This is a genomic window from Pseudomonas sp. R3-41 (assembly GCF_054161485.1).
On the sequence record NZ_CP096421.1, the window covers coordinates 5,861,341 to 6,092,026 of the forward strand.

176 protein-coding genes, 5 tRNA genes, 3 rRNA genes, 1 other RNA gene and 5 pseudogenes (2 of these 190 running past the window's edge) are annotated in these 230,686 nt (G+C 58.8%); 77 read left to right on the forward strand and 113 right to left on the reverse strand.

Annotated features, from left to right (window positions below):
* The 6 genes from gatC to M1D99_RS25405 all read left to right on the forward strand — a co-directional run.
* Positions 1 to 12, forward strand: partial view of an Asp-tRNA(Asn)/Glu-tRNA(Gln) amidotransferase subunit GatC gene (gatC, locus tag M1D99_RS25380; protein ID WP_039592252.1) — the 3' portion only. The gene continues 276 nt to the left of window position 1, outside the view; only the last 12 of its 288 coding nucleotides appear in the window; its start codon lies beyond the left edge, outside the window; its stop codon occupies positions 10 to 12.
* Positions 13 to 28: 16 nt separating this feature from the next.
* Positions 29 to 1,480: an Asp-tRNA(Asn)/Glu-tRNA(Gln) amidotransferase subunit GatA gene (gene gatA, locus M1D99_RS25385; RefSeq protein ID WP_458130945.1), complete on the forward strand. Its 1,452-nt coding sequence runs from the start codon at positions 29 to 31 to the stop codon at positions 1,478 to 1,480.
* Between the two features lie 10 nt (positions 1,481 to 1,490).
* Positions 1,491 to 2,936: an Asp-tRNA(Asn)/Glu-tRNA(Gln) amidotransferase subunit GatB gene (gene gatB / locus M1D99_RS25390; RefSeq protein ID WP_186710671.1), complete on the forward strand. Its 1,446-nt coding sequence runs from the start codon at positions 1,491 to 1,493 to the stop codon at positions 2,934 to 2,936.
* Between the two features lie 206 nt (positions 2,937 to 3,142).
* Positions 3,143 to 3,520, forward strand: coding sequence for a septal ring lytic transglycosylase RlpA family protein (locus M1D99_RS25395; RefSeq protein WP_122568889.1), 378 nt, complete (start codon positions 3,143 to 3,145; stop codon positions 3,518 to 3,520).
* A gap of 49 nt (positions 3,521 to 3,569) precedes the next feature.
* Positions 3,570 to 4,631 (forward strand): calcium/sodium antiporter, encoded by a 1,062-nt coding sequence (locus M1D99_RS25400; protein WP_186710691.1) that lies wholly within the window; start codon positions 3,570 to 3,572, stop codon positions 4,629 to 4,631.
* On the forward strand, positions 4,628 to 5,008 hold the full coding sequence (locus M1D99_RS25405) for a carboxymuconolactone decarboxylase family protein (RefSeq protein WP_186710669.1): 381 nt from the start codon (positions 4,628 to 4,630) through the stop codon (positions 5,006 to 5,008). Before M1D99_RS25400 ends, M1D99_RS25405 begins: the two co-directional genes overlap by 4 nt.
* A gap of 143 nt (positions 5,009 to 5,151) precedes the next feature.
* Here the strand turns inward: M1D99_RS25405 and M1D99_RS25410 are convergent, their stop codons facing one another.
* The 5 genes from M1D99_RS25410 to kdgD all read right to left on the reverse strand — a co-directional run bounded on the left by M1D99_RS25410 (position 5,152) and on the right by kdgD (position 12,041).
* Positions 5,152 to 6,093: an AEC family transporter gene (locus tag M1D99_RS25410; RefSeq protein WP_186710660.1), complete on the reverse strand. Its 942-nt coding sequence runs from the start codon at positions 6,091 to 6,093 to the stop codon at positions 5,152 to 5,154.
* A gap of 445 nt (positions 6,094 to 6,538) precedes the next feature.
* Entirely contained in the window at positions 6,539 to 8,092 is a 1,554-nt protein-coding gene (gene garD, locus M1D99_RS25415) for a galactarate dehydratase (RefSeq protein WP_186710803.1), read from the reverse strand.
* A 12-nt stretch (positions 8,093 to 8,104) separates the two neighbouring features.
* Positions 8,105 to 9,469 carry an MFS transporter gene (locus M1D99_RS25420; protein WP_039592259.1) on the reverse strand — a complete coding sequence of 455 codons (1,365 nt, stop codon included), beginning with the start codon at positions 9,467 to 9,469 and terminating at the stop codon, positions 8,105 to 8,107.
* A gap of 85 nt (positions 9,470 to 9,554) precedes the next feature.
* Positions 9,555 to 11,000 (reverse strand): aldehyde dehydrogenase family protein, encoded by a 1,446-nt coding sequence (locus M1D99_RS25425; protein ID WP_434572335.1) that lies wholly within the window; start codon positions 10,998 to 11,000, stop codon positions 9,555 to 9,557.
* A gap of 129 nt (positions 11,001 to 11,129) precedes the next feature.
* Positions 11,130 to 12,041 (reverse strand): 5-dehydro-4-deoxyglucarate dehydratase, encoded by a 912-nt coding sequence (gene kdgD / locus M1D99_RS25430; protein WP_207963262.1) that lies wholly within the window; start codon positions 12,039 to 12,041, stop codon positions 11,130 to 11,132.
* A gap of 372 nt (positions 12,042 to 12,413) precedes the next feature.
* On the opposite strand from kdgD, the gene M1D99_RS25435 reads away from it, so the two are divergent.
* The gene (locus M1D99_RS25435; protein ID WP_434572337.1) at positions 12,414 to 12,767 is read left to right on the forward strand and encodes a hypothetical protein; all 354 of its coding nucleotides are present in this window, start codon (positions 12,414 to 12,416) and stop codon (positions 12,765 to 12,767) included.
* Positions 12,768 to 13,260: 493 nt separating this feature from the next.
* Here M1D99_RS25435 and M1D99_RS25440 read toward each other — a convergent pair whose 3' ends face one another.
* From M1D99_RS25440 to M1D99_RS25455, 4 genes are all read right to left on the reverse strand, one after another.
* On the reverse strand, positions 13,261 to 14,007 hold the full coding sequence (locus M1D99_RS25440; RefSeq protein WP_186710795.1) for a FadR/GntR family transcriptional regulator: 747 nt from the start codon (positions 14,005 to 14,007) through the stop codon (positions 13,261 to 13,263).
* 276 nt (positions 14,008 to 14,283) lie between these two features.
* Entirely contained in the window at positions 14,284 to 16,011 is a 1,728-nt protein-coding gene (locus tag M1D99_RS25445) for an ABC transporter ATP-binding protein/permease (RefSeq protein ID WP_458130946.1), read from the reverse strand.
* A 91-nt stretch (positions 16,012 to 16,102) separates the two neighbouring features.
* Positions 16,103 to 16,663, reverse strand: coding sequence for a response regulator transcription factor (locus tag M1D99_RS25450; protein ID WP_003177957.1), 561 nt, complete (start codon positions 16,661 to 16,663; stop codon positions 16,103 to 16,105).
* Positions 16,660 to 17,919: an ATP-binding protein gene (locus tag M1D99_RS25455; protein WP_186710791.1), complete on the reverse strand. Its 1,260-nt coding sequence runs from the start codon at positions 17,917 to 17,919 to the stop codon at positions 16,660 to 16,662. Before M1D99_RS25455 ends, M1D99_RS25450 begins: the two co-directional genes overlap by 4 nt.
* A gap of 332 nt (positions 17,920 to 18,251) precedes the next feature.
* Between M1D99_RS25455 and M1D99_RS25460 the strand changes: the two genes are divergently transcribed.
* On the forward strand, positions 18,252 to 18,968 hold the full coding sequence (locus M1D99_RS25460; RefSeq protein ID WP_434572341.1) for an SIMPL domain-containing protein: 717 nt from the start codon (positions 18,252 to 18,254) through the stop codon (positions 18,966 to 18,968).
* Between the two features lie 209 nt (positions 18,969 to 19,177).
* Here the strand turns inward: M1D99_RS25460 and M1D99_RS25465 are convergent, their stop codons facing one another.
* The gene (locus tag M1D99_RS25465; protein ID WP_434572343.1) at positions 19,178 to 19,561 is read right to left on the reverse strand and encodes a DUF6124 family protein; all 384 of its coding nucleotides are present in this window, start codon (positions 19,559 to 19,561) and stop codon (positions 19,178 to 19,180) included.
* Positions 19,562 to 20,687: 1,126 nt separating this feature from the next.
* Here M1D99_RS25465 and M1D99_RS25470 point away from each other — a divergent pair.
* The 8 genes from M1D99_RS25470 (at position 20,688) to M1D99_RS25505 (ending at position 31,537) form a co-directional block, all read left to right on the forward strand.
* A complete protein-coding gene (locus M1D99_RS25470) occupies positions 20,688 to 22,313 on the forward strand; it encodes an ABC transporter substrate-binding protein (RefSeq protein WP_458130947.1) in 1,626 nt (541 codons plus the stop codon).
* Positions 22,314 to 22,707: 394 nt separating this feature from the next.
* Positions 22,708 to 24,309, forward strand: a complete 1,602-nt coding sequence (locus tag M1D99_RS25475) for an ABC transporter substrate-binding protein (protein WP_458130948.1) — start codon at positions 22,708 to 22,710, stop codon at positions 24,307 to 24,309.
* 169 nt (positions 24,310 to 24,478) lie between these two features.
* Complete coding sequence (locus M1D99_RS25480; protein WP_434572347.1) at positions 24,479 to 25,894, forward strand: OprD family porin; 1,416 nt, start codon at positions 24,479 to 24,481, stop codon at positions 25,892 to 25,894.
* A gap of 75 nt (positions 25,895 to 25,969) precedes the next feature.
* The gene (locus M1D99_RS25485; protein WP_458130949.1) at positions 25,970 to 27,565 is read left to right on the forward strand and encodes an ABC transporter substrate-binding protein; all 1,596 of its coding nucleotides are present in this window, start codon (positions 25,970 to 25,972) and stop codon (positions 27,563 to 27,565) included.
* 74 nt (positions 27,566 to 27,639) lie between these two features.
* A complete protein-coding gene (locus tag M1D99_RS25490) occupies positions 27,640 to 28,650 on the forward strand; it encodes an ABC transporter permease subunit (RefSeq protein ID WP_053118417.1) in 1,011 nt (336 codons plus the stop codon).
* Between the two features lie 10 nt (positions 28,651 to 28,660).
* Positions 28,661 to 29,572 (forward strand): ABC transporter permease subunit, encoded by a 912-nt coding sequence (locus M1D99_RS25495; RefSeq protein WP_458130950.1) that lies wholly within the window; start codon positions 28,661 to 28,663, stop codon positions 29,570 to 29,572.
* 10 nt (positions 29,573 to 29,582) lie between these two features.
* Positions 29,583 to 30,551, forward strand: a complete 969-nt coding sequence (locus tag M1D99_RS25500; RefSeq protein ID WP_458130951.1) for an ABC transporter ATP-binding protein — start codon at positions 29,583 to 29,585, stop codon at positions 30,549 to 30,551.
* Positions 30,551 to 31,537: a peptide ABC transporter ATP-binding protein gene (locus M1D99_RS25505; RefSeq protein ID WP_458130952.1), complete on the forward strand. Its 987-nt coding sequence runs from the start codon at positions 30,551 to 30,553 to the stop codon at positions 31,535 to 31,537. The genes M1D99_RS25500 and M1D99_RS25505 overlap by 1 nt, the downstream gene beginning before the upstream one ends.
* 226 nt (positions 31,538 to 31,763) lie before the next feature.
* Here the strand turns inward: M1D99_RS25505 and M1D99_RS25510 are convergent, their stop codons facing one another.
* The 5 genes from M1D99_RS25510 to M1D99_RS25530 form a co-directional block, all read right to left on the reverse strand.
* Positions 31,764 to 32,039, reverse strand: a complete 276-nt coding sequence (locus M1D99_RS25510) for a hypothetical protein (RefSeq protein ID WP_434572356.1) — start codon at positions 32,037 to 32,039, stop codon at positions 31,764 to 31,766.
* A 419-nt stretch (positions 32,040 to 32,458) separates the two neighbouring features.
* Entirely contained in the window at positions 32,459 to 33,511 is a 1,053-nt protein-coding gene (locus M1D99_RS25515; protein WP_458130953.1) for an RHS repeat-associated core domain-containing protein, read from the reverse strand.
* Positions 33,512 to 34,159: 648 nt separating this feature from the next.
* Positions 34,160 to 35,749, reverse strand: coding sequence for a peptide chain release factor 3 (locus M1D99_RS25520; RefSeq protein ID WP_458130954.1), 1,590 nt, complete (start codon positions 35,747 to 35,749; stop codon positions 34,160 to 34,162).
* A 214-nt stretch (positions 35,750 to 35,963) separates the two neighbouring features.
* Complete coding sequence (locus M1D99_RS25525) at positions 35,964 to 36,293, reverse strand: XRE family transcriptional regulator (protein WP_186729511.1); 330 nt, start codon at positions 36,291 to 36,293, stop codon at positions 35,964 to 35,966.
* Between the two features lie 4 nt (positions 36,294 to 36,297).
* Complete coding sequence (locus tag M1D99_RS25530; protein ID WP_434572362.1) at positions 36,298 to 36,654, reverse strand: type II toxin-antitoxin system RelE/ParE family toxin; 357 nt, start codon at positions 36,652 to 36,654, stop codon at positions 36,298 to 36,300.
* Positions 36,655 to 37,075: 421 nt separating this feature from the next.
* On the opposite strand from M1D99_RS25530, the gene M1D99_RS25535 reads away from it, so the two are divergent.
* The 6 genes from M1D99_RS25535 to M1D99_RS25560 all read left to right on the forward strand — a co-directional run bounded on the left by M1D99_RS25535 (position 37,076) and on the right by M1D99_RS25560 (position 45,037).
* Positions 37,076 to 37,792, forward strand: coding sequence for an ABC transporter permease subunit (locus tag M1D99_RS25535; RefSeq protein WP_207963293.1), 717 nt, complete (start codon positions 37,076 to 37,078; stop codon positions 37,790 to 37,792).
* 24 nt (positions 37,793 to 37,816) lie between these two features.
* Positions 37,817 to 38,719: a glycine betaine ABC transporter substrate-binding protein gene (locus M1D99_RS25540; protein WP_458130955.1), complete on the forward strand. Its 903-nt coding sequence runs from the start codon at positions 37,817 to 37,819 to the stop codon at positions 38,717 to 38,719.
* Positions 38,720 to 38,734: 15 nt separating this feature from the next.
* Complete coding sequence (locus M1D99_RS25545; protein WP_030139812.1) at positions 38,735 to 39,388, forward strand: ABC transporter permease; 654 nt, start codon at positions 38,735 to 38,737, stop codon at positions 39,386 to 39,388.
* Positions 39,385 to 40,542 (forward strand): osmoprotectant ABC transporter ATP-binding protein OsmV, encoded by a 1,158-nt coding sequence (locus M1D99_RS25550; RefSeq protein ID WP_458130956.1) that lies wholly within the window; start codon positions 39,385 to 39,387, stop codon positions 40,540 to 40,542. The genes M1D99_RS25545 and M1D99_RS25550 overlap by 4 nt, the downstream gene beginning before the upstream one ends.
* Positions 40,543 to 41,026: 484 nt before the next feature.
* The gene (locus M1D99_RS25555) at positions 41,027 to 42,190 is read left to right on the forward strand and encodes a type III PLP-dependent enzyme (protein WP_186706001.1); all 1,164 of its coding nucleotides are present in this window, start codon (positions 41,027 to 41,029) and stop codon (positions 42,188 to 42,190) included.
* A gap of 321 nt (positions 42,191 to 42,511) precedes the next feature.
* Positions 42,512 to 45,037, forward strand: coding sequence for a PepSY domain-containing protein (locus tag M1D99_RS25560; RefSeq protein ID WP_458132164.1), 2,526 nt, complete (start codon positions 42,512 to 42,514; stop codon positions 45,035 to 45,037).
* 137 nt (positions 45,038 to 45,174) lie between these two features.
* Here the strand turns inward: M1D99_RS25560 and M1D99_RS25565 are convergent, their stop codons facing one another.
* The 4 genes from M1D99_RS25565 to ptsP all read right to left on the reverse strand — a co-directional run bounded on the left by M1D99_RS25565 (position 45,175) and on the right by ptsP (position 52,477).
* Complete coding sequence (locus tag M1D99_RS25565; RefSeq protein WP_434572369.1) at positions 45,175 to 46,716, reverse strand: alkaline phosphatase D family protein; 1,542 nt, start codon at positions 46,714 to 46,716, stop codon at positions 45,175 to 45,177.
* Between the two features lie 195 nt (positions 46,717 to 46,911).
* On the reverse strand, positions 46,912 to 48,657 hold the full coding sequence (locus tag M1D99_RS25570) for a PTS fructose-like transporter subunit IIB (RefSeq protein ID WP_458130957.1): 1,746 nt from the start codon (positions 48,655 to 48,657) through the stop codon (positions 46,912 to 46,914).
* Positions 48,658 to 48,671: 14 nt separating this feature from the next.
* Entirely contained in the window at positions 48,672 to 49,613 is a 942-nt protein-coding gene (pfkB, locus tag M1D99_RS25575; protein ID WP_434572373.1) for a 1-phosphofructokinase, read from the reverse strand.
* Complete coding sequence (gene ptsP, locus M1D99_RS25580; RefSeq protein ID WP_458130958.1) at positions 49,613 to 52,477, reverse strand: phosphoenolpyruvate--protein phosphotransferase; 2,865 nt, start codon at positions 52,475 to 52,477, stop codon at positions 49,613 to 49,615. Before ptsP ends, pfkB begins: the two co-directional genes overlap by 1 nt.
* A 288-nt stretch (positions 52,478 to 52,765) precedes the next feature.
* Between ptsP and cra the strand changes: the two genes are divergently transcribed.
* The gene (gene cra / locus M1D99_RS25585) at positions 52,766 to 53,761 is read left to right on the forward strand and encodes a catabolite repressor/activator (RefSeq protein ID WP_458130959.1); all 996 of its coding nucleotides are present in this window, start codon (positions 52,766 to 52,768) and stop codon (positions 53,759 to 53,761) included.
* Positions 53,762 to 53,781: 20 nt separating this feature from the next.
* Positions 53,782 to 54,558: a TatD family hydrolase gene (locus M1D99_RS25590; RefSeq protein WP_458130960.1), complete on the forward strand. Its 777-nt coding sequence runs from the start codon at positions 53,782 to 53,784 to the stop codon at positions 54,556 to 54,558.
* Between the two features lie 116 nt (positions 54,559 to 54,674).
* Here the strand turns inward: M1D99_RS25590 and M1D99_RS25595 are convergent, their stop codons facing one another.
* The 5 genes and pseudogenes from M1D99_RS25595 to M1D99_RS25615 all read right to left on the reverse strand — a co-directional run bounded on the left by M1D99_RS25595 (position 54,675) and on the right by M1D99_RS25615 (position 60,680).
* Entirely contained in the window at positions 54,675 to 55,604 is a 930-nt protein-coding gene (locus tag M1D99_RS25595) for a methyl-accepting chemotaxis protein (RefSeq protein ID WP_434576616.1), read from the reverse strand.
* A pseudogene (locus M1D99_RS25600) lies at positions 55,581 to 56,672 on the reverse strand (methyl-accepting chemotaxis protein); the annotation flags it as partial. The pseudogene M1D99_RS25600 and the gene M1D99_RS25595, both read right to left, overlap by 24 nt.
* Before the next feature lie 336 nt (positions 56,673 to 57,008).
* Complete coding sequence (ampE, locus tag M1D99_RS25605) at positions 57,009 to 57,845, reverse strand: regulatory signaling modulator protein AmpE (RefSeq protein WP_458130961.1); 837 nt, start codon at positions 57,843 to 57,845, stop codon at positions 57,009 to 57,011.
* A complete protein-coding gene (gene ampD / locus M1D99_RS25610) occupies positions 57,842 to 58,402 on the reverse strand; it encodes a 1,6-anhydro-N-acetylmuramyl-L-alanine amidase AmpD (RefSeq protein WP_186729519.1) in 561 nt (186 codons plus the stop codon). The genes ampE and ampD overlap by 4 nt, the downstream gene beginning before the upstream one ends.
* Before the next feature lie 64 nt (positions 58,403 to 58,466).
* Positions 58,467 to 60,680 carry a DUF1631 domain-containing protein gene (locus M1D99_RS25615; RefSeq protein WP_434572383.1) on the reverse strand — a complete coding sequence of 738 codons (2,214 nt, stop codon included), beginning with the start codon at positions 60,678 to 60,680 and terminating at the stop codon, positions 58,467 to 58,469.
* A gap of 225 nt (positions 60,681 to 60,905) precedes the next feature.
* Between M1D99_RS25615 and nadC the strand changes: the two genes are divergently transcribed.
* Positions 60,906 to 61,754 carry a carboxylating nicotinate-nucleotide diphosphorylase gene (gene nadC / locus M1D99_RS25620; protein ID WP_186705990.1) on the forward strand — a complete coding sequence of 283 codons (849 nt, stop codon included), beginning with the start codon at positions 60,906 to 60,908 and terminating at the stop codon, positions 61,752 to 61,754.
* A gap of 152 nt (positions 61,755 to 61,906) precedes the next feature.
* Here the strand turns inward: nadC and M1D99_RS25625 are convergent, their stop codons facing one another.
* Complete coding sequence (locus tag M1D99_RS25625; RefSeq protein ID WP_434572387.1) at positions 61,907 to 62,212, reverse strand: DUF6388 family protein; 306 nt, start codon at positions 62,210 to 62,212, stop codon at positions 61,907 to 61,909.
* Positions 62,213 to 62,516: 304 nt separating this feature from the next.
* On the opposite strand from M1D99_RS25625, the gene M1D99_RS25630 reads away from it, so the two are divergent.
* Entirely contained in the window at positions 62,517 to 63,065 is a 549-nt protein-coding gene (locus tag M1D99_RS25630; protein ID WP_186705988.1) for a hypothetical protein, read from the forward strand.
* A 10-nt stretch (positions 63,066 to 63,075) separates the two neighbouring features.
* Here the strand turns inward: M1D99_RS25630 and M1D99_RS25635 are convergent.
* The 16 genes from M1D99_RS25635 to rlmE all read right to left on the reverse strand — a co-directional run bounded on the left by M1D99_RS25635 (position 63,076) and on the right by rlmE (position 78,610).
* A tRNA-Thr gene (locus M1D99_RS25635) sits at positions 63,076 to 63,151 on the reverse strand.
* A gap of 125 nt (positions 63,152 to 63,276) precedes the next feature.
* Positions 63,277 to 65,382, reverse strand: a complete 2,106-nt coding sequence (gene pnp, locus M1D99_RS25640; protein ID WP_030139794.1) for a polyribonucleotide nucleotidyltransferase — start codon at positions 65,380 to 65,382, stop codon at positions 63,277 to 63,279.
* A gap of 195 nt (positions 65,383 to 65,577) precedes the next feature.
* Positions 65,578 to 65,847 carry a 30S ribosomal protein S15 gene (rpsO, locus tag M1D99_RS25645; RefSeq protein WP_011332409.1) on the reverse strand — a complete coding sequence of 90 codons (270 nt, stop codon included), beginning with the start codon at positions 65,845 to 65,847 and terminating at the stop codon, positions 65,578 to 65,580.
* Positions 65,848 to 65,989: 142 nt separating this feature from the next.
* Positions 65,990 to 66,907, reverse strand: a complete 918-nt coding sequence (gene truB / locus M1D99_RS25650) for a tRNA pseudouridine(55) synthase TruB (RefSeq protein WP_030139793.1) — start codon at positions 66,905 to 66,907, stop codon at positions 65,990 to 65,992.
* 3 nt (positions 66,908 to 66,910) lie between these two features.
* Positions 66,911 to 67,312, reverse strand: coding sequence for a 30S ribosome-binding factor RbfA (rbfA, locus tag M1D99_RS25655; RefSeq protein ID WP_458130962.1), 402 nt, complete (start codon positions 67,310 to 67,312; stop codon positions 66,911 to 66,913).
* Positions 67,313 to 67,471: 159 nt separating this feature from the next.
* Complete coding sequence (infB, locus tag M1D99_RS25660; RefSeq protein ID WP_186705986.1) at positions 67,472 to 69,991, reverse strand: translation initiation factor IF-2; 2,520 nt, start codon at positions 69,989 to 69,991, stop codon at positions 67,472 to 67,474.
* Positions 69,992 to 70,018: 27 nt separating this feature from the next.
* A complete protein-coding gene (gene nusA / locus M1D99_RS25665; RefSeq protein ID WP_003177868.1) occupies positions 70,019 to 71,500 on the reverse strand; it encodes a transcription termination factor NusA in 1,482 nt (493 codons plus the stop codon).
* 59 nt (positions 71,501 to 71,559) lie between these two features.
* On the reverse strand, positions 71,560 to 72,018 hold the full coding sequence (gene rimP, locus M1D99_RS25670) for a ribosome maturation factor RimP (protein ID WP_053118762.1): 459 nt from the start codon (positions 72,016 to 72,018) through the stop codon (positions 71,560 to 71,562).
* Positions 72,019 to 72,158: 140 nt separating this feature from the next.
* Positions 72,159 to 72,235, reverse strand: a tRNA-Met gene (locus M1D99_RS25675).
* A 97-nt stretch (positions 72,236 to 72,332) separates the two neighbouring features.
* Positions 72,333 to 72,418, reverse strand: a tRNA-Leu gene (locus M1D99_RS25680).
* A gap of 21 nt (positions 72,419 to 72,439) precedes the next feature.
* Positions 72,440 to 72,823, reverse strand: a complete 384-nt coding sequence (secG, locus tag M1D99_RS25685; protein WP_458132165.1) for a preprotein translocase subunit SecG — start codon at positions 72,821 to 72,823, stop codon at positions 72,440 to 72,442.
* A 4-nt stretch (positions 72,824 to 72,827) separates the two neighbouring features.
* On the reverse strand, positions 72,828 to 73,583 hold the full coding sequence (gene tpiA, locus M1D99_RS25690) for a triose-phosphate isomerase (RefSeq protein WP_186705985.1): 756 nt from the start codon (positions 73,581 to 73,583) through the stop codon (positions 72,828 to 72,830).
* A gap of 66 nt (positions 73,584 to 73,649) precedes the next feature.
* Positions 73,650 to 74,987, reverse strand: coding sequence for a phosphoglucosamine mutase (gene glmM / locus M1D99_RS25695; RefSeq protein WP_186705984.1), 1,338 nt, complete (start codon positions 74,985 to 74,987; stop codon positions 73,650 to 73,652).
* A gap of 16 nt (positions 74,988 to 75,003) precedes the next feature.
* Complete coding sequence (gene folP, locus M1D99_RS25700) at positions 75,004 to 75,855, reverse strand: dihydropteroate synthase (RefSeq protein WP_458130963.1); 852 nt, start codon at positions 75,853 to 75,855, stop codon at positions 75,004 to 75,006.
* Positions 75,856 to 75,863: 8 nt separating this feature from the next.
* Positions 75,864 to 77,777 (reverse strand): ATP-dependent zinc metalloprotease FtsH, encoded by a 1,914-nt coding sequence (gene ftsH, locus M1D99_RS25705; protein ID WP_458130964.1) that lies wholly within the window; start codon positions 77,775 to 77,777, stop codon positions 75,864 to 75,866.
* A gap of 200 nt (positions 77,778 to 77,977) precedes the next feature.
* The gene (gene rlmE, locus M1D99_RS25710; RefSeq protein ID WP_003177853.1) at positions 77,978 to 78,610 is read right to left on the reverse strand and encodes a 23S rRNA (uridine(2552)-2'-O)-methyltransferase RlmE; all 633 of its coding nucleotides are present in this window, start codon (positions 78,608 to 78,610) and stop codon (positions 77,978 to 77,980) included.
* Between the two features lie 105 nt (positions 78,611 to 78,715).
* On the opposite strand from rlmE, the gene M1D99_RS25715 reads away from it, so the two are divergent.
* Complete coding sequence (locus M1D99_RS25715) at positions 78,716 to 79,024, forward strand: YhbY family RNA-binding protein (protein ID WP_003177852.1); 309 nt, start codon at positions 78,716 to 78,718, stop codon at positions 79,022 to 79,024.
* A gap of 10 nt (positions 79,025 to 79,034) precedes the next feature.
* Here the strand turns inward: M1D99_RS25715 and M1D99_RS25720 are convergent, their stop codons facing one another.
* From M1D99_RS25720 to grpE, 8 genes are all read right to left on the reverse strand, one after another.
* Complete coding sequence (locus M1D99_RS25720; protein ID WP_458130965.1) at positions 79,035 to 79,439, reverse strand: MFS transporter; 405 nt, start codon at positions 79,437 to 79,439, stop codon at positions 79,035 to 79,037.
* Positions 79,440 to 79,467: 28 nt separating this feature from the next.
* Positions 79,468 to 79,944, reverse strand: a complete 477-nt coding sequence (gene greA / locus M1D99_RS25725; protein ID WP_030139783.1) for a transcription elongation factor GreA — start codon at positions 79,942 to 79,944, stop codon at positions 79,468 to 79,470.
* A 2-nt stretch (positions 79,945 to 79,946) separates the two neighbouring features.
* Positions 79,947 to 83,168, reverse strand: coding sequence for a carbamoyl-phosphate synthase large subunit (carB, locus tag M1D99_RS25730; RefSeq protein WP_186705982.1), 3,222 nt, complete (start codon positions 83,166 to 83,168; stop codon positions 79,947 to 79,949).
* A 105-nt stretch (positions 83,169 to 83,273) separates the two neighbouring features.
* Positions 83,274 to 84,410: a glutamine-hydrolyzing carbamoyl-phosphate synthase small subunit gene (gene carA, locus M1D99_RS25735; RefSeq protein ID WP_053118343.1), complete on the reverse strand. Its 1,137-nt coding sequence runs from the start codon at positions 84,408 to 84,410 to the stop codon at positions 83,274 to 83,276.
* 255 nt (positions 84,411 to 84,665) lie between these two features.
* The gene (dapB, locus tag M1D99_RS25740; protein WP_186705981.1) at positions 84,666 to 85,472 is read right to left on the reverse strand and encodes a 4-hydroxy-tetrahydrodipicolinate reductase; all 807 of its coding nucleotides are present in this window, start codon (positions 85,470 to 85,472) and stop codon (positions 84,666 to 84,668) included.
* Positions 85,473 to 85,481: 9 nt separating this feature from the next.
* On the reverse strand, positions 85,482 to 86,606 hold the full coding sequence (gene dnaJ, locus M1D99_RS25745) for a molecular chaperone DnaJ (RefSeq protein WP_039592325.1): 1,125 nt from the start codon (positions 86,604 to 86,606) through the stop codon (positions 85,482 to 85,484).
* Positions 86,607 to 86,927: 321 nt separating this feature from the next.
* Entirely contained in the window at positions 86,928 to 88,844 is a 1,917-nt protein-coding gene (dnaK, locus tag M1D99_RS25750; protein ID WP_014336568.1) for a molecular chaperone DnaK, read from the reverse strand.
* Between the two features lie 101 nt (positions 88,845 to 88,945).
* Positions 88,946 to 89,512 (reverse strand): nucleotide exchange factor GrpE, encoded by a 567-nt coding sequence (gene grpE / locus M1D99_RS25755; protein ID WP_458130966.1) that lies wholly within the window; start codon positions 89,510 to 89,512, stop codon positions 88,946 to 88,948.
* Positions 89,513 to 89,755: 243 nt separating this feature from the next.
* Between grpE and recN the strand changes: the two genes are divergently transcribed.
* On the forward strand, positions 89,756 to 91,429 hold the full coding sequence (gene recN, locus M1D99_RS25760; RefSeq protein ID WP_458130967.1) for a DNA repair protein RecN: 1,674 nt from the start codon (positions 89,756 to 89,758) through the stop codon (positions 91,427 to 91,429).
* Between the two features lie 75 nt (positions 91,430 to 91,504).
* On the opposite strand, the gene fur is transcribed toward recN, so the two are convergent.
* Positions 91,505 to 91,909 (reverse strand): ferric iron uptake transcriptional regulator, encoded by a 405-nt coding sequence (fur, locus tag M1D99_RS25765; protein ID WP_003197684.1) that lies wholly within the window; start codon positions 91,907 to 91,909, stop codon positions 91,505 to 91,507.
* Positions 91,910 to 92,006: 97 nt separating this feature from the next.
* Between fur and M1D99_RS25770 the strand changes: the two genes are divergently transcribed.
* Positions 92,007 to 92,534, forward strand: coding sequence for an outer membrane protein assembly factor BamE (locus M1D99_RS25770; RefSeq protein ID WP_458130968.1), 528 nt, complete (start codon positions 92,007 to 92,009; stop codon positions 92,532 to 92,534).
* A gap of 60 nt (positions 92,535 to 92,594) precedes the next feature.
* Here the strand turns inward: M1D99_RS25770 and M1D99_RS25775 are convergent, their stop codons facing one another.
* Genes M1D99_RS25775 through M1D99_RS25785 form a run of 3 tightly spaced genes read right to left on the reverse strand, consistent with a single transcriptional unit; the run spans position 92,595 to position 94,748 of the window.
* Positions 92,595 to 92,897 carry an RnfH family protein gene (locus tag M1D99_RS25775; protein WP_458130969.1) on the reverse strand — a complete coding sequence of 101 codons (303 nt, stop codon included), beginning with the start codon at positions 92,895 to 92,897 and terminating at the stop codon, positions 92,595 to 92,597.
* Positions 92,894 to 93,337 carry a type II toxin-antitoxin system RatA family toxin gene (locus tag M1D99_RS25780; protein ID WP_434704960.1) on the reverse strand — a complete coding sequence of 148 codons (444 nt, stop codon included), beginning with the start codon at positions 93,335 to 93,337 and terminating at the stop codon, positions 92,894 to 92,896. Before M1D99_RS25780 ends, M1D99_RS25775 begins: the two co-directional genes overlap by 4 nt.
* Before the next feature lie 7 nt (positions 93,338 to 93,344).
* The gene (locus tag M1D99_RS25785) at positions 93,345 to 94,748 is read right to left on the reverse strand and encodes a sodium-dependent transporter (RefSeq protein WP_434572422.1); all 1,404 of its coding nucleotides are present in this window, start codon (positions 94,746 to 94,748) and stop codon (positions 93,345 to 93,347) included.
* 118 nt (positions 94,749 to 94,866) lie between these two features.
* On the opposite strand from M1D99_RS25785, the gene smpB reads away from it, so the two are divergent.
* Positions 94,867 to 95,349, forward strand: coding sequence for an SsrA-binding protein SmpB (gene smpB, locus M1D99_RS25790; RefSeq protein WP_042730880.1), 483 nt, complete (start codon positions 94,867 to 94,869; stop codon positions 95,347 to 95,349).
* Positions 95,350 to 95,548: 199 nt separating this feature from the next.
* Here the strand turns inward: smpB and M1D99_RS25795 are convergent, their stop codons facing one another.
* A complete protein-coding gene (locus M1D99_RS25795; RefSeq protein WP_186705975.1) occupies positions 95,549 to 96,316 on the reverse strand; it encodes an FCD domain-containing protein in 768 nt (255 codons plus the stop codon).
* Between the two features lie 262 nt (positions 96,317 to 96,578).
* On the opposite strand from M1D99_RS25795, the gene M1D99_RS25800 reads away from it, so the two are divergent.
* The 8 genes from M1D99_RS25800 (at position 96,579) to M1D99_RS25835 (ending at position 106,555) form a co-directional block, all read left to right on the forward strand.
* Positions 96,579 to 98,273 (forward strand): lactate permease LctP family transporter, encoded by a 1,695-nt coding sequence (locus M1D99_RS25800; RefSeq protein WP_458130970.1) that lies wholly within the window; start codon positions 96,579 to 96,581, stop codon positions 98,271 to 98,273.
* Positions 98,274 to 98,423: 150 nt separating this feature from the next.
* On the forward strand, positions 98,424 to 99,248 hold the full coding sequence (locus M1D99_RS25805; RefSeq protein WP_250964014.1) for a (Fe-S)-binding protein: 825 nt from the start codon (positions 98,424 to 98,426) through the stop codon (positions 99,246 to 99,248).
* Positions 99,245 to 100,702, forward strand: coding sequence for a LutB/LldF family L-lactate oxidation iron-sulfur protein (locus M1D99_RS25810; protein ID WP_458130971.1), 1,458 nt, complete (start codon positions 99,245 to 99,247; stop codon positions 100,700 to 100,702). Before M1D99_RS25805 ends, M1D99_RS25810 begins: the two co-directional genes overlap by 4 nt.
* The gene (locus M1D99_RS25815) at positions 100,699 to 101,370 is read left to right on the forward strand and encodes a LutC/YkgG family protein (protein WP_458130972.1); all 672 of its coding nucleotides are present in this window, start codon (positions 100,699 to 100,701) and stop codon (positions 101,368 to 101,370) included. Before M1D99_RS25810 ends, M1D99_RS25815 begins: the two co-directional genes overlap by 4 nt.
* Positions 101,367 to 104,234 (forward strand): FAD-binding and (Fe-S)-binding domain-containing protein, encoded by a 2,868-nt coding sequence (locus tag M1D99_RS25820; protein WP_458130973.1) that lies wholly within the window; start codon positions 101,367 to 101,369, stop codon positions 104,232 to 104,234. Before M1D99_RS25815 ends, M1D99_RS25820 begins: the two co-directional genes overlap by 4 nt.
* 96 nt (positions 104,235 to 104,330) lie before the next feature.
* Positions 104,331 to 104,618: a hypothetical protein gene (locus M1D99_RS25825; protein ID WP_250964010.1), complete on the forward strand. Its 288-nt coding sequence runs from the start codon at positions 104,331 to 104,333 to the stop codon at positions 104,616 to 104,618.
* A gap of 96 nt (positions 104,619 to 104,714) precedes the next feature.
* Positions 104,715 to 105,111, forward strand: a transfer-messenger RNA (tmRNA) gene (gene ssrA / locus M1D99_RS25830).
* Positions 105,112 to 105,298: 187 nt separating this feature from the next.
* Positions 105,299 to 106,555: an integrase domain-containing protein gene (locus tag M1D99_RS25835; RefSeq protein ID WP_458130974.1), complete on the forward strand. Its 1,257-nt coding sequence runs from the start codon at positions 105,299 to 105,301 to the stop codon at positions 106,553 to 106,555.
* A 139-nt stretch (positions 106,556 to 106,694) separates the two neighbouring features.
* On the opposite strand, the gene M1D99_RS25840 is transcribed toward M1D99_RS25835, so the two are convergent.
* From M1D99_RS25840 to M1D99_RS25855, 4 genes are read right to left on the reverse strand one after another with little or no spacing between them, the layout of a single operon-like run.
* Positions 106,695 to 106,988, reverse strand: a complete 294-nt coding sequence (locus M1D99_RS25840; RefSeq protein ID WP_458130975.1) for a hypothetical protein — start codon at positions 106,986 to 106,988, stop codon at positions 106,695 to 106,697.
* A complete protein-coding gene (locus M1D99_RS25845) occupies positions 106,985 to 107,965 on the reverse strand; it encodes an integrase domain-containing protein (RefSeq protein WP_458132166.1) in 981 nt (326 codons plus the stop codon). The genes M1D99_RS25840 and M1D99_RS25845 overlap by 4 nt, the downstream gene beginning before the upstream one ends.
* Complete coding sequence (locus M1D99_RS25850; RefSeq protein ID WP_124334000.1) at positions 107,949 to 108,302, reverse strand: hypothetical protein; 354 nt, start codon at positions 108,300 to 108,302, stop codon at positions 107,949 to 107,951. The genes M1D99_RS25845 and M1D99_RS25850 overlap by 17 nt, the downstream gene beginning before the upstream one ends.
* The gene (locus tag M1D99_RS25855) at positions 108,289 to 109,695 is read right to left on the reverse strand and encodes a YfjI family protein (protein ID WP_458130976.1); all 1,407 of its coding nucleotides are present in this window, start codon (positions 109,693 to 109,695) and stop codon (positions 108,289 to 108,291) included. Before M1D99_RS25855 ends, M1D99_RS25850 begins: the two co-directional genes overlap by 14 nt.
* 1,506 nt (positions 109,696 to 111,201) lie before the next feature.
* On the opposite strand from M1D99_RS25855, the gene M1D99_RS25860 reads away from it, so the two are divergent.
* On the forward strand, positions 111,202 to 112,941 hold the full coding sequence (locus M1D99_RS25860; protein WP_458130977.1) for a dsDNA nuclease domain-containing protein: 1,740 nt from the start codon (positions 111,202 to 111,204) through the stop codon (positions 112,939 to 112,941).
* 162 nt (positions 112,942 to 113,103) lie between these two features.
* Positions 113,104 to 113,298: pseudogene (locus tag M1D99_RS25865) on the forward strand (helix-turn-helix domain-containing protein); the annotation flags it as partial.
* A gap of 156 nt (positions 113,299 to 113,454) precedes the next feature.
* Here M1D99_RS25865 and M1D99_RS25870 read toward each other — a convergent pair.
* Positions 113,455 to 115,569: a sensor histidine kinase gene (locus tag M1D99_RS25870; RefSeq protein ID WP_458130978.1), complete on the reverse strand. Its 2,115-nt coding sequence runs from the start codon at positions 115,567 to 115,569 to the stop codon at positions 113,455 to 113,457.
* The gene (locus M1D99_RS25875) at positions 115,557 to 116,261 is read right to left on the reverse strand and encodes a response regulator transcription factor (RefSeq protein ID WP_458130979.1); all 705 of its coding nucleotides are present in this window, start codon (positions 116,259 to 116,261) and stop codon (positions 115,557 to 115,559) included. The genes M1D99_RS25870 and M1D99_RS25875 overlap by 13 nt, the downstream gene beginning before the upstream one ends.
* A 230-nt stretch (positions 116,262 to 116,491) precedes the next feature.
* On the opposite strand from M1D99_RS25875, the gene M1D99_RS25880 reads away from it, so the two are divergent.
* Genes M1D99_RS25880 through M1D99_RS25895 form a run of 4 tightly spaced genes read left to right on the forward strand, consistent with a single transcriptional unit; the run spans position 116,492 to position 120,865 of the window.
* On the forward strand, positions 116,492 to 117,502 hold the full coding sequence (locus tag M1D99_RS25880; RefSeq protein WP_458130980.1) for a CBASS cGAMP-activated phospholipase: 1,011 nt from the start codon (positions 116,492 to 116,494) through the stop codon (positions 117,500 to 117,502).
* Positions 117,496 to 118,692 carry a CBASS cGAMP synthase gene (locus M1D99_RS25885; RefSeq protein WP_458130981.1) on the forward strand — a complete coding sequence of 399 codons (1,197 nt, stop codon included), beginning with the start codon at positions 117,496 to 117,498 and terminating at the stop codon, positions 118,690 to 118,692. Before M1D99_RS25880 ends, M1D99_RS25885 begins: the two co-directional genes overlap by 7 nt.
* Positions 118,693 to 118,694: 2 nt before the next feature.
* Positions 118,695 to 120,410 (forward strand): ThiF family adenylyltransferase, encoded by a 1,716-nt coding sequence (locus tag M1D99_RS25890; protein WP_458130982.1) that lies wholly within the window; start codon positions 118,695 to 118,697, stop codon positions 120,408 to 120,410.
* 50 nt (positions 120,411 to 120,460) lie between these two features.
* The gene (locus tag M1D99_RS25895; RefSeq protein WP_458130983.1) at positions 120,461 to 120,865 is read left to right on the forward strand and encodes a Mov34/MPN/PAD-1 family protein; all 405 of its coding nucleotides are present in this window, start codon (positions 120,461 to 120,463) and stop codon (positions 120,863 to 120,865) included.
* A 615-nt stretch (positions 120,866 to 121,480) separates the two neighbouring features.
* Here M1D99_RS25895 and M1D99_RS25900 read toward each other — a convergent pair.
* The 9 genes and pseudogenes from M1D99_RS25900 to M1D99_RS25940 all read right to left on the reverse strand — a co-directional run bounded on the left by M1D99_RS25900 (position 121,481) and on the right by M1D99_RS25940 (position 126,997).
* Positions 121,481 to 121,765: a helix-turn-helix domain-containing protein gene (locus tag M1D99_RS25900; protein WP_458130984.1), complete on the reverse strand. Its 285-nt coding sequence runs from the start codon at positions 121,763 to 121,765 to the stop codon at positions 121,481 to 121,483.
* Positions 121,755 to 121,947, reverse strand: a pseudogene (locus M1D99_RS25905) (transcriptional regulator); the annotation flags it as partial. The gene M1D99_RS25900 and the pseudogene M1D99_RS25905, both read right to left, overlap by 11 nt.
* A 24-nt stretch (positions 121,948 to 121,971) precedes the next feature.
* The gene (locus tag M1D99_RS25910; protein WP_458130985.1) at positions 121,972 to 122,340 is read right to left on the reverse strand and encodes a RidA family protein; all 369 of its coding nucleotides are present in this window, start codon (positions 122,338 to 122,340) and stop codon (positions 121,972 to 121,974) included.
* Between the two features lie 26 nt (positions 122,341 to 122,366).
* Positions 122,367 to 122,492: an NAD(P)-binding protein gene (locus M1D99_RS25915; RefSeq protein ID WP_346343462.1), complete on the reverse strand. Its 126-nt coding sequence runs from the start codon at positions 122,490 to 122,492 to the stop codon at positions 122,367 to 122,369.
* Complete coding sequence (locus M1D99_RS25920) at positions 122,492 to 123,919, reverse strand: amidase (protein ID WP_458130986.1); 1,428 nt, start codon at positions 123,917 to 123,919, stop codon at positions 122,492 to 122,494. The genes M1D99_RS25915 and M1D99_RS25920 overlap by 1 nt, the downstream gene beginning before the upstream one ends.
* A gap of 4 nt (positions 123,920 to 123,923) precedes the next feature.
* The gene (locus M1D99_RS25925) at positions 123,924 to 124,607 is read right to left on the reverse strand and encodes an amino acid ABC transporter permease (protein ID WP_458130987.1); all 684 of its coding nucleotides are present in this window, start codon (positions 124,605 to 124,607) and stop codon (positions 123,924 to 123,926) included.
* Positions 124,604 to 125,260: an amino acid ABC transporter permease gene (locus M1D99_RS25930; RefSeq protein ID WP_186705963.1), complete on the reverse strand. Its 657-nt coding sequence runs from the start codon at positions 125,258 to 125,260 to the stop codon at positions 124,604 to 124,606. Before M1D99_RS25930 ends, M1D99_RS25925 begins: the two co-directional genes overlap by 4 nt.
* A complete protein-coding gene (locus M1D99_RS25935; RefSeq protein WP_458130988.1) occupies positions 125,260 to 126,048 on the reverse strand; it encodes an amino acid ABC transporter ATP-binding protein in 789 nt (262 codons plus the stop codon). Before M1D99_RS25935 ends, M1D99_RS25930 begins: the two co-directional genes overlap by 1 nt.
* A gap of 79 nt (positions 126,049 to 126,127) precedes the next feature.
* A complete protein-coding gene (locus M1D99_RS25940) occupies positions 126,128 to 126,997 on the reverse strand; it encodes a substrate-binding periplasmic protein (protein WP_186705962.1) in 870 nt (289 codons plus the stop codon).
* 158 nt (positions 126,998 to 127,155) lie between these two features.
* On the opposite strand from M1D99_RS25940, the gene M1D99_RS25945 reads away from it, so the two are divergent.
* The gene (locus M1D99_RS25945) at positions 127,156 to 128,184 is read left to right on the forward strand and encodes a GlxA family transcriptional regulator (RefSeq protein ID WP_346343463.1); all 1,029 of its coding nucleotides are present in this window, start codon (positions 127,156 to 127,158) and stop codon (positions 128,182 to 128,184) included.
* Positions 128,185 to 128,503: 319 nt separating this feature from the next.
* Here the strand turns inward: M1D99_RS25945 and dctA are convergent, their stop codons facing one another.
* Complete coding sequence (gene dctA, locus M1D99_RS25950) at positions 128,504 to 129,811, reverse strand: C4-dicarboxylate transporter DctA (protein ID WP_186729539.1); 1,308 nt, start codon at positions 129,809 to 129,811, stop codon at positions 128,504 to 128,506.
* 101 nt (positions 129,812 to 129,912) lie between these two features.
* Positions 129,913 to 131,082, reverse strand: a complete 1,170-nt coding sequence (locus tag M1D99_RS25955; protein WP_458130989.1) for a mandelate racemase/muconate lactonizing enzyme family protein — start codon at positions 131,080 to 131,082, stop codon at positions 129,913 to 129,915.
* 99 nt (positions 131,083 to 131,181) lie between these two features.
* Here M1D99_RS25955 and M1D99_RS25960 point away from each other — a divergent pair, with 99 nt between their 5' ends.
* Positions 131,182 to 132,060 carry a LysR family transcriptional regulator gene (locus M1D99_RS25960; RefSeq protein WP_186729541.1) on the forward strand — a complete coding sequence of 293 codons (879 nt, stop codon included), beginning with the start codon at positions 131,182 to 131,184 and terminating at the stop codon, positions 132,058 to 132,060.
* A 43-nt stretch (positions 132,061 to 132,103) separates the two neighbouring features.
* Here M1D99_RS25960 and M1D99_RS25965 read toward each other — a convergent pair whose 3' ends face one another.
* Complete coding sequence (locus M1D99_RS25965; protein WP_458132167.1) at positions 132,104 to 132,469, reverse strand: winged helix-turn-helix transcriptional regulator; 366 nt, start codon at positions 132,467 to 132,469, stop codon at positions 132,104 to 132,106.
* Between the two features lie 90 nt (positions 132,470 to 132,559).
* On the opposite strand from M1D99_RS25965, the gene M1D99_RS25970 reads away from it, so the two are divergent.
* Positions 132,560 to 133,306: an NADPH-dependent F420 reductase gene (locus M1D99_RS25970; protein ID WP_458130990.1), complete on the forward strand. Its 747-nt coding sequence runs from the start codon at positions 132,560 to 132,562 to the stop codon at positions 133,304 to 133,306.
* A 560-nt stretch (positions 133,307 to 133,866) separates the two neighbouring features.
* Positions 133,867 to 134,139 (forward strand): hypothetical protein, encoded by a 273-nt coding sequence (locus tag M1D99_RS25975; RefSeq protein WP_207963380.1) that lies wholly within the window; start codon positions 133,867 to 133,869, stop codon positions 134,137 to 134,139.
* Between the two features lie 130 nt (positions 134,140 to 134,269).
* Here M1D99_RS25975 and M1D99_RS25980 read toward each other — a convergent pair whose 3' ends face one another.
* The 6 genes from M1D99_RS25980 to M1D99_RS26005 form a co-directional block, all read right to left on the reverse strand.
* On the reverse strand, positions 134,270 to 135,238 hold the full coding sequence (locus M1D99_RS25980) for a tetratricopeptide repeat protein (protein ID WP_458130991.1): 969 nt from the start codon (positions 135,236 to 135,238) through the stop codon (positions 134,270 to 134,272).
* A gap of 146 nt (positions 135,239 to 135,384) precedes the next feature.
* On the reverse strand, positions 135,385 to 136,209 hold the full coding sequence (locus M1D99_RS25985; RefSeq protein WP_458130992.1) for a DUF695 domain-containing protein: 825 nt from the start codon (positions 136,207 to 136,209) through the stop codon (positions 135,385 to 135,387).
* 64 nt (positions 136,210 to 136,273) lie between these two features.
* A complete protein-coding gene (locus M1D99_RS25990) occupies positions 136,274 to 136,849 on the reverse strand; it encodes a hypothetical protein (protein ID WP_458130993.1) in 576 nt (191 codons plus the stop codon).
* A gap of 182 nt (positions 136,850 to 137,031) precedes the next feature.
* Positions 137,032 to 137,493, reverse strand: coding sequence for an Imm6 family immunity protein (locus M1D99_RS25995; protein ID WP_434572507.1), 462 nt, complete (start codon positions 137,491 to 137,493; stop codon positions 137,032 to 137,034).
* Positions 137,483 to 146,635, reverse strand: a complete 9,153-nt coding sequence (locus tag M1D99_RS26000) for a two-partner secretion domain-containing protein (RefSeq protein ID WP_458130994.1) — start codon at positions 146,633 to 146,635, stop codon at positions 137,483 to 137,485. The genes M1D99_RS25995 and M1D99_RS26000 overlap by 11 nt, the downstream gene beginning before the upstream one ends.
* A gap of 24 nt (positions 146,636 to 146,659) precedes the next feature.
* Positions 146,660 to 148,366 carry a ShlB/FhaC/HecB family hemolysin secretion/activation protein gene (locus M1D99_RS26005; protein ID WP_458130995.1) on the reverse strand — a complete coding sequence of 569 codons (1,707 nt, stop codon included), beginning with the start codon at positions 148,364 to 148,366 and terminating at the stop codon, positions 146,660 to 146,662.
* Positions 148,367 to 149,077: 711 nt separating this feature from the next.
* On the opposite strand from M1D99_RS26005, the gene katG reads away from it, so the two are divergent.
* On the forward strand, positions 149,078 to 151,342 hold the full coding sequence (gene katG / locus M1D99_RS26010) for a catalase/peroxidase HPI (RefSeq protein ID WP_458130996.1): 2,265 nt from the start codon (positions 149,078 to 149,080) through the stop codon (positions 151,340 to 151,342).
* Between the two features lie 97 nt (positions 151,343 to 151,439).
* Here katG and M1D99_RS26015 read toward each other — a convergent pair whose 3' ends face one another.
* Together M1D99_RS26015 and pmrG are read right to left on the reverse strand one after the other, a co-directional pair.
* A complete protein-coding gene (locus tag M1D99_RS26015; protein ID WP_458130997.1) occupies positions 151,440 to 152,300 on the reverse strand; it encodes a phosphatase PAP2 family protein in 861 nt (286 codons plus the stop codon).
* Positions 152,301 to 152,324: 24 nt separating this feature from the next.
* The gene (gene pmrG, locus M1D99_RS26020; RefSeq protein ID WP_186705948.1) at positions 152,325 to 153,017 is read right to left on the reverse strand and encodes a lipopolysaccharide core heptose(II)-phosphate phosphatase PmrG; all 693 of its coding nucleotides are present in this window, start codon (positions 153,015 to 153,017) and stop codon (positions 152,325 to 152,327) included.
* A 431-nt stretch (positions 153,018 to 153,448) separates the two neighbouring features.
* Between pmrG and M1D99_RS26025 the strand changes: the two are divergent.
* The 6 genes and pseudogenes from M1D99_RS26025 to M1D99_RS26050 all read left to right on the forward strand — a co-directional run.
* A pseudogene (locus tag M1D99_RS26025) lies at positions 153,449 to 154,327 on the forward strand (methyl-accepting chemotaxis protein); the annotation flags it as partial.
* Between the two features lie 201 nt (positions 154,328 to 154,528).
* Entirely contained in the window at positions 154,529 to 155,233 is a 705-nt protein-coding gene (locus M1D99_RS26030) for a methyl-accepting chemotaxis protein (protein ID WP_434576621.1), read from the forward strand.
* A gap of 239 nt (positions 155,234 to 155,472) precedes the next feature.
* Positions 155,473 to 158,007, forward strand: a complete 2,535-nt coding sequence (locus tag M1D99_RS26035) for a Tc toxin subunit A (protein WP_434572525.1) — start codon at positions 155,473 to 155,475, stop codon at positions 158,005 to 158,007.
* Between the two features lie 29 nt (positions 158,008 to 158,036).
* Positions 158,037 to 162,599 carry a Tc toxin subunit A-related protein gene (locus tag M1D99_RS26040; RefSeq protein ID WP_434572527.1) on the forward strand — a complete coding sequence of 1,521 codons (4,563 nt, stop codon included), beginning with the start codon at positions 158,037 to 158,039 and terminating at the stop codon, positions 162,597 to 162,599.
* Positions 162,596 to 167,062: a SpvB/TcaC N-terminal domain-containing protein gene (locus M1D99_RS26045; protein WP_458130998.1), complete on the forward strand. Its 4,467-nt coding sequence runs from the start codon at positions 162,596 to 162,598 to the stop codon at positions 167,060 to 167,062. Before M1D99_RS26040 ends, M1D99_RS26045 begins: the two co-directional genes overlap by 4 nt.
* The gene (locus tag M1D99_RS26050) at positions 167,059 to 169,866 is read left to right on the forward strand and encodes an RHS repeat-associated core domain-containing protein (RefSeq protein ID WP_434572531.1); all 2,808 of its coding nucleotides are present in this window, start codon (positions 167,059 to 167,061) and stop codon (positions 169,864 to 169,866) included. The genes M1D99_RS26045 and M1D99_RS26050 overlap by 4 nt, the downstream gene beginning before the upstream one ends.
* 103 nt (positions 169,867 to 169,969) lie before the next feature.
* Here M1D99_RS26050 and M1D99_RS26055 read toward each other — a convergent pair whose 3' ends face one another.
* The 6 genes from M1D99_RS26055 to M1D99_RS26080 all read right to left on the reverse strand — a co-directional run bounded on the left by M1D99_RS26055 (position 169,970) and on the right by M1D99_RS26080 (position 174,913).
* Positions 169,970 to 170,392, reverse strand: coding sequence for a type II toxin-antitoxin system VapC family toxin (locus M1D99_RS26055; protein ID WP_434572533.1), 423 nt, complete (start codon positions 170,390 to 170,392; stop codon positions 169,970 to 169,972).
* Positions 170,389 to 170,634: a FitA-like ribbon-helix-helix domain-containing protein gene (locus tag M1D99_RS26060; RefSeq protein WP_434572535.1), complete on the reverse strand. Its 246-nt coding sequence runs from the start codon at positions 170,632 to 170,634 to the stop codon at positions 170,389 to 170,391. The genes M1D99_RS26055 and M1D99_RS26060 overlap by 4 nt, the downstream gene beginning before the upstream one ends.
* An 80-nt stretch (positions 170,635 to 170,714) precedes the next feature.
* On the reverse strand, positions 170,715 to 171,083 hold the full coding sequence (locus M1D99_RS26065; RefSeq protein WP_186730460.1) for a glyoxalase superfamily protein: 369 nt from the start codon (positions 171,081 to 171,083) through the stop codon (positions 170,715 to 170,717).
* A gap of 124 nt (positions 171,084 to 171,207) precedes the next feature.
* Positions 171,208 to 172,680 (reverse strand): N-acyl-D-amino-acid deacylase family protein, encoded by a 1,473-nt coding sequence (locus M1D99_RS26070; protein ID WP_434572537.1) that lies wholly within the window; start codon positions 172,678 to 172,680, stop codon positions 171,208 to 171,210.
* Position 172,681: 1 nt separating this feature from the next.
* Positions 172,682 to 173,542 carry a MurR/RpiR family transcriptional regulator gene (locus M1D99_RS26075; RefSeq protein ID WP_434572539.1) on the reverse strand — a complete coding sequence of 287 codons (861 nt, stop codon included), beginning with the start codon at positions 173,540 to 173,542 and terminating at the stop codon, positions 172,682 to 172,684.
* Between the two features lie 21 nt (positions 173,543 to 173,563).
* Complete coding sequence (locus M1D99_RS26080; protein ID WP_434572541.1) at positions 173,564 to 174,913, reverse strand: GntT/GntP/DsdX family permease; 1,350 nt, start codon at positions 174,911 to 174,913, stop codon at positions 173,564 to 173,566.
* Between M1D99_RS26080 and M1D99_RS26085 the strand changes: the two genes are divergently transcribed.
* Both M1D99_RS26085 and M1D99_RS26090 read left to right on the forward strand, forming a co-directional pair.
* On the forward strand, positions 174,912 to 175,262 hold the full coding sequence (locus M1D99_RS26085) for a hypothetical protein (protein ID WP_458130999.1): 351 nt from the start codon (positions 174,912 to 174,914) through the stop codon (positions 175,260 to 175,262). The two genes, M1D99_RS26080 and M1D99_RS26085, sit on opposite strands and share 2 nt — an antisense overlap.
* The gene (locus M1D99_RS26090) at positions 175,259 to 176,704 is read left to right on the forward strand and encodes a SulP family inorganic anion transporter (protein ID WP_434572543.1); all 1,446 of its coding nucleotides are present in this window, start codon (positions 175,259 to 175,261) and stop codon (positions 176,702 to 176,704) included. Before M1D99_RS26085 ends, M1D99_RS26090 begins: the two co-directional genes overlap by 4 nt.
* Before the next feature lie 296 nt (positions 176,705 to 177,000).
* On the opposite strand, the gene M1D99_RS26095 is transcribed toward M1D99_RS26090, so the two are convergent.
* The gene (locus M1D99_RS26095) at positions 177,001 to 177,912 is read right to left on the reverse strand and encodes a LysR substrate-binding domain-containing protein (protein WP_434572545.1); all 912 of its coding nucleotides are present in this window, start codon (positions 177,910 to 177,912) and stop codon (positions 177,001 to 177,003) included.
* A gap of 230 nt (positions 177,913 to 178,142) precedes the next feature.
* Positions 178,143 to 178,733, reverse strand: coding sequence for an NAD(P)H-dependent oxidoreductase (locus tag M1D99_RS26100; protein ID WP_434572547.1), 591 nt, complete (start codon positions 178,731 to 178,733; stop codon positions 178,143 to 178,145).
* A 201-nt stretch (positions 178,734 to 178,934) separates the two neighbouring features.
* Here M1D99_RS26100 and M1D99_RS26105 point away from each other — a divergent pair, with 201 nt between their 5' ends.
* Positions 178,935 to 179,249, forward strand: a complete 315-nt coding sequence (locus tag M1D99_RS26105; RefSeq protein ID WP_186705935.1) for a putative quinol monooxygenase — start codon at positions 178,935 to 178,937, stop codon at positions 179,247 to 179,249.
* On the opposite strand, the gene M1D99_RS26110 is transcribed toward M1D99_RS26105, so the two are convergent.
* On the reverse strand, positions 179,239 to 180,003 hold the full coding sequence (locus M1D99_RS26110) for a sulfite exporter TauE/SafE family protein (protein WP_434572549.1): 765 nt from the start codon (positions 180,001 to 180,003) through the stop codon (positions 179,239 to 179,241). The genes M1D99_RS26105 and M1D99_RS26110 overlap by 11 nt on opposite strands.
* Positions 180,004 to 180,219: 216 nt before the next feature.
* Here M1D99_RS26110 and M1D99_RS26115 point away from each other — a divergent pair, with 216 nt between their 5' ends.
* Both M1D99_RS26115 and M1D99_RS26120 read left to right on the forward strand, forming a co-directional pair.
* Entirely contained in the window at positions 180,220 to 181,101 is an 882-nt protein-coding gene (locus M1D99_RS26115) for a LysR substrate-binding domain-containing protein (RefSeq protein ID WP_434572551.1), read from the forward strand.
* 96 nt (positions 181,102 to 181,197) lie between these two features.
* Entirely contained in the window at positions 181,198 to 181,542 is a 345-nt protein-coding gene (locus M1D99_RS26120; protein ID WP_060739285.1) for a cupin domain-containing protein, read from the forward strand.
* A 191-nt stretch (positions 181,543 to 181,733) separates the two neighbouring features.
* Here M1D99_RS26120 and mmsB read toward each other — a convergent pair whose 3' ends face one another.
* On the reverse strand, positions 181,734 to 182,621 hold the full coding sequence (gene mmsB, locus M1D99_RS26125; RefSeq protein ID WP_046063065.1) for a 3-hydroxyisobutyrate dehydrogenase: 888 nt from the start codon (positions 182,619 to 182,621) through the stop codon (positions 181,734 to 181,736).
* A gap of 10 nt (positions 182,622 to 182,631) precedes the next feature.
* Positions 182,632 to 184,158 (reverse strand): CoA-acylating methylmalonate-semialdehyde dehydrogenase, encoded by a 1,527-nt coding sequence (locus M1D99_RS26130; protein WP_186705932.1) that lies wholly within the window; start codon positions 184,156 to 184,158, stop codon positions 182,632 to 182,634.
* Positions 184,159 to 184,298: 140 nt separating this feature from the next.
* Here M1D99_RS26130 and M1D99_RS26135 point away from each other — a divergent pair, with 140 nt between their 5' ends.
* Positions 184,299 to 185,246, forward strand: coding sequence for a LysR family transcriptional regulator (locus M1D99_RS26135; protein WP_434572555.1), 948 nt, complete (start codon positions 184,299 to 184,301; stop codon positions 185,244 to 185,246).
* Here the strand turns inward: M1D99_RS26135 and M1D99_RS26140 are convergent.
* From M1D99_RS26140 to M1D99_RS26200, 13 genes are all read right to left on the reverse strand, one after another.
* Positions 185,243 to 185,746, reverse strand: coding sequence for an OmpA family protein (locus tag M1D99_RS26140; protein ID WP_434572556.1), 504 nt, complete (start codon positions 185,744 to 185,746; stop codon positions 185,243 to 185,245). The genes M1D99_RS26135 and M1D99_RS26140 overlap by 4 nt on opposite strands.
* Positions 185,747 to 185,749: 3 nt before the next feature.
* The gene (locus tag M1D99_RS26145; RefSeq protein WP_434572558.1) at positions 185,750 to 187,018 is read right to left on the reverse strand and encodes a diguanylate cyclase domain-containing protein; all 1,269 of its coding nucleotides are present in this window, start codon (positions 187,016 to 187,018) and stop codon (positions 185,750 to 185,752) included.
* Positions 187,015 to 187,590, reverse strand: coding sequence for a YfiR family protein (locus tag M1D99_RS26150; protein WP_250963954.1), 576 nt, complete (start codon positions 187,588 to 187,590; stop codon positions 187,015 to 187,017). The genes M1D99_RS26145 and M1D99_RS26150 overlap by 4 nt, the downstream gene beginning before the upstream one ends.
* Positions 187,591 to 187,729: 139 nt before the next feature.
* Entirely contained in the window at positions 187,730 to 189,820 is a 2,091-nt protein-coding gene (recD, locus tag M1D99_RS26155; protein ID WP_434572561.1) for an exodeoxyribonuclease V subunit alpha, read from the reverse strand.
* Complete coding sequence (recB, locus tag M1D99_RS26160) at positions 189,817 to 193,506, reverse strand: exodeoxyribonuclease V subunit beta (protein WP_434572563.1); 3,690 nt, start codon at positions 193,504 to 193,506, stop codon at positions 189,817 to 189,819. Before recB ends, recD begins: the two co-directional genes overlap by 4 nt.
* Positions 193,503 to 196,955 (reverse strand): exodeoxyribonuclease V subunit gamma, encoded by a 3,453-nt coding sequence (gene recC / locus M1D99_RS26165; protein ID WP_458131000.1) that lies wholly within the window; start codon positions 196,953 to 196,955, stop codon positions 193,503 to 193,505. The genes recB and recC overlap by 4 nt, the downstream gene beginning before the upstream one ends.
* Before the next feature lie 155 nt (positions 196,956 to 197,110).
* Positions 197,111 to 197,226 (reverse strand): 5S ribosomal RNA (gene rrf / locus M1D99_RS26170).
* 157 nt (positions 197,227 to 197,383) lie between these two features.
* A 23S ribosomal RNA gene (locus M1D99_RS26175) occupies positions 197,384 to 200,275 on the reverse strand.
* A gap of 242 nt (positions 200,276 to 200,517) precedes the next feature.
* Positions 200,518 to 200,593 (reverse strand) — tRNA-Ala (locus M1D99_RS26180).
* A 10-nt stretch (positions 200,594 to 200,603) separates the two neighbouring features.
* Positions 200,604 to 200,680: transfer RNA gene (locus tag M1D99_RS26185), tRNA-Ile, on the reverse strand.
* 123 nt (positions 200,681 to 200,803) lie between these two features.
* A 16S ribosomal RNA gene (locus M1D99_RS26190) occupies positions 200,804 to 202,340 on the reverse strand.
* Together the 16S, 23S and 5S rRNA genes with 2 tRNA genes alongside form the textbook arrangement of a ribosomal RNA operon.
* 636 nt (positions 202,341 to 202,976) lie before the next feature.
* Positions 202,977 to 204,470, reverse strand: a complete 1,494-nt coding sequence (locus M1D99_RS26195) for a CoA-acylating methylmalonate-semialdehyde dehydrogenase (protein WP_434572567.1) — start codon at positions 204,468 to 204,470, stop codon at positions 202,977 to 202,979.
* Between the two features lie 60 nt (positions 204,471 to 204,530).
* Positions 204,531 to 205,880 (reverse strand): omega-aminotransferase AptA, encoded by a 1,350-nt coding sequence (locus tag M1D99_RS26200; RefSeq protein ID WP_060739305.1) that lies wholly within the window; start codon positions 205,878 to 205,880, stop codon positions 204,531 to 204,533.
* A 123-nt stretch (positions 205,881 to 206,003) separates the two neighbouring features.
* On the opposite strand from M1D99_RS26200, the gene M1D99_RS26205 reads away from it, so the two are divergent.
* From M1D99_RS26205 to M1D99_RS26230, 6 genes are all read left to right on the forward strand, one after another.
* Complete coding sequence (locus M1D99_RS26205) at positions 206,004 to 206,924, forward strand: LysR family transcriptional regulator (RefSeq protein WP_434572569.1); 921 nt, start codon at positions 206,004 to 206,006, stop codon at positions 206,922 to 206,924.
* Positions 206,925 to 207,130: 206 nt separating this feature from the next.
* A complete protein-coding gene (locus M1D99_RS26210; protein ID WP_186707970.1) occupies positions 207,131 to 207,781 on the forward strand; it encodes a TetR/AcrR family transcriptional regulator in 651 nt (216 codons plus the stop codon).
* A gap of 7 nt (positions 207,782 to 207,788) precedes the next feature.
* On the forward strand, positions 207,789 to 208,370 hold the full coding sequence (locus M1D99_RS26215) for an IMPACT family protein (RefSeq protein WP_186707968.1): 582 nt from the start codon (positions 207,789 to 207,791) through the stop codon (positions 208,368 to 208,370).
* Between the two features lie 535 nt (positions 208,371 to 208,905).
* Positions 208,906 to 210,459 (forward strand): ABC transporter ATP-binding protein, encoded by a 1,554-nt coding sequence (locus tag M1D99_RS26220; RefSeq protein ID WP_458131001.1) that lies wholly within the window; start codon positions 208,906 to 208,908, stop codon positions 210,457 to 210,459.
* Positions 210,460 to 210,470: 11 nt separating this feature from the next.
* Positions 210,471 to 211,577: an ABC transporter permease gene (locus M1D99_RS26225; protein ID WP_186730121.1), complete on the forward strand. Its 1,107-nt coding sequence runs from the start codon at positions 210,471 to 210,473 to the stop codon at positions 211,575 to 211,577.
* Complete coding sequence (locus M1D99_RS26230) at positions 211,577 to 212,503, forward strand: ABC transporter permease (protein ID WP_458131002.1); 927 nt, start codon at positions 211,577 to 211,579, stop codon at positions 212,501 to 212,503. The genes M1D99_RS26225 and M1D99_RS26230 overlap by 1 nt, the downstream gene beginning before the upstream one ends.
* Positions 212,504 to 212,556: 53 nt before the next feature.
* Here M1D99_RS26230 and M1D99_RS26235 read toward each other — a convergent pair whose 3' ends face one another.
* The gene (locus tag M1D99_RS26235) at positions 212,557 to 212,991 is read right to left on the reverse strand and encodes a hypothetical protein (protein WP_434572575.1); all 435 of its coding nucleotides are present in this window, start codon (positions 212,989 to 212,991) and stop codon (positions 212,557 to 212,559) included.
* Positions 212,992 to 213,072: 81 nt separating this feature from the next.
* On the opposite strand from M1D99_RS26235, the gene M1D99_RS26240 reads away from it, so the two are divergent.
* The 3 genes from M1D99_RS26240 (at position 213,073) to M1D99_RS26250 (ending at position 215,759) form a co-directional block, all read left to right on the forward strand.
* Positions 213,073 to 213,423, forward strand: a complete 351-nt coding sequence (locus M1D99_RS26240) for a MerR family transcriptional regulator (RefSeq protein ID WP_186707958.1) — start codon at positions 213,073 to 213,075, stop codon at positions 213,421 to 213,423.
* Between the two features lie 25 nt (positions 213,424 to 213,448).
* On the forward strand, positions 213,449 to 214,135 hold the full coding sequence (locus tag M1D99_RS26245; protein ID WP_186707956.1) for an SDR family oxidoreductase: 687 nt from the start codon (positions 213,449 to 213,451) through the stop codon (positions 214,133 to 214,135).
* 265 nt (positions 214,136 to 214,400) lie between these two features.
* Positions 214,401 to 215,759 carry an 8-oxoguanine deaminase gene (locus M1D99_RS26250; RefSeq protein ID WP_434572578.1) on the forward strand — a complete coding sequence of 453 codons (1,359 nt, stop codon included), beginning with the start codon at positions 214,401 to 214,403 and terminating at the stop codon, positions 215,757 to 215,759.
* Positions 215,760 to 215,913: 154 nt separating this feature from the next.
* Here the strand turns inward: M1D99_RS26250 and M1D99_RS26255 are convergent.
* Positions 215,914 to 216,687 (reverse strand): annotated as a pseudogene (locus M1D99_RS26255) (calcium:proton antiporter); the annotation flags it as partial.
* Positions 216,688 to 216,837: 150 nt separating this feature from the next.
* On the opposite strand from M1D99_RS26255, the gene M1D99_RS26260 reads away from it, so the two are divergent.
* From M1D99_RS26260 to M1D99_RS26275, 4 genes are read left to right on the forward strand one after another with little or no spacing between them, the layout of a single operon-like run.
* Complete coding sequence (locus M1D99_RS26260; RefSeq protein ID WP_458131003.1) at positions 216,838 to 218,925, forward strand: hypothetical protein; 2,088 nt, start codon at positions 216,838 to 216,840, stop codon at positions 218,923 to 218,925.
* A gap of 4 nt (positions 218,926 to 218,929) precedes the next feature.
* On the forward strand, positions 218,930 to 221,110 hold the full coding sequence (locus M1D99_RS26265; RefSeq protein WP_458131004.1) for a hypothetical protein: 2,181 nt from the start codon (positions 218,930 to 218,932) through the stop codon (positions 221,108 to 221,110).
* Positions 221,094 to 221,639, forward strand: coding sequence for a hypothetical protein (locus tag M1D99_RS26270; protein ID WP_458131005.1), 546 nt, complete (start codon positions 221,094 to 221,096; stop codon positions 221,637 to 221,639). Before M1D99_RS26265 ends, M1D99_RS26270 begins: the two co-directional genes overlap by 17 nt.
* Positions 221,639 to 223,120, forward strand: a complete 1,482-nt coding sequence (locus M1D99_RS26275; protein ID WP_458131006.1) for a hypothetical protein — start codon at positions 221,639 to 221,641, stop codon at positions 223,118 to 223,120. The genes M1D99_RS26270 and M1D99_RS26275 overlap by 1 nt, the downstream gene beginning before the upstream one ends.
* Here the strand turns inward: M1D99_RS26275 and M1D99_RS26280 are convergent.
* On the reverse strand, positions 223,117 to 224,016 hold the full coding sequence (locus M1D99_RS26280; protein ID WP_458131007.1) for a DUF808 domain-containing protein: 900 nt from the start codon (positions 224,014 to 224,016) through the stop codon (positions 223,117 to 223,119). The genes M1D99_RS26275 and M1D99_RS26280 overlap by 4 nt on opposite strands.
* Positions 224,017 to 224,357: 341 nt before the next feature.
* Here M1D99_RS26280 and M1D99_RS26285 point away from each other — a divergent pair, with 341 nt between their 5' ends.
* The 3 genes from M1D99_RS26285 (at position 224,358) to M1D99_RS26295 (ending at position 226,604) form a co-directional block, all read left to right on the forward strand.
* A complete protein-coding gene (locus M1D99_RS26285; protein ID WP_458131008.1) occupies positions 224,358 to 224,963 on the forward strand; it encodes a hypothetical protein in 606 nt (201 codons plus the stop codon).
* Between the two features lie 17 nt (positions 224,964 to 224,980).
* A complete protein-coding gene (locus M1D99_RS26290; RefSeq protein WP_217861198.1) occupies positions 224,981 to 225,859 on the forward strand; it encodes a hypothetical protein in 879 nt (292 codons plus the stop codon).
* A 142-nt stretch (positions 225,860 to 226,001) separates the two neighbouring features.
* On the forward strand, positions 226,002 to 226,604 hold the full coding sequence (locus tag M1D99_RS26295) for a hypothetical protein (RefSeq protein WP_217861197.1): 603 nt from the start codon (positions 226,002 to 226,004) through the stop codon (positions 226,602 to 226,604).
* Between the two features lie 427 nt (positions 226,605 to 227,031).
* Here the strand turns inward: M1D99_RS26295 and M1D99_RS26300 are convergent, their stop codons facing one another.
* From M1D99_RS26300 to M1D99_RS26325, 6 genes are all read right to left on the reverse strand, one after another.
* Positions 227,032 to 227,535, reverse strand: coding sequence for a hypothetical protein (locus tag M1D99_RS26300; RefSeq protein WP_458131009.1), 504 nt, complete (start codon positions 227,533 to 227,535; stop codon positions 227,032 to 227,034).
* On the reverse strand, positions 227,532 to 228,128 hold the full coding sequence (locus tag M1D99_RS26305; RefSeq protein ID WP_217861195.1) for an antitoxin Xre/MbcA/ParS toxin-binding domain-containing protein: 597 nt from the start codon (positions 228,126 to 228,128) through the stop codon (positions 227,532 to 227,534). Before M1D99_RS26305 ends, M1D99_RS26300 begins: the two co-directional genes overlap by 4 nt.
* Positions 228,121 to 228,531, reverse strand: a complete 411-nt coding sequence (locus tag M1D99_RS26310) for a hypothetical protein (protein WP_217861194.1) — start codon at positions 228,529 to 228,531, stop codon at positions 228,121 to 228,123. Before M1D99_RS26310 ends, M1D99_RS26305 begins: the two co-directional genes overlap by 8 nt.
* A 659-nt stretch (positions 228,532 to 229,190) precedes the next feature.
* Positions 229,191 to 229,481 (reverse strand): hypothetical protein, encoded by a 291-nt coding sequence (locus M1D99_RS26315; protein ID WP_458131010.1) that lies wholly within the window; start codon positions 229,479 to 229,481, stop codon positions 229,191 to 229,193.
* Positions 229,482 to 229,614: 133 nt separating this feature from the next.
* Positions 229,615 to 230,355, reverse strand: coding sequence for a hypothetical protein (locus tag M1D99_RS26320; protein ID WP_458131011.1), 741 nt, complete (start codon positions 230,353 to 230,355; stop codon positions 229,615 to 229,617).
* A 113-nt stretch (positions 230,356 to 230,468) separates the two neighbouring features.
* Positions 230,469 to 230,686 carry the 3' portion of a DUF1413 domain-containing protein gene (locus M1D99_RS26325; RefSeq protein ID WP_458131012.1) on the reverse strand. 145 nt of this gene lie beyond the right edge of the window, so the window shows 218 of its 363 coding nt (coding positions 146–363); its start codon lies off the right edge, out of view — the gene reads right to left on this strand; it ends in the stop codon at positions 230,469 to 230,471.

Here is a 230,686-nt window from a genome sequence, read left to right on the forward strand (position 1 = left end):
GTCATCGACTAAAGGGAAAGAGCCTCTCATGCATCACATGACCCTGGCCGAGATCGCCCGCGGACTCGCCGATAAAAAGTTTTCCTCTGAAGAGCTGACCCAAGTCCTGCTGGCGCGCATCGCCCAGCTCGACCCGCAGCTCAACAGTTTCATCAGCCTCACCGAAGAACTGGCCCTGAGCCAGGCCAAGGCCGCCGACGCCCGGCGCGCCAACGGTGAGACCGGTGCCCTGCTCGGTGCGCCGATTGCCCACAAGGACTTGTTCTGCACCCAAGGCATCCGCACCAGCTGCGGCTCGAAGATGCTCGACAATTTCAAGGCCCCGTACGATGCCACCGTGGTCGCCAAGCTGGCCGCCGCCGGCACCGTGACCCTGGGCAAGACCAACATGGACGAATTCGCCATGGGCTCGGCCAACGAGTCGAGCTACTACGGCGCGGTGAAGAACCCGTGGAACCTGGAGCACGTACCGGGCGGCTCGTCCGGCGGTTCCGCCGCCGCCGTGGCCGCGCGCCTGTTGCCAGCCGCCACCGCCACCGACACCGGCGGCTCGATCCGCCAGCCGGCGGCGTTCACCAACCTCACCGGCCTGAAGCCGACCTACGGTCGCGTTTCGCGCTGGGGCATGATCGCCTACGCCTCCAGCCTCGACCAGGGCGGCCCACTGGCGCGCACCGCCGAAGACTGCGCGATCCTGCTGCAAGGCATGGCCGGCTTCGACCCGAACGACTCCACCAGCATCGATGAGCCCGTGCCGGACTACAGCGCCAGCCTCAACGGCTCGCTGCAGGGCCTGCGCATCGGCGTGCCGAAGGAATACTTCAGCGCCGGTCTCGACCCACGCATCGCCGAGCTGGTCCACAACAGCGTCAAGGAGCTGGAGAAGCTCGGCGCGGTCATCAAGGAAATCAGCCTGCCGAACATGCAGCACGCCATTCCGGCGTACTACGTGATCGCCCCGGCGGAAGCGTCCTCGAACCTGTCGCGTTTCGACGGCGTGCGCTTCGGCCATCGCTGCGAGAACCCGGAAAACCTGATCGACCTGTACGAGCGCTCCCGTGGCGAAGGCTTCGGCGCCGAAGTGCAACGCCGGATCATGGTCGGCGCCTACGCGTTGTCCGCCGGCTACTACGATGCCTATTACCTCAAGGCGCAGAAAATCCGCCGCCTGGTGAAGAACGACTTCATGGCCGCCTTCAACGAGGTCGACATCATCCTCGGCCCGACCACGCCGAACCCGGCCTGGAAGCTCGGCGCCAAGAACAGCGACCCGGTCGCCGAGTACCTGGAAGACGTCTACACCATCACCGCCAACCTCGCCGGCTTGCCGGGCCTGTCCATGCCGGCCGGTTTCGTCGATGGCCTGCCGGTGGGCGTGCAGTTGCTCGCGCCGTATTTCCAGGAAGGCCGCCTGTTGAATGTTGCCCACCAGTATCAAATGAATACTGACTGGCACACCCGCACCCCAACCGGCTTCTGAGGAGAAACACATGCAATGGGAAGTCGTGATCGGGCTGGAGATTCATACCCAGCTCACCACCCGGTCGAAAATCTTTTCCGGTAGCTCCACCACATTCGGTTCCGAGCCCAATACCCAGGCCAGCCTGGTGGACCTGGGCATGCCCGGCGTGCTGCCGGTGCTCAACGCCGAAGCGGTGCGCATGGCGGTGATGTTCGGCCTGGCGATTGACGCCGAGATCGGCCAGCACAACGTGTTCGCCCGCAAGAACTACTTCTACCCGGACCTGCCCAAGGGCTACCAGATCAGCCAGATGGAGCTGCCGATCGTCGGCAAGGGCCACCTGGACATCGCCCTGGAAGATGGCACGGTCAAGCGCGTCGGTATCACCCGGGCGCACCTGGAAGAAGACGCCGGCAAGAGCCTGCACGAAGAATTCAACGGTGCTACCGGCATCGACCTGAACCGTGCCGGCACGCCGCTGCTGGAAATCGTCTCCGAGCCGGACATGCGCAGCGCCAAGGAAGCCGTGGCCTACGTCAAGGCGATCCATGCCCTGGTGCGCTACTTGGGCATCTGCGATGGCAACATGGCCGAGGGCTCGCTGCGCTGCGACTGCAACGTGTCGATCCGTCCGAAAGGCCAGGCCGAATTCGGCACCCGCTGCGAGATCAAGAACGTCAACTCGTTCCGCTTCATCGAGAAGGCGATCAACAGCGAGATCCAGCGCCAGATCGAACTGATCGAGGACGGCGGCAAGGTCATCCAGCAGACGCGCCTGTACGATCCGAACAAGGACGAGACCCGTCCGATGCGCAGCAAGGAGGAAGCCAACGACTACCGTTACTTCCCCGACCCAGACCTGCTGCCAGTGGTCATCGAGGATTCGTTCCTCAATGAAGTACGCGCCACACTGCCCGAGCTGCCGCCGCAGAAACGCGAGCGCTTCCAGGCGCAATTCGGGCTGTCGAGCTATGACGCCAACGTCCTGGCCACCAGCCGCGAACAGGCCGATTACTTCGAGAAAGTCGTGAGCATCGGTGGCGACGCCAAGCTGGCGGCCAACTGGGTGATGGTCGAGTTGGGCAGCCTGTTGAACAAGCAGGGCCTGGAAATCGATGAGTCGCCGGTCTCCGCCGAGCAATTGGGCGGCATGCTGGTGCGGATCAAGGACAACACCATTTCCGGCAAGATCGCCAAGATGGTGTTCGAAGCCATGGCCAATGGTGAAGGCAGCGCCGACGAGATCATCGAGAAGCGCGGCTTGAAGCAGGTCACCGACACCGGCGCGATTTCCGCCGTGCTCGATGAAATGCTCGCGGCCAACGCCGAGCAAGTCGAACAGTACCGCGCGGCAGACGAAGCCAAGCGCGGCAAGATGTTCGGCTTCTTCGTCGGCCAGGCCATGAAAGCCTCCAAGGGCAAGGCCAACCCGCAACAGGTCAACGAACTGCTCAAAAGCAAGCTCGAAGGCTGATAGCCATGGAGCCAGTCTTCCAATCTGGCTCAATCCCCTGTGGGAGCGAGCCTGTGGGAGCAAAGCTTGCTCGCGATGAAGACACCTCGATCCATCAGTGGACCGCGTTATCGTTTATCGCGAGCAAGCTTTGCTCCCACAGGTTTTGCTCCGACTGGCTTTGCTCCCACAGGCCAGCTCCCCTATCTGTAGTTGGAACCCCCTTGATGAAGCGTCTCCTCGGCGCCTGCGCCCTGCTGTCCCTGTTGGCCGGTTGCGCCAGCCAGAGCGGGACGGTCGATCCACACGGCTACGACCAGACCGGCGTCGCTTCTTATTACGGCGCCCGGCACCATGGCAAGCGCACCGCCAGCGGCGAGCGTTTCAACCAGCATGGCCTGACCGCCGCCCATCGCCAGTTGCCGTTCGGCACCCGGGTGAAAGTCACCAACCTGAAAAACAACGACAGCGTCGTGGTCCGCATCAACGACCGCGGCCCGTATACTCGTGGCCGTTTGATCGACGTGTCCCGCGAAGCCGCCGAGCAACTGGGCATGTTGCGCAGCGGCACTGCCCGGGTGCGTGTGCAAGCCCTCGACGACTGATAGACGGAGCCCGGCCATTTCCCTACTCACCGCCCTACCGCTGCTCAGCCTGATCGAGTTGTTCGGCGCCCTGCTATTGCTGATCGGCGGCGCCGAACTGTTGGTGCGCGCCGCCGTGGGCCTGGCGGCACGCTTGCAGGTACGGCCGCTGATCATCGGCCTGACCGTCGTCGCGTTCGGCAGCAGCGCGCCACAAATGGCCGTCAGCCTGCAGGCGACCCTGGCGCAAAACGCCGACATCGCCGTGGGCAGTGTGATCGGCAGCAGCATCTTCAACATCCTCGTCACGCTGGGGCTGTCGGCGCTGATCATTCCGTTGCGCGTCTCGCGCCAGTTGGTGCGCCTGGACATCCCGTTGATGATCGGCGCCAGCCTGCTGGTGTTCGTGCTGGCATTGAATGAAGAACTGACCCGCCTGGATGGCGCCTGGCTGCTGCTGGCCCTGGCGGTGTACCTCGGGCTGTTGTTGCGCCAGTCCCGGCATTCGGCGCGGCCGCACCCGGTGGGCGGCGACGTGGCCCACATGTCCTGGGTCAAGAGTGTGCTGATGATTGCAGCGGGCCTGACCATGCTGATTTTCGCCGGCCACCTGTTGCTGGGCGCAGCGGTGGAAGTGGCGACGGACCTCGGCCTTTCGGAGCGCATCATCGGCCTGACCATCGTCGCCGTCAGCACCTCGCTGCCGGAGCTCGCCACCTCGCTGATTGCCGCCCTGCGCGGCCAGCGGGACATTGCGGTGGGCAACGTGATCGGCAGCAACCTGTTCAACCTGCTGGGTGTGCTCGGCGTGACAGCCCTGGCCGCGCCCACGCCACTGTCCGTGTCGCCGAATGCCCTGGATTTCGACCTGCCGGTGATGCTCGGCGTGGCGGTGCTGTGCCTGCCGGTGTTCTATTCAGGCTACCGCGTCACCCGTGCCGAAGGCTTGCTGTTGCTGGGCTTGTACGCGGTCTACGGGCTGCACGTGGTGTCGTTCACCACCGGCATGCCCCTGGCCGGCCAACTGGAACGACTGATGCTGTTCTACGTGCTGCCGGCCCTGCTCGCGTTTTTGCTGTTCACCTCCCTGCGCGCCTGGCGCCGCCAACACCACAAGAGGGATTTGCCATGACCGACACTCCAAAGACCGGCCTCGACATGCGCCGCCAAGTGATGGGCGATGCGTTCGTCGACCGCGCCCTGGGCAATGCCACCGACTTCACCCAGCCGCTGCAGGATTTCGTCAATGAGCACGCCTGGGGCAGCGTCTGGAGCCGCGAAGGCCTGCCGCTGAAGACCCGCAGCCTGATCACCCTCGCCGCCCTCACTGCCCTCAAGTGCCCGCAGGAACTCAAGGGCCACGTGCGCGGCGCGCTGAACAATGGCTGCACCGTGGAAGAGATCCGCGAGGCGTTGCTGCATTGCGCGGTGTACGCGGGCGTGCCGGCGGCGATCGATGCGTTTCGGGCGGCGCAGGAAGTGATCGATAGCTACCAGAAACCTGAGTGAAGGCCCAAGCCTTGCGGTGACAGGCCAGGCCTCTTCGCGAGCAAGCCCGCTCCCACATTGACTGCGTTCTTCCATGGAAATGCAATCGAATGTGGGAGCGGGCTTGCTCGCGAATGGAACGAAAGAGCGCTGCAAATCCGAGGCTAGATCCACCCACCCCACTGCAACACAAAGATCCCCAGGTTGGTGGTAATCGCCGCCATCAAGGTGGTGATGACAATGATCGCCGCCGCCAGTTCATGGTTGCCATCGGCCGCCCGGGCCATGACGAAGCTGGCCGCCGCGGTGGGGCTGCCGAAGTACAGGAAGAGGATCCCCAGTTCCGCCCCGCGAAAACCCCAGAGCCACGCACCGAGGGTGGTCACCAGCGGCAGGCCGACCATTTTCACCAGGCTCGAACTCAGGGCCATCTTGCCGCTCTTGCGCAGGGCCGCCAGGGACAGCGTGCCGCCGATGCAGATCAGCGCCAGGGGCAAGGTCATTTGTGACAGGTATTTGGCCGAGGTCTCGAACCAGTTCGGCAGGCCGATCTGCCAATAGGCGAACGGCGCGGCGGCGATCACGCTGATGATCAGCGGGTTGCTGATCACGCTTTTGCAGATGCTCCACGGATCGGACTTGATCACCGGGCTGTAGACCGCCAGCACGATGGTCGACAAGGTGTTGTAGAACAGGATCACCAGCGCCGCGAGAATCGAACCCAGGGAAATCCCGTAGTCGCCATACATGCTCGCCGCCAGCGCCAGGCCGATCACACCGTTGTTGCCGCGAAACGCGCCCTGTGTGTAGATGCCGCGGTCTTCGCGCGGGCAACGCCAGATGGCCCAGCCCCAGGCCATTGCAAAGCTCACCAGGGTGGCGATGGAGAAATAAATCAGCAGGTCAGGCTGCAACGCCGCGTGCAGGTCGGCGTGCAGGATGCCAAGGAACAAGAGCGCCGGCATGGTGACGTTGAACACCAGGGACGAGGCGATGTGGATGAAGTTGTCGTTGATCCAGTCGATGCGCTTGAGCAGCGTCCCCAGAAACAGCATGGCGAACACCGGCGCGGTGACGTTCAGGGTTTCGAGGAAAATTGCCAGCATGCCGGGGACCTTGAGAAGGGTGTCGTTAGGTGGCTAATGATAAGCCACTCACGGCATTGGCGTCTGGTCGAGCCTCTTCGCGAGCAGGCTCGCTCCCACATTTGCTCGCGTGAACACAGAGCCAACATTCACCGCTGCCCCTTGTGGGAGCGGGCTTGCTCGCGAAGACGGCAGCACATCCAACATCAATGCCAACTGAACCACCGCTTTCGCGAGCAAGCCCGCTCCCACACTGGTTCTCCTGCGATCGCAAAATCCACATTCACCCCCACATCCTTGTGGGAGCGGGCTTGCTCGCGAAGACGGCAGCACATCCACCACCAATGCAAGCTGAACCACCGCTTTCGCGAGCAAGCCCGCTCCCACACTGGTTCTCCTGCGATCGCAAAACCCACACTCCCCCCACATCCCTGTGGGAGCGAGCCTGCTCGCGATCAGCGCCGGATCAGGTAATCGGCGCCGGGTTGAACAACGTGATGTCGTTGTACAGCTTGTGCCGCTCGGCCCAGGTCTGTTTCTTGCCGCTGGCCACGTCCAGGTAGTAGTGGAACAGCTCCCAACCCAACTCTTCGATGGTCGCCCGTCCAGTGGCGATGCGGCCGGCGTCGATGTCGATCAGGTCCGGCCAGCGCTGGGCCAGTTCGGTACGGGTCGAGACCTTTACCACTGGCGCCATCGCCAGGCCGTACGGTGTGCCCCGGCCGGTGGTGAACACATGCAAGTTCATCCCCGCCGCCAGTTGCAACGTGCCGCAGACAAAATCGCTGGCCGGTGTGGCGCAGAAAATCAGGCCCTTTTGCTTGAAGCGCTCGCCCGGGCCAAGCACGCCGTTGATTGCGCTGCTGCCAGACTTGACGATCGAGCCCAGGGACTTCTCGACGATGTTCGACAGCCCGCCCTTCTTGTTGCCCGGCGTGGTGTTGGCACTGCGATCGGCTTCGCCCTTGGCCAGGTAACGGTCGTACCAGTCCATTTCCCGTACCAGCTCCTGGGCAACTTCCTCGGTTTGCGCCCGGGAGGTCAGCAGGTAGATCGCATCGCGTACTTCGGTGACTTCGGAAAACATTACTGTCGCGCCAGCCCGCAGCAACAGGTCCGAGGCATAGCCCAGGGCCGGGTTGGCGGTGATACCGGAAAACGCATCGCTGCCGCCGCATTGCATGCCCAGGATCAGCTCCGAGGCGGGCACGGTTTCGCGGCGACGCTGGTCGAGTTTCTTCAGGCGGGTCTCGGCCAATTCCATGATCTGCTCGATCATTTCCGTGAAGCCGTGACTGGAATCCTGCAAGCGATACAGCCACGGCTCGCTGAGGTCCACCGAGCTGTCGCCCTCGTGCATTACTTGCCCGGCCTGCAATTTCTCGCAGCCCAGGCTGATCACCAGTGCCTCGCCCCCCAGGTTCGGGTTGCGCGCCAGGTTGCGCACGGTGCGAATCGGGATGTAGGCATCGGTGGCGGTGATCGCCACGCCACAGCCATAGCTGTGAGTCAGCGCCACCACGTCATCGACGTTCGGGTACTTGGGCAGCAGTTCGTCCTTGATGCGCTTGACCGCATGGTCCAGCACACCGGTCACGCACTGCACCGTGGTGGTGATGCCCAGGATGTTGCGCGTGCCGACGGTGCCGTCGGCGTTGCGGTAACCCTCGAAGGTGTAGCCCTCGAGCGGCGCATCGGCCGCCGGCACGTCGGTGGACAGCGGCAAGCTGTCCAGCGGCGGCGCGGTGGGCATGCGCAACTGGTCTTCCTTGACCCAACTGCCACGAGGGATCGGTTGCAGCGCGTAGCCAATGACCTGGCCGTAGCGAATCACCTCGCCGCCCTCGGGAATGTCCACCAAGGTGACTTTGTGGCTCTGCGGCACGAAGTCGACGGTGACCAGGCCGTCCGGGAATTCGGTCCCGGCCGGTACGCCCTGGTCGTTGACAACAATCACCACGTTGTCGCGCTCGTGCAGGCGGATGTAACGGGGCGAATCGGCATGTTCAATCAGATTCATGGACGCCATTCCTCAGGATTTGGCTTCAGACAGGCTGGAGAGGTCGGCTTCCTTGGCCGCTGGCTCCTTGAGCACCACACGCTTGATCGGGCCCACGATGACCAAGTAGCTGAACACCGCCATCAACGCGTTGCAACCGACGAACACCAGTGCCCATTTGAACGAGCCTGTGGAGCTGATGATGTAGCCAATGACGATCGGCGTGGTGATCGACGCCAGGTTGCCGAAGGTGTTGAACAGGCCGCCGCTCAAGCCGGCAATCTGTTTCGGCGAAGTGTCGGACACCACCGCCCAGCCCAACGCACCGACGCCTTTACCGAAGAACGCCAGGGCCATGAAGCCCACCACCATCCATTCGATGTCGACGTAGTTGCACGCCACGATGCTGCTCGATACCAGCAAACCGGCGATGATCGGCGCCTTGCGGGCAAAGGTCAGCGAGTGGCCCTTGCGCAGCAGGTAGTCGGAAATCACCCCGCCCAGCACGCCACCGATAAACCCGCAGATGGCCGGCAAGGAGGCGATGAAACCGGCCTTGAGGATGGTCATGCCGCGTTCCTGGACCAGGTACACCGGGAACCAGGTCAGGAAGAAGTAGGTGATGCCGTTGATGCAGTATTGGCCCAAATATACGCCGAGCATCATGCGGTTGGTCAGCAGTTGGCGAATGTAATCCCACTTCGGACCGTCGGCTTTCTTTTCCTTGCCCTTGTCCTGGTCCATATCGACCATCGCGCCGTTGGACGCGATGTGATTGAACTCGGCCTCGTTGATCATCGGGTGTTGGCGCGGACTGTAGATCACTTTCAGCCAGACCAGCGAGAACACGATGCCGATCACGCCCATCACGATGAACACGTGCTGCCAGCCGAAGCGGTAGACGATCCAGCCCATCAGCGGTGCGAACAATACGGTGGCGAAATACTGCGCCGAGTTGAAGATCGCCGAGGCAGTACCGCGTTCAGCGGTGGGGAACCAGGCGGCGACGATCCGGGCGTTGCCCGGGAACGAAGGCGCTTCGGCCAGCCCGACCAGAAAGCGCAGCATGAACAGCGCAACCACGGCCGTGGACATGCCGAATTCACCGACATAACCCTGCAGCACGGTGAACAGCGACCAGGTGAAAATGCTCAATGCATAGATTTTCTTCGACCCGAAACGGTCGAGCAGCCAGCCGCCAGGAATCTGCCCGGCCACATAGGCCCAACCGAAGGCGGAGAAGATATAACCGAGGGTGACGGCGTCGATGCCGAGGTCTTTTTGCAGGCTGGAACCCGCGATCGCGATGGTGGCACGGTCGGCGTAGTTGATCGTTGTCACCAAAAACAGCATGAGCAGGATCAAATAGCGGACGTGCGTCGGCTTGGTCTCTTGCATGTAATCTACTTCCACTATTTATTTTTATGCGGGAAATCAAATTGTACGGTCGGCGCCGGAGCCCGGCGCCGACCGGTGTTGCGTATTACGAGCCGATGTAGGAGGTCTTCACCACGGTGTAGAACTCTTGCGCGTAGCGGCCTTGCTCACGTGAACCGTAGGACGAACCTTTGCGCCCGCCGAACGGCACGTGGTAATCCACGCCGGCGGTCGGCAGGTTGACCATCACCATGCCTGCCTGGGAATGGCGCTTGAAGTGGTTGGCGTATTTCAACGAGGTGGTGGCGATACCGGCCGACAAACCGAACTCGGTGTCGTTGGCCATCGCCAGCGCCGCCTCGTAGTCGGCCACGCGCACGACGTTGGCCACCGGGCCGAAGATCTCTTCGCGGCTGATGCGCATCGAGGCTTCACTGTCGGCGAACAGGGTCGGCGCCAGGAAGTAACCTTCGGTGTCGCACGTCACCACACCGCCACCGCTGACCAGCCGCGCGCCTTCGCTTTGGCCGATGTCGATGTACTTCAAGTCCTGGTTGAGCTGGGCTTCGGAAACCACCGGGCCAATGTCAGTGCCGGCCTTCAACGCGTGACCGACCTTGATCGACTGCATGCGCTCGGCCATGGCCGCGACGAACTTGTCATGGATGCCGGCGGTGACGATCAGTCGACTCGACGCTGTGCAACGCTGGCCGGTGGAGTAGAACGCGCTCTGCACCGCCAGTTCGACGGCCTGCTTGAGGTCGGCGTCGTCGAGGATGATCTGCGGGTTCTTGCCGCCCATTTCCAACTGCACCTTGGCCTGGCGCGCCACGCAGTTGACCGCGATCTGCCGGCCTACACCCACGGAACCGGTGAAGCTGATGCCGTCGACTTTCGGGCTGTTGACCAGGATGTCACCGACCACACGGCCGCTGCCCATCACCAGGTTGAACGCACCGGCCGGGAAACCGGCGCGGGAAATAATCTCGGCCAGGGCCCAGGCGCAGCCCGGTACCAACTCGGCGGGCTTGATCACCACGCAGTTGCCGTAGGCCAGGGCCGGGGCGATTTTCCACGCGGGAATGGCGATCGGGAAGTTCCAAGGGGTGATCAGGCCAACCACACCGAGGGCTTCGCGGGTCACTTCGACGTTGACGCCCGGGCGCACCGATGGCACGTAGTCGCCGGACAGGCGCAGGCATTCACCGGCGAAAAATTTGAAAATGTTGCCGGCGCGGGTCACTTCGCCGATGGCCTCGGGCAGGGTCTTGCCCTCTTCCCGGGCCAGCAGTTGGCCGAGTTCTTCACGGCGGGCGAGGATCTCGGTGCCGACTTTGTCCAGCGCATCATGGCGGGCCTGGATGCCCGAGGTCGACCAGGCCGGGAACGCGGCGCGGGCGGCTTCGATGGCGGCGTTGACTTGCGCTGCGTCAGCCTTGGCGTATTCACCGATGACATCGGACAAGTCAGACGGGTTGATGTTGGTGCAATAGTCAGCACCGGCCACCCACTCACCGTTGATGTAGTTATCGAAACGCTTTGCATCTGCCACGGAGCTTCTCCTCTCACAAAAGCTGTCTAGGAACGCAGTGCGTCCCTGGCTGCATTTCCACGCGATGCGTGGAAACGATCAAGCCTTACGCAAAAAGCCGCTGATTGCTCAGCGGCCTTGTCGGGTCTGTTACTGCTTGCCTTGCTTGTCGATCAGCGCGGCCAGGGCTTCGTATTCTTCTGGCAGCAGGTCGGTCAACGGCGTGCGCACAGGGCCCGCGTCATAGCCAACGATCTTCGCGCCGGCCTTGACGATGCTCACTGCGTAACCGGCCTTGCGGTTGCGGATGTCCAGGTAAGGCAGGAAGAAGTCGTCGATGATCTTGCCGACAGTGGCGTGATCTTCGCGGGCAATGGCGTGGTAGAAGTCCATCGCGGTTTTCGGGATGAAGTTGAACACCGCCGAGGAGTAGACCGGCACGCCCAGGGCCTTGTAGGCCGCGGCATAGACTTCAGCGGTCGGCAGGCCGCCCAGGTAGCTGAAACGATCGCCGAGGCGACGACGGATCGACACCATCAGTTCGATATCGCCCAGGCCATCCTTGTAGCCGATCAGGTTCGGGCAGCGCTCGGCCAGTTGTTCCAACTGAGTGGCGTTTAGGCGGCAGACGTTGCGGTTGTACACCACCACGCCGATTTTTACCGATTTGCACACGGCTTCAACGTGGGCGGCAACGCCGTCCTGGCTGGCTTCGGTCAGGTAGTGCGGCAGCAGCAACAGGCCCTTAGCGCCCAGGCGCTCGGCTTCTTGAGCGTACTCGATGGCCTGGCGGGTAGCACCGCCGACGCCGGCGAGGATCGGCACGCTGGTGGCGCAGGTATCGACGGCCGTCTTGATGACTTGCGAGTACTCGCTGGCGGCCAGGGAGAAGAATTCACCGGTGCCGCCCGCTGCGAACAATGCAGAGGCGCCGTACGGGGCCAGCCACTCAAGGCGCTTGATGTAGCTGTCGCGATTGAAATCGCCATTGGCAGTGAAATCGGTGACCGGGAACGACAGCAGGCCAGACGAGAGGATGGACTTCAGTTCTTGTGGATTCATTATTCGAACACCCTGGACGCAAATGTTGTGTTGTAGGAAACGGTTCAGCTTCATGTGAAGTTGTAGGTCATCGTACAACTTAAAATATGAACGTCAACTGTATTTCGTCTTTTGGTCGGTGTCGGGGTTGGGGTGTTTGTCGCGAAGCCTTGTAGACCGGGGGTTTGGGTGTGATGGGGAGACGGATGAAACTTGCCGGTTGGGACACTAGGACCGCTCGTCGCCACTGTCAACTCTGCCAGTAGGCGCCGTTACGGCGAGGGGGCATAACCTAGGCATGGCTGTGCTGCGCACGGCCGTAGTCCCTTTCACAATCTTTTAAGTGAGCCGCCCGTACGCGATGATCGGGGCTGCCTCACAGGGAGTGACATCATGAAGACGTATGCGAAGCCCGCGCTCAGAGATCTTCCACTCGCTGAGGAAATCACGGTCGACTTGTCAAAAATAAAGACATTGACCGTGGAGATTCCGGATGCAGATTTCGACCAGAACTCGAATGCCCGACTGATTCTGGACGAGGGCTCGCCGGTAGGGGCGTTTACACCTCTGACCGAGGGCGAGGAAGGTACGCCACGTAAAGATGTAACGGTGACTATAATAACCAACACCGAGCTGGCAGCTTACCTCGGCAAATCGGTTGAGCTTCGTTACGAGGTTACTTACGAGAGCAGCGTGGATATCGATAGATCCGAGCCGCAAAAGTTGCGGATCACGGCGTCGCGCTAAGCGCCTACGATTCGTCAGACGGGCACACAGATACAAAGCCAGTCACCACTTCCCTGTGGCGAGGGAGCTTGCTCCCGCTCGACTGCGAAGCAGTCGCCAACCTGTAGAGGTTCGATTGATCGAAAGAGCTGAGGGGGCCGCTTCGCAGCCCAGCGGGAGCAAGCTCCCTCGCCACAACAGCATCCTTGCTTGCCACGACAGCATCTTTGCCAGCAGAGCAGTGAGCGACTTCAGCCCTGCGCCTGCGGCCAGTGCGCCTACGATTCGTCAGACAGGCAAACAGACATAACGCCAGACACCATTTCCCCTGTGGCGAGTGGATTTCTTTGTGGCGAGGGAGCTTGCTCCCGCTGGGCTGCGCAGCAGACCCAAACCTGACTCCTCGATGGATCAGATAAATTGCAGTCGCTGCTGTCGGGGCCGCTTCGCGCCCCAGCGGGAGCAAGCTCCCTCGCCACAAAAACGCCCCTGCCACATAGAATAGCGAAGCGCCTTAACCCTGCGCCTGTGCCTCTTCATGGGCCTGGCGCAGCCGTTCGCGGCTGTTGGTCAGGTGCAAACGCATGGCCGCACGGGCCGCGTCGGAGTCCTGGCGAGCGATGGCTTCGTAGATTTCCTCGTGCTCGCGGCTCAGGCGATCCATGTAGTGCTGGTGGTCGTCGTGGGCCAGGCGCGCCGAGTTCAGCCGGGTGCGCGGGATGATGCTGGTGCCCAGGTGGGTCATGATGTCGGTGAAGTAGCGGTTGCCGGTGGACAGGGCGATTTCCAGGTGGAAGGCGAAGTCCGAGGCCACCGCGTCGCTGGCATGGGCCGCGCTTTCGTTCAAGGCGTCGAGCGCCGCCCGCATCGCCGCCAGTTGCTCGTCGCTGCGACGCTGCGCCGCGAGCCCAGCGGATTCCACTTCCAGGCTGATGCGCAATTCCAGGATCGCCAGCACGTCCCGCAAGGTAACCACGGTAGCCGGGTCGATGCGGAAACCGCTCGGGCTGGGCGTGTCCAGCACGAAGGTGCCGATGCCATGGCGAGTTTCCACCTGGCCGGCCGCCTGCAACCGGGAAATCGCCTCGCGCACCACGGTGCGGCTGACGCCATGGGCTTCCATGATCGCCGACTCGGTGGGCAATTTATCACCGCGCTTGAGCAGACCGTCGCGAATCTGCTCGGTCAGCACCGTCACCAGCTCCTGCGCCAGGCTGCGGCGCTTGCGGGGAAAGCGTGGTACTTCGATCGGGGTTTCCATGGGGCTGTGTCTCGGTAAACGGCTGAATGGCAACATCATAGCGCAACGTGGTTGTACGATCACCGGGGGTGCAGTGGCAAGTCGGGGGCGGATACCGAGTCGCCTTCATCGCGAGCAGGCTCGCTCCCACATGGGATCGGTTGTAGAGCTAAACACCCGGTTCACCCCAAACCCTTGTGGGAGCGGGCTTGCTCGCGAAGGCGCTGTGTCAGATACATCAATGTCAACTGACACCCCGCCTTCGCGAGCAAGCTCGCTCCCACAGGTTTTCGGTGGTCAGGCGGTTACGGTGCGCTCCACCAGTTGGCCATTTTCGATACGCACATGTCGCGGATGGAACCGTTTCAAACTGCTTCGGTGACCAACGCTGACAATGCTCAGGCCCGGCAACTGGTCGATCAGCGCCTGGTACAGCGTCGCTTCGTCCTCTTCATCCATCGCCGAGGTCGCTTCGTCCATGTACAACCAAAGCGGTGCATAAAGCAATGCGCGGGCAAAGGCCAGGCGTTGTTGCTCACCAGGCGAGAGCATCCGCTGCCAGTGGTTGCTTTCGTCCAGGCGCGGGATCAGGTGCGGCAGGCGGCAGGTTTCCAGCACCTGTGCATAACGTTCGTTGGGGTAGACGTCGCCGGCCTGTGGATAACTCAACACTTCCCGCAGGCTGCCAATCGGCAGGTAAGGTTTTTGCGGCAGGAACAAGTAGCGCGCCGCCGGAAGCCGGATCGTCCCGTGCCCCGCAGGCCACAAATGCCCCATTGCGCGCAACAGGGTGGATTTGCCGCTGCCGGAACGACCGCTGAGCATGACCCGCTCGCCAGGTTCCACATTCATATCGGCGTTGTCGAGCAGATGACGCCCGTCAGCCAAGTCCAACCCGAGGTTGCGGACCGCCAACGCGTTGCCCTGGTTCTGCACATCGATGGCCGGCACGCGGTCTTCGTTGTCGCTCATCGCCTGGCGGAAACTCAGCAGACGATCACAGGTGGCGCGCCACGCGGCGAGGTTGGCGTAGGCGGTGATGAACCAACTGAAGTTCTCCTGCACGTTACCGAACGCGGAGTTGATCTGCATGAGCTCGCCCAGCTGGATCTTGCCCGAGAAATAACGCGGCGCGGCGACGATGAACGGGAAGATGATCGCGATCTGGCCGTAGCCGGACGTAAAGAACGTCAGGCGCTTGGACACGCGCATGATGTCCCAGAAGTTGTGCCAGACCAGGCCGAAACGACCGCTCAGGCGACGATTCTCGTTGGGCTCGCCGCCATACAGCGCAATGCTCTCGGCGTTCTCGCGCACCCGCACCATGGAGAAACGCAGGTCGGCTTCGAAACGCTGCTGGTTGTTGTTCAGGCCGATCAGGCGACGGCCGATCAGGTGCGTCAGCCAACTGCCCACCGCCGCATACACCAACGCAGCCCAGAACATGTAGCCGGGGATGGTGTAGCCGAACACTTCGATGCTGCCCGACACGCCCCACAAGATAATCGAGAACGACACTAGGCTGACGACCGTGCGAAGCAGCCCCAGGCCCAGTTCCAGTGTGTTGGAGGTGAAACTGTTGAGGTCTTCGGAAATCCGCTGGTCGGGGTTATCGGTATAGCCGCCCTGCTCCAGCCGGTAGTAATTCTTGTTGTTGAGCCAGCGGGCAAAATGCTGCTCGGTGAGCCAGGCCCGCCAGCGGATGGTGAGCATCTGCGTGAGGTACAAACGGTACACCGCGCCGAGGATCGCCACCGCCGCAATGCCGCAGAAATACAGGATCAACCGCCAGAATGCCGCAGTATCCTTCTCTTGGAGGGCGTTATAGAAGTCCCTGTACCAACTGTTGACCCACACCGAGATTGCCACGCTGAACAACGACAGCGCGATCACGGCAATCAACAGCGTCCAGGCCTTGCCCTTCTCCTCACTGCGCCAGTACGGCGTGGTCATCTGCCAGACACGGCGGAAAAACTGGCCGCGCACCGCGTCATTGACCGCGGAATATTCAGCGTTCTGATTCATGGTTAAGGCTCATAGGAGAAAAAACTCGGGCCGATCATAAAGCAACGGCCCGATGTGTCGCGAGGGTGGACAGCATTTGTTCAGCGCAGGTTCAGCGACGCACAGGACGCTTTTGCAATTTGCGCTGCAAGGTCCGCCGATGCATGCCCAAGGCGCGGGCGGTGGCGGAGATATTGCCTTCGTGCTCGGTCAGCACGCGCTGGATGTGTTCCCATTGCAGGCGATCCACCGACATGGGGTTTTCCGGCACCAGGGTGTCGAGGTCGGCGTGTTCGGACAACAGCGCCGCCAGCACGTCATCGGCATCCGCTGGTTTGCACAGGTAATTGCAAGCGCCGCGCTTGATGGCCTCGACCGCGGTGGCGATGCTCGAATAACCGGTGAGGATCACCACGCGCATCTCCGGGTCCAGCTCCAGCAGTTTGGGCAGCAGTACCAGGCCCGAATCGCCGTCCATCTTCAGGTCGAGGGCGGCGTAGTCCGGCAGGTCGGCCTGGGCGATGGTCAGGCCCTCCTCGGCAGAACCTGCAGTGCTCACGCGAAAACCGCGACGGGACATGGCCCGGGCCATGACGCGGGTGAAGGTGGCGTCGTCGTCCACCAGCAGCAGGTGCGGCAGTTCTTCGCCGTCGACTTGGATCTCGTCACTCATGTTTCGTCTCCTCGGTCGGCATGGGGCAGGCGCAGCTCGGTGAGCGTGCCGCCTTCCTCATGGGGGTAGAGTTTCACCGAGCCGCCGGCGCGTGTCACGCTGGCTTTGCTCAAGAACAGGCCCAGGCCGAAACCCTTGCCCTTGGTCGTGAAAAACGGTTTGCCGATCTGCTCGGCAATCGCCAGCGGCACACCGGCGCCGTGGTCGCGGATACAGATCGTCAATTCATAGGCATCCCAATCCAATACCACTTCCAAACCTTCGGGGCAGGCGTCGGCGGCATTGTTCAACAGATTCAGCAGCGCTTGGGTCAAGTCCGGCGGCGGCGCCATGCGCGGCACTGTGCCCTTGCCCAGGCACTGGAAGCGATAACTGGCCTCCGGACGCATCAAATGCCAGCGATTCAGGGCATCATCGAGCCAGAAGGTGACCGCCTGCATGTCGATGTCCAGCCGGCGGTTGGCCTCGGCGGCGCGCACCAGGTATTGCAGGGTTTCCTTGCAGAGCTTGACCTGGTCCTGCAGCACGCCGAGGTCTTCCTGCAACGCCGGGTCTTTATGATCCTGGCGCATTTCCTTGAGCAGCACACTCATGGTCGCCAGCGGCGTGCCCAACTCATGGGCGGCACCGGCGGCCTGGGTCGCCACGGCCAATAGTTGCTCGTCCCGCAGGCCTTCTTCGCGGCGGATCGCCCGCAGCTCCTCCTGGCGACGCAGCTCCTCGGCCATGCGCGCGGCAAAAAACGTGATGACCGCCGCGGCCAGGGCGAAACTCAGCCACATACCGTAGATCTGCAGGTTTTCCCGGGCGATGGGGAAGGTTTCCAGCGGATAGAAACGCGCCAGCAGCAAGGTGTACAGCGCCAAGGCGATGCCGGAAAGGATGAGCGAATACCGCCACGGCAACGTCACGGCGGCGATGGTCAGCGGCACCAGGTAATAGGAGACAAAAGGATTGGTGGAGCCGCCGGAGAAATACAGCAGCGCACTGTGGATAAACAGATCGCAGGCCAGCTGTACGGCGTATTCAAGCTCGGTCACCGGCCAGGACGCGCGCAGGCGAATCGCCGTCAGCGCGCACAGCACGCTGGAACAGACCAGGGTGATCGCCAGTTGCAGCCAGGGCAGCGGCAGCAGGTCGAACCAATAGGCGAGCCCCACGGAACCGGCCTGGGCCGCCAGGACCAGGATGCGGATGAATGTCAGGCGCCAGAGGTTCTGGCGAGAGGCGGAAGTCATTTGCAAGGGGGCGAGCATGAGCTCTCCTGATGAGCGCTCCAGGCGGATCGCACGGAGTATAACCAAGGCGGGGGTTGCAGCGGCAGATATGCGGCAAAGCGCCACAGCCCCGCATGCTACCTATAACCCCCTGTGGCGAGGGAGCTTGCTCCCGCTGGACTGCGCAGCAGGCCCAAAAGACTACGACTGCTACGCAGCCGAGCGGGAGCAAGCTCCCTCGCCACAAAAGCTCCACCAACCTTCGCATCTGTATAGAAGTTGTAACTGTGCGAACCCAACCATAAACGCTAGAGTCTTATCGTTCACGCAGGCCCGGAACCAACCCCTGCGCATCATCCCAAGGAGCTTTCATGCACACGTTCAGTCGCCCCGCCGCCCTGCTCGCCCTCAGCCTCGGCACCGTCGCCAGCCTGCCGGCCCTGGCCGCCGATGAGCTGCACTACAACCAGATCTCCCTGCGCGCCGAAGCCAGCCAGGAAGTGGCCCGCGACCTGATGATCGTCACCCTCTACACCGAAGAACAGAACACCGACCCGGCCAAACTCGCCGCCGCTGTCAGCACCACCCTGAACAAAGCCATCGGCCAGGCCAAACAGGTCAAGGGCATCAACTTGAGCCAGGGCAGCCGCAACAGCTACCCGATCTACGACAACAAAGGTGGGAAAATCACCGGTTGGCGCGAACGCGCGGAACTGCGCCTGGAAAGCGCCGACTTCGCCGCCCTGTCCACACTCACCGGCGAACTGCTGGGCGGCATGAAAATGGCCGGCATGGACTTCGCCATCGCCACCGCCACCCGCCAGACCAGCGAGGACGCCCTGCTCAAGGACGCCGTCAACGCCTTCAAGGCCCGCGCCCAACTGGCCACTGAAGCCTTGGGCGGCAAGGGTTATAAAATCGTCAACCTGAACTTCAACACCAACGGTTATCCACAACCGTACATGCGCCCGCAGATGATGATGAAAGCGGCGTCGATGGATGCCGAGTCGGTGACGCCTGAGGTGGAAGCGGGCACCAGCAAGGTGACGATGACGGCGGATGGGGCGATTGAGGTGTTGATGCAGTGATGATGGACAGCGGGTTCAGCCAGCTTCGTACTGGCTGAACCCTGAAGCCCTGCGACAAAAAACAACCCCCCGTGGCGAGGGAGCTTGCTCCCGCTGGGCTGCGCAGCAGCCCCAAACCTGACACCTCGGTGTATCAGATGGATACAGTTGCCGCTGTTGGGGCCGCTTCGCGCCCCAGCGGGAGCAAGCTCCCTCGCCACAGGGGGTTGTCACGGTGCAGGGCTGGCCGGTGCTTCGAGCTGATCCAACGCCTTGTCCACCAGCAACTGGCACAACTCCACCAACTGATGAATCCCCAGGGCCACGCTGCGTCGCGTGCCCTCCACTTCAAAGGCCAGGTCCTCGGCCATGGCTTTTATCGAGGCCAGGGTTTCGGAGGTGCTGGTCAGTAGTGTGTCGGCGTCGGCCTTGGCGGTGACGGAAAACAGGCTGTCGATTCGCTGATCGGTGCTTGGTTCTGGAGGTTTGGGGTTGAGGTAATGATTTAGGGCGCGCTCGGCGGCGGCGTGGTCTTTGAGTAGGTCTTCGATGGCGTCGAAGCCCGCCAATGGGTTTGTTCTGTTGAAGTTCGGTTCAGTCTTTCCTTCGTTCATGTGCATGCTCCTGATGAAATTGGAGCCATCACTTGCCGTTATGGTCGTGAGGCTTACGACCTATTAATTTCGGGTTCCCACTCCCGGTCGCTGTTTTGCAGCGACAGGAAAAAGGTTAGAGAACCCACTTCCGAGGGACAACCCTAAAAAGCTGTGGGATGTTTCGTTTCGAGGCCGGTGATCCTTCCGACATAAATGCATGACTCATCACACTTACTGGCGCTGCAACCCCCGTGGCGAGGGAGCTTGCTCCCGCTGGGCTGCGCAGCAGCCCCCAAACCTGACGCCTCGGTACGTCAAATGGATGCAGTCGCTGCTGTTGGGGCCGCTTCGCGCCCCAGCGGGAGCAAGCTCCCTCGCCACGGGTTTGGTGGTCGGCGGGACATAGGCATATTGCTTCGACCTCTGAAATGACCAGCCTTCACACCTGGGCTTTCAGGCCACCTTCGCGAACAAACCCACACACAACTGATCGGGTACATTCGTGAGAGATAGGCCGGCTACTAGGCCGCCTTCGCGAGCAGGCTCGCTCCCACAATGGATTGGGATATGACCGGGAGAGCCAGGTCGGCTACCAGGCCGCCTCGCGAGCAAGCTTTGCTCCCACAGATCCGACGACGTATGACTGGAAGAATCAGGTCAGCTTCCAGGCCGCCTCGCCCCGAAGCATACGCAAACTCCCAGGCGCCACTCCAGAAAGCCAAAGGTTGCGCCAGGCGCCACCCTCGACCCATGGGCAATGCCGGTGCATCGATTGAACCCTGGACCGAAGATAACGGCGCCTCCGGCAGCGATAAACAAAAAGGGGCCGGATCTCAAACTCAGCCCATTCAGCCCTATCCCCCTCTACGACGTGGGTTTGAAGAGGTAAAACCCGCCCCCTACCGGTGCGCCAAAGCCACGCAGCGCACCGGGAAAGGGCGCCAATCGCCCTTAAAAAACGCGCGCAAACGATCAAATGCGTCAGAAGTTACACAGATGCGACATTAAGGTACGTTCGTGCCACTGTTTCAGACTTGAAACCGCTCTGGATCTTGCATTGGGTATGGGGCCTGCATAAGTATCCGCAGGACGACTCACGAGGTCGCCCTCAAATCCAAAAATGACAACAAATCATGAGGCCAACATGCTTAAACACGCGGTCATTCCGTTTTTAGTCGGTGCAGGCTTGTTAGCCAGCGCTCCCTTCGCTTCCGCCGCGACTAACCTGGTGTTCTGCTCCGAAGGCAGCCCGGCCGGCTTCGACCCTGGTCAGTACACCACCGGAACCGACTTCGACGCCTCTGCAGAGACCATGTTCAACCGCCTGACCCAGTTTGAGCGCGGCGGCACCGCCGTGATTCCTGGCCTGGCCACCAAGTGGGACATTTCCGAAGACGGCCTCACCTACACCTTCCATCTGCGTGAAGGCGTCAAGTTCCACACCACCTCGTACTTCAAGCCGACCCGCGAATTCAACGCCGACGACGTGCTGTTCACGTTCAACCGCATGATCAACAAGGACGACCCTTTCCGTAAGGCGTACCCGACCGAATTCCCGTACTTCACCGACATGGGGATGGACACCAACATCACCAAGATCGATAAAATCGACGACCACACCGTCAAGTTCACCCTCAAAGATGTCGACGCTGCGTTCATCCAGAACCTGGCCATGAGCTTCGCCTCGATCCAGTCCGCCGAGTACGCTGCCCAGTTGCTCAAGGATGGCAAGGCCCCGGACATCAACCAGAAGCCGGTCGGCACTGGCCCATTCGTGTTCAAGAGCTACCAGAAAGACTCCAACATCCGCTACACCGGGAACAAGGACTACTGGAAGCCTGAAGACGTGAAGATCGACAACCTGATCTTCGCCATCACCACCGACCCGTCGGTGCGCATGCAGAAACTCAAGAAAAACGAATGCCAGATCACCCTCTTCCCACGCCCGGCCGACCTCAAGGCCCTGAAGGAAGACAAGGCACTGAAGATGCCTGACCAGGCGGGTTTCAACCTGGGCTACATCGCCTACAACGTGATGGACAAGATCAAGGGCAGCAACGAGCCGAACGTGCTGGCTGACCTGAAAGTCCGCCAGGCGTTGGACATGGCGGTCAACAAGCCGCAGATCATCGATTCGGTCTACCAGGGCGCCGGCCAGTTGGCTGTCAACGCCATGCCGCCAACCCAATGGTCCTACGACACCACCATCAAGGATGCCAAGTACGATCCTGAGAAAGCCAAGGAGCTGCTCAAGGAAGCCGGCGTCAAGGAAGGCACCAACATCACCTTGTGGGCGATGCCGGTACAGCGTCCTTACAACCCGAACGCCAAGCTGATGGCCGAGATGCTGCAGTCCGACTGGAAGAAGATCGGCCTGAACGTCAACATCGTCAGCTACGAATGGGGCGAGTACATCAAGCGTTCCAAAGGTGGCGAGAACCAGGCGATGATCATTGGCTGGAGCGGCGACAACGGTGACCCGGACAACTGGCTCAACGTGCTGTTCGGCTGCGACTCGCTGGCCGGCAACAACTTCTCCAAATGGTGTGACAAGAAGTTCGACGGCCTCGTGAAAGAAGCCAAGCGCACCACCGACCAGGCCAAGCGCACCGAACTGTACAAACAGGCACAACACGTCCTCAAGGATGCCGTGCCGATGACACCTATCGCTCACTCGACGGTGTATCAACCCATGCGCGCCAACGTGCAGGACTTCAAGATCAGCCCATTTGGCTTGAACTCCTTCTACGGCGTCAGCGTCAGCAAATAAGGTGACCTGTGGCGAGGGAGCTTGCTCCCGCTGGGCCGGTCCGACGCCTCGGGCGTAGCGGCCCCTTTTTTAAGCGCGATGGTGTACCAACAACACCATCGCGAGCAGGGCTCGCTCCCACGGCATGCCGTTGCTTTAAGCCAAGACTCAGGAAATCGCCTACATCCAAAAGCACTGCGTACCACAGCAGTTGGTTTAGGACGTATCGCCTTTTCCCACAAGTCTTTCAGGCATTACGCATTTACCCCCAGGCCCACGACTCATACCGTCGGGGCCTGGACGGCTTGCTGATCCTGCGGCATCGCTACGCAATGGAATGAGCTCAGTGCGCCGGACCTGTCCCCGGAAGGACACCGGTTCACTGTCAAACACCCCGAACGAGAGAGGGAGCGTCATGCGCCATACCTTGGTTTTATCCGCATTGCTGGGCACCGGCCTGTTGGCCGCGACATCCGCCACCCAAGCCGCCGGCGGCAGCCTGGTGTTCTGTTCCGAAGGCAGCCCCGCCGGTTTCGACACCGCGCAGTACACCACCGCGACTGATAACGATGCCGCCGAACCGCTGTACAACCGCCTGGCCGAGTTCGAAAAAGGCGCGACCAATGTCGTCCCGGGCCTGGCGACAAGCTGGGACATTTCCGAAGACGGCTTGAAATACACGTTCCACCTACGCGAAGGAGTGAAGTTTCATACGACTGATTACTTCACGCCGACCCGGGATTTCAACGCCGACGACGTTCTGTTCACCTTCAACCGCATGCTCGATCCGCAGCATCCGTTCCGCAAGGCCTACCCCACCGAGTTCCCGTACTTCAACGGCATGAGCCTGAACAAGAACATCGCCAAGGTGGAAGCGACCGGGCCGCTGACGGTGGTGATGACCCTCAACAGCGTGGACGCCGCGTTCATCCAGAACATCGCCATGAGCTTCGCCGCGATCCTGTCGGCCGAATACGCCGACCAACTGCTCAAAAGTGGCAAGCCGAGCGACATCAACCAGAAGCCGATCGGCACCGGGCCGTTCGAATTCAAGAGCTATCAGAAAGACTCCAACATCCGCTACGTCGCCAACAAACAATACTGGGCGCCGGAACGGGTGAAGCTGAACAACCTGATCTTCTCCATCAACACCGATGCGTCGGTGCGGGTGCAGAAGCTCAAGGCCAACGAATGCCAGGTGACCCTGCACCCGCGTCCCGCCGACGTGCCGGCCTTGAAGAACGACTCCAAGCTGCAACTGATCGAGAAGCCCGGCTTCAACCTCGGCTACATCGCCTATAACACCCGCCACAAGCCGTTCGACCAGGTCGAAGTGCGCCGGGCGCTGGACATGGCGGTCAACAAGCAAGGCATTCTCAATGCTGTGTACCAAGGCGCGGGGCAACTGGCGCAAAACGCCATGCCGCCGACCCAGTGGTCCTACGACGACACCATCAAGGACACGCCCTACAACCCGGAAAAAGCCAAGGAGTTGCTCAAGGCCGCCGGCGTCAAGGAAGGCACCGAAATCACCCTTTGGGCCATGCCCGTGCAACGTCCGTACAACCCCAACGCCAAGTTGATGGCCGAGATGCTCCAGGCGGATTGGGCGAAGATCGGCCTGAAAGTGAAGATTGTCAGCTACGAATGGGGCGAGTACATCAAGCGCACCAAGAACGGCGAGCACGACATCAGCCTGATCGGTTGGACCGGCGACAACGGTGATCCGGACAACTGGCTGGGCACGCTGTACAGCTGCGATGCCATTGGCGGCAACAACTACTCCATGTGGTGTGACCAGGATTACGACAAGCTGATCAAGCAGGCCAAGGTCGTCACCGACCGCGACCAGCGCACCGTGCTCTACAAACAGGCCCAGCAGTTGCTCAAGCAGCAAGTGCCGATCACTCCTGTTGCCCACTCGACGGTCAACCAGCCGCTGAGTGCCAAAGTCGAAGGGTTCAAAGTCAGCCCCTTCGGTCGCAACGTGTTCTCGGGCGTCAGCCTGAACCCATAACCGTCTAGCCGCACAGCGAGGGCTTCCCTGGAAGCCCTCACGCAGACGTCTTGCCTGAATTCGTCGATCAGACGTGATGCAAACGTTTGCTAGCTGTGAATGAGTTGTAAACCGTTAGCCGAATCATCCAAAAGGATCGGCACAAAAAAAAGAAAAAGGAGCGTTACCGATGAAACTGAGCAGCACCGCGATACTGGCCTTGGCCATCAGCAGCATTACCGCAACGGCTTTCGCAGAATCCCAGAGCCAGGCGGTCACCCCGGTGACCCTCAAGACCACCAGCGAGCAAAGCGAAGCCAAGGGTTTCATCGACGGCCAATCCGTCACGGGCAGCACGCGCAACTGGTACGCCAACGAGCAATTCAAGCGCGGCACGAAACTCACCTATCGCAAGAACGGCGAAGCACGCGAGACCGACCGCCGGATCAACTGGCTGCAAGGCACCATCATCAAGTACAACTCGGGCTTCACTGAAGGCACTGTGGGCTTCAGCACCGAACTGGCCGCCTACAACGCCATCGCCCTGGACCAGGACCGCAAGGACCTGGCGTCCAACAACGGCGGTGCACCGACCACCCGCCCTGGCGCCGGCAACAACCGTACCCTGACCCGCGAAGGCGGCGACGCCGTGGGCCAGTGGAGCAAACTGGGCCTGGCCAACCTCAAGGCCCGCGTGTCCAACACCACCCTGACCGCCGGCCGCCAGAACTTCAGCAGCCCGATGGTCGACGTGATCGGCAACCGTGCCCTACCTTCAAGCTTCCAGGGTGTGAGCCTGCACAGCGAAGAATTCGAAAACCTGGCGTTCGACATCGCCACCTTCGACCGCAACTCGCCACGTACCGAACAGAGCCAGCGCAAGTTCCGCTCCGAATACGGTGACAGCAGCGTCGAGACCGATCACGTCAACACGGCCGGTATCACCTACCAGCCACTGGCCAGCCTGAAGACCAGCCTGTGGGCGACCGAAGCCGAGGATATGTGGAACCAGTACTACTTCGGTGCCACCCATGAACTGGGCGACAGCTCGGTGCTGAGCCTGACCACCGGCCTGAACTACTACAAGACCGTGGACTCGGGCAAAAGCAAGCTGGGCGAGATCGACAACGACACCTACTCCCTGTCGTTCGGCCTGACGCACCAGGCCCATAGCCTGACGTTCTCGTACCAGGAAGTGAACGGTAACGAGTACTTCGACTACCTGCACGAAACCAACGGCATCTACCTGGCCAACTCCCTGCTGTCGGACTTCAACGGCCCGAACGAGAAATCCTTCCAGATCGCCTACGGCCTGAACATGGCCGAATACGGCGTGCCAGGCCTGAAGTTCAACATCTACCAGGCTCGCGGCTGGGGCATCGACGGTACGCACTACAACAGCACCGGTTATAGCGACGTACGAGCCATGGACGGTGAGCACCACTACGAATACGGCGTCGGCGCGTCCTATGCCGTACAGAGCGGCCCTCTGAAAGCCACGGCGATCCGTGCGACCTACACCGCACACCGCGCCAGCGAAAACCAGGCCGACGGCAGCCTCAACGAGTTCCGCCTGGTCACCACCATTCCGTTCAACATTCTCTAAACTGCCACCGGGCGGTCGACTCACAAGGTCCCCCGCCCGGTCTTTTGCCAATTACCCGATTGCAGAGGATTGACGATGAACATGATTCCCCTACGCGCCGCCATCGCCGCCGCATTGCTGAGCGTCGCCGTTGGCGCCACGGCCAAACCCTTGGTGGTTTGCACAGAAGCCAGCCCGGAAGGCTTCGACATGGTCCAGTACACGACTGCAGTCACCGCCGATGCCGTGGCGGAAACCATTTTCAATCGCCTGGCCGATTTCAAGCCCGGCACCACTGAAGTGATTCCGGCCCTGGCCGAATCCTGGGACATCAGTGACGACGGCCTGACGTACACCTTCCACCTGCGCAAGGGCGTCAAGTTCCACACCACCGACTACTTCAAGCCGACCCGCGATATGAACGCCGACGACGTGGTCTGGAGCTTCCAGCGCCAGCTGGACCCGAACCACCCGTGGCACAAATTGTCGAGCGTGGGCTTTCCGTACTTTGAAAGCATGGGCTTCAAGGAACTGCTCAAGAGCGTCGAGAAAGTCGACGAACACACGGTCAAGTTCAGCCTGACCCGCCGCGAAGCGCCGTTCCTGGCCGACATCGCCATGGCCTTCTCCTCGATCTACCCGGCCGAGTACGCCGACCAGTTGCTCAAGGCAGGCAAGGCCGGCGACTTGAACAGCAAGCCGATCGGCACCGGCCCGTTCGTGTTCCAGCGCTATAACAAGGACGCCCAGGTTCGCTTCAAGGCCAACCCGGACTACTTCCGTGGCAAGCCGCCGGCCGATGCGCTGGTACTGGCCATCGCCACCGACAACAACGTGCGCATGCAGAAGCTCAAGACCAACGAGTGCCAGATCGCGCTGTACCCCAAACCCGATGACATCCCCAGCATCAAGAAAGACCCGAACCTGAAGGTCACCGAGCTGGACGCGATGACCGTCTCGTATACCGCGTTGAACACCAGCAAGAAGTACATGAGCGACGTGCGGGTGCGCAAAGCCATCGACCTGGCCTTCGACAAGGAAGCCTACGTCAACGCGCTGTTCGGCAAGGGCAACGCCACCGCGGCGGTCAACCCGTACCCGCCGACCCTGCTGGGCTTCAACCACGACCTGAAGAACCCGACCCGCGACCTGGACAAGGCGCGCCAGTTGCTCAAGGAAGCCGGCGTGCCGGAAGGCACCGTGTTCACCCTGTTCACCCGTAACGGCGGCGGCCCGACCAACCCCAATCCGATGCTCGGCGCGCAGATGATGCAGGCCGACCTGGCAAAAGTCGGGATCAAGGTCGACATCCGCGTGATGGAATGGGGCGAAATGCTCAAGCGCGCGAAAAACGGCGAGCACGACATGGTGTCCGCCGGATGGGCGGGCGACAACGGCGACCCGGATAACTTCCTGACGCCTATGCTCAGTTGCGAAGCCGCCAAGAACGGCGAAAACTACGCGCGCTGGTGCAATGAGAAATTCCAGGCGCTGCTCGACCAGGCACGCGCCACAGTGAACCCCGAGGAGCGCGCGAAGCTCTATGAGCAGGCCCAGGTGATTTTCAACCAGGACCAGCCATGGATCAGCATGGCCCACACCCGCATGTTCACGGCAATGCGCAACAACGTAGAGGGCTACGTGATTAGCCCGCTCACCACCAACAACTTCGCCACCACCCAGGTGAAGTAGATAAGAAAACGCCCGGCAACCTTCACCAAAGGATTGCCGGGCACGCCTAACCGGCTGATGAGGTACACCTGAAGATGTTTAGTTTTATTGCCCGCCGACTGGGATTATTGATCCCCACGTTCTTCGGCATCACCTTGCTGACCTTCGCGTTGATTCGCATGATCCCCGGCGACCCCGTGGAAGTGATGATGGGCGAACGTCGGGTCGATCCCGAAATGCATGCACAGGCAATGGAACGCCTTGGCCTCAACAAACCGCTGTATGCCCAGTACCTGGACTACATCGGCAAACTGGCCCAGGGCGATCTCGGCGAATCGCTGCGCACCCGTGAAAGCGTCTGGACCGAGTTCAGCTCCCTGTTTCCCGCGACCCTGGAACTGTCCATGGCCGCGCTGTTGTTCGCCGGTATCCTGGGCCTGCTGGCCGGGGTGATCGCGGCACTCAAGCGAGGATCCCTGTTCGACCATGGGGTGATGGGCATCTCCCTGGCGGGGTATTCGATGCCGATCTTCTGGTGGGGCCTGATCCTGATCATGTTCTTCTCGGTGTCCCTGGGCTGGACGCCGGTGTCGGGACGGATCGACCTGCTCTACGACATCGAGCCGAAAACCGGCTTCATGCTGATCGACACGCTGCTGGCCGATGAGCCGGGCGCGTTCCTCGATGCCCTGCATCACCTGATCCTGCCGGCCATCGTACTGGGCACCATTCCGCTGGCGGTGATCGCCCGCATGACCCGCTCTTCGATGCTCGAAGTGCTGCGTGAAGACTACATCCGCACCGCCAAGGCCAAGGGCCTGTCGCCGTCGCGCGTGGTGTTCGTGCATGGCCTGCGCAACGCGCTGATCCCGGTGCTGACGGTGGTCGGCCTGCAAGTCGGCACGCTGTTGGCCGGTGCGGTCCTGACCGAAACGATCTTCTCCTGGCCGGGCATCGGCAAGTGGCTGATCGAAGCCATCGGCGCCCGGGACTATCCCGTGGTGCAGAACGGCATCCTGTTAATCGCCTGCCTGGTGATTCTGGTCAACTTCGTCGTGGACATCCTCTACGGCTTTGCCAACCCACGCATCCGTCACCAGCGCTGAGATCAAGACCATGAGTACTCCAACTACCGCGGTAGCAGTCGATCAAAGCCTGCTGTACCCATCCCCGTACAAAGAATTCTGGCAGGCGTTTTCCCGCAACAAGGGCGCCGTGGCCGGGCTGCTGTTCATGATCCTGATCGTGTTCTGCGCGATCTTCGCCCCGTGGGTCGCGCCTCACGACCCGAGCGAGCAATACCGTGACTTCCTGCTGACGCCGCCGGCGTGGCTTGAGGGCGGGCAGATGCAATTCCTGCTGGGCACCGACGAGCTGGGCCGCGACCTGCTCTCGCGGCTGATCCAGGGCTCGCGACTCTCGTTGCTGATCGGCTTGTCGTCGGTGGTGATGTCGCTGATCCCGGGGATCCTGCTGGGCCTGTTTGCAGGGTTCTTTCCGCGCCTCCTCGGCCCGACCATCATGCGCCTGATGGACATCATGCTCGCCCTGCCGTCGCTGCTGCTGGCCGTGGCGATCGTCGCCATCCTCGGCCCAGGCCTGATCAACACCGTGATCGCCATCGCCATCGTCTCGCTGCCGTCCTACGTGCGCCTGACCCGCGCCGCCGTGATGGGCGAGCTGAACCGCGACTACGTGACCGCCGCTCGCCTGGCCGGCGCCGGCCTGCCGCGCCTGATGTTCATCACCGTGCTGCCCAACTGCATGGCACCGCTGATCGTCCAGGCGACCTTGAGCTTTTCCTCGGCGATCCTCGACGCCGCCGCCCTGGGTTTCCTCGGCCTCGGCGTGCAGCCACCGACCCCTGAGTGGGGCACCATGCTGGCCTCGGCCCGCGACTACATCGAACGCGCCTGGTGGGTCGTGAGCCTGCCTGGCTTGACCATTTTGCTCAGCGTGCTGGCAATCAACCTGATGGGCGACGGGCTGCGCGATGCGCTGGACCCGAAACTCAAGAATGCCGCCTGAGGAGATTCCCATGTCACTGCTAGAAATCAAGAATCTCAACGTCCGCTTCGGCGACGCCACCGCCGTGCCGGTGGTCGACGGCCTCGACCTGAGCGTGGACAAAGGCGAAGTATTGGCGATCGTCGGCGAATCGGGCTCGGGTAAATCCGTGACCATGATGGCGCTGATGGGGTTGATCGAGCACCCTGGCATCGTCACCGCCGATGCGCTGAACTTCGACGGCAAGAACATGCTCAAGCTGAGCAACCGCCAGCGCCGGCAGATCGTCGGCAAGGACCTGGCGATGGTCTTCCAAGACCCGATGACCGCGCTCAACCCCAGCTACACCGTGGGTTTCCAGATCGAAGAAGTGCTGCGCCTGCACCTGAAGATGTCCGGCAAGGCCGCCCGCAAGCGTGCCATCGAGCTGCTGGAAAAAGTCGAGATCCCCGGCGCCGCCAGCCGTATGGACGCCTACCCGCATCAACTGTCCGGCGGCATGAGCCAGCGCGTGGCGATTGCCATGGCGATTGCCGGCGAGCCGAAACTGTTGATCGCCGACGAACCGACCACCGCCCTGGACGTGACCATCCAGGCGCAGATCATGGACCTGCTGCTGGCCCTGCAAAAAGAGCAGAACATGGGCCTGGTGCTGATCACCCACGACCTCGCCGTCGTCGCTGAAACCGCCCAGCGCGTGTGCGTGATGTACGCCGGCCAAGCCGTGGAAGTGGGCCAGGTGCCGCAGCTGTTCGACATTCCGGCTCATCCGTACAGCGAAGCGCTGCTGGCGGCGATCCCCGAACACAGCATGGGCGCCGAGCGCCTGGCGACCTTGCCCGGCATCGTGCCCGGTCGCTACGACCGTCCGCAAGGCTGCCTGCTGTCGCCGCGCTGCCCGTACGTGCAGGACAACTGCCGTCAACAACGCCCGGCCCTCGATCCGAAATCCAACAGCCTCGCCCGCTGCTTCTACCCGTTGAACCAGGAGGTGGCGTGATGGCCGTCGTACTTACCGCCCGTGACCTGACCCGTCATTACGAAGTGTCCCGTGGCATGTTCAAGGGCCATGCGACCGTGCGCGCCCTCAACGGTGTGTCGTTCGAACTGGAAGCCGGCAAGACCCTGGCCGTGGTGGGCGAATCCGGTTGCGGCAAGTCCACCCTCGCCCGGGCCCTGACGCTGATCGAAGAGCCGTCCGCCGGCTCCTTGAAAATCGCCGGCCAGGAAGTGGCCGGCGCCAACAAGGCCGAACGCAAGCAACTGCGCAAAGACGTGCAGATGGTCTTCCAGAGCCCTTACGCGTCCCTCAACCCGCGGCAGAAAATCGGTGATCAACTGGCCGAGCCATTGCTGATCAACACCAGCCTGTCGGCTACCGAGCGGCGGGAAAAAGTCCAGGCGATGATGAAGCAGGTGGGCTTGCGCCCCGAGCATTACCAGCGCTACCCGCACATGTTCTCCGGCGGCCAGCGCCAGCGCATCGCCCTGGCCCGCGCCATGATGCTGCAACCCAAGGTGCTGGTGGCGGACGAACCGACGTCGGCGCTGGACGTGTCGATCCAGGCCCAGGTGCTGAACCTGTTCATGGACCTGCAGCAGGAATTCAACACTGCCTACGTGTTCATCTCCCACAACCTGGCGGTGGTGCAACACGTGGCCGATGACGTGATGGTGATGTACCTCGGCCGCCCGGTGGAAATGGGCCCCAACGAGTCCATCTACAGCCGCCCGTTGCACCCGTACACCCAGGCGCTGCTGTCGGCCACCCCGACCATCCACCCGGACCCGAACAAGCCGAAGATCAAGATCGTCGGCGAACTGCCCAACCCGCTCAACCCGCCGTCCGGCTGCGCTTTCCACAAGCGCTGCCCGTATGCGACTGAGCGTTGCAAGACTGAAGAACCGGCGCTTCGCCCGCTCGATAACCGGCTGGTGGCGTGTCACTACGCCGAGCGCTTTCTAGACGGCGCGGCGGAAGGCTAAAAAGCAGCAAAGCACTTAAGGCAGAAAAGCCCTTGTGGCGAGGGAGCTTGCTCCCGCTGGGCCGCGCAGCGGACCCTCTTTTGGGCCTGCTGCGCAGGCCAGCGGGAGCAAGCTCCCTCGCCACAGGGGTAAATCTTCACCTTGGGCAGTGCACCCGGCATGAAAAACCCCTCCAGCCCCGACTGAGTATCAGTGGGGCTGGAGGGGTTTTCTTTAGGTCAGCAGTCTACGTCTGGCTATCGCCTTCGTCGGCATCGCCCTCACCACCATCACCGCTATCGCCACCGTCGTCGGTGTCCGGATCGTCTAGGGTCGAGTCATCATTATCCTGATCGCCTGGCTCCTCTGTGGTGGTCGCGGCAAGCATCAACCCACCCTGAACCACCGAGCCACTCGACGCGTGTTTCTCATGTTCATCACACTCGGCCCACGCCGCCGTGGAACCGAGGGACAGCATCACCAACACCTTCAGCAAAAACATCATGCGTAGCAGCTTGTTCATAACCCATTCCTTCTGTTCCGGATAAAGCCGGGGCCCGACGGTGCTCAAGAAAATCTAGTTCTGAACAGGCCAGTTCACCAGATAAGACGCCGCAGAACGACTGGAAATGCCCCGCCCAACAGAATGGTTTCGAATAAGGCTTATCTCAAAACCTACTAACCCCAAAAACCCTCGTGGGAGCGGGCTTGCTCGCGAAGAGGCCGGCACATCCAACATCCAGGCGAGCTGACCCACCGCTTTCGCGAGCAAGCCCCACAAGTTGGGTCCGCATGATACTGGCGCTAATACCTGGCTCGATCATCGGATTTCCTTGGGAAGGCAGTCTCCTGCCAAATGACCCTTTACATAAAACTATTTATCCCGTTAACAACTGCCTTGAACAACGCCGGCCACGTTTACCTGGGTTGGCGCCAGATAGGTTAGTTGCTCCTCCGCCATTGGAACGAATACGATATTTCAAACTCGACATTATTTCGGATATTGTTAACTCTTTCGTGTATACGTCTCACATCTTCAGCGGCCTCATGTACTACTGCAGCATGCATCTTAATGTCATCGACATCACGAACGCCTCTAGCGTTTTCCAGCTCCACACGAAGTTTCGCAATTTTCGGATCATTGCTCATGAAAGTGTCTACTTTTCTAGTCAAAGCCTGCTGACGTCTGCTAGTTAATAGTCCTGCCACTTTTGCGTTGATATGAGCTTCCCTCCGAGCGACCATATCTAAATCTATATTATTTGCCAATTCAAGCGCGGTTTTTTCCGAAAACTTTCTGTTCTTCGAGAGCCTAGCATACTTATGCGAAATACTATTTCTTCCGTATATTTTACCCGTGCCCCCCCCCAGCTTCACTGCGGTATAATCACCAACTGGTTTAAGAATCGACTTCTGCCGCCAAAAAAGATTACCTATGCCCTTGAATGGCGACATCCAGGAATGCCCAGACGGATCCGTTCTATTAACCGGGTCGCCCGTACAATACGCATAGGCGTTAATTCCACCATCACCAAATGGACTCTGGTTGTCAGGGCTATTAAAGCGCATCAGTACCGTGTTAAAAGCACGGTAGCCATTACCTAACAAATAAAATCCGCTGTTTTTATCGTAACGTTCCCCATTAAAACCCAGTACACGATGTGAAGCCTTGTCGATAGGACTGTAGCCGAACACGCTATATGCCGTTGCTTGCGGCTCTGTCTCGTTTGCCCTTAGGCTGAGAAGCGTCGAGCGTTTGTCATCATGAGCAATCAAGGTCGTTTCTTGGCCGCCCCCATTCGCTGTCTGTTGGCCAAGAAGAGCGCCTTGCGCTTCAAATACGCTGTGCACGACATCGTCCGCTACTTCAGTCGCAACACGGTCGCCGCGATGAAATATGCGGACGCTCGTACCGTCCGAATGCTTGACGCCCGTATGCCGGTCAATCGGGTCATAGCTATAGAAAACCTGGAAACCTTCTTTTTTTGAAGACATGTCTGCGCACCCGTCGATTGGAAACTTACGCGACATATAAACCAGTCTCCCGTCAACAGCCACTAGCAGAAGTACTAGGTTCCGTACGAAAGCCTGGTTTCGAATAAGCGCTATTTCCAAACAAACTAACGCCAGAACCCCCTGTGGGGCTTGCTCGCGACAGCGGCGTTACATCCAGCATCCAGCACGCTGCCCCATTGCTATAGCGAGCAGGCTCGCTCCCACAGGGAGTTATGGGTGACCGGGAGATTGAGGACTGACACAAAACCAGTGTGGGAGCGAGCCTGCTCGCGATGACGGTGGCACATCCAACCTCCAGGCAAGCTGACCCACCGCTTTCGCGAGCAAGCCCGCTCCCACAGGGACTATGGGTGACCGGGAGATTGAGGGCTGACACAAAACCAGTGTGGGAGCGAGCCTGCTCGCGATGACGGTGGCACATCCAACATCCAGGCAAGCTGACCCACCGCTTTCGCGAGCAAGCCCGCTCCCACAGGGGACTATGGGTGACCGGGAGATTGAGGGCTGACACAAAACCAGTGTGGGAGCGAGCCTGCTCGCGATGACAGCGGCACATCCAACATCCGGGCAAGCTGACCCACCGCTATCGCGAGCAAGCTCGCTCCCACAGTGGGTCACGCTTGATGCTTAGTGATGCTCCCGCGTCGCGCGGAATTTCACATCCGGCCAGCGCTCTTCCATCAGCGCCAGGTTCACCCGCGTAGGCGCCAGGTAGGTCAAATGCCCGCCGCCATCCAGCGCAAGGTTTTCCACGGCCTTGTTGGAGAATTCCTCGAGCTTTTTCTTATCACCACATTCAATCCAACGGGCGGAGTACACGGTGATCGGCTCGTAGGAGCATTCGACCTTGTATTCCTCTTTCAAGCGGCTGGCGACGACGTCGAACTGCAGCACACCGACGGCGCCGAGGATGATGTCATTGCTGCGCTCCGGGAAGAACACCTGGGTGGCGCCCTCTTCGGCCAGTTGCTGCAAACCTTGGCGCAGTTGCTTGGACTTGAGCGGGTCCTTCAGACGCACACGGCGGAACAGTTCCGGGGCGAAGTGCGGGATGCCGGTGAAGCCCAGGGCCTCGCCTTCGGTGAAGGTGTCGCCGATCTGGATGGTGCCGTGGTTGTGCAGGCCGATGATGTCACCGGCGAAGGCTTCTTCCAGTTGTTCGCGTTCCGAGGAGAAGAACGTCAGGGCGTCGCCGATGCGCACGTCCTTGCCGGTGCGCACGTGGCGCATCTTCATGCCTTTTTCGTATTTGCCGGAACAGATGCGCATGAAGGCGATGCGGTCGCGGTGCTTGGGGTCCATGTTCGCCTGGATCTTGAACACGAAGCCGGCGAACTTCTCTTCCACTGGCTCCACGGTACGCTCGTTGGCGACGCGAGGCAGCGGGCGCGGAGCCCAGTCGACCACTGCGTCGAGCACATGGTCCACGCCGAAGTTGCCCAGGGCGGTGCCGAAGAACACCGGGGTCAGCTGGCCGTCGAGGAATTCCTGCTGGTTGAATTCATGGCAGGCGCCCTGCACCAGTTCCAGTTGCTCGACAAAACGATCGTACTCGTCGCCCAGGTGGGCGCGGGCTTCGTCGGAGTCGAGCTTCTCGATGATCTTGACGTCGGTGCGCTCGTGCCCGTGACCGGCGGTGTAGACAATGATGTAGTCGTCGGCCAGGTGGTACACGCCCTTGAAGTCGCGGTAGCAACCGATCGGCCAGGTGATCGGCGCGGCCTTGATCTTCAGGACCGCTTCGATCTCGTCGAGCAGTTCGATCGGGTCGCGGATGTCACGGTCGAGTTTGTTGATGAAGCTGACGATCGGCGTGTCCCGCAGACGGCAGACGTCCATCAGCGCGATGGTCCGTGGCTCGACGCCCTTGCCGCCGTCGAGGACCATCAAGGCCGAGTCCACCGCGGTCAGGGTGCGGTAGGTGTCTTCGGAGAAGTCTTCGTGGCCCGGGGTGTCGAGCAGGTTGATCATGTGCTCGCGATACGGGAACTGCATGACCGACGTGGTAATGGAAATACCCCGTTGCTTTTCCATTTCCATCCAGTCGGAGGTGGCATGGCGGTCGGACTTGCGGGATTTCACCGTGCCGGCCACCGCAATCGCCTTGCCCATCAGCAAGAGCTTTTCGGTGATGGTGGTCTTACCGGCATCGGGGTGGGAAATAATGGCAAACGTGCGTCTGGCATTGACTTCATTGACAATTTTGCTGTCGGACATCGTTCAAAATCTCGATTGTGCATGCTGTTATGCACACACTGAAAAATTTGCTTTTGGCCGATTGCACAGGCCAGTACAGGGAACCGCGCATTGTAACAAAGGGCGGACGGGAGTGCTCGGTACGATGCCCGATAGCGCTTGGCTGGAACTGCGCACTCGCCGAAAGAGGTTGACTGGAAAACCAAAAGGCCATCCGTCTGGATGGCCTTTTTTCTTACTTGTAGTCCGCGTTCAAATCACGAAGACCTTCCAGCTTCACGGGGCCACGACCGGGAAGCCGGGCAACCAATTCCAGTGTCCCTCCCATAGCCTCAACGTATTCGCGCAGCGTAGAGAGCAGCATGTCGGTACGCTTCTCCACTTTAGAGACGTTGCCTTGCTTCATGTGGAGAAGACCGGCCATAGTCTCCTGCGTGAGATTCAGCTCCTTGCGCAGTTCCTGCAGGGTCATCTGTTCTGCAATGAGCTCTGCGCCGCGCTGTTCGATCTTCTGTCGACGGGCCGCGGGAAGCCCTTTCATAATCTCGTCGATTGACTTAGCCATTGCCTTACCCTTTCTTCAGTGTGCTTAGGTGCCGGTCAAAACGGACATCTGCTGTCTTGATCAAGTCCTTATAGAACTTCTTCTGGCTTCCGCCTGACTTGTCATCACCAATCAGCAGGACGGCTTTCCTTTCTGGATCGAACGCGAAGGCCACACGCCAGACCCCGTTATCAGCCTTGAAACGCAACTCTTTCATATTGGCGTGCTTTGAGCCGTTAAGCGTATCCACCTGCGGACGCCCCAGTTCCGGACCGAATCGCTCAAGTACCTTCATTTGGGCCAGCAGTTCATCCTGAACCGCCTCGGCCATGGCCTCGAATTCCGGTTCAAACTCATCACAAAGCTCGACAGTCCATGGCATTGCAAATATGTCCTTAAGAGAATATTCCGTCAAGTATATAATTCAATCCTGCCCGATCCCGGCCAATTCCATACGGCATGTTTGGTCATGGAAAATCGCCTGGCGGGTGACTCAAAAAAAGGGCAGAAACTATAGCCCAACGTGTGCCAGGCACCGAACCGTTGAGCACATCCAGGGTGGCCAGATCTTCCCTTACATGGGAACCTTTTGCCCCGTGGAGACGTCCACCCCCCTGATACGCGCAACCGTCAGGGCCTGAAAAATCAGCAAGTTAGCCTGACGAGGCTGCGCTCATGGCTCGCTTCGACGTCGTTTTACCGGCCTCGAAAAGAGCTGCTTCTCGCGAACGTTTTCCCGGCAACCCATGACGGTTTGTCGCTTGGGACAGCGTGCGCCGACTGAAAGACAAAGGAGTCCGCCTGTGGCTATCCGCTATGGCAAAGGGCTTATCGGGGGTGCGGTCGTCGTCGCCCTCCTGGCCCTGTTGGTCCACTGGATCGGCATCGATACGATCCAACGCTACCGCGACGATCTGCTGTTCTACCTGCAAGCGCACCTGATGCTTGTCCTGGCCTCCATGTTGGCGGCCCTGATTGTCGGCATCCCCGCCGGCATCGCCCTCAGCCGCCCCGGCATGGTCGGGCGCGCCGAACGCTTCATGCAAGTGTTCAACATCGGCAATACCGTGCCGCCCCTGGCTGTGCTGGCCATCGCCCTCGGCATCCTGGGCATCGGCAGCGGGCCCGCCATCTTCGCCCTGTTCCTCGCCTCGCTGTTGCCCATCGTACGCAACACCTATGAAGGCCTGAAGAATGTCCAGGGCTCCCTCAAGGAAGCCGCCGTCGGCATCGGCATGACCCCGCGCCAGGTGCTGTGGAAAGTCGAGTTGCCGAACGCCGTGCCGATCATCGTCGGTGGCGTGCGCGTAGCGTTGGCGATCAACGTCGGCACCGCCCCGCTGGCTTTCCTGATCGGTGCCAACAGCCTCGGCAGCCTGATCTTCCCTGGCATTGCCTTGAACAACCAGCCGCAATTGTTGCTCGGCGCCGCTTGCACGGCGCTGCTGGCATTGCTGCTCGACGGTCTGGTGACACTCGCCAGCCGCCTCTGGCTGGAACGTGGCTTGCGCCCGTCCTGAGCCTGGCTGGATAAAGGAATCGTTATGAAGAAGTTGAGCTTGATCCTGGGCTGCCTGTTGCTGTTCGCAGGTTTTGCCCAAGCCGCAGAAAAACCGCTGATCCGCCTCGGCGCCCGGGTATTCACCGAGCAGACCTTGCTGGCGGAAATCACCGCCCAATACCTGCGCAGCAAAGGCTACGACGCGCAGATTACCGGCGGCCTGGGCAGCAACCTGGCCCGCAGCGCCCATGAAACCGGGCAGTTGGACCTTCTGTGGGAATACACCGGCGTGTCACTGGTTTCCTACAACCATGTCACCGAGAAACTCGACAGCGCCCAGTCCTACGCTCGGGTGAAAGAACTCGACGCGAAAAAAGGCCTGGTCTGGCTCACGCCGTCGAAATTCAGCAACACCTACGCCTTGGCCCTGCCGGAGAAAGTCGCGAAGAAATACCCGCAGATCAATTCCATCAGCCAGTTGAACACCGTGTTGCAGGCCGAGGCCGACGAGAACCATCTGGTGGCCCTGGACACCGAGTTCGCCAATCGCTCCGACGGTCTGGCCGGCATGGTCGAACAGTACGACATGAACCTGACCCGCAAGAACATCCGGCAAATGGACGCGGGCCTGGTTTATACCGCCCTGCGCAACAGCCAAGTCTTCGCCGGCCTGGTCTACACCACCGACGGGCGCCTGAATGCGTTCAAATTGAAGCTGCTGGAAGACGACAAGCACTACTTCCCCGACTACACCGCCGCGCCGGTGGTACGCCAGGCATTCCTCGATACGCATCCGCAACTGGCCGCGCAGCTCAAGCCGCTGGCCGAGCTGTTTGATGACGCAACCATGCGCCAGCTCAACGCCCGGGTGGACGTCGATCACGAAAGCCCCTCGGCCGTTGCCGCCGATTTCCTGCGCCAGCATTCGCTGCTCTCAACCCAATGACCTGGAGGAAAAGCCATGGATTTTCTTGACGCCTTTTCCCATCTGGACTGGCCGCTGGTGCTGCACCTGACCTGGCAGCACATCACCCTGGTGGGCATCGCCGTGACCCTGGCGATTGTCATCGGTGTGCCACTGGGCATTTTCATGACCCGTTTCCCGGCGCTTGCCGGCCCTCTGCAAGCCAGCGCCACGGTGCTGCTGACGATCCCGTCAATCGCGCTGTTCGGCCTACTCTTGCCGTTCTACTCCAAGTTCGGCCAAGGCCTGGGGCCAATGCCGGCGATCACCGCGGTGTTTCTCTATTCGCTGTTGCCGATCATGCGCAACACCTACCTGGCCCTGACCGGCGTCGAACCGGGCATCCGTGAAGCCGCCCGCGGCATCGGCATGACCTTCGGCCAGCGCCTGCGCATGGTCGAACTGCCCATCGCCGTGCCGGTGATCCTGGCCGGCGTGCGCACCGCCGTGGTGATGAACATCGGCGTCATGACCATCGCCGCCACCATCGGCGCCGGTGGCCTGGGCGTGCTCATCCTCGCTTCCATCAGCCGCAGCGACATGTCGATGCTGATCGTCGGCGCCGTGCTGGTCAGCCTCCTGGCCATCTTCGCCGACCTGCTTCTGCAATGGCTGCAACGCTCGCTGACTCCAAAAGGACTCCTCAAATGATCGAACTTCAAAACCTCAGCAAAACCTTCAAGAGCAACGGCAAGGATGTAAAAGCCGTGGACTCGGTGAACCTGACCGTCAACGAAGGCGAGATCTGCGTGTTCCTCGGGCCGTCGGGCTGTGGCAAGAGCACCACGCTGAAGATGATCAACCGGCTGATCCCGCCGACCTCGGGCAAGGTCTTGATCAGCGGCGAAGACACCACCGGCCTCGACGAAGTGACCCTGCGCCGCAACATCGGCTACGTGATCCAGCAGATCGGCCTGTTCCCGAACATGACCATCGAGGAAAACATCACCGTGGTTCCGCGCCTGCTCGGCTGGGACAAGCAGAAATGCCACGACCGCGCCCGCGAATTGATGAGCATGATCAAGCTCGAACCCAAGCAATACCTGCATCGCTATCCCCGGGAGTTGTCCGGCGGCCAGCAACAACGAATCGGCGTGATCCGCGCCCTGGCGGCCGATGCGCCGCTGCTGCTGATGGATGAACCGTTCGGCGCGGTCGACCCGATCAACCGCGAGATGATCCAGAACGAGTTCTTCGAGATGCAACGGGCGCTGAACAAGACCGTGATCATGGTCAGCCACGACATCGACGAGGCCATCAAGCTGGGGGACAAGATCGCGATCTTCCGCGCCGGCAAGCTGGTGCAATGCGATCACCCGGACACGCTGCTGGCGCATCCGGCCGACGAGTTCGTCAGCAACTTCGTTGGTCAGGACAGCACGCTCAAGCGGCTGTTGCTGGTCAAGGCCGAAGACGCGGCGGACAACGCCCCGTCGGTCAGCCCCGAGACGCCGGTGGCCGAGGCGTTGGAACTGATGGACGAACACGACCGGCGCTACGTGGTGGTCACCTGTGCCGAGAACAAGGCCCTGGGTTACGTCCGCCGTCGCGACCTGCACCGCCAGACCGGCACGTGCGGACAATACCTGCGGGAATTCAACGCCACCGCCGCCTACGACGAACACCTGCGGATCCTGCTGTCGCGCATGTACGAGTTCAACCGCTCGTGGCTGCCGGTGCTGGACGCCGAGCGGGTGTTCCTTGGCGAAGTGACCCAGGAATCGATTGCCGAGTACCTGAGCTCGGGGCGCTCGCGCGGGGGCAAGACCAGCATTGTCTCGCCGGCCGAGACTGCCTCAGCCTAGTCAACGGCGACTGCCATTGTGGCGAGGGAGCTTGCTCCCGCTGGGTCGCGCAGCGGCCCCAAAAAAGCGATGAGCGCTTCGCACTCAAGCGGGAGCAAGCTCCCTCGCCACAAAGGCAAAAGCCATATCGAGCAGGCTCGAATACCAATCCGGGGGAACATCAACCTGTCACACCGGTCGGTTACATCATGAGCTGTCGCGGGCCGCACGACGGAGACGTGCAAAAACGCGACATTTTTAGTTGATCTCAGGCCCCTCACGCCCTAAAGTTCGCGCCGAACGTCCATGCTGGAAACGATCCATCCGGCTCAAGTACTGACGACGAGACAGCAAGGCCAAGGGAATCAAGCGTCCCATGGCCTTTTTGCTTTCGGCGACATGCCTTGGGAAGTAGGCGAACCAAAGTGGGGATACGGAGGACGTTCGCGAGGGTTGCTGCCCTCAAACCCATTGATCCTGATGTTTGCCAGTAGGAGTCCCAAGTATGTCGATCCAGGTCGAAGATTATTTCGCGCGCGAAACTTTTCAGAAAATGAAAGCGTTCGCCGACAAGCAGGAAACCCCGTTCGTGGTGATCGACACCGCGATGATCTCCCAGGCCTATGACGACCTGCGCGCCGGTTTCGAGTTCGCCAAGGTCTACTACGCCGTCAAGGCCAACCCGGCGGTGGAAATCATCGACCTGCTCAAGGGGAAAGGCTCGAACTTCGACATCGCCTCGATCTATGAGCTGGACAAGGTCATGAGCCGTGGCGTCGGCCCGGAGCAGATCAGCTACGGCAACACCATCAAGAAATCCAAGGACATTCGCTACTTCTACGAGAAGGGTGTGCGCCTGTACGCCACCGACTCCGAAGCCGACCTGCGCAACATCGCCAAGGCCGCGCCGGGCTCGAAGGTCTATGTGCGGATTCTCACCGAAGGCTCGACCACCGCTGACTGGCCGTTGTCGCGCAAGTTCGGCTGCCAGACCGACATGGCCATGGACCTGCTGATCCTGGCCCGCGACCTGGGCCTGGTGCCGTACGGCATTTCGTTCCACGTCGGCTCCCAACAACGCGACATCAGCGTCTGGGACGCGGCCATTGCCAAGGTCAAGGTGATCTTCGAGCGTCTGAAGGAAGAAGACGGCATCGTCTTGAAGCTGATCAACATGGGTGGCGGCTTCCCGGCCAACTACATCACCCGCACCAACAGCCTGGAAACCTACGCCGAGGAAATCATCCGTTTCCTCAAGGAAGACTTCGGCGACGACCTGCCGGAAATCATCCTGGAACCGGGCCGTTCGTTGATCGCCAACGCCGGTATCCTGGTCAGCGAAGTGGTGCTGGTGGCGCGCAAGTCCCGTACCGCCGTCGAGCGTTGGGTGTATACGGACGTGGGCAAATTCTCCGGCCTGATCGAAACCATGGACGAAGCCATCAAGTTCCCGATCTGGACCGAGAAGAAAGGCGAGATGGAAGAAGTGGTCATCGCTGGCCCGACTTGCGACAGCGCCGACATCATGTATGAGAACTACAAGTACGGGTTGCCGTTGAACCTGGCCATTGGTGATCGCCTGTATTGGCTGTCGACCGGGGCCTATACCACCAGCTATAGCGCGGTGGAATTCAATGGCTTTCCGCCGCTGAAATCGTTTTACGTGTGATGTGTTTGGGCGTTTGAGCTCGTAGCTCTTGCCCTGTTGCGTAATAAAAAACGGCGCTTTTCAGAAATGAAAGGCGCCGTTTTTTTTCCGGTCGCACTCCGCTCCAATCGTGGGAGCGAGCCTGCTCGCGAAGGCGGTGTTCCAGTCGGCGAAGATGTTGGATGTACCGGCCTCTTCGCGAGCAGGCTCGCTCCCACAGGATTTCGTCGCCTGCCCGTTCATGCAAATGATCGAGGCTTTTAGGTGTGTTTATGAATGCTTCTCGATAACACACGGCATAATGCACGCCGTGATGAACAGTAAATGAACAAGGCAGGCGACGTGTTGAAGAAAACCCTGTTCCAGTTGCACTGGTTTTTCGGCATCAGTGCCGGGCTGGTCCTGGCGTTGATGGGCGTTACCGGGGCGGTGGTGTCGTTCCAGGATGAAATCCTGCGGGCCTTGAACCCGCAGGTGCTGACGGTGGCGAAACAGCCGGCCGGCGTCCTGCCGCCCGCCGAACTGGTGGAACAGATCGAAGCCGCCGCCGGTAAGACCGTCGCCATGCTCTGGGTCGAGACCGACAGCGGCAACGCCGCACGGGTGATCTTCGCCGCGCCCCCCGGGGAAAAGCGCGGCGCCATGCGCTATTTCAACCCCTACACCGCACAGTTCATGGGTGAGGTGACCGGCCAGGATTTCTTCGGCCTGATGCTCAGGCTGCACCGCGTCCTGACCCTGGACGACGTGGGTCGGCAGATCACCGGTGCCTGCACGCTGATCCTGGTGTTCTTCTGCCTGTCCGGGTTGTACCTGCGCTGGCCGCGCCAGTGGAAAAACTGGCGCGCCTGGCTGACCCTCGATTGGCGAAAAAAAGGCCGCGGCTTCAATTGGGACCTGCACTCCGTGGCGGGCACCTGGTGCCTGGTGTTTTATCTGCTGGCGGCCCTGACCGGGCTGACCTGGTCCTACGAGTGGTACAACAAAGGCGTGACCCGCCTGCTCTCCGATTCACCTAAAGAGGAACGGGTGCGCAATCGTGGCCCGGCGCCGAGCGGTCCACTTCCCGTGGCCGATTACCGGGCCATGTGGAGCAGCATCTACAGCGCCGCCGGCCCGGGGCTGTCGGCCTATAACGTGCGCATGCCGCCCGTGGCCGGGCAACCGGCGACCGTGTTCTACCTGCTGAAAAACTCGCCCCACGACCGGGCACTGAACCAGCTCATCCTCGACCCGGCCACTGGCGTCGTCAGCCGGCACAGCCGCTACAGCGACAAGAGCCTCAAGGCACAGTTGCTCACCAGCGTCTATGCCCTGCATATCGGTAGCTATTTCGGCTTGGTCGGGCGGATCCTGGTCACCGTGGCCGCGCTGACCATGCCGCTGTTCTTCATCACCGGCTGGTTGCTGTACCTGGACCGTCGCCGCAAGCAGCGCCAGGCCAGAAACGCCCGCCAGGCCCTGAGCGCCAACCCGACCGATGCACCGGCCTGGCTGATCGGTTTCGCCAGCCAAAGCGGTTTCGCCGAGCGACTGGCCTGGCAGACCGCCGGCCAACTCCAGGCCGCCGGCTTGCCCGTGAACGTCCAGCCACTGGCCGGTGTGCGTGAGCAAGACCTGAACAACGCCACCCACGCACTGTTTGTCGTCAGCACCTTCGGCGACGGCGAAGGCCCGGACAGTGCCCGTGGTTTCGAACGCAAGGTCTTGGGCCAAGCCTTGAGCCTGGAGCGCCTGCAGTATTCGGTGCTGGGCCTGGGCGACCGTCAATATGAACATTTCTGCGGCTTCGCCCGGCGACTGCACGCCTGGCTGGCGGAACACGGCGGCAAGACCCTGTTCGCGCCGGTGGAAGTCGACAGTGGCGACCCTTACGCCCTGCGTCACTGGCAACAACAACTGGCCGAACTGACCGGACACGCGCCCGCGCAGACCTGGCAGGCCCCCCGCTTCGAAAACTGGACGCTGAGCCAACGCACCCTGCTCAACCCCGACAGCAGCGGCTCAGGCGTGTACCTGCTGGGCCTCACCGCCCCCGGGCCGAGCAGTTGGCTGGCCGGTGACCTGGTGGAAATCCTGCCGCGCAATGACCTGTCGGCCATCGAACATTTCCTCGATGGCCTCGGCCTCGCCGGCCACGCGCGCGTGCAGGTCGATGACCTGTCCCAGAGCCTCGACCAGGCCCTGGCGACCCGCCAGTTGCCGGAAAACCGCGCCCATCTGGTCGGCCTGCATGCCCAGGCCCTGGTGGATGCGCTGGCACCGCTGGCGATACGCGAATATTCCATCGCCTCGATCCCGGCCGACGGCGTGCTGGAGCTGATCGTGCGCCAGGAACGCCACCCCGACGGCAGCCTGGGCGTCGGTTCCGGCTGGTTGACCGAGCACGCAGCGCTGGGCAGCGCCATCAGCCTGCGACTGCGCCGCAACAGCAGCTTCCACCTACCGGCCCAGGGCGTGCCGATGATCCTGCTGGGCAACGGCACCGGCCTGGCGGGCCTGCGCAGCCTGCTCAAGGCCCGCGTCACCGAAGGCATGCAGCGCAACTGGCTGCTGTTTGGCGAGCGCAATCGCGAGCACGATTTCCACTGCCGTGATGAGCTGCAGGAATGGGTGACCTCCAGCGACCTGGAACGCCTGGACCTGGCGTTCTCCCAGGATCAGAAGCAGAAGATCTACGTCCAGGACCGCCTGCTGGAATCGGCCGCGCTGCTCAAGCAATGGCTGGCCGACGGTGCGGTGATCTATGTCTGCGGCAGCTTGCAGGGCATGGCCTCCGGCGTGGACCACGTGCTCAACAGCGTGCTGGGGCACGAGGCCGTGGAACGGCTGATCGAGCAGGGGCGGTATCGACGGGATGTCTACTGACAAACTTCAAGAACACACAACATCCTGTGGGAGCGGGCTTGCTCGCGAAGGCGGCGTGTCAGACAACACGTCTGCCAACTGACACACCGCCTTCGCGAGCAAGCCCGCTCCCACAGGGGAACTCTGTGATCCTTGGTTCAAACCGGCTGCAACTTCTTCTCGAACACCGCCACGCCCTCCAGATCCCGCAACACCACGCCCATCTCCCCGCTCTGCCCGTCGATGTTCACCTCGCCAAAGAACTGATACCCGGCGAATGGCGAGGTGTTCTGGGCCGGCGGGGCTTTCTGGAACACCACCTCCGGGCCGAAGGTCTTGTCCAGGGCGTTGGGCCCGAAGCTGCCGGCGTTCAATGGCCCGGCGACGAACTCCCAGAACGGTTCGAAATCCTGGAACGCGGCCTGTTCGGGGTGGTAGTGATGGGCGGCGCAATAGTGAACGTCGGCGGTGAGCCAGACGTAGTTGCGCACCTGATGCTTGCGCAGGTAACCGAGCAGTTCGGCGATTTCCACTTCGCGCCCCTGGGCCGCGCCCGGGTCACCATTGGCGACCGCTTCCCAGCGTGGCACGCCGGGGCTGACCTCGCCGTCCGGCACACCGAGGCCGATGGGCATGTCGGCGGCGATGACTTTCCACTGGGCCCGGGACTGCTTCAACTCGCGCTTGAGCCAATTCAACTGCTCACGCCCCAGGAACGGTTTGGCCGCGCCGAGGTTGGCGTCGTTGGCTTCGCGGTAGCTGCGCATGTCCAGCACGAACACATCCAGCAGCGGCCCGTAACCGAGCTTGCGGTAGATGCGTCCGCCGCCGTCGGCCTTCTGCCGGCGCATCGGCGCGTATTCCAGCCAGGCCTGGCGCGCACGGCCCACGAGGCTGTGGATATCCTTGGTCTGGTAGCGCTCGTCCAGTTGCTTGCCCGGCGACCAGTTGTTGACCACCTCATGGTCGTCCCACTGCCAGATTTGCGGCACCTCGGCGTTGAAACGGCGGACGTTTTCGTCCATCAGGTTGTAACGATAGTTGCCACGATATTCATCCAGGGTTTCGGCGACCTTGCTCTTGGCTTCGGTGGTGAGGTTACGCCAGATGCGACCGCCCTCCGTGGTCACCTGCGCGGGCACCGGGCCGTCGGCGTAGATGGTGTCGCCACTGTGGATAAAGAAATCCGGCAGGCGCAGGCGCATGGCTTCGTAGATGCGCATGCCGCCGATGTCCGGGTTGATGCCGAAGCCCTGGCCGACCGTGTCACCGCTCCAGACAAACCGGATGTCGCGCTTGAACTGCGGCACGCTGCGCAGGTGGCCGAGCCAGGGTTCGCTGGCGACGCCGCTCTGGGCATCTTCGAAATGCACCCGGTAGAAAATCGCCTGGTCGCGGGGCAGCCCGGTGAGTTCGACCCGAGCGGTGAAATCGCTGCGGGCATCGACCATGGGTGAGACGAAGCGGCGGGGATTGCTGAACTTGCTGCGGGTGTCCCACTCCACCACCATCCGCGCCGGACGGTCGCTGCGGCTCCAGATCATCGCCCGGTCGCCCTGCAAATCGCCAGACTGCACACCGTCGGTGAGCACCGGCCGATCCTTGACCGAAGCGATCACCGCCGGCGCCAGCCCCGGCAACAACAACCCCGCCCCCACGGCTTGCATTACACGACGACGGCCCAGGTCGAATTCGCTCATGGTGTTCTCCCTTGAAATGGGAAAACTTAAGCATGGGAGTGTGAAGTGGGTGTGACAGGAACTCATGAACACCGCATAACGAAATGTGGGAGCGGGCTTGCTCGCGAATGCGGTGTGTCAGCCAACGAAAATGCTGTCTGACACGCCGCCTTCGCGAGCAAGCCCGCTCCCACAGGTAGGGTGGTGTAACTTAAATCAGGCCTTGGCCGGCTCCAACGCCATCTCTACCACCTCAGGCCGCTTGAGCAGCGCATACGCCACCGCCGTCAGCAGGCTCCCCGCCACGATCGCCAGCAGGTACAACAGCGCATGGTTGATGGCGTTGGGGATCAGCATCACGAACAGGCCGCCGTGGGGGGCCATGAGCTTGCAGCCGAAGTACATCGACAGCGCACCGGTCAGCGCGCCGCCGGCGATGCTGGCCGGGATCACCCGCAGCGGATCCTTGGCCGCGAACGGGATTGCACCTTCGGAGATAAAGCACAGCCCCAGCACCAGCGCCGCTTTACCGGCCTCGCGTTCGGTCTGGGCGAATTTGCGCCGGGCGATGAACGTGGCGATCCCCAGGCCAATGGGCGGCACCATGCCTGCAGCCATGGCCGCGGCCATCGGTGCATAACTCTGGGACGCCAGCAGCCCCACGGAAAATGCATAGGCAGCCTTGTTGATCGGCCCGCCGAGGTCGACGCACATCATCGCCCCCAGCAACACGCCCAACAGGATCGCATTGGTGGTGCCCATGCTGTCGAGGAAGTGGGTCAGGGCTTCGAGCATGCCCGCCACCGGTTTGCCGACGATGTAGATCATCACCAGGCCGGTGAACAGGCTCGCCAGCAGCGGAATGATCAGGATCGGCTTGAGCGCTTCCAGGCTCTGGGGCAGACGCGCATAGCGGTTGATCGCCTTGGCCGTGTAACCGGCCAGGAAACCGGCGATGATCCCGCCAATGAAGCCGGCGCCGAGGGTGCTCGCCAGCAACCCGCCGATCATGCCTGGCGCCAGGCCTGGCCGGTCAGCGATGGAATAGGCGATGTAGCCGGCCAGCAGCGGCACCATCAATTTGAACGCGGTTTCGCCGCCGATTTGCATCAGCGCCGCCGCCAGGGTTCCAGGTTCCTTGAAGGCCTCGATGCCGAACACGAACGACAAAGCGATCATCAAACCACCGGCCACCACCATCGGCAACATGAACGATACGCCCGTCAGCAGGTGCTTATAGGCACCGCTTTTTTCCGTTTTCGCCGGCCCCGAAGCGGCGCCACTCGCCCCACTTTCCTGGCGGCCTTCGGCCAAGGCTTTTTTCAACGTGGCTTCGGCCTGTTTCAAGGCAATGCCGGTGCCACAACGATAAATTTTCTTGCCGGCAAAACGTTCGGTGGCGACTTCGATATCGGTCGCCAGCAGTACCACATCGGCCTCGGCGATCGCCTCGAGGCTCAACGGATTGCGCGCGCCCACCGAGCCTTGGGTTTCGATCTTCAGGTCGTAACCCAAGCGCGCCGCCGCCTGCTGCAAGGCTTCGGCGGCCATGAAGGTGTGGGCCACGCCAGTCGGGCAAGCCGTGATCGCCACCAGGCGTGGAGCGCGCTCGGTCGGAGTCGCCGGTTCTTGCGCGAACACGTCGGCCTCGCCCAGGACCTCAGCTTCTTCGGCGCCACGACGCAGCACCGCATCAACGTCCTGGAGAGCCAGGGCCGGTGTGCTGCGGAACACCCGCTTGCCAACGAACCGCGACAGGTCCACCGGGCCGCTGGCGACCAGCAACACCCACTCGGCCGCTTCGAGGGTCGCCGCCGACAACTGGCGCTCCGGATGGGCCGCATCATGGACTTCGACACTGGTGCTCCAACCCTGGCGCTGCGCCGCAGCGTCCAGCAGGCGGGCGCACAACACACTGGTAACCATGCCGTTCGGGCAGGCCGTCACAATGGCTAGTTTCATTCTTGCTAACCCTCTTATTGTTCTGTCAGGGGGCGCACGCGCACGCCCTGTTCAAGCGACGCCAGCAATGCGGTGTCGTGGATGCCAAAACCGATCTGCGTGACGGCCATGGCAGCGATGGCCGTGGCGGTGCGCAGCGTCTGCTCCGGGGTGTCGGCACTGAGCAGGCCGTGCAGCATGCCCGCCAGCAGCGAATCGCCGGCGCCCACGGTGCTGGCAACCGTCACCTTGGGTGGCGAAGCATGCAGCGCCGAACCGACACTGAACCAGTTCACGCCATCGGCTCCGTGGGAAATCACCACATGTTCGACACCCTGAGCATGCAGGCGCTGCGCCGCTTGCGCCTGGGCCGCTTCGCTGACCACCTCGCAACCCAGCGCATCGGCCAGTTCCTCGGTGTTCGGCTTGATCAGCCACGGCCCCGCCGCCAGGGCGACGCGCAAGGCTTCGCCACTGGTGTCGAGGGCCACGTTCAGGCCGAGTTTTTTCAGGCGCAGGATCAGCGCCTGCAACCACTGTGGGCTGACGCCACGGGGCAGGCTGCCGGCCACCACAACCACCTCGTGGCCGGGAGCGATTTGCTCAAGGCGCGCCAGCAACGCTTGCTGCGCGGCTTCGTCGACCATCGGCCCCGGGCCATTGAGGTCGGTGATACGTCCGTCCTGCTCGGCCAGCTTGATGTTGCTGCGAGTCTCGCCGGGGACACGGATAAAGGCGTCGACAAAACCACGCTGGGCAAACAGCGTCTCGAACACTTGGGCATTGTCTTCGCCCAAAAAACCACTGACCGTCAGCGTATGACCAAGATCGGCCAACACCTGGGCCACGTTCACGCCCTTGCCGGCGGCGTGGGCATGCATGCCGTCGCTGCGGTTGACCTGGCCCGGCTCCAGGCGCGCCAACTCCACCGTGAGGTCGAGCGCCGGGTTGAGGGTCAGGGTAAGAATCTTCGCCATTACAGCGCCTCCACTAATGCGCGCACATCATCGGCGCTGCCCACGGCCAAAGCCTCTTGGGCCAGGGTTTGTACTTGCGCCAGGCTCAACTCGCGGACCCGCGCCTTGACCTCGGCAATACTGCGGGCCGAGACACTCAGTTCGTCCACGCCCAGGCCCACCAGCACCGGCACCGCCAGTGGGTCGGCCGCCAGTTCGCCACACACACCGACCCATTTGCCATGGGCATGGGCGGCGCGCACGGTGATATCGATCAGTTGCAGCACCGCCGGGTGCAAGCCATCGGCCTGGGCCGAAAGGGTCGGGTGACCACGGTCGATCGCCAGGGTGTATTGCGTCAGGTCGTTGGTGCCGACGCTGAAGAAATCGACTTCCTTGGCGAGCACCGGCGCCAGCAACGCGGCGGACGGCACTTCGATCATGATCCCCAGTTGCAGGTCTGCCACGGGGATTTCCCGGCGCAGGCGCTCGGTCATGTCCCGGGCCTGGCGCCACTCATCGACGCTGCCCACCATCGGGAACATGATCCGCAGCGGACGGCTGTCCGCCGAGCGCAACAAGGCCCGCAGTTGCGCTTCCATGACCTGCGGGCGCTGCAATGTCAGGCGAATGCCACGCACGCCGAGGAACGGGTTTTCTTCTTTCGCGATCGGCCAGTACGGCAGCGGCTTATCGCCGCCCACATCCAGCGTGCGCACCACCAGCGGCCGACCGGCCAGGCCATCGAGCACTTTGCGGTATTCGGCTTCCTGGGTCGCTTCATCCGGGGCCTCGTTGTGGGCCATGAAAATCAGTTCGGTGCGCAACAGGCCAATGCCTTCGGCGCCCTGCTCCACCGCGCTGGCGACGCCGGCGCTTTCGCCAATGTTGGCGAACACTTCCACGGCATGACCGTCACGGGTCACCGCCGGTTCGTGACGCTGCTCGGCGGCGATCTTGAGACGCTGCTCGCGGGTGTCGCGTTCTTCCTTGGCGCGCTGCAAAGTGGCGGCGTCAGGGTCCACGTGCAGGCGACCGCGTTGGCCATCCAGCAGCAACGATGTGCCCGGCGCCAGCAGCAACACCGCCGCACCGGCGCCCACCAGCGCCGGAATGCCCAGGGCGCGGGCGACAATGGCACTGTGGGCGGTGGCGCCACCACGGGCGGTGAGGATCCCCGCCACGCGAGCCGGGTCCAGACGGGCGACATCGGACGGGCCGACTTCGTCCATCACCAGGATGTAGGGTTGTTCGGGTTCAGCCGGGGTTTCGATGCCGCACAGCTGCGCCAGTACCCGACGGCCAACATCCCGCAGGTCGGCGGCACGTTCGGCCAGCAAGGCGTCCTGCAAGGCTTCCTGCTCTTTGGCGGCGGCTTCGATCACGCCCATCCACGCCGCTTGCGCACTCTCGCCCAGCTTCAAGCGGGTGTCGACTTCGTCGGTCAGTTCCGGGTCGTCGAGCATTTCCTGGTGGGTGATGAAAATCTCCCGGATGGCCTTGGCCTTGGCGCGTTCGATCAAGCCCTGGATATCGCGGCGCACCTGGTTCAAGGCGTTTTGCAGGCGCTCGCGCTCGATGGCTGCCGATTCACCGCGCATCGGATAATCGATGGCCTGCAACACTTGGATGTGGGCCGGGCCGATAGCGATGCCCGGGGCGGCGGCGACGGCCTGGATCAGGCTGCCGGCTTCGGGCGCCAACATGACGGTCGCGACTTCGGCCATTGCGGTTTCCCGTGGCGCACTCGGCGGCGGCAGCGGTTCGACTTCTTCGCCCAGGCCTTCTTCGATGGCCGCCAGCAGCGCCGGCAAGGCATCGGCGGCAATGCTCGGCTCGGCGATGAATTCCAGGACCTGGCCGCGACGGGCGCCCAGGCTCAGCAACTTGCTCAGGCTCTTGGCCGACACGGCGCTGTCCTGGCCGTCGACGATGCGCACGCGGATCTCGCCTTCGAAGCTTTTCGCCAATTGGGCGAGGATCTTCGCCGGACGTGCATGCAGACCATGGGCATTGGCCAGGCCGATGCGCGCGCTGGGCCAGTCGGCGGGTAATTCACCGCCGAGCACTTCCAGCACTTTGCGGCTGCTGGTGGCGCGGCCCAATTCGTGGCCGCGGCCTTCGATCAGCAGGGCGCAAAGCCTTTCCAGCAAGGCCTGGTGGGCCTCGCCGAGGCTGGCGAGGCAGAACAGACCGCTCAACGGTTGGCCCAGGTAACGGATGGGTTTGTCCGGGGTAACGAACGCCAGGCCCGGGCGCTTGACGGTCTGTTCGCTGTGCAGCCACCACAAGCCATCGCCCAGGGGCAGCGCATCGACTTGCTGCAACACGCCGGCAAAGCCGTTGCTCACGCAGTCGGCCTGGCGCAACAACCGAGCGCCGCGCCATACCAGTTCTTCAAAATCGTCAGCCGACACACCGAGGCCGATCATCTGCGCATCCAGGGCCAATTCCTGGGGCGCGCCTTGCAGCAGCTTCAGCAAGGCTTCGGCGGAACCGGCACGGCGCAGGGCCTGGCCCAGGTCCGTCTCGCCGAGGGCGCGGGTCAGCAGTTGCAGCAGGCGCAGGTGTTCGTCGGACTTGGCGGCGATGCCGATGGCCAGGTAGACAATCTGGCCGTCGCCCCAGTCCACGCCGTCGGGGAATTGCAGCAGGCGCACGCCGGTGGAATAGACCAGGTCGCGGGTCTGCGGGGTGCCGTGGGGGATGGCAATACCTTGGCCAAGAAAGGTCGAACCCTGGGCTTCGCGAGCCTGCAAGCCGGCGAGGTAACCCTCGGCCACCAGGCCATCGGCCACCAGTTTGTCGGCGAGCAATTGCAGTGCAGCGTCTTTATCCACAGCCGTCTGCGCCATGGATATCTGCTCTAGAGTGAGCTCGAGCATGCTTTCTCCTTTTTGGCGTCCGGTTGGCGCCAGGTATTGTTTTGAATGAATCAGCTTAGCGTTGCAGGACAGCTTTTGGCGGTATCGCGGCAGAGCGGCCAAAAATTCTGCTAGCCTTGAAAATACGCTTGCTGAAACGTTTAATCTAGAAAGATTGGCACGTTACTCGATAATCTCTCATCCTTGAAGTGCAACTTGTCGTAAGCGCTTGGACGGTGACCGTCAGCTTGAATCGGGTAGGATGGCCCTTATCGTCGGGGCTAACTCGAAAAAACAAGGAAAACCGGGTTGAAACTCAGTGATATTGCCCAACTGGCCGGTGTGTCCGTGACCACCGCCAGTTATGTGATCAACGGCAAGGCCGAACAGCAACGCATCAGCAGCGCCACCGTCGAACGGGTGCGGGCGGTGGTCGAGGAACACGGCTTCACGCCCAACCCCCAGGCCGCCGGGCTGCGCAGCCGGCACACCCGGACCCTGGGCTTCATCCTGCCAGACCTGGAGAACCCCAGTTACGCCCGCATCGCCAAGTTGCTGGAACAAGGCGCACGGGCGCGGGGCTATCAGTTGCTGATCGCCAGTTCCGACGATGCACCTGAGAGTGAACGGCAACTGTTGCAACTGTTCCGCGCCCGGCGCTGCGATGCATTGATCGTCGCCAGTTGCCTGCCGGCCGGCGACGACAGCTACCAGCAGTTGCAGGCCAAGGGCATTCCGATCATCGCCATCGACCGGGTGATGGAACCGGCGCGGTTTTGCTCGGTGATCAGCGACGACCGCCAGGCCAGCCTGCACCTGACCCGCAGCCTGCTGGAGACCCACCCTCGGCAAATCGCCTTGATCAGCGCCCGTCCCGAGCTGAGCATCAGCCAGGAACGGGCCGCGGGCTTTCGCGAAGCCTTGGCCGGGTTCGAGGGCCAGGTGTTGATCGAACATGGCGAGTCGTTCAGCCGTGAGTGCGGCCGCCAATTGATGGAGGAAATGCTCGCGCGCCTGGGGCATCTGCCGGATGCGTTGATCACGACGTCCTACGTGCTGCTGCAAGGGGTGTTCGACGCCCTGCACGACTTCCCGCTCAAGGTGCGTCCGCTGCGCCTGGGCACGTTCGGTGACACGCAGTTGCTGGATTTCCTGCCGCTGCCGGTCAATGCCATGTCCCAGCAACATCAATTGATCGCCGACAAGGCCCTGGAACTGGCCCTGGCGGCCATCGAAAACGATGATTACCAGCCAGGCGTGCAGGCCATCGCGCGGACGTTCAAGCAGCGGATCCACCAGGGCTGACGTTTCTTCAGGATTGATGCATGGAGTTGATCGACACCCACACCCACCTGGATTTTCCGGACTTTGACGCGGATCGCCCGGCCCTGCTGGCCGAAAGCCGCGCCTTGGGCGTGCGGCAAATGGTGGTACTGGGCGTGTACCGAGACAATTGGCAGCAGGTCTGGGACCTGGTGCAAAGCGACCCGGACCTGCACGCCGCCTTGGGCCTGCACCCGGTGTACCTCGATCAGCACCAACCCGACGACGTGTCGCTGTTGCGCGAATGGCTGGGTCGCCTGGCCGGGCACCGGCAATTGTGTGCCGTGGGGGAAATCGGCCTGGATTACTACATCCCCACCCTGGACCGCGAACGCCAGCAGGCGCTATTCGAAGCACAGTTGCAACTGGCCGTGGAGTTCGAACTGCCGGCGCTGATCCACGTGCGCCGCAGCCATGCCGACGTGATCGCGACCCTCAAGCGCATGGGCCCCAAACGCGCAGGGATCATCCACGCCTTCGCCGGCAGTTTCGAAGAGGCCCGCGAATACATCAAGCTCGGCTTCAAACTCGGCCTGGGCGGTGCCGCGACTTGGCCCCAGGCCTTGCGCATGCACCGGGTGCTGGCGCAATTTCCGCTGGACGCGGTGGTGCTGGAAACCGACTCACCAGACATGGCCCCGGCGATGTTCCCCGGGCAACGCAACAGCCCGGCGCATTTGCCGGCGATTTGCGAGGCATTGGCGGGGATCATGGGGGTCAGCCCGGAGCGACTGGCCGAGGCCAGCACAGCCAATGCCCGCGAACTGTTCAACTGGTGATTCCTCCTGTGGGAGCGGGCTTGCTCGCGAAAGCGGAGTGTCAGATAACCTGTTTGTCGATTGATACACCGCTTTCGCGAGCAAGCCCGCTCCCACATTGGATCGGCGACCGATAGCTACACCCGAAACGCATTGATCAACTGCTTGAGCTGCACCACCTGGGCGGACAAAGCACGGCTGGCGTCTTCGGTCTGGTGAGCGCCTTCGGCGGTGCGTTCGCCGGCGCGGTTGATCTCGACGATGTTCTGGTCGATGTCATGGGCCACGGCCGTCTGCTGTTCCACAGCGGCGGCGATCTGCTGGTTCTGGTCGACGATCATGCCGACCGCACCGAGGATATTTTCCAAGGCCTGCTGGACCTTTTCCGACTGGCCGACGGTGCCGCTGGCCATCTCGTGGCTAGTGCCCATCGCCTTGACGGCGGCACCGACACCGCCGTGCAGGCGGGTGATCATCGCTTCGATTTCTTCGGTCGATTGCTGGGTCCGCTTGGCCAGGGTCCGGACTTCATCGGCCACCACGGCAAAACCACGCCCCTGCTCACCGGCTCGGGCGGCTTCGATGGCGGCATTGAGGGCCAGCAGGTTGGTCTGTTCGGCGATGCTCTTGATCACATCCAGCACGCGGCTGATGGCCTGGCTGTCGGTCGCCAGTTGATTGATCACCTGCACCGACTGGTCGATCTCGCTGGCCAAGCGGGCGATGCTGCCCTGCTGGGACTCCACCAGCCCGCGCCCGCTGAGGGTTTCGTCGTTCACGCTGTGGGCGCTGCTCACCGCGGCGGCGGCACTGCGGGCCACTTCCTGGGCCGTGGCCGACATCTGGTTCATCGCCGTGGCCACCAGTTCGATCTGGCTGCGCTGGCCAGCGACAGCCTGGTTGCTCCGGGCCGATACCGTTTCCACCTGCCCGGCCTGGCGTTCGACTTCCGCGACGGTGCGACCGACCTGTTCGATCAGGTCGTGGATCTTCGCCACCGTACCGTTGAACACTTCACCCAATTCGCCCAGTTCATCCTGGCTACGGGCGACGAAATTGACCGTCATGTCCCCCGCCGCCACCTTATCCATCATCTGGCCCAGGTGTTGGAGGGTGGTGCGGGTCGACGCGTAGAAACCGGCGTACAGGTAGAAAATCAACATGAACACCGCCATCAGCGCCACGGCTTGCAGCACCATATGGCTGCGATTCTGCTCCAGGCGCTGTTGCAACTGCACACCGAGAAAATCCTGGGTCGCTTCGTTCAATTGATAGGTCTGCGCCATCAAGCCGCTGACCTGATCAAAGAATGCCGGCCACGGCGCATCGAGGGTGTCGGCCATCACCACCTGCTCCTCGATCAGTTCCGAGGCTTTTTTCAGGGTGCCTTTGCTGCCGTCGGCCTGGGTGGCAAGGGCTTGTCCAGCCGCTTTGCTGGAACCGAGGGCGTCCTGCAGTTTCAAGTCGTACTCACCCTGGAGCTTTTCGATCTGCCCCAGCAACTCGTCGAAGCGGGTGCTCGACGCCGAATTGAGAAACCCCAGCCCCAACGAGGACGCACCCAGCGCCCGGCCTTCGCCGAGGATCTGGGTGACCTTGGGGGTGGTGCCGATGATCAGTTCGCTGAGCTGGCGGATGTCGCTCTGGTTGTCGCGGCTCAGCCCCGCCTGGCTGGCGATGATCTGGCTGAACATCTGGGCGCTGTTGAGCAATTTGCCGATCAACACACTTTTGCTCTGCAGGGAGCTTTCAGCTTGCTGGGCCTTGAAAGCGCCAATCATCTCGTCACGCTTGGCCTCGAAGGCACTGACCTGCTCGGGCTCGATGGCCATGGCGGTCATGCCTTGCAGGCGCGTGAGGACCTGTTGTTCCAGGCTGCCGATCTTCGCCTCCACATCACCGGCCTTGCCGGACTGGCCCAGGCTGGCATTGATCTGCACCAGGTTGTTGAGGGTTTCCAGGTCCCGGCGCAGGGCCAGGCTGCTGCCCAGCAGGTCGAGGCTTTGCAGCTCCACCTGGGTGCCCTGGAATTCCCGATAGGAATCACGCACCAGAAAGAAGTTGGTCACCAGCATGGGCAGCAGGAACAGCACGCTGATCAGGCTGAACTTCATGCCGAAGCTCAGGCGGTTCATCAGCGCGACGGCGGGCCAGAGCAAACTCTTCACTAGGAAGTCTCCCGGTAGTGTTCTTATTGTTATGAGCGCGCGCACGGAGACAGCAGAAAGCCACTATTCGGGCGCTGTCCCTGTATAGCCTAAATCGGCGGGGAGATTTGTAACTTAAGGTTAACGAGAGAGATGGACCACGAAAAACACTGTGGCGAGGGAGCTTGCTCCCGCTGGCCTGCGAAGCAGGCCCCGGGGTTGCTCAGGCAGATCGCTTTGTCCGGGTTTGCGGCTGCTGCGCAGCCGAGCGGGAGCAAGCTCCCTCGCCACAAAAACGCCTGGCTACAACCTTGCTTACGTTGATCAGGCCAACACCGTCCACAACGCAAACCCGGCATACCAGAGCACCGCCGCACGCAGCAGCAATTCCCATAGGCGATCCAGGCTGTTGATGCCGTCCGGCCCGGCGACGGGCTTGGGGATCTCGCCAGCCACCAGACCGGCCTTGTCGATAAGGTCGGCGGCGCTGATGTTCCAGTTCAACAGTTCATGCAACATGACCCGGCTGACCGCAACAAAATTGCCCACCAGGGCGAAGCTCGCCGCCAGCAACCGCACCGGCACCCAATCGAAGGCATGGCGCATTTGCGAGGCCCGCTCGGCGACGCCGGGGTTCTGGCTGTGCTCGGCAGCCAGCGCCAGCAATCGATAGCTCAAGGCCGCGACCGGGCCCAACACGAAGTACCAGAAAATCACCGCGAAAAAGCTCTGGTAGGCCTGCCACAACAAATGGCCCTGGACTCGCTCCAGCAACTGCTCACCGTCATCGGCTTCAATGTCCAGGTCGCGCTTGGCCACATGAGCCGCCGCTTGCAGGTCTTCCCGCCGCCAGGCGTCGCGAAACGGCCCGAGGGCGGCCAGCAGATCGCCGCGCCCCAGGCTATAAATCACCACCAGCAAGTGCACCGGCAGCGCCAGCAAACCGTAGGCCACTGGCTCCAGCACCCACAAAAGCAACGCCAGCAGGGCCACGGGCAGCAGGACCATCGCCGTCAACACCAGCCAAGGCCGGTTGACCCACCGTGGGCTCGCCTCGAGTTTGTTCAGCTCGCGCAGCCAACCGCCGTCGCGCTGGACCCGCAGGCGCAAGGCCGAGAACTTCTCGATCCAGACGGCCAGCAGCAACACCAGAAAACTCATTGTCCTTCCCCTTCTGTCAGGGCCGCGCGATAGCGCGCCCAGTCGAATGCCGGTCCCGGATCGGTCTTGCGCCCTGGAGCGATGTCGCTGTGCCCGCAGATACGCTGCACGGTGATCGCCCTGAACGCCGCTTGCAACTGCCGGGTCAGGTCCACCAATGCGACATATTGCGCGTCGGTGAATGGCAGATCATCCGTGCCCTCCAGCTCGATGCCCAGGGAAAAATCGTTACAGGTCTCACGCCCCTCGAAGCACGAGACGCCCGCATGCCACGCGCGATCCAGACAAGAGACAAACTGGGTCACGCTGCCGTCACGTTCGATCAGGAAATGTGCGGAGACGCGCAAGTCGGCGATACCGGCAAAGTAGGGATGTTCCGTGACATCCAGACGATTCTGGAAGAATTCCTGCACCTTGCCCGTGGCGAATTGTGCCGGTGGCAGGCTGATGTTGTGGATCACCAGCAGGGAGATTTCGCCTTCCGGGCGCGCATTGAAGTTGGGCGACGGGCAATGACGCACCCCCTCGCACCAACCGCTCGCGGAGTCCAACTGCATACAGGTTCCTTCGATGACGACGGTGAATGCCGTCAGTATGCCGTGATCGGGCCGGGCTGCGCGATCACTTGCCGCGATTGAGCTGGCGCAGATTGCCCAGCACCGACTCCAGCGCCCGGTCGAACAACAGGGTGTCGTCCAACAGCCGCGCCGCGCCCCGGCGGAACTCCAGGGCCAGGCTGGTGCGGCTGTGCTCCAGCACCTTGAGGCCAGTGCGATTGACGAAGACGTATTTGCCGGTGGCCTCGATGATCGCCGCCAGCTTGCAACGCAGGGAATTGTCCTCGTCCTCCTGGAACTCGACCCAGCTCCCCAGGTGCAGTTGGTCGACCTGCAGCAGGCCGACGTCATCCGCCGGCAAATGCACCGCCACGCTCTCCCCCGCCGACTTTTGCGGCGCACGCAAAACAATTCTTTCCGACACCTCGACCATGGCCGGCGAATCGAGCGACTGGACCTGTTCCGTTGCCTGGCCCACGCGTTCGAGCGCCTGCACATGGAGGACTTCCAGCTCACTGAAAAACTCGCTGGTGGCGAATGGGTCGAACGCCGAACGGCTGAGGCCTTCACGCAGGGCCTTGAGCAGCTCCGGCACCATCGCCAGCAGACGCAGGCCCGCATCGGGCTCGTCGTGAGGCTCGACGCTCCAGATCAATTGCTCCAGGGTCAGGACGTCAGCCTGCCACTCGGCGGAATACTTGCCGTGCTTGAAACAGGTCAGCAACAACACCTGGCTCCAGGCCTGCTGCACGAACTCCACCACCGCTTGTGGCAAGACTTTGCCCAGCATCACCTGGTTCAGCGCCCCTTCGACACGCTGGCGCGCCAGTTCGGCCTTGGCCCGCCCTTCTTCGGCGTCGCGGATACGCTGCTCAAGCAACTCGCTGCGGCGCCGCTCGTCACTGGTGAAGGCGAGGAAATCGGCGAGCAGTTCGGAGAAAATCGCCGGGTCATCGACGAAGTCATTCAGCAAGCGCTGCACGACCTGCTCGATGCGCAAGTACAGGCTGTCACGCTGATGATCGTCGCAATCGCCCCACCCCATGGCCGCGGCCGCGATTTCGTTGAGCAGTCGCCGGGCCGGATGGTTACCGCGGCTGAAAAAGCTCTTGTCCTGCACCGCGACCTTGAGCATCGGGATTTGCAGGCGACCGATCAGGGCCTTGAAGGAATCTGGCAGGTTATGGTCGTCGAGGATGAATTCGAACATCATCGAGATCAGGTTGATCACATCTTCATCCGCGCCGTCGACCACCCGGGACTTGCCACTCCTGACGCTGACCCGGGTCAGCAGTTGTTCGAGCTGGCTACGCAGGTCGAACTCGTCCTGCACGGCAGGCGCCGGCACGTATTGCTGCAAATGCGAGAGCAGCCGCAGCAGGTCACGGGTAGAAATTGGCTGGGGCGGCACACTGGGTTCCAGGGTCGGCGCCACGCTGCCACGCACTTGCATCAATAGCTTCTGCAAGGCGGCGAACACTTCCTGCACGCTGTCGTCGACTTCGGCATCGCTGGGTTTGGCGGCGATTTCGGCGTTGGGCCTGGGGTTATCCTCGGGGCGATCCGAAACCCGACGCGCCGGCGTCACCTTGAGCTCCGGCAGGATCCCCGTGGCCGCCAGCAACTGGTTAGCCTCGGTATAAAGTTGGTCGCACTCGCTGAGCACATAACGCTCGAACAGTTTGAGCAGGATCAGCTTGACCTTGATGCCCACGCCCAGGTTGCGCCCGGCCTGCAAGAACTTTTCGCACAGCAGTGCCGGGCTCAGGGGATTGTGCTGATTGCCCAGCGGTCGAGCCAGCAGCACACCGAGCCGGGCCGTCAGTTGCTCCAGCGCCACGCCATCGCGCCTGAGCACCCTAGCGACCATGGCCTCGACCGCCAACTGCCGCTCCAGGTCGTCCTGGGAGCGCCGGGGTTGACCGTCCGACGCCAGGGTAGGCGCCAAGGTGGCGTGGGTCAGGTCGTACTGGGCCAGGCTGACGAAGGTCTCGAAGAACTGCTCGATGAATTCCCGCTCGATGCTTTTGCGCTTCAGGCGCAGGTCCCGCATGGCCTCGAAGTACAAGTTCTGCTCGACGTCATCGCGCGCCCGGTCGGCCATTTCGAACAAGGTGTCGTCAGCGTTATCGAACAGCCCCTGCAAGCCCAGGCGCAACTGCTGGGCGGCCTTGTCGCGAACCTGAAGCAGAATCACAGGCAGGCGGGCGAGCGGCGAGCGAGTCGCCTGATCGGTAGACACCTTGTGCAAAGGCACTACATTCCCGTCGTTGTGCATCCTGGCCTCCTGAAACGGTTCTTCGGTTCATGACGTCAAAGCTATGGCGTCAATCGAAAGGCGGATTATGGGTAAAAGAACCCCGCCGCACCAGCGGTACTCTGTGACGCAGCTCGAAATACGGCGCAACTAGTGACCGAGGAAATGAGGAAATGTTGCGAGGACGCGACCAAATGCAGGTTTCGACACCCTATAATCCAGGCCACTTTGTTTGTGGAGCCCGTTATGCCGAATCTACGCCTCGCCGACCTGACCGCCGAAATCGAAGCCAACGTGCGCCGCGCGTTGCTTGAAGACGTCGGCAGCGGCGACATCACCGCGCAACTGATCCCCGCCGAACGCCTGGCCAAGGCCACCATCATCACCCGCGATGCGGCGATCATCAGTGGTACGGCCTGGGTCGATGCCGTGTTCCGGCAGCTGGATCCGCGTGTCGCGGTGCATTGGCAAGTGCGCGATGGCGACCGGGTCAGCCCCGACCAGGTGCTGTTCCATCTGGAAGGCCCGGCCCGCTCGCTGCTGACCGGCGAACGCAGCGCGCTGAATTTCCTGCAGATGCTGTCGGGCGTCGCCACCCGGGCCCGCTACCTGGCCGACTTTGTCGCCGGCACCCAAGTGAAGTTGCTGGACACTCGCAAGACCCTGCCCGGGCTGCGCCTGGCCCAGAAATACGCAGTCACCTGCGGCGGCTGCCATAACCACCGCATCGGCCTGTACGATGCCTTCCTGATCAAGGAAAACCACATCGCCGCTTGCGGCGGGATCGCCCAGGCCATCGCCGCCGCCCATAAGATCGCACCGGGCAAACCGGTGGAAGTCGAAGTGGAAAGCCTGGCGGAATTGAAAGAAGCGCTGACGGCCGGTGCCGACATCATCATGCTCGACGAACTGAGCCTGGACGACATGCGCGAAGCCGTACGCCTCAATGGTGGCAAGGCGAAACTGGAAGCCAGCGGCGGCATCAACGAAAGCACGTTGCGCCCGATAGCCGAGACCGGGGTGGACTACATCTCGATCGGGGCGATGACCAAGGATGTGAAGGCGGTGGATCTGTCGATGCGACTGAGCCTCTGACAGGCTGACGCCGGGCAATCAGAAACGAAGATAGTCCGTGGCGAGGGAGCTTGCTCCCGCTGGGCCGCGAAGCGGCCCCCTCTTTTTGGGGCTGCTGCGCAACCCAGCGGGAGCAAGCTCCCTCGCCACAGTGTCGCTCTTACCGCGTGTTCTCAGACCACCAGATTATTCATCTCGCAGTATTCTTCCCACTCCACACCCAGCACCTCGGCCGCTTCCTTGTGCAACGCAAGGCGCTGCACCTCGAACTCTTCAGGCGTGCTGGTGTACTTGAGCGTCAACTCCCAGGGTTGCAGCCCCTGGGCTTCGGCCTCGTCCTCGAATGCCCATTGGATCTGGTCTTTCTGATCGTCGGCGGACAAGTCCTTGATCTCTTCCAGCAACTGGGGCGCATCCAGCACATATTTCTTCAGTGCTTCTTCGTGCCTGGCTTCCTGTGTCAATTCTTTAACAGTCATGGCGTTCTCGTTGATCTGGGGAATGGAAGATGGATCTGGATCATCAAGGATCTCTCTGACGCAGGAAGCCGTTAGAAGCCCGGTTCACCTGGCCTTCAGAACCATTCGTGGATCATCTGAAAACTGCTGGGCGGTGCTCATGCAGGCAGTGAATATAGGATGTTTTGCCAACGATTTACACGGCTCTTTACATCTATCCCACAAAAAACCATGTGCATACGAAGCTAAGGGGACTAGGGAACATCTGTCAGAACAACCAGTCATAGCAATGTGCTATTCCGGCATCTCACAAGGAACCCCAGTGATGCGCAGCTTTTCGAAACGTTCGTCGACCCGTCTTGCTACCGCGACCTTGCTGCTCGGCAGCCTGACCTTGGCCGGCGTTGCCCAAGCGGCGGTTGAAGTCTCCTCCGATGGTCCCTCTGACCACGACGCCATTCCTGCACTTCATTACAACCAATTCGATAAGTACGTACTCGTAAAGACCAACGTCAGCGCCAGCGCCTTGGAAAACCTGCCAAAAGCCGTAAAGAACAATGCCGACGAACTGGAAAACCAGAAACGCACCCTCAGCGACCAGGCCCGCCAGATCGAAGAACTCAAGCGCAACAGCGGGTCCAGTTCCACCTCCAGCAGCAAGGAGATCGACGAGCTCAAGCGCACCATCAAGGAACAGGAAAGCGATCTGAAGGATCTTGGCAAGCAGGTGGAAGAACTCAAGCGCAATAGCGGCTCCAGTTCGAGTTCGAGCAACAGCGAGATTTCGTCCCTGAAACGGGAACTCAGCGATCAGGACAACGAGATGGACCAGCTCAAGCGCACGGTCGAGGAGCTGAGCAGGAAGGTGAAATAACGAGGGGAGATGGTGCCCGAGACAGGAATCGAACCTGCGACCTTCGCGTTACGAGTGCGCTGCTCTACCGGCTGAGCTACACGGGCGGTGGCTAAAACTAGCACCGTCCCCCGTAGCCAGGCAACCTGCCTGGCGGTGATTTTCACCACACAGCAAAACGCCCCGAACCAGTCGGGGCGTTTGCTTGTTCAGCAGCTAAGCGAGGGGGTGATTAAACGCCCGATGCCTTGGCTGCCGCGACGTCCTTGATGGACAGCTTGATACGGCCGCGGTTGTCCACGTCCAGTACCAGCACTTCCACTTCCTGGCCTTCCTTCAGGATGTCGGTCACTTTCTCGACGCGAGCATCGCTCAGCATGGAGATGTGAACCAGACCGTCCTTGCCCGGCAGGATGTTGACGAACGCGCCGAAGTCGACGATGCGTTCAACCTTGCCGACGTAGATCTTGCCGATCTCGGCTTCCGCGGTGATGCCCAGGACGCGCTGGCGTGCTGCTTCTGCCGCTTCCTTGGTTTCGCCGAAGATCTTGATCGAACCGTCGTCTTCGATGTCGATCGAAGCCTTGGTTTCTTCGCAGATCGCACGGATGGTCGCGCCGCCTTTACCGATGACATCACGGATCTTGTCGGTGTCGATTTTCATCGCAATCATGGTCGGAGCATTTTCCGACAGCTCGGTACGGGACTGACCGATGATCTGGTTCATCTGACCGAGGATATTCAGGCGCGCTTCCAGGGCTTGGCCCAGGGCGATTTCCATGATTTCTTCGGTGATGCCCTTGATCTTGATGTCCATCTGCAGTGCGGTGACGCCTTTGGCGGTACCGGCCACTTTGAAGTCCATGTCGCCCAGGTGGTCTTCGTCACCCAGGATGTCGGTCAGGACGGCGAACTTCTCGCCTTCTTTAACCAGACCCATGGCGATACCCGCAACCGGTGCCTTCATCGGCACACCAGCGTCCATCAGGGCCAGGGAAGCGCCGCAGACCGAAGCCATCGAGCTCGAACCGTTGGACTCGGTGATTTCCGATACCACGCGAATGGTGTACGGGAACACGTCAGCGGCTGGCAGCATGGCCTGGACCGAACGACGGGCCAGACGGCCGTGACCGATTTCGCGACGACCGGCGCCACCCATGCGACCACACTCGCCCACCGAGAACGGAGGGAAGTTGTAGTGCAGCATGAACGGGTCTTTCTTTTCGCCTTCCAGGGTGTCCAGCAGTTGCGCGTCACGGGCGGTGCCCAGTGTTGCAACGACCAGCGCCTGGGTTTCGCCACGGGTGAACAGGGCCGAACCGTGGGTCTTTGGCAGGACGCCGACTTCGATGTTCAGCGGACGAACGGTGCGGGTGTCGCGACCGTCGATACGCGGCTTGCCGTTTACGATGTTTTCGCGAACGGTGCGGTATTCGATTTCACCGAAAGCAGCCTTGACGTCGCTGGCCGATGGCTGGCCTTCTTCGCCGGAGAACTTGGCAACGACCTGGTCTTTCAGCTCGCCCAGGCGTGCGTAGCGGTCGGCCTTGATGGTGATGGTGTAGGCCTGGGAGATCGCGTCGCCGAACTCGGCACGGATCGCGCCCAGCAGCTCGGTGGCTTCTGGCTGTGGTGCCCAGGTCCAGGTTGGCTTGGCGGCTTCTGCGGCCAGTTCCTTGACGGCGTTGATCACCACCTGGAACTCGTCGTGGGCGAACAGCACGGCGCCCAGCATCTGGTCTTCGGTCAGCTCTTTGGCTTCGGATTCAACCATCAGCACGGCTTCGGAAGTACCGGCCACGACCATGTCCAGGCTCGACGCCTTCAACTGCTCGTAAGTCGGGTTCAGCAGGTAGCCGGTGCTTTCGTGGAACGCAACGCGGGCAGCGCCGATCGGGCCATCGAAAGGAATACCGGAGATAGCCAGGGCAGCCGAGGTACCGATCATCGCAGCGATGTCCGGATCGGTTTTCTTGCTGGTGGACACGACGGTGCAGACAACCTGCACTTCGTTCATGAAACCTTCTGGAAACAGCGGACGGATCGGACGGTCGATCAGTCGGGAAGTCAGGGTTTCCTTCTCGGAAGGACGGCCTTCGCGCTTGAAGAAACCGCCAGGGATCTTACCGGCCGCGTAAGTCTTTTCCTGGTAGTGAACAGACAGAGGGAAGAAGCCCTTGCCTGGATCGGCTTGCTTGGCACCGACAACGGTCACCAATACGCTGACGTCGTCGTCAACGGTGACCAGCACTGCGCCGGAGGCCTGACGGGCGATACGGCCAGTCTCGAGGGTAACGGTCGACTGACCGAACTGGAATTTTTTGATTACCGGGTTCACGGTGTCCTACCTTCTTTGTGGCTCTTGGGGAACTTGTCTTCTTGCGAAATTCTTGGGCAATGACGGGAATCGGCCCGACGCCTGTCCAGGGTAAAACGTGTATCCAGATAAAACTTGAGGCTGGGAGCCTGCCATGCGCCAGCGGGAAACCCCACTGACGTACGACAGACCACCAACCTCTAGCGCAATCGCTGATTAGCGACGCAGACCCAGGCGAGCGATCAGAGCACTGTAACGGCTCACGTCCTTGCCTTTCAGGTAGTCCAGCAGCTTGCGACGCTGGTTTACCATGCGGATCAGACCACGACGGGAGTGGTGATCTTTACCGTTGGCCTTGAAGTGACCTTGCAGTTTGTTGATGTTGGCGGTCAGCAGTGCAACTTGCACTTCTGGCGAACCAGTGTCACCAACAGCTTGCTGGTAGTCAGCTACGATTTGAGCTTTTTCTTGAACGTCGAGAGCCATGAGGCAATCCTTTTAGTCAGGAAACTGTTCCGAGGAACAGCTTCAACAGGCCAGGGACAAATCCCTGTATCTATAAATGAGTAGTGACCGTGCCTGTTAACAGCCACACTCGCCAACCCGCTGTTACGCAGGCTGGTTCCGGTCATTCCGACCGAATCAGTCGACGCGGCGCAATGCGCCCGTCTTCGCTCACTTCACCGATACCGATGAAACGACCGTTGTGATCCTGTACCCGGACCATGCCGAACTTCGGCGCATCCGGGGCGCGTACCGGCTGGCCGTTGAGCCAGTAGAACGCGCTGTGTTCCGAGAACTGCAAGAGCGGCCAATCCAGCAGGCCGCTGTCCGATGGCATCAGGAAACGGTCGACCGCTTCGTTGCCGCCTTCGGCATGCACCGCTTCAAGCTCTTCCAGCGTGACCGTCTGGGCCAACGTGAAAGGCCCGGCCTGGGTCCGTCGCAATTCTGCCACGTACGCACCACAGCCGAGCTGCTCACCAATATCCTCCACCAGGGTGCGGATATAGGTGCCTTTGCTGCAATCCACGGCAAGCCGCGCAGTATTACCGTCAAAGGCCAGCAATTCCAAGCGCGCAATAGTAACAGAACGCGGTTCACGCTCCACTACTTCGCCTGCACGGGCCAGTTTATACAACGGCTGTCCATCGCGCTTCAAAGCGGAGTACATCGGCGGTATCTGACTGATTTGCCCGCGAAATTTCGGCAACACCGCTTCGACATCCGCCTGACCAACGGTCACCGGGCGCTCCAGCAAAACTTCACCTTCGGCGTCCGCCGTGGTAGTCGTCTTGCCCAGTTGCGCCAGGGTTTCGTAACCCTTGTCGGAATCGAGCAGGTACTGGGAGAACTTGGTCGCCTCGCCAAAGCACAGCGGCAGCACGCCAGTGGCCAGCGGATCGAGGCTACCGGTGTGCCCGGCCTTTTCAGCATTGAGCAACCAGCGAACCTTCTGCAACGCCGCGTTGGACGTGAACCCCAGCGGCTTGTCGAGGAGGATGATACCGCTGACATTACGACGGATACGTTTGACCTGAGCCACCGATTACTCCTTGGTGTCTTCAGGTTCAGCCGCAACCGGGTGCTGGCTGTCTTCCGCCACGGCGCGCTCGATCAGTGCCGACAGATGCGCACCCCGGGCGACGCTTTCGTCGTAATGGAAGTGCAACTGCGGGACGCTGCGCAGCTTCATCTCCCGAGCCAACTGCATACGCAGGAAGCCGGCGGCCGAGTTGAGCACCTTGATGCTCAGGGCGATTTCTTCGGCGCTGTCCTGGCCCATCACGGTGATGAAAATCTTGGCGTGACCGACGTCACGGCTGACTTCCACTGCGGTGATGGTGACCAGGCCGACGCGCGGGTCTTTGACTTCGCGACGGATCAGTTGGGCCAGCTCGCGCTGCATCTGATCGCCGATTCGTTGGGTACGGCTGTATTCTTTTGCCATGTCTTGTTACCTGTTACTGCCCCACGGTGAAACCCGCGAGGTCTGAAAGCGGCAAACGCCCGGCCTGGCAAAAGCCAGACCGGGCGTTGCGTTTAGAGTCCGCCAGCCAGGCAGCGCATGTTCATGCGACTGCCCGGCGCGGCTCTTGAAGTGCGCGAGTTAGAGGCTGCGAGCAACCTGGACCTTCTCGAAGACTTCGATCTTGTCGCCAACCTTGACGTCGTTGTAGCTCTTGACGCCAATACCGCATTCCATGCCGGCACGCACTTCGGAAGCGTCATCCTTGAAGCGACGCAGGGATTCCAGCTCGCCTTCGAAGATCACGATGTCTTCACGCAGTACACGGATCGGACGGTTACGGTGAACGACACCTTCGATCACCATGCAACCGGCGATGGCACCGAACTTCGGCGAACGGAACACGTCGCGAACTTCGGCAACGCCCAGGATGTTCTCCCGGACGTCGCTGCCCAGCATACCGGTCAACGCTTTCTTGACGTCTTCGATGATGTCGTAGATCACGTTGTAGTAACGCATATCCAGGCCTTCCTGCTCGACGATCTTGCGAGCGCCGGCATCGGCACGCACGTTGAAGCCGAACAGTACAGCGTTGGAAGCCAGTGCCAGGTTGGCATCGGACTCGGTGATACCACCGACGCCGCCACCGACCACACGCACTTGCACTTCGTCGTTACCCAGGCCATTCAAGGCGCCGTTCAACGCTTCCAGGGAACCACGGACGTCGGATTTGAGGACGATGTTGAGCGTCTTCTTCTCTTCCTGGCCCATGTTCTCGAAGATGTTTTCCAGCTTGCCAGCGTGAGCACGAGCCAGTTTGACTTCGCGGAACTTGCCTTGACGGAACAGAGCCACTTCACGGGCTTTCTTCTCGTCAGCCACAACGCTCATCTCGTCGCCAGCGTCCGGGGTACCGTCCAGGCCGAGGATCTCGACCGGGATAGCCGGACCGGCTTCCTTGATAGGCTTGCCGTTCTCGTCGAGCATGGCGCGCACGCGGCCATAGTTCGAGCCGACCAGCACCATGTCGCCTTGACGCAGCGTACCGTCCTGGACCAGGACCGTTGCAACCGGGCCACGGCCCTTGTCGAGGCGCGATTCAACCACAACACCACGGCCAGGTGCCGAAGGCGTAGCGGTCAGTTCGAGAACCTCGGCTTGCAACAGAACGGCTTCGAGCAGTTCGTCAACACCAGTACCCATCTTCGCCGAGACCGGAACGAATGGAGTGTCGCCACCCCACTCTTCGGAGGTCACGCCGTGGACCGACAGTTCGCTGCGGATGCGATCGAGATCGGCGCCCGGCTTGTCGATCTTGTTCACCGCAACCACCAGCGGCACGCCAGCAGCCTTGGCATGCTGAACGGCTTCGATGGTTTGTGGCATCACGCCGTCGTCCGCTGCAACCACCAGGATCACGATGTCGGTCGCCTTGGCACCACGGGCACGCATCGCGGTAAACGCGGCGTGACCCGGGGTGTCGAGGAACGTCACCATGCCGCGGTCGGTTTCAACGTGGTACGCACCGATGTGCTGGGTAATACCACCCGCTTCACCGGCCGCCACCTTGGCGCGACGAATGTAGTCGAGCAGGGACGTTTTACCGTGGTCGACGTGGCCCATGACGGTCACGACCGGAGCACGGGAAACCGCCTCGCCTTCGAATTTCAGGGACTCGGCCAGGGAATCTTCCAGGGCGGTGTCGCTGACCAGGGTCACTTTGTGGCCCAGCTCTTCAGCAACCAGTTGGGCAGTTTCCTGGTCCAGTACCTGGTTGATGGTGGCTGGCGTACCCAGCTTGAACATGAACTTGATGATTTCAGCAGCCTTGACCGACATCTGCTGGGCCAGATCGCCCACAGTGATGGTCTCGCCGATCTTCACTTCACGCACGACAGGGCCTGTAGGGCTCTGGAAACCGTGGGCGTTGCGTTTCTTCAGCTTGGCCTTGCCGCGACCGCCACGACGGAAGCCGTCGCTTTCTTCGTCGGTGGTACGTGGCGCAACACGAGGTGCTGGCGCCTTTTCCTTGACCGAAGCACGATGAGGCGCGTTCTTGCGCTCACCATCGCCGCTGCCACGACGGTTGTCGTCGGCACGTGGTTTGTCCGGACGACGCTGTTCGTCGCGCTTGCGAGTGTCGGCTGGAGCCGGGGCAGCAGCCACGACTGGCGCCGCTTCGCGCACAGGTTCGGCGGCCGGGGCAACAGCCTCGACGGCTTCTACCGGGGCGGTCTGCGCAGCAGCAGGCTGGCGGCGCGCTTCTTCTTCGGCGCGACGCTTGGCTTCTTCTTCAGCCTTCTGGCGAGCAGCATTTTCTACTGCGCGACGTTCTTCCTGTTCGCGTTTGCGCTCGGCTTCGATTTCTTCCGGGCTGCGCTGTACGAAGACTTTCTTCTTGCGTACTTCAACGCTGATGCTTTTGCTACCGGCAACACGCAGGGTGCTGGTGGTTTTACGCTGCAGAGTGATCTTGCGCGGTTCTTCCACTTTTGCCTTGTGACTGCTCTTCAAGTGAGTCAGCAGGGACTGCTTTTCACTGTCGGTCACATGTTCCTCGGCGGCGGTGTGCGGCAGACCTGCCTCACGCATCTGCTGCAACAGGCGCTCTACCGGTGTTTTGACCTCATCGGCCAGTTGTTTCACCGTGACTTGCGTCATGCACTTCTCTCCTCAGGCCGCGCCTAATTACTCGAACCAGTGGGCTCGGGCGGCCATGATCAACTTGCCGGCACGATCATCGTCAATGCCGTCGATGTCGAGCAGATCGTCAATAGACTGCTCGGCCAGGTCTTCGCGGGTAATTACGCCGCGCACCGCCAGTTCCATCGCCAAATCCTTGTCCATGCCCTCAAGCGAGAGCAGGTCTTCGGCCGGATGGGCGTCTGCCAGCTTTTCCTCAGTAGCGATGGCTTTGGTCAACAAACGATCCTTGGCCCGAGCGCGAAGCTCGTTGACGATTTCCTCGTCAAAGCCGTCGATGTTGAGCATTTCCTCCACCGGTACGTAGGCAATCTCTTCCAGGCTGGTAAAGCCTTCATCCACCAGCACCTGCGCCAGCTCTTCATCGACTTCAAGCTCTTCGATGAAGTTGCGCAGGATGTCGCCGGTTTCAGCTTGCTGCTTAGCCTGGATGTCCGATTCGGTCATCACGTTCAGGGTCCAGCCAGTCAATTGGCTGGCCAGACGCACGTTCTGACCACCGCGACCGATGGCCTGAGCCAGATTGTCTGCGCCAACGGCGATGTCCATGGCGTGGGCATCTTCGTCGACGATAATTGCCGCCACTTCAGCAGGCGACATGGCATTGATCACGAACTGAGCCGGGTTGTCGTCCCACAGGACGATGTCCACGCGCTCGCCGCCCAACTCGCCGGATACGGCCTGGACACGCGAACCACGCATGCCGATGCAGGCACCTTGTGGGTCGATACGCTTGTCCTTGGAGCGGACCGCGATCTTGGCGCGCGAACCCGGATCACGGGAAGCGGCCATGACTTCGATCAGGCCTTCAGCAATTTCCGGCACTTCGATGCGGAACAACTCGATCAGCATTTCCGGCGCTGTACGCGACAGGATCAGCTGCGGGCCCCGGTTCTCGGTGCGGATTTCCTTGAGCAGCGCACGCAAACGCACGCCAACCCGGAAAGTTTCGCGAGAAATGATGTCTTCACGAGCCAGCAACGCTTCGGCGTTATTGCCCAGGTCGACGATCACGTTGTCGCGGGTGACTTTTTTCACGGTGCCGGAGATGATTTCCCCCAGGCGCTCGCGATAAGCGTCGACGACTTGTGCGCGCTCGGCTTCGCGAACCTTTTGCACAATGACTTGCTTGGCAGTCTGTGCAGCGATGCGACCGAATTCGATGGACTCGATTTTTTCTTCGACGACATCACCGACCTTGGCGCCCGGGTGCGTTTCCGCAACCTTGCTCGGCCAGGTTTCGATAGCTGGATCGTCCAGGTCGGCTTCCTCGACGACCGTCCAGCGACGGAAAGTCTCGTAGGCACCGGTGTGGCGATTGATCTCCACACGCAAATCAACTTCGTCTTCGAACCGCTTCTTGGTAGCAGTGGCCAGAGCCAGCTCCAGCGCTTCAAAAATAACGTTAGCCGGTACGCCCTTTTCATTGGATACCGACTCAACAACCAGCAGTACTTCTTTGCTCATCGTACGCCTCGCCTTTCGCAAGCCATTGGATCCGCGGGATCCGCAGTATCTGGCACGTATCAGTCAAAACTGGGAATAATGTTGGCCTTGTCGATCATATCGATCGGCAACAGGAACTCATGGTCATCTACCTGCACCACGACGTCCTGCTCTTCTACACCGCGCAGAAGGCCTTGGAAGTTGCGTCGACCTTCGAAAGGCGAGCGCAGCTTGATCTTCACTTGTTCACCGGCAAACAAAGCGAACTGTTCAAGTGTGAACAGGGGGCGCTCCATGCCAGGCGAGGAAACTTCAAGGGTGTATTCGGAGGTGATTGGATCTTCAACATCCAGTACACCGCTGATCTGACGGCTGACGATGGCGCAATCGTCCACCAACACGCCGCCTTCCTTATCGATATAAACGCGCAACAGTGAGTGGCGACCTTGAGCCGAAAACTCAATACCCCAGCATTCATAGCCAAGGGCCACGACCACCGGGGCCAACAAGGCCTGCAACTGTTCTAGCTTGCTCGACACCTGAACCCCCTCGTGCATGTTTGTGCATGCTGTGCAAATAAAAAAAAATGGGCGAATCGCCCATCCCTGAAACGCCGTCGAACAGCGGCGTTATAAAGTGTCCAGCTAACAAAAAGCCCCTTGGAAGGGGCCCCTGAAACTGGTTGCGGGAGCCGGATTTGAACCGACGACCTTCGGGTTATGAGCCCGACGAGCTACCAGACTGCTCCATCCCGCGACAAAGCTGGGGCGGAAGTATACGACCGATCCCTTACAGGGTCAATGTAACCCTTCCACCTACAAGAAAGCCCGCAATCGCGGGCTCTCCTGATAATTGGTACCGAGAAGGGGACTCGAACCCCTACACCCTATGGGCACAACCACCTCAAGGTTGCGTGTCTACCAATTCCACCACCTCGGCAATACAGCGTTTGAAACCTTCTTACTTCTGCTCTTGAGCTGGAGGCACGTCAGTCGCCGGGCTGGCCGACTTTTGCTCTTGAAGCACCGGGACATCATCAGAAGCCGGTTGTTGCTTTGGCGCTTCCAATACCGCTGGGTTTGGCAAACCTACTTGAGTCAGCTCGTGAGCTTTCTCTTTAGCAAAGTAACCTAACCCTAAGCTGGTTATGAAGAAACCGGCGGCAAGTATAGCAGTAAACTTACTGAGAAAGGTAGAGGAACCTTGGCTTCCGAATACAGTATTTGAAGCACCTGCACCGAAAGACGCACCAGCATCCGCACCTTTACCCTGCTGCAGCAATACGAGAGCAACTACGCCCAGTGCACCCAGCAGATGAAAAACGACTACGACTGTTTCCAGCATTTTTTCAGTTTCCCGCGGCGCGACAGATCGCACCGAACTCATCTGCATTCAGGGACGCTCCACCAATGAGCCCCCCATCGATATCCGGCATGCCGAACAGTTCGACCGCATTGGCCGCCTTCACGCTGCCGCCGTATAGAAGCCGCACACCTCGTGCCACTTCAGAATTCTCTGCCGCCAACTGCGCGCGGATGGCTGCGTGCACATCCTGCGCCTGTTGCGGCGAAGCAGTCAGCCCAGTGCCGATGGCCCAGACTGGCTCGTAAGCAATGATCGCCTTTGCAAAAGCACCGACACCCAGCTCCTCGATGATGCTGCCCAGCTGACGCTCGACAACCTCAAGGGTCTTGCCGGCCTCACGCTGCTCGCGGGTTTCCCCTATGCACAACACCGGAGTCAGACCACAGGCCTGGGCCGCAGCAAATTTGCGGATCAAGGTCTTGTCCTGCTCGCCCATGATCTGGCGACGCTCGGAGTGCCCGACCAGGACCAGGGAACAACCTGCATCCACCAATTGACTCGGTGCAATCTCACCGGTCAACGCACCTTGCATGGCTTCCATCGCAGAGTTCTGCGCGCCGACCGAAATCGACTTGCCCTTCAAGCCATCAATCACTTGATTGATATACAAGCAAGGCGGAAAAACCGCGACATCAACACCGCTTGGCAAGGCCAGATGACGAAGGCCATTGATCAGCTCAGCGACGCTGGCGCGGGTACCGTGCATCTTCCAGTTACCAGCTACCATAGGGCGACGCATGCTGTACCTCGTCGGTCAAAGTGGGCGCAGATGTTACCCAACGGATTCATGACTGGCAAGCCGAATTCAGGCAGAAACTTCAGTAACCAGTTTTGCCAGCTCTTCGGCATAACCGCGAACTTGCGCTTCATCCTCGCCTTCGACCATGACACGCACCAACGGCTCTGTGCCGGACTTGCGCAACAACACGCGTCCACGCCCCGCCATCGCTTGCGTTACGCGCTCGCTGGCCTGCTTGACCTTCGCATGCTCGAGAGGGTTTACACCGCCACCGAAACGTACATTGATCAACACTTGCGGGCATTTGCGCAACGCCTGGCGCGATTGTGCGAGCCCCTCGTTGCGCGCCTTGAGTGCCATCAGCACCTGCAAGGCCGCGATGATCGCATCACCGGTGGTGGTGTGGTCGAAGCACACGATGTGGCCGGAGTTCTCGCCCCCGATCACCCAGTTGCGCTCCAGCAACTCCGAGATCACGTAGCGGTCGCCCACATTGGCCCGCACGAACGGGATATCCAAGTCCGCCAGGGCCAGTTCCAGCCCAAGGTTACTCATCAACGTGCCGACCACGCCGCCCTGCAGCTTGCCACGCCCATGCAGGTCGCGAGCAATGATGAACAGCAGCTCGTCACCATCGACAACCGTGCCGGTGTGATCAACCATCAGGACGCGATCACCGTCACCATCGAAGGCGATCCCCAGATCAGCCTGCTCGGCCAGCACCGCAGCCTGCAACGCCTCGGTATGGGTGGAACCACAGTTGTGGTTGATGTTCAGGCCATTGGGCTGAGCGGACAGCACCACCACTTCGGCGCCCAGTTCGCGAAAGACGCTCGGCGCGACCTTATAGGTTGCCCCGTGGGCGCAATCGACGACGATTTTCAGGCCAGAAAAACTGGTGCCGGTCGGCACACTGCCTTTGCAGAACTCGATGTAGCGACCCGACGCATCGTTGATCCGCGACACCTTGCCGATCTTGCTCGACTCGACCACCGTCATCGGGGTGTCCAGCAGCTCTTCGATCATCAGCTCAATATCATCCGGCAGCTTGGTACCCTGGCCGGAGAAGAACTTGATGCCGTTGTCATCATGGGGGTTGTGCGAGGCACTGATCACGATGCCTGCCTGGCCTTGGAACGTACGGGTCAGGTAGGCGATGGCTGGCGTCGGCATCGGGCCGAGCAGCATCACATCGGCGCCCGCCGATGTCAGGCCGGCTTCGAGGGCCGATTCGAACATGTAGCCGGAAATTCGCGTGTCCTTGCCCACCAACACCTTGCAGGCGCCCATCTTGCGGAACGCCATGCCGGCCGCCCAGCCGAGCTTGAGCATGAAATCAGGGGTAATGGGGTATTCGCCGACCCGACCACGAATACCGTCGGTGCCAAAATATTTCTTGCTCATAAGTGCTCCGTCATTCTTATTCGGCTGAATCCACAGCTGCGATCATCCGCACGACATCCATCGTTTCGGCCACATCGTGCACGCGCAATATGCGTGCACCTTTACCAAGGGCCAAGGCCGCCAGGGCGAGACCGCCATACAGGCGCTCGCCCACCGGGCGACCCAAGGCATTGCCTATCATGCTCTTTCGCGAGACCCCGACCAACAGGGGCCGCCCCAGGGCATGCAAGGCTTCCATATGTTTGAACAGGCTCAGGTTGTGCGCCAGTGTCTTGGCAAAGCCGAACCCGGGATCAAGAATGATCCGGTCGGCAGGGATGCCCACGGCAGCACACTGGCCCAGACGCGCCACGAGGAACTCACCCACTTCCCGGGTGACGTCATCATAGTGCGGGTCGTTCTGCATGGTCCCCGGTTCGCCGAGCATATGCATCAGGCACACCGGCAACCCCGTGTCCGCCGCAGCATCCAGGGCACCATCGCGCTGCAAGGATCGAACATCATTGATCAGGCCCGCCCCCAGCCGTGCAGTTTCGCGCATGACCGCAGGCGTGGATGTATCGACCGAGATAATGACATCGAGCTCGCGATGGATGCGCTCGACAATCGGCGCCACCCGCTCCAATTCCTCGGTAGGCGAGACCGCCCGCGCGCCCGGCCGAGTCGATTCGCCCCCCACATCGATCAGCGTTGCGCCGGCGGCCACCATGGCCTCGGCATGCCGCAGTGCAGCATCGAGCTGGCTGAATCGACCACCATCGGAAAAGGAATCAGGGGTGACATTGAGAATGCCCATGACATGTGCATGGGCCAAATCAAGAACCCGGTTGCCGCAAGGCAACCGGGTCGAGGACTGAACAGAAGTCATTTCAAGCCTTAGACATCAGCGGCCGGGCCGCCAATCGGTGTTTCCGGACGCTCACCCTGTACCGCCGGTGGCGTGCCGGAAGTACCGGTACCGCCGCCCGACCAGTCACGCGGTTCACGAGGCTCGCGCCCCGCCATGATGTCGTCGATCTGCTCGGCATCGATGGTTTCATACTTCATCAGGGCATCGGCCATGGCATCGAGCTTGTCACGGTTGTCCGTGAGAATCTGCCGGGCAGTGCCATAACACTGGTCGATGATGCTGCGCACTTCGGAGTCGATCAGCTTGGCCGTCTCGCCGGAGAAGCTTGCATGCTGGCCACCGCCACCACGACCGAGGAACACCTCGCCCTCTTCCTCGGCGTACATCAGCGGCCCCAACTTCTCGGACAGGCCCCACTTGGTGACCATGTTCCGGGCGATCTGGCTGGCGCGCATGATGTCGTTGGACGCCCCCGTGGTCACACCGTCGAAGCCCAGCGTCATCTCTTCAGCGATACGACCGCCGTATAACGAACAGATCTGGCTGATCAATGCGCGCTTGGACAGGCTGTAGCGATCCTCTTCCGGCAGGAACATGGTCACGCCCAGGGCACGACCGCGCGGGATGATCGAGACTTTGTAGACCGGGTCATGCTCGGGCACGACACGACCGACGATCGCGTGGCCCGCCTCGTGATACGCGGTGTTCTGCTTTTCTTTCTCCGACATGACCATGGATTTGCGCTCCGCGCCCATCATGATCTTGTCCTTGGCCAGCTCGAACTCCTTCATTTCCACGACGCGCTTGCCAGTGCGAGCAGCAAAGAGCGACGCTTCGTTGACCAGGTTCGCCAGGTCAGCACCGGAGAAGCCCGGCGTACCCCGCGCGATGACGGCCGGAACAACGTCGTCACCCATTGGCACCTTGCGCATATGGACCTTGAGGATCTGCTCGCGACCACGAATGTCCGGCAGCCCCACCACGACCTGGCGGTCGAAACGACCTGGACGCAGCAGCGCAGGGTCAAGTACGTCAGGACGGTTGGTGGCGGCAATCACAATGATGCCGTCGTTCATTTCAAAACCGTCCATCTCGACCAGCAACTGGTTGAGGGTCTGTTCACGCTCGTCGTGACCGCCACCCATGCCGGCGCCACGATGGCGACCGACGGCGTCGATTTCGTCGATGAAGATAATGCAGGGTGCGTGCTTCTTGGCCTGTTCGAACATGTCGCGGACACGACTGGCGCCCACGCCGACGAACATTTCGACGAAGTCGGAACCGGAAATCGTGAAGAACGGCACCTTGGCTTCACCGGCAATCGCCTTGGCCAGCAAGGTTTTACCGGTACCGGGCGGACCGACCATCAGCACGCCACGAGGAATACGACCGCCCAGGCGCTGGAACTTGCCCGGATCGCGCAGGAATTCAACCAGCTCGCCGACTTCTTCCTTGGCTTCGTCGCAACCTGCGACGTCGGCCAAGGTGGTTTTCACCTGGTCTTCGGACAGCAGCCGGGCCTTGCTCTTGCCAAAGCTCATCGGCCCGCCCTTGCCTCCACCGCCGCCCTGCATCTGGCGCATGAAGAACATGAACACGGCGATGATCACCAGGATCGGGAAGCTGGCGACCAGGAGCTGGGTCCAGATGCTTTGCTGCTCAGGCTGCTTGCCTTCGACCACGACATGGTTGTCCACCAGGTCACCGATCAAGCCATTGTCCTGGATTGCCGGACGAATGGTCTTGAAGCTGTCGCCATCGGTGCGCTTGCCGGTAATCACATAGCCATCAACGGCTACACGCTCGACCTTGCCATCCTTGACCTGCTGGATGAAGTCGGAATAGTTGAGGGTCTGCGGCTCGTTAGGACTGGAGAAGTTGTTCATCACAGTCACCAGGACAGCGGCGATGATCAACCACAGGATCAGATTCTTTGCCATATCGTTCAATTAACTACCCTCTGAAGCAAGCTCCGCTACTGGCGCGCGCTTCGCATGATATTCACCGGCCTAACTTACTACATTACCTACGACTCTGGCAGGCGCCGTCTGTAACCCTTTGTGAAACACTTTCTACACATTATTCGCTAATGCTCACGGGACGAAATACGAAAAACCTATCGCCCCGGTCGAAAAACCTCTTATTCCTCACTGCGACCACGGAAACCACGGCCCAGCAGGTACTGCTCACGGGAACGATCACGCGATGATTTCGGCTTGCGCGTCGTGACCTTCTCGAACTGCTTGCGCACGCTCTTGTGATATTCGTCGAAGCCTTCACCCTGGAAGACCTTGATCAAAAAATCACCACCTGGCTTCAACACCCGAGTCGCAAGATCCAGTGCCAACTCGCACAGGAACATCGATCGCGGCATATCAACAGATGCCAATCCACTCATATTGGGGGCCATATCGGAAATCACAAGGTCCACCTCGTTTTTTCCAACCGCTTCAAGGATCTGCGCCAGCACGGCGTCCTCGGTAAAGTCGCCCTGAATGAAGGTCACATCCGGGATGCTGTCCATTTCCAGGATATCGGAAGCGATCAGCGTGCCTTGCCCACCAATCAGACGACTGGTCACTTGGGACCAGCCACCCGGAGCGGCGCCCAAGTCGATCACGCTCATGCCTGGACGGATCAAACGGTCTCTTTCCTGAATCTCCAGCAGCTTGTAGCTGGCACGGGAACGATACCCGTCCTTTTGCGCCATTTTCACGAATGGGTCGTTGAAATGCTCTTGCAGCCATTTAAGACTTGTCTTGGAACGGGCCACGGGCCACCTCAAAAATAAAACGGGTCGTGATTAAGTGGGCGGTCCCGGACTTGCTCGGGTAAACTGGCCGCCGCTTTTTACAAGATCAGACGCAGGGGTCAGATTATGCCGCTCACTCAAGAGCAGAAGAAACAATACAAATCCATTGGCCACCATCTGAAACCGGTTTTGACTGTGGCTGACAACGGTTTGACTGAAGGTGTACTCGCCGAACTGGAACGCGCCTTGGGCGATCACGAGCTGATCAAGATCAAGCTCAACATCCTCGATCGCGAAGCCCGCCTGGCTGCCGTTGCCGAACTGTGCAAGACCGGCAAGGCAGACCTGGTGCAGGTCATCGGCAAGATGGCGCTGATTTATCGCAAGAACTTCAGCGTCAACAAGCAACTGTCGAACGTTCACCGCTTCAAGTGATGTCAAAGGGTCAAGGGTGTGCCTCGCACACCCTGCCGCCCCACCCGGGAACCGGCTGCAACACCAGCACCAAACCGGAAAAGCCCAGCACCAGGTAACTGAATACCTGCCACTGGCTCGCATCCGGCCAGCCGAGATGCACCGCAAAGAACATCCCGCACGCATACATCGACATGAGCAGCAACGGCCCACGAATGTCGCGCCATAGACTGGCAAGGCCTTCGGCCTGAACCAGCACCAAAGCCTGAAACATCACGCACGCCGCGGAAAACGCCACCAGCAGCACCGTCAGCATGCCGGCGATTTCATCGATGAGCAGCGGTGCCAGGCCGACTCGACCCAGCACCGGCAGCAAACCAATGTGCAACAACCAGATGCCGCCCACCCACAACATCTGGGTGAGCTGCCAGATCATGGCGCCGGCTCGCAGCGGGCGCCTTCGTTCAGATGTGACGGACTTCGACAATCTCATACTCGATGACGCCACCCGGCGTCTTCACCGCCACCACATCGCCCTCTTCCTTGGCAATCAAGGCGCGAGCAATAGGTGAACCGACGGAAATCTTGCCGAGCTTGATGTCTGCCTCGTCCTCGCCAACGATCTGGTAGGTCACGCTTTCATCGGTCTCGACGTTGGCGATTTCCACCGTGGTGCCGAAAATGACCTTGCCGGTATGCGGAATCGTCGTGACATCGATGATCACCGCATTCTGCATGCGGCCTTCGATGTCACGGACACGCGCCTCGACCATCCCCTGCTCCTCTCGGGCAGCGTGGTATTCGGCGTTTTCCTTCAGGTCGCCCAGCTCACGCGCTTCACCGATAGCCTGGCTCAAGCGCGGGCGCTCGACCTTGGTCAGGAAAGCGTGTTCTTCTTCCAGGGCCTTCGCGCCCTGAACAGTCATCGGGTACTTGGTTATGCTCATGCCTTCAATCCTGCATGTAGATCCTGCAAGCGACGCACGGTCTTCTCGGGACCGAACTTGAGCGCTTCGCAGATCGCTTCGCCCGCAGCAATGGTCGTGGTGCAGTAGATCTTGTGCTGCAGCGCATTGCGACGAATGGAATAGGAATCGGCGATCGATTGACGACCTTCGGTGGTGTTGATGATCAGCGTGACTTCGTCATTCTTGATCATATCGACCACGTGCGGACGGCCCTCGGTCACCTTGTTCACGCGGCGCACTTTCAGGCCCGCCGCTTCGATCAGCTTGGCAGTACCGGCAGTGGCGACCACTTCGAAGCCCAAGTTGATCAGATCACGGGCTACGCCTGCAACCAGTGGCTTGTCGTCATCACGCACACTGATGAACGCCGTGCCGCCAGTCGGCAACACTTCGCTGGCGCCCATCTGGGCCTTGGCGAAGGCTTCACCGAAGGTATCGCCCACGCCCATCACTTCACCGGTGGACTTCATCTCAGGGCCGAGGATCGGGTCCACGCCAGGGAACTTGGCGAACGGGAACACCGCCTCTTTCACACTGTAGAAGTTCGGGATGATTTCCTTGGTGAAGTTCAGCTCTTTCAGGGTTTTGCCAGCCATGACGCGCGCCGCGATCATCGCCAGGGAAACACCGATGCACTTGGAAACGAACGGCACGGTACGGGAAGCGCGTGGGTTGACTTCGATGACGTAGATATCTTCGCCTTGCAAGGCCAGTTGCACGTTCATCAGGCCGATGACACCCAGTTCCAGGGCCATTTTCTTGACCTGCTCGCGCATCTCGTCCTGGATGTGCGCCGGCAGCGAGTACGGCGGCAGCGAGCAAGCGGAGTCACCGGAGTGAACACCGGCCTGCTCGATGTGCTGCATGATCGCGCCAATCACCACGTCCTTGCCGTCGCTGACCGCATCCACGTCCATTTCGATGGCGCAATTGAGGAAGTGGTCCAACAGCACCGGGCTGTCGTTGGACACCTGGACCGCTTCGCGCAGGTAACGCTTGAGTTCGTCTTCCTGGTAGACGATTTCCATCGCACGACCGCCCAGCACATAGGACGGACGCACCACCAGCGGATAACCGATCTTGGCGGCGGCACGAATCGCTTCGTCTTCGCTGCGCACGGTGGCGTTTGGCGGCTGGCGCAAGTTCAGGCGCTCGACCATCTGCTGGAAGCGCTCACGGTCTTCGGCGCGGTCGATGGCATCCGGGCTGGTACCGATGATCGGCACGCCGGCGGCTTCAAGGGCGCGAGCCAGTTTCAAAGGAGTCTGGCCGCCGTACTGGACGATCACGCCTTTTGGCTTCTCGACGCGGACGATTTCCAGCACGTCTTCCAGGGTCACTGGCTCGAAGTACAGGCGATCGGAGGTGTCGTAGTCGGTGGACACGGTTTCCGGGTTGCAGTTGACCATGATGGTCTCGTAACCGTCGTCGCGCAGGGCCAGTGCCGCGTGTACGCAGCAGTAGTCGAACTCGATGCCCTGGCCGATCCGGTTAGGACCGCCACCCAGGATCATGATCTTGTCCCGGGTCGATGGCGCGGCTTCGCACTCTTCTTCGTACGTGGAGTACAGGTAGGCGGTGTCGGTGGCGAACTCGGCCGCGCAGGTGTCGACGCGCTTGTAGACCGGGAACACTTCCAGCTTGTGCCGATGAGCACGCAGGCTCTTCTCGGTCACACCCAGCAGCTTGGCCAGGCGCATGTCGGAGAAGCCTTTGCGCTTGAGGCGGAACATCGTGTCGCGGTTGATGCTGGACATGCCCAGGGTCTTGACCTTCTCTTCTTCCTTGATCAGATCTTCGATCTGGACCAGGAACCAAGGGTCGATCATGTTCATGCCGAAGATCTGCTCGACAGTCATGCCGGCGCGGAAGGCATCGGCCACGTACCAGATACGCTCGGCACCCGGCACGGTCAGCTCGCGCTTGAGCACGCTCATGCTTTCCGGGTCGTTCAGATCCAGCTTCGGATCGAGACCACAGACACCCACTTCCAGGCCGCGAAGGGCTTTCTGCAGGGATTCCTGGAAGGTCCGGCCGATGGCCATGACTTCACCGACCGACTTCATCTGGGTGGTCAGGCGGGCATCGGCCTTGGCGAACTTCTCGAAGGCGAAGCGTGGCAGCTTGGTGACAACGTAGTCGATGGACGGTTCGAAGGACGCCGGGGTCTTGCCGCCGGTGATGTCGTTCGACAGCTCGTCCAGGGTGTAGCCCACGGCCAGCTTGGCGGCGACCTTGGCGATCGGGAAACCGGTGGCCTTGGAGGCCAGGGCCGACGAACGGGATACCCGCGGGTTCATCTCGATGACCACCATGCGTCCGGTGTTCGGGCAGATGCCGAACTGGACGTTGGAGCCGCCGGTTTCCACGCCGATCTCACGCAGTACCGCCAGGGAGGCGTTACGCAGGATCTGGTATTCCTTGTCGGTCAGGGTCTGGGCCGGTGCAACGGTGATCGAGTCGCCAGTGTGCACGCCCATCGGGTCGAAGTTCTCGATGGAGCAGACGATGATGCAGTTGTCCTTTTTGTCGCGGACAACTTCCATTTCGTATTCTTTCCAGCCGATCAGGGATTCGTCGATCAGCAGTTCCTTGGTCGGCGACAAGTCGAGACCACGGGCGCAGATTTCTTCGAATTCTTCACGGTTGTAGGCGATGCCACCACCGGTGCCGCCCATGGTGAAGGACGGACGGATGATGCACGGGAAGCCGAGGCGTTCCAGGACGGCGTTGGCCTCTTCCATGCTGTGGGCGATGCCCGAGCGTGGGCAGTCCAGGCCAATGGACTTCATCGCCTTGTCGAAGCGCGAACGGTCTTCGGCCTTGTCGATGGTGTCGGCATTGGCGCCGATCATTTCCACACCGAATTTTTCCAGGACGCCTTCGCGCTCCAGGTCCAGTGCGCAGTTCAACGCGGTCTGGCCACCCATGGTCGGCAGCAGCGCGTCCGGGCGCTCCTTCTCGATGATCTTGGCGACGGTCTGCCACTTGATCGGCTCGATGTAGGTGGCGTCGGCCATGGCCGGGTCGGTCATGATGGTGGCCGGGTTGGAGTTCACCAGGATGACGCGGTAGCCCTCTTCGCGCAGGGCTTTGCAGGCCTGGGCGCCGGAGTAGTCGAATTCGCAAGCCTGGCCGATCACGATCGGGCCAGCGCCGAGAATCAGGATGCTTTTTATGTCTGTACGTTTTGGCATGGGTTTGTCACTCAAATCCGCAGGTCAGTCGGCTAGGCCGTCGAACAATCTTTGAAGCGCCCGAGGGGGCCACCGTGTTCGGGGCCGCCCTCGGGCTTCGCGCGGTCAGCGTCGCTTGGCCATCTCGTTGATGAAGCGATCGAACAGCGGCGCCACATCGTTCGGGCCCGGGCTCGCTTCAGGGTGGCCCTGGAAGCTGAACGCGCTCTTGTCGGTACGCTCGATACCTTGCAGCGTGCCGTCGAACAGCGATTTGTGGATCGCGCGCACGTTGGCCGGCAGGGTCGCTTCATCCACCGCGAAACCGTGGTTCTGGCTGGTGATCATCACCACGCCGGTGTCCAGGTCCTGGACCGGGTGGTTCGCACCGTGGTGGCCGTGGCCCATTTTCAGGGTCTTGGCGCCCGAAGCGAGGGCCAGCAACTGGTGACCGAGGCAGATACCGAATACCGGGATCTCGGTTTCCAGCACGTCCTTGATCGCCTGGATCGCGTAGTCGCAAGGCTCCGGGTCACCCGGGCCGTTGGACAGGAACACGCCGTCGGGCTTGAGGGCCAGGACGTCGGCGGCCGGGGTTTGCGCCGGTACCACGGTGACGCGGCAGCCACGCTCGACCAGCATGCGCAGGATGTTCAGCTTGACGCCGTAGTCGTACGCCACCACGTGGTACGGCAGCTCGGAAGCCTCGATCGTCGCGTGACTGTCGGTCTTCAGGTCCCAGACCGTGGAGCGCCATTCGTATTGTTTCTGGGTGCTGACGACTTTCGCCAGGTCCATGCCCTTGAGGCCAGGGAAACCCTGGGCAGCGGCGATGGCGGCTTCTTCGGAAATGTTGTCGCCGGCCATGATGCAGCCGTTCTGCGCGCCTTTTTCCCGAAGGATGCGGGTCAGGCGGCGGGTGTCGATACCGGCGATCGCCACGACGTTGTTGGCTTTCAGGTAGTCGGACAGGGACATCGTGTTACGCCAGTTGCTCGCTACCAGCGGCAAGTCACGGATGACCAGGCCGGCGGACCAGACACGATCGGACTCGGCGTCTTCCGGCGTGGTGCCGGTGTTGCCGATGTGCGGGTAAGTCAGGGTAACGATTTGCTGGGCGTAGGAAGGATCGGTAAGAATTTCCTGATAGCCGGTCATTGCGGTGTTAAACACCACCTCACCAACGGTCTGACCGTCGGCTCCAATGGCTTCGCCGCGAAAAATGCTGCCATCAGCAAGGGCGAGTATGGCTGGCTTAGTCAAGAAGACCTCCCGTAAATAAAGCCTGAAAGGGCGATCGCAGGTTGTAAAAAAGCGGAGTGACGTATGGACACGTCACCCCGCTTGTTCACTGAATTATTCTGCGCGCTTTTAGTGGACACACTAAAGCTGTAGCTTACAGAAAAAGGGTTTTTTGGTCCACCGCTAATGAGCCTTAAAGGCAGGGGAATGCGACAGGCCGTCGCGAAGCGGTGTAAAACGGGGCGCAGTATAACCTGAACCCCGCCCCTAATGGCATCAACGCAGGTCGAGAACGTCCTGCATGTCGTACAAACCAGGCTCGCGACCATCCAGCCACAGCGCGGCACGTACCGCGCCCTTGGCGAAGGTCATCCGGCTCGACGCCTTGTGGGTGATCTCCAGTCGCTCGCCTTCAGTGGCGAACAGCACGGTGTGGTCGCCCACCACATCGCCACCACGCACCGTGGCGAAACCGATGGTGTCGCGCTCACGGGCACCGGTGTGCCCTTCACGCCCATACACAGCGACCTTCTGCAGATCACGCCCCAGCGCATCGGCAATCACTTCACCCATGCGCAAGGCCGTTCCCGACGGCGCATCGATCTTGTGCCGGTGATGAGCCTCGATGATTTCGATATCGGCATCGTCACCCAACACCCGGGCCGTCAGATCCAGCAGTTTGAGCGACAGGTTCACGCCCACGCTGAAGTTCGCCGCGAATACGATCGGGATGTCCTTGCCGGCATCGGCCAACAATTGCTTCTGCGTCGCATCCAGCCCGGTCGTGCCGATCACCATGGCCTTGCCATGCTTGCGGCAGATCGCCAGGTTTTTCAGCATCACCTCCGGCAGGGTGAAGTCGATGAGCACGTCGAACTCGTCGAGCACCTTCTCCAGGCCGCCGGACATCGGCACGCCGATACGTCCCAACGAGGCCAGCTCGCCAGCATCGGCGCCCACCAGCGTACTGTCGGGCCGAACGATGGCCGCCGTGAGGCCGGAGAGCGGCGAACGCTGCTGCACCGCCTCGACCAGCGCCTTGCCCATGCGCCCCGCAGCGCCCATCACAGCTATACGTCGCATGCGAACTCCTTACAGGTCGCCGAAGAAGCGCTTCACGCCTTCGAACCAACCGGTGGTTTTCGGTGAGTGGCTGTTGTCATCGGCCAGGGAGTTGCGGAACTCTTCCAACAGTTCACGCTGACGACGCCCCAGGTTGACCGGCGTTTCCACCGCCACGCGACACATCAGGTCGCCTGCACCACCGCCACGCACTGGCGCGACGCCTTTGCCTCGGATCCGGAACTGCTTGCCGGTCTGCGTGCCCTCGGGAATTTTCAGCTTGACGCGACCGTCGAGGGTCGGGATTTCAAGCTCGCCACCCAAGGCCGCATCGACGAAGCTGATCGGCACCTCGCAGAACAAATGCTTGCCGTCACGCTGGAAAATCGCGTGTTCGCGGACGTTGATGACCACGTACAAGTCGCCAGTCGGGCCACCCTGGGCACCCGCCTCGCCTTCGCCGGACAGGCGAATGCGATCACCGGTGTCGACACCGGCCGGCACCTTGACCGACAGCGTCTTGTACTCTTCGACACGCCCTTCTCCATGGCAGGAGTCACACGGATCGGAAATGATCTTGCCTTGGCCATGGCAACGCGGGCAGGTCTGCTGGACCGAGAAGAAGCCCTGCTGCATGCGAACCTGGCCAATGCCGCCGCAGGTCGGGCAGGTCACAGGAGAGGAGCCCTTCTTGGCACCGGAGCCATCACACGGCTTGCAGTTGACCAGTGTCGGCACGCGGATATTGACGGTGGTACCGCGCACCGCTTCTTCCAGATTCAGCTCCAGCGTGTAGCGCAGGTCACTGCCACGCTGGGCGCCACCACGGGCACCGCCGCGACCGCCGCCGAAGAAATCGCTGAACACATCACCGAAAATATCGGAGAAGTTCTGGCCGCCGAACCCGGCACCGCCGCCACCCATGCTCGGGTCGACACCGGCATGCCCGTACTGGTCGTAGGCCGCGCGCTTACTGGAATCGGACAGGACTTCGTAAGCCTCGTTGGCTTCCTTGAACATCTCTTCCGACGCTTTGTCGCCGGGATTACGGTCCGGGTGGTGCTTCATCGCCAAGCGACGATAAGCCTTCTTCAGCTCCGCCTCGCTGGCTCCCCGCTCGACACCCAATACTTCGTAAAAATCACGCTTCGCCATTAGTCTTTGCACTCTTATAGGACGTCCGGCAAACCTCTCCTGAACCTTGCCAAACTCGTTGAGCCCCAATGCAGGCCCGGACCCAACTCACGTCAATTCAACGATCCTGGTCGTAAACTTTCAGCCAGGTACCCGGCCAAAACGCGGCGTCCATCGCCGGAAAGCAGGAGCATTCCCGAACACGCCGTCAGCACCCGAGCTTTGTCGCATGCTGTAAAAAATTCGTTGCCTCCAGACACGCCAACGCGGGAGCAAGCTCCCGCGCGGCGACATCCTACCAGCCACCGCACAAACGCAGTCAACCGGCCGACCAACAAGCGATTACTTGTGGTCTTTCACTTCTTCGAACTCGGCGTCGACGACGTCGTCGGCTTTCTCGGCCGATTCGCCCTGCGCAGCCGCGCCTTCGGCAGGCTGGGCCTGCTCGGCGTACATCTTCTGAGCCACAGGCGCGGAGACCTTCGACAGCTCTTCGATCTTCGCCTCGATGGCCGCCTTGTCGTCGCCTTTCACAGCGGCTTCCAGGGCAACCACGGCCGCTTCGATGGCGGTTTTCTCTTCCGCGGTCACTTTCTCACCAGCATCGGCGATCATCTTACGGGTCGAGTGCACCAGGGCATCGCCTTGGTTACGGGCGCTGGCCAGCTCTTCGAACTTGCGGTCTTCCTCGGCGTTGACTTCAGCGTCGCGAACCATCTGCTGAATTTCTTCCTCGGACAGGCCGGAGTTGGCCTTGATCACGATCGACTGGGTCTTGCCGGTGGCCTTGTCTTTCGCACCAACGTGCAGGATGCCGTTGGCGTCGATGTCGAAGGTCACTTCGATTTGCGGCACGCCACGTGGTGCTGGCGGGATCTCGGCCAGGTCGAACTTGCCCAGGGACTTGTTCTGGGCAGCTTGCTTGCGCTCACCTTGCAGCACGTGGATGGTCACGGCGCCCTGGTTGTCGTCGGCCGTCGAGAACACTTGGGATTTCTTGGTAGGAATCGTGGTGTTTTTCTCGATCAGCGCGGTCATCACGCCACCCATGGTTTCGATACCCAGGGTCAGCGGGCTGACGTCGAGCAGCAGAACGTCCTTCACGTCACCGGCCAGAACGGCGCCCTGGATGGCAGCACCCATGGCAACGGCTTCGTCCGGGTTCACGTCCTTGCGGGCTTCTTTGCCGAAGAAGTCGGTCACCAGCTTCTGGACCAGCGGCATACGGGTCTGGCCGCCCACCAGGATCACGTCGTTGATCGAGCCAACGTCGATACCGGCGTCTTTCATGGCAATGCGGCAAGGTTCGATGGTGCGCTGAACCAGGTCTTCCACCAGCGCTTCGAGCTTGGCGCGGGAGATTTTTACGTTCAGGTGCTTAGGACCGGTGGCGTCTGCGGTGATGTACGGCAGGTTCACGTCGGTCGACTGGCTCGAGGACAGTTCGATCTTGGCTTTTTCAGCGGCTTCTTTCAGGCGCTGCATCGCCAGCGGGTCACCCTTGAGGTTCATGCCGCTTTCTTTCTTGAACTCGTCGACGAGGTAGTCGATCAGGCGGATGTCGAAGTCCTCACCACCGAGGAACGTGTCACCGTTGGTTGCCAGTACTTCGAACTGGTGCTCGCCGTCGACTTCAGCGATTTCGATCACGGAAACGTCGAAGGTACCGCCACCCAGGTCGTAAACGATCACGGTGTGATCGCCCTTGGCCTTGTCCATGCCGTAGGCCAGAGCGGCCGCGGTTGGTTCGTTGATGATACGTTTTACGTCCAGGCCCGCGATGCGACCGGCGTCTTTGGTCGCCTGGCGCTGGCTGTCGTTGAAATAGGCAGGAACCGTGATGACCGCCTCGGTCACCGCTTCGCCGAGGTAGTCTTCGGCGGTTTTCTTCATTTTCTTGAGGATCTCGGCCGAGATCTGTGGCGGCGCCATTTTCTGGCCGTTCACTTCAACCCAGGCGTCGCCGTTGTCAGCCTTGGCGATTTTGTAAGGCACCATCTTGATGTCTTTCTGAACGACTTCTTCGTCGAACTTGCGACCGATCAGACGCTTCACCGCGTACAGGGTGTTATGCGGATTGGTCACTGCCTGACGCTTGGCCGACTGGCCAACCAGAATCTCGCCATCATTGGCGTACGCAATGATCGACGGCGTGGTGCGCGCGCCTTCAGCGTTTTCAATAACTTTGGCCTTGCCGTTTTCCAGCACGGAGACGCACGAGTTGGTGGTCCCCAGGTCGATGCCGATAATCTTGCCCATGTTAACTCTCCCGGAACTTGGATTTTGTTGCCGCAGCAGTGGTGGCTAACTGCGGTAGCACTTAAACGCTTGACTTATAGATGGGGCCGCTGCGCCCGATTTCAAGCCTGCTCATCAATAGAAGGCGAAACCGGTGCCGGCGCCTTGCTGACCACGACCATGGCCGGACGCAGCAGGCGGCCGTTAAGCAGGTAGCCTTTCTGGAAAACCTTCAGGACGCTGTTTGGCTCGACGTCAGCGCTTTCCTGCATCGCCATGGCCTGGTGATGCTCGGCGTTGAAGGGCTCGCCATGGGGATCCAGGGTTTCAAGCTGATAACGCTTGAGAGTGTCCTGGAACATCTTCAGGGTCAGCTCGATACCTTCACGCATCGGACGGATGTTTTCGTCATCCGGATTGGACAGCTCCAGGCCGCGCTCCAGGCTGTCGATGATCGGCAGCAGGTCGCCGGCGAAACGCTCCAGGGCGAACTTATGGGCCTTTTCTACATCTTGCTCGGCGCGACGGCGGACATTCTGCAGGTCGGCGGCTACACGCAACGCCTGGTCCTGCGCACCGGCCAGTTGCTCCTCGAGCACTTGTACACGTGCCGACAGGTCTTCACCGGAATCCTGGGAAGCCTGATTGGCGTCTAGATTTTGCGTGTCCTGCATCTGTTCGTCAGCCATAGAGATTTCTCCTTTCAACTTCGTCCGCGAGCTCGACTCGCGCTTCTGCCCCGGTATATGGGGCCGGGTTTTCCAGCTTCAAGGGTCATCTGACGAATTAACCTTACAAAAAGCAGCCGCATAATCATTCCGTGCCGCGCTAAGAAAATCATTTTCCCAAGCAAATCGAGCTAAGCGTGGGCATTGTCAGGCCGAAACAAAACACTGTATAAATAACCAGACCTAAAGCCTGGGAGCGGCCTTATGCTGGTGCACCTGTCCGTACACAACTACGCCATTGTCGAACACCTCGACCTCGAACTTGATCGAGGCATGAGCGTGATCACCGGTGAAACCGGCGCGGGCAAATCGATCATGCTCGACGCCCTGGGCCTGACCCTGGGCGACCGCGCCGACAGTGGCGTGGTGCGCCCCGGAGCGGACAAGGCCGACATCCTGGCGACCTTCGACCTGGTCGATATCCCCGAGGCCAGCGCCTGGCTGGCCGAACGCGACCTGGACACCGATGGCCTGTGCATCCTGCGCCGGGTTATCACCGCCGAAGGCCGCTCCCGAGGCTACATCAACGGCACACCCTGCCCGCTGGGCGACCTCAAGGCCCTCGGCGAGTTGCTGATCGACATCCACAGTCAGCACGAACATCAATCCCTGCTCAAGACCGACACCCATCGTCGCCTGCTGGATGAATACGCCGGCGCTACCGACCTGGCCCGGCAAGTCCAACTGGCCGCCCAACGTTGGCGCCAGACCCGGCAGGAACTGGATCGCCTCTCCAATTCCGGCGACGAACAGCGCGCCCGTCACCAGCTATTGAGCTACCAGCTCGAAGAACTGGAGAACCTGGCCCTGGGTGAAAATGAACTGGAAGAACTGGAGCAGGAACACAAGAACCTGACCAACGCCGAAACCCTGCTGGGCATCTGCCGCCAGGTGGTCGAGCAATGCAGCGAGAGCGATTCGGGCAACGTGCTCAATGCGCTGATGGCGAGCCTGAACCGGTTGTCCAGCGTGAACAATTCGGTGGGCGCCCTGAGCGAAGCGACCAACCTGCTGACGAGCGCGCAGATCCAGGTCGAGGAAGCCGTTGGGGAACTGAATCGCTTCCTCGATCATTTCGACGCCGACCCGGCACGCCTGCAATACCTGGAAGAGCGCCTGGACACTATTTATACATTGGCGCGCAAACACCGCATCCAGCCGACCGAGGTTGCCGAACTCCAACAGCGGTTGCTGGAAGAACTCGAGACCCTGAACGCCAACGATGAGTCCATCGAGCGCCTCGGGGACGAATTGGCTTCTTATGCCCGTCATTATCAGGAAAAGGCCAAAGAGCTCAGCGAGCTGCGACGCCAAGCCGCGACAGGGCTGGCCAGTGCCGTGGAGCAGGAAATCCAACGCCTGGGCATGCCCGGTGGACGCTTCACCATCGAATTGCGCCCCAACGCCGGCGACGAACTCCAACCCAATGGGCTGGAACAGGTGGAATTGCTGGTCAGCGCCAACCCCGGGCAACCACTCAAGGGCCTGGCCAAAGTCGCCTCCGGCGGTGAATTGTCACGAATCAGCCTGGCCATCCAGGTCATCACCGCGCAGACCTCCCGCGTACCGACACTAGTGTTCGACGAAGTGGACGTGGGCATCGGTGGCCCGACAGCGGAAATTGTCGGCCAATTGCTCCGCCGACTGGGCGAGCGTGGCCAGGTGCTGACCGTCACTCACCTGCCCCAGGTCGCCGCCCAAGGGCACCAGCATTTATTTGTGCACAAGGTGCGTGGCGAGGACGCGACTCGCACCGCCGTGTCGAAGCTCAACAAAAACGAGCGTGTAGAAGAAGTGGCACGAATGCTGGGCGGGATCGACCTCACCAAGGAATCCCTGGCCCACGCGAAAAAAATGGTCGTTACCGCGAAAAACTGAGAACGGCAGAAAGCACGAAGGCGACCCTGGGGTCGCCTTCGTTCGTTTCGCGAACCTTAAGTCCGCGCGACATGCTTACTTTTTCTTGCGTACGTACAGCACAAGATTGTGATCAACCATCTCGAAGCCATACTTGTCGACGATTGCTTTCTGCAGCCGCTCGATTTCTTCGTCGAAGAATTCGATGACTTCGCTGGTCTCGACGTTGACCATATGGTCGTGATGCTTGCCGTCGTCCAGTTCGAAGACCGCATGGCCTCCGTCGAAGTTGTGTCGCACCACAAGGCCAGCTGCCTCGAACTGGGTCAGGACACGGTAAACCGTGGCCAGACCGACGTCCTCACCAGCCTCCATCAGCGCCTTGTAGACATCCTCGGCGCTCATGTGGCGTTGCTCGGCGGAATCGAGCATTTGTAGAATCTTGACCCGTGGCAGGGTCACTTTGAGGCCGGCTTTGCGTAGTTCGCTATTTTCAACCATGGTCAGCTTTCTCGCGATGCTGCTTCGCAGCTTCTCTTAATGCGGGTATGATCGGCGTTTACGTTGTCCCAGCCAAGATAGTGGAAGTCGCCCACCGATGCAAAACACCAAGCTCTTGCTAACCAGTTTCACCTTTGTGGGACTGCTCGCACTCGCCGGTTGTTCATTCCCCGGGGTTTACAAAATCGACATCCAGCAGGGCAATGTCGTCACGCAGGACATGATAGACCAGTTACGCCCGGGAATGACCCGCCGGCAAGTACGGTTTATCATGGGTAACCCTCTGCTGACCGACACGTTCCATGCCGATCGCTGGGATTATCTGTACAGCTTGCAGCCAGGTGGCGGTGAGCGCCAGCAGGAACGCATCAGCGTCATCTTCAGCCCTGACGACCAACTCGTCAGCCTGTCGGGCGATTTCATGCCTGGTGTGAGCCGCGACGAGGCCATCATGGGCAAGGACAGCGGCACCACCGTGACCGACCCGACCCAGAATGCCGAACAGCCGAAACCGGAAAAACCGGTCAAGCCAGGTTCGTTGCTGGACCAGATCCAGAAGGACGTGGACAACGTCGAGACCGTACCGGTCCCGACTCCGGAGCCTCTGGATACGTCGCCGCAATAAATCGCGACAAGAAAAAAACCCGGCATGCCGGGTTTTTTCTTGCCTGCGATTCCGGCCAGGTTATTGCTCCGATTGTCGCGCCTGGGCAGCCTTGGCCGCGCGCAGGCGACGAATTTCCTTCGGATCAGCCAATAAAGGTCGATAAATTTCCAATCGATCGGCCGCTTGCACCACCTGGCTATCCAGATCGGCAACCACCTTGCCAAAAATCCCCACCGGGCAAGTTGCCAGGTCCAGCTCCGGGAATACGTCGGCAATCCCCGACGCCACCAGCGCTGCGCGAACACTGGTGCCTTCCTGCACCCTGCATGTACGCAAGACCTGGCGATCCGCCGAGGCGTACACCACTTCTATCTCGATCAACGCTTGAGCTCTGCGTTCTGCTTGGCGCGCTGACAGAACGCATCGACCAGGGTATTGGCGGCCTGGTTGAACAGCGGTCCCAATGTCGCTCGCACCAACGGACCGGCGTAGTCAAATGAAAGGTCCAGGCTGATCTTGCAGGCTTTCTCGCCAAGCGGCTTGAACACCCATACACCGTGGAGCTGGCTGAATGGCCCTTCTTCAAGGTTCATTTCGATGGACTGGCCAGGCACCAAGGTATTCCGAGTAACAAAATGCTGGCTCAGGCCGCCCTTGGCGACGCTGAGACTGGCGCGCATATGGGTTTCGGAGCTCTCGAGCACCTCGGCAGACGAGCACCAAGGCAGGAACTCCGGATAACTCGCCACATCATTGACCAAGTCGTAAAGCGCCTGCGCCGGGTAGGGCAGCAAGGCCGAGCGTTGAATATGTGTCGTCATGTAAGCGTCACTTCCACAGCTGAGCGGCAAACACTACGAGAATACCAATGGGCGCCACATAGCGCATCAAGAACAGGCTCAAGGCGAACAATACAGGACTGCGCAGCGACAACTCATCACGCACGGCTTCACGCCCCATGATCCACCCTGCAAACACCACGAAACACAGACCTCCCAGTGGAAGCATGATCCGAGATGTGAAGAAATCAATCACGCCAAAGAAATCCAGCCCTCCGGTTGCTCCCCACTGGTAGAGACGGAACAGACCGTCTTCGTTCACGAAAAACTTCGCCTGTTTCCATATATTGAAGGAAAACACCGTGCCCAAGCCCACGAACCAGCAAGTGAAAGCCAGCCAGAACGTGACCCAGGCTCGACTCAAGCGGGTGCGCTCGACCAGATAGGCCACCATGGGTTCAAGCAGAGAGATGGCCGAGCTCCAGGCGGCAATCGCCACCAGGACAAAAAACACCACACCCATGACTTGGCCGAACGCCATGCTACCGAAAGCAAATGGCAGGCTGACGAACATCAGCCCCGGCCCTTCGCTGGGGTTCAGGCCGGCAGCAAACACAATCGGAAACAATGCCACCCCCGCCAGCAGCGACACGAAGGTATCCAGCAGCGCAACACCGACAACAGTCCTGGTCAGCGACGCATTTTTCGGCATGTAGGCGCCGTAGATCATGATCGAACCGACCCCGACACTGAGGGAAAAGAACGCGTGTCCCATGGCCGGCAGCAGGCCATCCATGACTTTTTCCGGCTTGAAGTCGAACATGAAATGCACGCCTTCCATGAAGTGCCCGGTCGTCATGCTGTAGCCCAACAGGACCAGGATCATCACGAAAAGCAAGGGCATCATGATCCGCAGGCTGCGCTCAAGCCCTGCCACCACGCCCCGGGCTATCACCACGGCGGAAAGCACCATGAAAAGTGTGTGCCAAAGCGTGAGTCTCCAAGGGTCGGCGATCACATTGCCGAAGTAAGCGCCGACCTGATCAGGCGTCGCCCCCTGGAAATCGCCTCGCCCCATGTCGATGATGTAGTCCAGCGACCAGCCACCGACCACGCTGTAGAAGGACAAGATCAACAGTGCCGTGATCATCCCGGCGAACGCACCCCAGGACCACTTCGGCGAGTGTCCTGCCTCCACGGCCAACACCTTCAGCGCGTTGGCCGGGCTTTGCCGGGCGCGACGGCCGATCAGTGTCTCCGCCAGCATGACCGGCGCGCCGATCAGGGCGATGCAGGCCAGGAACATCAATACGAAGGCACCGCCACCGTAGACGCCGACCATGTATGGAAACTTCCAGATACTACCCAGCCCCACGGCAGAACCGGTCGCCGCGAATATGAAGACCCAGCGGCTAGCCCAACTGCCGTGGACAGAAACCTTGTCTGTCGACATCGTGATCACGCCCAAGCGTTCAAAAAAGAGGCCGCATTGTCCGGGATTCACTCAACGTGCTCAAGCACGCAGCTTCACCGTAGCCGACACGCACGCAACTGCCTATAATGCCGCCCCTATGGCTAAACAGAAGAAACACCCCACAGGGACCATCGCGCAAAACAAAAAGGCGCGACACGATTACTTCATCGAACAACGTTTCGAGGCTGGCATGGTCCTGGCCGGCTGGGAAGTAAAGAGCTTGCGTGCCGGCAAGGCGCAACTGGTCGACAGTTATGTCTTGCTCAAGGACGGCGAAGCGTGGCTGCTGGGCAGTCATATCACGCCGCTGACCACCGCCAGCACCCATGTCATCGCCGATCCTGTGCGTTCGCGCAAGCTGCTGCTCAACAAGCGCGAGCTGGAAAAGCTCTTCGCCTCCGTGCAGCAGAAGGGCTACACCTGCGTCTGCACGTCGTTGTACTGGAGCAAGCACTTGATCAAGTGCGAAATTGCCTTGGGCAAGGGCAAGAAGGAGTACGACAAGCGCGATACCGAGCGCGAACGCGATGCCGGCCGCGAGCTGCAGCGCGCGGTGCGCAACAAGGGCAAGGAAGACTGATTCTTTCGTCCTTGAGACCGCTTTCGCGAGCAAGCCCGCTCCCACACCAGATCCCGGCAATACACAGATCCTGTGTTCACTGAAGATCCACTGTGGGAGCCGAGCTTGCTCGCGATGACGGTGGTACATGCGACATGTGATGTGTCAGACAGACCGCTTTCGCGAGCAGGCTCGCTCCCACAGGGGGCCACCGGCGCGATTACATCCCTTTACGCCGCTCCGCCCGCGCCACGCGCTGTACTTCCTGACGCACCTCTTCCAAGACTTCCTGCACATACAAGATATGTCGGCTGGAAACTTCCCGCGCCTGTTCGGCATGCCCATCCATAATGGCCTGGTATAACTCCCGATGCTGGCTGATCAGCATGTCGCGGGTCTCACTGCGCTGCTTGTACATGCCGCCGATATTGGTGACGACGTTGCGCTTGAGCAGGTCGAACAAGCCGCGAATGGTGTGCAGCAGTACCGCATTATGACTGGCCTCGGCGATCGCCAGATGGAATCGGGCATCCGCCGCGCCCTCCTCCGCCCGACTGACCTCGTCGTGGCGCGAGTAACAATCCTGCAGTTCGTCGAACGCCGCCGTCAGCCGCTCGCGATCCACCTCCGTGGCCCGCAGTGCCGCGTAATAAGCGCAGGAAGCCTCCAGCGTGTGACGGAACTCCAGCAAATCGCGCTGTGCTTCGGGGTTGCTTTCCAACAGTTGCAGCAGCGGATCACTGAACGTCGAGCCCAGCGACTCCACCACATAGTTGCCGCCGCCCTGGCGACTGATCAACAAGCCTTTGGCCGTCAGCTTCTGGATCGCTTCACGCAACGAGGGGCGTGACACACCGAACTGCTCGGCCAGGGTCCGCTCGGCGGGCAGCCGCTCACCCGACTTCAGCGTGCCCTCAAGGATCATGCCTTCAAGCCGCTCGACAATATCGTCAGACAAACGGCGCTGACGAATCTGATCAAACCCCATAACTCAATTCTCCACGATCCCGACGGCTCGCCGGGCTCTCTATTCTGGCCCATCCGGGCCGTGCTCACACCCACCAAAAGCTATTTGTTCGAACGGATCAGATGCCTTCTGCACCGCTTATTCGACGAAAGTTTCAGGGCGGCAAATTGACACACGACAACCAAGGCTTTTACCCTAGCCGACAGCGCTTGTAAATTGGTATTACCAATTACCCAAAATCGCTGACAGTGCCTGACCAACAACAATTAGGGGCCCACCCATCATGCAAACCTGGCAACAGCTCTACAGCCCGCTCGGCAGCCTCGGCTTGTCCGCACTCGCGGCCGTTATTCCCATCGTATTTTTCTTCCTGGCCCTGGCGGTGTTTCGCCTCAAGGGGCATGTGGCCGGCAGCATCACCTTGGCCCTGGCGATTGCCGTGGCGATCTTTGCGTTCAACATGCCCGCAGACATGGCCTTCGCCGCTGCCGGCTATGGCTTTGCCTATGGCCTGTGGCCCATTGCCTGGATCATCGTCGCCGCGGTGTTTCTCTACAAACTGACCGTCAAGAGCGGCCAGTTCGAAGTGATTCGCAGCTCGGTGCTGTCGATTACCGATGACCAACGCCTGCAAGTGCTGTTGATCGGTTTCTGCTTTGGCGCATTCCTGGAAGGTGCCGCGGGCTTCGGTGCACCGGTGGCGATCACTGCCGCCCTGCTGGTCGGCCTGGGCTTCAACCCTTTGTATGCCGCGGGCCTGTGCCTGATCGCCAACACCGCCCCCGTGGCGTTCGGCGCGCTGGGCATCCCGATCATCGTGGCCGGCCAGGTCACCGGGATCGACGCGTTCAAGATCGGCGCCATGACCGGTCGCCAATTGCCCTTGCTGTCGTTGTTCGTGCCGTTCTGGCTGGTGTTCATGATGGACGGCCTGCGCGGCGTGCGGGAAACCTGGCCAGCAGCGTTGGTGGCTGGCTTGAGCTTTGCCATCACCCAATACTTCACCTCCAACTTCATCGGCCCGGAACTGCCGGACATCACCTCCGCCCTGGCCAGTCTGATTTCCCTGACGCTGTTCCTGAAAATCTGGCAGCCCAAGCGCACCGCTGGCGCCCAGATTGCCGGCACCACCGCCAGCGCAACGGTCACCGCCAACGCCGGCGGTTTCGGCCAACCGCGCAGCACCGTCGTGTCGCCCTACAGCCTGGGGGAAATCATCAAGGCGTGGTCGCCGTTCCTGATTCTTACCGTGCTGGTGACGATCTGGACCCTCAAGCCATTCAAGGCCATGTTCGCCGCTGGCGGCTCGATGTACGGCTGGGTGTTCAACTTCGCCATTCCGCACCTGGACCAGATGGTAATCAAGGTCGCGCCCATCGTGATCAACCCCACCGCCATCCCGGCCGTGTTCAAGCTGGATCCGATTTCTGCCACCGGCACGGCGATTTTCTTCTCCGCACTGATCTCGATGCTGGTACTGAAGATCAACCTGAAAACTGGTCTTACCACTTTTAAAGAGACGCTTTTCGAGCTGCGCTGGCCGATCCTGTCCATCGGCATGGTGCTGGCGTTCGCGTTCGTCACCAACTATTCGGGCATGTCGTCGACCATGGCCCTGGTCCTGGCAGGCACGGGCGCGGCGTTCCCGTTCTTCTCGCCATTCCTTGGTTGGCTGGGCGTGTTCCTGACCGGTTCCGATACGTCGTCCAACGCGCTGTTCGGCTCGCTACAAGCCACCACCGCGCATCAAATCGGCGTCAACGACACCCTGCTGGTGGCGGCCAATACCAGCGGCGGCGTAACCGGCAAGATGATTTCGCCACAATCGATCGCGGTGGCCTGCGCCGCGACCGGGCTGGTGGGCAAAGAATCGGATCTGTTCCGTTTCACCCTCAAACACAGCCTATTCTTTGCAACGATTGTCGGCTTGATCACATTGGCCCAGGCCTACTGGTTTACCGGCATGCTGGTTCATTAAGTCCTACACGTAATACTGGAAAAACCGACGCCGAACCGTGATTCGGCGTCTGCTATTCACAACCGGGTCTGCAAGGCTGCTGAAAGATTTCCTGGCTATATTCAGCAGCCTCAGCGGACGGATAACCGGGACCACCCGGAGACACGCCTGATGAGCGAGCTTTTTTACAACGCCGTACCGAACGCGACCCGTGTCGCCCCGCCCTTGCCCGAACCTCGGCAGTACCCCAGCGAGAAACCGCGCAGGGTCTATCTGTTCGGCACATGCGTGGTGGACCTGTTCTATCCCGAAGCCGGAATGGATGCGATTCATCTGCTGGAGCGCGAAGGGATCCGGGTGGACTACCCACAGGGGCAAAGTTGCTGCGGCCAACCGGCCTACACCTCGGGCTACACCGAGCAGGCGCGGACCGTGGCCCGGGCGCAACTGGCCTTGTTTGCCGAAGACTATCCGGTGGTGGTGCCCTCGGGCTCCTGTGCCGGCATGCTGCGCGAGCATTATGCCGACCTGTTCAAGGACGAGCCGGAAACGCTCAAGCAGGTCCAGGCCCTGGCGGCCCGGACCTATGAACTGGCCGAGTTCCTGCTGTTTGTCTGCAAGGTGCAGCTGAACGACAACGGCGAGCCGGTGAAGGTCGCGCTGCATACGTCCTGCTCGGCACGGCGTGAAATGAATACCCACCTGCACGGCCGCGCGTTGTTGGCGCAGCTGCGCAATGTGGAGCGAGTCGAACACAGCCACGAAAGCGAATGCTGCGGCTTTGGTGGGACCTTTAGCGTTCGCATGCCGGATATTTCCGGCGCGATGGTGGCCGACAAGACCCGAGCGCTGAAGGAATCCGGCGCGCACCAGGTCGTCAGCGCTGACTGCGGCTGTTTGATGAACATCAACGGTGCGCTGGAAAAGCAGCAAGAAGCGTTACGCGGCCAGCATCTGGCGAGTTTCCTCCGCCAGCGCATCGGAGGTGTCGCATGAGCACGCCGACGCTGATCCCGACCGTTGAGGTGCAGGAAGATTTTCGTGCCCGAGCCCATAAGGCCCTGGACGACACGCAACTGCGAAACAACTTTCGCAGTGCGATGGATTCACTGATGACCAAGCGGGCAACGTCCTTCAGCGATGCCCACGAAAGAGAACACCTGCGAGTGCTGGGCAATGCCGTCCGCGCCCGTGCGTTATCCAAGCTGCCCGACCTGCTCGAGCAACTTGAAACCAACCTGACCCGCAACGGTGTGAACGTGCACTGGGCGGAAACGGTGGACGAAGCCAACGGCATCGTCCTTTCGATCATCCGCGCTCACGAGGCGCGGCAAGTGATCAAGGGCAAATCGATGGTCAGCGAAGAGATGGAGATGAACCATTTCCTCGAGGCTCGGGACATTGAATGTCTCGAATCCGACATGGGGGAATACATCGTCCAACTCGACCACGAGAAGCCTTCACACATCATTATGCCGGCGATCCACAAGAATGCCGGTCAGGTCGCGTCCTTGTTCCACGACAAACTCGGCGTGGAGTACACCAAGGACGTTGACCAACTCATTCAGATCGGCCGCAGGGTCCTGCGGCAGAAGTTCTTCGAGGCCGACGTCGGCGTCTCCGGCGTCAACTTCGCCGTCGCCGAAACCGGCACGCTGCTGCTGGTGGAAAACGAAGGCAACGGGCGGATGTCCACCACCGTGCCACCGGTGCACATTGCCGTGACCGGCATCGAAAAGGTGGTAGAGAACCTGCGGGATGTCGTGCCGCTGCTCTCGCTGCTGACCCGCTCAGCCCTCGGCCAGCCCATCACGACCTACGTCAACATGATCTCCGGGCCACGCAAGGCCGATGAACTGGACGGCCCCCAGGAAGTCCACCTGGTCCTGCTGGACAACGGTCGCAGCCAGGCGTTTGCCGACAGTGAATTGCGCCAGACCCTGAACTGCATTCGCTGTGGCGCTTGTATGAATCATTGCCCGGTGTACACCCGAATCGGCGGTCATGCCTACGGTGAGGTTTACCCGGGGCCTATCGGAAAAATCATCACGCCGCACATGGTCGGCCTGGCCAAGGTGCCCGACCACCCGAGCGCCTCCTCGCTGTGCGGTGCCTGCGGTGAAGTGTGTCCAGTGAAGATTCCGATCCCGGCCTTGCTGCGGCGGCTGCGGGAAGAAAACGTCAAGGCGCCGGACAGCCCTAACCAAGTGATGCGCGGCCAGGGCAGCAAATACTCGCCCAAGGAACGGTTCATCTGGAATGCCTGGGCCTGGCTCAACAGCTCGCCGCAGCTGTACCGGCTGTTCGGCTTCCTCGCCACGCGCCTGCGCGCCCTGACGCCTCGAAACGTCGGCCCGTGGACCCAGAACCACAGCGCCCCCAAACCCGCCGCCCGCTCATTGCATGACCTGGCCCGTGAACACCTGAACCAGCAGGGAGACCGCCGATGAGCGCCAAGGAAAATATCCTCGCCAAGCTGCGTAAAAGCCTGACGGGCACCACGCCGGTTGCCGACAACTTCGATGTCGACCTGGTGACGCAAACCTATCGCTATGCGCCCGAGGAACGTATCGCGCAATTGCGCAAGCTGATGGAGGCGGTGCACACCGAAATCCACCTGACCTCCGAAGAAGGCTGGCCGGCCCTGCTCGCACAACTGCTGCGCGACCGTCAGTTGCCGAGCCTGCTCATCGCGCCGACGACCATGCACGGGAAAAAAATCACACAGTTCTGGGCGAACAATCCGGACCTGCCCACCCTCAACGCCTACGACAGGCCGGTAGAGGAATGGAAAGCCGAACTGTTCAACGACACACCGGCCAGCCTCACAGGGACCCTCGGCGCCATTGCCGCCACCGGCAGTCTGATTCTCTGGCCGACGCGGGAAGAGCCGCGACTGATGAGCCTGGTGCCACCGGTGCATTTCGCCCTGCTCAAGGCCAGCGAGATCCGCGACAACTTCTATGAAGTGCAACACGAATTCGAATGGGCCCAAGGCATGCCCACCAACGCCCTGCTGGTATCGGGCCCGTCGAAAACCGCCGACATCGAACAAGTCCTGGCCTACGGCGCCCATGGTCCGAAGGATCTGGTGGTTTTGATTCTGGAGGACCAATGACCCTTCCGGCCGCTTTCCTACACGACGTTCAACAGCTGATCCCGCAGCAGCGACGTTTCGACGACCCGCTGTCGACCTTGGCCTTCGGCACCGACGCCAGTTTCTATCGGCTGATTCCGAAACTGGTGGTACGCGTCGAATCCGAAGATGAAGTGATTGCCCTGCTGAAACTGGCCCAACGGGACCGGGTCCCGGTCACGTTCCGCGCCGCCGGCACCAGCCTGTCCGGCCAAGCCATCAGCGACTCGGTGCTGATTGTGCTGGGGGATAACTGGAACGGGCGCGAGATTCGCGAACAAGGGACACAAATTCGTTTGCAGCCTGGCGTGATCGGCGCCCAGGCCAACGCCTGGCTGGCGCCGTTCGGGCGCAAGATCGGCCCAGATCCGGCCTCGATCAACGCCTGCAAAATCGGCGGCATCGTCGCCAACAACGCCAGCGGCATGTGCTGCGGCACGGCGCAGAACACCTATCACACCCTCGCCGGCATCCGCTTGGTCCTGGCCGATGGCACGCGCCTCGACACCGAAGACGACAGCAGCGTGGCGGCTTTTCGTACCAGCCATGGCGAACTGTTGGAGCGCCTGGCCACCCTTGGCCGCGAGACCCGCGCCAATACCGAGCTGGCAGCGCGAATCCGGCATAAATACCGTCTGAAAAATACCACCGGCCTGTCACTCAATGCCCTGGTGGATTTTGACGAGCCTGTGGATATCTTGAGCCACCTGCTGGTGGGCTCAGAAGGCACGCTTGGTTTTATCAGTGCAGTGACCTACAACACCGTCATCGACCATCCGAACAAGGCTTCGGCCCTGATCGTATTCCCGGATGTGGAAACCTGCTGCAACGCCGTCACCGTACTGAAAAGCCAGCCGGTATCGGCCGTCGAATTGCTGGACCGCCGCAGCCTGCGCTCGGTGCAGGACAAACCGGGCATGCCGGATTTCGTACAGCATCTGTCGATCAGTGCCTGCGCCTTGTTGATCGAATCCCGCGCGGCTTCTTCGTCATTACTACAAGAACAACTGGCCCGGATCATGGCCTCCCTGGCCGGTTTCCCTGTGGAAAAACAGGTCGACTTTACCGAAGACCCACGGGAAAACGCCCGGCTCTGGGCGATCCGCAAAGACACCTTCCCCGCCGTGGGCGCGGTCCGCAAAACCGGGACCACGGTCATCATCGAAGACGTGACCTTTCCAGTGGAACAACTGGCCATCGGCGTCAACCGTCTGATCGAACTGTTCGACAAACATCACTACGACGAAGCGATCCTTTTCGGACACGCGCTGGAAGGCAATCTGCACTTCGTCTTCACCCAAGGCTTCAACAGCGCCGAAGAAGTCGCACGCTACCAGGCGTTCATGGATGACGTGGCGCAGTTGGTGGCGGTGGAATTCGGCGGCTCGCTCAAAGCCGAACACGGCACCGGGCGCAACATGGCGCCGTTCGTCGAGCTGGAATGGGGCAGCGATGCCTACCAATTGATGTGGCAGCTCAAACGCCTGCTCGACCCCAACGGCATTCTCAACCCGGACGTGGTGCTCAGCGAAGATCCGCAAATCCATCTCAAGCACCTCAAACCACTGCCGGCCGCCGATGAAATCGTCGACAAGTGCATCGAGTGCGGTTTTTGCGAACCGGTCTGTCCCTCCAAGGACCTGACCTTGAGCCCGCGCCAGCGCATCGTGATCTGGCGTGATATCCAAGCGAAGAAACGCGCCGGCACCGACACCACCGAACTGGAACGTGCCTACCAATACCAGGGCATCGACACCTGCGCCGCCACGGGCCTGTGTGCACAACGTTGTCCGGTAGGTATCAATACCGGCGAGCTGGTGAAAAAGCTGCGCAGCCGCGACGCGACGCAGACGAAAACTGCCAACTGGATTGAAGGAAATTTCGCCACCACATTGCAAGGCGCACGCTTCGCCCTCCACGTCGCCAACGGTGCGCGCATGCTGCTGGGTGCGCCCCGCCTGGCGAAGCTGTCGGCCTCGTTGACACACCTGTCCAAGGGCCAGGTGCCACAGTGGACCAACGCCATGCCCCAGCCGGAAAAGGCCATCCGTTTCAGCCCCGCCGTGTCGGACGAACGGCCGAGAGTCGTGTACCTGGCGGCGTGCGTGTCGCGGGTCATGGGCCCGGCGGCAGCGGACAAGGAGCAAATGTCGCTGTACGACAAGACTCGCGGCCTACTGGAAAAGGCCGGTTATCAGGTAGTCTTTCCCGACAATGTAGACAGTCTCTGCTGCGGCCAACCCTTTGCGTCCAAAGGCTACACCGAGCAGGCCGAACACAAGCGCCAAGAACTGATCGGCGCCTTGCTGCACGCCAGTCGTGGCGGGCTCGATCCGATCTACTGTGACACCAGCCCTTGCACGCTACGGCTGGTCCAGGACTTGGGTGACGTGCGCCTGGACCTGTATGACCCGGTGCGTTTCATCCGTACTCACTTGATGGACCGTCTCGATTTCACCCCCCAGGAGGCGCCCATCGCGGTGCACATCACTTGCAGTACCCAGCACCTCGGCGAAAGCCAGGCGCTGATCGATCTGGCGCGCCAGTGCAGCAAACAAGTGGTGATTCCGGAAGGTATCCATTGCTGTGGTTTTGCCGGCGACAAGGGCTTTACCACCCCCGAACTCAACGCCCACTCGCTGCGAAGCCTCAAGGACGCGGTTCAATATTGCACCGAGGGCATTTCCACCAGCCGCACGTGCGAGATTGGTCTGACGCATCATGGGGAAATCGACTACCACGGCTTGGTCTATCTGGTTGACCGTGTCACCCGCCCCAAGCCCGCCAACGGTGAAGGCCTTGCGATAGGGCTCGAAGAAAAATCGAATTCCTGCGCTTCGCTGTAGTCACTTGAATAGGCCCGGCTCCGCTGGGCCACCTACTGACTCGGCCCGGCCGCGACTGTCCAGCGGCACCGAGACCCTACGTTCAAGGAGATACACATGAAGCGCACCGCACTTGCTGGCTTGTTCATTTCCGCTGCGATGTTGGCCTCTCCGGTGTTTGCAAATAGCCAGGATGACCTGTGCAAAATCAACCTGCAAAAGATCAGCGACGCCAAAGTCAGCACCGAGCAAATGAGCGAAGGTCTAAAGACCGACATCGACGCCACCGTCGGACAAGCCAAGGCTGAGCACGCCAAAGGCACCAAAGAAGGCACCGAAAATTGCATCTCGTTGACCAATCAGGCCATCCAGAAGCTGCAGAACAACGCCAAAGGCGACCAGTAGCATTACCGCAGGCCAACCTTCGGGTTGGCCTCGGACATGGATTGGCGTACACTGCACATGCCTGCCGCTCCAACAGACTCACGGAGCGACAGGTTCGGGGCCGTTTAGGATTCGACGCCGGTTGCGAAACTCTAGGTGCATGCCGAGTTGGTAACAGAACTCGTAAATCCACTGTTGCAACTTCTATAGTTGCCAATGACGAAAACTACGGCCAGGAATTCGCTATCGCTGCGTAAGCAGCCTTAGATCCTGAGCTTCTGGTACCTTCGGGTCCAGCAATCACGAGGGGATGTCCGTAAACCCAAAGTGATTGTCATATAGAACGGAATCGCCGTGCAGTACGTTGTGGACGAATCGGCTAAAACTTACACAACTCGCCCAAAGCACCCTGCCCGTCGGGTCGCTGAGGGTTAATTTAATAGACACGGCTACGCATGTAGTACCGACAGCGGAGTACTGGCGGACGGGGGTTCAAATCCCCCCGGCTCCACCACTTCATCATCTAAAGACGTCCACGGACGTCTTTTTTTGTGCCTGAAATCCAGTGAATACGGGGGTTTCAGGGCTACGGAAGGCTTTCCAGGTTTTTTGAGTTCCAGGCGGTTTGGTATTCCCAATGGTATTCCCGGCTACCCGGCGCTAATCTTGGGAATACCAAAAGGTGTCATGGAGTACTTCTCATGTGCGCTCAAACCACCCGCCTCTCCGACCGCCAGCTCAAGGCGGTCAAACCGAAAGACAAGGATTATGTCCTCACGGATGGCGACGGGCTCCAGCTGCGAGTCAGGGTCAATCGCTCGATGCAGTGGAATTTCAACTACCGGCATCCCGTCACCAAGAATCGAATCAACATGGCACTCGGCTCTTATCCCGAGGTTTCTCTTGCGCAAGCGAGGAAGAAAACCGTTGAGGCCAGAGAGCTGCTTGCACAGGGCGTCGACCCAAAAGCTCAGCGCAATGAGCTGCAGGAAGCCAAACGAGCGGAAACGGAACACACCTTCGAGAACGTGGCCACCGCCTGGTTCGAGCTGAAGAAGGATTCCGTCACCCCGGCGTATGCCGAAGACATCTGGCGCTCGCTCACACTGCATGTTTTTCCAAGCATGAAATCAACGCCGTTATCGGAAGTGAACGCCCCGATGGTCATCAAGCTGCTTCGTCCGATTGAGGCCAAAGGCAGCCTCGAGACGGTTAAACGAGTGAGCCAGCGCCTTAACGAGATCATGACCTACGGGGTCAACTCCGGAATGATCTTTGCCAATCCTCTCAGCGGCATTCGAGCGGTATTTAAGAAGCCCAAGAAAGAAAATATGGCCGCGCTGCCACCTGATGAGCTTCCGGAGCTCATGATGGAAATCGCGAACGCCAGTATCAAGCGGACGACCCGCTGCCTGATCGAATGGCAACTTCATACCATGACCCGCCCCGCCGAGGCGGCCACCACTCGATGGGCAGACATCGACTTCGACAAACGCATCTGGACCATCCCTCCGGAGCGAATGAAAAAGCGGCGTCCGCATACAATCCCGTTGACCGAACATGCACTCTCATTATTGGAGACGCTTAAACCCCATAGCGGCCACAGGGAATATGTGTTCCCGTCGGATAGAAATCCGCGCACCCACGCGAATAGCCAGACCGCCAACATGGCGTTGAAACGAATGGGTTTTCAGGACCGCTTGGTCAGCCACGGCATGCGCTCCATGGCCAGCACAATCCTGAACGAGCATGGGTGGGATCCGGAGCTAATCGAAGTCGCGCTGGCGCATGTTGATAAAGACGAAGTTCGAAGCGCCTACAACCGGGCGGATTACATCGAACGCCGGCGTCCGATGATGGCTTGGTGGAGTGAACATATCCAGAAAGCAGCCACCGGCAGCCTGTCAGCATCAGCCATCAATCAAACCAGGGACCGCAACGTGGTGCCGATCCGCTGAGCATTCAAGGTTAACGATACCGCCGACAGTCCATGTAGTGCCGCATGGCGACAGAAATGACGACTTTCGCTAAATCTCTGGTATGTCTGCGCTTGTTCAGCCAAGCCCCTGAGTATGGGAAGGCTCCGCATTCCCATACTCAGGGGCTCACGCTTAAAGGTCTATCAGACAACCACGACTTTTGCCTTCTGCGGCGGATCAAGCCTGCTGTTAAGTCAAAGTAGTAGACGGTAGCTGGAGCGGAGCATCGCAGGTAGTGCTCCAGAAACCATCTCACGTGCTTTTCTCTCCATGACCAGGGAGTCACGCAACCCCAGCGCTCACGAATCGCCTCGTGCATCCTTTCTGCCTGCCGGATATGCCGCTGCCGCGTGGCATGCGCACCTTTGAGCACCGGACTCAGAAACAACGCCATGTCGAACTCGGGCTTCATCGCCGACCTCCGATGTAGGCACTCACCACATCCATGCGGTTATGTCCTAACTCATGGCTGATTTGCTGACGGGCGTGCTGATCAAGCTCTCGATCTTCTCGATGAATACAACCGCCATTGACGAGTGTATTTAAACCAGTCAGTTGCTCATAGCGCTCACAGGCGTAAGCAGCCCGAAGCTCATGAAAGCCTTTCAATCCATGCTCATGCAAGACGTCCCGTGCCGGTCGCACAACTGACTGCATAAACTCTTTGTAGCTCTCCCTGGGGGCCAACAGGTTCCGACTGCCACTGGGAGAAGCCTCCCAGGCGCTATCCAAGGCGCCACGAATTTGATCAGTAACCGCGATCCAACGCGGTGCTGACGCGCCTGATCGACCGCCTTTGGTGCCGTCCTGGATATTGATCTTGCCCAGTTGCCTGGCCTCACGTTGCAGTCGGGGCAGGTCCGCCAAGATCGCCTCACGCAGGCGCATACCAGTATCCCGGGCCAGATGGACAATTGCGGCCACACGTTGCTGACCTCGCTCTGACAGTACGAGCGCGATCAACTCGATCTGAGCACGATCTTGGCCTTGCGGTGCCTCACTACGCACGCTCGAACGCTGTAGGCCTAGCGCCTTGCTCGGACTGGGAATTTTGACGTACTGATCACCGCGCAGCGCAGCCATCGTTCGGTTCACGGTTGACAGTCGGTTCTGCGCGGTGGCGATGCCGACGTTGCCCTGGTCAACCTGCTGCCGCATATAGGCGGCGTACCGCATGAGGATCTCGCGGTCGATCTGTCGCGCGTCATTGAGCCTCGGCCCTTCCTCGGATCGACACCAACGCACGAATGCTTGCCAGCGATCGCTATGGGCTTTGACGGTAGCAAAATGGCCGTCGCCAAATAGATCTTTCAGGGCTTGCGGTCCGGCATAGCTGAGTTGGCGACCGAAGCCAAAATTGCGCCCAGATCGCTTACCGACCCGGACCATTTTTCTGCCCCTGATCGACTGCAGCGAGATCATGTAAAAGGGCTCTCCAGTTCGCACTCACGATGGCGAACTGGGACCAATCAGTCGGGCGAAAACACAGCGTGTTGTCGGTGACGTAGAGATGCGCGCCCTCCTCTTTCAACCACTGAATGATGGCTGTCGTCGAGGTGATAGTTTTACGGGTGGTGGCGACACCGGCGACAGCGGCGCCCCCCCTTGTCCTGCCTGGCTTTGAGCGTGGCGACAAAGTGGCGACAGTAGCGGCGACAAATCGCGCTTTCGGCTCCTTTTGGCGCTGAGCCAGATGGTTGCGCAGCGCTTCATCAAGATTGAACATGGCGCACCTCGAAGGTTTGGCCATCGGTGATCAACCACTGATGATCAATCAACTCGACCAACAGCTTGGCGGCATGACGACTGCTCTTGCGGGCAAAGCGGGGACCGTTGCGATTCAGCTCTCGAATACTGAAGCGCTTCCAATCCTTGACCTGCAACCAGCGCAGCAGCCGATCCGCCTCTTCCTTTATCCGGCACACCGGTTCCTGTTCGGTCAGGCGTTGGATCTCGGCAAGGTAATAGCCAATTAAGGTCGAGGCCCGTTGGATGTGGTCGACCTCCACGACACTGCTCTCCTCCACCACGGCCAAAATGCCAGCGACACGCAGCAGGTTTTCGGCAGCCTTCGATCCGCTGGGCCGTACGCTGGCCAGTTCGCCAAACTCACCCAACTGGGCTTCGATGGCATCGTGTAAATCAATCCAGCGACGACGAGCCAACGGACTGAGGTTCAGTAGTGATAGCTGTAGAGCACCGTCAGGGCTAAGTGACCACGGCTGACGAAACAGGGCCGAAAGACGGTGGTGATAGCGCTTTAGGGCGGCGTCTTTGGACAAGTCGACGGCCTGGTAGCTGCGCTGTCCGGCCAGGCTGGTAGGCCAGGTCATCAGGCAGCGACCGAGAATACCTTGCCCCTGTAGCAACGGGTCACTGAGTAACTGCATGGCCAAATACGGTTGCAGCATCAGGTGCAAGCTCAAGCGCCGGTCATAAGCCCGTAGGCTTTCGCCTGTCATGGAGCGCGCTCGATCAATCGGGCTACCGTCCCAGAGTGACGACAAGGTCGTGACCGCTTTCAAACGGTGATCCCGACTCATGGTGCTGCTGCCGAGGAACTGTCCCCCTTCATCGCAGAACAGTCCCATGCTGGGCAGGTCATGGCAGAGCCCCTTGATCAGCGCTTCGATCGTCGGGTCCGTGGTGATCAACCTAGGTGCAGAGGGCTCCCCTTCGAGCAGCACGCCGTTTGTGGGGGCGGGATCGACAGGGTTGGCACGTTGCGCCTGTCGCTGCGCGGCGAGGTACCGAGCAAGTTGTTCGCGGTAGCGCTGCCACTGCTCACGCTCCCATTGCCGTGCAGGCAGCAACGCACATCGATCTGCCGCGGTCTTGCGATCACCGGATGCGGCCATTGTGATCAGGTACAGCGACAGGGGATAGTTTCTCCCGTCGAGCTGTATGCCCGCATGTCCTTGGGTGGCCAGCGCCGAGGCAGCCAACACCGATTGCGCGGCCAGCGCTTGGGGCACGCCGATGACCTCGGCCATGCGCTCCACCGCCGGCCCAAGAATCCCACCGAGTGCCTGGACTGGATAAGGCTGGGCCACGGGATTCGACTCAATAAGCGGTCGAGGCGGTCGTGGTAGTTCAAGCTTCGGATCTAACTGCTGCATGGGCCCTCTCCTCGATCATTGCTGGTTGTCCTCACGTAGTCCCGCCACGGCTGTTGAGTGTTATCAGGGATCAAGGCCCCTGCGGCCTGTGAGGTGTTCACTGACGCGGAACGAACGGCTCCTTACGACCGGGAGCAAGGGCATGAACCCATGACTCTGGCCTCCTTAGGCGCATCCGAAGATGCGGGCGGGTGGAGGCTGCGCCGACTGACGAGTTCAGCACCTAGAGATCCTGGGTGAGAGAAGGCAACAACATCGACACCTGGGGCATGCCTGACTGTCAGTCAGGTGCAGCCTTTCCATAGGCTGCGGCACCGGTGCCTGTGTCGTTGTGGATGGCGACGAATCGGACTTGTCACGCCGATTGTCGCGAGGAGAATTGCGGCAATGCCATGTAAGACGTGGATTGCAGCAGTGATACGAGCGCCCGTCTCTTTCCAGGAGAAAGAGACGGGCGCGGTCTGGCGCAGCGAAGTGTGCTAAGAGGTGAGGTTGCTGCAATGCAGCGAGGTAGATCCATCGTCTGCCGCAGCGGGCAGATTGGTCGAGTAGGCATCCATCACTCTTGGGGAGTGACCGTGCGAGCCGCCGGACGCTAATCGCACTAGGGGAAGAACCACCACGCAAATGGCGTAGCCTTAAAGGTTCTGGCTACCTGGGCAGGTGCTGTCAACGACAGCGATCCGTGCGCCAATTTTTATACCCACTCGAAAAGACGGTCAAGCGTCACGGCCAAAACGTCCAAAAAACGGCGACTGTCGCCACTTTTGTCGCCATGCTCCAGAGCCCGCTCTTCATGGGTTGTCGCCGCTGTCACCGTTGTCGCCACTTCTCTAGCCATGGCCACGCAAGACCGTTCTGACACTGGAGCGACACTCGAAAAGTAACTTCTGACGATAAACGAGGGCGTAACGCTAATCAAATTTGAAATGGAGTGGTGGTACGACCGGCCTCAAGAAAAAGCGAATGAACCCTCCGATCGGCGTGATCAAAGATCGCTGGATCGGAGGGTTTGGTGGAAAAGCAAAGCCTCAAACGCCGAAGACAGCCTCAAGCATCACCACTGGTTAATTGGGCAGCGGCCTCATACCGCATGATCAGCGTTTGCTGCAAACGCTGCAGAAAACCGGCTTCGAACGCTTCCAGGGAACCCTGGGCGATGACGCTTTCGGTTTTGCGCCAGTGCCCACCACAAAGGTAGAGGCGAGCCGTCAAGCCAGGTCTGCGCACAATGAACGCCGTCCTCAATGATTGGGCCGAACTCATTGCCCCATGGGCCCGGATACTGGGATGGCTTCAACGGACGGGACAGAGAAGTACTCACCGATCTGTTGATGAACACGCTGAGCAGGGATACCGGACAGATAGCCTGTAGTTACTGCTTCGACCTTCAAAAATGACCTTTGGAGGCCCCGAGATTGTGCCAGTTTTGACAGTTCGGAGCAGAAGCGTCTTGAAATTAACTCGTAGCACCCTCAAACTTTGATCATTATGGGGGAGCACGCATTGAAGTCACATGATGATTTAAAAAAAAGTGTTGTGGCACTTGGATTGGGCCCATCACTTTCGATGGATATCGCACCAGAAGTACGCAGAGCCTATGCATATCAAAGTGCGGCAGGAGTCACGCTAATTTGCGAGGCAATAAAAAGAAACACCTATAAAGAATTTTGGTTTGAGCATCATGACGACATACTTGGTGTAAAACACAACGGAAAATTTGATGTCTTTCAAGTAAAAACTAGGGAATCCACTAAAAAATGGGTGCTGAGAGACAAGGAGATAGTCAAAGCCATTATCAAATTTGGACGTCTCGAGAGCAGTCAGGGGGCCAAAATAGATAATTATTTCATATATTCAAATGCACTGCCCTACCTGCCCTCCGAGTCAACTCCAAATAGCTCCAGACAACAAACCAGCTTATTGTCGTTAAAAGAAGCCCTCGCAAACTCAGCTCACGCCTCTTTAGAACCTATATATCTTGAAGAGCTGGACAAGCTATCAGCATCTATAGGCCAAACAACAAAAATCACAACTAGTATAATCGGCAAATTGGAATTCATCAAAGGTAGAAGCTTAGAGGACTTTCGCGAAGGGTTAGCAACAGATTTATTTTCGCTTCCCCACCTACAGAAGCTCTCGATATCCAAACTGCATAATTTAAGCAGCATGATTTTTCAAAAAGTGGAAATGGCCAGCACTCTAGATCTACCTGGACTAGATATTTTCACATCCATTATTTCGAAGGCCGGTGTTCCCTCCCGGCTTATCGAAAACAAATGCGTCACAGTTTCAGCTGCTAAAGCAATGCTTGATGCAGAGCTAGGATTGGACAGAAAAAAATATCGCCTTAAATCTGTTGGAATTGTAACGGTAATAATAGGATGCACAGCTCTGAGCGGCATGTATTTTTACAAGCCAGAAGCAGAGGCATTGCTGGAAAAGTCTGTCAGGGTAGTTTACTCCGCAAGAAATGCACCGCTCCCTCCAACTTTCCCCGAGTCTATCTCTGCGATACGAGCGGCAAAGCTGCCTCTCGACAGCTTGGATTTAGAGGGTGCAACACTCCGATGCCAGGATTTGTCAAAACTGAACCTAAGCCGAATGAACGGGCAGTGGATCAGAGGCACTGGCGCTAAGTTCATTGAGTCACAGTTATATATGGCCAACTTCACGCAAAGCGAACTCAATGCATCCTCATACGCAAGGGCCACAGCCGATAGTTCAATATTTGACCGATCCAATATGCTCTATACAGACTTCTCCGACTCAATTGTCAGATGGGCAAGCTTTAAGAATGCGACGCTCAATGGATCAGACTTTTCTCGATCAGACCTTTCACAGTCTGACCTTTCAAATGCAGACCTAACGTTCGCAGAGCTTAAAAATGCTAATCTCTCCGGCTCAAAACTTTACGATGCCAAATTGGAAAAAGCTAACATCTCAGGGGCGAACTTCAAGGGTGCATTGGGACTAACTCAAAACATGCTAAACTCGACATGTAGCAACCAGCACATCCCACCATCTTTAGATCCAGGTCTAAAGCCTCCTACCGCTGATTGCTTCATTGACGACAGATCGAAAGATGAGCGGTTAATTACGCAGCAAGTTTATGCACTCGTAGGACAGATGGCGGCACTTGGTGGCTATTGCAATGACGGAGAAGTTGTGCCTCGAGCTCCCAATGGACATGGCCATGCCGACAAAGAAGTGCCTTTCTTTATACAGCTAAAACCAAAAGAGTGAAGGTGCGCAATAGGTAAGCCAAAACATCAAAGTTTTTCGGGCCTACCTAGATTCTGTACGAAAAAGTAATGCCGTCAGCAGCGCATGACACAGGCTAGTGTGCTGCCTTTGAAATAAACCCTCCTCGAAACTGGCTATGCTTTCCATGTTAACAATTACAGTATCAGTTCTGCCACCACCAGTCAGCATTATGGGCGTCGTGCTCGGGTGATTTTGTTGGCGGCTAAAGGCCACTCATGGGTAGACATTGCCTGTCTGATTGGCTTTTCTCTGCGCTCAGTTACTCGCTGGCGCCCGCGTTTTCAAGAGCTGGGATTAGAGAGGCTGATTGATAAGCCGGGACGCGGGCGCCCTTCGTCCCCTACGGTTACCCGCCCCAGCTGACCGCTTTGCTTATCAACTACCATGACCTGCCAGTCGTAAAGGGCAGGAAACGGCCACAAGCGGATGAAGAGCTCAGCGCCGCTTCTGGCTACACAAAATCAATAATTTTATTTACACAATCAAGAGCGTCTAGCCTACGCATGGAAGTCTTATCTCAAAACAAACACCCCCCTCAAAATTGCGTGCAGTGAGGCTGCCACCCAGGCGAGATACAAATGTCTTCGCCATATACAACCCCTGACCAAGATGTTCGCCCTCCATAGCCTCACCCCGCACAGAGACGCCATACTCGAAGATATCTTCGATAGGGACAGTCTCAATATGGGGCCCTTTATTTTCAACCCTTACAACAGCATCGCCTCGCTCCAAAAAACCGTGAACAATAATATCTGTACCAGGCGATTTAAAGTCATTAGCGTTACTGATTATAGCCGTTAGTACGGACTCCAACATATCGGCATCAACCATGACATAGAGTGCAGCGTCGCTACCCGTATATCTGATATCAGCGTTTGGAGTGTCAGCAGCGTTAACCAAGTACTCGGTTATATTTTCCTTTGTAATGTCTCCGGAAAGCGAGTTCATTGCCTCCTGCGGCGTCTTGAATGTGACAGCATCAGGAGACTCTTGCCCTAACGAGGCACCATACAAATACTGAACCGCAAAAGAGATCCTTCGGACATAGCGAGTACTCGGATCATTTTCATCATTGTGGCGCAACATCAAATCCTGTAACGGCGATCGAATTTCATGACCAATTGCACGGAGAAATTGGTGTTCTCTTTTTGAACGCTCTGAAGCAATTTTTCCATAGGCTAACAACTCCTCATTGAACTCCATAATATTGCGCCAAAGTACACCCACCTCGCTTTGGCTTTCTTTTATAGGAAACGGAAGAACATAATGCTCAAAAGTATTAAGACGCTGTTTCATATACAAGGTATTGCGCCTCACCTTGTAAAGCGGCGTTAATACAAAAGCACGAAGAACGATATAAGAAGCGAACAACAGCAGCATCAAAATAAACGAAAGTAAAATAATTGACTGGGCAGCGATACGCCACCCACCGAAAACATTCGATGCATCACCTCGAATGGCAACCGTGCTTCCATCGGACAAAGTGACAGCTTCTTCTGTTTTTGTTTCAGGGAGGATCACCTTAATAATAAAATCGGTCAACCGATCGACCATACCAAAAGGAAACACACGTACTGAATCTGAACGATCAACCGCTGAATGCTTGATCTTGATTTCCGCTGTTGAGCCAGCAGGAGAGAATATTAATAGCTCCCCGGGGGTCAAGTAATTACTCATCTTATCAAACGAAAACACGGTATTTGGTTCGGATAATGTTGTGTCCATAAGTATGCTGCTTTCTCCTGCAGCCCCTTTACTAATTAACTTAACATCCACCCGAGCATCAGAAATATCTTTGGGTGGCCAAATAACGGGCTCCCCATGCAACTGATTTGCTTCATAAGCATCGCCTGCAAAGGCGTATAGGGGCACTTGAAAAATAAACTCGAATCTGTTGATTGAGCCCTGATTAATAACCTTCAGCGCACGCCCTTTTATCTCGGGCTCCCTTGCGTAAGCGCGCCCTGTCAAAGTCCCCATTTTGAATCCAGTCATGCTCCATGCCGGAGACAAGTAGGGAGCGGTAGAGCTTCCAACGCGCTTTAAGGCATCGAACGTAACGACAAATCGACTCATCGCCCCCCGAGCAGTGATGGTGACTAAAAAGTAATCTCCCGTCCTTGGATCATCTATGTAGCTGGGAGATACCAAATCCCCCGACTTGTCGAAACCGCCTCTGACAAAACCGATCGCACCCAGTGCTTTGTTTTCAAGCACACCGGCGCACAATCTGTTTTGTGACGCGGAAACGCCTGGAAAGCTGCAACCATAAAGGGGCTTCATATCCTCAACATGCCCCGGCATGACATTTATATATTCTAATGGAACTTTATACAGCGGTACGCCGTAGCTGTCAGGTTTAGGAGCTTCATAATTGACAAGATTGATCCTCCCATCCAGAGAGTCAAACTCATACGCCACACGCTGTAGATTTCGCTTTACACTGGCTTCATATTGTTCGGCAACTGATCCAAAACTCAACTTAAGTGCAAATATCGTCCCAACGAAAACCACCAAAAAAACCAAAAGCAGTACACCAACAATATAAATTCTAATCGAAGCTTTCTTTATATTGCTTTTGAGTTTGTTGAAATTTAATCCTGCCACCTAACCCCCTTCATCCTGATGACTTCAACGTGCGCCTCCGACACACCCACTTCCTTAAGTGCATCACGAACTGTCTTCACATGTTGACGAATGGTCTCTCTATTTTTTCCACTACCGACAAAATCATACAACTCTTCATAAGTAACAAGATCACCCCTACTTTTGTATATTTTCTGCAGGATTAATTTTGCTGTTTGAGGAATATTCAGAGGCTTCCCTTTATAGCTGGCTTTTCCCGTATCCTGATCGATAACGAAATTCTCTTCAACCAGCTGATCCAACTCACCCTGTTCAACCTGCGCCTCTGTTGAGTCCGCTGTAATTCTCAACACCTTCATCGCTGCGGCCAAAAACATTTGGCCATCCGGTGCAATAGGTTTCTCAAGAAAATCCCAGACATCTAATTGGTACATAATTGAACGATAAACTGAGGAGTCTAAACCTGAAACCACGATAACCGGGCTTTTATGACACTGCGAGTTAGTATTGATAATACCTATGCCCGCATTTTTCTCAGGCGGCAACTCAATATCCAATACGATGAGAGAGTAATTATTTTTCTTTATAGCCGCCTCTGCAGTCTCTCGATCAAAGAACTGTTCCACTTCAACATCGTGATTGAGTTTCCGGCAAAACTCCGCAAGCGCGCCGTTCACGGCTTCGGAGTCTTCTACTACGGCTATTTTATACATCTGGCGAACCTCGAAAAAATCAATGCAAATCGATTGCGGCTGATAATCTCACAAAGGTCAATAGCGCGCACGTGAGCAAATACTCACGAAGCATAAGATCTACTCACGACTCCAACTAAACGCAAACGTTACACAAATAACCCATCTCCAACCTGCCTTTTTTACTCACGCGCCGGCCGGTAACGTAGCTGTCAATCGCGCTCATCTCGAAGCGCTGGAGATTCTTACCTATGTCATCGAAACGCTTTCAGGTTTTAGCACTATCAGGCGGGGGCTACCGAGGTCTCTACACCGCCACCATTTTGGCTGAGATTGAACGGGAGATCGGAGGGCCCATTGCCCGGCACTTTGACCTCATTGCGGGAACGTCTATCGGCGGGATCCTGGCGCTGGCTATCGCATCTGAAATTCCTGCCCAGACAATCGTAAACATGTTCAAACAGCACGGCGCAGCAATCTTCAAACCGAGAACGCGCGTTCCGATTTTCGAATCCACGTTCAGCAGTGACGAGCTGAAAAAACAGATATCGGCACCCACGATGCTGGGGGACAAGTTGCTGGGTGATTGTCTTCATCCTGTGGTCATTCCCTCGATCAATTACTCAACCGGCAAGCCAGTGTTGTTCAAAACCCCCCACCACGAAACTTTTCGACGTGACCATCTTCACCCAATGGTAGACATTGCGCTCGCTACCAGCGCCGCCCCCACCTACTTTCCTCGCCACCAACTCCAACACAGTCAGTACGTGGATGGCGGGTTGTTCGCCAACGCCCCTGGGCTACTCGCGCTCCACGAAGCCGAGACCTTTTTTGACGTGGCCAGCTCAGATATTCACCTCCTGGCTATCGGGACGATGTCATCCAAATTCACCGTAAACCCAAAAAATAATCGTGAAGGTGGCGCCTTGGACTGGGGTGGCGGCAATCCACTCAAAGCTGCCCAACGTCTGTTCGGCTTGTCGATTTCTGTTCAAGAGTCGCTTTGTGACTTCATGCTGCAACACAAACTTGGCTCACGCTACATGCATGTGGATGAGGATCTGACCGACGATCGCTCCAAAGCAGTCGCGTTGGATAAAGCAGATATTTATGCCCAGGAAGTCCTCATAGGCTCTGGTCTTGAAAAGGCAAAGGTTTGCCTTGGCAAGCCGGATTTCATGGCGTTCGTGGCACACAAAGCTCGACCGATTCAATTCTATTACGGTAGCAACGCGACCAGTCCGGAGGCTGAAAAATGCTGAACCTTACCAAACTCTTTTTTTCTTCCGCTGACGACATCGTTTTCAGCGACAACATCGCAACAACCGAAGAGCAACGTATCTTTCTTACTGAGTGCCGGAAAAAGATCCGGGACTACCTGAAGCCTGCCATTGCCAGCGCAACCGTCGCAGTGTTGGGTATGGAAAAACGCGTGGAACCTCGTTTTCGGACGCAAGGATCCTGGTCATACAAAACCTGCATTCAACCCGCACAACCGGAACTGCAGGAAATTGACCTTGATTATGGCGTTTACCTGCCAGTCGATGTTTGGCAGGAAAATGGCCCACCAGCCGCAATGGCCAAAAAATACTTCGACTTGGTTGAAACGCTTCTCCAAGTACTTTGCGTCCAGGAAAACTGGAAGTTGATTACAGGTACCGAAGCGAAGGCCACCTGTATCCGTATCGACGCGTGCACGTGGGCCCACATCGACATCCCGTTGTATGCCGCTCCGATTGAAGAGTTTAACAAGGTTGTTGAACGCACGGTCGTACTCAGTTGTGAGCAGCGCGTGCGAATGCTCGACGAGGCCTGTGGCTCTGAATCGTACATGGAGATTACGAAGGCCAAATCTCAGACATGGGATGACCTGGACACGATCATGCTGGCCACCCGATCCGGTATCTGGAAAGCTTCTGATCCCGAAGATGTTGCAAAGTGGGTCAGAGACCAAGTCGCGCGCTTTGGCGATCTGGGCAATCAATATCTTCGTGTATGCCGCTACGCCAAAGCATGGCGAGACTTTCACTGGGAGTCCGGCGGCCCAACGTCTATTTCCTTGATGATCGCCATCGCTCAAAGTTTTGAAGGCAAACGAGGACGTGATGACATTGCTTTTGAGAAGGCTGCCAGTGCGCTAGCGATCGCCCTTAACGAAGAAATTCGTGAATCAGGCATTGATGACAGCGCCGAAGATTTCAATCGTATGAAACCCGCAGAGCGCGAACAAGCTGCAAGCAAGGCACAGACTCTCGCAGATGCCCTCAAACGAGCTCGGGAGTGTCAGGAGTACCAAAAGCACAACGCGATGCAAATCACCACCGCACAGCTGGGTGACCGCGTCCCATCGTCCACCGACCTAATTGAAATAGAAAGCGCTACGGAGATTGTGCGATCGACTGCGCCTACCATAGTGCCCGCTCCCCTTGTCCCAAATACGTCAGCAGGTTAAACATGGAATTCAAAGGCCTTGGGGATGTACTGCAGCTTATGCATGGACTGGGTTTCAAGCCCCGTCCTATCAAGAAAGGGACTCGCAGATTCCTCGGAACGTTAAACTCCACTGCCGGGCCGGTTCCCATTGAACTGGCCATTTCCGACTGGGATTTTCTGGTTTACCCGAAGATCAAAATTACCGAAAAGCCCTCCTTTCTACCTACCCGAATGGCACATGGATTCGTCGGCGGTGGCTTTTGCTATCTGGCCGAAGGCTCGGTCGTGCTAGACCGGTACAACCCAGCGGGAGTCATTGCTTTCTGCTTGCAGCAAGCCACGAGTGTTCTCAACCAAAGCATCAGTAACCCTGCGCAGAGCGAAGCTGATATTCAAGCTGAATTTCAATCGTATTGGACGGGATCAGAAACCGGGACTTTTCTCTCGGTCGGGCTATCTGAACTGTCACCAGGTCTCAAAAACGCGCAGGTGTACAAGCTACCCAAAGGACAGATTGGGGAGATCATTACCACCAATGAAGAGGCTGTGGAACGGATTGCGCGCTCGTGGAGCACAATCGCCAATCTGCGTGAAACCCGGTGCTGTTGGCTGTTCCAAACGACCGTTGCGCCGGCAGCATCATCGGCCCTGCCTTGGACGGTGAAAGAGACACTTGCTTGGCTAAGAACGTGGGACCCTTCTCTTTACGCAACCGTGCAAAAGCGGATCGAAGCTGAAAAATCGCTTCTGGACTTGAGTCGGATTTATATCTTGATCGATTCACCCGTCGGCCGGGTTGGTTTTGGTTTTACGGTCAATAAACCCTACATCAAGAAAGCGACGTCCAAAGAATCTGGCAGCAACCGCAAATATGCTGGAAAGGCTTACTTTCAATACCTGCGTCAGTTTGGCGGATCAGAGAAAATATTTCGCCTGGCGACCATCGATCTTAGTGCCAACTTTGTACACACACGAAACCTCTCAGGCACACTTAAACAAGGTCTGTCAGGACTAAAAATCGCTCTTCTGGGATGCGGATCAGTTGGGGGATATGCTGCTCAAGCAATCACTCGACTGGGGGCTGGCACGGAAGGAGGATTACTTTCGCTTATCGACAATCAGTACCTGAAGCCAGAAAACATCGGCCGGCACGTTCTTGGCTTTGATGCGCTATTCAAACGTAAATGTGAGGCGCTCAAGGACGAACTCGACCGCCAGTTCCCCTACAGCACGATTGAGGCACAACATGTCGACATAACGCCAAAACTGGATTACTCGCGTTTTGATCTCATCATTAATGCGACGGGTGAGGAGCCTCTCTCAGACATGTTGAATGCGCAGCGCATCAGTAGCGAGGGGGCATTCCCACCGATTTTGCATGCATGGATCAAGGGCAATGGCGAGTGCGTTCAGGCATTGTGGACTGACTCACCGAAACACGGATGTTTTCGCTGCCTGCGGCGACGCGAACCGGGCAACGACATGGCAGAAAGATACACTGTGCTTAAACACGACGTGGAAAAGGGCTTTCGTGCTTGCCAGCATTTCACTCCATACGCCGTATCCGCGTCGCTGTCTGCTGCAGCCCTTGTTGCGGATATGCTGATCGACTGGAGAAAAAATGGGGATCCGAGTCCGAGATTCCGAACAAGAGCAGTTGAAAACGCAGACACCTTCAAACTGAAAAACCAAGACATCAAACCGCTGAATGGCTGCCCTGCATGCGGAACGAAATAGTCCTTACAGCTCCACAATTGGACGGCCTATACGTCCTAGTGGAAGGCCGCGTGTTGGACGTGATCAGCACTTATTGTCAGAACTCCAAAGGAAAGTGCGAGGCCGGCGGTACGCTGATGGGATACAGATCGGGCAAACACCTGCATGTCTTGCATGCGACCGTACCCATGCCTTTGGACAAGCGATCACGGATAAGCTTTGACCGGCTCGATCCCGGTCACCAGCGCGAGGTGACTAAAGCCTGGGAAGAAAGCCAAGGCCGTGTTGATTACCTCGGCGATTGGCATACACACCCGCAGTTGAATCCATCGCCCTCAGTCACTGATTACACTGAATGGGCAAAGCTCGGCTCGACCCTGAATAAGCCTCTGTTCTTCATGATCTTAGGAGAGTGCGCAAACCTATTTGCGGCCTATCACACTGAGCAAAAAACAATTCCACTAAACTTTACGTGAGTGAAAAATCACACAGAGGCGATGTAGTGCTCAACAGAACACCCTTAAAACACAAGTGCTGCCGCGGACCGATACTTGACCCAGCCAAAAGGACTCCAAAAAGCAGCCGAGCCTTTAAATAGTTCTTGAAACGTCGTGGCCTTGATCAGCTGTAAAACCTGAGCATCGACTACGAACAGCTTTATAGAAACCCGATTGGTTGTTTTTACACACTCTGGGCCGATTGCTGTCCGTTGCCACGGCAGGTGTACGCAGTTGATCACTCATCTCGAACACGAAGCACTCTAGCCAGCTCGGACGTGAACGGTGCCAGATCAAATACAAGCAAGCTGTCAAGCTGAGAGTAATTTCTCTAGGTATTCCAGACGGTATTCCAACTAAAAATCAAAAAGAATATTAATTATAAAAATCAATATGATAAAAGCCATATTCAAATTACCCCGGCCCATCTAAAGACGTCCACGGACGTCTTTTTTTGTGCCTGGAATTCAGTGAAATCAAGGGCTTTCACGCCACCGGCAATTTTTTGGTGACGGCAATTCAGAAAGAGAGAAGCGGGAAGTTCGTTCCCATACGCTGATCGGTAACGGCTCCAATTGGCAACGTAATTAAGCCTTAGACGGCTTGAAGGTCTCGCAACGCCTCAGGGTGCTGGCTCGCGATCCGCAGAAGAGTCCGTGCCGCACCGGCAGGTCGCCGACGACCCTGCTCCCAATCCTGCAACGTACGCAGGCTGACTCCCAGCAGCTCTGCAAATGCACTTTGGGATACACCGACTTTAGCCCTGGCCTCAGCCGCAGCCGAAAGCGTCACCTCGGTTTTGCGTGCCGCCTTGCCAGCTTTCATTTGGCGTACCGAAGCCAACAAGTCTTTCTGAAAGCTCTCCATTTCATGATCCATTACTGATCTCCTCTTTCAATTGATTCAAGAAGGCGGTCGGCAGGTTGTCGAACTTCGCCTTGGCGTAGGCGATCAGCAACCAGATGTGGCCTTCAGAAAGCGCGTTGTAGTAGATAACCCGCACCACCACGCTTACCCGTCCCACCGCGAGACCAGCACATCTTACGCAACCCACCGCAACCCAAAAAAGCGACGCCCCAACCTTCTCAAACACCAGAAGCAGATTTCACCGCTATAACCATAATCTCCACCAGCACCTCAGGCCGCGCCAGGCGCGCCTGAACAGTGGCCCGTGCCGGAGCGCTATCCGCTGGCAGCCAGGCGTCCCACACTGCATTCATCGGCGCGAAATCACGATCAATGTCTTTGAGCCAGATCTGTGCGCTCAAAAGCTGGCCCTTGTCGCTGCCCGCCAACGTCAACAAGGCTTCGATCTTGGCCAGCACCTGCCGCGTCTGCTCTTCGATGCCAACGTGTAGATCCGTGGGCACCTGGCCGGAGAGGTAAAGCAGATCGCCGTGACTGACCACACCGGACATCCGCGCGTTGCTCTGAAAACGTTGAATCGTTGCCATCGGGTTTACTCCGTGAATTGAGAAAGTTAAGGCGCTGCGCTAGCAGAGCGGGATCGGCCAGCGCTTGCAACGGTGACGTTACGACCGGCCTTGTGTAAAAACCAGGCACTGCTCAAGCCAACGATATCAGCTCCGACGACACAGATTTCCATCACGCCACCACTCTGTCCGACAGGTCCCAACCCACAGGCCGCCGCTGGTGCCAATCACTGATTTGCTGGTAGGCATGGGCGATCCGCAGGACCAAGGGTTCGGCGAAAGCACGCCCGACGATCTGCATCGAGACCGGCATACGTTGCTCGTCGAAGCCCACCGGCAGCGCCACTGAACAGAGATTGAGCAGGTTGGCGAAACGGCCGAGCAAGGCCAGCGGCGTACCGTATTCATCGACCTGATTCAGCGGCACGCTGCCAATGGCGTTGGTCGGAAACGCACAGGCATCGACGTTGGACATGGCCTCGTCCATGGCTTGGCGGGCAACACGTCGCTGGTTGTGCAAATCGATATAAGCCGCCGCGTCGATGGCGCGTCCGCTCAGCACCCGACGCTGCACATGAGGATCGAAGCGCAGATCATCGCGTTCGAACAAACTGCCAAGGCTGGCGTAGCCTTCGGCACTCATGAGGCCACCGGCAACGCGCATGCACTGCTCCAGCGAAGTCGGTAGCGGCTGTTCGACCAAATGCATGCCCAGTGCGGCCAATTGCTCAAGCCCCTGGTCATAGGCTGCCAATACGCCAGGCGCGATGTGTACGCGTTCGGCCTGTGGCAACACCCAGACGCGCAGACCGGCCACCGGAAGATTCAAGCCTGCCGCGGCACTGAAGACTGGCGACTTGGCCGAGACCGAGTCCAGCGGGTCCGGCCCCAGCAGCGCGTCAAGCATCCACGCGGCGTCTTCGACGGTGTGCGTAATCGGCCCCACCGAATCCAGCGATGGACACAACTCAATCAAACCGTGACGGCTCACCAACCCACGCGTGGTTTTCAACCCCACCAGACCACACATACCCGCCGGGATTCGCACCGAGCCGCCCGTGTCGGTGCCCAATGCCGCGCTTGCCAATCCGCCGGCCACGGCCACCGCTGAACCACTGCTGGACCCGCCTGGAGCACGATGCACGTCGCAGTCCCATGGGTTCCACGGCGTGCCCATCACGGCATTGGTGCCCCACCCCCCGAAAGCAAACTCTACGGTGTGAGTCTTGCCCATGATGATCGCCCCGGCGCGCTCCAGTCGCTGGACTGCCGTGGCGGTGAGCCGCGAGATACGCGGCTGCTGTGCCAGCGAACCACCGGTGATGGCCTTGCCGTCGATTTCGAACAGATCCTTGATCGCAACCGGAATGCCATGCAATGGCCCCAGGTTGACACCGGCAGCCCGTTGCCGATCGGCCGCGATGGCGGCATCGAGCGCGCGCTGGGGATAGGCCTCGACATAAGCATTGAGTTGACCGTTGAAACGCTCGATCCGCTCCAGTTGCGCGCCAACCAGGGACTCGCTTGTGAGCGCTCCGGAGGCCAGCGCTTGCCGCAACTGGCCGATGCTGTGGGAAGCGGTTCGATCCTTGATGTTCATGTGTTCAGCCTCGAATGGTTTTGCGTCCGCGAGAAAATCGTACTTCCAGTACTCGCGATAACAGAGAAAGAGGGAAAGCGATGACGAAATAGAACAACCCCACCAGCAGGAAAATATGCATCGGCAAAAAGGATTCGGACGCGATGGCCCGGGCCGCCAGCATCAACTCATCGGTGGCGATCAGGGCGCACAGGGAGCTGTCCTTCAGAATCGACACATAGGCATTGAGCAAAGGCGGCAACATGCCGCGAATGGCTTGCGGAAAGATCACCGAGGTAAAGGCTTGCAACGGCGTCAGGCCGGTGGCGATGGCCGACTCACGTTGGCCGCGATGCAAGGAGTCCAGTCCACCGCGCAGGATTTCCGCGACGTAGGCCGAGCCCTGCAAACCCAAACCGATGGCGCCGGCCCAGTAACCAGACAGCGTCAGCCCGAGGCCGGGCAAGGTGAAGTACAGCGCCAGCAGCAACGCCAGGAGCGGCACCGCACGCATCCCCTGGATGAAGAACACCGCCAGACGCTTGAGCAATATGCTGGGGCTCTTCATCGCCCAGACCAGTAACGCGCCCAACACCGCCGCCAGGGCGAAGCCTGTCAGGGACAGCTCGGCGCTGACTCGCGCGCCGAGTAGCAGGCGCGCGAACCAATCGCTCCAGTATTCCGGGTATTGCTGGAAAAAACCGATCATCGCGCCGCCCTCAGATGACGTTCAAGTCGGATGAATCCCACGCCAATTGGCAGGATCATCGCCGCATAGATGCACATCACCGCCAGATAAATCAACGAGGTCTGGAACGTGGAGGTCACAAGATTGCGGGCAAGGAACATGATTTCCGGCACGGCAATGGCCGAGGCGATGGACGTGTCCTTGATCAGTTGCGTGACATAGTTGGCGTAAGCCGGCAACGCAACGCGCAGGGCCTGGGGCAAGAGGATGTAGCGCAAAATTTGCAGACGGTGCAAGCCGACAGCCTGTCCGGCTTCATGCTGGCCGACGTGCAGCGACTGCAAGCCGGCTCGGAAAGTATCGGCCAGCACTGCGCTGCCTACCAGGCTCAAACCGACGATGGCCGCCAACCACGCGGGCAAGTTGATTCCCAGATAGGACAGCCCGAAGTAGATCAGGAACAAGTGCGCCAGCGCAGGCACGTTGCGCATCCATTCGATAAAACAGGCGATGGCGCCGTGTACCAGTCGCGATCGGCTGAACGTCAGTAAAACCGCCAGTATCAAACCGCCCGCACTGGCCAGCACCAAGGTGCAGAGGGCGATTTGCAACGCGTTCATTGCGCCTTTCAACAGCAAGGGCAACAGTCCGAGGAAAGCTTGCAGATTCACCATCAGGCGCTCTCCACAGCCATGCGCCCCAGAAAACTGCGGGTGCGTTCGTGACGAGGGTTGTCGATGACTTGCACCGACGGCCCCTGTTCGACAATGCGCCCGCCGTCCATGAAGATCACCCGATCCGCCACATCGCGAGCAAACCTCACTTCGTGGGTGACCATGATCATGCTGCGGCCCTCTTCCGCCAGCTCGCGAATCACGGCCAACACTTCGCCGACCAACTCGGGATCCAACGCCGAGGTCGGTTCGTCGAACAGAATCACTTTCGGTTGCTGGGCCAAAGCCCGGGCGATGGCGACCCGCTGTTGCTGACCACCCGACAACTGCTCGGGATAAGCCTCGGCCTTGTGCCGCAGATGGACTTTTTCCAACATCGCGTCGGCCAATTCGTACGCCTGCTTGCGCGGCATGCCTTGGGCCTTGATGGGACCGAGCGCGACGTTATCGCGCACGTTCAAGTGCGGCCAGAGATAGAACAACTGGAACACCATGGCGATCTCGCGGCGCTGCGGCGCCATCTCCCGATCACTCATCAGGCGCAAACGCTTACCGTCCTTGACCTGCCCGATCAGCTCATCCCCCAGCCAGATCTCGCCGCTGGTGGGTTTTTCCAGGTAATTGATGCAACGCAGGCAGGTGGACTTTCCAGAACCGCTTGGGCCAATCAATGACAGGGTCTCACCGGGCTTCAACTCCAGGCTGATGCCCTTGAGCACTTCCAGATCGCCATAGTTCTTGTGTAATTCGTGCACGCGCAGCAACGCGGTGTCAGACGGGCTCGACATCTTGGCTAACCTCTTTTTGTTATAGGCATGGCGATGAGTCCGGCGCATCGGCATGAATCCGCCCCATCGCCGCACACACTTATTTGCAGCCAGGTAGCGTCCAGTCCGCTGGGCGATCGACGCCCAGGCGCAGGTCCTTGCCTTCGGGCATGAACCAGACATCCTGGGTCAGGCCGTAGCGAGCGCCGACCTTGCGCATCTCACAGTTTTTCCAGAGCGTCTGAATCTGCGCGTTGACCGCCGTCACCAGTTCCGGACTGGCCTTGTTGAAGCCGAACACCACCTGGCCCAAGCCAGTCAGCAATGGGAAATTCGGATCGTTGTCGACAAAGGCGTTGAAACGCAGGTGCCATTGCTCATTGCGAGAAATGGCGTATTGCATGACCGGTGGATCGCCAATCACCGCATCGATCCGTCCGGCGAGCAGATCGCGAACGGCCGCATCAGACGTGTCGTACAGGGCGACCTGCAGGCCATCGATCTTGCGCATCTCGGGGATGAACGAAAAACCGGTGATGGTGCCGACTTTCTTGCCTTGCAAATCCTTGAGGCTGTTCCAGTTGGTCTTGTCTGTCTGGGTGATACCGTTCTTGAAGTAGTGAATAGGATCGCTCAAGGTCATGATTTTCGAGCGCTGTTCGGTCCAGCCCATGGTGCCTGCCATGACATCCACTCGCTTGGACTGCACCGAGGCGATCGTCCCTGACCATTCCATTAATGCCGGTTTGACCTTAAGGCCCAGCTTTTCGGATATTTGTTGAAGGATTTCACCGTCATAGCCGACCATCCGACTATCTTGATACCCTGTTCCTGGCATATCACCACTGAAGGCGATGGTCAGGCTTCCCGGCTCTACTGTCTCCAATGCGAACACCGGTGCCGTGGCCAGCACGGACACCAGAAAACCGGCACAGATAGCGGAAAAACGCTGGACTTTGGACGTCTTCATCGGATGCTCCTCGATAGTTTTTATTGTGGCAGCAGAACGTTTCGCATCGGTCCATCGTAGTGGGCCCGGCGGTATAACTGGTTGGACGCTTTGCACGAATGATTGAACATTTGCGACATTCTGGCGGCACAGAGCCCGTGGCACCCCAGGAAAGCCTCGTGGACGAGCTCGATCATGGACAGGCGCGTCATCCACCCATGCGCCGCGGCACCGCCGAGCTGTCTATTGGCATCATGTTGTGGCCACGCTTCCCTTTGCTGTCACTGTCAGGGCTGACCGATGCGTTGCGGCACGCCGCCGATACAGGAGATCAAAGCCGCCCCATACGCTGCCAATGGAAAGTACTGGGCACCCCCGGGCAAAGAGTCATTTCCAGTAGCGGACTGGACGTACCGATCGACAGTGAACTCGCTGATCCGAAGCGTTTCGACTACATCGTGGTGATTGGTGGATTGCTCGACTCCATCGAGGCAGTGCCGAAAACCTATCCCGCGTTCCTCCACCAGGCCGCGGCGGCACAGGTGCCGTTGATCGGCCTGTGCACCGGCAGTTTCGTGCTCGCGCGACATGGCCTGATGGAGGGGCGAACGGCGTGTGTCCACGCCTATCATGGCGACGACTGGAAGCGACTGTTTCCCTCGTTGCGTTTTGTCATCAACAGAGATTTTCTGATCGACCGGGACCGGATCACCTGCGCGGGCGGTGTGTCAGTCATCGAACTGGCGCTTCACCTGATTGGCCTGCACTGCGGACCGGATCGTGCGGGCAAGGTTGTGCATCAGATGACGGTGGCAAAGAACACGTCCAGCAGTTTCGTCGACCGACGCAAGGCCCTCGGGTACGCCAGTTCATCCAATCGCCGGCTGCACGAAGCCGTGATGTTGATGGAGAAACACATGGCCCAACCCCTGGATATCGAGGCCATTGCGCATCTGGTCGGCACCAGTAAACGGCAATTGGAACGCCTGTTTGTCGCTGAAACCAACAACAGCCCGGCCCAGTTCTACCGACAGGTCCGACTCAGGTTCGGCAGATGGTTGCTGGTGAGTTCCGACCGCCAGATTAGCGAGATTGCCTTTGAATGTGGCTTCGCCGATGCGCCACATTTTATTCGGCACTTTCAGAGCATGTTTGGCATGTCACCCGGGAAGTTACGCAAGGCCCTGATGCAGCAAGATGGGAAATGACGCGGCAACTAACAACGTCATCCATAGAGCTCAGGCTCGATCGGACAGTTACCGGATTTCAGACTTAAGTAATGCCAGTCAGTTAAGTGGAATACCACGGGCGAACACAACCCGTGGCGAGGGAGCTTGCTCCCGCTGGGCTGCGTAGCGGCCCCCAAAACAGGGCCGCTTCGCGACCCAGCGGGAGCAAGCTCCCTCGCCACGGGGTTACTGCCCGGCTTTATTTCGCTTAACTGACTGGCATTAGTCCAAGGATGTCTTTTTTGTGCCTGAAATCCAGGCAATCAAAGCTTCAGCACGACCAGGCAAGCGATGCTGATTATTTCTGCGCGGCCAACGCCCTACGCGCCGCCTTTTCATTTTTCATGGCCGCGATTTCCCGCTCACAAGCATCCACATCGAAAGAATTGTCCCACTTGGCAATGGCGAGGGTGCCGATGCCATTGCCGATCAGGTTGGTCACCGCCCGCGCTTCGTTCAGGAAACGGTCAATACCCAGGAGCAGGACCAGGCCGACCAGCGGAATGGAGTGGATGGTGGTCAGCGTTGCTGCAAGGGTGACGAACCCGGCCCCCGCGACACCCGCCGAACCTTTCGAAGTCAGCAGGAAGACGCCCAACAGAATCATCTGATCCATAAACGTCAGCGGTGTGTTGGTGGCCTGGGCGATGAAGATCGCGGCCATGGTCAGATAGATACAGGTGCCATCGGCATTGAAGGTGTAGCCAGTCGGCAGCACCATTCCTACCACTGACTTTTTGCAGCCCAGCTTCTCCAGCTTGACCATCATCCGCGGCAGCACAGCCTCGGTCGAGCAAGTCCCGAGGGTAATCAGAATTTCGTCCTTGAAGTAACGGAGAAACTGCAACAAGGGCATGCCCGACCATCGAGCAACGGTGCCCAGCACGACCACAATGAACACCAGGGTGGTGACGTAGAGCGCTACCAGCAGTTGGCCGAGGGACAGTAGCGTACCGATGCCATACTTGCCGATCGTGAACGCCATGCCCGCGCCAGCGCCAATTGGAGCCAGCCGCATGACCATGGCCACAATCTTGAACAGCCCTTGCAGAAACAGATCGATGGTATTGATCAGCGGTTTGCTGGTCTCACCCATTTGAACCAGGGCCACCCCCATCAAGACAGAAAGCAGAATGACTTGCAGCATGACGCCGTTGGAGAACGCACCGACAAAGGTTGGCGGGATGATGTTCATGAAGAAATCAATTGTGCCGCCCTGGGCAGAAGCGGCCTGGCTGTACTTGGCGATAGCACTGCCATCGAGTGTCTCGACATGGATGTTCATCCCCACGCCGGGCTTGGCGATGTTGACCACGACAAGGCCGATCACCAGCGCGATGGTTGAAAGAATCTCGAAATAGATCAGCGATTTTACGCCAATTCTTCCAACCTCTTTGATGTTGCCCATCTTGGCAATACCGACCACCACGGTGCCAAAAATAATCGGGGCCAACAGCATTTTGATCAGGCGGATAAAACCATCGGCAAAGGGTTGAAGCTTGGCGCCGAACTGCGGTTCGAAGTGACCAATTGCGGCGCCGACCACGATGCCGATCAGGACCTGCACATACAGCTGGCTATACCAGCGGGACTTGGAGATTTCCACGGGAGCACCTCATTTTATTGTTGTGATGGGCGTGTGGTGTGGCGTCAGTGGGTGACGCCTGATAACGGCGGCCTCAGGCGAAGAGGCCGCCGTTCGGGCTATCAGCCCTCGCCCAGTTCGCGCATGACGGCGTACAAGGCAGACTTGGCTTCGAAGCCGACGCCTGGAATATCCGGCAGCGCCACATAGCTGTTTTCGACGCGAATCCCGTCAGCAAAACCGCCAAACGGCTGGAACACATCCGGGTAGGATTCGTTACCACCCAGGTGCAGGCCCGCGGCGATATTCAGGGACATCTGATGGCCCCCGTGGGGAACGACACGACGCGAAGACCAGCCCATGTCTTCCATCACTTCCAGCGTGCGCATGTACTCGACCAGACCGTAGGACAGCGCGCAGTCGAACTGGACGTAGTCACGATCGGAACGCATGCCGCCATGGCGCAGCAGGTTGCGGGCGTCTTGATGGGAAAACAGGTTTTCGCCGGTAGCCATCGGCAGGTCGTAGTGCTTGGCCAACTCAGCCTGCAAGGCGTAGTCGAGAGGGTCGCCGGCTTCTTCGTACCAGAACAGGTTGTAGGGTTTCAAAGCCTCTGCATAAGCAATGGCCGTGTCTTGGTCAAAGCGACCGTTGGCATCCACTGCCAGGCGACGCCCGTCACCGACCACCTTGAGTACCGATTCGATGCGACGAATATCGTCAGCCAGAGGCGCCGCGCCGATCTTCATCTTGACCACGTCGTAGCCGCGATCCAGATAGCTGCGCATTTCGTCCTGAAGCTTGGCGTCGTCCTTGCCTGGGTAGTAATAACCACCAGCGGCGTAGACCCAGACCTTGCCGTCAGCCACGCCGCTGCGGTAACGGTCAGCCAGCAGGCGATACAACGGCTTGCCTTCGATCTTGGCGACGGCGTCCCAGACAGCCATGTCGATGGTGCCCACGGCCACCGAACGTTCACCATGGCCACCGGGTTTTTCGTTGGTCATCAAGGTTTTCCAGATGGCGAACGGATCGAGGTTATTGTGCTCTTTATCGATCAGCGACTCGGGGTCGGCTTCGGTGATGCGCGCCAGGAAGCGGTCACGCATCAAAGCGCCTTGGCCATAACGACCGTTGGAGTTGAAACCGTAGCCGATGACAGGTTTACCCTCGCGAATCACATCCGTGACGACAGCGACGACCGAGCAGGTCATTTTGGAAAAATCGATGTAGGCGTTGGCAATTGGCGAGGCAATGGAAACGGTTTTTTCACGGATGTCGACGATACGCATGACGGGGTCCTCTTGTTGTGGGTGACCTCACGTTATGCTTTGCGATGACACCCGCCCAATGCTAATAATGCCGCGCCCCATGCACAGGAGGCATTGCCCTTGGAACTCGTTTGGCTAGAAGATTTTTCAGCGCTGGCAGAGTACGGCAGCTTTGTACGTGCCGCTGAAGCACGCCACGTGACCCAACCGGCTTTCAGTCGCAGAGTCCGCGCATTGGAGAACTGGATGGGTGTCGAACTGTTCGTTCGCACGCCACAAGGCGCCACGCTGACCGAGGCGGGGAAGCAGATTTTGCCAAGCGCCCAAGAGACGGCCAGGCGCTTGTACCGAATGCGCAGCGAAGCCCAGGAAGTGGCGGGCATGGCGATCAAGACGCTGCAATTCGCGGCCACCCATTCGCTGTCGTTCACGTTTTTCCCAAGATGGCTGCGGAGCACGGAAAACGGCGCCCCCATCGAGGCGGTACGACTGCATTCCGATAGCATGGCGGCCTGTGAGCAAATGCTGATTCAAGGCCACGTGCAGTTCCTGCTTTGCCATCGTCATCCCGATGTTCCACCGCTGTTGGCCCCCGATCAGTTCATCGGCAAAAAAGTGGGCGAGGATGTGCTCGTTCCGCTGGCGAGCGCTTCTGCGAACTTTGGCAATGCGCCCGCATCGCTGCCCTACTTGGCGTACACCCAGGAGTCCGGTCTGGGACGCATCGTCGCTCATCGACTTCAGGGCAAGGAAGAATTCCTGCACCTCAAACCGCTGTTCAGCAGCCACCTCGCAGCGGTGCTCATGTCCATGGCGCTGGAAAACAAAGGGGTGGCCTGGCTGCCAAGAAGCCTGACCGAACAGGAAGTCGCCGACGGACGTCTTGTGCGGGCGCTCGATGAAAGCTGGGATATCCCGTTGGACATTCATCTCACTCGCCCAACGGGTGCCATTAGCCAATCGGCGGAGGAGTTTTGGGCGAAGTTAAAGGATTGCTGAAGTTGCTTCGCAGGCGTCGGGCCATTGCGCCTCGACGGTCATGTCAGGTGTGATCGCGCCTCATCTCTGCCCATTCGATCAACGCCTGGATCGACGGCCCGAGTGCATGCCCCATGGGCGTGAGCTTGTACTCCACTTTAGGTGGCACTTGTGGGTACACGGTCCGCTGCACAATGCCGTCCTTTTCCAACTGTTTTAGCTGTTGGATCAGCATCTTCTGGTTGATCCCTTCAATCAACTTCTCCAGATCCGAGAAACGCAGCGCGCCCTTCGCCGCGAAAAGCTGGCACAAGATAATGATCTTCCACTTCCCTTCCAGTACGCGAAGCGTTTCGGTTGTTGCCTCGGCCCATTTCCGACGATTTTGCGGATCGCCGCAATCCCATTCCCGTTCCGTTTCTTCCTCGATGGTGAGTTACACACCTTTTGGTAGGTACTTACCATTATCACACCAGCCTCCTAGAATCGGTGCAAGACAAATGACTCAGGAGGCTTAGCCATGAAAATCGGCATCATCGGAACCGGTAACATCGGAGGCACCCTTGCTCGCAAATTCAAGGCAGCCGGTCACGACATACGTGTTGCGAACTCTCGAGGCATCAACGGCGTTCGCCCCTTCGCCGAAGAGATTGGAGCCAAACCGGTGGACATTCGCGGCGCAGTCGATGGCGCGGATGTGACCGTGCTATCCATACCGCTACCGGCGTTGAGCGCACTGCCTGCTGATCTGTTTGCCGCTGTACCAGACAGCGTCCCGGTGGTGGACACGAGTAACTACTACCCTGGCCTACGTGACCCCAACATTTCTGAAATTGATCAAGGGATGACGGAAAGCGTTTGGGTTTCTAAGCAGATTGGGCGACCTGTCATCAAGGCCTTCAACAATATTCTGGCCTATACCTTGGCGGAGTTGGGCAGTGCCCAAGGCACGCCAGGTCGCTTGGCCGCAGCAGTGGCCGGCGACGATCCCAAGGCTAAGGAAACGGTGATGTCCCTGGTCAACCAAGCGGGCTTTGATCCGGTCGATGGAGGTTCCCTGGAAGAGTCCTGGAGACAACAACCGTGTACGCCAGGCTATTGCTGTGACTACGACGCCGAGACTCTGCGCAAGGCGCTTTTGACCGCTTCCAAAGGGCAAGCCGCTGCGAAACGAGACGAGTTTCCTAAACACTTCGAGCGGCTCGGGCCCAACCCAAGCCATGCCGATATTGTCGCGATGAACCGCTCCTTCAACGCACTGGATTGACGCAGTCCCAGGCTAATGCCTGTCAGTGGACACCACGGGCAAACACACAAACCGTGGCGAGGGAGCTTGCTCCCGCTGGGCCGGTCCGACGCTTCGGGCGAAGCGGCTCCAAGATTTTGCGGTCGCTGCGCAACCGAGCGGGAGCAAGCTCCCTCGCCACAGTTCTCTCTTTAGCCGTGACAATGCGTCGAATGGACGGCTGGCTAAAACTCGTTGATATCTGTAAACAAAATGTAGGGAAATGCAGTCGCTAAAAGGCCAAAGCTCCTACATAAAGCTCGGAAAGCGGTGTCTTGTGACGCTTGAGCGGGACGGCCTATAGTTCCTTGTCGCCCCAATGGCGACTCGGGTTTGGCGACCCGGCAACGAGGTGCGAGAGCGATCTGCTTGTTTGCAGGCCTCCCCGCATCAGTGATACTGCCACCACAATGGCAGTTGTACGCGGGAGATCTCCGGGTCTGCCGGTACCTCGTTCCGGTTCGCCAACCTGCGTACGGCTGCCACCATTCGTTTGGCGACGATTAGTTGGTAGCTCTCACTGAATAACGAGGTTACAACTCATGAATCGATACATGCCCATCACCGGCATCGACTGCACCCCCGCTACCCTGCTGATCGACACCGAAGCCCCGCTTGATGTCCTCTTCGAAACCGCTGACTACCGCATCCGCACCGTGACCCAACTGCTGGAAAACATCGCGTTCCGTTCGGAGGTCAGTTCCGACACGCTGGTGCTTTCCGATTTTTGCAAAATGCTGACGATCGCGTTGCGCGACGGGTGTGATGTGATGGATGTGATTGGCAGACGATTGCGGGCGCAGGCTGCTGAGTAAATGAAAACGGGGCGACCTTTGGGGTCGCCCGTTTCGCTTATATGCTTCAGTTAGCGCACACGCGTACTGACTTACCTTAGACCCTTGCGCTTATTGCACCGAAGCCGTCTTGAAGTGACTGACCGAGTTGTCAGCCCCGTTTGGCACTCGGGGACAGGACGACCGGCGCCACGAAGTCGAACGTTTCCTGACCCGCTGGAAACATGTAGGGATCTTTCATAGTCAGGCGGTACACCGCAGACACCACAGCCGTGTCCATCCCTGGATCGCCGGAACTCTTGGCTAGGTAAACCTCGGGCTTCGGACTCCTGGTCGAGAACCTGAAAAGCACTCTAACTGTCATCGTTTGATTAGAGTGATTGAGCCCACCGAGCTCATACGAGCGCCATAACTCGAAACGCATCTGGCGCAGAAGCCCCCCAATCCATACTCGATTGTATTTCTGCACCTGCTCAGCATTGAGCTCCAGCCCAAGGGCCAATAGCGGCCGCATTGCCTTCCAGGCGGGGTCACCATATTTTTGGGTAGCATCGACGTACAGCTTCAAAGCACCCGACACATCCTGCGCACCACCCTTGCCCTGCTCCATCAACCCACCCAACCCCACCACACCACCTATACCTGCGCGGGTGTAATAATCGCGGGCCTTCACCGGGTCAACTGGCTCGTCAATCCCATCCCGCGCCATGCGCGCGAGCTCCACATAGGCATATGGATCGGCCGGCGCCGCTTGCAGGTAGAGTAACCTGGCCCGGGCAGTGTTCTGGCTCACGCCTGTGCCGCTCTCATAGAAGGTCCCGAGCACATGCTGGCAAGTCGGAATTCCACCTTCGCTCGCGGATATGACGAGCTGCAAGTCGGACGGTTGAACAGTTCGGTAGTGGGTGGTTTGGCGACATGCCTTGCCTTGGTTGCCATCCAAGGCGTCGTCAAAGGTGCCAAGCGGCACGAAGGGATTGCGCAACTCCGCAAGGTAACGGTCCGTCGGAGTGGTGCGGGACTCCTCAAGGTACTCGACGGTGCTCTTCCCAAGGTCTTTCATGCTCTGGCAACCGCCGAGGGCAATCATCAGACCGATCCATACGATATTTTTAGTCATGCGGTATCTGTGTCCATACGTGAAACGCGGTTGCTCTTCGTGATGACCCGCGTGTGCTCCAATAAATAAACAACAAACGGGACAGACCTAGCTCTAGCAAAAATAACTGCCCCCTACCTGACAAAGGATGTCTGTCCCCACCTTCTTCACTCCACACATGTCTTGGGCGTGATACGGATACCTTCAGACAGGTTTTCACCACTTTGTATCTCGGTGCTCAACGCTGGTTCTTTGCGTGCGCTCAACTCAATAGGGTATGGCCCGGTCTGCGCTAGGATTGCTCTTGTTTGAGCGATAAAAGCTTCGTCGTTGCGTGTATAGAAGATCCACTCCCGCTGTTTTCCACCCGTCACCGTGCACACCCACTTCGCTAGCCCTTTATCCTGCATCGCCGGGAGTATCAGCCTCTCCATTCCATCCATCCGGACACGGTCTCGGGGAGCGGGTATGAGCCCCTCGGAGGAATACTTCCAGGTGATCTTGATCTTGAAAGGCAGCGCCCGTTTTTCAGTCGCAGATATCGAACCAACACCCTTGTAGAGCATGGGAACGGGTGTATCTGGAAAATCTGACGGTTGATAAATATCGTCGACAACTTCGACTATTTCCATTGGTTGAGGATAATCGCCGGTATCATCGAGAAGGGTGCTGAGAGCCACATTTTGGCTGACCACCCTATCAGCCACACAGTTATCGTCATCCACACTTTTAACCGGGCCTGCATCCAGGCATCGGTCGCGCTTGACCGGTGGGGGCGAGTGGGTTTGCGAGCTGGAGCAGCCCGTGACGAGTACGCCTGCTAGCGCCAACAACCGGAGCCGGTTATGGACGCCCATCTGGCTAAGCCCAAAGCCCAGAGACTGCGATCCGGCGAGTTTGCAGTCCTGGCGTTGCCTGCGAAGCTTTGCTGTGACGTACTGCACGCCATGACCAGACTCCATCAAAGGGAGCTCGGACTTTTCAGTGACCATCGGTGTTTTTTCCTCAACTCGCGACCTCGTCCTGAAGGCCGCTCCCTCTAATTCTTGGTCGGACTCAGTGCCCCTGGACGCTCGCTACAGGGATACGCTCCTGTGGCTGAGTGACATCGTAAACATGCTGCTCACAACCTGCCCCAATGATCACGAACTCCACCAGGTAAACCTTTTGCTTCTCGGGCTTGAAGGTGGAGCTCATAGGGCCGCATGCATAAACTATTTTTTCGGCATAGCGGTAGTAGTTCGAGTCGTAGACCCGTGATTCACCGATCACTTCAATCGCCTGCCCGGGATCAGCCTGCACCTCCAGCTGGGGGAAGCGTTTTACGGTGGCGCTGTTGGCAACCTCGTTCACTTTGGCGATCCAGCCGAATACCTTGCCACGACCGGAATCGACCACGGTTCCCAAGACCTCGGCACGTTGGTCCGCATCGGAACTGCGCCGCACGGAAAATTGCACCGGGTGGGTGAGTCCTGTCGCCTTCATGACGATCTTGGCGTGTTCCGCGTCAGCGACGACCTTGGGTTGTTGCAACTGCACGCCATCCTTGAGCAGGCTTGGCGAGGAGTCCCTGACGTTTGAGTGACAGCCTGCCAGGGCCATGGCTAGAACTAAAAAAGTGGTTTTTTTCATGATTACTTCCCTGCAAAATTTGAATGACCACAGACCTTCGAAGTACTTTCGACGACAGCAGAATGGCAAAAACGGGACAAAAAAAATGGACAAAGGACAGATTTATTTATGATCTTGGCAAAAACAAACTAGTCCCTTCTACATTTCAAAGTACTCCTCCAGCCTGTCGCCATACCCGTTCTCTAACCATTGGCGGACAAATAAACGCTCAATATATTAATTAAACCCACCTTATAAATATAATCAACAATATACTCTGCCGCGCCCTCGTCCGCTTCGCATACTGAAGCGGACATTTTCTTCTGCTGCCCTGAAACCTTATAAGCTTGATGGGCAAAAAAACCGACAACCAACATTATTAGGATCAAACTATCTTGTTCTAAACTTTCGGATTTGAAATTATGCTCTGCCAAGGGGCCATTTTGCATTTCATCTGAGTCCAGAAAATACGCCAATCTATCAGCACTGACACTGTGATCAGACAGCCACACCCAGCACAGCTCAACTGCCTCTTTACATTTACTATGCGTTACAACCGCCGACTCCAAATTACTTAAAGCATGATCAAGTACCAGAAGAAAAACTGCGGCCTTCTTGGTCCACATCATTCCACCAATAAGATCGATAGCCTCTTTATTGTCCATTGACTACTCGCCCCCCCTTAACCAATACAGTTAGACGATTTGGCATTGCTGACCCACCTTCTGCGGTCACCCTCAAAAGCAACGTAGGATAGCGCTCGCTGAACTGTTTGACAACGCCATTCAAATCAGTATTACCTACCAACCCGGCGCTACATTTATTGCAAATACCACTCGCATTAGAAATCTTTACGTCCACAACTCGACCATTTAACTGAGCAGATGTTAGACCTTGCCTTTCTATTTTATTAGCCACATTGTTAAACAAGTCCTCTTCCGCATGCCGGGTGAAGAGAGGGTTGTTATATGGAGACTTGATCAACCTTTCTTTACCATACAAGTCATCAAGACTTGGTAAACCGGCGTTTCGACGGAGTACAGGTGAGAGACCTTCAATAACCTCCGACTCAAAACCGGGAATATCTGTTCTAGCGACCCCAATCGTATCTCCCTCAGGTAAATTATATTTGGTTCTCACTATAGCCAGATCATCAACAGTAGCAATTTCAAAAAACTTTCCGGCGTCCTTCGCCGCCTGCCTTTTTGCCAGTAATTTCGCAGCTATCTCTGAGATAGCTTTACCAGCACGCACCCCCGTCAAGGACAAAAGGACATCGTCAACAGTTGTATCTGGCTCCGCAGATTTTCTTGCTAAAACTAACAATCTCGACATTGCATCTTTCGAAGCGACGTCGTTGGTAGAGATATTAATAATTTCTGTTGCGTGATTATCTGCTTGCTCACGGCCATACTGACTCCACTTGTCTGACAAGCGCAACTCGCCATAAAGGCCTGACCCAGTACCATTAAACAAGCTGGTGTCTTCAAACTGCTCCTTGGTCGAGCCAAAGGCATAAACAACAGAACCATTGGCAATAATAGGCGTGCCATCTTTCCACGTTAATGGAATTTTTTGGTCTGCCAACTCTTGAATAACATCTTTTGCGATTGCCAGATCCCTATCGAGCCAATCGCGCGTTGGGTCGTTACCCCACTTTTCTTGCAGCCCATCCAAACGGGCTTTCTCGACTGCATCGACATTCGATCCAGCAGCCATACGTAGCAAGTCTTCCCACAGCGCATCCGATTTCGGCTTACCGCGGGTTTTCTCCAACTCTTCCGCTTTCCTCTTCAGAATCGGGACTTCTTGGGTCAAGTGTAATTGTCGGTTAAAAACTTCCACGCCGTAACTAGTCCCAGCGGCAACCGAAGAACCGCTCACTCCTTTCCCTGAGCCGGCGCCAGCCCCTATCCCAGTCGCAATCAAAGAACCGATAGTTTCCTGATCAATCTCCGACATCCCGCTGCTTCGCAACGCGTCCCCAATTGCCGGCATTAATGCAGCCGACGCTCCCGCCCCCAACGCACCGCTCTGCACGCTGCCACTAGATAACCCAATCGCCGCACCTGCCAGCGCATGTAGCATCACCCGTGCAGCCCCACCTTCTGCCCAAGCCGATCTAGTCGCAGCGTCGGATTTCGGGTTTTTGGCTTGCGCCTCCGCGTAATCACCAATTCTCTTGAAGATATCGCTAGAAGCCGTATTGGCAACGATGCCTACCGTTGTACCGGCCGGAGCGCCACCAAGGCCTGCGGCGATTAATCCAGAGGCGATATCGGCCATCATTTTTTTATCGCCGCCAAACTGCCAGCGCTTGGCTTCTGCATAAGCCGCATCAGCTGCACGTGCTGTATCGGCGGCGCCAGACATCCCCGCGTCTGATTGTGCCTTTGCCTCCTGCCCAAGCCTCTTGGCCTCATCCGCCTTAGCCTTAGCGACCGTGCTGATAACACCGCTGGCCAGTTGCGCCGAGCTTTGAATCAGGTCGATACGCTCCTGCATGGCCTCTTCATCGGGCTTGTCCAGCTTCTGATTGGCGTTGGCGGTATCGCGGTTCAGCCCCACCAGGTCAGTCGCGCCCTCGGGGTTACGAACAACGATCGTGCCTTCGCTGACAGCACTGCGGGTGTAGCTGTGATCTTTGTCCTTAAGGGCTACTGGGATGCTGCCGCCGAATGAGGAGCCGCCAACATTGCTGCCCGAGATGGAAATTCCCGCCGATTGGCTCTCGATATTGCTGCTGTTCTTGATATCGCTGACGAGCAAGCGATCCGTGCTGAGGCGGTTTTTATCCGCGAGCGCCTCACTGGCAATCACAGCGCCCTGCAGGGTCGTGGTTTTACCCACATGGATGTCGTAGCCACCGGCACCAGCGAACAATCCGCTCTGCTCGGTCACGGCCTTGTAGTCACTGTTCATGTTGGCGGCGGCAATATTCGCCGAACCCGCGACCATGGAGCCGTAGCAGAACGGCGGAACGCAGATGCTCGCTCCGATCCCCCCACTGCTTTGCTTGCTTTTCGACGATTCGGTGTCCTGACGAGAAACAATATTCAGGTTGCCGCCAATCGACGCTTTGATGGTGTCCGCCCGGACCTGGGCGCCTTCGAGGGTTGTGTCGCGACCGCTTTGCAACAACAGCGATCCAGTTTCCAACGTGGTATTGACCTGAGTGACGGACTTGCCGTTACCCATGTTTTTCGCACCTTGGGCCCCCAGATCGAGGGTGAAGCCGTTCTGCTCCCCAATGTTGAAGCTGGCACCAATGGCCGTTTTGTTGCTCGACCCGTCGTTTTTGCGATCAACGGTGTCCTGTGCACTTTTCAGCAGCAGATCATTTTTAGCCAGCAACAAGGTGTTTTCAGCCTTCAGGCTGCTGCCGGTTATCTGGATATCACCCAGGGTTCCCGCCGCGTCCCCCGTGGCAACAATCGATAGCTCTTGACCGGCATTAAGGGTGCTTTGCTTCGCCGTCAGGCTGTTGTACTCGCTGCTGCTTTTGCTGCGCGTATTGGCCAGCTCGGTACCGATCTTGATCAGTGAGCCATTGCTGGGGGTGCCGCCTTGCTTGTTTTTGAACCCGGAGCTCTGCCCGTTGGCATCCGAGGCTTGGCCACCCAGGTTGTAAAACGCAAGCGCAGCCTGTGCGATTTTTACTGCCTTGAGTCGAGGGTCATCGGCATTCTTCGCAGCTTTGGACGCGTCGCGAATAGTCCTTGCGGTATCGACGATCGCACCACCGATGACCCTACCCACTGCCAAGCTTTTAGAGCTGTCCTCAGTGGTTTGCCGCGCGGTTTCATCACCCGCGGTGATGGTCACGTTGGAACCGGTAAGTGCCATGTCCTTGGTACTGACCAGATCACTGGCCACAACACTCAACTCGCGCCCAGCCGTGAGCGTTACATTGCCGGCACTGGAGCCAACTGTGCTGCCGGTAAGCGTGGTTTCTGCAGCCGTACCGTTGTGCTTCTGGCTGTTGATAAACAGATGCTGATTGCCCGTCATGTCATCCAGGCCCAGCTTGTTACCAGTCAATACACCTGTCAGGTCGCGATTCTTTTCCTTGTGCATATCGGTGCGCGAGAAGGTATTTTTCGCCGCATCGATGGTCAGGTCGCGCCCGGCCTGGACTGCCAGATCACCGGTACTGACCAGGGACGAGCCCGTCACTTTCACATCTCGGCCGCCCGCGACGGTGACCGTCTCGCCTGAGACCATGCTGCCCACGGCAGTCGTGCGCTTCTCATCGACCTTGTCCTGGACTTTGCTCGACTTGAACCCACCCCAACTGCTTTTGCTTTCCTTACGCTCATGGCGGGCGCTGTCGGAGTCGGTCACGGCAAGAATCTGTACGTCCTTGCTTGCGACCAATTTCGTCGCGCCTTTCTCGGAAGTCACGGCGCTGCCTGCCAATAGCAGGTTTTCTCCCGCCACCAGTGTGCTGTTGCCGCCAGAACTGACCAGGCTGCCCACCTGGGTAGTGCTGTCCGTTTCATCCAGCCGGAATTTCTTCCCGGAAGAAGACTTCTTGGTCTTGCTGTAGAAGCTGTAGTCCTGATCCGCAGCAGCCTTCAGGGCGAGGTTGTTACCCGCCACCAGGTACGCCTCATTCCCCGCATTGACCGTACTCGCTACCAGCGTGAGATCCTGCCCCGCGCTCAGCGTCGCATCCCCGCCCGCCTTGAGCGCGGTGGACACCTGCTGGACATGATCCTCGATGCTCTTGACCTTCTTGCTCTGGCCATACGAATGCTGTTCATTCGCCGCTGGCCCCAAGGTCAAGTTCTTGGTAGCGACGATGGCCAAGTTCCGCTTGGCTTCGACCTGGCTGGCGATCACGTTGAGGTCACCGCCCGCAACGGCCTGAAGATCCCGCCCAACCGTAACGCTAGAACCATTCTGGGTAATGGTCTGGTCTCGATGTTTGCTGCCCTGCGTATGGCTGTCCACCTGCTCGGCGGCGGTGATGTTCATATTTCGGGCTGCGCGCAATGTAGTGTCGTTACCACTCTTGAGCACACCACCAACATTGGCGATATCCCGCCCAGCGCCCGCGCTCAGGTCATTACTCGCCTCAATCCGCGCCGCGTTGTCAGCAAATTCGCGTTGCTCAGTCTTGTAGCCAGTGCTGCTGGCATGCCGAGTAATGGTTCGCTCATTGGTCAAATCACCAGCCACGGCAACAACACTGACATCCCGCCCAGCAATAACCCCACCCGCCCTGTTAGTCAGGTTATTACTCGCCAACGCATCCAGCCGACCACCCGCTTCCATCAACCCGCTGTTAACCAGACTGTCGCCCGCCGTCGCCCTCAGGTTGCTGGACGCACGCAAGGTGCCCGCATTGTTCAGGTTCTTACCCGCAATCAGGCTGACGTCTGAGCCCTGAATCAGCGCACCATTCGGCGCCAGACGGTGGTTAGCCTGGGCCAGATAAAGCACCGGCACCAGCACCTGTTGATTATTCACCGTCCGGTTTTCCATCCAGACGATGTCATGGGTCAGGGCCGCAACCTGTTCGGCGGTCAGGCTGACGCCCAGGGACAGGTTGAGACTGTCCTTGCTAGCGATGGCGTTGTTCATCAGGTACTTGAACATGCCGTCGTCGGAGTTCTGGCCGTCGAGGAAGCGTTGGCCGGTGCGGGCGATCACCGCCTGTTGGATCAGGCGTTGTTCGTAGAAGCCGTCGCCCAAACGCTTGGCGGCGGTGTCCGGGTCGTAGCCGAGGTTTGTCAGCAGGTAATCGGAGCTCATGAACCGGCGCATGTCGGTCAGCGCCGGGTTGGTCTCGATCAGGTACTTTTGCGGGTTGGCCTGGAACGAACGGTCCGGCAGGCCACGCACTTGCGTCAGGCCCGTGCTCTGGGTCGGTGTGGCCGAGCCGTCGCCGCTCATGCGGAACAGGCCGTTTTGCCCGGTGGGCAAGTCAAAACCCGGCAAGGTCAGCGGATCGACTTGTTGCTGGGTCAGGTTCGGGGGTAGCTGTCGATTGACGCTGATGCGGGTCGAGAAGGCGTTGTCGGCCTGGGTGTCGGTGCGTGGGCCGGCGCCAACGTAGTTGTAGCCGCCACGCACGACGCCGCTGTTGAGGTCGCCCTGGGTAGGAATGTCGATGGCGCCCCCGGCCTGGATAATCGCGGCATAGGTTTGGCTGTCGGTGGTGGTTGTCTGAGTACGGAACTGCGTCAGCTCACGTTCGGTTCTGCCGATAAAATGGCTCATCGCCGCTTCAAGACCGCTCAGGTCATTGGCGTTGTAGCCTGGGCTCTGCAACCAGTATTTGTTGGTGAAGTCATTGGCCTCTGCGCGCCAGCTACCCGGGCGGCGCGTGCGTTGGGACCTGAAGGTGCGCGAGGTTTCAATCTCGCCGGTCTCGATGCCGATGTTGTTCAGGCTGACGAGGTTGGCGGTCAATGCACCGCCGACGCCGATGCTGCTGCTCCGGTTGGTCAGAGTGTCGCCCTGGATATTCAGGTTGCCGCCGGTGGTGATGCTGGAGGCGGCGCTGGCCGCGGTGACTTCGAACTTATCGCGCTGGACGATCTGCCAGACGTGGTTTTGCTTGGGGCCGTCGCAATCACCTGGGACGCAGGCCACTTCCCTGATCGAGGCGGTGTAGATGCCAGCATCGTTGGTGGCCAAGACCTCACGGACGTTGTCGATGGTGCTGGCCGCCAAGCGCATGTTGCCGTCGCTTTGCAGCGTGCCGGAGCTGTTGAGAATGCGGTTGGCACGGGTGCCGAGGCCGTCGCGATCGATGCTCAGATCACCCAGGCTGTAGATGTCGGCATAGCGGTTGGTCAGGTTGTTTACGCGCAGGCTGGTGTTGCCGCCGCTGAAGATCAATCCGTGTTCGTTGAGCAGGTCGCCGGTCGATACGCCAAGCGCTGCGGCACTGCCCAGCGTGCCGTAGTTGTTGAGCGTGGCGGCCGTGACGCTCAGGTCCGCCGCCGAGGTCAGGCGACCGTAGCTGTTGAGGACGCCATCGACCACGACGGTTGTGTTGCCACCGCCAGCGATGCTGCCGTTTTGCTCCAGATTGATCAGTGCCGCCTTGAGGCCCAGGGTACCGAGACTGCTCAAGCGACCGTTACCGGTATAGGCGCCGGTCAGTTGCAGGTCGATGGCTCCATCACTGCCGATCAGGCCGTCGACGCGCCAGTTGCTGCCGCGGCCCACCATACTATTGGTGCTGAGCAACTGGCCGGTGGCGGTCTGGGTCAACTGGTCGACATCCACGACCAGGTGCCCGGCCTGGATCGCCGTGTTGTTGGTCCAGCGATCAGCCGTCACCGTCAGGTTGCCGTAGGTCACCAGCTGACCGCCTGCCTGCCCCAGGTTGGCTTGGCTGATGCCGAACAATCCCAGGCCAGTGTGCAGCAGCTTGCCGCCCACGTTCTGGACGCTGCCGGTGTTGAAGCCCACATCATTACTGGCGGTTTCCAGGGTGCCGTCGTTGTTATCGAACAGACCACCGATCTTGAACACCGTGGTGCTGTTCTGGCCCAGGGTGCGCAGTTGGCCTTTCTGGTTGCTCAGGCTGGCGGCCAGAATATCCAGGCTGTCCTGGCTTTCGATGATGCCGGCGTTGTTGTTCAGCGCCCCCGAAAGATCGAAGTCGATGCGATTGGCGCTGACCTGCCCGCCGCCGCTGTTGTCCATGCCCCGGCCAGTGACCCAGACCTTGCCCGTGGCGTATATCCCGCCGTTGCGATTGTTGATATTCGCCGCTGCGTTGGTGACCACGACATCGCCGGCTTGCGCAGCGATGCGTCCGCCGTCGTTGAACAGCCCAGCCAAGGCTTGGATGCTGAGTCCTTGGGCCTGGATCGTGCCGCCCTGACGGTTCACGTCATAGCCGTTTTTCAGCACGCCGGTGGTGCGTGCCTCCAGCGCGGCCTTAACGCTGGACAGCACGCCGCCACGGTTGTCCAGGTTGGCCGCTTCGATGTTCAGGTCGGCGTCTTGAGCGATGATCGTGCCGCCCTGGTTATCAATATCGCCCGTCACAACCACGGTCACCAGGCCCTTGCCTTGCAGCGTGCCCTTGGCGTTGTCCAGGCGGGCGGCCTTGAGCTCGACGCCGGCACTGCGGCTGGCGATCAGGCCTTGATCAGCGTTGTTGACCTGGCCGGTCGCCGTAACCAGCAGCTTGCCATTGGCGGCGACGGTGCCTTTGTTGCGGTTGTCCAGGCTGGCGGTGCGCACGGTCACGCTGCCTTGGCTGGACAACTCGCCGCCCTGGTTGTTGACCGCGCCCGCGTTGGTGATGTCGAGGTTCTTGCCGGCCATGACCAGGCCGGTCAGGTTGTCCAGGCTGCCGAGGATCAGGGTCGCGCTGTTCAGGCTGGACAGTTCGCCTGCGCTGTTGTCCAGATAGCCCAGGTTGGCAGTTAAAATGCCTTGGCTATTAATCAGGCCGCCCTGGGCGTTCAGCACCTGATTGGCCTTCAGGTGCAGTTCGCTGTTGCCAAGGATTCGGCCTTTGTTGCGGTTATCCACAGTATCGGCTGTGACCGTGGCCTTGCGCTGCCCGCTGAGCGTACCGCCCTGGTTGTTCAGCGCTGCGGTGGTCGTGACATTCAGGTCGCGACTGGCAATGACGGTTTTGCCGCCATTGTTCAGCTGTTTTGCCGTGAGGGTGACATCGCCCGCCGTGTTGCGGCTGTTGTCGGGATTGACCCCGGCTTCGATGATCGCGTTGTTGCTCAGCGTACCGCCGCTGTCGAGGTGAATGCTGTCGCGCGCCACCAGGTTTTTCTGGTTGCTCAGGTCGCCCTGGGTCTTCACGTCCAGGCGGCTACCGGCGTACACCTGGCCACGGGTTTCCAGACTTTTGGCTTCGATGTCGATGGCTCCGGCGGCGGCCGTCTGCGCCAAACTCAAATGCCCATTGGCATCGAGCTGAATATCCCCGCCACTGGCAACCATCTTGCCATCCAGCTTCACCCCGACCCCCGCTTCGGTGCCCACCAGCTTGATCGCCCCGGCATACATGCCGCCCAACGCCGAGGAGTCGATCGCCAGTTCGGGCTTGGCGCTGCCGTCATCGGCCCGAGCGGTGGCGTTGAGGGTATTGGCATTGACGTCATTGCGCCCGGCCACGATGGTCAGGTTCTTGGCCTGTATTTCGGCGTTGATCCTGGCGCTGCGAGTAATGATTTCGAAGCGGTCAACGTTGTCGGCGTTCAGGCCCGCGCCTTCAATGGCGACGCTGCCCTGGTCCACCTGATAGCGACCCACCTGGCCGTTTTCGATGATCGGCTTGCCCGTGGTCAGGGTCGCCTTGGGCGTATTGATAAACCCGCAACCGTTACAGGTAATGCCATAGGGGTTGGCGACGATGACATGGGCTGACTGTCCCGCCACTTCGGTGTAGCCACGCAATTGGCTCGGGTTGCCACCATTGACTTCGTTGAGGATGACTTTCGCGGCCGTACCCTTGAGGTTCGGGTTGCCAAGAATAATCCCGCCCAGTTGCGTGGACTGGGCGGGATTGGTGGCGTTGTTGAGGATCACGCCGTTGCTGCCGACGTTGTAGTCCTTGAACTGGTTGTGGGACAGGCCACTGCCATTGGGTTTGGCGATGTTGACCACCGGCACGCCATTGCCGGCCTGGCCAACGCTGGTGCCCGGCGCGCTGACCACGATGCCGCCCGCCTGGGCCCACATCGGTTGCCAGAACATGACGTTGGCCAATAGGAACGCCAGGCCACGCTTGGGCATGCCCCAGAAGGCGTCGCGGGTTTTCAGGGCAGCAGAAGGCTGGCGGGCCAGGAAGGCGTATTGGCGGTCGTCCATGATCAGGTCTCGTTGCAGCAAAAATTAGATGGATACATCCAAGCGGAAGTAGATCGGCGCTTCGCGCTCGGTCAGGGCATCCGGGCGTTCCAGGGAATGGGCGAAGGTGACGCTGGCGTTCAGGTGTTCACCACGGGCGAACAACTCCAGCGAATTGCTCGACATGCGCCCGTGCTCGTCGCCGTTGTAGCGATTACCGCGAATCACGCCCTGGTCATAACCGAGGCTGGTGCCGTATTCAGCGAACACCGGGCGCATCCACTCCAGTGTCACCGGACGACTCCAGCGCAAGTCGTTGCGCCAGTAGCCGCCGCTGTCGCCGGACAGCGTCTGGTCCTTGTAACCGCGAACCGACGACAGGCCGCCCAGGCTCATGCGCTGCGGGCTGAACAGCACGTCCTCGCTGCGCTGGCCGGTCATCAGGCTGCTGAAGCTGAAGGACTCGCCACCCAGCTCAAAGGGTTGCAGGTAGCTGAGGGTGGCGGTGTATTTGCGATGGCGTGCATCCGGCAGCCCAGGCCCCGGCTCGTGATCGCCCTGGGCATCGAGGGCGCCAATACCTTGTTGCAGGCCCAGGTCGAGGTTGACGAAGACATTGCCAATCCGCCGTCCATGGTTGATGCCGAACTGCGCCTCGCTGATGCGATTGCTGCTCCCGGCGAGCTTGCTGTCGGCGACGAAGTTGTTGGTACGCAGGTACGCCAGGCCCGTGTTGAGGGAGGTCTTGCTCACCGCATCGCGATGGACCACCCGTTCCAGGCGCACCTGGTGGTTCTGGCTGTCGCCGCTCTGCTTGAAGTTGAAGCCGTTGGCCTGGCCCACGGCGCGGTACTCGCTCTGGCTGTAGGTGTAGCTCAGGTTCCACCAGCCAAACGGCAAGTTGTAATAGAGCATGCCGTTGCGCGAGGTTTTCTGGTGATCGCTGACGGCATCGTGGCCGCCGCGCAAGGCCAGTTGGTCAGCCAGGCCCAGGGGACTGTCCCAGTCCAGGGAGGCGCCCCATTGCTGCTCGCCGGTGCTTTTCTGCCCATCGTTATGCCGTGAAAGGCCGGCGCGCCAAGGTTTTTGCGGGGTGTTATTGACCCGCACTTCGCTGCCGCCGATGTTCTGCCCCGGCGTCAGTTCCATTTGTGCACGGTTGGACGGCAAGCGATTCAGTTGATCGACCATCTGTTCCATCTCACGCAGGTTGAGCAGTTCGCCGGTTTTGCCGGGAAACGCCATCGCCAACTCGCGCTCCGAAAGCTTACTGTTCTCGGCACCTTTCAATCCTTCCAGGCGCCCCTCGACCACCAGCACTTGCAGGTGACCGCTGGACAGGTCCTGTTGCGGCAAGTAGGCGCGACTGGTGACCAGGCCTTTTTCCAGGTAGTAATCGGTGATGACTTTGAGCAACTGGTTAAGCTGCGGCACGCCCAGGCACTGGTTGAGAAAGGGCTTGAGCAGGCGCTGGCGCTCGCTTTCGGAGAGGGCGTCGGCGCCCTTGAGCTCTATGGTCTTGATCGGGAAACAACGGGTATCGACAGGTGCCGTGGGCTGGGCCGGCTTCGCCTCCTTGCCAGGCAGGTCCTTGAGTTCTTCAAGACGTCGGCGCTGCTCTTCGAGCAGCCGGTCCTGACGCTCACGGATCAGGTCCGTATCGCCGGGGGTTGGCGCGGCGACGGCAATGTTCATCGCTAGAAAACACAGCGAAGCGACGACTAGCCTCGTCCCTAAGGCAAATACGGACATGTTCGATCCCTCGATACAGAAATGACAGCAGGCATGCACAGCCATGCGCGCACACCAGACCCTGCATATCGCCTTCGGTTCAAGAGAGCGGAAACTTTCTACGCAAAAAAGAGACGCGTCTCACAGTCAGCGTCGACAATCACAGGGGAAAAAGACTTCTGTAAGGCACGAGCAGGTTCGCAACACTGTTCATTTAAAGCAGTGAAAATCCGTGGTGAGGGAGCTTGCTCCCGCTCGGTTGCGCAGCGACCGCAACATTGTGGGGCCCCTTCGCGGCCCAGCGGGAGCAAGCTCCCTCGCCACGGGTTCATCACTTTCTTAAGTGAATGGCTTCGACCTTGGTACGCACAGTGATGCTTTTATCGGTTGACCGTTCCCATCATCTGCCTCACCGCTTGGCCTCGTTAAAAGATTGACCCTATCGAGCGTTAATACTGCGCCTATTAGCTATCTGGCAAAGGGGAACTAGCCTGAATTCAGGCTGGTGCAATCCGGCCGGTGAAACCTGACAAAGAGATACGAAGCGCTCAGAAACGTATTGGGCTTGCCGTGGGCCATTGCACGGGCAACTAGCGCACGTAGCCGTGTCGCCACACACGATCAGTTGAGCGAACTGTGAGCCCTGCGCCCTGTGTCATTTATTTCGCCTGTCGCTATCCGAAGCCCGGCCGGGCTGGATAGCTGGATGAATACGACCAAAGGTAGCTTCCCATGGCAAACGAATCGAAATGCCCGTTCAATCACGCCGCTGGCGGTGGCACGACGAACCGCGACTGGTGGCCGAACCAACTGAATCTGAAGATCCTGCACCAGCATTCCTCGCTGTCCGACCCCATGGGCGAGGATTTCAACTATGCCCAAGCGTTCAAGCGCCTGGACTTCCAGGCCTTGAAACAAGACCTCAATGCGCTGATGACCCACTCGCAAGACTGGTGGCCGGCGGACTTCGGCCACTATGGGCCGCTGTTTGTCCGCATGGCCTGGCACAGTGCAGGCACCTACCGCACCGGTGACGGACGCGGTGGGGCGGGTTCCGGCCAGCAGCGGTTTGCGCCGCTCAACAGCTGGCCCGACAACGTCAGCCTCGACAAGGCACGCCGGCTGCTGTGGCCGATCAAGCAGAAGTATGGTCGCAACATTTCCTGGGCCGACCTGATCGTCCTCACCGGTAACGTCGCGCTGGAGTCCATGGGCTTCAAGACCTTCGGTTTTTCCGGTGGCCGCGCCGATGTCTGGGAGCCGGATGAAGACGTCTACTGGGGTTCCGAAAACAAATGGCTGGGGGGCGATGTTCGCTACGGCAAGCCCGACAAAGCCGCCATGCAGGATCCCGGCGAAGGCCAATTGGTCGCCGAGCCTGGCAACGAAGAAAGCCGCACTGACGACGGACGCAATCTGGAGAACCCGCTGGCCGCCGTGCAGATGGGGCTGATCTACGTCAACCCGGAGGGCCCCGAGGGCCAGCCGGACCCGGTCGCCGCCGGGCTGGACATCCGCGAAACCTTCGGCCGCATGGCGATGAACGACGAAGAAACCGTGGCACTGATTGCTGGCGGCCACGCCTTCGGCAAGACCCACGGCGCGGGACCTGCGGACAATGTCGGTGCCGAGCCCGAAGCCGCCGGCCTGGAGCTGCAAGGCCTGGGCTGGAAGAGCACCTTCGGCACCGGCAAGGGCGCCGACACCATCACCAGTGGCCTGGAAGTCACCTGGACCACCACGCCCACCCGCTGGAGCAACAACTACCTGGAGAACCTGTTCGGCTTCGAGTGGGAACTGGCCAAGAGCCCGGCCGGCGCGCACCAATGGACGCCAAAAAACGGTGCGGGCGCGGGGATCATTCCCGATGCCCACGACCCGGCCAAACGGCGCAACCCAACGATGCTGACCACCGACCTGGCACTGCGCTTCGACCCGATCTACGAAAAAATCTCCCGGCGCTTCCTGGAAAACCCGGAGCAACTGTCCGACGCCTTTGCCCGCGCCTGGTTCAAGCTGATCCACCGCGACATGGGCCCGCTCTCACGCTACCTCGGCCCGGAACTGCCCAACGAAGAACTGCTATGGCAAGACCCTATTCCAGCGGTCAACCATCCGCTGGTCGACGACAGCGACGTCGCCGCCCTGAAAGGCAAGCTGTTGGCCTCGGGTCTCACGGTTTCACAGCTGGTGTCTACGGCATGGGCGGCGGCTTCCACGTTCCGCGGCTCCGACAAACGCGGCGGCGCCAATGGAGGCCGCCTACGCCTGGCCCCGCAGAAGGATTGGCCAGTCAACCAGCCTGAGCAACTGGCCCAAGTGCTGGCGATCCTCGACAAGGTCCGGAGCGCGTTCAACGCCGCTCAATCCGACGGAAAGAAAATCTCCCTGGCGGACCTGATCGTGCTGGCCGGCAGCGCCGGTATTGAACAGGCGGCGAAAAATGCCGGGCTCAGCGTGACGGTTCCGTTCGCACCGGGGCGCATGGACGCGAGCCAGGAGCAGACGGACGTCGAGTCGTTCGGTTTTCTCGAGCCCATCGCCGATGGTTTTCGCAACTACCTCAAGGGGCGGTACCGCGTGTCTGCCGAGGCGCTGCTGATCGACAAGGCACAACTGCTGACCCTCAGCGCCCCGCAAATGACGGCGCTGATCGGCGGTCTGCGGGTACTCGATACTAACGTCGGCCATACGGCGCACGGTGTCTTTACCCAACGGCCAGGGACGTTGAGCAATGACTTTTTCGTCAACCTGCTGGACATGGGGGTGGAATGGAAACCACTCTCCGACACTCAGGAAACCTTTGAGGCCCGCGACCGCAAGACCGGCCAGGTCAAATGGACCGGCACCCGTGTCGACCTGGTCTTCGGCGCCAACGCCCAGCTACGGGCCTTGGCCGAAGTCTATGCCAGCGCGGATGCGCAAGAGCAGTTCGTCAACGATTTCATCGCGGCGTGGGTCAAGGTGATGAACCTGGATCGGTTTGATCTCAGGTGAAAAGTGTCCGAGGACATGGGGTCGTGCAAGGCGCCGGCCCCATGAACTTTTCTTCACCCCACGCCCCCGCGTGATTCGGTAAAGTCGCCTCGCTCATTCAAGAAACTAAGGTTTTAGCCCGCGCTCCCAGCGGGCTTTTTTTTGCCTGGCGTTCAGGCTGACGAAGGGCGTTGCCCGACACCGGTTGTTCCAAGGCCGCTCGCCCATAAAACAGCAACGCCATCAGCCAACAGCTCAACCAGACAAAGATCCCCGCCCAGAAGGTGTGGGACATGTAGTGCCAGCCCTGTAGGACTCGCGTCGTGCCATAGACAAACCCCAAGGCCAGCGCCCCATACATCACGGCTTTGGAGTGCCGCCAGCGGTAGCGCCGGGCGATGAAATACAGCGCCAACATCGTGAAGCCGCCGGATGCATGACCGCCGGGCCAGCAGCGACCGTCGCCGGCGACCTTCAGCAGGTCGAAATTCTGGAACCATTCCCTGTGCTCGATCTTGCCGGCGTATTGGGTGGTTTCCACCGGGCAATACACGCTGGTGTGGCCCTTGAGGTAATGGATGACGCCGGTGCTGAGGGAAAAGGCGAAGACCACATAGAGAAAATCGCGACGGTGCCTGTGGGCAAAACGCAGCGGTTTGGTCAACCTGGCCTTGTCCAGCACACGAAGCACTGCGGGGTGTTTCTCCGGCTTGAACAACGGCCAGATAAACGACAGCAGGGCACCGCAAATCGCCGCCTCGCCCGTCCAATCCGGAATGCCCCTCGCCCACTTGTGGGTGATTTGCTCGAACAGGCGCTCGTGCTGCAACGCAAAGACCTGGTGCAAGGGGTCGTAGAAAAGATCGCTGATGGCGATGTCGATACGGGTCAGGTCGAACAGCAGGAACACCACGGCGGCACAGGCCAGGGGAATTCCGAGGTTGAGCCCGTAGAAACGGGCGCGAGCAGACGTCAGCATGAGCGGTCCTGATCGAGAGAAAAATTACTGGAATGTCACCGAGCGCCAATCGGAGGCTTCGATAAAACCGAGCAATCGTGGTGCTTGTGGCTGGGCGCTGGAAACGAACAACGAAGCCCCATAGCCGAACGAGGAAGTCGGGCGCTGGAGCGCGGTTTCCATCGCCTGCATGCATTCGCTGTGGGTGACCAGGATCAGGTTGCGCCCGGCCACCTTGTGGGCCAAGGCGTTGCGCAGCAGATCATGTCGGCAGTTGAACAGCCAATCGTCACCGGCACTCACCTTGTTGAACATGTACCCCGCCGTCTGCGCCGTGCGCACCCGTGGGCTGTTGTAGAGGTCGACGTTGTCCAGGCCCAGTTGTTCGAAGCGGGCACCGAGGCCCACCGCAACGGCGCGGGCGCGGTCGGTGATGCCTTCGCGGTCATTCAGGCACGCAGCCTTGGAGTGGTCGCAGCGCTCGACATGGCGCACCAGCACAATCATCTCGCCCTTGGCCCAGCCCTCGGCCAAGGCCCGGGCGCCAGCGACGTTGCCATGGGCCAGGTCCGGCACCGCCGCCGGGCTGAGTAGCCAGAAGACCAGCGGGATGACCAGCAGCGCCGATGCCAGCACGACCATCGTGTTTTGGTAACGGGCGAAGCGACTCGTATCGATCGAGCGCGTCAGGCCGAAAAAACTCAGTCTCAGTTCCACATCAAGCCGCCCCGACGGCATCCACCCAGTGATTCGATGGCGCGACAGTAGAGAGGCCGACGTAGGCAGGCAGTGAAAGCGATGTGAAAAAAACTTGGTGGGAGCAAAGCTTGCTCACGAAACAGACACCTCGATTCTGTGGCAGAGCGCATCGCCTTCATCGCGGGCAAGCCTTGCTCCCACAGATACTCGGAAAAAAACTTTCAGATCCAGGACCAGCGGCCGATACAGGCCTGCACACGTTTTTGCTGGCTCTTAACAACAACAATCTTCCAGCGTACCGACGATCAAGCAGCACAACGTTCCTGGAGGAATTGATGAACAGCTGGTTTGGCAACATTAGCGTCAACATGAAATTGGGCCTGGGCTTTGGCCTGGTGCTGGTACTGACCTGCCTGCTGGCCCTGACCAGTTGGACCAGCCTCGGCGGGCTGATCGATCGCAGTAACTGGATGAGCGACATCACCCAGCTCAACGCCGGCCTGACCAAGCTGCGCGTCGTTCGCCTGCAATACATGCTGGCCAACGGTGACGAGACCGTCGCACAAAATGTGCAGACCACCCTCGATGGTTTCGTGGCGCAACAGAACGCCTTGCTCAGCAGCTTCAAGAGCCCGGCAAACGTCAAGCTGCTCAAGGAGCAGAGCGCAGTCATCGGCGCCTATCAGGTGTCCCTGAATAAAATGCGCAGCGCCTACCGCACCGGCAACAGCGCCCGCGATGTCATGGGCACCAACGCCGAGGTCGCCCACAAGCTGATCGAGACCATCGATGCCGACGTGCGCCAGATGGCCCTCAGCGATGAACGTTTCGCCCAGTTCCAGGCCATCACCGAGGCCAAGCAGGCCTTCATGCTGGCCCGCTATGAAGTGCGCGGCTACACCGCCAACAGCAACGCCGACACTGAACGCAAGGCCGTCGCCCAACTGGACGCCGCCATCGCTTCGCTCAAGCCATTGAATGAACTTTTCTCCAGCACCCGCCAGGATGAACTGCGCCAGCTGGAAAACGCCCTGACCCAATACCGCAGCGCTGTGCAGGCTTTCAAGCTGGCCACCGCCGATGTGGTACAGGCACGCAAGGAGATGACCGACCAGGGCGCGACCATCGTGGCCCTGAGCGAGCAGCTGTACCAGATCCAACTCGACCGCCGCGACGCAGAAAGCGCCGAGGCCCGCACCCTGCAATTGATCAGCACCCTCCTGGCGCTGCTGGTCGGTGTCATCGCAGCCGTGATCATCACGCGTCAGATTACCGGCCCACTGCGCGAAACCCTGGCCGTGGTCGAACGCATTGCCAGCGGCGACCTGTCGCAGAACGTTATCGTCACCCGCCGCGACGAACTGGGTGTGCTGCAACAAGGCATCGCCCGCATGGGCGTGACCCTGCGTGACCTGATCAGCGGCATCCGCGACGGCGTGACCCAGATCGCCAGCGCCGCCGAAGAACTCTCCGCCGTGACCGAGCAGACCAGCGCCGGGGTCAACAGCCAGAAAGTCGAGACCGACCAGGTCGCGACCGCCATGCACGAGATGACCGCTACCGTCCAGGAAGTGGCGCGCAACGCCGAGGAAGCCTCCCAGGCCGCGGCCGCCGCCGACGGTGAAGCCCGCGCCGGCGATCAGGTGGTCAGCGAAGCCATCGCCCAGATCGAGCGCCTGGCCAGCGAGGTGGTGCGCTCTACCGATGCGATGACCGTGTTGCAACAGGAAAGCGACAAAATCGGCGCGGTGATGGACGTGATCAAGGCCGTGGCCGAACAGACCAACCTGCTGGCGCTCAACGCCGCCATCGAAGCCGCCCGCGCCGGTGAAGCAGGCCGTGGCTTCGCGGTCGTCGCCGACGAAGTCCGTGGCCTGGCCCAGCGCACGCAGAAATCCACCGAGGAAATCGAAGGCCTGGTGGCCGGCCTGCAGAACGGCACCCAGCAAGTGGCTGCGGTGATGAACAACAGCCGCAACCTCACCGACAGCAGCGTGGCGCTGACCCGCAAGGCCGGTGTGTCACTGGAGAACATCACCCGCACGGTGTCGAACATCCAGTCGATGAACCAGCAGATCGCGGCCGCCGCCGAGCAGCAAAGCGCCGTGGCTGAAGAGATCAGCCGCAGCATCATCAACGTGCGCGACGTCTCCGAACAGACCGCCGCCGCCAGCGAAGAGACCGCTGCTTCCAGTGTGGAACTGGCGCGGTTGGGCAATCAGTTGCAGATGATGGTGAGCCACTTCCGGGTCTAACACCCTACGCACTGTGGGAGCGGGCTTGCTCGCGAAAGCGGTGGGTCAGTCAACTTCAATGCTGGCTGCCCCACCGCCTTCGCGAGCAAGCCCGCTCCCACAGGGTTTGCATCAGCGCAGCCCACAAATCGCTCTTTCGTACAAATCTCCCGCCCCCGGTCCTACCGCCTTTTTTTGCCCGCTCCTGTACGGTTTTCGCTTGGACAAGCACATTCCGTTCGCACAGGAGATGGCAATACATGGACGTAAGCAACAACTTACTGTTGCATAGGCTCGTTGGCTCCCACGACGGTGAGGACGCCACAAAAACCGCTTTGAAAACCGCCCTGGAACAAATGGGCGTGACATCGGTGTTCGACATTGTGCGCATGACCAAGGCGCAGTTCGTCCAGGAAGTCGCCAGGTACTGCGATGCGAATGCCGAGCAGGCCTACGACAACGCGCAGAGCCATGCCCGAAGGATCAGTCGCTTGTACCTGGAGCATCAACTCTCCTCCAGCGACGCCAAGCCCCGTGTCCGACGCAGCCTGGATTCAGACCCAACATCAGAGCCGATCAGCTATCAAGGGCTGTTCCAGGAAAACTGGGATCAATTCTGCAAGGACGGTGACATCGCCGCGATCGACTCGCCCGTGGCCTACCTGCGTGCACTGTACCTGTTCGCCAGGCGGCTGGAAGGCAGCTCCACGGATGGCCGCAAGATATCCCTGGCATCACGTCGAGCGGATCTCGACATACTGATGCTCGATCCACAGAGTGCCTTGGTTCCACGCCCCATGCTCAACATTGTCAACGACACGTTGCGCAGCCATATCGAGGCCAGTCTCGATAAGGGGACGACAGTCCATCAGGCATTGGCCAGCGCGCACTATCCCTTTTCATTGCCCTATGACCTTCACCATCATCAATGCCTGCTTGGGTTGGGCTCAGGCAAACCAACCTTGGGCGAAGTGGATTACCGGATCAGTCTCAAGCTTCCGTTTTGCCAGGACGGCTCAACGTACGGGGAAGTTTCGCAATCACGTATCGAAGCTCAAAAACTGCTTTCAGGGCTCAGTCCGCAGCAGCAGAAAATCTTGCTCGCACCGCTCGCTTCGCAAACCGACTTCGAAGTCCTGGAAATATCCTACGGCACTGAAGAAGTTGGGCGCCTGGGCGAACTCGAATTCTTCAAGGAACGCACCGGGCTTACGACGGAACAGGTCGAGCAACTACTGGGGCATGGCCGGTACAGCCCTCATGTCTCGTCCAACAGCCCGCCCTCGACTCGTAGCCGCCAGGACGCTACTTACATCAATGGCCCCTACCCGTCCCCGGCCCTACAGCTTGAAACCCAAATGACCCGACAAGGGTTCAGTCACAAGTCCTTCGAACGTTTCGACCGCATGCAGCGAATGATCCGCCTGCAGCAATGGACGGGTATTTCCTTTGCCGAACTGGATACTTTGCTCATCAATATCATGTATTCGGAAGGCAACACCGCGATGACACTCAGCGCCAATACCTTGCGAGCGCTTGGGGTCTATCAGTACATGACGCGGCGCCATGGCATCACAGCAGACGAGTTTGCCTCGCTCATCAGCGAAATGCCGACTCGCGCTAGCGCAGAGCGTGTTTCGTTGTTTGACCAGGTATTCAATCGCACCCGCCTGCTCGAAAGCCCTGCGTGGGAAGGGCAGGCGACGGATCTCAAAACCACCGACCTAAAGATGCTCAGCTATCTCGGCGCGGGCCTGGGACTTGCCATCACTGAAGATGCGTTGTTGCTGCTTGTGAAACAGACTGAAAAATACCTGCCATTGAAACAGGATTTGCCGACGATCTCCTCGCTCTACCGTCAGGCCCGTATCGCACGGATGTTCGGACTATCGCCTCTTGAGTGCACGGAACTGGCTCGGTTACTCGGTGGGGATAAGTTCTGTCGGGCGTTGGTGACGGGGGCACTGGACACTACGTCCCCCGACATTCTCGACGTACTGATGGCGATGGATTGGGCAGTGGACTGGCTCAAGCAAAACCATCTCGATGTGCTGGCGTGGTGTCGCCTGTTCGACACTTCCCGAGATGACTTACCGTTGAATCAAAATCTGCAAAACCGACTGGCCGCGCTTCGAGAGCACGCCAAGCTCACCAGAGACGACCAACGCCTGGTAGAAACACTGCTGCACGATAGCGATGACTTGTCCGCCGAGTATTCCCCCTTCGTGATGAAAATGGCCGAGACGAATGCCGAGGAAATTGTCGAGGCCATCATCGCACCTGACGGCGAAGTCTCCCCGTTGCTGGCACGCGTGCTTCGCACCGCGCAAGCCTGCCAGAACTTACATCTGAGCAGCGGCACGCTACAGACATTGATGGACCACCCCACGTGGTTAGCCTCGAACAGTTCGGGAACGCTTAAACCCCAAACGTTGTATTTACTCGAACGGTTCAGTCATTGCGCAAGACATCAGGCGCAGTCAGAAGAAAACCTGTTGCATTACTTCCAACTCGCCAATCAAGACCTGTCACAACATTCAGCGGAGACAGCCAACGGACTGTTGGCCCACCTGCTGGGCTGGAACGTTGAGCAAGTGAGTTGCCTGACAGCCCAACTGCCTTCAGGACGCGCCACCACCATGCAAGATGTGGATTGGGTCATGCGCTGCCAGGCGTGTTGCATGAGTACTGGCCTGTCGGCAAGCCTGCTGCTCAAGACCGCCGCACTCAATAACGACAGCCTGGTGCAGGACTGGAAAATAGTCGGTGAAGGCCTGATCGCTGCGAGCCATTGAAGTGCACATTTTTTATTCAAGGATTGAATATGACCGTTGCCATGAAAAAGCAGCTGGATGAAAGCCTGCGCGATGCGCAGTTGGCGTTCTACCTACACAAGATCGCGCCGGGCAAAAGCTTGCCAGGAACAGTGCGACTCAAGACTGCCCGAGACCTTTATGAATACTGGCTGCTGGACGTGCTGGTCAGTCAGGATGTGCCCACCACGCCTGTGGCCTGCGCCATTGCCAGCCTTCAGCAATACATCAATCGCATCCTGATGAATATGGAGCCTGGCTACGACCAGGCAAACATCACGCCCGAGCAGATGCAAACGTGGCGCAACGAGATGCATCAATATCCCGTTTGGGCGGCTCATCAAAAGCTGCTCTATTTCCCTGCAAGTTACCTGGACCCTGTCCTGAGAAATAACAAGAGCGACAATTTCCAGCAGTTGGAAAACGAGCTCAACCAGAACCGGATCCAGACCGACGCGGTTCAATCGGCGGTCATGGCCTACCTGACCCGATTCGAAGAAATCGCCAACCTGAATATTCTCAATGGCTACATCGACGGCGAAGACTTTGCCAACAGCAACTACTATTTCATCGCCAAGTCACGTACCGAAAATACCTATTTCTGGCGCTCGCTGAACATGACGCAACGGCCGCTGAACGGCACGCCAGCGCAGCCCCCTGCCATCGCCCACAAACTGGATCAGCCGGATCCGTATGCCTGGTCGGATTGGGAAAAAGCCGATGTGCCGATTCCCGATAGCGCCGTCGAACACTCTATTCGTCCGGTGTGGTTCAACAATCGTCTGTTCGTCGTGTGGGCCGAATGCATCCATCAGGACCCGTCGGCCTCCAGCGCTCCTTCGAGCGCAGGAGCCATGGCCCCCCGGGTGAATCATCCGCTACTGCGGTTAAGCTATTGCTTCAAAAAACAGGATGGCATTTGGAGTACTCCAAGAGTTGCCCTGCAAGGATATTGTGACGACGACGCGGTTCGCGTGAAGGATCAGACGGCGATCCAACAATCGATATGTACCGTTGCGGTGCAGCACCGCGTGAGTTCGCAAGCGTTACTCTATCTAGCGATAAGCGTTCGACGATCAACAATCGACTCGGCACCGGCATCGTCCAGTCCTTACAGTTTCATCAAAACAATTTACATCGACAAAAACCTAGCTCTCGCGTCTGCCAGCGTAACAAGCATCAAACAATCGCAGACCCAACGCCCTGCCCTAGACCTTGACTACACCTTCATCGAACCTGGTAGACAGAACATACAAACATGTATGTCTTTACTGAATATCGAGCGTAATGCGACCCCCTCTCCAAAAAACATCAGCCATCAACTTTCGGTTCTCGATGAGCATCTTAATGGAGACATTTTCAAACCTATCGACGCGGCACCCAAGCTATTGATTAATGCCGACGATGAGGCTTTTCCGCTTGCTGTGGGTGACATCCACTTTACGTTTTCCGATTATCTTGAGTTCGTTTTACCTTCCCTTGGCGAAAGCTCGCCTTCCTCTTATATAAAACTTAGCGCCGGATCCATACTTCATGCTAAATGTGTAATAAATGAAAGTTGCACACTGCAAATCGGCGAACTATCCGACGTCATTAGAGACGATGAAAAAACCCCAGGCTTCTCGACGAACTCCGTAGTTGCTAGCGGTAGTAGAAGCCTGGCTGGAAAATTTATCTCAATGCCAGCGGTACGCTACTTGATCAAGCTTTATAAAAATCGTCCCCTGCATACGTCTAACACCGCTGCCGGACAAATCCACATATCATTTGAGTATCCTAATTCTTATAATGTCGAGGGCCCAACTGAGTTCACATGCAAAATAGATGAGCTGCACCGAAAGTACATAATAATGCGCCACCCCATCTCATTAGAGGCAAATTCGTTAACCTATGACAAACTAACACTGGTGACTGAGTCCGACTTGAAGGAGGCCTTGCCCAGCCAGTTTGACTACCCCTTGCGAATTGAGGATGTTAATTGGAACTGCGAGACTTTGTTTTATGGGGTTGCGCTGGCTCGCCCTAGCGAACCGGAAAAAACAATTTACTTCGCCCTCAAAGAAATCAGACTTACCCTGGTTCCACAGCGCTTCGCCCCGCCAAAGATCGCCGCCCTATCGACGCCCGACCTGGGAACCACCCAATTCATCGACTTTGCCACTTCTGACATCAGGAACAGCGACAGCAAAAGCCAAAAGCGCCAACCGATCAGGCTAAACACCGTGTTCGCCCCGGAATTGATCCAGCGTACCGAAAACAGCCTGGATGAACTGTTCGACACTACGACCCAACACCTGGCAGAACCCGCCATTGCAGACGACATCGTCAACAGGATGGACTTCCACGGCTCTTACGGTCGTTACTTCACCGAACTGTTCCTCTACTTGCCCTGGCTGGTCGCTCATCGCTTGAACGTCGAACAACGCTACGACGAGGCCGAACGCTGGTTGCGCCGCGTCTTCGATCCAAGTCGCGGCAAAGAAGACTGCTGGAGGGCCCTTCCGTTAATCGATAGCAGCACGCCTTCGTATGCCGACCAGGCGCCCCACGACCCTCATCAGATCGCGCTCAGTCATCCAGCTCACTTTCGCAAGGCGCTCTACTTCCTGTACCTCGACATCCTGATCAATCGAGGCGACGCAGCGTACCGCGAACTGACCCCTGACGGCCTCAGTGAGGCAAAGCTGTGGTACGTGCGGGTGCTGGATCTGTTAGGGCCACGCCCGACCGTTCAATCGGTCGATCATTGGGCGAGCATCAGCCTGCAAACGCTGAGCGAAGCGAGCAGCGAGAAATTGCGTGAATTTGAACGATCGGTGCCACACTCCCAGGCCTCATCGCCGGTCCGTGAGGGCGCTTCGCACGCGTCCTTGCCAACCATCGATAGCCCGCATCTACGTCTGCCGTTCCACCCGCAGTTGCTCCAGTGCTGGGACATTGCAGAAAGCCGCCTGCATAACTTGCGACACAACCTCGACATTGCCGGCAAACCGCTGCATCTGCCGATATTTGCAGCGCCGCTGGATCCTCGCGTGTTACTCAGTTCCGGGGTCTTGAATACTTCGGACAATACGGTTCGCGGGGGGCCGCCCACCGCGATCCCGCACTATCGATTCTCGCTCATGCATCAACAGGCATTGAGTGCCGTGGAAAGCCTCAACCAATTTGGCGCCGTGCTGCTGTCGCTGATCGAGCGCAAGGAACAGGCGCAGTTGCAAGAGCTACAGCAGCAGCAAGCCTGGAACCTGGCGAAAATCTCGGTCGACCTGCAACGCCAGGCCTTGAATATCGATCGTCAGAACCGCCAGGCGCTGCTCGCAAGCCAGGCAATTGCTCAAAACCGCGTAACCCACTACAAAAAACTGTTGGACGATAGTCTAAGTGGCAAGGAAATGGCCGTCAGTGGGCTCTCCATATCCAGCGGTTCGTTTGAGGCTGCTGCTTTGGCCTTCCAAGTGGCGGCGGGGGGGCTCATGCTGGCGCCAAACATCGCGGGCCTCAGTTTTGGCGGCAGCCGTTGGGAGGGGCCGGCACTCGCGGCCTCCGCGGCAGCCCATAGCGCCGCGATCATAAACCGCACGATAGCGGCCGACCTTGACCGCCAAGCCATATTCGATCGCCGCCGGGAAGATTGGCAACACACCCATGACCAATCACAGCTCGAGCTGGCCCAGATTGACGCACAACTGGCGCAATTCACCGAGCAGGAAACCGCCACTCGCCTGCAACTGCGCCAGGCCGAATCAACCCTGAGCCAAACCAAGACTAATTACGACTTTCTCAGTAAGCGCTTTACCAGAGCTCAGCTGTATCAATGGCTGAACAGCCAGTTTGCCGCCCTCTATCGCCAGGCCTACGACACCACGCTCTCCCTGTGTTTGGCCGCAGAGCAATGTTGGCAATACGAAATTGGTGATCTCGATGCGCGATTCATCCAACCCGGAGCATGGAATACCACCTATCGAGGACTTGGCGCAGGCGAGCAATTGAAACTCAGCCTGTTGAACATGCAGGCCGAATATCTGCGCCGTAACCAGCGAGAGCTGGAGATTCGCAAGACGATTTCACTGCGCCAATTGAAAGACCAGACCAAGACTAAAACGATCAACAAGCCATGGCTGGAAATGCATGCCGAACTGAAGAAAGGCCAATGCGAATTCGAGCTGTCCCAAGAGCTGTTCGAGAGTGATTACAAAGAACAGAAGCACTACCTGCGGCGGATCAAAACCATCAGCGTTTCCTTACCGACCGTTGTGGGTCCTTACGAAAACATCCGCGCCATACTGACCCAGACCTCTAGCAAAGTGTTTACGTCCGCTAATGACACTGGACGCCTCATGGAGGGCCGGCGCGCTAACCAACAGATCGCCCTTTCCACAGGCGTCGACGACAACGGCCTGTTCACTTTGAACTTCAACGATGAACGTTACCTGCCGTTTGAATACACCGGCGCGGTCTCCCAATGGCAACTGACGTTCCCGAACCCCGAAGCGCAAAAAGACCTGCTCGACTCACTCACCGACGTCATCGTGCATGTGAGCTACACGGCCAGGGTCGGCGGAGGTGTGTCATGAATGAACAAACCGCACTGCCGATTAACGCGCCGTCGCTGCCCAAGGGGGGCGGCGCCATCCAGAGTATCGGCAAAGGGTGGGGCGAAGTCGGCGCCCACGGCACGGCTTGTTATGAGATGGCGCTACCGATTTCGCCCGGGCGTGGCTTTGCTCCGTCCTTGTCCTTGAGCTACAGCAGCTCGGCCGGCAACGGTGTATTCGGCACCGGCTGGGGATTGTCGTTGCCCAGCGTGGCGCGGCGCACCAGCAAGGGCGTGCCGACCTATAACGACGATGACGAAATCGTCGGCCCCAGCGGCGTGGTCTGGTTGCCCGAACATGGCATCAGTCCAACTCAAGTCAATCGCTACAACGACCTGGACCTGGGCACGACCTACACAGTAACGCGTCACCTGCCAAGAATCGAAAGCAGCTTCGACCGGATTGAACATTGGTCGTCGGATGGGGATACACCGGGTTTCTGGCTCGTGCACGAGGCCGATGGCAGTCTGCATGTCTACGGAAAAAATCCCGAGTCGCGACGAACAGATCCAAAAGACGCAAGCCGAGTAGGTGAGTGGCTGTTGGAGGAAAGCCTGAATACGCGTGGAGAGCACATTCAATATGTGTACGCGGGAAATGGCGGAGCCCAACGCTATTTGAGCCATGTGCGCTACGGCAATGTGAAGGCCAACGCCGAACTTTACGCTTGGAAAACAGATCCACCGAAGCCGGACCAATGGCACTTCGAGTTGGTGTTCGACTACGGTGAGCGAAGCACCGAATACAAGACAAAACCACGCTATGAAGCACTGCAATCGCAAAAACGTAGCGATGCGTTTTCCATCTTTGCCTACGGTTTCGAACTACGTACCGATCGCCTATGTCGCCAGGTATTGATGTTTCATCGCTTCCCCGAGTTGAGCGCCGATCCTGTTCTCGTACGGCGTGTGTTGCTTGAGTACCGCGAGACCTCCCTGGGATATAACCTCCTGAGTGCAGCGCACGACCAAGCGTTCGGCGACGAAGCAGCGCCTCAAAGTCGTCCTCCCATGGAATTTCGCTACAGCGAGTTCAACGGCCTGACCGATGTGGGCGCCTGGAAGCGTTTTGAGGGCGTGCCAGGGCTCGACGGCGAACAGGGTTTTCAACTGGTGGATTTGTACGGTGAAGGGTTGCCCGGCGTGCTCCATCGACGCGCGGCAGGCTGGTATTACCGTGAACCCATGCGCGCTAAAGCCAAGACTGATGAAGTGGCTTACGGTCAGTGGCAAGAGCTGCCCAAGACGCCTGTCACCGACACAGCGAAAACGCTGCGCCAAACATTGAGTGACCTCACAGGCGACGGCCGCCTGGACTGGATCATTGCCCAACCGGGGCTCAGCGGTTTCTTTTCGCTCGGAGCGGATCGCAAGTGGTCGAACTTCGCGACCTTCCAGGCGTTTCCTAGCGAATTCTTCAGTCCGAAAGGGAATCTGGCCGACCTGATGGGTGAAGGCCTCAACGACCTCGCCCTGATAGGCCCACGCAGCGTTCGCTTGTATGCCAACCAGCGCGAGAATGGTTTCGCCACGGCGCGGGAAGTTCCTCGCGACGACGATGACGATGCCCTGCCGGTATTCAACGGGTCACCTTCCGAGCTGGTGGCGTTCAGTGATCTACTCGGCAGTGGCCAGCAACACCTGGTGCGCATTCGCCACAACGAGGTGAAGTGCTGGCCGAACCTGGGCCACGGGCGATTCGGCAAAGGCATCGTGTTGGATTTTCCGGGCCTCGCCTACCTTACCTTCGATGCCTCGCGCATCCGTCTCGCGGACCTGGATGGTTCCGGTGCCGCCGACCTGATCTATCTGCAAGCGGATCGAGCACTGATCTTCATGAACCGCTGCGGCAATGGCTTCGCTCCCGCGATTACGCTGCCGTGGCCAACCGGCCTGCGCTACGACAACCTATGCCAGGTGAGCATCGTCGACCTGCTAGGGCTGGGTTGCTCCAGCCTCGTGCTGAGCATGCCGCATCTGACCCCGGCGCAACATTGGCGCTACGATTTTGTCGAGGAAAAGCCATATCTGCTCACCGGCACCCACAACAACATGGGCGCCGCAACCCGCATCGCTTATCGCAGCTCGGCCCAGGAGTGGCTGGATGAGAAAGCGGCAAGGGTCATGGCCAAAGAGTCCCTCACCTGCCATGTACCGTTGCCCCTGCACCTGGTGTCGCGCCAGGTCCAGCGGGATGAGATCACCGGTAATCGCCTGACGCAGCGGTTTTCCTATCGCCAAGGTTATTACGATGGCGTCGAACGGGAGTTCCGCGGCTTCGGCTTGCTGATACAAACCGACAATGAAACCTATCCCAACGATGCCGATTCGCCAGGTTTCACAGAGCCTTGCTTGAAAAAAAGCTGGTTTCATACCGGCCAGGCATTGGACATGGACCGACGCGACTATCACGGTGCCGATTCGCAAGCCAAGGCGTTAGGTAAAGCGTTACTGTGCCGATACAAAGATGAAGAAAATGCCGACGCATTGGTTGACGCGCCGGACGAAGCGACCACGCTTGAGATGTGCCGCGCCCTGAGCGGTCATTTACTGCGCAGCGAGACATACGCAGGGAGCGATCCCAAGACGCTGTACTCGGTTCAGGAAAATCGTTATCGGGTTCGCCTGCAACAGCCCCCCCAAGGCCCGCGGCGCTATGCTTCCCTGTTGCCACTGCTGCTGGAATCCATCAGCTACCAATACGAAGGCCAGAGCGACGATCCACAATGCCAGCACCTGATCAATTTGCAGCATGACCCGTACGGTGCGGTCACACACAGCGTGAACGTCCACTACGCCCGACGCAAAACGGCTGATGATGCCGCACCATTCAGCGACCCGGACCAGCAACAATGGTGGCAGGACGCCCATGACCCCGCGCAACAGTTCTACTACCTGACGCAAACTCGCGCCGAATTCATCAACCTGCAAGCACCTCAAGGATGGCGCCTGGGTTTGCCTTATCACCAGCGGACCAACGCGTTGAAACTATCCAAGACACCTGATGACGGAGGGCGGGCATCGAAGGATATTACTTATGAGAGACTTATCGAATGCGTCAGGAAACGAAGCTGGGCTGCCCAGGCCGTTCTCACCGGTCTGTCCGTAACACGCTACAAAAAGACATCTGCCAACGAAACACTGCCGGACGGCAACGCCAGCTTCGAAGCCCTGGTCGACCATCTGGAAACCGCCGAGCTGGACGAAACCGCCCTACAAGCCTTCCATCTAGAACCGCCCGTATCTCAACCCGACGACAAAATGCTCACGGAGATTGGCTATCAATCCATGGCTGAGTTCCTGGCCACAGCCAGACCAGTTGGCAAGCTCTGGTCAGTCAAAAGTGGCTTCGCGACCTACGCCGGCTTGGAAGGTTTCTACAAAACCAAGACCGTGCAGTCGAGCAACAGCCACGGCGTGACCAAGATCAGCTACGACCCATACACTTGCTTTGTGACCGGGTTCGAACTGCCCGATGGCTGCACGACCAAGGCGCAATACGATTACCGTAGTCTCCTGCCCCAATGGGTCAAAGACCCCAACGGTAACGTGCAGGAATGCCTTGCCGATGCCTTCGGCCAGATACTGGCCAGTACCTTTTACGGCGACGAGAACAACAACCCCGTTGGTTTCAAACCGATCGCGGCGTTCAAGCATTCGCCTAAAAGCCCGGCAGAAGCGATCACGCTGAGCAAGGACGCGTTGCTGGACGCCGCCACCGCTATCTATTACGCGCCATTCAGTTGGATGGGAAACCTATCGGCGGCAGCGCTGAAAGACACCGACTGGCTAGCGCGATGTGTGGCCAAAGGCGACGTACTACCAACCGGGCAAATCCGCGCTTCGGCTCGCGCGCGGCTGTCGAAACTCAAGGTACTTTCTGCCGACGATAAAAAACTGAAACACGAAATTCGTACTTCGAAACGTGAGCCGATCCACATCGCCACACTCGTTGCCGATCGTTACCCCGATGACGACCAGAAACAAATCCGCATCGCCATGACGTGCTTCGATGGCTTTGGTCGCCTGCTGCAAAATAAGCAGCGAGTCGAACCAGGCATCGCTTACATCGTGGATGCCAAGGGCGAACTGACACTCAACGAGGACGGCAAACCGCTGGAACAGATCACCGCAACGCGCTGGCGCGTCAGCGAACGGGTGGAATACAACAGCAAGGGCTTGGCGATCCGGGTTTACCGTCCCTATTTTGCTGACCAGCATCGCTATATCAACGACAAATCCTTTCGGCAGTCCGGCCATTGCGACCAGCAGTTCTACGACGCATTGGGCCGCCCTACCCACACCCGTCTCGCCAAACAGAATGGTCTTAGCTGGATGCGCCGACAGACCCGTCATCCGTGGTACACCGTGGACGAGGATGAAAACGACACGCTGGAAGAAGTCATGGCCGAACATGCCCCGACAGCTGGAGGTGAGGCATGAGCGCACGCCTTCATCGCAAGACGCCCTCCATCAACGCCGTCGATGGCCGCGGCCTGCCGGTGCGCCAGGTCGCTTACTGCCGAGGCAAGGAAGGCGAAAAACCCCAGATGCGCGCCAGCCGGCAAGAGTACGACGTCGCCGGGCGGCTGATTACCCAGCGCGACCCTCGGCTTGCCAACGCAACTGACGCCAATCTTGCGACTGTCTACAGCCTGTCCGGCAAACCATTGCGAGTAAACAGCGTCGACGCCGGATGGCACCTGAACTTGCCCGGCGACGCCGGACAGATTTTGCGCAGTTGGGATCAGCGAGGAAACCACTGGCAATCGACTTACGACAACCAACTGAGACTGATCACAGTCGAGGAGCAAGCTGCGGGAAAAGAGCTGCGTAAAGTCGAGTGCTTGAGCTATGGCGACAGCTCGCAGGAATCGGCGGCGCTCAATCAATGCGGCGCGCTCATTCGCCACGACGACAGCGCGGGCACGTTGATCGTCGACGAATATGCGTTATGCGGTAAACCGCTTGGCCAGACAAGGCACATGCTGATCGAGGCTGCACAACCTGACTGGCCAACCGACTTGAACGATCGTGGTGGTCTTCTCGAAAAGGGCGAAGGCTACAAAACGAGTTGGTCCTATGACGCACTGGGACACATCATCCAGCAGACCGATGCCGCTCGACACGAACAGCACTACACCTTCGATGTCGCGGGCCAACTCAAATCCGCGAGCCTGAAAATAAAAGGCACCGAGGCTAAAAAAACGATCGTCGAGAACCTCGTCTACAACGCATTCGGCCAAGTCGAATCGCAAACCGCCGGCAATGGTGTAACGAGTCGCGCGATGTTCGATCCAGCCAGCGGGCGACTTATGTCGCTCAGCGCATCGATGCCTGGCAAAACCTTGCAAGAACTCCACTACACCTACGACGCCGTGGGGAACGTGTTGCAAATTACCGACAACGTCCAACCGGAGCGTTTCAACAGCAATCAACGGGTAAAACCCGTCAGCACCTTCACTTACGACAGCCTCTACCAATTGACCAGCGCCACGGGGCGTGAGGCCGCCGGATTGACCGCGCCCCCCGGTCTTCCGGGCACCGGTACGATTTCATTCGACCCTACGCAACTGTTCAACTTTACCGAGCAATACACCTACGACGACGGCGGCAACCTGACCGAGCTGCGTCATGTTCGCGACGGGAATAACTACACCCGCACATTGAACGTGGCCGCCGCCAGCAATCGCCTCATGTCTTGGAGCCAGGGCGACGACGCAACCCAAACAACGATGGACTTCGATGACAACGGCAACCTGCAGGCCCTATGCCCAGGCCAGCCATTGAAGTGGAGTAGCCGCAACCAACTAGATTGCGTGGTGCTGGTCAAGCGTGAAAACCGTGCCGACGACACCGAGCACTATGCCTACGACAGTAGCGGTCAACGCGTGCGCAAGATCAAGACAACCCATGCCGCTGCAATGATCCGCACTGAGGAAGTCCGCTACTTGCCGGGGCTCGAAATCCGCACTCGTCATAACGAACGCCTGGAGGTTATCACCCTGCAAGCCGGACGCTGCAGCGTGCGTTACCTGCATTGGACCGAAGGCCGACCGTCCAGGATCGCGGCCAATCAACTGCGCTATAGCCTTGATGACCACCTGGGCTCCAGCTCACTGGAACTCGACGACAAGGCCGACCTGATTAGCCAGGAAAGTTACCTGCCCTATGGAGGAACCGCTTGGGTGGCATCCCGTTCGGCCGTGGAAGCCGATTACCGGACCATTCGTTACTCCGGCAAGGAACGCGATGCCAGCGGGTTGTACTACTACGGACACCGGTATTACGCGCCGTGGTTGCAACGTTGGATCAGTCCCGACCCGGCGGGGGCGGTTGATGGGTTGAACTTGTATTGTATGGTGGGGAATAACCCGGTGAGGTTTGTCGATCACCAGGGGTTGATACTCACTGATGCTCAGGGAAAGGAAATCGACCCTGTCGAATGGACGAAACAGGATGGGGAGGAACGCTCAAAAAAAATGATGAAGCCACCATCTCCAGCGAAGAAGGGCAAACAAGGCCCTGAAGAAGACCCCGATGCCAGCCCCGGCTTTAGCAAGACAAAACGCGACAACGTTATTGTTGTTCACTCCTATGGCGTTATTGAAGATTACGCGGGCGACAACCATGTGGCCATCATGGAGCATTACAATCTTCCCAAGCCAAAGCCCAACGAAAAAGGCGCACCGGGATATCGCGGGGTGGACCCGCATTATGATGGCACCGCTACCAGCGAGGATTTCCAACTGAATTTCGGAAGCTACCAAATCAGCAATACGGCTGATTACATGGAAAACTTGGCCCAAAAATACCGAGACAGGAAAAACGACCCACACTATCAGTTTCAAGTAGATGCCGATGCACTGAGGCTCGACCCAACGCTAAGCAGAACAAAGGACGACCTGTACGAACTTCAACAGCCAACCCGAGAATTTATCGAAAGACATATCGAGGCTTCCAATGGAATCATTCCAATACTAACTGGAGGACCAGGGGCTCATGGGGAAGTTGGAGCGCTGAACACCGTTATTGCTCTCTATCCGGGGAAGCGTGAAAGAATGCTTGCGGATACGACTCTGTACACCCAAAAATTACAGAACGTGACGCAACCGGAGCCATTTATCGCCTGTTTCAATTGCAGCGGAATCATTCCATCAAACGTTAGTATCCCAACAGGCCGCCAACTGAGGACGCCACGTTTATATAATGTCCACGTAGCGTCGATCAATGAGTATCGTCAGTAAAGCTCAGCGCGGGTAACGACCAACCGATTGCCAAACGGATCGACCACCGCCATGTTCTGGCTCCCCCAGGGCATGGCCTGCCTGAACGATCAGATCAAACCCTCTACTCGGCCTGCCAGGGATCAATCACCTCGACCCCAGAAAACTCAAAATCCCGAACATTTCGAGTCGCTATCGAAGTGGACTGGGCTCGGCAAATAGCGGCGATCTGCGCATCGGCCATCGACACCGCCCGTCCCCTTGCCTCGCTGTTCGCCACCAGAGCCGCGTACTCAACGGCGGCATAAGCGTCAAACGGAAATATTCGCCCAACGAAATCCTCTTCGAACATCGCCATCGCATTGGCTTCAAGCTTCTGTTTGCGCTTGCCGGATGGGAGCCGGGCAATGCCATGGAGAATTTCCGCCACGGTCACCGCAGTGATCGCAAGCTCCATCGCTGGCAGCACGTCGACCCAAGCCAACACTCTAGCGTCGGGTTCAGACCGCATGAACTCTGACAGGACATTGGTATCGAGCACGATCATTCGTCAAGATCCACCGCCTTAGCCTTCTCCTGTCGCGAAGGCAGATCGAGCTCAACCCCGCCGCTTGCGCTAAACCTGCTGCGGATCCGGCTGCCAAGACCTCCCGCCTGGCTAACAGAGGCCAATGCCTTTCCCAAGATCAACCGAGCCTCTTCTTCCATCGAATGCCCATTATGAGCAGCGGCGATCCGCAGTTTTTCTTTGATCTGGTCGTCAAGGTTTCGAATGGTGATGCTGGCCATGATGCCCCCTGCAATCAATGAAATCATTGATTTAGGCTAACACACCTTGGGTCAGTAGGATCCAGAGAGTCGCTAACGGCTCAGACGTTAATCGCATTGGTAAACACCAACCGATTCCCGAACGGATCACTGATCGCCATGTCCTGGCTGCCCCAGGGCATGGCCTGGATCTGTGGGTGGGCGTAGCGGTATTGTTTGGCAAGCAGCTGCTGCTGGAAGGCTTCCAGCTCATCGGTCTCGATCCGCAGCGCCGAGCCCGGCGTACAATCGCCATGGTGCTCGGACAGGTGCAGCACGCAGTCCCCGCGGGAGACTTGCAAGTAGAGGGGAAAGTTGTCACCGAAGCGGTGTTGCCAGTCAACGGTAAAGCCCAGGAAGTCGACATAGAACGCCAACGCCTTGGCTTCATCGAAGATCCGCAGGATCGGGGTGGTTTTACCGAAGCTCATGGGTTGCTCCCTGGCTGAAAAGACCCAGTGTAGATGGGTTGACTCCAATGCTTCGGCTTTAAACCCGGCTTCTTTAGTGTCGCAATGCCATTATTGTGACGCCAATTAACACACTACCAGCCATTTACACGCCATTCGATGGACCAAAGCCTCGACGCAGATCGCCTTCGCGTGCCAGGAAGCGCCCTTCCCGGCGGCCATTCGCCTGGCCGTCGCGATAGCTCAGGGCACCGTTGACCCACACACCATCAATCCCTTCGGCCGCCCGCTGAGGTTCATTGAAATCGGCGACGTCACGAATGGTGTGGGGATTGAACAACACCAGGTCCGCCCAATGGCCCTCACGGATTTCTCCTCGTTGCTTGAGGCCGAAACGCGCGGCGGAAAGGCCAGTCATTTTGTGCACGGCGGTGTGCAACGGAAAAAGCCCAATGTCTCGACTGAAATATCCCAGCACCCGTGGGAAAGCGCCCCACAAGCGAGGATGGGGAAACGGGTCTTCGGGCAAACCGTCGGAGCCGACCATGGACAACGAATGGGCGAGGATCCGTCGTACGTCGCCTTCATCCATGCCGTAGTACACCGCGCCTGCCGGTTGCAGGCGCCGCGCCGTCTCCAACAGCGACACTTCCCAATCGCGTGCGATGTCGATAAGGTCACGTCCGCCCATCGACGGGTGCGGTGTCGACCAGGTGATGGTGATGCGATGGGCATCGGTCACTTGCTTGAGGTCCAAGGTCGAGGAGCTGGCCGCGTAGGGGTAGCAGTCGCAACCGACCGGATGGGTTTTCGCCGCGTTTTCCAACGCCGCGAGCACCTGCGGGCTTCGTCCCCAATTGCCGGCGCCCGCGCATTTGAGGTGGGAAATGATCACCGGACTCTGCGCATGACGGCCGATCTGGAACGCCTCGTCCATGGCCTCGAGCACCGGTTCGAATTCGCTGCGCAGGTGGGTGGTGTAGACAGCGCCGAATGCGCTCAATTCTTCGGTCAGTTGCATGACTTCGTCGGTGGACGCTGCAAAGGCGTTGGCGTAGGCCAGGCCGGTGGACAACCCCAAGGCACCGGCCTCCAGACTTTCGCGCAATTGCCGACGCATGGCGGCGATTTCTCCTACCGAGGCCGTGCGCAACAAATCGTCCATGTGGTTGCTGCGCAACGCTGTGTGCCCGACCAACGCAGCCACGTTGACCGCTGGCGTCGCCGCTTCCACCGCTGCGCGATAATCGGCAAAGCGTGGGTAGGCGAACGCCCGGGCCGTGCCGAGCAAGTTCATTGGGTCCGGCGGATCGCCCCGCAGGCTCACCGGCGCGGCGCTGATGCCGCAGTTGCCAACGATCACGGTGGTCACGCCCTGGCTGAGCTTGGGCAGCATCTGCGGTTGGCGAATGACCACTGTGTCGTCGTGGGTGTGCACATCGATGAAGCCTGGCGCCAGCGCGCGGCCGGCGGCGTCGATGTCTTCCACGGCCTGGGCATCGCGCAGCTCGCCGATGCGTTCGATGCGACCGCCGTGGATCGCTACGTCGGCGTGGTAGCCGGGCGTGTCGCTGCCGTCGATGACCAGCGCATTGCGGATAAGCGTGTCGTACAGCATGTCAGTCTCCCAGCGGCAAATGATCGTCGCCACCGCGGTAATCGTCCAGGGCGAGTTTGACCCGCCGCAGGCGCTCTTGATTGTCTTCGGGGTGGGCCAGCGCCAGCTCGGTGGCGAGCACGTCAATGGCCAGCAGCATCCCGTAGCGCGCCGCCGTGGGTTTGTAGATGAAGGAAGTCTCGGCGCTTTGCAGGGGCAGCACGCAATCGGCCACTTCGGCCAGTGGCGAGCCGGCGCGGGTGATGGCGAGGATCGCCGCACCGTAGCTGCGGGCCAGTTCAACCGCACTCAACAGCTCCGGCGTGATACCGGTCAGTGAGCAGGCGATGACCAGATGCTGGTCGCTCAGCGAGGTGGCGGTGATGCGCATCATCACCGGGTCGCGGCAGGCGGCAATCGGGTAGCCAAAACGCACCAGCCGCACTTGCAACTCCTCGCCGCACAGCGCCGACCAGCCACCCAGGCCGAACGCATGGATCATCCGTGCCTTGCCGATCATCCTCACGGCATCGCCAAACCGCGACTCTTCGAACCCTGACAGATGTTGGCGCAGGGTCGCTTCGATATCGCCGACGATCTGTCCATAAAACGCCGACTGCTCCGGCGCGCCGGCCGGGTCGAGGAAACGGCTGCCGACGCCGCTGGCCTGGGCCAGTTGCAGGCGTAGGTCTCGCAGGTCTCGGCAACCGACGGTGCGGGCGAAGCGCGACAAGGTGGCGCTGCTGACTTCCGCCCGTTGGGCCAGTTCATCGAGGCTGGCGGAGGCTGCGAAGCCTACGTCTTCGAGCATCAGCCGGGCGATTCTTCCTTCGCCGGCGCTGAAGGAATCCTGACGGGCACGGATCTGGTAGAGGATGTCCATGACGGCTCCTTGCAGTGGCGGTCAAAGCACGCGCGCAAGCCCGAGGGTCAGGGCGAACGCGACCAGGGATATCAGTGTTTCAAGCACCGTCCAGGTCTTGAAGGTCTGCGTGACGGTCATATTGAAGTATTCCTTGATCAGCCAGAAGCCGCCGTCGTTGACGTGGGAAAAGATAACCGACCCGGCGCCGGTCGCCAGCACCAGTAGCTCGGGATGGGGATAACCCAGGCCAATCGCCACCGGCGCGACGATGCCCGAGGCCGTGGTCATCGCCACCGTGGCCGAACCCGTGGCAACCCGCATCAGCGCAGCGAACAGCCAGCCCATGACCAGCGGTGACAACTGGAATTCCTCGGCCAGGCCGACGATCTGCTGCGTGACCCCGGCGTCCACCAGGATCCGGTTCAAACCACCACCGGCGCCCACCAGCAAGGTGATGCTGGCGGTCGGCGCCAGGCATTCGTTGGTGAACTTGAGGATCGATTCGCGGTTGAATCCCTGGGCCAGGCCGAGGGTCCAGAAACTGAGGATGGTCGCCAACAGCAAGGCGATCACCGAGTTGCCGATGAACAGCAGGAACTGGTTGAAACCGCTGCCCGGCGTGGAGATGAGGTTGGCCCAGCCGCCGATCAACATCAGGATCACCGGCAGCAGGATGGTCCCCAATGTCACGCCGAAACCCGGCAGCTTGGCCTGCGGTTCACGGTCGAGGAATTGTCGCTCCAGCGGATTTTCGGCCGGCAGCTGGATGCGCGGCACGATGAATTTGGCGTACAGCGGGCCGGCGATAATCGCGGTGGGAATGCCGATCAGGATCGCGTACAGCAAGGTCTGCCCCACCGAAGCCTGGAACGCCTGCACCGCCAGCATCGCCGCCGGATGCGGCGGCACCAGCGCATGGACCACCGAAAGCCCGGCGACCATCGGCAGCCCCACCATCAGGATCGACACGCCCACACGCCGGGCGATAGTGAACGCGATGGGCACCAGCAGCACAAAACCGACCTCGAAGAACAACGGCAACCCCACGAGGAAAGCAATGCACACCATCGCCCAGTGGGCGTTGCGCTCGCCGAAACGTTCGATCAACGTCTGCGCCATGCGCTCGGCCCCGCCGGACTCGGCCATCATCTTGCCGAGCATGGTGCCCAGGGCCACCACCAGCGCGATGTGCCCCAGCGTCTTGCCGACACCCGCCTCGTACGCCCCCACCACACCCGACGGCGGCATCCCGGCCAGCAACGCCAGGCCAATGGAGACCAGGGTAATCACGATGAACGGATTGAGCCGGTAGCGCGCAATCAGGACAATCAGCGCGATGATAGCGATGGCCGCGTAGACCAATAGCCAATAACCGAAAGCAGGTGCCATGCGTTACTCCTCGAATGGGGTCACGTCGATGTGTTGTGAAACTCATAAATCATTTCGACGACGAATCTTCAAACCCGTTGAAAGTAATTTTCGCGCAGAGGTAAAACTTGTCGCTGACGGACAACGCGACACGGCGTTGATGAAAATCCGGCGCAAGATTTTCATCGCCCTCATTGCTTTTGTGGCGAGGGAGCTTGCTCCCGCTGGGCTGCGAAGCGGCCCCAAATTCACCAGCACAATCGACCAACGGCTGGCCGCCCCGCATTCAATTCCGTACCATCCGCACCTGTTTTTTGCACCACTCCCCGGCAGCCGACGGTCCACCGGCGCCCAGTCAGGTAAATCATGAAACCAACACGTCTTCGCGCCGACGCCCTCGCCGGCCTCACCACCTCTTTCGCCTTGCTCCCCGAGTGCATCGCCTTCGCCCTGGTGGCCCACCTCAATCCGCTGATGGGGCTGTACGGCGCGTTCATCCTCTGTACGCTGACCGCGTTATTCGGCGGTCGCCCCGGGATGGTGTCAGGCGCGGCGGGGTCGATGGCCGTGGTGATCGTCGCGCTGGTGGTGCAGCACGGGGTGCAGTATCTGTTGGCGACCGTGCTGCTGGGCGGGTTGATCATGATGGCGTTCGGGCTGTTGCGGCTGGGCAAGCTGGTGCGCATGGTGCCGCACCCAGTGATGCTTGGTTTCGTCAATGGCTTGGCCATTGTGATTGCGCTGGCGCAACTGGAGCATTTCAAGAATGACGGCGTCTGGCTGAGCGGCACCCCGCTCTATCTGATGGCCGGGCTGGTGGCGTTGACCATGGCCATCGTCTACCTGTTGCCGCGCCTGACCCGCAGCGTACCGCCGGCCTTGGTGGCGATCCTCGGCGTTGGCCTGGCGGTTTATCTGCTCGGTCTGCCGACCCGGACCCTGGGTGACATGGCCCACATTGCCGGCGGCTTGCCGACGTTTGCCCTGCCGGACATTCCCTGGAACCTGGAAACCCTGCAAATCGTCGCGCCCTATGCGGTGATCATGGCGATGGTCGGTTTGCTGGAAACCCTGCTGACCCTGAACCTGACCGATGAAATCACCGAGAGCCGTGGGTATCCGGACCGTGAATGCGTGGCATTGGGCGCGGCCAACATGGCCTCTGGATTGCTGGGCGGCATGGGCGGTTGCGCCATGATCGGCCAGACGATGATCAACCTCAGCTCCGGCGGACGCGGGCGGTTATCGGGCGTGGTGGCCGGGGTGATGGTGTTGCTGTTCGTGTTGTTCCTGTCGCCGTTGATCGAGCGCATTCCGCTGGCGGCGTTGGTGGGCGTGATGTTCGTGGTGGCGCAGCAGACGTTCGCCTGGGCCTCGTTGCGGGTGGTCAACAAAGTGCCGGCCAACGATGTGCTGGTCATCATCGCAGTGACGGTCATCACGGTGTTCACCGACCTGGCCGTGGCCGTGCTCTGCGGGATCATCATCGCGGCGCTCAACTTCGCCTGGCAACAGGCCCGGGAGCTGTATGCCGACACCCATGAGGAGTCCGACGGCAGCAAGCTGTATCGCCTGCACGGCACGCTGTTTTTCGCCTCGTCGACGCCGTTTCTCAACCAGTTCGACCCGGCCAACGACCCGGCCCTGGTGACCCTCGATTGCCGTCACTTGCGCTTCGTCGACTACTCGGCCGTCGCCGCGCTCAAGACCTTGCGTGAGCGCTACAGCAAAGCGGGCAAGCACCTGCGCGTGTATCACCTGTCCGAGCGCTGCAAACAAATGCTCAAGCGCGCGGGCGTGCAGCACGACTGAAGCAACACCCACAGGGGGTTATAGGACTGATGAAGATAGAGTGGTCACTGGCGATCAAATGTGGGAGCGGGCTTGCTCGCGAATGCGGTGTGTCAGTCTGCGCCAATGTTGCCTGACACACCGCTTTCGCGAGCAAGCCCGCTCCCACAGGTCCTATGTTTTACTGACGGATCACACCATTTCTTCAAGAATCCATGCCACCACCGACGTCCGCTTCGGTGCCCACCCCTGCAGCTCATGGGCATTGTTGCCGCGCATACTCGTTGCCCAAATCACTCTTGCCTTGAAGTCACGAATCAACCCTTGAACTCCCGCGAGGCGTAGTCGGCGAGCTTGCCCTGGATGAAGTCCAGGAAACACTGGATCCGCAGGGCCAGTTGCGAATTGCGGTAGTACACCGCGTTGATCGGCTGGCGGTAGCCGCTGTTGGCATCGGCCAGCAGCACCTTCAGCCGGCCGGCGTGAATGTCGTCGCGGGTCATGAAGTCTGACAGGCAGGCAATGCCCTGTCCTTGCAGCGCCAAGTGACGCACGGTCTCGCCGCTGGACGCGCTGATGGCTGGCTGGATCGCCCAGCGATCACCGTGCGGGTGACGCAGCGGCCACTGGTTGAGGCCATCATTCTGGGCAAACCCCAGCAGCGCATGCTCCGACAGTTCGGCAACGCTTGCGGGAGTGCCGTGCTGCTTCAAATAGGCCGGGCTGGCGAGGATGTGCAACGGGCTGCAACCCAGGGAGCGGGCGTGGAGCGTCGAATCGATAAGGGTGCCGATGCGGATGGCGATGTCAGTGCTTTGCTCCAACAGGTCGATGATCAGGTCGTTGCTGTTGAGTTCGAGCTGGATGTCTGGGTAAAGCCGGCGGAATTCTTCGATGTGCGGCACGATGGCGTGCAGCATGAACGGCGAGGCCGCGTTGATCCGCAAGCGTCCTGAAGGATTTTTCTGGCGAGACGACAGGCGCTCTTCCAGCTCATCCATCTGGTCGAGGATGCCTTTGGCCTGTTCGAAGAAATACTTGCCCTCTTCGGTGAGGTCCATGCGCCGCGTGGTGCGGTTGATCAGCGTGGTATCGAGCTTGGCCTCCAGCCGCGACAACGTGCGGCTGACCGCCGACGGCGTCTGCCCGACTTGCTCGGCGGCGGCGGAGATGGATCCGCATTCGATCACGCAGACGAAAATCTGCAACTCGTCGGATCTGGCTTTCACAGACATCCTCTCGTGGAATGCACATCCAGTGTGAAGGATGCTTTTGTGGCGAGGGAGCTTGCTCCCGCTCGGCCGGGCCGGCGCTCCAGCGCGCAGCGGCCGCTTTTTTGGGGGGCTGCTGCGCAGCCCAGCGGGAGCAAGCTCCCTCGCCACAGCAAGCTCCCTCGCCACAGAAGCCCGCTCGCCTTGGGTGCAGGATTGCGTTCGGGTGAGTCCCGATAGTATCTGGATTACCGCGAAAGGCCGAACACCTCGATCAAATGCCGCTCATACCGCGCCACATCTTCTTCGATGTTCGGGCGCTTCATCACATCCACGCACAGGAAGGTTGGCAGGCCGGTCATGCCGAGGAATTGATTGGCCTTGTGGAACGGGAAGTACACCGCGTCCACACCCTTGGCTTCGAAGAAATCGCTCGGGTCGTCGAAGGCTTGCTGCGGGGCGTTCCAGGTCAGCGACAACATGTACTGCTTGCCTTGGATCAGGCCGCCGCTGCCGTATTTCTGTGAGGCATCGGAACGGGTCCGACCGTCACTGGCGTAGAGGCTGCCGTGGCCTTCGGTGAAGACTTCGTCGATGTACTTCTTCACGGTCCACGGCGCGCCCATCCACCAACCTGGCATCTGGTAAATGATCACGTCGGCCCAGAGGAACTTGGCGACTTCCTCCTGGAGGTCGTAGCCGCCATCGATGAAAGTGGTTTGCACATCAAACCCGCCACGGTCCAGCACGCTGAGCGCCGTCTCGTGGAGGGTGGCGTTGTAGCGACCGTCGGAATGGGCGAATTGTTTGCCGCCGTTGAGCAACAGGACTTTTTTCATGGTGAGCCTCATCGGGTTCCACGGCGTGGGCCGTTGGCTGGCCGCCGCATGGAAAGATTGAAATTGATGGCGGCAGAGTACCGACGAGCTTCGCGCGGAATAAGCACCGCAACGGCAAAAGTGATTTGACCTATACGCAAGAATGAACGGTCGATTGTTGCCGTAAGCTTCGGCACTTCTTTTATTTCAGGAGCCCTCTCCATGAGCGAACTGCACGGTTTCATCCTGCACGCCAAGACCCGCCCGGAAAAAGCCGAGGCCTTCGAGGCGCTGTTCCGCGCCTACGTCGAACCAAGCCGTGCCGAGCCTGGCTGCATCGAATATCACATGCTGCGGGACCAACAGGATCCAACGCTGTTTATCTTCTATGAGATCTGGGCATCCCAGGCACACCTGGAGGTGCATTCGAACCTGCCGCATATGAAGCAGTTCTTCGAGCGACGCATGGATTATCTGGAGCGCGACTTCGACATCCGCCGCGTCGACATGCTCAGCCCGTCCTCGGCTAGCCGCTGACCAGCAGATGGCCGCCGAGCACACCGAGGCCGATGAAAAATACCCGTTTGAACAACACGGCGCTGATCCGCTGGCGCAGCCATTGCCCCAGCCACATCCCCAGCAGCGCCGGGGCCAGCGCCAGCAACGAAGCGCTCAATTCGCCCCCGCCCAGCTCGCCGCGCCACAACAGGCCGGCGGCCAGGGCCAGGGTCGAAACGGTGAACGACAGGCCCAGGGCCTGCACCAGTTCATCCTTGCTCAAGCCCAGCGCTTGCAGATAAGGCACTGCCGGAATGACGAACACACCGGTAGCGGAAGTGACGAGGCCGGTCAGCAACCCGCAGATCGGAGCGATCCACGGCTCGGCATCGGGACCGACCCGCAGCGTTGGCAGCAACAGGCCGCTCAGCGCATACAGCAACAACGCCCCGCCCAAGGCCCGCACCACCCAGGCCCCGCCTGTCATGCCGATCCACAGCGTACCGAGCCCGGTGCCAATAAAAATCGCGAGTAACAGCGGCCACAAGCGCCGGATCAATGTTTGCAGATGGCCACCGAACGCCAGTTGCCAAAGATTGGTCAGGGTCGCCGGAATGATCAGCAGCGCCGCAGCCTGCGCCGGCGCCATAGCCAGACCGAGCAAGCCCATGGAGATGGTCGGCAGGCCGAGGCCGATCACGCCCTTGATGGTGCCGGCCAGCAGGAAGGTGCCGATGACCAGTAAGGAAAGGGCCAGGCCTAGGTTTTGATAGAAAGCGATGAGTGTGTTCATGGGGCTATCGTGCGCCCCGGGGCTTGGCTTGAAAATCTGCCATATACTGAGGGTGCCTCTCTTTCAGCAAGAGGCTGGAAATTTTGTGCATGCTACTGGCGCCTTCGCGAGCAAGCCCGCTCCCACAGTTTGAAATGCATTCTCCCTGTGGGAGCGGGCTTGCTCGCGAAGGCGGCACACCAAACACCGCAACACTTGAGACAGGATCACCAGCCCATGCACTTCGACTTCACCGACCTGCGCCTCTACCTGCACATCCTCGACACCGGCAACATCACCGCCGGTGCGGCCCGCAGCCACTTGTCCCTGGCCGCGGCCAGTGCGCGAGTCCGGGCCATGGAAGGGTCACTGGGCATCGACCTGCTTGAACGCGGACGACGTGGCGTAACCCCAACGCCGGCTGGCAAGGCGTTGGCCGAACACGCCCGGCTCCTGCTGCAACAGGCCGAACGCCTGCAACAGGACCTGGCCGAATACGCCAAGGGCGTCAAAGGCCGGGTGCGGCTGCTGTGCAACACCAGCGCCATGACCGAGTACCTGCCCGAACTGCTGGCCGGCTTTCTCAAGACCCATCCCAACCTCGACATCGACTTGCAGGAGTTGCCCAGCTCACGGATCACCCATGCGCTGCGCGAGGGCGCGGCGGACCTGGGGATCGTTTCCGACGCGGTGGACACCGATGGCCTTCAGGCCTGGCCGTTTCGCGACGATCCGCTGGTATTGATCCTACCGAACGGACATCCCCTGGCTGACGGTCGAACCGTGCGTTTCAGCGAAACCCTCAGCCACGACTACGTCGGCCTGAACGCCGCCAGCGCCCTGGCGATCCACCTGGAAGAACAGGCCCTGCACATCGGCTCGCGCATGCAAATCCGCATTCGCGCCGAGGGTTTCGACGGGATGATTCGCATGGTGACCCATGGCGCAGGCATTGCCATCGTGCCGAAGGCGGCCGTCGATCGGCGACCGACCGAGCCATCGTATCAATGCGTCCCACTGCAAGAGGCCTGGACCCACCGGGCGCTGCTGCTGTGCGCCCGCAACTTCGAAGGTTTGCCCACCTACGCCAAGGCCCTGGCACGGCATCTGGCCGATTGATGCGCGTTTCTGGATAGCCCGGTGTCGACTACAGACATCTACCCACCCCTGCCGCGCGTTAGGGTGCCTGTCCTCTTCCGCCCTTTCGGAGCTCACATGACCGCCCCCATCACCGTCCTGCGCGACACCCATCCGCTGCCCGTACTCGATGCCTGCAAATGGGAAAAACTCGAAGGCGACCCGCACACCGTCAACCTCAACGCCTACACCAGCGAAGACGGCAGCAAGATCATGGGCACCTGGATCTGCACACCGGGCAAATGGTATGTGGAATACGTGAAGTGGGAGTACTGCCATTTCCAGGAAGGCTACTGCATCATCACCCCAGAGGGCCTGGAGCCGATTCATCTGCGCGCCGGTGATATTTTCGTCATCGAACCCGGCATGAAAGGCACCTGGGAAGTGGTCGAGACCGTGCGTAAATATTTCGTCTTCGCCTGAAACAAAAAACCGAGAGACCACCCGACGTGGTCTCTCGGAAAACAACCGTGAAAACTTCACCGCTTCAGCACTGCCCTGTGGCGAGGGAGCTTGCTCCCGCTCGGTTGCGCAGCAACCGCCAACAAACAGGGCTGCTACGCAGCCCAGCGGGAGCAAGCTCCCTCGCCACAAAAGCCTCTCGATTCACAGGTTTACTGCGGCTTGCGATAGCTGTTCACAATCGCCGAAAAGTCCTTGCCGCCCTCGCCCCGCTGGCTCATCGCCTGGTACAACTGTTGCGCCACAGCCCCCAGCACCACCGGCTGATGGGCCTGCCGCGCGGCTTCGGTCGCCAGGCCCAGGTCCTTGAGCATCAGGTCGGCGCCAAAGCCCCCCGTATAGCCACGGGACGCCGGGGCCGTTTCGATCACGCCCGGCCACGGGTTGTAGGTGTCCGAACTCCAGCAGCGGCCCGTTGAGCTATTGATGATGCCGGCCAGCACTTGGGTGTCGATCCCCAAGGCATCGCCCAGGGCCATGGCTTCGCTGACGCCCACCATGGAAATTCCCAGCAGCAGGTTGTTGCAGATCTTGGCGATCTGCCCGGTACCGACTTCACCACAATGCACAATGTTACGACCCATTTGCGCCAGCACCGGTTGCAAGGTGGCAAACAACTCAGCCGTGGCGCCGACCATGAAGGTCAACGTGCCCGCCGCCGCGCCGCCGGTGCCGCCCGAGACCGGCGCATCGGCCATCGCCACGCCTTGTTTCGCCGCGGCAGCCGCTACGTCACGGGCGGTTTGCGGATCGATGGTGCTGCAATCCACTGCCGGCGTGCCGGCGGCGATGCCGGCCAGCACACCGTCTTCACCCAGCCAGACACTGCGCACATGGGCGGCGGCCGGCAGCATGGTGATAACCAGTGCCGCGCCCTGGGCCGCGTCGCGCGGCGAGGCGCTGATGGTACCGCCCAATGCTGCCAGTTCGGCCAGTACCGTCTGGTTCAGGTCGAACAGGTTCAGCGAATGGCCGGCCTTGAGCAGGTTGCGCGCCATGGGGGCGCCCATATTGCCCAGGCCGATAAATGCGATGTTCATGTCCGGCTCCTTAACGCAAATTGATGGTGGTGTTCACACCGTCATTGACGCTGTCGTCATCGAACCAGCGCGCGGTCACGGTCTTGGTCTGAGTGTAGAACTGCACCACTTGTTTGCCGTACGGGCCGAGGTCGCCGAGTTTCGAACCGCGGGAACCAGTGAAGCTGAAGAACGGCACCGGCACCGGAATCGGGATGTTGATACCCACCTGACCGACGTCGATTTCGCTCTGGAATTTGCGCGCCGCCGCACCGCTCTGGGTGAACAGGCCCGTGCCGTTGCCGAATGGGTTGGCGTTGACCAGGGCAATCGCCTGGTCGAGGGTGTCGACTTCCAACACCACCAGCACCGGCCCGAAGATTTCTTCGGTGTAGATGCGCATGTCGGTGGTCACGCCGGAAAACAGGGTCGGGCCGACAAAGTTGCCCTGCTCGAAGCCCGGCACGCTGATGCCACGGCCATCGAGCTCCAGCTTCGCCCCTTCCTTCACACCGCTCTCGATCAACTCGAGGATCCGCGCCTTGGCCCGCTTGGAAATCACCGGGCCGACATCCGTGCCCGGCTCGCTGCCGGCGTTGACCTTGAGCTTCTGCGCCAAGGCCTTGAGCTCCGGCAACCACTGCTTGGCCGCGCCCACCATCACCACCACGGAGGTGGCCATGCAACGTTGGCCCGCCGCGCCGAAACCAGCTCCCACCAAAGCATTGAGGGTTTGTTCACGATTGGCATCGGGCAGCACCACGGCGTGGTTCTTGGCGCCCATCATCGACTGCACGCGCTTGCCGTGGCGACCCGCCAGGTCATACACATGGGTGCCGACCGCCGTCGAGCCGACGAAGGAAACCGCCTTGATGTCCTTGTGGGTGCAGAGCGCATCCACCACATCCTTGCCGCCGTGCACCACGTTGAGCACACCCGCCGGGACGCCGGCCTCGATGGCCAGCTCCACCAGCAGCATGGTCGACAGCGGATCCTGTTCCGACGGCTTGAGCACGAACGTGTTGCCGCAGGCGATGGCCATCGGGAACATCCACAGCGGAATCATCGCCGGGAAGTTGAACGGCGTAATGCCCGCACACACGCCGATCGGCTGGCGCAGCGTGTAGGTGTCCACGCCACCGGCGACATTCTCGGCGAACTCGCCCATTTGCAGGGTACCAATGGAGCAAGCGTGCTCGACCACTTCCAGGCCGCGGAAAATATCGCCCTCGGCGTCAGCGATGGTCTTGCCCTGTTCGGCGCTGAGCACTGCGGCGATGCGCTTGGAATGCTCGCGAATCAATGCCTGGAGCTTGAGCATGATGCGCATCCGCGCGCCGATGGGCGTCAGTTTCCAGGTCTGGAACGCACGCTGGGCAGCGGCAATGGCGGCATCGACTTCCGCGGCCGTGGCGAACGGAACCTTCGCCAACACCTGCTGGGTGGCCGGGTTGACGATGTCGTGCCATTCGCTGGATTGGGATTCGACCCACTCGCCATCGATCAGCAGTCTGACGGTTTGCAGGGTGGTATCGCTGGGCGTAAGGGAAACGTTCATGCTGGCCTCCGGGATTGTTCTTATGAGAGAGCGCTGGTTCAGCAAAGACCAAAGTGCGCGAGCACGGTTGGTGATGAGACGGTTTTTGGAGTATAGATGTGCAAACTTCTAATAAGAATGCACATAAAAGCCGGTCCATCATGCAAAAAAACATCACCTCCCTGGGGTCGCTGAATTGGGACGACCTCAAGTTTTTCCTCGAAGTGGCCCGCACCCGCAAGGCCAGCACGGCCGCCAAGCGCCTGGCCGTCGACTACACCACGGTGTCGCGACGCATCAGCTCGCTGGAAGCCTCGTTGGGCACGCTGCTGTTCGAGAAATCGCGGACCAACGGCTTTGTCCTGACGGCCGAAGGCCAGCGCCTGCTGGGTTATGCCGAATCGATCGAAAGCACTTTGCACATGGCCTGCGAGCAGGTCTCGGGCTCTGGCGTCGCGTTGTCCGGCCACGTGCGCATGGGCTGCACCGAAGGCTTTGGCAGCTTCTTCATCACCCCGCAGCTGAGCCACTTCGTCGATGCCTACCCAGCCATCTCGGTGGACATCCTGCCGCTGCCACACTTCATCAGCCTGTCCAAGCGCGAGGCCGACATCGTCATCGCCCTCGAACGTCCCGAACACGGCCCGTATGTATGCTGCAAATTGTGCGACTACCGGCTGCAGCTCTACGCCACCCAGTCTTACCTGGACAATCACCCACCGATCCAGCGCCCGGCCGACCTGGCCAGGCACTCATTCATCAGCTACGTGGATGACCTGGCGTTCAGTTCCGAGTTGCTCTACCTGGCCAACGTCCTGCCCGGCGCCAATGCCCACCTGCGCAGCACCAGTGTGATCGCGCAATTCGTGGCAGCGCAGCAAGGCCGCTCGCTCGCGATCCTGCCCTGCTTCCTCGCCGCCCAGGATCCACGGCTGTTGCCGGTGCTGCCGGTGGAAATCAACGTCACCCGGCAGTTCTGGATGTACTGCCGGGAGGACCTGCGCAAGCTCAAGCGAATTACGCTGTTGTGGGATTACATCCGCGAGGTGACTGAACAGAACCGGCCACTGCTGATGGGCGACAGCCGGGAGATGGTGTTCGCCGATTAATCGGCGATGACCACGATAGCGACGCGGCGGTTTTCGGTGCGGCCCTCGACCGTATCGTTGGACGCGACCGGCTTGCTGCTACCGAGTCCGCGCGATTGAACGTTTTCTTGGCGCATGCCTACGCCGATCAATACCTTGCTCACGCTGTTGGCCCGACGTATCGACAGTTGTTCGTTATAGGCTTGAGAACCCGATGCGTCGGTATGACCATCGATCCGCACCCGCTCGATTCCGGCTCCGAGCAGCGCCTTGCCAATTCGTTCGACGATTTCGGTGCTGGCTGGATTAAGGCTTTCCACGTCGCTGCCAAACAGCACCTTGCCCGACAAACCGAAGGCCCAGCCATCGTCAGTCAGTTCGAAACCTTGTTGCTTGAGTACCGCAATTTGCGCCGGGGTCAGGCCTTTCGGCGGTGCCGTCTGGCAACCGCTCAGCGCCACGACGGCAAGCAGCAAAAGCGCCGCGAACCAGCGCAGGGAAATTTGAAGGGATGAATGCACGAGTCAGCTCCTGGTTTGAAGATCAGCGACGGAGTGATCCAACCCCGCCGTATGTTCACCGCCTCGGGCGAGGCGTTTGGCTTGGTACATCGCCGCATCGGCGGCGTGTAACAGGGTGCCCGGCGTGGCACCGTGATCGGGGAAAACGGCAATGCCAATACTGAGGGAGGTCAACACGGAGGCGTTGCCGGGCAATTGAATCGGCATTTCCATGCTGGCGATGATCTTTTCAGCGATCAGCTCAGCGTCCTCGGCCTTGTGCAAAGGCGCCAGCAGCACGGCGAATTCGTCGCCCCCCAAGCGCGCGACCAAGTCATCCTCGCGCAACTGCGCCCGGACCCGGGTCGCCACGGCCGTCAGCACCGCGTCGCCGGCGGCGTGGCCGAAATTGTCATTGATGCCCTTGAACCGATCACTGTCCAGGTACAGCACGGCCACTTGTTCATTGAGCTTGCTGGCATTGCGCAAGGCGCGAATCAGCCGGCCCTCGAAAAATGCCCGGTTCGGCAAGCCGGTCAAGCTGTCGTGGCTGGCCTGGTGGGCCAGGGTTTCGTTTTCGCTTTGCAGGTGGGTCTGCCAGGATTCCAATTCATCGAGCAGTGCGTTGAAGTCATTGGCCAGATTATCCAGTTCGGCGATGGCGGCCGGCGGCACGCGTCGGTCCAAGGCTCGTTCACTGCGGGCTGCGTGGGCCACCTCGGCCAGGCTGCGCAGCGGCCCGGTGATCGCCCGCAACTGCCGCCGCGCCAGGTAAAGCGCCACCCAGGCGCTCACCGCCGTGCACAGGATGATCCCCGCCAAACCGCTGAGTAAAAAACGCAACAGGCTGCCGCCATGCCCCGCCAACACAATGCGACCGATGCTCTGCCCTTGGTGAACGATCGGCAGGCTGATGGGCTTTTCCAGGAATGCCTTGGCAATGTGCACTTCCAGTTCCGACAACAGGCCGGTTTGCGGGCGTTGCCAGCGCGCCAACAGACGGCCATGTTCATTGAACACCTCGGCATCGGCGACCTCCTCGGTGGAGGCGATCAAGGCCAGTGCCTCGGTGGCCGCGGCCGAATCATCGAAGACCACGGCGGCCTCCACGGTGTAGTTGATCGAACGGGCGATCAAGTGCAGGTTGTGATCCGCATAGACTCGCAGCGCCAACAGCCCGAGCAAGGTCAGGGACACACTGGCCATGGTAATAGCCACCAATGCGACGATCAGATGACCGCGACCGATGACCGAGCCCAGGGTGGGACGGACCCTTGGTTTGCTCTGCTTCATGGGGTTGCGGACCTGCGGCGGGAAAGCTGCAGCACACTCGGATGGATGCGCACGCCACTACGTGCCACGGAATCGAGGTTGACCTCGAAAGACACTTGTTCATCACCTACCCGCAGGCAGAACAGGCTACCCACGGTGCACTGGTCGCCGCCCTCACTGATGCTCAACACGGGCTTGCCGATCAAGGACGCAAACAGACGGGTGTGCTCATCGTTGGTCAGCCTGCCGACGTAGACCGCGTTGCACTCAGTGGCGATATTGGGATGATCGGCCAACAACCGCTGCACAATTACCGGCCGCCCCGTGGCCTGGGTAGTGCCCTTGACCAGATCGTCGGTGTATTGGGTCGGCCCGACGATGCACAGTTGCAGTTGAGTGGGTTCCACCGGCCAGCGGGCATAGCTGAGAATGCCCAAGACCACTTGGGTCACCGCTTCGGCCCGCTGCTCGGCCTGGGTCGTGGAGGCCTGCTCCTGGGCAACCGCGACAGGCAGCAGCAGACACAAAAGGCCGGCAAGCAGAACATGCCCCCAGCCCTTGCTGCGCACTGCCTCCCCTACAGGCACTTCCATGGAAAATCTCTTGATCCAGACGATAAGTGCCGGAACGATAGCACAGTGCCAAAAAGCCAGCGAGACAGCGTGTTACGCAGGCTTGGAAGCGAAACAGGCCAAGTTGCCACAAGGGCATGAATCCTTGAAAGCCAATGATTCAGTCAGCCTGTTCCAACGCCAGCATCAAACCGCTCAAGCGCTTGACCTTGCGCCCGACCGCCTCCTCGAAGACCCCCGCCCGCGGTTCGATCAGGCTGAACCATTGCTTGCCCCGGGTAATGGCGGTGTACACCAATTCCTTGGTCAAGACCGGGTTGAGCGCATCCGGAAGGATCAACGCGGTATGGGTGAATTCCGAGCCCTGGGATTTGTGCACCGTCATGGCATACACGGTTTCCACGTCATTCAGGCGGCTGGGCAGGACGAAACGCACGCCACCCTGGCCGTCATTGCGCGGGAAAGCGACCCGCAGGACCTGTTTGCCGGCATCCGGCCCGTCACGCTCGGGGAGCTTGAGGGCAATGCCGATATCACCGTTCATCAACCCCAGCCCATAGTCGTTACGGGTCATCAGTACCGGACGGCCTTCGTACCACTGGTGATCGCTATCGATAAGGCGGGCCTTGAGCAATGCGGCGGTGATTCGCTGGTTCAGTCCTTCGACGCCCCACGGGCCTTTGCGCACCGCGCAAAGCAATTGGAATTCGTCGAAGGCCGCCAGGACCTCACGGGCCCAATCGGCCCAGCAACGATCTTCCAATGGCTGAAAAATGGCCGGACGGCGCTGCCGCAGCAGGCTCAGGTAATGCCGATAACCCTTGGGTCCTTCTGGCTTGCCGTCGAGTAACAGTTTTTCCAGCTTCGTGTCGTATTCACCTGCCAATTTCAAGGAAAACAAATCGACGTACTGCCCGTTATCCAATAATTGGCGGGCTTTCTCCGGCTGTTGCTGGTTGACCGAACGAGCGAGCTGACCGATCCCACTGCCTTCGCCGAAGCGCCGGGAATGCCTGAGCATGACCACTTGCTGTGCCAGGGGATGAGTGCCGTCGAGGTCTTGCAGCAGGTCACTGGCCGCCAGGTTTTCCCCACTGACCGACTCCAGCCAGGCACGGGTCTGGGGGCTGTACCAGCCGTCCTCGGCGTCTCGACACAAATCCCCCAACACCGCACCGGCTTCCACCGAGGCCAACTGGTCCTTGTCCCCCAGCAATACCAACCGTGCATGGGCCGGCAGTGCATCCAGCAGATTGGCCATCATCTCCAGGTCGATCATCGACGCTTCATCGACCACCAGCACATCCAGCGGCAAGCGATTGCCTGCATGGTGACGAAAATGCCGAGTGCCGGGACGACTGCCCAGCAATCGATGGACCGTCGTGACGTCGCAGGGAATGCACCCGCGCACAGCCTCATCCAGGGTTCGGACCTGCTGGCTGATGGACTCGGTCAGGCGCGCCGCCGCCTTGCCCGTGGGCGCAGCCAGGCGAATCCGCAGCGGCTTCCCGGCCTCGACGGCCGGAGCCTGCAACAGGGCCAGCAGACGCACAACGGTGGTGGTCTTGCCGGTGCCCGGGCCGCCGGTCACGATGCTGAAGGCCCCACGGGTCGCTAGCGCGCAGGCCAGTTTCTGCCAATCGATCGGGCCGCTGGCGTTGGCCGGCCCGAACAGCCCGTCCAAACGCTCGCGCAGGTCACCGGGCGCCGCTTCCTGCTCGATCAACCGTTGGCGCAACGCCTCGTCGATCCGCCGTTCATACCCCCAGTAGCGACGCAGATAAAGACGTTTGCCAGACAGTACCAAGGGACGTTGCTGCGCCTCTTCGCTCTCGTCCACAGCCAAGGCCACCAGCCGACTGGACGCCAGGGCCTTGCACCAATGGGCGCCGTCGAGCGTCTGCAATATTTGCGAGGGCAGCAACATCGCGCCTGTCTGCGGATCACCCTCGGGGGGCAGCGACAGGGCAAAGTCCGGTTCCTTGAGGGTCTCGAATATATCCAGGCAAACGTGCCCGTGGCCCAACTGATGGCTGGTCAGCGCAGCGGCGAGCAGGACCAATGGATCATCGTCGGGCGCCAGTTCATGGAGGAACGCCACGAAGGCCTTGTCCAGGGCACGCAGCCAGCCGCGCTCGACCCAGCGCGTCAGCAACAACAGCAGGTCCTGTGCCCGGCTCAAGGGGGCCAGGTCAACCAGGCTTTCATCGTCGGACGCCTTGGGCAGCAGGTCGGCAAAGGAACGACTCATAGCAATTCTCCCTGTACCCACGCCGGCTCAGCCTTGGGCTCTGGCGCGCCCTGGAACAGCCGATCCAGCTGTTCGATCAAGGCCCGTGGCGGCTTGGTGAAATACACGCCCTGGCTTGTCGAGCGGGTCCCACGAAGGAACAGGTACAGCGCGCCGCCGACGTGCCGGTCGTAGTCATAATCGGGAAGCCGAGCCTTGAGCTGGCGATGCAGGGCCAACAGGTACAGCACGTATTGCAGGTCGTAGCGATGGTCCAGGATCGACTGTTCCATGGCCTGTACGGTGTAGGCCATGTCATCGACACCCAGCCAGTTGGACTTGTAATCGGCCACGTAATACCGGCCGTCGTGCTCGAACGTCAAATCGATGAAGCCCTTGAACATGCCGTTGAGCAGCACCGGCTCCGCCGCGACGCGGGCGACACCGCCATGGGTGAACCGGCAAACCAGTTGATCGAGCTTTTGCACATCGACCTTGTGGCTGGCGAACCAGAACTCCATCTCGACCTGGAACCGGGTCAATTGTTCGAGCACCACCGGCGCCTGGTCGCTGCCGACGGGCATGGGCATTTTGATCAAGTGCTGCAGCCAGTCGCTCAGCGTGGAGATCCAGCCTTTCCAACCTCGGCGATTGCAGCGTCGGGCAATGGCATCCTCGATATCTGCCGGCGCGGATGAAAATCCTTCCCCGGCAGCCCACTCCAGCAGGCCATGGAGAAAAGTGCCGGGACCGGGGCCGCGGGGAAAGCGGTGTATGTCGCCACCGACGGCGATGGTCTCCCTGGGCGCGTCCGGGTCAAGACGCTCATCGTCGAACAGTTTCTGGGCCTGTGGATTCTCCGGCGCGGTATCGCTGCCTTCGCTCAGGCTTTCGCCGATGCGCAAGGCGCTGTAGGAGGCGATCCACCAATTTTCGCTGGCTTTTCGCAAGGGCACTAAGGGTTCGAGTAACACAGCGTCGTTGCGTGGCGGCCGATAGTGTTCGTCGGTAGGTTCGGGCATGGGCTGGCAGTTCACCGCGACGCTGCCGTGTTGCAGGTCTTCCAGCCAACGCCTCAGCTCCACTGATTCGGTCAGCGGTGCACCACCGCCCAACAGATAACCCAGCGCGGACACATGCAGGATCGAGCTGTTGTTATTGCCCCGCTTGAGGTCCGCGACACCCAGCCAGCAGGCATGTTGTGCGCGGGTCAGTGCCACGTAGAGCAGCCGCAGATCCTCCGCCAGTCGCTCGTCATCGGCCTTGGCGATCAATTCGGCGGTGGGCTTGAGGCTGATCTGCGCCTTGTTGGCCTCGTCGTGGTAATGCAACGGCAATCGACTGCCATCCACCGGTTTCGTCGAGCAGATGAAGGGCAGGAAAACCAACGGATATTCAAGCCCCTTGGACTTGTGGATCGTGACCACCTTGACCAACTGCTCATCGCTTTCCAGGCGCAGGATCTGCTCTTCTCCCGCCTGTCCGGACAAGGCCAGGTGCTCGGACAAATGCCGGATCAAGGCTTGTTCGCCATCCAGCTCGCCAGCGGCCTGCTGCAACAGTTCGCAAAGGTGCAGCAAGTTGGTCAGCACCCGCTCGCCATCGCTGCGCGTCATCAGGGCCTGGGGCAATTCGAAATCATGCAGCAAGCGCCGCAACATCGGCAGCACGCCCTGGCTGCGCCAGACTGTGCGATAACCGCGAAACTGCATGACCCGGGCTTCCCAGGCCAGTTCATCCTGATTGAGACGCTCCAGCTCCGTCAGCGGCAGGTTCAACGTGATGCTGGCCAGCGCTGCCCGTAGCGGTCGCTCCACATCCGGCTCGGCGCAGGCCTTGAGCCAGGTCAGCAAATCCCGCGCCTCTTGCGAAGCAAAGACCGAATCCTTGTCGGAGAGATAGACACTGCGCACGCCCCGCGTGGACAACTCGTCGCGCACGGCCTGCGCCTCTTTACCGTCGCGCACCAGGATCGCGATATCCGCCGGGCGCAACCCGCGCAGCGTTTCGCCATCGACGGTGAAGCCGTCGCGCCCCGACTGCCCACCGTTGAGCAATGCCGTGATTTCACTGGCGCAGGCGGCTGCCATGGATTGCCGATACACCGCACCGGAGAGCGGCTGGTCCGACGACAGGTGCCAGATGTTCAGTGCCGCAACGGTGTGTCCTGCCATCTGCAGGGACTCCTTGCGCCCCTGGGACTCAACGGACAGGAACGGCACCGGGTTCTCGCCCGAAGGCTCACGGAACAGAAAAGCCCCACGCCCCTTCGAGCGGGACTCGGCCTTCTGGAAAATATGGTTGACCGCCCCCACCATGGCATGGCTGGAACGGAAGTTCGTGCCCAGCGTATGCAACCTGCCGGCCGTGGCCTCGCGAGCACGCAGGTAGGTGTAGATGTCGGCACCGCGAAAGGCGTAGATCGCTTGCTTCGGATCGCCGATCAGGAAAAGTCCGGTCCCGGGGTCGTTGTCTTCAATACGGTAGATACTTTCGAAGATCCGGTACTGAACCGGGTCGGTGTCCTGGAACTCATCGATCAGCGCCACCGGAAACTGCTCGCGGATCAGGCTCGCCAGGCGCTCGCCCCCGTCGGCCTGCAACGCCGCGTCGAGACGCAGCAGCATATCGTCGAAACCCATTTCGGCGCGGCGACGTTTCTCCGCTTCGAAACGCGCCCCGACCCATTGCGCGGCATGCTGCAGCACGGCGGCATCAGGTGTGGGCAACGCATCCAGGCTGGCCTTGAGACCGGCCATGGCCTCCAGCCCGGGATGGTTGGGCACTTCGCCTTTCCAGGCTTCGGCCATGCCCTCGGGCGTCAGGCGCGTGAACCCGGTGCCGATATCCAGCAGCTCATGGCTTTCGTCATCGACCCAGGCGGTGATTTTCTGAAACCACGGCTCGAAGTAACGCGCCTGCATCTTGCGTCCATCAACAGACTTGCTGGCGACGCCTTGCTGGCAGATCTCCAACAGCTCCACTGCCCATTGCCGCCACGGCGCCTTGAGATCGAGCAAGGCGGCACTACGCTCCTGCAACGAGGCGGCGATTAGCTCGGCAGGCTCAAGCCCGTCAGCGCTGCCAGGCTCGCTGGAAAACAATCCCCTCACCCGTGGCAACAGCGCCGCTGGACCTCCCCAATGGGTACGCACCCAATTCAGCGCCTCGCCTTGCATCGAATAGCAGAACAACCGCCAATAATCGCGCAATACCTCGCCCAGCAATTCGCTGTGGTCGGTTTCCAGGGTCTGGGTGAACAGGCTGCCGCTGTCGAAGGCATGCTCACGCAACATGCGCTGGCACCAGCTATGGATGGTCGAGACGGCTGCTTCGTCCATCCACTGCGCGGCGATGTCCAGTCGATTCGCACAGCCAGGCCATTGCTCAGCACGGAACTCATCGCGCAATGCGCCGATCAGTAAATCCGGAGCTGGAATCTCATCGCGAAAGAAACGTGCGGCTTCGGCCAGACGGGTGCGAATTCGTTCACGCAACTCCTTGGTGGCGGCGTCCGTAAAGGTCACGACCAGGATTTGCGGCGGAAGCAACTCGCGGCCAAAACCGGACGCCGAACCGCCGTGCCCTAGCACCAGGCGCAGGTACAGCGCCGAAATGGTGAAGGTCTTGCCGGTACCGGCGCTGGCCTCGATCAGTTGGCTACCCCGCAGCGGGAAAGCCAGGGCCAATGGTGCCTGCTGACTCATGAACGGGCCTCCTCGCTGACCAATGAACGCCACGGGGCTTCGAGCAATGGTCGGTAAAGCGCATCGCACCAGTCGGGGAATGTTTCGTCAGCCATCAAGCCTGCGAAATCAGGAAACTGTCGAGCCAAGGCCGGGTTTTCCCGCCGCTCGCCCTCGAACGTCTGTCCGTCGCCCTCATAGGCTTTGCGCGCCGCGGCTTCGGCCTTGAGCAGATCACTCTGGCCGAGCCAGGCGAACGCCGTCTTCACCGCGATCGGTAGCGGCTGGCGCATACCGGCCTGCCAGGCCTGCAATAGGTCGCCAAGCATTTTTTGTGCGACGGGCTCTTCAAAAGGTGACAACAGCAAGCTGTCATCACTGGCCACCAGCGCCGTGGTCAACGACAAGCCGTTAGCGCAGGCCACGAGATGATTGACCCAGGGCCGTATCAGGCGATGCCACTTGCGGGTCTTGGTGGAGCCGATGCTGTTGGGTATGGCGGTGATGGCGAGAACCGAACCGTCGGAGCGTTGGTGCAGGCCACTGAGCCACCCTTCGACACTCACTCCCTGCAATTGCAGGCTGACCGGCACAGCACTGGTCAGCGGTGTGGGCCACAACGCCAGAAGCTGTTGGTAGCGCTGGAGCAGATCCGGCAAGGGTTCGATCAATTCGCGCTGCATGCACTCACCGAACCCGGCCATCGGCAACAGCCCGCTGTTCTGGAGCCTCTGGGCATGGGCGGCCAAGGCCAGGTCCGGCTGGTCCAGGCGTACCAGGGCGGCCTCGAGCAGGCTGTCGCTCAGGGTGTAGCGTTGCAGCGCGTCGAGCACGAAAGGTTCGTCATCGGCCAGAGGTGCTTCGATGGCGTCGAAGAACACTTTCAGCCGCTGGCTGAAGAAATGGCGGACGGGGTTGCGCAGGAAGTCCTGCAACTGACCGAGGCCCAAGGGCTCCTCCTGGACGTAGGGTTCCAGCACCTGGGTTTTGTCAGTGTCATCGGAGATGTCGTGGAGCATTCGCCATTCGCTCGCGTAACTGAACAGCTCGTCTCCTTGATGGAAATAACGCGCGCTGAACGGTTGCAGCGGATGCTCCTGAGTCAGGGCATCGAGGAGAGGCTTGCTGTCATCGGCCAACCGCCAGCCATTGGCGAGGTGATCGCGCAGTTGGCCGATCAATACCGATGCCGGCCGCTCGCTGTTATCGCGGATACTGCGTCCCACCCAACTGATATAGAGCTTTTCCCGGGCCGAGAGCAGCGCTTCCAACAACAGGTAACGGTCGTCCTCACGGCGAGAACGATCGCCCGGGCGATAATCGCCGCCCATCAGATCGAAATCCAAAGGCGGTTGGGCTCTTGGGTAATCACCATCATTCATCCCCAGCAGGCACACCAGCTTGAAGGGGATCGCACGCATTGGCATCAAGGTGCAGAAATTGACGGCTCCGGCCAGGAAGCGTTGGGACAGTCGCCCTTGATCCAGCCCGGCCAACCACGCTTCACGTACCACCGTCAGCGGCAGTTCATCGTGCAGCCCTACCGACTCACAGGTTTCCAGCCAGGTTTCACGCAAGTCCTCGAGTTGCGCCAGCAGATAGTCGTCATGCTCGTTACTCGCCTGGAAGAATAACTGCATCAGATCGTGCAGACGCGAACCCCATTGCTGCGGCGAGGCTGGCTGGGTGAGTTCCTGATGGGCGACTTCCAAGGCATCCAGCAAAGCAACCAGCGGACCGATCAGCGCCGCGTCCAGGCCACCGATCTCGTCATAGGGCTCGATGCCGTCATAGGCCTGCGAGCTGCCGACGGCGTACCCCAGCAACATGCGCCGCAAGCCGAAATGCCAGCTGTTCTGCTCAAGCTCCGCGGGCAAGCCCAACCCGGCGCGGTGTTCGGCACTCATTCCCCAGCGAATTCCCGCCCCTTCGATCCAGCGATGCAATGTCGGCAGGTCGGCCTCATCAATACCAAACCGTTCGCGCAACGCCGGGACATCCAGCAGATCGAGGATTTCGCTGACTGGGAAACGACTGTCCGGCAGCTTGAGCAAATGCTCGACGGCGATCAGCAGTGGATCACGTCCGCGCTGGCCCTGGTCGGTCAGCGTGAATGGAATGAAACGCGGGTCACTTCTGTCGAGCTGGCCGAACACCGCGCGAATGTGTGGCGCATAGCTGTCGATGTCCGGGACCATGACGATGATATCCCGTGGGCGCAATGTCGGATCCGCACTGAAATGGGCCAGCAACTGGTCATGGAGAATTTCCACTTCACGCTGGGCGCCGTGGGCCACATGAAAACGGATCGAGCCGTCTCGTTCCGTGTCGACGACGGGCCAGTGTTCCCGTGTTTCATTCAGGGGGCGGAGTTCCAGGATGTCATCCTGCAACTGGCTGAGAAGGGTCGTCGGGGTCCCGTCAGTGAACAGGTCGATGCGCCCGTCGCGAAATACCGCGCGATAGCTGTTGGGGTCATCGTAGCTGTCGAGCAGGTTGATATAGTCGCGCCCCTGCTTGCCCCAGGCGGCCAATAACGGATGGGCATGTTGATGCAGGGTTTGCGGATCGAGGGCGACAGGCATGCCAGCCTTGCGTGCCTGGCGCTTGTATTGATGACGTAGCAAGTCCTTGTCGGCAACGATGTCCGCCCAATGGTGGCGACACGGGTTATGCACGCAGAGTAGAACCTGGCTGAACCGGGAAAGACCGGCGAGCGCCTCGAGGACTTGGGCAGGCAACGAGGAAATACCGAACACGATGACTCGCGCGGGCAAGCCTTTCGGAGCTGCTTCCAGGTTGTTGATACGTTCGATGTAGCGCTGGTGGACGCCTGCGCGGCTTTGCGCCATGCCTTGTTCCCCCACATCCAGCAACAAGGCTCGCCACAGTTCCGCTTGCCAGCAATTCGCCGGCGCGAGCGGCTTGATTTCACCTCGGACATTTCGGGTCTGGTGTCGACCCTCAGCCCAGTCCTCGAGCCAGTCGGCCCGGTACACCTGGTATTGGTCGAACAGATCGGCAAGGCGCTCGGACAGCTGATAGCGCTTGCGCAAGTCGGTGTCGTGGGTAAGGAATCGTCGTAGAGGTTCGAAATGCGGCTGCTCGATCAGTTGCGGCAGCAGGCGCATCAGGCGCCAGGTTAGCGGAGCCTTGTCCAGCAGCGACTTGGCCGGAATCTGATCACGCCCCAGGACCATTCGATAGAGCTGCCACATGAAGCTGCCTGGCAGTTGCACATCAATAGCCGCCGCGATACCGCAGCCGCCGGAATCATCATCTTCCGGGTCTTCAGCCAGTGCGAGCTTGAGCCATTGGGCAATACCATTGCTCTGTACCAGCGCGATTTCATTTTCAAGGGGAGCCAGCGGATAGCGCCGCATCAGGCTGATCACCAGGCCGCGCAATTCATCAAGGCGATTCCCGTGAACCACCATGAAAGCAGGGCTGAGGGACGTTGCGTCCGGCATGAAAGGCATCCTTGAAAATGCAAAAGCTAGGGCAGAACCTTAGCACTGTCGGGGGGCTGTGACAGCCGGGAGCAATCCGAGCTTGTCGTAAGAACTTTCCTGCGGGCAAAACAAAACCCCTACCTGCATCAGCAGATAGGGGTTTCGGAATTTAATCTTGACGATGACCTACTCTCACATGGGGAAACCCCACACTACCATCGGCGATGCATCGTTTCACTGCTGAGTTCGGGATGGGATCAGGTGGTTCCAATGCTCTATGGTCGTCAAGAAATTCGGGTACCGAGTCGTGGCCTGATGGCCGCGCTTCAGCAAATTGGGTATGTGATAGCTTTCGGTGTTTTGTGAAATTCGAACTTTCGGTTCGTTTCGTCTTCACACACCGCAATCTGGCGCTCTTTCGAGTCAGCAAATTGCTTGGGTGTTATATGGTCAAGCCTCACGGGCAATTAGTACAGGTTAGCTCAACGCCTCACAGCGCTTACACACCCTGCCTATCAACGTCGTAGTCTTCGACGGCCCTTCAGGGGACTCAAGGTCCCAGTGAGATCTCATCTTGAGGCAAGTTTCCCGCTTAGATGCTTTCAGCGGTTATCTTTCCCGAACATAGCTACCCGGCAATGCCACTGGCGTGACAACCGGAACACCAGAGGTTCGTCCACTCCGGTCCTCTCGTACTAGGAGCAGCCCCTCTCAAATCTCAAACGTCCACGGCAGATAGGGACCGAACTGTCTCACGACGTTCTAAACCCAGCTCGCGTACCACTTTAAATGGCGAACAGCCATACCCTTGGGACCGGCTTCAGCCCCAGGATGTGATGAGCCGACATCGAGGTGCCAAACACCGCCGTCGATATGAACTCTTGGGCGGTATCAGCCTGTTATCCCCGGAGTACCTTTTATCCGTTGAGCGATGGCCCTTCCATACAGAACCACCGGATCACTAAGACCTACTTTCGTACCTGCTCGACGTGTCTGTCTCGCAGTCAAGCGCGCTTTTGCCTTTATACTCTACGACCGATTTCCGACCGGTCTGAGCGCACCTTCGTACTCCTCCGTTACTCTTTAGGAGGAGACCGCCCCAGTCAAACTACCCACCATACACTGTCCTCGATCCGGATAACGGACCTGAGTTAGAACCTCAAAGTTGCCAGGGTGGTATTTCAAGGATGGCTCCACGCAGACTGGCGTCCACGCTTCAAAGCCTCCCACCTATCCTACACAAGCAAATTCAAAGTCCAGTGCAAAGCTATAGTAAAGGTTCACGGGGTCTTTCCGTCTAGCCGCGGATACACTGCATCTTCACAGCGATTTCAATTTCACTGAGTCTCGGGTGGAGACAGCGCCGCCATCGTTACGCCATTCGTGCAGGTCGGAACTTACCCGACAAGGAATTTCGCTACCTTAGGACCGTTATAGTTACGGCCGCCGTTTACCGGGGCTTCGATCAAGAGCTTCGCGTTAGCTAACCCCATCAATTAACCTTCCGGCACCGGGCAGGCGTCACACCCTATACGTCCACTTTCGTGTTTGCAGAGTGCTGTGTTTTTAATAAACAGTCGCAGCGGCCTGGTATCTTCGACCGGCGTGGGCTTACGCAGCAAGTGCTTCACCCTCACCGGCGCACCTTCTCCCGAAGTTACGGTGCCATTTTGCCTAGTTCCTTCACCCGAGTTCTCTCAAGCGCCTTGGTATTCTCTACCCAACCACCTGTGTCGGTTTGGGGTACGGTTCCTGGTTACCTGAAGCTTAGAAGCTTTTCTTGGAAGCATGGCATCAACCACTTCGTCACCCAAAGGGTAACTCGTCATCAGCTCTCGGCCTTGGAATCCCGGATTTACCTAAGATTCCAGCCTACCACCTTAAACTTGGACAACCAACGCCAAGCTGGCCTAGCCTTCTCCGTCCCTCCATCGCAATAACCAGAAGTACAGGAATATTAACCTGTTTTCCATCGACTACGCTTTTCAGCCTCGCCTTAGGGACCGACTAACCCTGCGTCGATTAACGTTGCGCAGGAAACCTTGGTCTTTCGGCGTGGGTGTTTTTCACACCCATTGTCGTTACTCATGTCAGCATTCGCACTTCTGATACCTCCAGCAAGCTTCTCAACTCACCTTCACAGGCTTACAGAACGCTCCTCTACCGCATCACTTACGTGATACCCGTAGCTTCGGTGTATGGTTTGAGCCCCGTTACATCTTCCGCGCAGGCCGACTCGACTAGTGAGCTATTACGCTTTCTTTAAAGGGTGGCTGCTTCTAAGCCAACCTCCTAGCTGTCTAAGCCTTCCCACATCGTTTCCCACTTAACCATAACTTTGGGACCTTAGCTGACGGTCTGGGTTGTTTCCCTTTTCACGACGGACGTTAGCACCCGCCGTGTGTCTCCCATGCTCGGCACTTGTAGGTATTCGGAGTTTGCATCGGTTTGGTAAGTCGGGATGACCCCCTAGCCGAAACAGTGCTCTACCCCCTACAGTGATACATGAGGCGCTACCTAAATAGCTTTCGAGGAGAACCAGCTATCTCCGAGCTTGATTAGCCTTTCACTCCGATCCACAGGTCATCCGCTAACTTTTCAACGGTAGTCGGTTCGGTCCTCCAGTTAGTGTTACCCAACCTTCAACCTGCCCATGGATAGATCGCCCGGTTTCGGGTCTATTCCCAGCGACTAGACGCCCTATTAAGACTCGCTTTCGCTACGCCTCCCCTATTCGGTTAAGCTCGCCACTGAAAATAAGTCGCTGACCCATTATACAAAAGGTACGCAGTCACCCAACAAAGTGGGCTCCCACTGCTTGTACGCATACGGTTTCAGGATCTATTTCACTCCCCTCTCCGGGGTTCTTTTCGCCTTTCCCTCACGGTACTAGTTCACTATCGGTCAGTCAGTAGTATTTAGCCTTGGAGGATGGTCCCCCCATATTCAGACAAAGTTTCTCGTGCTCCGTCCTACTCGATTTCACTTCTAAGATCCTTTCGCGTACAGGGCTATCACCCACTATGGCCGCACTTTCCAGAGCGTTCCGCTAAAATCAAAGAAGCTTAAGGGCTAGTCCCCGTTCGCTCGCCACTACTAAGGGAATCTCGGTTGATTTCTTTTCCTCAGGGTACTTAGATGTTTCAGTTCCCCTGGTTCGCCTCTTGCACCTATGTATTCAGTACAAGATAACCATCTTATGATGGCTGGGTTCCCCCATTCAGACATCTCCGGATCAAAGTCTGTTTGCCGACTCCCCGAAGCTTTTCGCAGGCTACCACGTCTTTCATCGCCTCTGACTGCCAAGGCATCCACCGTATGCGCTTCTTCACTTGACCATATAACCCCAAGCAATCTGGTTATACTGTGAAGACGACATTCGCCGAAAATTCGAATTTCTCAACTAAGAGAACTCACAAATTTTACCTTAGCCTGATCCGTTACCAGTGAAAGTAACGTTCAGTCTATCTTTCTATCACATACCCAAATTTTTAAAGAACGATCTAATCAAAAGACTAGAAATCAACATTCACCATCACCTTGATGGAATGCTCATTTCTAAGCTTTCAGAAGCAGTTTATGGTGGAGCCAAGCGGGATCGAACCGCTGACCTCCTGCGTGCAAGGCAGGCGCTCTCCCAGCTGAGCTATGGCCCCATAACAAAATTGGTGGGTCTGGGCAGATTCGAACTGCCGACCTCACCCTTATCAGGGGTGCGCTCTAACCAACTGAGCTACAGACCCAATTTCGAGCTTGTAACTGTTAGCTGTGAGCTATCAGCTTGGAGCTTAAAGCTGCTTCTATCGTCTTCTTCAATGAATCAAGCAATTCGTGTGGGAGCTCATGAAGCAGCTGCGGTCGTCGATTAAGGAGGTGATCCAGCCGCAGGTTCCCCTACGGCTACCTTGTTACGACTTCACCCCAGTCATGAATCACACCGTGGTAACCGTCCTCCCGAAGGTTAGACTAGCTACTTCTGGTGCAACCCACTCCCATGGTGTGACGGGCGGTGTGTACAAGGCCCGGGAACGTATTCACCGCGACATTCTGATTCGCGATTACTAGCGATTCCGACTTCACGCAGTCGAGTTGCAGACTGCGATCCGGACTACGATCGGTTTTGTGGGATTAGCTCCACCTCGCGGCTTGGCAACCCTCTGTACCGACCATTGTAGCACGTGTGTAGCCCAGGCCGTAAGGGCCATGATGACTTGACGTCATCCCCACCTTCCTCCGGTTTGTCACCGGCAGTCTCCTTAGAGTGCCCACCATAACGTGCTGGTAACTAAGGACAAGGGTTGCGCTCGTTACGGGACTTAACCCAACATCTCACGACACGAGCTGACGACAGCCATGCAGCACCTGTCTCAATGTTCCCGAAGGCACCAATCCATCTCTGGAAAGTTCATTGGATGTCAAGGCCTGGTAAGGTTCTTCGCGTTGCTTCGAATTAAACCACATGCTCCACCGCTTGTGCGGGCCCCCGTCAATTCATTTGAGTTTTAACCTTGCGGCCGTACTCCCCAGGCGGTCAACTTAATGCGTTAGCTGCGCCACTAAGAGCTCAAGGCTCCCAACGGCTAGTTGACATCGTTTACGGCGTGGACTACCAGGGTATCTAATCCTGTTTGCTCCCCACGCTTTCGCACCTCAGTGTCAGTATCAGTCCAGGTGGTCGCCTTCGCCACTGGTGTTCCTTCCTATATCTACGCATTTCACCGCTACACAGGAAATTCCACCACCCTCTACCATACTCTAGCTCGACAGTTTTGAATGCAGTTCCCAGGTTGAGCCCGGGGCTTTCACATCCAACTTAACGAACCACCTACGCGCGCTTTACGCCCAGTAATTCCGATTAACGCTTGCACCCTCTGTATTACCGCGGCTGCTGGCACAGAGTTAGCCGGTGCTTATTCTGTCGGTAACGTCAAAACACTAACGTATTAGGTTAATGCCCTTCCTCCCAACTTAAAGTGCTTTACAATCCGAAGACCTTCTTCACACACGCGGCATGGCTGGATCAGGCTTTCGCCCATTGTCCAATATTCCCCACTGCTGCCTCCCGTAGGAGTCTGGACCGTGTCTCAGTTCCAGTGTGACTGATCATCCTCTCAGACCAGTTACGGATCGTCGCCTTGGTGAGCCATTACCCCACCAACTAGCTAATCCGACCTAGGCTCATCTGATAGCGCAAGGCCCGAAGGTCCCCTGCTTTCTCCCGTAGGACGTATGCGGTATTAGCGTCCGTTTCCGAGCGTTATCCCCCACTACCAGGCAGATTCCTAGGCATTACTCACCCGTCCGCCGCTCTCAAGAGGCGCAAGCACCTCTCTACCGCTCGACTTGCATGTGTTAGGCCTGCCGCCAGCGTTCAATCTGAGCCATGATCAAACTCTTCAGTTCAAACATCTTTGGGTTTTGAGAAAACCCTAAACTTGGCTCAGCAATCGTTGGTTACATCTTTGATTTCTCGCGGAGTAACTTGTGATGCTGATAATCTGTTGACTAGCAGTCTGACTCCACAAGCACCCACACGAATTGCTTGATTCAGTTGTTAAAGAGCGGTTGGCTGAGTCTTTCGTCTCAACCGAGGCGCGCATTCTACAGCGCCCCGTGTATCTGTCAAGCGGTTATTTTAAGAAGTTTTCAAAGTTTCGCTTCGGAAACATCAACAACTTCAACCACTTGCGCTTCCGATCTCTCGTTAGCGGGAGGCGAATTCTACAGCGTTACTCGCTGCTGTCAACACCTCTTTTTCACCGCTTTCGACCGAGAAGATCGAACCGCCGATAGAGCCAAACATCACCGCTCTACCTGCTCCTTTCCAAGCTTCGATGAACTGAAGCCCTACACCTTCGAAACCTACTCAACTCATTGAATCTCAAGGAGTTTTCCGTTTCGACTGCGCCGGAAGTGGGGCGAATTATAGACTTCCAGAATCTGCCGTCAACACCTATTTTAACAATTCTGTCATATCAGCCAAAAAGCCCCGTAAACACAGAGGCCGGCGCCCAAGGGCGCCGGCCTCTTCACTTCCAATTACAAGCTGGGGAAAGCGAATTGTGAAGCCTCATGGCTGGCACGCTGCGGCCAACGCTGGGTAATGGCCTTGCGACGGGTATAGAAACGCACGCCGTCCGGGCCATAGGCATGCAGGTCGCCGAATAGCGAGCGCTTCCAGCCACCAAAGCTGTGATAGGCCACTGGCACCGGCAATGGAACGTTGACGCCCACCATGCCGACTTCGATCTCATCGCAGAACAACCGCGCCGCTTCGCCATCGCGGGTGAAGATGCAGGTGCCGTTGCCATACTCGTGATCATTGATCAGTTGCATTGCCTCTTCCAGGCTATTGACCCGGACGATGCACAGCACCGGCCCAAAGATCTCTTCCTTATAGATACGCATCTCGGGGGTCACGCGATCGAACAGGCAACCACCAAGGAAGAACCCCTCCTCATGTCCGGCCACACTCAAGCCGCGACCATCAACCACCAGTGAAGCGCCTGACGCCACGCCCTCTTCTATATAGCCACTGACCTTGTCCCGATGCTGACCGGTCACCAGCGGCCCCATGTCCAACCCGCAAGACGTACCGGCGCCAATCTTAAGCGCCTTGATTTGCGGCACCAATTTGGACACCAGCGCATCTGCCACTTGGTCGCCGACACACACCGCCACCGAAATTGCCATGCAACGCTCCCCGCATGAACCGTATGCCGCGCCCATCAGCGCGCTGACGGCATTGTCCAGGTCGGCATCCGGCATCAGCACCGCATGGTTCTTCGCCCCACCCAGCGCCTGGACACGTTTGCCACGGCGAGTGCCCTCGGCATAGATGTACTCGGCAATCGGCGTCGAACCGACAAAACTCAGTGCCTTGACTTCCGGCGCTTCGATCAGTGCATCCACCGCAGCCTTGTCGCCATGGACGACGCTCAGTACACCCTTGGGCAAACCGGCTTCCAACAACAACTGGGCGATCAGCAGCGTCGAACTCGGATCACGCTCGGACGGCTTGAGAATGAAGCAGTTGCCGCAGACGATCGCCAGCGGATACATCCACAGCGGCACCATCGCCGGGAAGTTGAACGGGGTGATGCCCGCCACCACGCCTAAAGGTTGAAAGTCTGACCAAGCGTCGATGTTCGGCCCTACGTTACGGCTGTATTCGCCCTTCAGGATTTCCGGCGCTGCACAGGCAAACTCGACGTTTTCGATGCCGCGCTTGAGCTCACCGGCTGCGTCTTCCAAGGTCTTGCCGTGTTCCTCGCTGATCAACTGGGCGATACGCGCCTCGTTCTGCTCCAGCAATTGCTTGAAACGAAACATCACCTGGGCGCGCTTGGCCGCTGGCGTATTGCGCCAGGCCGGAAAAGCCGCCTTGGCGGCATCGATGGCCTGCTGGATAGTCGCACGATCAGCCAATGGCACCTTATGAATGGCCTGGCCAGTGGACGGATTGAAAACATCGGCGGTGCGAGCGCTGTCGCTCAGCAGTTCGCCATTGATCAAATGCGGGATGAGGCTCATGGGGACTCCAGGATTATCCACAGGCGCCCGTGGCCGGGCACCCGTTGTTAAAAGATTGCGTCAGTCGAGTTTGTTCAGCACTTCACCGACTGCATCGAACAGGCGATCCAGGTCCTGTGGCTTGCTGTTGAACGTTGGCCCGAACTGCAGAGTGTCGCCGCCGAACCGCACATAGAACCCGGCTTTCCACAACGCCATGCCGGCTTCGAACGGACGCACGATGGCATCGCCATCGCGCCCGGCGATCTGGATCGCGCCGGCCAGGCCGTAGTTGCGGATGTCGATGACGTTCTTCGCGCCCTTCAGGCCGTGCAAGGCATTCTCGAAATGCGGGGCGATTTCGGCCACGCTCTGCACCAGGTTTTCCTTCTGCAGCAGGTCCAGCGCCGCCAGGCCCGCCGCGCAGGCCACCGGGTGTGCCGAGTAGGTGTAGCCGTGGGGGAATTCCACTGCGTACTCGGGCGTTGGCTGGTTCATGAAGGTCTGGTAGATCTCGGAGCTGGCAATCACCGCGCCCATGGGGATCGCGCCATTGGTGACTTGCTTGGCGATGCACATCAGGTCCGGGGTCACGCCAAAGCTGTCGGCACCAAACATCGAACCGGTGCGGCCGAAACCGGTGATCACTTCGTCGAACACCAGCAGAATGCTGTGCTGGTCGCAGATTTCCCGCAGGCGCTTGAGGTAACCCTCAGGCGGCACCAATACGCCGGCCGATCCTGCCATCGGCTCGACAAACACCGCAGCGATATTGGACGCATCGTGCAGTTCGATCAGCTTCAACAGCTCATCCGCCAAGGCGATGCCACCCTCTTTCGGCATGCCACGGGAATAGGCGTTGCTGGCCAGCAAGGTGTGGGGCAAGTGATCGACGTCCATCATGGCCTGGCCGAACAGCTTGCGGTTGCCGCTGACACCACCGAGGCTGGTGCCGGCGATGTTCACACCGTGATAGCCACGGGCACGGCCAATCATCTTGGTCTTGGTCGCCTGGCCCTTGAGACGCCAGTAGGCGCGGACCATCTTCACTGCGGTATCGGCGCACTCGGAACCGGAATCGGTAAAGAACACATGATTGAGGTTGCCCGGGGTCAGGCTGGTGATCTTTTCCGCCAGTTGGAATGACAGCGGATGACCGTACTGGAACCCCGGCGAATAATCGAGAGTACCCAGTTGCTTGGCGACCGCTTCCTGGATTTCCTTGCGGGTGTGCCCGGCGCCACATGTCCACAGGCCCGACAGCGAGTCGTAGACCTTGCGCCCCTTGTCATCCACCAACCAGCTGCCTTCGGCAGCGACGATCAGGCGCGGATCGCGCTGGAAATTGCGATTGGCGGTGTAAGGCATCCAGTGGGCATCCAGCTTGAGCTGGCTAGCCAGGGAACCGGCAGCGTGTTCGGGCATGTTCATCGACAAAACCTCGCAGGTCATAAGCGACAGGGGATCGAAAGGCGTTCTTGCAGCTAAGTTGCCACGACGATAAAGTCAATGAAATCCAACTTTTGTAACCTTCAGTCGGCGGATCACTAAACTATGAGCGCTCGTCGTCCCGATCCTCTGGCCCAGGTCAGCGACTTTGATATTCGCCTGCTGCGCATTTTTCGCAGCGTCGTGGAGTGCGGTGGATTCTCCGCCGCGGAAACCGTACTGGGCATCGGCCGCTCGGCCATCAGCCAGCAGATGAGCGACCTCGAGCAGCGCCTCGGCCTGCGTCTGTGCCAACGTGGGCGCGCGGGGTTTTCCCTGACCGAAGAAGGGCGCGAGGTCTATCAATCGGCGTTGCAGTTATTGAGCGCACTGGAAAGCTTTCGCACCGAGGTAAACGGGCTGCACCAGCATCTTCGCGGTGAGTTGACCATCGGCCTCACCGACAACCTGGTCACCCTGCCCCACATGCGCATCACCCACGCCCTGGCGCAACTGAAAGAGCGCGGGCCCGACGTGCAGATCCAGATTCGCATGATCGCCCCCAACGAAGTCGAGCAAGGCGTGCTCGACGGTCGCTTGCATGTCGGCGTGGTGCCCCAGGCCAGTGCCCTGTCCGGGCTGGAATATCAACCGCTCTACAGTGAACGTTCGCTGCTGTACTGCGCGGTCGGGCATCCATTGTTTTATGTCGATGACCAACAACTTGAAGACGCACGCCTCAACAGCCAGGACGCCATCGCCCCGACGTTCCGCCTGCCGGCCGAGATCCAGGCCCACTACCAGGCGCTTAATTGCACCGCGAGTGCATCGGACCGCGAAGGCATGGCGTTCCTGATTCTTACCGGGCGCTACATCGGCTACCTGCCCGATCATTACGCCAACCTCTGGGTCCAGCAAGGTCGGTTGCGGGCCCTTAAGCCTGGGGCACGGTTCTATGACTTGAGTCTGGCGTCGGTCACGCGCAAGGGGCGCCGGCCTCACTTGGTGCTGGAGAGTTTTCTCGAGAGCCTCGCAGCCACCCGTTAACCCCTGTGGGAGCGGGCTTGCTCGCGAAGGCGTTGTATCAGTCGACACCTGTATTGAATGGACCTCCGCTTTCGCGAGCAAGCCCGCTCCCACAGGGGACCAGATGATCGCCACCAAGAAGCTTTTAGTGTGATGGCACTTGTCGGATCGATGCCGGTGCGCTATCAACGCATTTGCTTGCCCACAGACCCAGCCCGGAAACGCCCATGACCTTTGAAGTCCCTGCCCACGGTGGCAAGCCCACCAGCCGCATTCGTCAAAAGAACGAAGAGACGATTCTCAAGGCCGCCGAAGATGAATTCGCTCGCCACGGGTTCAAAGGCACCAGCATGAATGCCATCGCCCTCAAGGCCGGGCTGCCCAAGGCGAACCTGCATTATTACTTCACCAATAAACTCGGCCTGTACGTGGCGGTGCTGAGCAACATCATCGAATTGTGGGACAGCACCTTCAACACCCTCACCGCCGAGGATGATCCGGCCGAAGCCTTGACCCGCTACATCCGCGCCAAAATGGAGTTCTCTCGCCGCCAGCCCCAGGCCTCGCGACTGTTCGCCATGGAAGTGATCAGCGGGGGCGAATGCCTGACCGAATATTTCAACCAGGATTACCGTGCCTGGTTCAATGGCCGGGCCGCCGTGTTCCAAGCCTGGATCGACGCCGGCAAGATGGACCCGATCGACCCGGTGCATCTCATCTTCCTGTTGTGGGGCAGCACCCAGCATTACGCCGACTTCGCCACCCAGATCTGTCGCGTGACCGGTCGCAGCAAGTTGACCAAACAAGACATGATCGACGCAGGCGACAACCTGATCCGCATCATTCTCAAGGGCTGCGGCCTGACACCCACTCTTTAAGATCGCCATGCCCTTTACCCTTGCCGGTTTTTGCGAGCACCGCGAAGAAATTCGCAAAAGCCGCTTCATTACCTTCGCCGCGCCCATCACCAGCCCCGCCGATGCCCAGGCTTTCATCGAGCAGCACAGCGACTTGGATGCCACCCACAATTGCTGGGCCTGGAAACTCGGCGACCAGTACCGCAGCAACGACGATGGCGAGCCGGGTGGCACCGCCGGGCGGCCAATCCTGGCCGCGATCGAAGCCCAGGCCTGCGATCAGGTCGTGGTGCTGGTGATTCGCTGGTATGGCGGGATTCAACTGGGCACCGGTGGGCTCGCCCGGGCTTACGGCGGCGGCGCGAACAAGTGCCTGCAAAACGCTGAGAAAATCGAATTGATCAGCCGCGTGCCGCTGCACTGTAGTTGCGGGTTCGCCGAACTGCCCCTGGTGAAACTGCGCGTCGCCGAGTGCGGTGGGCTGGTGAATGAAGAGCGCTTCACCGCCAACGGCGTGGACCTGCAATTGGCCGTGGGCGAAGCCCACATCGAAACCTTGCAAACGCAACTGGCCGACCTGAGCCGTGGACGGATCCTGTTGGAGCGTTGAGTTCGCAGGCTGCAATCTTTCAGGGCATCGCGCAATCGTTCAACTTGCCCACATCCACTGTGCACCCGACTGTGGATAACCTGAGCACATCCCTCTGTAACCCTTCTGTCATGCGGGTTTCAGCGGGTTGCTCATTTTTCAGCCAAAGTCCTGCAGAAACGACAAATCCATCCACAAAACAACCGCTTGCGGCGGTTTATCACCTTTAGAAGAAAGCCTCGCAGTGCTTATGCCCGAGTTTCCGGCTTGCACACAATAACTGTGGAGCAAGCTGTGGATAACCCGTTCATGGCTCCTTCCGCCCCATGAAGGACATGGCTCACAGCCGCTTGTTCAATTTTTGACCACCCATTTCAGGGCAAACCACTGCCTGGGCCAGACCCGTGCGCGCCAAGGCGGTGCAGAATTTCCCCACTACAGATGCTCAGACCTGACGCGGAAGGCCTCAGCAACGGCACTCAAGGCAATTTCCTGACCTGATGGCCAGGAAATTGCTTTATCCACGGGCATTCCTGTCCATCGGCCCGAGCCTGTCATGTCCAACCCCGACTCCATCGCGCGCCTGCAATTGCGCAAGATCAGCAAACGCTACCCCGGTTGCCTGGCCAACGACGCCATCGACCTGAGCATCCAGCCCGGCGAAATCCACGCCCTGCTGGGGGAAAACGGTGCGGGCAAAAGCACCCTGATGAAGATTATCTACGGCGTCACCGCTGCCGATTCGGGTGAGGTGATCTGGCAAGGCCAGCGCGTCAACCTGCGTAACCCGGCCCAAGCTCGCAGCCTGGGCATCGGCATGGTGTTCCAGCATTTCTCGCTGTTCGAAACCCTCACCGTTGCGCAGAACATTGCCCTGGCGATGGGCGCGGCAGCCGGTACGCCAGCGCAACTGGAGCCCCGGATCCGCGAAGTTTCCCGGCGCTACGGCATGGCCCTGGAACCGCAGCGGCTGGTCCACAGCCTGTCGATTGGCGAACGCCAGCGGGTAGAGATCATTCGCTGCCTGATGCAAGACATTCGGCTGTTGATTCTCGATGAACCGACCTCGGTACTCACGCCCGCAGAAGCCGAAGAACTGTTCGTGACCTTGCGCCGCCTGGCGAGCGAGGGCTGCAGCATTTTGTTTATCAGTCACAAGCTCGGGGAGGTGCGCGCGTTGTGCCACAGCGCCACGGTGCTGCGTGGCGGACGCGTCTCAGGGCATTGCACCCCGGCGCATTGCTCGGACCGAGAGTTGGCGCAACTGATGGTTGGCGAGGCCGCAGGACTGATTACGGAGTACCCCAAGGTCAGCGCAGACAAAGCCTTCCTGCACATCAACAAGCTGTCTTGGCACAACCCCGACCCGTTCGGTTGCTCGTTACGGGACATTGACCTTGAGGTTTGCAGCGGCGAAATCGTCGGCATCGCCGGGGTGGCGGGCAATGGCCAGGACGAATGGCTGGCGTTGCTCAGTGGGGAAACGCCGCTTCCCCGCCAGCAAGGCGAAACGATTCGATTCGGCGGCCAGCCCGTAGCGCACCTGCGCCCCGACGCTCGTCGCCGGCTTGGCCTGGCATTCGTCCCCGCCGAACGCCTGGGCCATGGCGCCGTGCCGCAACTGAGCCTGGCGGATAACGCCTTGCTCAGCGCCTTCCAACAGGGCCTGGTCAGCCATGGGCTGGTTCGACGCAGCAAGGTCGAACACCTGGCCGAGGAGATCATCCGTCGTTTTGGCGTGAAGACACCCGACACCAAAACCCCTGCGCGCAGCCTTTCGGGGGGCAACTTGCAAAAATTCATCCTTGGCCGGGAAATCCTTCAACAGCCAAAGCTGCTGGTGGCCGCGCACCCGACCTGGGGCGTGGACGTCGGCGCGGCAGCGACCATCCATCGCGCCCTGATCACCCTGCGCGACGCGGGCGCGGCGATCCTGGTGATCTCCGAAGACCTCGATGAACTGTTCCAGATCAGCGACCGTCTCGGTGCCTTGTGCGGCGGGCGCCTGTCGGCCTTGCGTCCTACCGTCGAGACCCGCCTCAGCGACGTCGGCGCCTGGATGGCCGGCCAGTTCGACGCCCCTCAATCCCCTGCCCCCGCGCCGGTTTAACGGAGTTCCACATGCTGCTTTCTCTCGAACCCCGCGGCCAGCAATCGCGCCTGATGCTCTGGTGCTCGCCGCTCTTGGCCGCCGTGTTGACCCTGGGCTGCGGCTCGCTGCTGTTTATCGCCCTTGGGCATGACCCGTTGCAAACGTTGTACACCCTGTTGATCGCCCCGATCAGCGACCTGTACGGCGTGTCCGAATGGCTGATCAAGACCTTGCCGATCCTGCTCTGCGCCCTCGGCCTGGCAGTGGCCTATCAGGCGCGGATCTGGAACATCGGCGCCGAAGGCCAATTGCTGCTGGGCGCCCTGGCCGGCAGTGCCGTGGCGGTGAACATCATCGACGTGCAGAGTCGCTGGGCATTGGTGTTGATCCTGCTGACCGGCACCCTGGCCGGGGCGGCTTGGGCAGCGCTCACGGCGTGGCTGCGCACGCGCTTCAACGCCAACGAGATCCTGACCAGCATCATGCTCAATTACATCGCCCTGAACCTGCTGCTCTTTTGCGTCCACGGGCCGTTGAAAGACCCGGCGGGGTTCAACTTCCCCGAGTCGGCGATGTTCGGCGAGGCCAGTCGCCTGCCGTTGCTGCTGGACGATGGCCGGGTTCATGCCGGGCTGTATTTCGCCCTGCTGGCGCTGGTAGCGGTGTGGGTCTTGCTGCAGAAAAGCTTTGTTGGCTTTCAGATCAAGGTGCTGGGCCTCGATGCCCGCGCCGCTGGTTTTGCCGGCTTTCGCCAGAAGCCGCTGGTGTGGCTGGCGCTGCTGATCAGCGGTGCGCTGGCCGGTCTGGCCGGCGTCTGCGAAGTCGCCGGGCCGATCGGCCAACTGGTGCCGCAGGTGTCGCCGGGCTATGGCTATGCGGCGATTACCGTGGCATTCCTCGGGCGCCTCAATCCGATCGGCATTCTGTTTGCCAGCCTGTTGATGGCCCTGCTGTATATCGGCGGTGAGAGTGCGCAGATGTCGCTGAACCTGCCCCAGGCAATCACCCAATTGTTCCAGGGGATGATGCTGTTTTTCCTGTTGGCCTGCGACGTGCTGATTCTCTACCGGCCACGCCTGAACCTGCGCTGGACTCGGCGCGCCCGAACCACCGCGGTACAGGCAGGAGCCTTGTGATGGATATCGACCTGTTGAGCAATATTTTCTATGCCATGGTTCGCTGCGGCACACCGCTGCTGCTGGTGGCCCTGGGTGAGTTGGTTTGCGAAAAAAGCGGCGTCCTGAACCTGGGCCAGGAAGGGATGATGCTGTTCGGCGCGGTGATTGGCTTTATCGTCGCGTTCAACAGCGGCCACCTCTGGCTCGGCGTGCTGTTGGCAATGGCCGCGGGGATGCTGTTGTCGGCATTGTTCGCGCTGGTGGCGCTGGTGTTCAACGCCAATCAAGTCGCCACCGGACTGGCGCTGACGATTTTCGGGGTGGGCCTGTCGAGCTTTGTCGGGGCGGCCTGGGTCGGCAAGCCGTTGGCCGGCTTCGAGCCGCTGGCCATTCCCTACTTGAGTGACATCCCGCTGATCGGACGAATGCTGTTCGCCCAGGACCTGCTGGTGTACCTCTCTTTTGCGCTGTTTGCGCTGGTGGCGTGGGTGTTCGTAAAGAGCCGCGCCGGACTGATCATCCAGGCCGTCGGCGAGAACCCCGATGCCGCCAGTGCCATGGGCCTGCCGGTGTTGTGGGTGCGGACCTTGGCGGTGCTGTTTGGCGGCGCCATGGCCGGGTTGGCCGGCGCCTATCTGTCGCTGGCCTACACGCCGATGTGGGCCGAGAACATGAGCGCCGGGCGCGGCTGGATCGCCCTGGCGCTGGTGGTGTTCGCCAGTTGGCGGGTGTGGCGCCTGCTGCTGGGCGCCTACCTGTTCGGCCTCGCCAGCATCCTGCACCTGGTGGCCCAGGGATTGGGGTTGGCGATTCCGTCGAGCCTGTTGGCAATGCTGCCGTATGCCGCGACCATTTTGGTGCTGGTGTTGCTGTCCCGGGATGCCGTGCGCACGCGACTGTATGCGCCGGTGTCCCTGGGGCAGCCTTGGCAGGCGGGGCATTGAGAACCCTGTGGCGAGGGAGCTTGCTCCCGCTCGACTGCGCAGCAGTCGCCTGCCTATGAGGGGTGCCGCGCCCCCCAGCGGGAGCAAGCTCCCTCGCCACGGACGGGCAGCATCTGCATGACGCCCCACACCACTTCGAAAAACAGGAAAACCCACAACACCGCACTGGCTCCATGAAGCAGCGCATACAACATCCAGGCCGAGAACAGAAACCGCCCCACCGCGTCATAACGCCCATACAGCGCCTGCGGATCACGAATCCGCAGCACCGACCACACGCAGACAATCGAGCCCATCAGATTCACCATCAGCACATGCGCCGGCGCAAACGGTGGCAGGTCCCCAGGCAGGTCAAAGAGCTGTGTCATGCTCACCAACACGCCATGCACCGCCGCAAAGCTCCACGGCGTGGCCAGCGCGGCCGACACGATCAGGTCGTACCAGGCGCTGCCAAGCACCACCCGGCGATATTGCATCGAACTCCACATACACGTTGCTCCAGATAATCGAGGAGCAAAGAGGCTAAAGCCTGGGGTATGCTCCAAGGTCAAGTCCTCTGGAGCTTCGCAATGCGTATCGGTGAATTAGCCCAAGCCTGCGCCGTCAGTCGAGACACGCTGCGTTTCTACGAGCAACGTGGCCTGATCGCAGCATCGCGCAGCGCCAATGGCTATCGCGACTACCCCGCCGACATCGTCCAACTGGTGCTCTATATCAAGACCGCCCAGCGCCTGGGCTTTACCCTGGGCGAGATCGGCGCGAGCGTCGCCGCCCTGTGGAACGCCCCCGACCCCGACTGCGCCGTGACGCAATTGCTGCAAGACAAGCTGAACCTGATCGAAACCCGCATGACCGAACTCGACGCGTTGCGTCAAGAGCTGAAACAACGGCTCGGGCAACGTTGTCCATTAAACCCGTGACCTTATTCTTTCAAGGATGCCCCTCATGACTTCGGCAAGAAACGCATTGATCATCGGCGCCTCCCGGGGCCTGGGCCTCGGCCTGGTGAAGACGCTGCTCAGCGATGGCTGGAACGTGACCGCCACCGTGCGCAACCCGCAGAACGCCGAGGCTTTGAAAGCGCTGGGCCCGGTGCGGATCGAAAAACTCGACATGGACGACCAGCAAGCCGTCATCGCCTTGAGCCAGCAGCTCAAGGGCGAGACCTTCGACCTGTTGTTCGTCAACGCCGGGGTCAAGGGCCCGGATAACCAGAGCCCGGGCGGCGCGACGCTGGCCGAAGTCGGCCAGCTGTTCTTCACCAACGCGGTGGCGCCGATCAACCTGGCCCAGCGCTTCGTCGGCCAGATCCGCGACGGCAGCGGCGTGCTGGCATTCATGAGTTCAGTGCTGGGCAGCGTGACCATGCCCGACGCGCCGGAACTGGCGCTGTACAAGGCCAGCAAGGCAGCGCTCAACTCCATGACCAACAGCTTCGTCAGCCAACTGGGCGAACAGTCATTGACGGTACTGTCGCTGCACCCGGGTTGGGTGAAAACCGACATGGGCGGCGAAGGCGCGGACCTTGATGTCGAGACCAGCACCCGTGGGCTGATCGACCAAGTGAATGCCTTCGCCGGCAAGGGTGGGCATCACTTCGTCAATTACAAAGGCGAAACAATCCCCTGGTAACCACCCGATACCCTGTGAAACCCCATAACCCTGTGGGAGCGGGCTTGCTCGCGAAAGCGGATTGTCATTCAACATCGATATCGCCTGATACCTCGCCTTCGCGAGCAAGCCCGCTCCCACATTTGATCTCGGCGAACTCTGGAAAACTGCAACACAACCTGAGTAAACTCCGCACCTCGCCCTATCCAATGGGCGACCCTGGATCAGCAGACAGGGCATCACTGAGCTGGCTAACCTGAACCCACTTTCAGAGGAGCCGGCCACCATGCCTGCGACCCGTACCTGGTTAAAAAATCCCCTCGCCATTTTCACGGCCAACGACCTCGATGCCCGTGGCGGTCTCGTCCTGCAGGACGGTGTGATCGTCGAACTGCTGAGCGCCGGCCAACAACCCGCCCAGCCCTGTGACCACGTCTTCGACGCGCGAGAGCATGTGATCCTGCCGGGGTTGATCAACACCCATCATCACTTCTACCAAACCCTGACCCGCGCCTGGGCGCCGGTGGTGAACCAGCCGTTGTTCCCCTGGCTGAAAACCCTCTATCCGGTGTGGGCGCGGCTGACCCCGGAAAAACTCGCCCTGGCGAGCAAAGTGGCCTTGGCCGAGTTGCTGCTGTCGGGCTGCACCACGGCGGCCGACCATCATTACCTGTTCCCCCAGGGCCTGGAAAATGCCATCGACGTGCAAGTGCAAAGTGTCCGTGAGCTGGGCATGCGGGCGATGCTGACCCGTGGTTCCATGAGCCTGGGCGAGGCCGACGGTGGGCTGCCACCGCAACAGACCGTGCAGCAGGGCGAGGTGATTCTTGACGACAGCCAGCGCTTGATCGCCGAATACCACGAGCGCGGCGACGGCGCGCAGATCCAGATTGCCCTGGCGCCCTGCTCACCTTTTTCGGTCACGCCACAGATCATGCGTGCCAGTGCCGAGTTGGCGGAGAAGCTCGACGTACGCTTGCACACGCACCTGGCCGAAACCCTCGACGAAGAAGCGTTCTGCCTGCAACGCTTCGGCCTGCGCACCGTGGATTACCTGGACAGCGTCGGCTGGCTCGGCCCTCGGACCTGGTTGGCCCATGGCATTCACTTCAACCCTGACGAAATCGCCCGACTCGGTGCCGCCGGCACCGGCATCTGCCATTGCCCCAGTTCGAACATGCGCCTGGCCTCGGGCATTTGCCCGACCCTGGAGCTGACCACCGCCGGCGCACCCGTGGGCCTGGGTGTCGACGGCTCGGCATCCAACGATGCCTCGAACATGATCCTCGAAACCCGCCAGGCGCTGTACATCCAGCGCCTGCGCTACGGCGCGCAAGCGATCACGCCGGAGCGCGTACTGGGCTGGGCGACCCGGGGCTCGGCGCAACTGCTCGGGCGCAGCGATATCGGCGAATTGGCCGTGGGCAAACAGGCCGACCTGGCGCTGTTCAAGCTCGATGAGCTGCGCTTCTCCGGCAGCCATGACCCGGTCTCGGCCCTGCTGCTGTGCGGCGCGGACCGGGCGGATCGGGTGATGATCGGTGGGCAATGGCGGGTGATCGACGGGCAAGTCGAGGGGTTGGACTTGAAGGGCTTGATTGCCGATCACAGCCAGGCGGCGCGGGAATTGATCGCCGGCGCCTGACCCAACGCCATCGCGGGCAAGCCTTGCTCCCACAGTTCTCATGAATCCCATAGATTTGCATTGATCTGTGGGAGCAAGGCTTGCTCCCACAGTTTTTCATGAGTCCACAGACTTGCAGTGATCTGTGGGAGCAAGGCTTGCCCGCGATGCTCTTCTAGAGGCCCAGCAGGGACAACATGATAAACGTCGCGAACAACACAAAATGGGTCATGCCTTCGATGGCATTGGTTTCACCATCGTTGAGGTTGATCGCGCAGACGATCAGGGTGATGAAAATCATCACCGTCTGCACCGGTGTCATCGCCATCTGGAAAGGCTGGCCGGTGTAAAGGGCCATGGCTTCCATCACCGGCACGGTGAGGATCACGGTGGACAACGACGCCCCCAGCGCGATGTTCACCACCGCCTGCATGCGATTGGCGAGGGCCGCGCGCAGGGCGGTGAGGATTTCCGGCGCGGCAGAGATCGCCGCCACCAGGATCGCCGTGACCACGGGCGGAGCACCCGAGCCTTCCAGCCCCAGGTCGATGGCCTTGGACATCACTTCAGCCAACGCACCGATCACCACCACGCCAAACACCAGCGCACTGATGGAAATCGTCAGGCTGATAGGTTCTGGTTCGTTTTCCACCGGTTCTTTCTTGCGGCGTTTTTCCGGGTAGCTGTAGCTGAAGAAGTAACTGTGGGGCCCGACCTGCATGCGCAGGAACAGCGTGTACAACACGATCATCGCGCCGATGGTGAAGGCAGAATAGGTTTTCCAGCTATCCCGGGGGATGAACTCCGGCACCACCATCGACACGCCCATGGCCGTGAGAATCATCACGCTGTAGGTGCGCGCCGAATCGTCGTTATAGACCTGCTCGCCATGCTTGATCCCGCCCATCAGCGCCGCGAGCCCGAGGATGCCGTTGATGTCGAGCATCACCGTTTTCTAGACATGTCAAAACTTAATTTTCGTATTAATCCGTTTATTTCAGATACTTAAACGAATCAATTGAATTTTCTTGATACCTAAATTTGACACCTGACCACCTGGAGCTAGGCTCAATCCCTACCAAGTGGGAGGATGCTGTCGATGCAATATCGTCTAGCCGAAGAAGGCCAAATCCAATTCCGAATGCCCGACCTTTTGAAGGGATCAGGGTGGCGGATTGCTACGGCCACCTTCCCACCAACCGTTCATATCGAAGACGTTTTGGTCCTATGCAATAGCACCGTGCAGATGAGCGAAGGCGCAGCCCTTGAATCCCAGTTGGGATATATCGAGGGATTGAAGCGCAAATTCAAATTCATGGCGAGTTGGGGAGGCAGGCTTCCAAAATCAGAAAAGGAGTGGAGGCCTTTCTGCCTCGCCCATTTTACATACCACCTGACAGACACCGACCACTCCACCGCCTCATTTATGAGTCGCAAGTCATCGTGGCCCGCAGCACGAGCTTTGTATCAGCAGTTGAAGGTTGACGGGCACATGCCTTGGACGGTGCCGATCCTCACTTTGTCGATGAGAGGATCGACAATCGGATTTGAGGACAGTGAGACGCGAACTGTACTTGGTGAGAGCCGGCAGAGAGTTGAATTCAAGAACAAAACACTCCCTCAGATATATTTATTTGATCAAACTTTCGCATTATCTGACGAGGAATACATCGATGTAATTGAGTCAAAACTAAAAATCGCGTCATCGGCAGTTCGCGATGGTTGTTATGATTACTGGGTCAAAATGAAAGCAGCCCATGCTAACGGGCAAGAACTCATAAATTCTATTAGCAAAGAACAAATAGAAAAAGTACTAGCATCTGGCAAATTCGGGCCTGGAAATAAGCCGTGCATCTGCGACCCAAGATCACCGAACGGAATTAATTGGTTCTTGGCGGTCGCTAATTACTACCTGCATAACGACCCAAACTTAACTCACATCTCATTTACAGGTCTAGCGAAACGGTATAGGTTTTTTAAAAGATTGAAATCTTCACAAGATTTCAGAAAACTAATTGGACCAGCATTACGCAAGATTGCCGGTGTCGGGAATGATGACCGAATGCAGGCGACAGAAATACTGAACAGATTGCTAGGGCTATTATCTATAAGGGATTGCTCTGCCGCCGCCGTATTGCTCACTACGGAGAATCCTGTTTTCAATTCAATGCCGCTTCAACAAGCCAAATTGATAGACGATGACGGCAACAGCTTCTACAGCATCACTATCAACGAAAATGTAGTTTTCAGCGTCGAAAAAGCGCGGGCTCAGAGCAGGAAATTTTCTTCCCTCCCCTCCATGTCAGAGATGGTCATGGAGGATGTAATTCAAGCGACACAGATAATCAGAACAAAACTGCTAAATTCTCATGACGCACGGTATCGCTACCTATTTTTGGTATCTCATAGGTTGAATATGGGAACCACCATGGATATTGATACGAAGTTAAACGGAGGATCAGGTTTAAATCTTTATGACGCAATACATCTTGGAGAAAAGGCACCAGATGTAAAACCGAACACATTCACGCTTTCACACATACGGAACACTGAAGGTATTCTTGAATTTTTAGCCAGAGGCAGCCTTGAGGCAATGGCGAAGAAATTGGGCAATACAATACAAGCGATCCTTAGCTCCTACATACCGCCATGGATAATCGAGCGCTGGTGCGAACGCCTTATCCGGCGATTCCACCAGAAACTGGTGATTGTCGCAAATGCTGGAACACCCTGGCTGCTACCAGCATCAGACTTTACCTCGCTCGACCAAATCACCGTGTTTGTCAAAAGTATGTTGACTGAAGGACGGGAGGGAGACGCCTTCACCCAAGCGATTGAAGAGCGATTCGGAAGCAAGGATAAGAGTCCACCTTCAGAAGTCTTATTCATTAACCTGAAGCCCGATTCATTGGCAGCTTTGTACGCCTATGAAAGCTTATTAGACAACCAGCCGCATCATGCAGCCCTAGACGATTTGGAAGAAGAGGAAGCCAAGCTCATTGCATTGGCTCGGCTAATGAGATGCGTAGCTGAAAACCCTGCCGACTCGGCTTCGGACTTCTCGGCAAATATAGAACTACAAGGCGAGTCTAGTTTGGAATTCAAACTCGTTCACCAACGCGCCTGTAAAATAGCTGGTGAATTCTTGCAGCGATTTCGCACAGCCACGGCGTTCTACAAGGACTGAATCTATGGGCAGATACACGGCAAAACCTGTAGACGAGGCAGCGGAAATACAACGTTTACTCGCAAACGCTAACAGCCTAATGTATCCAGCAGCTGACCTTGAAGCGAAGCCATGGCTGCTCCAAGGCGCAATGGGCGACAGCTTTTGGGTTGTGAAGGATAATGGTCGAAAGAAGAAACTGACTGTTTACTTTACACACGCCCTTCCAGATGGAACGAATCTTTGCGACCCATGCAATAGACAAATGCTGTACACCGTGCAGCAAATGGCGGCAATGATGCGCAACAATCCGATGCGCTACAGCGTAAAAACCCAACGTTGGGGAGAGTATGTTGCCGCCTCCCTCCAAGTTTGTTCTTGGCTAGTTCTGTACGAAGACAAGTATGAACCTACAAAGTACGGTTTCATGCGCCTAGATGATAACGCCTTGGCTAACCTTATGAGCGATCTGTCGCTCGGCAGCTGGACTGAAGCACTCCAATATATTCCCCGCATGATACAAGGCATTCATACTTTAACGCACTCAAATACTGAATTAGCCCCACTACTGAATTACCCATTTGATCTTCCGAAAGATTTTTTAAAAGAAGCAGTTCGATTTTTCTCCGCTAACAAATGGTACACCAAAGCTCATCAGCGTGGTGACACAAAAGTAAACGGCACGCTTTCTCGCATTAAGCTTGGTGAGTTAATCGGATGTGAATCCCAACAGTTACATCACGACCCTAAAATACGTGTATTCCTTCGACAGTTTGAACCGGCGTTGTCACATCCGAAACTTCTAATCAATGCTCGCCCCCGGGCGAATTATCACAGCCAGAATACCACAACGCTCGAAGAAGCTAAAAATCACCGCCCGACAAAAAAATCTTTCAAGGATCAAATTGATCTTCTTTATGCAATCTTCGCCTCACACAATTTTCTGCCGCAGCTCTTTCCGCCAATAAAAATTAGCACCCCGGAAGTTCTTTTAACATTCAAGGCCAATACAACCGCATCGAAACACCACAACACTTTGCGACTTGGTATCGGATTGCACCTCTTACGACAAGCTTGCAAATGGGTGGTACTCTACGGGGACGACATTATCAACGCATGTCTTTTCTACGCAACGGAAATCAAGCTATATGATAGCTTAGATCGCAGCTCACGCTCTAGGGCACTAGACAAACTATACAATTCAACATGCGTCAGATGGCGTTCAACTGAAATCGAAGGTCTGGAGTCAAGATCTCTAACGACAGACCTGAATATTAAATTCCGTCAACTTAGAGCCCACAGAAGTATAGATCCAAGGGAAATGTCATTCCACCAAGTGGTCGAAGGCTACATCGGGGCATGTGCGACATTAATAGGAATGCTCAAACCAATACGTGAAAGCGAATTGGCCCGACTAGCAAGGAATTCGCTGCTCCTATCAACCTTCGACGAGGGGCTATGGCTTGAGCATTCGGCCGGTAAAAGGGGTACCCATGGCGTCAACCCGCTGATCCAGAGGCCTATCCCATCTATCGTCGGACAAGCAATCGGTCAATTGCAGCATCTTGGAGAAAACCTGAAGGAGATTAATCAGGATACTAGTGCTCATGCCGACGAACTATTTTACTTTCCATCCACTAAATATTTCCCATTTTCGGATGGCAAACATCTTAAGCACCGTGTGGCACGCGCTATGGATACGTTCTCAGATATTGTCGAGACCCCAGTGGATAACGTTGGGCGCCGATGGTACGTACGAATTCACGAATTACGGCGGTTCTTCATTCACACGATCTACCGTCACGAGACTAGCCATGTACTGGATGCTATCGGCTGGTATGTGGGCCACGGGGATGCCGAGCATACGAAGGCATATTACGAAGACACTTTTCGCGGAGAAGAGTTACAGGGTTATGAGGCGGAATCTGTTGCGTCCCGCTTGATAGAATTTGGAGCTAACCGTCTGGATGAAGGAAAAAATCCAGGCACAGCGACTCTATATAAAAGGGTTTGTGAAATTCATAACGTCAAGAGCCTTTCCGGCGTCTCGGCGGATGACTATCACGATACGGTCAAGAGAATGTTAGCAGCAGGGGAATTCAGTATTCAGCACTACATGGTTGGCTTACGAGCCAAGGACGTTCAGGACATGGACATCGAAATTGCAATTATAGTTGGAAACAAAGCTGATGAAAAATCTAACTAGCACTCAGGTTGTTGAGCGCTTTGAATGGTTATATCAGGTAAAAAACAGAGAAATTACTGCGACCCAAGAGCAAATAAAACTGCTGGAGAACACGAAAGCATTCTGTGCTTTAGAAATTCCGGGGAAATTCAAACCAATCTCCTACAACAGCTTAAAAAAGTATTGCTCGACGATTAGTCTTCCAATCCACTTACTTGGTCAAGGCGCTGCTTGGGATCATATATTACGGCTTAGGGAAGATGCTTATAGATCAACTGTAGACTATCAAACAGATTGTGAGACAGTCAACACAGATCAACTCTTGGAGGAAATGTCGAGACATATGCATCGCTATGAAACGGCCTACTTCTCCTTGTTCCGTGAAATCAGAGCCATCGCAGAGTCCGATCCGAATTTACCAGATCTGTCTAGAAAAAGATTAGTACAAGCGCTTAGTCAATCAAAGGCGCTACAGATGACGACATTTGCCAACCCTGTTCGATATGAGGAATCTACGAGCCTCAAGATAATCGACGGAGGTAAATCCTAATGCAACTTTTTCGTGAAACCGAAGGCGTGAAAATTCCATCAACAGTTGGCTATCGCGATCCTGCCTTCGTGAACTACCGTACGCATAGTCGTCTCTACCACCTCACGTGGCCAAATGGTGCTCCATGCGCATTAGCAAATGAGTGGCTGCGACAACAAAGCAGGAAGAAAGGAAACCACGACAGAACTAAAACCTGTCGTACTTACGCCTCACACTTATCATTCCTACTAAGGCACTGTTACAAATATCGCATAGAGCTTTTAAATTTACATGATGAAGACATCAGCAAGCTGGTTACTTATCTCGAAAAAGAGACATCTTTTAAGAACGGGATAAGTGGCAACCGCAGAAACAACAATCAGACTATTGCCATACTACAAACCATATTTCGTTTTTTACGCTGGATTCAAGCAAATGTTATACTAAATGTCGATCCAACGTTTATTGGGGACGAGTCATCCGGTGCACAGATACACGTCACCATAGGTCGAAACCCCAAGACTGGGCGCACTACGTATACACACGCCAGCATGCCATCAGCGGTCGCGCCAAAAGGGGACAAGATTCCAATTCCAGATGAGTATATTAGCCAACTCAGAGATACAATCTTTGTGAGGTGCTATGGAACTTTACCAGAGCCTCCTTCCGACAAACAAATCGACACAGCGAGTCCAAAGCAGTTAAAAAAAGTATATATGTATGAACGTCGAATGTTTTCTATCCACATGTTTAAAATTAGCGGGCTTCGACCAATGGAGCTTTGCAATATTCCAATAGACAAGAACACCGACCCTATTAACGAACTTGCCTTATACCTTCCAACTGGTAAAACTAGAGACAATGAACTCCCACTAAGAAAATTCCCTATCTCAATTGCTGAAGCTAATAGATTCGAAAAGTATCTAAAAGCACGAACTGATTTTTTAGCCGTTTTTGGTGAGAAACAGTTACACCCTAGTGCAGCCCAGTCAATACTACTCACCGAAGATGGAGCCCCGCTTGATGAGGATTCACTCACACGGGATTTTTCCCGGTTAGTTGTTGCAGCTGGATTAGGCAATGTCAAATTATGCCTATCGATGTTCAGGCATAGATTTATCACCATTGAAATTCTTCTAGAGATGCAACGCACGACGAAAAATCCCAATGTTGCTGCTATCTGGAACGAAGGTATTCGCCATAGTATCTGTGCGATTGTTGCAGCAAAAACCGGACATGGAAGCCCAGAGTCACTTTATACGTATTTCAATAATGCATACAAATTCAGTACAAAATTCGACACCTATGAGGAGGCGATACAACATCTCAAACAATTGGATGACAAGCTTGAAGATCTCACCACTATGCGTTATGAAGTTCGCAAAGCTATGTTGTCGAACCAAGTGGATCTTGAGTTCGCAAATCATATGTTGAAACGCTTTGAAGAGATGCAAGCAGATGTTGAAGCACTCAAGACAATCGCGCTTCAACATAAATTTTAGGCTTGCGACTCCTTTCGTAGACTTTGTGCCAAGCGCACAAGTGTTACAACAATGACGCCTGCAATCACTCCAATGCCCGCCTCGGGAAGGTATCCTTGCAGATGAAGTTTCAGGGTCGCAGGAATCAACCAGCTTGGTGCCTCTGACATGGCTTGTGCGATGAACGATCCGCCTACGAAGAACATCGCTATTGTTCCTATCCATGACAGCAATTTCATCAGCTTGGGTGCGACAGCAATAAGCCCTCCCCCTACGCTTCGTACCGCTTGCGCGAAGACGCCATGGGTGGTGACTTTCTTCATGCGTAACCCCAGGTCATCGATCCGGACAATGCCGGCGACCAGGCCGTAAACACCAAATGTGACCAACAGGGCTATCAGACTCAGTGTTGCGACTTGCTGAAGGAAAGGCGCTTCAGATACAACATTCAACGTGATGACTACGATTTCAGCGCTCAACACGAAATCCGTAGTGATTGCGCCTTTGATCTTCTTGGCTTCATACCTCTTCGCCTCTTCATCGCTGAGCACCTTCACCTTGCGCGCACCATCCCCTTTATCTTTGGGAGTAAGCTTCTCAATCAAAGACTCGATGCCCTCATAGCAGAGGTATATGCCGCCGATGACCAGAAGCCCGTGCACGATCACTGGAGAGATGTAATTCAGCCCAAGCGCCAAAGGAACCAGGATGGCCTTGTTAACAAGCGATCCCTTCAGAACGGCCCACACCACCGGCAACTCACGATCCGCCTTGAGTTCAACCACCTTCTCCGCATTCACTGCCAAGTCATCGGTGAGGACGCTCGCCGTCTTCTTTGCCGCCACCTTGCTCATCACGGAGATGTCGTCCAGCAGCGTTGCTATGTCGTCAAATAATGCAAAAAAACTGCTCGCCATCAGTTACCTCCTTGGGCCCACTCCCTAGACATCAGTGGCGGCCGGACGTTCTGATTGGCAAGTTGATAGACGGTTTGCTAGCGGGTGCAGGGGGCTAGCCAATTCTCCCAAACGCATACCATAGCAGCAAGTCCGGTCACGCGATTACTCAATGCACCGTGGGGATATCGTCACTGACTGCAACAAACTCCGCTTCAATTTTTACCAAGTTTCGATCTTCCACCATTCGAAGATGACTAGAGATTAGTCGCTCACATCTGCAAAAAAATATTTGCTACATATTGAAATATATTAAAAACTAATAAATCATGCTTACCTAGAATATTTTTGATGAAGATAAAATGAAAAAAACGGAAATTTACAGCATGGCCGAGAGCGGCGCATGGAACAGCGCGTACATGTCACACCATCAGAATGCATGGCACTACTATAGCGACTACGCCACCCTGACTAAGAGACTTACCAAATCCGAAAAACGGCACCAAAAAAAGGGGCACACCTGTGAGAGCCTCGTCTTTCACCTAACCTCTGATTTGCACCAAGCTTCATATCGTGCTGCTACGTCGACTCACCTCTACGCATGTCTAGCAATGGAAGGCTTTCTCAATTTCTATGGCGTGAGGAGGTTGGGTGAACCATATTACAAAGCAGAAATTGAAAGATTACCTATTTCTAAGAAACTTGAAAAAATATTCCTCACAGTGTTTGGAGAACATCCAAGCGACCTATTGGCGAAAGGCGTATTTGAAACATTCCAGCTAAGGAATAATTTAGTACATCCAAAAACTCAAGAAATCACATCTTCTAACATCGAAACCTTCATAGATCCTCACCCCCGCGATCATTACGTGAAAAAATCCATGAAAACTCTTAAAGACTTCGCTTTAGAGGTATGCGCAAATGATCCGGATCTTAGCTTGAACTTCTATTTCCCAAGGCAAAATTAATCCAGAGATCAATAGTAATGAATATCAAGCAGCTTGAGATAGATATTGATGAATACTTTCAACTATTTGAGCGTGTTCCGCTCAGAGCTGCTTGGCAGAGGCGAGATGCAAAGGTTTGTTTGATTTGGACGGGAACGGTCTTGATAGCTCTTCTATGGGCCTTGGTAACTGTTCCTAATGTAATGCTTACTGATTTCATCCCTACTCTACTCCCGATATTGATAATCACGATGATATGCGCGATTCACATGGGGGAAGTATCATCACAGGTGCGCGCAACGCGCCTCGGAGCAGGCCCTACCACCTCGCTTACCGAACGCTTGCACTTAAAGCAACAGTGGCTGTGCGCCCGCTATGAATGCACGCCAGAAAAGCTCTTAGACAAAGCGCGGGAGATTAGACTCCTGTGGGAGGAGCGCGAGGAAATCCGGAACTTGGCTAGCGACGACACGATGGGGCCGCGCTTCGCTGCATTCCTAAGACTTCCCGACCCCGCGAGATTCATAGGGTTGTTGACTGCTATTGCCGCAATTTTTGCCACTGTAGTGACACTCGGAAGCAACATCGACTCATTTTTCGAGGCGCTGCAAGACTGGAAAACGATTGTGGCCAACATTTTAATTTCGACCGTTTTGCTCGCCGAACTAATACTTCTATGGATTATGGTTACTGGGATGGTAGGTCAAATTGGACCTTCTATTTTGGAGCAAGCTGGACTATTACCTCTGAGTAGACGTCGAGTGTATCGCTATCTATTCACGATGCACATTGCGAGCGAGCCGATCACTCCGTTCGGGAAGAAGTTGCCACTATTTTTGAAAGCAGTATCACTATTATTCGTTCCTATTCCCACTCTATGGACAAAAGCCCGAGCCCGTGTGCTGAGTCAGATCTGATTTAAACCAGTGGGTAATGAGAAGCAACGCCCCGCGTCGACCACACCACTCAGGCCTTCAAAACACCGCCCTGTAAGTCTTCAGCTTCAGGGCTCCTGGCCGACGTAAATTCTAAAACCACAAATTCTCCTCGGATCTACTCATGATGGTTAAGCGCGCCCCCCAAGATGTTTCGCTTTCGAGCACAGTCACCGTCGCCGATTACCGAGCTTTCAAACGGGCAAAGGACAAGGAAAGCATTGCTGATTTTGTGTACCAACGATTTCAGGAGCGCTATCTCAAGCCCTTCGAGTCTAAGGAGCATAAGCATGGCTTTGCGATGATGGCATGTGCGTGCCTGATGGTCGAAACGCTAGAGGCTTTCTGGACTGGCTCCGCAAAGTCGGGTCTCAGCGGAGTTGCTTTCAGCCAATTCTTCGACCGTGTTGATCATTTTTCATCCCTGCGAGAGCACGGCAGACTCTTCTACAAGCACGTCCGTTGCGGAGTCATGCACCAAGGCGAAACAACCGGAGGGTGGCGAATTCGAAGGGATACGTCTCAACTGTTTGACGCGGAAAACTTGGTGATCGATGCCACACGATTTCTATCTGCGCTCGAAGAATCGCTTCGCGAGTATTGTGATCTGCTCAAGGCGTCGCCTTGGGAAAGCGAGGTTTGGAGCCGTCTCCAGATGAAAATGAGGTTTATCTGCGCGGGCGCTTTGGTACCGCCTGAGTATCTGGATGTGCCAGTAGCGTCCTAATGCGTTCGCACCACTGGCCGATGGTTCGCCGAAGGGAAAGTGGCCGAGCGGCTCATCCATTCATCCCCTTGAAGCCCTGCTCTCCCGGCGGGACACTAAACTCGTATGAGCAAGGGGGAGGAAGCCCATGACCCGAAAAAAATCACAGTTACGACCTAAAGACCCAAGGGTTAAGCCGCACACGGGCTCATCGAGCCAGGTCCATTCTGTAGCGCCATTGAAGCCTACGAAGCTTTCCCTGGAGAGCTTGCTAGCAGAAACTCCCGAGAACAATCGAGACGAAGCCTGGGAAAAAATGGCACCGGAGGGAAAGGAATTTTAGCTCGGTAGGATGACAGCCCCGAGGAGCGCTCGGCATTCGATTCGTCGAACCTGTCCTATGCGCGATCGGCCCTGATGCAAGGCGATTTAGCCGAGAGATTCGACCTCAGAACTCATCGGTAAAGAACCCCCATTTGCCGACCAAATCGTCTATCGCGGCCGAGATTCTGGATTCTGCCATCAGCTCCGCAGGCGTGTAACTCAACGCCACCGCAATCGCCATAGCGAACTCATTTAGATCTCTTGGCTCGTATGGCCAGATCTGAAGCTTCATCAACGACGGATCGTTGGGACTGTATTCATCGACAACCTCTACCGCGCCCTCCAAAAGCTGATAATTCGTGAGCGATATAGCCATGGTTTTTTGAGGGTAGTCCGCCAACAGCGTGCGCGAATCCAGAAACGTGTCTCCAGCTTCGGCTAGTGCGGGATGACTGAAAGCCCGGACGAACATCGACCTCAACCTCGGCGACGATACGAGACTTCGCACATACCTCAAATCCACCGGACCTTGGCTGAATTCCCATTCCAATTCACCGCGCAAATGATTCTCTAGATTTGGGTGGGTAGCCATCACCACACAAGTCGCTCGAACCAGTTGCGAAGTCAAACGCCAACCCCATATTCAAGCCGTTTGAGCATCAGGTAAATCGCCTGGCACCCCTCCTCCATTGCCAGCAACTCGCACGGTCGCCGACCAGCAAAAGCGGTGCGTTCTTGCTGTACCCAAAGCACTGCACCTTCTCCGAAAAACGACAAAATCGCGTCTACGGCTTCTACATAGCTTGCGATGTAATTGTCGTTATTCTTAACGTTTTTAACCCTAGCTCTTTTTCCCGCCGCTGAATGTTGGCTACAGCGAGCCTGAAGCCAACCATCAACACTTATAACCCCACCTGGCATCCCGCACATCTCACAAACACTACCTGATACCACCTCCGCGATCTCGAAAGCGGCACCGATGCTCTCGTCACCTCCGCGATGGTAGATCCTGAGCTGACCGAACTTTTCTTTCACCTGCGTGACCTCCACGTCGAGCGCGCTCAACGGGGCACGTCGCTGAACAAGCCACAAAGTTGCTTGGATCAAATCACCCCATCCGTCATTGCATTCAAAACCGAAGATTGCCTCTCCGCAGAAGTCTTTCGGAAAAAGCAGAGAGCGGTACTGAGCTGCAAGAATCCTTTCGATTAGATTATTCATTACCCATTGCCCGCTTTGACCACAACGGGACGCGGGTTCCTAGCAAATTTGATGGATAAACCTGTCCATCCATCAGCTCGTAGCAGACCCGCTCGTCCGCCTCTTGGATCTCCCGAATTGGCTCCATCAACCAGTTGCCTTTTTGATTCAGCCAAGGCGGGGATACGAGCTGAACCTCACGGATGAACCGTCCAGACGTGTCCCTTGAGGCCAAATCCAAGAGGAATTGTACTTTCGAAATCATGAACTGCTGCTGCGAGGAACCCTCCTCGCCTGCCACTTCATATGTGACAAAAAACCACTCGTCATTCGACTTTTGCGAAATGTACTTCCAGCGGCGTACGCCTTCCTCAAGCACAAAAAAAGTATTTTGCACACGTGCTTGCTCGTGAGTTTCGAACATACCGATTCTCCAGATAACTCATTGCGTTAGGCGACTCACCTTCACCGCCACACCCCGCTATGAATGCAAATCGAGCAGGTAGCGTGTCCGCGACCACCCAGCGCGATAGCAACCTTTTGGCCTAAGACCTAGATCGTCTTCCTATGGTTTTTTCAGAAGGACGCCTAATTGAACGCTTGTGAGTCGCTGGTTTGAAATACCGACCAAAACTACCAAAATGGTAGCTTTTAGAAAAGCAGCAATCGCCCCGAGGCGCTAATGAGCTACGAGAAAGCACTATGAACAGCAGTACCATCAACCCGGCATCAAGGATGCTCGACTTCGGTCCAACCGTTTAGGAAGAGCTGGACATACGCATCGACTTGATGCAGAGCTGGGCGGGAGTTTCCTATTTCTGGTCTAACAGCCCTTGCTGGACCGCAAGCCTGACGGCATGGATGAAAACCTCCAGCTTCACCGTCGACCGCGGCCCACTATCTACCGGCCAGTGCTCAAAATCACTAGCACCACTTCCACTGCGCGCGATCACTATTGGAACAGGGAGCCCTTGCCGGCAAAAGTAAAGGTCGAGCCGCCCCTTGGTGCCAAGAAATGTGCAATCGCCGGGGTGTTCTGCGTGCTGAGGTTGAGACATCTAGATTTTTCCCTAACAAGTAGCATTAACCCAAGCGAATCAGCTTGCCAATGCGAAGCTTCTGTTCTTTGGTGTGAATATCCAGAGTCCAAACGTCGTTATCTGCGATCCAGATTGCGCTAAAAAATAGAAACTCGACTTTACGATCCTCCTTGACCCCAGCTTGCGCAGGCCGCACCTGACCTTTCGCATCGACCAGCACATACGCATGGTCATCCGAAGTCATCAGGATTTTTTTCACTGACACTTCTTGTGTTGATCCATCATCGGTTTGAATTACAGCTTTCAGTATTGGGTGGTTTTCCAGGCCATTCATGGTCAAGGATCCTTTTCAGATTGTTCAAAATTCAGAACGCCATAGGCATCCCTGTAATGGGTTAGCCCCTCGGTTTGACGGCTGCGCTTACGGTGCTCCTGGCGCGGAAAATCTGCGCCTTTTTCCGCGAAAACTAGCGGGTGTAGTTGACGAAGCCGAAGCTGTAGCCGCGAATCATGTCTACGGTCTTCTGCGCCCGTTCTGGGAGAGGTGCAAATTGCGGTGCTAGCTGCTCAAAGTATTTCTTGGTGACATCGATAAAGTGCTCAGGGAGGTCAGGGTCTGCCAGATTCTCGAACATCCCACCCTTCTTGAAATGACGTTCAAGATACATCGCAACACCGTGCAGCTTCGACTGCCATGAGTATGGGTAAACATCCTTCATATCGTCGGTCATTTTTACCGTCGGCTGAATGAGCGTTGTCCCGTGAGCGAGCACGTTTCGCAGAGTAAACAGCACGCCAATGCCTTCCTTCAAGTCCTTGTCGACCTCGGAGTCAAGCGCTGCTCCGTAATAAGAAACACCAGCCGTCTTCACGAGGTTGTCCCATCCTCCAGAACTCTCCAACTCAATTAGGAATTTTTGCAGAAGACGGGTAGGAGCATCATGCTCGGTGCGGCCGGCGCGGATACCTCGCTGAACGGCCTCGTCCAAGTCGGCCTTCACCTTTTCAGTAAGGATTGAGCGGACAGTTCCTTCGACAAAGGAAGCGTTGAGAATGAGTAGTCCGAACGAATGCATGTAGCTGTAATAGGCGTGCGGCTCCCCGCCATCCGAGCTAGCCCTTCGTAATGTCGAACGGTGCGCAAGTGCCATGCTTTCATACGCGAGTAGTAGAGACGTGGCTGTTTCCCAGCCCAGATATTTTGACATGTGTTTTTTCCTGACGGGCTCCTGGTTGTTCAAAGTCGAGACAACCGAATCTCTTAACTGCCTTGGCCCGGCTCATTGAGGCCTGGGCTAGGGGCAGCGGGCGGAATTTAGATCTACTGCTTCAGATAAATGGCTTTGTTCGCGCTGTTGCGGCGCAACCACACGGCGATGCCTAAGCGCTCAACCTCTTTTCGGAAACTGCGGCCTAGCGACTTACGGTCACCACCACTCAGTCGATTCCAATCCTCATGACCCAAAACGTCATCGAGTGAAAATTCAGCCATTTTTTCGATTGCCTCTACCCCAACTATCGCCACGTGAAGGAAGGCAC

Coding starts and splice junctions, on each gene's coding strand:
- M1D99_RS25410 (WP_186710660.1), bottom strand. CDS start 6,093: ATGCTGGCAATTTTCCTCGAAACCCTGAACGTCACCGCGCCGGTGTTC.
- M1D99_RS26080 (WP_434572541.1), bottom strand. CDS start 174,913: ATGGCACCTGCTTTCGGTTATTGGCTATTGGTCTACGCGGCCATCGCT.
- M1D99_RS25900 (WP_458130984.1), bottom strand. CDS start 121,765: ATGGATCATGAAATGGAGAGCTTTCAGAAAGACTTGTTGGCTTCGGTA.
- M1D99_RS26260 (WP_458131003.1), top strand. CDS start 216,838: ATGCAATATCGTCTAGCCGAAGAAGGCCAAATCCAATTCCGAATGCCC.
- M1D99_RS25515 (WP_458130953.1), bottom strand. CDS start 33,511: ATGTCTTCAAAAAAAGAAGGTTTCCAGGTTTTCTATAGCTATGACCCG.
- M1D99_RS26070 (WP_434572537.1), bottom strand. CDS start 172,680: ATGCTGTACGACACGCTTATCCGCAATGCGCTGGTCATCGACGGCAGC.
- M1D99_RS26135 (WP_434572555.1), top strand. CDS start 184,299: ATGCAAAAAAACATCACCTCCCTGGGGTCGCTGAATTGGGACGACCTC.
- grpE (WP_458130966.1), bottom strand. CDS start 89,512: ATGGCTGACGAACAGATGCAGGACACGCAAAATCTAGACGCCAATCAG.
- recB (WP_434572563.1), bottom strand. CDS start 193,506: ATGAGTCAGCAGGCACCATTGGCCCTGGCTTTCCCGCTGCGGGGTAGC.
- M1D99_RS26045 (WP_458130998.1), top strand. CDS start 162,596: ATGAATGAACAAACCGCACTGCCGATTAACGCGCCGTCGCTGCCCAAG.
- M1D99_RS26015 (WP_458130997.1), bottom strand. CDS start 152,300: ATGCTGACGTCTGCTCGCGCCCGTTTCTACGGGCTCAACCTCGGAATT.
- folP (WP_458130963.1), bottom strand. CDS start 75,855: ATGACTTCTGTTCAGTCCTCGACCCGGTTGCCTTGCGGCAACCGGGTT.
- pmrG (WP_186705948.1), bottom strand. CDS start 153,017: ATGCCGTCGGGGCGGCTTGATGTGGAACTGAGACTGAGTTTTTTCGGC.
- M1D99_RS25450 (WP_003177957.1), bottom strand. CDS start 16,663: ATGAGTGACGAGATCCAAGTCGACGGCGAAGAACTGCCGCACCTGCTG.
- M1D99_RS26195 (WP_434572567.1), bottom strand. CDS start 204,470: ATGAGCCTCATCCCGCATTTGATCAATGGCGAACTGCTGAGCGACAGC.
- M1D99_RS25930 (WP_186705963.1), bottom strand. CDS start 125,260: ATGGTGAATCTGCAAGCTTTCCTCGGACTGTTGCCCTTGCTGTTGAAA.
- infB (WP_186705986.1), bottom strand. CDS start 69,991: ATGACGCAAGTCACGGTGAAACAACTGGCCGATGAGGTCAAAACACCG.
- M1D99_RS25505 (WP_458130952.1), top strand. CDS start 30,551: ATGGCCGTCGTACTTACCGCCCGTGACCTGACCCGTCATTACGAAGTG.
- M1D99_RS25985 (WP_458130992.1), bottom strand. CDS start 136,209: ATGGTCACTGAAAAGTCCGAGCTCCCTTTGATGGAGTCTGGTCATGGC.
- M1D99_RS25915 (WP_346343462.1), bottom strand. CDS start 122,492: ATGGAAATCTGTGTCGTCGGAGCTGATATCGTTGGCTTGAGCAGTGCC.
- M1D99_RS26000 (WP_458130994.1), bottom strand. CDS start 146,635: ATGGACGACCGCCAATACGCCTTCCTGGCCCGCCAGCCTTCTGCTGCC.
- M1D99_RS26055 (WP_434572533.1), bottom strand. CDS start 170,392: ATGATCGTGCTCGATACCAATGTCCTGTCAGAGTTCATGCGGTCTGAA.
- M1D99_RS25475 (WP_458130948.1), top strand. CDS start 22,708: ATGCGCCATACCTTGGTTTTATCCGCATTGCTGGGCACCGGCCTGTTG.
- M1D99_RS26215 (WP_186707968.1), top strand. CDS start 207,789: ATGCCCTTTACCCTTGCCGGTTTTTGCGAGCACCGCGAAGAAATTCGC.
- M1D99_RS25510 (WP_434572356.1), bottom strand. CDS start 32,039: ATGAACAAGCTGCTACGCATGATGTTTTTGCTGAAGGTGTTGGTGATG.
- M1D99_RS25795 (WP_186705975.1), bottom strand. CDS start 96,316: ATGGGGTTTGATCAGATTCGTCAGCGCCGTTTGTCTGACGATATTGTC.
- rpsO (WP_011332409.1), bottom strand. CDS start 65,847: ATGGCTCTCGACGTTCAAGAAAAAGCTCAAATCGTAGCTGACTACCAG.
- M1D99_RS26245 (WP_186707956.1), top strand. CDS start 213,449: ATGACTTCGGCAAGAAACGCATTGATCATCGGCGCCTCCCGGGGCCTG.
- M1D99_RS25590 (WP_458130960.1), top strand. CDS start 53,782: ATGGAGTTGATCGACACCCACACCCACCTGGATTTTCCGGACTTTGAC.
- dnaJ (WP_039592325.1), bottom strand. CDS start 86,606: ATGGCGAAGCGTGATTTTTACGAAGTATTGGGTGTCGAGCGGGGAGCC.
- M1D99_RS25460 (WP_434572341.1), top strand. CDS start 18,252: ATGCACACGTTCAGTCGCCCCGCCGCCCTGCTCGCCCTCAGCCTCGGC.
- M1D99_RS25595 (WP_434576616.1), bottom strand. CDS start 55,604: ATGACGGTCAATTTCGTCGCCCGTAGCCAGGATGAACTGGGCGAATTG.
- M1D99_RS25545 (WP_030139812.1), top strand. CDS start 38,735: ATGGATTTTCTTGACGCCTTTTCCCATCTGGACTGGCCGCTGGTGCTG.
- M1D99_RS26235 (WP_434572575.1), bottom strand. CDS start 212,991: ATGTGGAGTTCGATGCAATATCGCCGGGTGGTGCTTGGCAGCGCCTGG.
- M1D99_RS26145 (WP_434572558.1), bottom strand. CDS start 187,018: ATGAAGCAGAGCAAACCAAGGGTCCGTCCCACCCTGGGCTCGGTCATC.
- M1D99_RS26240 (WP_186707958.1), top strand. CDS start 213,073: ATGCGTATCGGTGAATTAGCCCAAGCCTGCGCCGTCAGTCGAGACACG.
- nadC (WP_186705990.1), top strand. CDS start 60,906: ATGCCGAATCTACGCCTCGCCGACCTGACCGCCGAAATCGAAGCCAAC.
- M1D99_RS26230 (WP_458131002.1), top strand. CDS start 211,577: ATGGATATCGACCTGTTGAGCAATATTTTCTATGCCATGGTTCGCTGC.
- M1D99_RS26040 (WP_434572527.1), top strand. CDS start 158,037: ATGACCGTTGCCATGAAAAAGCAGCTGGATGAAAGCCTGCGCGATGCG.
- M1D99_RS25995 (WP_434572507.1), bottom strand. CDS start 137,493: ATGGACAATAAAGAGGCTATCGATCTTATTGGTGGAATGATGTGGACC.
- M1D99_RS26110 (WP_434572549.1), bottom strand. CDS start 180,003: ATGAACACACTCATCGCTTTCTATCAAAACCTAGGCCTGGCCCTTTCC.
- gatB (WP_186710671.1), top strand. CDS start 1,491: ATGCAATGGGAAGTCGTGATCGGGCTGGAGATTCATACCCAGCTCACC.
- M1D99_RS25835 (WP_458130974.1), top strand. CDS start 105,299: ATGTGCGCTCAAACCACCCGCCTCTCCGACCGCCAGCTCAAGGCGGTC.
- M1D99_RS25975 (WP_207963380.1), top strand. CDS start 133,867: ATGAATCGATACATGCCCATCACCGGCATCGACTGCACCCCCGCTACC.
- M1D99_RS26050 (WP_434572531.1), top strand. CDS start 167,059: ATGAGCGCACGCCTTCATCGCAAGACGCCCTCCATCAACGCCGTCGAT.
- M1D99_RS25990 (WP_458130993.1), bottom strand. CDS start 136,849: ATGAAAAAAACCACTTTTTTAGTTCTAGCCATGGCCCTGGCAGGCTGT.
- M1D99_RS26295 (WP_217861197.1), top strand. CDS start 226,002: ATGATGGTTAAGCGCGCCCCCCAAGATGTTTCGCTTTCGAGCACAGTC.
- glmM (WP_186705984.1), bottom strand. CDS start 74,987: ATGAGCAAGAAATATTTTGGCACCGACGGTATTCGTGGTCGGGTCGGC.
- M1D99_RS25880 (WP_458130980.1), top strand. CDS start 116,492: ATGTCATCGAAACGCTTTCAGGTTTTAGCACTATCAGGCGGGGGCTAC.
- ptsP (WP_458130958.1), bottom strand. CDS start 52,477: ATGCTCGAGCTCACTCTAGAGCAGATATCCATGGCGCAGACGGCTGTG.
- M1D99_RS25940 (WP_186705962.1), bottom strand. CDS start 126,997: ATGAAGACGTCCAAAGTCCAGCGTTTTTCCGCTATCTGTGCCGGTTTT.
- M1D99_RS26065 (WP_186730460.1), bottom strand. CDS start 171,083: ATGAGCTTCGGTAAAACCACCCCGATCCTGCGGATCTTCGATGAAGCC.
- M1D99_RS25770 (WP_458130968.1), top strand. CDS start 92,007: ATGCAAAACACCAAGCTCTTGCTAACCAGTTTCACCTTTGTGGGACTG.
- M1D99_RS26075 (WP_434572539.1), bottom strand. CDS start 173,542: ATGGACATCCTCTACCAGATCCGTGCCCGTCAGGATTCCTTCAGCGCC.
- M1D99_RS25810 (WP_458130971.1), top strand. CDS start 99,245: ATGAGCACGCCGACGCTGATCCCGACCGTTGAGGTGCAGGAAGATTTT.
- M1D99_RS25540 (WP_458130955.1), top strand. CDS start 37,817: ATGAAGAAGTTGAGCTTGATCCTGGGCTGCCTGTTGCTGTTCGCAGGT.
- M1D99_RS26100 (WP_434572547.1), bottom strand. CDS start 178,733: ATGAAAAAAGTCCTGTTGCTCAACGGCGGCAAACAATTCGCCCATTCC.
- ampD (WP_186729519.1), bottom strand. CDS start 58,402: ATGCAGTTGGACTCCGCGAGCGGTTGGTGCGAGGGGGTGCGTCATTGC.
- M1D99_RS25490 (WP_053118417.1), top strand. CDS start 27,640: ATGTTTAGTTTTATTGCCCGCCGACTGGGATTATTGATCCCCACGTTC.
- recN (WP_458130967.1), top strand. CDS start 89,756: ATGCTGGTGCACCTGTCCGTACACAACTACGCCATTGTCGAACACCTC.
- M1D99_RS25850 (WP_124334000.1), bottom strand. CDS start 108,302: ATGTTCAATCTTGATGAAGCGCTGCGCAACCATCTGGCTCAGCGCCAA.
- M1D99_RS25825 (WP_250964010.1), top strand. CDS start 104,331: ATGAAGCGCACCGCACTTGCTGGCTTGTTCATTTCCGCTGCGATGTTG.
- M1D99_RS26115 (WP_434572551.1), top strand. CDS start 180,220: ATGCACTTCGACTTCACCGACCTGCGCCTCTACCTGCACATCCTCGAC.
- M1D99_RS25715 (WP_003177852.1), top strand. CDS start 78,716: ATGCCGCTCACTCAAGAGCAGAAGAAACAATACAAATCCATTGGCCAC.
- M1D99_RS26130 (WP_186705932.1), bottom strand. CDS start 184,158: ATGAACGTTTCCCTTACGCCCAGCGATACCACCCTGCAAACCGTCAGA.
- M1D99_RS25500 (WP_458130951.1), top strand. CDS start 29,583: ATGTCACTGCTAGAAATCAAGAATCTCAACGTCCGCTTCGGCGACGCC.
- M1D99_RS26310 (WP_217861194.1), bottom strand. CDS start 228,531: ATGTTCGAAACTCACGAGCAAGCACGTGTGCAAAATACTTTTTTTGTG.
- M1D99_RS25780 (WP_434704960.1), bottom strand. CDS start 93,337: ATGACGACACATATTCAACGCTCGGCCTTGCTGCCCTACCCGGCGCAG.
- M1D99_RS25525 (WP_186729511.1), bottom strand. CDS start 36,293: ATGGCTAAGTCAATCGACGAGATTATGAAAGGGCTTCCCGCGGCCCGT.
- M1D99_RS26005 (WP_458130995.1), bottom strand. CDS start 148,366: ATGTCCGTATTTGCCTTAGGGACGAGGCTAGTCGTCGCTTCGCTGTGT.
- M1D99_RS25630 (WP_186705988.1), top strand. CDS start 62,517: ATGCGCAGCTTTTCGAAACGTTCGTCGACCCGTCTTGCTACCGCGACC.
- M1D99_RS26225 (WP_186730121.1), top strand. CDS start 210,471: ATGCTGCTTTCTCTCGAACCCCGCGGCCAGCAATCGCGCCTGATGCTC.
- M1D99_RS25845 (WP_458132166.1), bottom strand. CDS start 107,965: ATGGTCCGGGTCGGTAAGCGATCTGGGCGCAATTTTGGCTTCGGTCGC.
- M1D99_RS25455 (WP_186710791.1), bottom strand. CDS start 17,919: ATGCTCGCCCCCTTGCAAATGACTTCCGCCTCTCGCCAGAACCTCTGG.
- M1D99_RS25920 (WP_458130986.1), bottom strand. CDS start 123,919: ATGAACATCAAGGATCGAACCGCTTCCCACAGCATCGGCCAGTTGCGG.
- fur (WP_003197684.1), bottom strand. CDS start 91,909: ATGGTTGAAAATAGCGAACTACGCAAAGCCGGCCTCAAAGTGACCCTG.
- M1D99_RS26205 (WP_434572569.1), top strand. CDS start 206,004: ATGAGCGCTCGTCGTCCCGATCCTCTGGCCCAGGTCAGCGACTTTGAT.
- M1D99_RS26090 (WP_434572543.1), top strand. CDS start 175,259: ATGAAACCAACACGTCTTCGCGCCGACGCCCTCGCCGGCCTCACCACC.
- M1D99_RS26060 (WP_434572535.1), bottom strand. CDS start 170,634: ATGGCCAGCATCACCATTCGAAACCTTGACGACCAGATCAAAGAAAAA.
- dnaK (WP_014336568.1), bottom strand. CDS start 88,844: ATGGGCAAGATTATCGGCATCGACCTGGGGACCACCAACTCGTGCGTC.
- ftsH (WP_458130964.1), bottom strand. CDS start 77,777: ATGGCAAAGAATCTGATCCTGTGGTTGATCATCGCCGCTGTCCTGGTG.
- M1D99_RS25815 (WP_458130972.1), top strand. CDS start 100,699: ATGAGCGCCAAGGAAAATATCCTCGCCAAGCTGCGTAAAAGCCTGACG.
- M1D99_RS26315 (WP_458131010.1), bottom strand. CDS start 229,481: ATGAATGGCCTGGAAAACCACCCAATACTGAAAGCTGTAATTCAAACC.
- M1D99_RS25890 (WP_458130982.1), top strand. CDS start 118,695: ATGGAATTCAAAGGCCTTGGGGATGTACTGCAGCTTATGCATGGACTG.
- M1D99_RS25925 (WP_458130987.1), bottom strand. CDS start 124,607: ATGATCGGTTTTTTCCAGCAATACCCGGAATACTGGAGCGATTGGTTC.
- M1D99_RS25820 (WP_458130973.1), top strand. CDS start 101,367: ATGACCCTTCCGGCCGCTTTCCTACACGACGTTCAACAGCTGATCCCG.
- secG (WP_458132165.1), bottom strand. CDS start 72,823: ATGCTGGAAACAGTCGTAGTCGTTTTTCATCTGCTGGGTGCACTGGGC.
- M1D99_RS25445 (WP_458130946.1), bottom strand. CDS start 16,011: ATGAATCAGAACGCTGAATATTCCGCGGTCAATGACGCGGTGCGCGGC.
- M1D99_RS25970 (WP_458130990.1), top strand. CDS start 132,560: ATGAAAATCGGCATCATCGGAACCGGTAACATCGGAGGCACCCTTGCT.
- recD (WP_434572561.1), bottom strand. CDS start 189,820: ATGAGTCGTTCCTTTGCCGACCTGCTGCCCAAGGCGTCCGACGATGAA.
- tpiA (WP_186705985.1), bottom strand. CDS start 73,583: ATGCGTCGCCCTATGGTAGCTGGTAACTGGAAGATGCACGGTACCCGC.
- M1D99_RS25785 (WP_434572422.1), bottom strand. CDS start 94,748: ATGTCGACAGACAAGGTTTCTGTCCACGGCAGTTGGGCTAGCCGCTGG.
- M1D99_RS25935 (WP_458130988.1), bottom strand. CDS start 126,048: ATGTCGAGCCCGTCTGACACCGCGTTGCTGCGCGTGCACGAATTACAC.
- M1D99_RS26200 (WP_060739305.1), bottom strand. CDS start 205,880: ATGAACATGCCCGAACACGCTGCCGGTTCCCTGGCTAGCCAGCTCAAG.
- M1D99_RS25480 (WP_434572347.1), top strand. CDS start 24,479: ATGAAACTGAGCAGCACCGCGATACTGGCCTTGGCCATCAGCAGCATT.
- M1D99_RS25470 (WP_458130947.1), top strand. CDS start 20,688: ATGCTTAAACACGCGGTCATTCCGTTTTTAGTCGGTGCAGGCTTGTTA.
- M1D99_RS25520 (WP_458130954.1), bottom strand. CDS start 35,749: ATGTCCGACAGCAAAATTGTCAATGAAGTCAATGCCAGACGCACGTTT.
- nusA (WP_003177868.1), bottom strand. CDS start 71,500: ATGAGCAAAGAAGTACTGCTGGTTGTTGAGTCGGTATCCAATGAAAAG.
- katG (WP_458130996.1), top strand. CDS start 149,078: ATGGCAAACGAATCGAAATGCCCGTTCAATCACGCCGCTGGCGGTGGC.
- M1D99_RS25875 (WP_458130979.1), bottom strand. CDS start 116,261: ATGTATAAAATAGCCGTAGTAGAAGACTCCGAAGCCGTGAACGGCGCG.
- M1D99_RS26265 (WP_458131004.1), top strand. CDS start 218,930: ATGGGCAGATACACGGCAAAACCTGTAGACGAGGCAGCGGAAATACAA.
- M1D99_RS26305 (WP_217861195.1), bottom strand. CDS start 228,128: ATGAATAATCTAATCGAAAGGATTCTTGCAGCTCAGTACCGCTCTCTG.
- M1D99_RS26275 (WP_458131006.1), top strand. CDS start 221,639: ATGCAACTTTTTCGTGAAACCGAAGGCGTGAAAATTCCATCAACAGTT.
- M1D99_RS26250 (WP_434572578.1), top strand. CDS start 214,401: ATGCCTGCGACCCGTACCTGGTTAAAAAATCCCCTCGCCATTTTCACG.
- kdgD (WP_207963262.1), bottom strand. CDS start 12,041: ATGAATCCACAAGAACTGAAGTCCATCCTCTCGTCTGGCCTGCTGTCG.
- M1D99_RS25395 (WP_122568889.1), top strand. CDS start 3,143: ATGAAGCGTCTCCTCGGCGCCTGCGCCCTGCTGTCCCTGTTGGCCGGT.
- M1D99_RS25800 (WP_458130970.1), top strand. CDS start 96,579: ATGCAAACCTGGCAACAGCTCTACAGCCCGCTCGGCAGCCTCGGCTTG.
- M1D99_RS25625 (WP_434572387.1), bottom strand. CDS start 62,212: ATGACTGTTAAAGAATTGACACAGGAAGCCAGGCACGAAGAAGCACTG.
- M1D99_RS26150 (WP_250963954.1), bottom strand. CDS start 187,590: ATGGAAGTGCCTGTAGGGGAGGCAGTGCGCAGCAAGGGCTGGGGGCAT.
- M1D99_RS26085 (WP_458130999.1), top strand. CDS start 174,912: ATGCGTTACTCCTCGAATGGGGTCACGTCGATGTGTTGTGAAACTCAT.
- M1D99_RS25615 (WP_434572383.1), bottom strand. CDS start 60,680: ATGCACAACGACGGGAATGTAGTGCCTTTGCACAAGGTGTCTACCGAT.
- dapB (WP_186705981.1), bottom strand. CDS start 85,472: ATGCGACGTATAGCTGTGATGGGCGCTGCGGGGCGCATGGGCAAGGCG.
- M1D99_RS25495 (WP_458130950.1), top strand. CDS start 28,661: ATGAGTACTCCAACTACCGCGGTAGCAGTCGATCAAAGCCTGCTGTAC.
- M1D99_RS26035 (WP_434572525.1), top strand. CDS start 155,473: ATGGACGTAAGCAACAACTTACTGTTGCATAGGCTCGTTGGCTCCCAC.
- M1D99_RS25805 (WP_250964014.1), top strand. CDS start 98,424: ATGAGCGAGCTTTTTTACAACGCCGTACCGAACGCGACCCGTGTCGCC.
- M1D99_RS25980 (WP_458130991.1), bottom strand. CDS start 135,238: ATGACTAAAAATATCGTATGGATCGGTCTGATGATTGCCCTCGGCGGT.
- M1D99_RS25720 (WP_458130965.1), bottom strand. CDS start 79,439: ATGATCTGGCAGCTCACCCAGATGTTGTGGGTGGGCGGCATCTGGTTG.
- M1D99_RS26120 (WP_060739285.1), top strand. CDS start 181,198: ATGACCGCCCCCATCACCGTCCTGCGCGACACCCATCCGCTGCCCGTA.
- M1D99_RS25570 (WP_458130957.1), bottom strand. CDS start 48,657: ATGAAACTAGCCATTGTGACGGCCTGCCCGAACGGCATGGTTACCAGT.
- M1D99_RS25955 (WP_458130989.1), bottom strand. CDS start 131,082: ATGCGTATCGTCGACATCCGTGAAAAAACCGTTTCCATTGCCTCGCCA.
- M1D99_RS25435 (WP_434572337.1), top strand. CDS start 12,414: ATGAAGACGTATGCGAAGCCCGCGCTCAGAGATCTTCCACTCGCTGAG.
- garD (WP_186710803.1), bottom strand. CDS start 8,092: ATGAATCTGATTGAACATGCCGATTCGCCCCGTTACATCCGCCTGCAC.
- M1D99_RS25885 (WP_458130981.1), top strand. CDS start 117,496: ATGCTGAACCTTACCAAACTCTTTTTTTCTTCCGCTGACGACATCGTT.
- rbfA (WP_458130962.1), bottom strand. CDS start 67,312: ATGGCAAAAGAATACAGCCGTACCCAACGAATCGGCGATCAGATGCAG.
- M1D99_RS26290 (WP_217861198.1), top strand. CDS start 224,981: ATGAATATCAAGCAGCTTGAGATAGATATTGATGAATACTTTCAACTA.
- M1D99_RS25555 (WP_186706001.1), top strand. CDS start 41,027: ATGTCGATCCAGGTCGAAGATTATTTCGCGCGCGAAACTTTTCAGAAA.
- M1D99_RS26220 (WP_458131001.1), top strand. CDS start 208,906: ATGTCCAACCCCGACTCCATCGCGCGCCTGCAATTGCGCAAGATCAGC.
- M1D99_RS26210 (WP_186707970.1), top strand. CDS start 207,131: ATGACCTTTGAAGTCCCTGCCCACGGTGGCAAGCCCACCAGCCGCATT.
- mmsB (WP_046063065.1), bottom strand. CDS start 182,621: ATGAACATCGCATTTATCGGCCTGGGCAATATGGGCGCCCCCATGGCG.
- M1D99_RS25420 (WP_039592259.1), bottom strand. CDS start 9,469: ATGCAAGAGACCAAGCCGACGCACGTCCGCTATTTGATCCTGCTCATG.
- M1D99_RS25485 (WP_458130949.1), top strand. CDS start 25,970: ATGAACATGATTCCCCTACGCGCCGCCATCGCCGCCGCATTGCTGAGC.
- recC (WP_458131000.1), bottom strand. CDS start 196,955: ATGCCGGACGCAACGTCCCTCAGCCCTGCTTTCATGGTGGTTCACGGG.
- pfkB (WP_434572373.1), bottom strand. CDS start 49,613: ATGGCGAAGATTCTTACCCTGACCCTCAACCCGGCGCTCGACCTCACG.
- M1D99_RS25910 (WP_458130985.1), bottom strand. CDS start 122,340: ATGGCAACGATTCAACGTTTTCAGAGCAACGCGCGGATGTCCGGTGTG.
- M1D99_RS26280 (WP_458131007.1), bottom strand. CDS start 224,016: ATGGCGAGCAGTTTTTTTGCATTATTTGACGACATAGCAACGCTGCTG.
- M1D99_RS25530 (WP_434572362.1), bottom strand. CDS start 36,654: ATGCCATGGACTGTCGAGCTTTGTGATGAGTTTGAACCGGAATTCGAG.
- carB (WP_186705982.1), bottom strand. CDS start 83,168: ATGCCAAAACGTACAGACATAAAAAGCATCCTGATTCTCGGCGCTGGC.
- M1D99_RS25565 (WP_434572369.1), bottom strand. CDS start 46,716: ATGAGCGAATTCGACCTGGGCCGTCGTCGTGTAATGCAAGCCGTGGGG.
- M1D99_RS26270 (WP_458131005.1), top strand. CDS start 221,094: ATGAAAAATCTAACTAGCACTCAGGTTGTTGAGCGCTTTGAATGGTTA.
- smpB (WP_042730880.1), top strand. CDS start 94,867: ATGGCTAAACAGAAGAAACACCCCACAGGGACCATCGCGCAAAACAAA.
- M1D99_RS26285 (WP_458131008.1), top strand. CDS start 224,358: ATGAAAAAAACGGAAATTTACAGCATGGCCGAGAGCGGCGCATGGAAC.
- gatA (WP_458130945.1), top strand. CDS start 29: ATGCATCACATGACCCTGGCCGAGATCGCCCGCGGACTCGCCGATAAA.
- ampE (WP_458130961.1), bottom strand. CDS start 57,845: ATGAGTTTTCTGGTGTTGCTGCTGGCCGTCTGGATCGAGAAGTTCTCG.
- M1D99_RS26030 (WP_434576621.1), top strand. CDS start 154,529: ATGACCGCTACCGTCCAGGAAGTGGCGCGCAACGCCGAGGAAGCCTCC.
- M1D99_RS25855 (WP_458130976.1), bottom strand. CDS start 109,695: ATGCAGCAGTTAGATCCGAAGCTTGAACTACCACGACCGCCTCGACCG.
- M1D99_RS26105 (WP_186705935.1), top strand. CDS start 178,935: ATGAGCGAACTGCACGGTTTCATCCTGCACGCCAAGACCCGCCCGGAA.
- M1D99_RS25550 (WP_458130956.1), top strand. CDS start 39,385: ATGATCGAACTTCAAAACCTCAGCAAAACCTTCAAGAGCAACGGCAAG.
- M1D99_RS26320 (WP_458131011.1), bottom strand. CDS start 230,355: ATGTCAAAATATCTGGGCTGGGAAACAGCCACGTCTCTACTACTCGCG.
- M1D99_RS25405 (WP_186710669.1), top strand. CDS start 4,628: ATGACCGACACTCCAAAGACCGGCCTCGACATGCGCCGCCAAGTGATG.
- M1D99_RS25840 (WP_458130975.1), bottom strand. CDS start 106,988: ATGAAGCCCGAGTTCGACATGGCGTTGTTTCTGAGTCCGGTGCTCAAA.
- M1D99_RS25440 (WP_186710795.1), bottom strand. CDS start 14,007: ATGGAAACCCCGATCGAAGTACCACGCTTTCCCCGCAAGCGCCGCAGC.
- M1D99_RS25465 (WP_434572343.1), bottom strand. CDS start 19,561: ATGAACGAAGGAAAGACTGAACCGAACTTCAACAGAACAAACCCATTG.